The 226,796-nt window shown below is 59.3% G+C and carries 232 protein-coding genes, 4 tRNA genes, 1 other RNA gene and 3 pseudogenes (2 of these 240 cut by a window edge); 134 read left to right on the top strand and 106 right to left on the bottom strand.

Translation table 11 applies throughout. The features are described 5' to 3' along the window. From NAT21_RS11720 to NAT21_RS11710, 3 genes are all read right to left on the bottom strand, one after another. Nucleotides 1–324, bottom strand: the beginning of a protein-coding gene (locus NAT21_RS11720; RefSeq protein ID WP_250938635.1) for a CoA-transferase subunit beta. The gene continues 480 nt to the left of window position 1, outside the view; the window shows 324 of its 804 coding nt (coding positions 1–324); its start codon is at nt 322–324; its stop codon lies beyond the left edge, outside the window. Continuing rightward, complete coding sequence (locus NAT21_RS11715; protein ID WP_250938633.1) at nt 321–1,148, bottom strand: CoA transferase subunit A; 828 nt, start codon at nt 1,146–1,148, stop codon at nt 321–323. The genes NAT21_RS11720 and NAT21_RS11715 overlap by 4 nt, the downstream gene beginning before the upstream one ends. A gap of 167 nt (nt 1,149–1,315) precedes the next feature. Further along, nucleotides 1,316–2,653 (bottom strand): class-II fumarase/aspartase family protein, encoded by a 1,338-nt coding sequence (locus NAT21_RS11710; RefSeq protein ID WP_250938631.1) that lies wholly within the window; start codon nt 2,651–2,653, stop codon nt 1,316–1,318. A 129-nt stretch (nt 2,654–2,782) separates the two neighbouring features. On the opposite strand from NAT21_RS11710, the gene NAT21_RS11705 reads away from it, so the two are divergent. Then, nucleotides 2,783–3,574 (top strand): IclR family transcriptional regulator domain-containing protein, encoded by a 792-nt coding sequence (locus NAT21_RS11705; RefSeq protein WP_250938629.1) that lies wholly within the window; start codon nt 2,783–2,785, stop codon nt 3,572–3,574. A 7-nt stretch (nt 3,575–3,581) separates the two neighbouring features. On the opposite strand, the gene aroQ is transcribed toward NAT21_RS11705, so the two are convergent. Together aroQ and NAT21_RS11695 are read right to left on the bottom strand one after the other, a co-directional pair. Further along, complete coding sequence (gene aroQ, locus NAT21_RS11700; protein WP_250938627.1) at nt 3,582–4,013, bottom strand: type II 3-dehydroquinate dehydratase; 432 nt, start codon at nt 4,011–4,013, stop codon at nt 3,582–3,584. Between the two features lie 29 nt (nt 4,014–4,042). Continuing rightward, the gene (locus NAT21_RS11695; protein WP_250938624.1) at nt 4,043–4,909 is read right to left on the bottom strand and encodes a shikimate dehydrogenase family protein; all 867 of its coding nucleotides are present in this window, start codon (nt 4,907–4,909) and stop codon (nt 4,043–4,045) included. Between the two features lie 366 nt (nt 4,910–5,275). Between NAT21_RS11695 and NAT21_RS11690 the strand changes: the two genes are divergently transcribed. From NAT21_RS11690 to NAT21_RS11680, 3 genes are read left to right on the top strand one after another with little or no spacing between them, the layout of a single operon-like run. Then, nucleotides 5,276–6,280, top strand: a complete 1,005-nt coding sequence (locus NAT21_RS11690; protein ID WP_250938622.1) for a tripartite tricarboxylate transporter substrate binding protein — start codon at nt 5,276–5,278, stop codon at nt 6,278–6,280. A gap of 47 nt (nt 6,281–6,327) precedes the next feature. Beyond that, a complete protein-coding gene (locus NAT21_RS11685; protein ID WP_250938619.1) occupies nt 6,328–6,795 on the top strand; it encodes a tripartite tricarboxylate transporter TctB family protein in 468 nt (155 codons plus the stop codon). A 15-nt stretch (nt 6,796–6,810) separates the two neighbouring features. Then, nucleotides 6,811–8,301: a tripartite tricarboxylate transporter permease gene (locus NAT21_RS11680; RefSeq protein WP_250938617.1), complete on the top strand. Its 1,491-nt coding sequence runs from the start codon at nt 6,811–6,813 to the stop codon at nt 8,299–8,301. Between the two features lies 1 nt (nt 8,302). Here NAT21_RS11680 and NAT21_RS11675 read toward each other — a convergent pair whose 3' ends face one another. The 3 genes from NAT21_RS11675 to NAT21_RS11665 all read right to left on the bottom strand — a co-directional run bounded on the left by NAT21_RS11675 (nt 8,303) and on the right by NAT21_RS11665 (nt 10,910). After that, on the bottom strand, nt 8,303–8,827 hold the full coding sequence (locus NAT21_RS11675; protein WP_250938615.1) for a hypothetical protein: 525 nt from the start codon (nt 8,825–8,827) through the stop codon (nt 8,303–8,305). A gap of 28 nt (nt 8,828–8,855) precedes the next feature. Then, the gene (locus NAT21_RS11670) at nt 8,856–9,869 is read right to left on the bottom strand and encodes a 2-hydroxyacid dehydrogenase (RefSeq protein WP_250938613.1); all 1,014 of its coding nucleotides are present in this window, start codon (nt 9,867–9,869) and stop codon (nt 8,856–8,858) included. 444 nt (nt 9,870–10,313) lie between these two features. Further along, complete coding sequence (locus NAT21_RS11665) at nt 10,314–10,910, bottom strand: DUF2780 domain-containing protein (protein ID WP_250938611.1); 597 nt, start codon at nt 10,908–10,910, stop codon at nt 10,314–10,316. A gap of 215 nt (nt 10,911–11,125) precedes the next feature. Between NAT21_RS11665 and NAT21_RS11660 the strand changes: the two genes are divergently transcribed. Together NAT21_RS11660 and NAT21_RS11655 are read left to right on the top strand one after the other, a co-directional pair. Next, nucleotides 11,126–12,547: an MATE family efflux transporter gene (locus NAT21_RS11660; protein ID WP_250938609.1), complete on the top strand. Its 1,422-nt coding sequence runs from the start codon at nt 11,126–11,128 to the stop codon at nt 12,545–12,547. Nucleotides 12,548–12,590: 43 nt separating this feature from the next. Beyond that, nucleotides 12,591–13,178: a DUF4202 domain-containing protein gene (locus tag NAT21_RS11655; protein WP_250938607.1), complete on the top strand. Its 588-nt coding sequence runs from the start codon at nt 12,591–12,593 to the stop codon at nt 13,176–13,178. On the opposite strand, the gene NAT21_RS11650 is transcribed toward NAT21_RS11655, so the two are convergent. From NAT21_RS11650 to hemC, 5 genes are all read right to left on the bottom strand, one after another. After that, nucleotides 13,175–14,755 (bottom strand): FMN-binding glutamate synthase family protein, encoded by a 1,581-nt coding sequence (locus NAT21_RS11650; protein WP_250938605.1) that lies wholly within the window; start codon nt 14,753–14,755, stop codon nt 13,175–13,177. The genes NAT21_RS11655 and NAT21_RS11650 overlap by 4 nt on opposite strands. A 131-nt stretch (nt 14,756–14,886) precedes the next feature. Beyond that, the gene (locus NAT21_RS11645) at nt 14,887–16,113 is read right to left on the bottom strand and encodes a heme biosynthesis HemY N-terminal domain-containing protein (RefSeq protein ID WP_250938603.1); all 1,227 of its coding nucleotides are present in this window, start codon (nt 16,111–16,113) and stop codon (nt 14,887–14,889) included. Further along, nucleotides 16,110–17,408, bottom strand: a complete 1,299-nt coding sequence (locus NAT21_RS11640) for a uroporphyrinogen-III C-methyltransferase (protein WP_250938601.1) — start codon at nt 17,406–17,408, stop codon at nt 16,110–16,112. Before NAT21_RS11640 ends, NAT21_RS11645 begins: the two co-directional genes overlap by 4 nt. 22 nt (nt 17,409–17,430) lie before the next feature. Then, nucleotides 17,431–18,201 carry a uroporphyrinogen-III synthase gene (locus NAT21_RS11635; RefSeq protein WP_250938599.1) on the bottom strand — a complete coding sequence of 257 codons (771 nt, stop codon included), beginning with the start codon at nt 18,199–18,201 and terminating at the stop codon, nt 17,431–17,433. Beyond that, nucleotides 18,188–19,126, bottom strand: a complete 939-nt coding sequence (hemC, locus tag NAT21_RS11630; RefSeq protein ID WP_250938597.1) for a hydroxymethylbilane synthase — start codon at nt 19,124–19,126, stop codon at nt 18,188–18,190. Before hemC ends, NAT21_RS11635 begins: the two co-directional genes overlap by 14 nt. A 200-nt stretch (nt 19,127–19,326) precedes the next feature. On the opposite strand from hemC, the gene argH reads away from it, so the two are divergent. The 8 genes and pseudogenes from argH (at nt 19,327) to NAT21_RS11590 (ending at nt 25,716) form a co-directional block, all read left to right on the top strand. Beyond that, a complete protein-coding gene (argH, locus tag NAT21_RS11625; RefSeq protein WP_250938595.1) occupies nt 19,327–20,736 on the top strand; it encodes an argininosuccinate lyase in 1,410 nt (469 codons plus the stop codon). After that, nucleotides 20,733–20,834: pseudogene (gene lptM / locus NAT21_RS15605) on the top strand (LPS translocon maturation chaperone LptM); the annotation flags it as partial. The gene argH and the pseudogene lptM, both read left to right, overlap by 4 nt. A 131-nt stretch (nt 20,835–20,965) precedes the next feature. Continuing rightward, complete coding sequence (gene lysA / locus NAT21_RS11615; protein WP_250938591.1) at nt 20,966–22,225, top strand: diaminopimelate decarboxylase; 1,260 nt, start codon at nt 20,966–20,968, stop codon at nt 22,223–22,225. Next, nucleotides 22,225–23,055, top strand: a complete 831-nt coding sequence (dapF, locus tag NAT21_RS11610) for a diaminopimelate epimerase (RefSeq protein ID WP_250938589.1) — start codon at nt 22,225–22,227, stop codon at nt 23,053–23,055. Before lysA ends, dapF begins: the two co-directional genes overlap by 1 nt. A gap of 8 nt (nt 23,056–23,063) precedes the next feature. After that, on the top strand, nt 23,064–23,714 hold the full coding sequence (locus tag NAT21_RS11605) for a DUF484 family protein (protein ID WP_250938588.1): 651 nt from the start codon (nt 23,064–23,066) through the stop codon (nt 23,712–23,714). Beyond that, on the top strand, nt 23,711–24,622 hold the full coding sequence (locus NAT21_RS11600; protein ID WP_250938586.1) for a tyrosine recombinase XerC: 912 nt from the start codon (nt 23,711–23,713) through the stop codon (nt 24,620–24,622). Before NAT21_RS11605 ends, NAT21_RS11600 begins: the two co-directional genes overlap by 4 nt. 2 nt (nt 24,623–24,624) lie before the next feature. After that, a complete protein-coding gene (locus NAT21_RS11595; RefSeq protein WP_250938584.1) occupies nt 24,625–25,320 on the top strand; it encodes an HAD family hydrolase in 696 nt (231 codons plus the stop codon). Between the two features lie 54 nt (nt 25,321–25,374). Then, nucleotides 25,375–25,716, top strand: a complete 342-nt coding sequence (locus tag NAT21_RS11590) for a hypothetical protein (RefSeq protein WP_250938582.1) — start codon at nt 25,375–25,377, stop codon at nt 25,714–25,716. A 6-nt stretch (nt 25,717–25,722) separates the two neighbouring features. On the opposite strand, the gene yihA is transcribed toward NAT21_RS11590, so the two are convergent. Continuing rightward, the gene (yihA, locus tag NAT21_RS11585; protein ID WP_250938580.1) at nt 25,723–26,340 is read right to left on the bottom strand and encodes a ribosome biogenesis GTP-binding protein YihA/YsxC; all 618 of its coding nucleotides are present in this window, start codon (nt 26,338–26,340) and stop codon (nt 25,723–25,725) included. Nucleotides 26,341–26,542: 202 nt separating this feature from the next. On the opposite strand from yihA, the gene NAT21_RS11580 reads away from it, so the two are divergent. Together NAT21_RS11580 and NAT21_RS11575 are read left to right on the top strand one after the other, a co-directional pair. Next, nucleotides 26,543–27,175, top strand: coding sequence for a thiol:disulfide interchange protein DsbA/DsbL (locus NAT21_RS11580; protein ID WP_250938578.1), 633 nt, complete (start codon nt 26,543–26,545; stop codon nt 27,173–27,175). Further along, a complete protein-coding gene (locus NAT21_RS11575) occupies nt 27,172–27,999 on the top strand; it encodes an endonuclease/exonuclease/phosphatase family protein (RefSeq protein ID WP_250938576.1) in 828 nt (275 codons plus the stop codon). Before NAT21_RS11580 ends, NAT21_RS11575 begins: the two co-directional genes overlap by 4 nt. A 77-nt stretch (nt 28,000–28,076) precedes the next feature. Here NAT21_RS11575 and dnaJ read toward each other — a convergent pair whose 3' ends face one another. The 3 genes from dnaJ to grpE all read right to left on the bottom strand — a co-directional run bounded on the left by dnaJ (nt 28,077) and on the right by grpE (nt 31,981). Further along, a complete protein-coding gene (gene dnaJ, locus NAT21_RS11570) occupies nt 28,077–29,219 on the bottom strand; it encodes a molecular chaperone DnaJ (protein WP_250938574.1) in 1,143 nt (380 codons plus the stop codon). Nucleotides 29,220–29,309: 90 nt separating this feature from the next. Further along, the gene (gene dnaK, locus NAT21_RS11565) at nt 29,310–31,241 is read right to left on the bottom strand and encodes a molecular chaperone DnaK (RefSeq protein ID WP_250938572.1); all 1,932 of its coding nucleotides are present in this window, start codon (nt 31,239–31,241) and stop codon (nt 29,310–29,312) included. A gap of 101 nt (nt 31,242–31,342) precedes the next feature. Next, complete coding sequence (grpE, locus tag NAT21_RS11560) at nt 31,343–31,981, bottom strand: nucleotide exchange factor GrpE (protein WP_250938570.1); 639 nt, start codon at nt 31,979–31,981, stop codon at nt 31,343–31,345. 189 nt (nt 31,982–32,170) lie between these two features. On the opposite strand from grpE, the gene recN reads away from it, so the two are divergent. Then, a complete protein-coding gene (recN, locus tag NAT21_RS11555) occupies nt 32,171–33,847 on the top strand; it encodes a DNA repair protein RecN (protein ID WP_250938568.1) in 1,677 nt (558 codons plus the stop codon). An 82-nt stretch (nt 33,848–33,929) separates the two neighbouring features. Here the strand turns inward: recN and fur are convergent, their stop codons facing one another. After that, on the bottom strand, nt 33,930–34,385 hold the full coding sequence (fur, locus tag NAT21_RS11550) for a ferric iron uptake transcriptional regulator (RefSeq protein ID WP_250938566.1): 456 nt from the start codon (nt 34,383–34,385) through the stop codon (nt 33,930–33,932). Between the two features lie 42 nt (nt 34,386–34,427). Between fur and NAT21_RS11545 the strand changes: the two genes are divergently transcribed. Further along, nucleotides 34,428–34,901, top strand: coding sequence for an outer membrane protein assembly factor BamE (locus NAT21_RS11545; RefSeq protein ID WP_250938564.1), 474 nt, complete (start codon nt 34,428–34,430; stop codon nt 34,899–34,901). On the opposite strand, the gene NAT21_RS11540 is transcribed toward NAT21_RS11545, so the two are convergent. Beyond that, on the bottom strand, nt 34,902–35,213 hold the full coding sequence (locus NAT21_RS11540) for an RnfH family protein (protein ID WP_250938562.1): 312 nt from the start codon (nt 35,211–35,213) through the stop codon (nt 34,902–34,904). Then, entirely contained in the window at nt 35,203–35,637 is a 435-nt protein-coding gene (locus NAT21_RS11535; protein WP_250938560.1) for a type II toxin-antitoxin system RatA family toxin, read from the bottom strand. Before NAT21_RS11535 ends, NAT21_RS11540 begins: the two co-directional genes overlap by 11 nt. Before the next feature lie 129 nt (nt 35,638–35,766). Here NAT21_RS11535 and smpB point away from each other — a divergent pair, with 129 nt between their 5' ends. Both smpB and ssrA read left to right on the top strand, forming a co-directional pair. Further along, the gene (smpB, locus tag NAT21_RS11530; RefSeq protein WP_250938558.1) at nt 35,767–36,246 is read left to right on the top strand and encodes an SsrA-binding protein SmpB; all 480 of its coding nucleotides are present in this window, start codon (nt 35,767–35,769) and stop codon (nt 36,244–36,246) included. A gap of 44 nt (nt 36,247–36,290) precedes the next feature. After that, nucleotides 36,291–36,670, top strand: a transfer-messenger RNA (tmRNA) gene (gene ssrA / locus NAT21_RS11525). 329 nt (nt 36,671–36,999) lie between these two features. Here the strand turns inward: ssrA and NAT21_RS11520 are convergent. Beyond that, nucleotides 37,000–37,554, bottom strand: coding sequence for a cytochrome b (locus NAT21_RS11520; RefSeq protein WP_250938555.1), 555 nt, complete (start codon nt 37,552–37,554; stop codon nt 37,000–37,002). A gap of 153 nt (nt 37,555–37,707) precedes the next feature. Between NAT21_RS11520 and NAT21_RS11515 the strand changes: the two genes are divergently transcribed. From NAT21_RS11515 to NAT21_RS11505, 3 genes are all read left to right on the top strand, one after another. Continuing rightward, on the top strand, nt 37,708–38,163 hold the full coding sequence (locus NAT21_RS11515) for a very short patch repair endonuclease (RefSeq protein ID WP_250938553.1): 456 nt from the start codon (nt 37,708–37,710) through the stop codon (nt 38,161–38,163). 257 nt (nt 38,164–38,420) lie between these two features. After that, entirely contained in the window at nt 38,421–39,728 is a 1,308-nt protein-coding gene (locus NAT21_RS11510) for a flippase (RefSeq protein ID WP_250938551.1), read from the top strand. Continuing rightward, complete coding sequence (locus NAT21_RS11505; protein ID WP_250938549.1) at nt 39,694–40,662, top strand: ATP-grasp fold amidoligase family protein; 969 nt, start codon at nt 39,694–39,696, stop codon at nt 40,660–40,662. Before NAT21_RS11510 ends, NAT21_RS11505 begins: the two co-directional genes overlap by 35 nt. A gap of 81 nt (nt 40,663–40,743) precedes the next feature. On the opposite strand, the gene NAT21_RS15600 is transcribed toward NAT21_RS11505, so the two are convergent. Next, the gene (locus NAT21_RS15600) at nt 40,744–40,998 is read right to left on the bottom strand and encodes an Ogr/Delta-like zinc finger protein (protein WP_350355176.1); all 255 of its coding nucleotides are present in this window, start codon (nt 40,996–40,998) and stop codon (nt 40,744–40,746) included. 208 nt (nt 40,999–41,206) lie between these two features. On the opposite strand from NAT21_RS15600, the gene NAT21_RS11500 reads away from it, so the two are divergent. Further along, complete coding sequence (locus NAT21_RS11500) at nt 41,207–41,923, top strand: LexA family transcriptional regulator (protein WP_250938547.1); 717 nt, start codon at nt 41,207–41,209, stop codon at nt 41,921–41,923. Between the two features lie 1,047 nt (nt 41,924–42,970). On the opposite strand, the gene NAT21_RS11495 is transcribed toward NAT21_RS11500, so the two are convergent. From NAT21_RS11495 to NAT21_RS11485, 3 genes are all read right to left on the bottom strand, one after another. Further along, nucleotides 42,971–43,744, bottom strand: a complete 774-nt coding sequence (locus NAT21_RS11495) for a DNA adenine methylase (RefSeq protein WP_250938545.1) — start codon at nt 43,742–43,744, stop codon at nt 42,971–42,973. A gap of 97 nt (nt 43,745–43,841) precedes the next feature. Beyond that, nucleotides 43,842–44,885, bottom strand: coding sequence for a phage portal protein (locus NAT21_RS11490; protein WP_250938543.1), 1,044 nt, complete (start codon nt 44,883–44,885; stop codon nt 43,842–43,844). After that, entirely contained in the window at nt 44,882–46,687 is a 1,806-nt protein-coding gene (locus NAT21_RS11485) for a terminase large subunit domain-containing protein (RefSeq protein WP_250938541.1), read from the bottom strand. The genes NAT21_RS11490 and NAT21_RS11485 overlap by 4 nt, the downstream gene beginning before the upstream one ends. Nucleotides 46,688–46,854: 167 nt before the next feature. Here NAT21_RS11485 and NAT21_RS11480 point away from each other — a divergent pair, with 167 nt between their 5' ends. The 17 genes and pseudogenes from NAT21_RS11480 (at nt 46,855) to NAT21_RS11405 (ending at nt 56,501) form a co-directional block, all read left to right on the top strand. After that, nucleotides 46,855–47,685, top strand: coding sequence for a GPO family capsid scaffolding protein (locus NAT21_RS11480; protein ID WP_250938538.1), 831 nt, complete (start codon nt 46,855–46,857; stop codon nt 47,683–47,685). A gap of 11 nt (nt 47,686–47,696) precedes the next feature. Continuing rightward, nucleotides 47,697–48,719, top strand: coding sequence for a phage major capsid protein, P2 family (locus NAT21_RS11475; protein ID WP_250938534.1), 1,023 nt, complete (start codon nt 47,697–47,699; stop codon nt 48,717–48,719). After that, nucleotides 48,719–49,396, top strand: coding sequence for a phage terminase small subunit (gene gpM / locus NAT21_RS11470; RefSeq protein ID WP_250938532.1), 678 nt, complete (start codon nt 48,719–48,721; stop codon nt 49,394–49,396). The genes NAT21_RS11475 and gpM overlap by 1 nt, the downstream gene beginning before the upstream one ends. Before the next feature lie 116 nt (nt 49,397–49,512). Further along, entirely contained in the window at nt 49,513–49,983 is a 471-nt protein-coding gene (locus tag NAT21_RS11465; RefSeq protein WP_250938530.1) for a head completion/stabilization protein, read from the top strand. Continuing rightward, the gene (locus NAT21_RS11460; RefSeq protein WP_250938528.1) at nt 49,983–50,198 is read left to right on the top strand and encodes a tail protein X; all 216 of its coding nucleotides are present in this window, start codon (nt 49,983–49,985) and stop codon (nt 50,196–50,198) included. Before NAT21_RS11465 ends, NAT21_RS11460 begins: the two co-directional genes overlap by 1 nt. Nucleotides 50,199–50,200: 2 nt before the next feature. Next, on the top strand, nt 50,201–50,407 hold the full coding sequence (locus tag NAT21_RS11455; protein ID WP_250938526.1) for a phage holin family protein: 207 nt from the start codon (nt 50,201–50,203) through the stop codon (nt 50,405–50,407). Next, nucleotides 50,404–50,904, top strand: coding sequence for a lysozyme (locus tag NAT21_RS11450; RefSeq protein ID WP_250938523.1), 501 nt, complete (start codon nt 50,404–50,406; stop codon nt 50,902–50,904). Before NAT21_RS11455 ends, NAT21_RS11450 begins: the two co-directional genes overlap by 4 nt. After that, nucleotides 50,901–51,302: pseudogene (lysB, locus tag NAT21_RS11445) on the top strand (Rz-like lysis system protein LysB); the annotation flags it as partial. The gene NAT21_RS11450 and the pseudogene lysB, both read left to right, overlap by 4 nt. Next, nucleotides 51,196–51,432 carry an Rz1-like lysis system protein LysC gene (gene lysC, locus NAT21_RS15595; RefSeq protein WP_350355177.1) on the top strand — a complete coding sequence of 79 codons (237 nt, stop codon included), beginning with the start codon at nt 51,196–51,198 and terminating at the stop codon, nt 51,430–51,432. The pseudogene lysB and the gene lysC, both read left to right, overlap by 107 nt. After that, nucleotides 51,429–51,929 (top strand): phage tail protein, encoded by a 501-nt coding sequence (locus NAT21_RS11440; protein ID WP_250938520.1) that lies wholly within the window; start codon nt 51,429–51,431, stop codon nt 51,927–51,929. Before lysC ends, NAT21_RS11440 begins: the two co-directional genes overlap by 4 nt. Then, nucleotides 51,922–52,374 (top strand): phage virion morphogenesis protein, encoded by a 453-nt coding sequence (locus NAT21_RS11435; protein ID WP_250938518.1) that lies wholly within the window; start codon nt 51,922–51,924, stop codon nt 52,372–52,374. The genes NAT21_RS11440 and NAT21_RS11435 overlap by 8 nt, the downstream gene beginning before the upstream one ends. An 86-nt stretch (nt 52,375–52,460) precedes the next feature. Further along, nucleotides 52,461–53,030 (top strand): phage baseplate assembly protein V, encoded by a 570-nt coding sequence (locus NAT21_RS11430; RefSeq protein ID WP_250938516.1) that lies wholly within the window; start codon nt 52,461–52,463, stop codon nt 53,028–53,030. A gap of 5 nt (nt 53,031–53,035) precedes the next feature. Beyond that, the gene (locus NAT21_RS11425; RefSeq protein ID WP_250938514.1) at nt 53,036–53,377 is read left to right on the top strand and encodes a GPW/gp25 family protein; all 342 of its coding nucleotides are present in this window, start codon (nt 53,036–53,038) and stop codon (nt 53,375–53,377) included. Further along, a complete protein-coding gene (locus NAT21_RS11420) occupies nt 53,374–54,285 on the top strand; it encodes a baseplate J/gp47 family protein (protein WP_250938513.1) in 912 nt (303 codons plus the stop codon). The genes NAT21_RS11425 and NAT21_RS11420 overlap by 4 nt, the downstream gene beginning before the upstream one ends. Next, a complete protein-coding gene (locus NAT21_RS11415) occupies nt 54,278–54,910 on the top strand; it encodes a phage tail protein I (RefSeq protein WP_250938512.1) in 633 nt (210 codons plus the stop codon). Before NAT21_RS11420 ends, NAT21_RS11415 begins: the two co-directional genes overlap by 8 nt. Then, the gene (locus NAT21_RS11410) at nt 54,907–55,950 is read left to right on the top strand and encodes a phage tail protein (RefSeq protein WP_250938511.1); all 1,044 of its coding nucleotides are present in this window, start codon (nt 54,907–54,909) and stop codon (nt 55,948–55,950) included. Before NAT21_RS11415 ends, NAT21_RS11410 begins: the two co-directional genes overlap by 4 nt. Beyond that, complete coding sequence (locus NAT21_RS11405) at nt 55,950–56,501, top strand: hypothetical protein (protein ID WP_250938510.1); 552 nt, start codon at nt 55,950–55,952, stop codon at nt 56,499–56,501. The genes NAT21_RS11410 and NAT21_RS11405 overlap by 1 nt, the downstream gene beginning before the upstream one ends. A gap of 48 nt (nt 56,502–56,549) precedes the next feature. Here the strand turns inward: NAT21_RS11405 and NAT21_RS11400 are convergent, their stop codons facing one another. Further along, complete coding sequence (locus NAT21_RS11400) at nt 56,550–58,529, bottom strand: AAA family ATPase (RefSeq protein ID WP_250938509.1); 1,980 nt, start codon at nt 58,527–58,529, stop codon at nt 56,550–56,552. Nucleotides 58,530–58,691: 162 nt separating this feature from the next. Here NAT21_RS11400 and NAT21_RS11395 point away from each other — a divergent pair, with 162 nt between their 5' ends. The 6 genes from NAT21_RS11395 to NAT21_RS11370 all read left to right on the top strand — a co-directional run bounded on the left by NAT21_RS11395 (nt 58,692) and on the right by NAT21_RS11370 (nt 64,181). Beyond that, the gene (locus NAT21_RS11395) at nt 58,692–59,873 is read left to right on the top strand and encodes a phage tail sheath protein (RefSeq protein ID WP_250938508.1); all 1,182 of its coding nucleotides are present in this window, start codon (nt 58,692–58,694) and stop codon (nt 59,871–59,873) included. A gap of 14 nt (nt 59,874–59,887) precedes the next feature. Further along, nucleotides 59,888–60,400, top strand: a complete 513-nt coding sequence (locus NAT21_RS11390; protein ID WP_250938507.1) for a phage major tail tube protein — start codon at nt 59,888–59,890, stop codon at nt 60,398–60,400. Nucleotides 60,401–60,437: 37 nt separating this feature from the next. Further along, nucleotides 60,438–60,746: a phage tail assembly protein gene (locus NAT21_RS11385; protein ID WP_250938506.1), complete on the top strand. Its 309-nt coding sequence runs from the start codon at nt 60,438–60,440 to the stop codon at nt 60,744–60,746. Nucleotides 60,747–60,772: 26 nt separating this feature from the next. Next, a complete protein-coding gene (locus NAT21_RS11380) occupies nt 60,773–60,922 on the top strand; it encodes a GpE family phage tail protein (protein WP_250938505.1) in 150 nt (49 codons plus the stop codon). Further along, nucleotides 60,919–61,137 carry a hypothetical protein gene (locus NAT21_RS11375; RefSeq protein WP_250938504.1) on the top strand — a complete coding sequence of 73 codons (219 nt, stop codon included), beginning with the start codon at nt 60,919–60,921 and terminating at the stop codon, nt 61,135–61,137. Before NAT21_RS11380 ends, NAT21_RS11375 begins: the two co-directional genes overlap by 4 nt. Before the next feature lie 275 nt (nt 61,138–61,412). Next, a complete protein-coding gene (locus NAT21_RS11370; protein ID WP_250938503.1) occupies nt 61,413–64,181 on the top strand; it encodes a phage tail tape measure protein in 2,769 nt (922 codons plus the stop codon). Here the strand turns inward: NAT21_RS11370 and NAT21_RS11365 are convergent, their stop codons facing one another. Beyond that, entirely contained in the window at nt 64,182–64,610 is a 429-nt protein-coding gene (locus NAT21_RS11365) for a hypothetical protein (protein ID WP_250938502.1), read from the bottom strand. Here NAT21_RS11365 and NAT21_RS11360 point away from each other — a divergent pair. Both NAT21_RS11360 and NAT21_RS11355 read left to right on the top strand, forming a co-directional pair. Next, the gene (locus NAT21_RS11360; RefSeq protein ID WP_250938501.1) at nt 64,609–65,052 is read left to right on the top strand and encodes a phage tail protein; all 444 of its coding nucleotides are present in this window, start codon (nt 64,609–64,611) and stop codon (nt 65,050–65,052) included. The two genes, NAT21_RS11365 and NAT21_RS11360, sit on opposite strands and share 2 nt — an antisense overlap. Continuing rightward, nucleotides 65,049–66,047: a phage late control D family protein gene (locus tag NAT21_RS11355; RefSeq protein ID WP_250938500.1), complete on the top strand. Its 999-nt coding sequence runs from the start codon at nt 65,049–65,051 to the stop codon at nt 66,045–66,047. Before NAT21_RS11360 ends, NAT21_RS11355 begins: the two co-directional genes overlap by 4 nt. A gap of 8 nt (nt 66,048–66,055) precedes the next feature. Here NAT21_RS11355 and NAT21_RS11350 read toward each other — a convergent pair whose 3' ends face one another. Beyond that, nucleotides 66,056–66,598 (bottom strand): hypothetical protein, encoded by a 543-nt coding sequence (locus NAT21_RS11350; RefSeq protein WP_250938499.1) that lies wholly within the window; start codon nt 66,596–66,598, stop codon nt 66,056–66,058. A gap of 177 nt (nt 66,599–66,775) precedes the next feature. Between NAT21_RS11350 and NAT21_RS11345 the strand changes: the two genes are divergently transcribed. Together NAT21_RS11345 and NAT21_RS11340 are read left to right on the top strand one after the other, a co-directional pair. Then, nucleotides 66,776–66,958: a type II toxin-antitoxin system HicA family toxin gene (locus NAT21_RS11345; protein ID WP_250938497.1), complete on the top strand. Its 183-nt coding sequence runs from the start codon at nt 66,776–66,778 to the stop codon at nt 66,956–66,958. Nucleotides 66,959–66,994: 36 nt separating this feature from the next. Continuing rightward, nucleotides 66,995–67,408: a type II toxin-antitoxin system HicB family antitoxin gene (locus NAT21_RS11340; protein WP_250938494.1), complete on the top strand. Its 414-nt coding sequence runs from the start codon at nt 66,995–66,997 to the stop codon at nt 67,406–67,408. Between the two features lie 47 nt (nt 67,409–67,455). Here NAT21_RS11340 and NAT21_RS11335 read toward each other — a convergent pair whose 3' ends face one another. From NAT21_RS11335 to NAT21_RS11310, 6 genes are all read right to left on the bottom strand, one after another. Next, nucleotides 67,456–67,803 carry a LexA family protein gene (locus tag NAT21_RS11335; protein WP_250938492.1) on the bottom strand — a complete coding sequence of 116 codons (348 nt, stop codon included), beginning with the start codon at nt 67,801–67,803 and terminating at the stop codon, nt 67,456–67,458. A 122-nt stretch (nt 67,804–67,925) separates the two neighbouring features. Continuing rightward, on the bottom strand, nt 67,926–68,159 hold the full coding sequence (locus NAT21_RS11330; protein ID WP_250938490.1) for a hypothetical protein: 234 nt from the start codon (nt 68,157–68,159) through the stop codon (nt 67,926–67,928). A 67-nt stretch (nt 68,160–68,226) separates the two neighbouring features. Further along, the gene (locus NAT21_RS11325; protein ID WP_250938489.1) at nt 68,227–68,739 is read right to left on the bottom strand and encodes a hypothetical protein; all 513 of its coding nucleotides are present in this window, start codon (nt 68,737–68,739) and stop codon (nt 68,227–68,229) included. A gap of 148 nt (nt 68,740–68,887) precedes the next feature. Then, entirely contained in the window at nt 68,888–69,100 is a 213-nt protein-coding gene (locus tag NAT21_RS11320; protein WP_250938487.1) for a hypothetical protein, read from the bottom strand. Nucleotides 69,101–69,117: 17 nt separating this feature from the next. Beyond that, nucleotides 69,118–69,516 (bottom strand): hypothetical protein, encoded by a 399-nt coding sequence (locus NAT21_RS11315; protein ID WP_250938486.1) that lies wholly within the window; start codon nt 69,514–69,516, stop codon nt 69,118–69,120. Between the two features lie 76 nt (nt 69,517–69,592). Further along, the gene (locus tag NAT21_RS11310) at nt 69,593–70,279 is read right to left on the bottom strand and encodes a S24 family peptidase (RefSeq protein WP_284732789.1); all 687 of its coding nucleotides are present in this window, start codon (nt 70,277–70,279) and stop codon (nt 69,593–69,595) included. 123 nt (nt 70,280–70,402) lie between these two features. On the opposite strand from NAT21_RS11310, the gene NAT21_RS11305 reads away from it, so the two are divergent. The 15 genes from NAT21_RS11305 (at nt 70,403) to NAT21_RS11240 (ending at nt 76,980) form a co-directional block, all read left to right on the top strand. Then, on the top strand, nt 70,403–70,615 hold the full coding sequence (locus NAT21_RS11305) for a hypothetical protein (RefSeq protein ID WP_250938482.1): 213 nt from the start codon (nt 70,403–70,405) through the stop codon (nt 70,613–70,615). 20 nt (nt 70,616–70,635) lie between these two features. Then, nucleotides 70,636–70,863, top strand: a complete 228-nt coding sequence (locus NAT21_RS11300; protein ID WP_250938480.1) for a hypothetical protein — start codon at nt 70,636–70,638, stop codon at nt 70,861–70,863. 40 nt (nt 70,864–70,903) lie between these two features. Then, nucleotides 70,904–71,089, top strand: coding sequence for a hypothetical protein (locus NAT21_RS11295; protein ID WP_250938478.1), 186 nt, complete (start codon nt 70,904–70,906; stop codon nt 71,087–71,089). Next, the gene (locus tag NAT21_RS11290) at nt 71,086–71,451 is read left to right on the top strand and encodes an ogr/Delta-like zinc finger family protein (RefSeq protein ID WP_250938476.1); all 366 of its coding nucleotides are present in this window, start codon (nt 71,086–71,088) and stop codon (nt 71,449–71,451) included. Before NAT21_RS11295 ends, NAT21_RS11290 begins: the two co-directional genes overlap by 4 nt. Next, complete coding sequence (locus NAT21_RS11285; RefSeq protein WP_250938474.1) at nt 71,448–71,711, top strand: ogr/Delta-like zinc finger family protein; 264 nt, start codon at nt 71,448–71,450, stop codon at nt 71,709–71,711. The genes NAT21_RS11290 and NAT21_RS11285 overlap by 4 nt, the downstream gene beginning before the upstream one ends. Then, nucleotides 71,708–71,935 (top strand): hypothetical protein, encoded by a 228-nt coding sequence (locus tag NAT21_RS11280; RefSeq protein ID WP_250938472.1) that lies wholly within the window; start codon nt 71,708–71,710, stop codon nt 71,933–71,935. The genes NAT21_RS11285 and NAT21_RS11280 overlap by 4 nt, the downstream gene beginning before the upstream one ends. Beyond that, nucleotides 71,923–72,261, top strand: coding sequence for a hypothetical protein (locus NAT21_RS11275; RefSeq protein ID WP_250938470.1), 339 nt, complete (start codon nt 71,923–71,925; stop codon nt 72,259–72,261). Before NAT21_RS11280 ends, NAT21_RS11275 begins: the two co-directional genes overlap by 13 nt. A gap of 40 nt (nt 72,262–72,301) precedes the next feature. Then, nucleotides 72,302–72,769, top strand: a complete 468-nt coding sequence (locus NAT21_RS11270; RefSeq protein ID WP_250938468.1) for a hypothetical protein — start codon at nt 72,302–72,304, stop codon at nt 72,767–72,769. Then, nucleotides 72,766–74,718, top strand: a complete 1,953-nt coding sequence (locus NAT21_RS11265) for a replication endonuclease (protein WP_250938467.1) — start codon at nt 72,766–72,768, stop codon at nt 74,716–74,718. The genes NAT21_RS11270 and NAT21_RS11265 overlap by 4 nt, the downstream gene beginning before the upstream one ends. A gap of 14 nt (nt 74,719–74,732) precedes the next feature. Further along, a complete protein-coding gene (locus NAT21_RS11260) occupies nt 74,733–74,948 on the top strand; it encodes a TraR/DksA family transcriptional regulator (protein WP_250938466.1) in 216 nt (71 codons plus the stop codon). Further along, nucleotides 74,945–75,076 carry a hypothetical protein gene (locus tag NAT21_RS15525; protein ID WP_284732768.1) on the top strand — a complete coding sequence of 44 codons (132 nt, stop codon included), beginning with the start codon at nt 74,945–74,947 and terminating at the stop codon, nt 75,074–75,076. The genes NAT21_RS11260 and NAT21_RS15525 overlap by 4 nt, the downstream gene beginning before the upstream one ends. After that, a complete protein-coding gene (locus tag NAT21_RS11255) occupies nt 75,069–75,254 on the top strand; it encodes a hypothetical protein (RefSeq protein WP_250938465.1) in 186 nt (61 codons plus the stop codon). Before NAT21_RS15525 ends, NAT21_RS11255 begins: the two co-directional genes overlap by 8 nt. A gap of 67 nt (nt 75,255–75,321) precedes the next feature. Beyond that, nucleotides 75,322–75,609, top strand: a complete 288-nt coding sequence (locus NAT21_RS11250) for a hypothetical protein (protein WP_250938464.1) — start codon at nt 75,322–75,324, stop codon at nt 75,607–75,609. Beyond that, nucleotides 75,602–75,811: a hypothetical protein gene (locus NAT21_RS11245; protein ID WP_250938463.1), complete on the top strand. Its 210-nt coding sequence runs from the start codon at nt 75,602–75,604 to the stop codon at nt 75,809–75,811. The genes NAT21_RS11250 and NAT21_RS11245 overlap by 8 nt, the downstream gene beginning before the upstream one ends. Beyond that, nucleotides 75,811–76,980, top strand: coding sequence for a site-specific integrase (locus tag NAT21_RS11240; RefSeq protein ID WP_250938462.1), 1,170 nt, complete (start codon nt 75,811–75,813; stop codon nt 76,978–76,980). The genes NAT21_RS11245 and NAT21_RS11240 overlap by 1 nt, the downstream gene beginning before the upstream one ends. A gap of 92 nt (nt 76,981–77,072) precedes the next feature. On the opposite strand, the gene NAT21_RS11235 is transcribed toward NAT21_RS11240, so the two are convergent. The 6 genes from NAT21_RS11235 to NAT21_RS11210 all read right to left on the bottom strand — a co-directional run bounded on the left by NAT21_RS11235 (nt 77,073) and on the right by NAT21_RS11210 (nt 81,221). Further along, nucleotides 77,073–77,148: transfer RNA gene (locus NAT21_RS11235), tRNA-Thr, on the bottom strand. A 21-nt stretch (nt 77,149–77,169) separates the two neighbouring features. Continuing rightward, a tRNA-Gln gene (locus NAT21_RS11230) sits at nt 77,170–77,244 on the bottom strand. 5 nt (nt 77,245–77,249) lie between these two features. After that, nucleotides 77,250–77,325: transfer RNA gene (locus tag NAT21_RS11225), tRNA-Phe, on the bottom strand. Nucleotides 77,326–77,421: 96 nt separating this feature from the next. Continuing rightward, nucleotides 77,422–77,691 (bottom strand): oxidative damage protection protein, encoded by a 270-nt coding sequence (locus tag NAT21_RS11220; protein WP_250938461.1) that lies wholly within the window; start codon nt 77,689–77,691, stop codon nt 77,422–77,424. A 15-nt stretch (nt 77,692–77,706) separates the two neighbouring features. Continuing rightward, entirely contained in the window at nt 77,707–78,777 is a 1,071-nt protein-coding gene (mutY, locus tag NAT21_RS11215; RefSeq protein WP_250938460.1) for an A/G-specific adenine glycosylase, read from the bottom strand. A gap of 110 nt (nt 78,778–78,887) precedes the next feature. Next, complete coding sequence (locus NAT21_RS11210; protein WP_250938459.1) at nt 78,888–81,221, bottom strand: AsmA family protein; 2,334 nt, start codon at nt 81,219–81,221, stop codon at nt 78,888–78,890. A gap of 323 nt (nt 81,222–81,544) precedes the next feature. Here NAT21_RS11210 and hisB point away from each other — a divergent pair, with 323 nt between their 5' ends. The 4 genes from hisB to hisF all read left to right on the top strand — a co-directional run bounded on the left by hisB (nt 81,545) and on the right by hisF (nt 84,414). Next, a complete protein-coding gene (gene hisB, locus NAT21_RS11205) occupies nt 81,545–82,138 on the top strand; it encodes an imidazoleglycerol-phosphate dehydratase HisB (protein WP_284732788.1) in 594 nt (197 codons plus the stop codon). 35 nt (nt 82,139–82,173) lie between these two features. Continuing rightward, the gene (gene hisH, locus NAT21_RS11200; protein WP_250938455.1) at nt 82,174–82,815 is read left to right on the top strand and encodes an imidazole glycerol phosphate synthase subunit HisH; all 642 of its coding nucleotides are present in this window, start codon (nt 82,174–82,176) and stop codon (nt 82,813–82,815) included. Between the two features lie 70 nt (nt 82,816–82,885). Beyond that, nucleotides 82,886–83,644, top strand: a complete 759-nt coding sequence (hisA, locus tag NAT21_RS11195; protein ID WP_250938452.1) for a 1-(5-phosphoribosyl)-5-[(5-phosphoribosylamino)methylideneamino]imidazole-4-carboxamide isomerase — start codon at nt 82,886–82,888, stop codon at nt 83,642–83,644. Continuing rightward, on the top strand, nt 83,641–84,414 hold the full coding sequence (gene hisF, locus NAT21_RS11190) for an imidazole glycerol phosphate synthase subunit HisF (protein WP_250938450.1): 774 nt from the start codon (nt 83,641–83,643) through the stop codon (nt 84,412–84,414). The genes hisA and hisF overlap by 4 nt, the downstream gene beginning before the upstream one ends. Nucleotides 84,415–84,432: 18 nt before the next feature. Here the strand turns inward: hisF and NAT21_RS11185 are convergent, their stop codons facing one another. Continuing rightward, a complete protein-coding gene (locus tag NAT21_RS11185; protein WP_250938447.1) occupies nt 84,433–85,035 on the bottom strand; it encodes a YjaG family protein in 603 nt (200 codons plus the stop codon). Between the two features lie 89 nt (nt 85,036–85,124). Here NAT21_RS11185 and NAT21_RS11180 point away from each other — a divergent pair, with 89 nt between their 5' ends. Continuing rightward, complete coding sequence (locus tag NAT21_RS11180; RefSeq protein ID WP_250938445.1) at nt 85,125–85,487, top strand: gamma-glutamylcyclotransferase family protein; 363 nt, start codon at nt 85,125–85,127, stop codon at nt 85,485–85,487. Between the two features lie 26 nt (nt 85,488–85,513). Here the strand turns inward: NAT21_RS11180 and NAT21_RS11175 are convergent, their stop codons facing one another. Continuing rightward, nucleotides 85,514–85,807 carry an MGMT family protein gene (locus NAT21_RS11175; RefSeq protein ID WP_265896759.1) on the bottom strand — a complete coding sequence of 98 codons (294 nt, stop codon included), beginning with the start codon at nt 85,805–85,807 and terminating at the stop codon, nt 85,514–85,516. A 52-nt stretch (nt 85,808–85,859) separates the two neighbouring features. Here NAT21_RS11175 and NAT21_RS11170 point away from each other — a divergent pair, with 52 nt between their 5' ends. After that, the gene (locus tag NAT21_RS11170) at nt 85,860–86,540 is read left to right on the top strand and encodes a type 1 glutamine amidotransferase (protein WP_250938441.1); all 681 of its coding nucleotides are present in this window, start codon (nt 85,860–85,862) and stop codon (nt 86,538–86,540) included. A gap of 58 nt (nt 86,541–86,598) precedes the next feature. Here the strand turns inward: NAT21_RS11170 and selD are convergent, their stop codons facing one another. The 3 genes from selD to NAT21_RS11155 form a co-directional block, all read right to left on the bottom strand. Next, nucleotides 86,599–87,639 carry a selenide, water dikinase SelD gene (selD, locus tag NAT21_RS11165; RefSeq protein ID WP_250938439.1) on the bottom strand — a complete coding sequence of 347 codons (1,041 nt, stop codon included), beginning with the start codon at nt 87,637–87,639 and terminating at the stop codon, nt 86,599–86,601. A 136-nt stretch (nt 87,640–87,775) separates the two neighbouring features. After that, nucleotides 87,776–89,161: a DNA repair protein RadA gene (gene radA, locus NAT21_RS11160; RefSeq protein ID WP_250938437.1), complete on the bottom strand. Its 1,386-nt coding sequence runs from the start codon at nt 89,159–89,161 to the stop codon at nt 87,776–87,778. Between the two features lie 89 nt (nt 89,162–89,250). Continuing rightward, the gene (locus NAT21_RS11155; RefSeq protein ID WP_250938436.1) at nt 89,251–89,703 is read right to left on the bottom strand and encodes a copper resistance protein NlpE N-terminal domain-containing protein; all 453 of its coding nucleotides are present in this window, start codon (nt 89,701–89,703) and stop codon (nt 89,251–89,253) included. Nucleotides 89,704–89,999: 296 nt separating this feature from the next. On the opposite strand from NAT21_RS11155, the gene fdhA reads away from it, so the two are divergent. Next, nucleotides 90,000–91,193: a formaldehyde dehydrogenase, glutathione-independent gene (gene fdhA, locus NAT21_RS11150; protein WP_250938435.1), complete on the top strand. Its 1,194-nt coding sequence runs from the start codon at nt 90,000–90,002 to the stop codon at nt 91,191–91,193. Between the two features lie 167 nt (nt 91,194–91,360). Here the strand turns inward: fdhA and NAT21_RS11145 are convergent, their stop codons facing one another. Both NAT21_RS11145 and NAT21_RS11140 read right to left on the bottom strand, forming a co-directional pair. Then, nucleotides 91,361–92,464 (bottom strand): alkene reductase, encoded by a 1,104-nt coding sequence (locus NAT21_RS11145; protein ID WP_250938434.1) that lies wholly within the window; start codon nt 92,462–92,464, stop codon nt 91,361–91,363. A 125-nt stretch (nt 92,465–92,589) separates the two neighbouring features. Beyond that, on the bottom strand, nt 92,590–92,862 hold the full coding sequence (locus tag NAT21_RS11140) for a DksA/TraR family C4-type zinc finger protein (protein ID WP_250938433.1): 273 nt from the start codon (nt 92,860–92,862) through the stop codon (nt 92,590–92,592). A gap of 144 nt (nt 92,863–93,006) precedes the next feature. Between NAT21_RS11140 and djlA the strand changes: the two genes are divergently transcribed. Beyond that, nucleotides 93,007–93,771, top strand: coding sequence for a co-chaperone DjlA (djlA, locus tag NAT21_RS11135; RefSeq protein WP_250938432.1), 765 nt, complete (start codon nt 93,007–93,009; stop codon nt 93,769–93,771). Nucleotides 93,772–93,780: 9 nt separating this feature from the next. Here the strand turns inward: djlA and NAT21_RS11130 are convergent, their stop codons facing one another. Then, complete coding sequence (locus NAT21_RS11130; protein ID WP_250938431.1) at nt 93,781–95,373, bottom strand: sulfatase-like hydrolase/transferase; 1,593 nt, start codon at nt 95,371–95,373, stop codon at nt 93,781–93,783. A gap of 132 nt (nt 95,374–95,505) precedes the next feature. Here NAT21_RS11130 and hisC point away from each other — a divergent pair, with 132 nt between their 5' ends. After that, nucleotides 95,506–96,570, top strand: coding sequence for a histidinol-phosphate transaminase (hisC, locus tag NAT21_RS11125; protein WP_250938430.1), 1,065 nt, complete (start codon nt 95,506–95,508; stop codon nt 96,568–96,570). Beyond that, on the top strand, nt 96,567–96,983 hold the full coding sequence (gloA2, locus tag NAT21_RS11120) for an SMU1112c/YaeR family gloxylase I-like metalloprotein (RefSeq protein WP_250938429.1): 417 nt from the start codon (nt 96,567–96,569) through the stop codon (nt 96,981–96,983). The genes hisC and gloA2 overlap by 4 nt, the downstream gene beginning before the upstream one ends. Nucleotides 96,984–97,024: 41 nt before the next feature. Here the strand turns inward: gloA2 and NAT21_RS11115 are convergent, their stop codons facing one another. From NAT21_RS11115 to NAT21_RS11105, 3 genes are all read right to left on the bottom strand, one after another. Next, the gene (locus NAT21_RS11115; protein WP_250938427.1) at nt 97,025–98,407 is read right to left on the bottom strand and encodes a GntP family permease; all 1,383 of its coding nucleotides are present in this window, start codon (nt 98,405–98,407) and stop codon (nt 97,025–97,027) included. A 376-nt stretch (nt 98,408–98,783) separates the two neighbouring features. After that, on the bottom strand, nt 98,784–99,377 hold the full coding sequence (gene wrbA / locus NAT21_RS11110; protein ID WP_250938425.1) for an NAD(P)H:quinone oxidoreductase: 594 nt from the start codon (nt 99,375–99,377) through the stop codon (nt 98,784–98,786). A gap of 119 nt (nt 99,378–99,496) precedes the next feature. Further along, the gene (locus NAT21_RS11105) at nt 99,497–100,510 is read right to left on the bottom strand and encodes an aldose 1-epimerase (protein ID WP_250938423.1); all 1,014 of its coding nucleotides are present in this window, start codon (nt 100,508–100,510) and stop codon (nt 99,497–99,499) included. A 125-nt stretch (nt 100,511–100,635) separates the two neighbouring features. Between NAT21_RS11105 and NAT21_RS11100 the strand changes: the two genes are divergently transcribed. After that, entirely contained in the window at nt 100,636–101,586 is a 951-nt protein-coding gene (locus tag NAT21_RS11100) for a 2-hydroxyacid dehydrogenase (protein WP_250938422.1), read from the top strand. Between the two features lie 183 nt (nt 101,587–101,769). Here the strand turns inward: NAT21_RS11100 and NAT21_RS11095 are convergent, their stop codons facing one another. Continuing rightward, nucleotides 101,770–102,672, bottom strand: coding sequence for a Brp/Blh family beta-carotene 15,15'-dioxygenase (locus NAT21_RS11095; protein ID WP_250938420.1), 903 nt, complete (start codon nt 102,670–102,672; stop codon nt 101,770–101,772). Between the two features lie 51 nt (nt 102,673–102,723). Further along, a complete protein-coding gene (locus NAT21_RS11090) occupies nt 102,724–103,395 on the bottom strand; it encodes a bacteriorhodopsin (protein WP_250938418.1) in 672 nt (223 codons plus the stop codon). A gap of 291 nt (nt 103,396–103,686) precedes the next feature. Between NAT21_RS11090 and NAT21_RS11085 the strand changes: the two genes are divergently transcribed. Genes NAT21_RS11085 through NAT21_RS11070 form a run of 4 tightly spaced genes read left to right on the top strand, consistent with a single transcriptional unit; the run spans nt 103,687 to nt 108,402 of the window. Beyond that, nucleotides 103,687–105,219: an ABC transporter substrate-binding protein gene (locus tag NAT21_RS11085; RefSeq protein WP_250938415.1), complete on the top strand. Its 1,533-nt coding sequence runs from the start codon at nt 103,687–103,689 to the stop codon at nt 105,217–105,219. Nucleotides 105,220–105,221: 2 nt separating this feature from the next. After that, nucleotides 105,222–106,166, top strand: a complete 945-nt coding sequence (locus tag NAT21_RS11080; RefSeq protein ID WP_250938413.1) for an ABC transporter permease — start codon at nt 105,222–105,224, stop codon at nt 106,164–106,166. Further along, nucleotides 106,163–106,996, top strand: coding sequence for an ABC transporter permease (locus NAT21_RS11075; protein WP_250938411.1), 834 nt, complete (start codon nt 106,163–106,165; stop codon nt 106,994–106,996). The genes NAT21_RS11080 and NAT21_RS11075 overlap by 4 nt, the downstream gene beginning before the upstream one ends. Beyond that, nucleotides 106,993–108,402, top strand: a complete 1,410-nt coding sequence (locus tag NAT21_RS11070; protein ID WP_250938407.1) for an ABC transporter ATP-binding protein — start codon at nt 106,993–106,995, stop codon at nt 108,400–108,402. Before NAT21_RS11075 ends, NAT21_RS11070 begins: the two co-directional genes overlap by 4 nt. A 33-nt stretch (nt 108,403–108,435) precedes the next feature. Here the strand turns inward: NAT21_RS11070 and NAT21_RS11065 are convergent, their stop codons facing one another. The 4 genes from NAT21_RS11065 to NAT21_RS11050 all read right to left on the bottom strand — a co-directional run bounded on the left by NAT21_RS11065 (nt 108,436) and on the right by NAT21_RS11050 (nt 112,077). Then, nucleotides 108,436–109,347 carry a DMT family transporter gene (locus tag NAT21_RS11065; protein WP_250938405.1) on the bottom strand — a complete coding sequence of 304 codons (912 nt, stop codon included), beginning with the start codon at nt 109,345–109,347 and terminating at the stop codon, nt 108,436–108,438. 48 nt (nt 109,348–109,395) lie between these two features. After that, a complete protein-coding gene (gene gloA / locus NAT21_RS11060; protein WP_250938402.1) occupies nt 109,396–109,932 on the bottom strand; it encodes a lactoylglutathione lyase in 537 nt (178 codons plus the stop codon). Between the two features lie 57 nt (nt 109,933–109,989). Further along, complete coding sequence (gene dcm, locus NAT21_RS11055) at nt 109,990–111,384, bottom strand: DNA (cytosine-5-)-methyltransferase (protein WP_250938400.1); 1,395 nt, start codon at nt 111,382–111,384, stop codon at nt 109,990–109,992. Nucleotides 111,385–111,465: 81 nt separating this feature from the next. Beyond that, nucleotides 111,466–112,077 carry a TetR/AcrR family transcriptional regulator gene (locus NAT21_RS11050; RefSeq protein ID WP_250938398.1) on the bottom strand — a complete coding sequence of 204 codons (612 nt, stop codon included), beginning with the start codon at nt 112,075–112,077 and terminating at the stop codon, nt 111,466–111,468. An 81-nt stretch (nt 112,078–112,158) separates the two neighbouring features. On the opposite strand from NAT21_RS11050, the gene NAT21_RS11045 reads away from it, so the two are divergent. From NAT21_RS11045 to NAT21_RS11030, 4 genes are all read left to right on the top strand, one after another. Then, nucleotides 112,159–112,728 (top strand): hydrolase, encoded by a 570-nt coding sequence (locus NAT21_RS11045; RefSeq protein ID WP_250938397.1) that lies wholly within the window; start codon nt 112,159–112,161, stop codon nt 112,726–112,728. A gap of 3 nt (nt 112,729–112,731) precedes the next feature. Then, on the top strand, nt 112,732–113,817 hold the full coding sequence (locus NAT21_RS11040; RefSeq protein WP_250938395.1) for an AbrB family transcriptional regulator: 1,086 nt from the start codon (nt 112,732–112,734) through the stop codon (nt 113,815–113,817). A 98-nt stretch (nt 113,818–113,915) separates the two neighbouring features. Next, entirely contained in the window at nt 113,916–115,505 is a 1,590-nt protein-coding gene (locus NAT21_RS11035; RefSeq protein WP_250938393.1) for an L-lactate permease, read from the top strand. Between the two features lie 101 nt (nt 115,506–115,606). Further along, complete coding sequence (locus NAT21_RS11030) at nt 115,607–116,560, top strand: EamA/RhaT family transporter (protein WP_250938390.1); 954 nt, start codon at nt 115,607–115,609, stop codon at nt 116,558–116,560. 18 nt (nt 116,561–116,578) lie between these two features. On the opposite strand, the gene NAT21_RS11025 is transcribed toward NAT21_RS11030, so the two are convergent. The 4 genes from NAT21_RS11025 to NAT21_RS11010 form a co-directional block, all read right to left on the bottom strand. Continuing rightward, on the bottom strand, nt 116,579–117,433 hold the full coding sequence (locus NAT21_RS11025) for an ABC transporter permease (protein WP_250938388.1): 855 nt from the start codon (nt 117,431–117,433) through the stop codon (nt 116,579–116,581). Nucleotides 117,434–117,439: 6 nt separating this feature from the next. Further along, complete coding sequence (locus NAT21_RS11020) at nt 117,440–118,702, bottom strand: ABC transporter permease (protein ID WP_250938386.1); 1,263 nt, start codon at nt 118,700–118,702, stop codon at nt 117,440–117,442. 56 nt (nt 118,703–118,758) lie between these two features. Beyond that, nucleotides 118,759–119,841: an extracellular solute-binding protein gene (locus NAT21_RS11015; protein ID WP_250938384.1), complete on the bottom strand. Its 1,083-nt coding sequence runs from the start codon at nt 119,839–119,841 to the stop codon at nt 118,759–118,761. A gap of 96 nt (nt 119,842–119,937) precedes the next feature. After that, nucleotides 119,938–121,098 (bottom strand): ABC transporter ATP-binding protein, encoded by a 1,161-nt coding sequence (locus NAT21_RS11010; protein ID WP_250938382.1) that lies wholly within the window; start codon nt 121,096–121,098, stop codon nt 119,938–119,940. Nucleotides 121,099–121,313: 215 nt separating this feature from the next. On the opposite strand from NAT21_RS11010, the gene NAT21_RS11005 reads away from it, so the two are divergent. The 5 genes from NAT21_RS11005 to NAT21_RS10985 all read left to right on the top strand — a co-directional run bounded on the left by NAT21_RS11005 (nt 121,314) and on the right by NAT21_RS10985 (nt 125,792). Beyond that, nucleotides 121,314–121,811, top strand: a complete 498-nt coding sequence (locus tag NAT21_RS11005; protein ID WP_250938380.1) for a C40 family peptidase — start codon at nt 121,314–121,316, stop codon at nt 121,809–121,811. A 16-nt stretch (nt 121,812–121,827) separates the two neighbouring features. Then, nucleotides 121,828–122,715, top strand: coding sequence for an RsiV family protein (locus NAT21_RS11000; RefSeq protein ID WP_250938378.1), 888 nt, complete (start codon nt 121,828–121,830; stop codon nt 122,713–122,715). An 80-nt stretch (nt 122,716–122,795) separates the two neighbouring features. After that, nucleotides 122,796–124,406 (top strand): BCCT family transporter, encoded by a 1,611-nt coding sequence (locus tag NAT21_RS10995; protein ID WP_250938376.1) that lies wholly within the window; start codon nt 122,796–122,798, stop codon nt 124,404–124,406. 93 nt (nt 124,407–124,499) lie between these two features. Then, complete coding sequence (locus NAT21_RS10990; RefSeq protein ID WP_250938374.1) at nt 124,500–125,318, top strand: sugar phosphate isomerase/epimerase family protein; 819 nt, start codon at nt 124,500–124,502, stop codon at nt 125,316–125,318. Nucleotides 125,319–125,345: 27 nt separating this feature from the next. Then, on the top strand, nt 125,346–125,792 hold the full coding sequence (locus tag NAT21_RS10985) for a DUF4174 domain-containing protein (protein WP_250938372.1): 447 nt from the start codon (nt 125,346–125,348) through the stop codon (nt 125,790–125,792). A gap of 6 nt (nt 125,793–125,798) precedes the next feature. On the opposite strand, the gene NAT21_RS10980 is transcribed toward NAT21_RS10985, so the two are convergent. After that, a complete protein-coding gene (locus NAT21_RS10980; protein ID WP_250938370.1) occupies nt 125,799–127,022 on the bottom strand; it encodes a glycosyltransferase in 1,224 nt (407 codons plus the stop codon). Nucleotides 127,023–127,242: 220 nt separating this feature from the next. On the opposite strand from NAT21_RS10980, the gene hpxO reads away from it, so the two are divergent. From hpxO to NAT21_RS10965, 3 genes are all read left to right on the top strand, one after another. Continuing rightward, on the top strand, nt 127,243–128,415 hold the full coding sequence (gene hpxO, locus NAT21_RS10975; protein ID WP_250938368.1) for an FAD-dependent urate hydroxylase HpxO: 1,173 nt from the start codon (nt 127,243–127,245) through the stop codon (nt 128,413–128,415). 89 nt (nt 128,416–128,504) lie between these two features. Then, a complete protein-coding gene (locus NAT21_RS10970; protein WP_250938366.1) occupies nt 128,505–129,407 on the top strand; it encodes a ribokinase in 903 nt (300 codons plus the stop codon). A gap of 41 nt (nt 129,408–129,448) precedes the next feature. Further along, nucleotides 129,449–130,093 (top strand): DUF938 domain-containing protein, encoded by a 645-nt coding sequence (locus NAT21_RS10965; RefSeq protein ID WP_250938365.1) that lies wholly within the window; start codon nt 129,449–129,451, stop codon nt 130,091–130,093. 2 nt (nt 130,094–130,095) lie between these two features. Here the strand turns inward: NAT21_RS10965 and NAT21_RS10960 are convergent, their stop codons facing one another. Further along, entirely contained in the window at nt 130,096–131,187 is a 1,092-nt protein-coding gene (locus tag NAT21_RS10960) for an App1 family protein phosphatidate phosphatase (RefSeq protein ID WP_250938364.1), read from the bottom strand. A gap of 236 nt (nt 131,188–131,423) precedes the next feature. Between NAT21_RS10960 and NAT21_RS10955 the strand changes: the two genes are divergently transcribed. From NAT21_RS10955 to NAT21_RS10925, 7 genes are all read left to right on the top strand, one after another. Next, a complete protein-coding gene (locus NAT21_RS10955) occupies nt 131,424–132,131 on the top strand; it encodes a DUF3581 family protein (protein WP_250938363.1) in 708 nt (235 codons plus the stop codon). 251 nt (nt 132,132–132,382) lie between these two features. Further along, nucleotides 132,383–133,936 carry an ABC transporter substrate-binding protein gene (locus tag NAT21_RS10950; RefSeq protein ID WP_250938362.1) on the top strand — a complete coding sequence of 518 codons (1,554 nt, stop codon included), beginning with the start codon at nt 132,383–132,385 and terminating at the stop codon, nt 133,934–133,936. Nucleotides 133,937–133,995: 59 nt separating this feature from the next. Further along, nucleotides 133,996–135,045 carry an ABC transporter permease gene (locus tag NAT21_RS10945; protein WP_250938361.1) on the top strand — a complete coding sequence of 350 codons (1,050 nt, stop codon included), beginning with the start codon at nt 133,996–133,998 and terminating at the stop codon, nt 135,043–135,045. After that, nucleotides 135,042–136,001: an ABC transporter permease gene (locus NAT21_RS10940; protein ID WP_250938360.1), complete on the top strand. Its 960-nt coding sequence runs from the start codon at nt 135,042–135,044 to the stop codon at nt 135,999–136,001. Before NAT21_RS10945 ends, NAT21_RS10940 begins: the two co-directional genes overlap by 4 nt. A gap of 4 nt (nt 136,002–136,005) precedes the next feature. Continuing rightward, nucleotides 136,006–136,998, top strand: a complete 993-nt coding sequence (locus NAT21_RS10935) for an ABC transporter ATP-binding protein (protein ID WP_250938359.1) — start codon at nt 136,006–136,008, stop codon at nt 136,996–136,998. Then, a complete protein-coding gene (locus NAT21_RS10930; protein WP_250938358.1) occupies nt 136,985–138,049 on the top strand; it encodes an ABC transporter ATP-binding protein in 1,065 nt (354 codons plus the stop codon). The genes NAT21_RS10935 and NAT21_RS10930 overlap by 14 nt, the downstream gene beginning before the upstream one ends. A 219-nt stretch (nt 138,050–138,268) precedes the next feature. After that, nucleotides 138,269–139,180 carry a LysR family transcriptional regulator gene (locus tag NAT21_RS10925; protein ID WP_250938357.1) on the top strand — a complete coding sequence of 304 codons (912 nt, stop codon included), beginning with the start codon at nt 138,269–138,271 and terminating at the stop codon, nt 139,178–139,180. A gap of 1 nt (nt 139,181) precedes the next feature. On the opposite strand, the gene NAT21_RS10920 is transcribed toward NAT21_RS10925, so the two are convergent. The 4 genes from NAT21_RS10920 to NAT21_RS10905 all read right to left on the bottom strand — a co-directional run bounded on the left by NAT21_RS10920 (nt 139,182) and on the right by NAT21_RS10905 (nt 143,788). Beyond that, nucleotides 139,182–140,558 (bottom strand): DEAD/DEAH box helicase, encoded by a 1,377-nt coding sequence (locus tag NAT21_RS10920; RefSeq protein ID WP_250938355.1) that lies wholly within the window; start codon nt 140,556–140,558, stop codon nt 139,182–139,184. Between the two features lie 192 nt (nt 140,559–140,750). Continuing rightward, on the bottom strand, nt 140,751–141,842 hold the full coding sequence (locus NAT21_RS10915; RefSeq protein ID WP_250938353.1) for a M42 family metallopeptidase: 1,092 nt from the start codon (nt 141,840–141,842) through the stop codon (nt 140,751–140,753). Between the two features lie 76 nt (nt 141,843–141,918). Beyond that, entirely contained in the window at nt 141,919–142,929 is a 1,011-nt protein-coding gene (locus NAT21_RS10910) for a TIGR00341 family protein (protein ID WP_250938351.1), read from the bottom strand. Nucleotides 142,930–143,050: 121 nt separating this feature from the next. Further along, the gene (locus NAT21_RS10905) at nt 143,051–143,788 is read right to left on the bottom strand and encodes a DUF8692 domain-containing protein (RefSeq protein ID WP_250938349.1); all 738 of its coding nucleotides are present in this window, start codon (nt 143,786–143,788) and stop codon (nt 143,051–143,053) included. A gap of 148 nt (nt 143,789–143,936) precedes the next feature. Between NAT21_RS10905 and NAT21_RS10900 the strand changes: the two genes are divergently transcribed. Continuing rightward, nucleotides 143,937–144,329 (top strand): MAPEG family protein, encoded by a 393-nt coding sequence (locus tag NAT21_RS10900; protein ID WP_250938348.1) that lies wholly within the window; start codon nt 143,937–143,939, stop codon nt 144,327–144,329. A gap of 139 nt (nt 144,330–144,468) precedes the next feature. After that, complete coding sequence (locus tag NAT21_RS10895) at nt 144,469–146,058, top strand: ABC-F family ATPase (protein ID WP_250938766.1); 1,590 nt, start codon at nt 144,469–144,471, stop codon at nt 146,056–146,058. 187 nt (nt 146,059–146,245) lie between these two features. Here the strand turns inward: NAT21_RS10895 and cdd are convergent, their stop codons facing one another. Next, nucleotides 146,246–146,650, bottom strand: coding sequence for a cytidine deaminase (gene cdd / locus NAT21_RS10890; protein ID WP_250938347.1), 405 nt, complete (start codon nt 146,648–146,650; stop codon nt 146,246–146,248). A 177-nt stretch (nt 146,651–146,827) separates the two neighbouring features. Between cdd and NAT21_RS10885 the strand changes: the two genes are divergently transcribed. Further along, on the top strand, nt 146,828–147,343 hold the full coding sequence (locus NAT21_RS10885; RefSeq protein ID WP_250938346.1) for a putative periplasmic lipoprotein: 516 nt from the start codon (nt 146,828–146,830) through the stop codon (nt 147,341–147,343). Nucleotides 147,344–147,391: 48 nt separating this feature from the next. On the opposite strand, the gene NAT21_RS10880 is transcribed toward NAT21_RS10885, so the two are convergent. Together NAT21_RS10880 and NAT21_RS10875 are read right to left on the bottom strand one after the other, a co-directional pair. Further along, the gene (locus tag NAT21_RS10880; RefSeq protein WP_250938345.1) at nt 147,392–148,624 is read right to left on the bottom strand and encodes an MFS transporter; all 1,233 of its coding nucleotides are present in this window, start codon (nt 148,622–148,624) and stop codon (nt 147,392–147,394) included. Between the two features lie 177 nt (nt 148,625–148,801). After that, complete coding sequence (locus tag NAT21_RS10875) at nt 148,802–150,502, bottom strand: methyl-accepting chemotaxis protein (protein ID WP_250938344.1); 1,701 nt, start codon at nt 150,500–150,502, stop codon at nt 148,802–148,804. Nucleotides 150,503–150,806: 304 nt separating this feature from the next. Here NAT21_RS10875 and NAT21_RS10870 point away from each other — a divergent pair, with 304 nt between their 5' ends. The 3 genes from NAT21_RS10870 to NAT21_RS10860 all read left to right on the top strand — a co-directional run bounded on the left by NAT21_RS10870 (nt 150,807) and on the right by NAT21_RS10860 (nt 155,011). Next, nucleotides 150,807–152,366 (top strand): peptide MFS transporter, encoded by a 1,560-nt coding sequence (locus NAT21_RS10870; protein WP_250938343.1) that lies wholly within the window; start codon nt 150,807–150,809, stop codon nt 152,364–152,366. Between the two features lie 87 nt (nt 152,367–152,453). Then, the gene (locus tag NAT21_RS10865; RefSeq protein WP_250938342.1) at nt 152,454–154,262 is read left to right on the top strand and encodes an aminopeptidase P family protein; all 1,809 of its coding nucleotides are present in this window, start codon (nt 152,454–152,456) and stop codon (nt 154,260–154,262) included. A 245-nt stretch (nt 154,263–154,507) separates the two neighbouring features. Continuing rightward, nucleotides 154,508–155,011 (top strand): Hsp20 family protein, encoded by a 504-nt coding sequence (locus NAT21_RS10860; protein ID WP_250938341.1) that lies wholly within the window; start codon nt 154,508–154,510, stop codon nt 155,009–155,011. A gap of 66 nt (nt 155,012–155,077) precedes the next feature. Here the strand turns inward: NAT21_RS10860 and NAT21_RS10855 are convergent, their stop codons facing one another. Beyond that, nucleotides 155,078–156,382: an MFS transporter gene (locus NAT21_RS10855; protein WP_250938339.1), complete on the bottom strand. Its 1,305-nt coding sequence runs from the start codon at nt 156,380–156,382 to the stop codon at nt 155,078–155,080. A 305-nt stretch (nt 156,383–156,687) separates the two neighbouring features. On the opposite strand from NAT21_RS10855, the gene NAT21_RS10850 reads away from it, so the two are divergent. Then, nucleotides 156,688–157,653, top strand: a complete 966-nt coding sequence (locus tag NAT21_RS10850; protein WP_250938337.1) for a zinc-binding metallopeptidase family protein — start codon at nt 156,688–156,690, stop codon at nt 157,651–157,653. 12 nt (nt 157,654–157,665) lie between these two features. On the opposite strand, the gene NAT21_RS10845 is transcribed toward NAT21_RS10850, so the two are convergent. From NAT21_RS10845 to norR, 4 genes are all read right to left on the bottom strand, one after another. Then, on the bottom strand, nt 157,666–158,550 hold the full coding sequence (locus tag NAT21_RS10845) for an EamA family transporter (RefSeq protein ID WP_250938335.1): 885 nt from the start codon (nt 158,548–158,550) through the stop codon (nt 157,666–157,668). A gap of 212 nt (nt 158,551–158,762) precedes the next feature. Further along, nucleotides 158,763–159,728 (bottom strand): homocysteine S-methyltransferase, encoded by a 966-nt coding sequence (gene mmuM, locus NAT21_RS10840; RefSeq protein ID WP_250938334.1) that lies wholly within the window; start codon nt 159,726–159,728, stop codon nt 158,763–158,765. Beyond that, nucleotides 159,728–161,128, bottom strand: a complete 1,401-nt coding sequence (locus NAT21_RS10835; RefSeq protein WP_250938333.1) for an amino acid permease — start codon at nt 161,126–161,128, stop codon at nt 159,728–159,730. Before NAT21_RS10835 ends, mmuM begins: the two co-directional genes overlap by 1 nt. A 156-nt stretch (nt 161,129–161,284) precedes the next feature. Beyond that, nucleotides 161,285–162,805: a nitric oxide reductase transcriptional regulator NorR gene (norR, locus tag NAT21_RS10830; RefSeq protein ID WP_250938332.1), complete on the bottom strand. Its 1,521-nt coding sequence runs from the start codon at nt 162,803–162,805 to the stop codon at nt 161,285–161,287. 149 nt (nt 162,806–162,954) lie between these two features. Here norR and NAT21_RS10825 point away from each other — a divergent pair, with 149 nt between their 5' ends. Further along, nucleotides 162,955–164,130, top strand: coding sequence for a globin domain-containing protein (locus tag NAT21_RS10825; protein ID WP_250938331.1), 1,176 nt, complete (start codon nt 162,955–162,957; stop codon nt 164,128–164,130). 25 nt (nt 164,131–164,155) lie between these two features. Here the strand turns inward: NAT21_RS10825 and NAT21_RS10820 are convergent, their stop codons facing one another. After that, nucleotides 164,156–165,055 carry a DMT family transporter gene (locus NAT21_RS10820; RefSeq protein WP_250938330.1) on the bottom strand — a complete coding sequence of 300 codons (900 nt, stop codon included), beginning with the start codon at nt 165,053–165,055 and terminating at the stop codon, nt 164,156–164,158. Nucleotides 165,056–165,245: 190 nt separating this feature from the next. On the opposite strand from NAT21_RS10820, the gene NAT21_RS10815 reads away from it, so the two are divergent. Beyond that, complete coding sequence (locus NAT21_RS10815; protein ID WP_250938329.1) at nt 165,246–165,845, top strand: cell wall hydrolase; 600 nt, start codon at nt 165,246–165,248, stop codon at nt 165,843–165,845. Between the two features lie 103 nt (nt 165,846–165,948). Further along, on the top strand, nt 165,949–167,463 hold the full coding sequence (gene nhaC, locus NAT21_RS10810) for a Na+/H+ antiporter NhaC (protein WP_250938328.1): 1,515 nt from the start codon (nt 165,949–165,951) through the stop codon (nt 167,461–167,463). 95 nt (nt 167,464–167,558) lie between these two features. On the opposite strand, the gene NAT21_RS10805 is transcribed toward nhaC, so the two are convergent. The 3 genes from NAT21_RS10805 to NAT21_RS15520 all read right to left on the bottom strand — a co-directional run bounded on the left by NAT21_RS10805 (nt 167,559) and on the right by NAT21_RS15520 (nt 171,250). Continuing rightward, entirely contained in the window at nt 167,559–168,443 is an 885-nt protein-coding gene (locus tag NAT21_RS10805; protein ID WP_250938326.1) for a sulfite exporter TauE/SafE family protein, read from the bottom strand. 398 nt (nt 168,444–168,841) lie between these two features. Then, nucleotides 168,842–169,846, bottom strand: a complete 1,005-nt coding sequence (locus NAT21_RS10800) for a cation diffusion facilitator family transporter (protein ID WP_250938324.1) — start codon at nt 169,844–169,846, stop codon at nt 168,842–168,844. A 72-nt stretch (nt 169,847–169,918) separates the two neighbouring features. After that, nucleotides 169,919–171,250, bottom strand: coding sequence for a methyl-accepting chemotaxis protein (locus NAT21_RS15520; RefSeq protein ID WP_350355175.1), 1,332 nt, complete (start codon nt 171,248–171,250; stop codon nt 169,919–169,921). A 275-nt stretch (nt 171,251–171,525) separates the two neighbouring features. Here NAT21_RS15520 and NAT21_RS10785 point away from each other — a divergent pair, with 275 nt between their 5' ends. Beyond that, a complete protein-coding gene (locus NAT21_RS10785) occupies nt 171,526–172,062 on the top strand; it encodes an HPP family protein (protein ID WP_250938322.1) in 537 nt (178 codons plus the stop codon). A gap of 40 nt (nt 172,063–172,102) precedes the next feature. Here the strand turns inward: NAT21_RS10785 and NAT21_RS10780 are convergent, their stop codons facing one another. The 3 genes from NAT21_RS10780 to NAT21_RS10770 form a co-directional block, all read right to left on the bottom strand. Further along, on the bottom strand, nt 172,103–173,278 hold the full coding sequence (locus NAT21_RS10780; protein WP_250938320.1) for a cobalamin-independent methionine synthase II family protein: 1,176 nt from the start codon (nt 173,276–173,278) through the stop codon (nt 172,103–172,105). Nucleotides 173,279–173,400: 122 nt separating this feature from the next. After that, a complete protein-coding gene (locus NAT21_RS10775) occupies nt 173,401–173,937 on the bottom strand; it encodes an MAPEG family protein (protein WP_250938318.1) in 537 nt (178 codons plus the stop codon). 90 nt (nt 173,938–174,027) lie between these two features. Next, entirely contained in the window at nt 174,028–175,635 is a 1,608-nt protein-coding gene (locus tag NAT21_RS10770; RefSeq protein ID WP_250938315.1) for an ArnT family glycosyltransferase, read from the bottom strand. A gap of 229 nt (nt 175,636–175,864) precedes the next feature. Between NAT21_RS10770 and NAT21_RS10765 the strand changes: the two genes are divergently transcribed. Continuing rightward, a complete protein-coding gene (locus tag NAT21_RS10765) occupies nt 175,865–177,568 on the top strand; it encodes a class I SAM-dependent methyltransferase (protein ID WP_250938313.1) in 1,704 nt (567 codons plus the stop codon). Between the two features lie 54 nt (nt 177,569–177,622). Here NAT21_RS10765 and NAT21_RS10760 read toward each other — a convergent pair. Continuing rightward, a tRNA-Arg gene (locus tag NAT21_RS10760) sits at nt 177,623–177,699 on the bottom strand. A gap of 184 nt (nt 177,700–177,883) precedes the next feature. On the opposite strand from NAT21_RS10760, the gene NAT21_RS10755 reads away from it, so the two are divergent. Together NAT21_RS10755 and NAT21_RS10750 are read left to right on the top strand one after the other, a co-directional pair. Beyond that, nucleotides 177,884–178,210: a c-type cytochrome gene (locus NAT21_RS10755; protein ID WP_250938311.1), complete on the top strand. Its 327-nt coding sequence runs from the start codon at nt 177,884–177,886 to the stop codon at nt 178,208–178,210. A 69-nt stretch (nt 178,211–178,279) separates the two neighbouring features. Further along, complete coding sequence (locus NAT21_RS10750) at nt 178,280–178,861, top strand: gamma-glutamylcyclotransferase (protein WP_250938309.1); 582 nt, start codon at nt 178,280–178,282, stop codon at nt 178,859–178,861. Here the strand turns inward: NAT21_RS10750 and NAT21_RS10745 are convergent. The 3 genes from NAT21_RS10745 to NAT21_RS10735 form a co-directional block, all read right to left on the bottom strand. Further along, nucleotides 178,858–180,681 (bottom strand): glycoside hydrolase family 15 protein, encoded by a 1,824-nt coding sequence (locus NAT21_RS10745; protein WP_250938307.1) that lies wholly within the window; start codon nt 180,679–180,681, stop codon nt 178,858–178,860. The genes NAT21_RS10750 and NAT21_RS10745 overlap by 4 nt on opposite strands. A gap of 73 nt (nt 180,682–180,754) precedes the next feature. Continuing rightward, nucleotides 180,755–181,363 carry a LysE family translocator gene (locus NAT21_RS10740; protein ID WP_350355174.1) on the bottom strand — a complete coding sequence of 203 codons (609 nt, stop codon included), beginning with the start codon at nt 181,361–181,363 and terminating at the stop codon, nt 180,755–180,757. Next, complete coding sequence (locus tag NAT21_RS10735; protein ID WP_250938305.1) at nt 181,360–182,085, bottom strand: alanyl-tRNA editing protein; 726 nt, start codon at nt 182,083–182,085, stop codon at nt 181,360–181,362. Before NAT21_RS10735 ends, NAT21_RS10740 begins: the two co-directional genes overlap by 4 nt. Nucleotides 182,086–182,197: 112 nt before the next feature. On the opposite strand from NAT21_RS10735, the pseudogene NAT21_RS15635 reads away from it, so the two are divergent. Together NAT21_RS15635 and NAT21_RS10730 are read left to right on the top strand one after the other, a co-directional pair. After that, nucleotides 182,198–182,416 (top strand): annotated as a pseudogene (locus NAT21_RS15635) (GntR family transcriptional regulator); the annotation flags it as partial. 141 nt (nt 182,417–182,557) lie between these two features. Beyond that, nucleotides 182,558–183,598, top strand: a complete 1,041-nt coding sequence (locus tag NAT21_RS10730; RefSeq protein ID WP_434084399.1) for an aminotransferase-like domain-containing protein — start codon at nt 182,558–182,560, stop codon at nt 183,596–183,598. A gap of 6 nt (nt 183,599–183,604) precedes the next feature. Here the strand turns inward: NAT21_RS10730 and NAT21_RS10725 are convergent, their stop codons facing one another. Further along, entirely contained in the window at nt 183,605–184,651 is a 1,047-nt protein-coding gene (locus tag NAT21_RS10725; RefSeq protein WP_250938303.1) for a LacI family DNA-binding transcriptional regulator, read from the bottom strand. Nucleotides 184,652–184,831: 180 nt separating this feature from the next. Between NAT21_RS10725 and NAT21_RS10720 the strand changes: the two genes are divergently transcribed. From NAT21_RS10720 to NAT21_RS10705, 4 genes are read left to right on the top strand one after another with little or no spacing between them, the layout of a single operon-like run. Continuing rightward, nucleotides 184,832–185,827 carry a tripartite tricarboxylate transporter substrate binding protein gene (locus tag NAT21_RS10720; RefSeq protein WP_250938302.1) on the top strand — a complete coding sequence of 332 codons (996 nt, stop codon included), beginning with the start codon at nt 184,832–184,834 and terminating at the stop codon, nt 185,825–185,827. A gap of 5 nt (nt 185,828–185,832) precedes the next feature. Next, a complete protein-coding gene (locus tag NAT21_RS10715; RefSeq protein WP_250938301.1) occupies nt 185,833–186,297 on the top strand; it encodes a tripartite tricarboxylate transporter TctB family protein in 465 nt (154 codons plus the stop codon). 5 nt (nt 186,298–186,302) lie between these two features. Beyond that, nucleotides 186,303–187,811 carry a tripartite tricarboxylate transporter permease gene (locus NAT21_RS10710; RefSeq protein WP_250938300.1) on the top strand — a complete coding sequence of 503 codons (1,509 nt, stop codon included), beginning with the start codon at nt 186,303–186,305 and terminating at the stop codon, nt 187,809–187,811. A 1-nt stretch (nt 187,812) separates the two neighbouring features. After that, a complete protein-coding gene (locus NAT21_RS10705; RefSeq protein ID WP_250938299.1) occupies nt 187,813–188,601 on the top strand; it encodes an HpcH/HpaI aldolase family protein in 789 nt (262 codons plus the stop codon). Nucleotides 188,602–188,640: 39 nt separating this feature from the next. Here the strand turns inward: NAT21_RS10705 and NAT21_RS10700 are convergent, their stop codons facing one another. From NAT21_RS10700 to rep, 7 genes are all read right to left on the bottom strand, one after another. Then, on the bottom strand, nt 188,641–188,979 hold the full coding sequence (locus NAT21_RS10700) for a zinc ribbon domain-containing protein YjdM (protein ID WP_250938298.1): 339 nt from the start codon (nt 188,977–188,979) through the stop codon (nt 188,641–188,643). Nucleotides 188,980–189,159: 180 nt separating this feature from the next. After that, entirely contained in the window at nt 189,160–190,323 is a 1,164-nt protein-coding gene (locus NAT21_RS10695) for an S-(hydroxymethyl)glutathione dehydrogenase/class III alcohol dehydrogenase (RefSeq protein ID WP_250938297.1), read from the bottom strand. Between the two features lie 264 nt (nt 190,324–190,587). Beyond that, the gene (locus NAT21_RS10690) at nt 190,588–192,030 is read right to left on the bottom strand and encodes an amidase (protein ID WP_250938295.1); all 1,443 of its coding nucleotides are present in this window, start codon (nt 192,028–192,030) and stop codon (nt 190,588–190,590) included. A gap of 62 nt (nt 192,031–192,092) precedes the next feature. Continuing rightward, nucleotides 192,093–193,301, bottom strand: coding sequence for an MFS transporter (locus NAT21_RS10685; RefSeq protein WP_250938293.1), 1,209 nt, complete (start codon nt 193,299–193,301; stop codon nt 192,093–192,095). A 9-nt stretch (nt 193,302–193,310) separates the two neighbouring features. Then, complete coding sequence (locus NAT21_RS10680) at nt 193,311–194,231, bottom strand: SphA family protein (protein ID WP_250938291.1); 921 nt, start codon at nt 194,229–194,231, stop codon at nt 193,311–193,313. A gap of 278 nt (nt 194,232–194,509) precedes the next feature. After that, the gene (locus NAT21_RS10675; protein ID WP_250938288.1) at nt 194,510–195,478 is read right to left on the bottom strand and encodes a helix-turn-helix domain-containing protein; all 969 of its coding nucleotides are present in this window, start codon (nt 195,476–195,478) and stop codon (nt 194,510–194,512) included. A gap of 177 nt (nt 195,479–195,655) precedes the next feature. Further along, nucleotides 195,656–197,695 (bottom strand): DNA helicase Rep, encoded by a 2,040-nt coding sequence (gene rep / locus NAT21_RS10670; RefSeq protein ID WP_250938286.1) that lies wholly within the window; start codon nt 197,693–197,695, stop codon nt 195,656–195,658. 98 nt (nt 197,696–197,793) lie between these two features. Between rep and NAT21_RS10665 the strand changes: the two genes are divergently transcribed. After that, complete coding sequence (locus tag NAT21_RS10665) at nt 197,794–198,252, top strand: GNAT family N-acetyltransferase (protein WP_250938284.1); 459 nt, start codon at nt 197,794–197,796, stop codon at nt 198,250–198,252. A 277-nt stretch (nt 198,253–198,529) separates the two neighbouring features. Then, nucleotides 198,530–200,191: an electron transfer flavoprotein-ubiquinone oxidoreductase gene (locus NAT21_RS10660; protein ID WP_250938282.1), complete on the top strand. Its 1,662-nt coding sequence runs from the start codon at nt 198,530–198,532 to the stop codon at nt 200,189–200,191. A 75-nt stretch (nt 200,192–200,266) separates the two neighbouring features. On the opposite strand, the gene trmL is transcribed toward NAT21_RS10660, so the two are convergent. From trmL to pyrE, 3 genes are all read right to left on the bottom strand, one after another. Further along, a complete protein-coding gene (trmL, locus tag NAT21_RS10655) occupies nt 200,267–200,749 on the bottom strand; it encodes a tRNA (uridine(34)/cytosine(34)/5-carboxymethylaminomethyluridine(34)-2'-O)-methyltransferase TrmL (protein ID WP_250938280.1) in 483 nt (160 codons plus the stop codon). After that, nucleotides 200,749–201,300: a YfaZ family outer membrane protein gene (locus NAT21_RS10650; RefSeq protein WP_250938278.1), complete on the bottom strand. Its 552-nt coding sequence runs from the start codon at nt 201,298–201,300 to the stop codon at nt 200,749–200,751. The genes trmL and NAT21_RS10650 overlap by 1 nt, the downstream gene beginning before the upstream one ends. Nucleotides 201,301–201,361: 61 nt before the next feature. Next, on the bottom strand, nt 201,362–202,015 hold the full coding sequence (gene pyrE / locus NAT21_RS10645; RefSeq protein WP_250938277.1) for an orotate phosphoribosyltransferase: 654 nt from the start codon (nt 202,013–202,015) through the stop codon (nt 201,362–201,364). Between the two features lie 81 nt (nt 202,016–202,096). On the opposite strand from pyrE, the gene NAT21_RS10640 reads away from it, so the two are divergent. Then, nucleotides 202,097–202,858 carry an exodeoxyribonuclease III gene (locus NAT21_RS10640; protein ID WP_250938276.1) on the top strand — a complete coding sequence of 254 codons (762 nt, stop codon included), beginning with the start codon at nt 202,097–202,099 and terminating at the stop codon, nt 202,856–202,858. Nucleotides 202,859–203,060: 202 nt separating this feature from the next. Here NAT21_RS10640 and NAT21_RS10635 read toward each other — a convergent pair whose 3' ends face one another. Next, the gene (locus NAT21_RS10635) at nt 203,061–203,459 is read right to left on the bottom strand and encodes a RidA family protein (RefSeq protein ID WP_250938275.1); all 399 of its coding nucleotides are present in this window, start codon (nt 203,457–203,459) and stop codon (nt 203,061–203,063) included. On the opposite strand from NAT21_RS10635, the gene NAT21_RS10630 reads away from it, so the two are divergent. Beyond that, nucleotides 203,458–204,057 (top strand): TetR/AcrR family transcriptional regulator, encoded by a 600-nt coding sequence (locus NAT21_RS10630; RefSeq protein WP_250938274.1) that lies wholly within the window; start codon nt 203,458–203,460, stop codon nt 204,055–204,057. The two genes, NAT21_RS10635 and NAT21_RS10630, sit on opposite strands and share 2 nt — an antisense overlap. A gap of 37 nt (nt 204,058–204,094) precedes the next feature. On the opposite strand, the gene rph is transcribed toward NAT21_RS10630, so the two are convergent. After that, complete coding sequence (gene rph, locus NAT21_RS10625) at nt 204,095–204,817, bottom strand: ribonuclease PH (protein WP_250938273.1); 723 nt, start codon at nt 204,815–204,817, stop codon at nt 204,095–204,097. A gap of 142 nt (nt 204,818–204,959) precedes the next feature. Between rph and NAT21_RS10620 the strand changes: the two genes are divergently transcribed. The 9 genes from NAT21_RS10620 to NAT21_RS10580 all read left to right on the top strand — a co-directional run bounded on the left by NAT21_RS10620 (nt 204,960) and on the right by NAT21_RS10580 (nt 217,677). Beyond that, a complete protein-coding gene (locus NAT21_RS10620; protein WP_250938272.1) occupies nt 204,960–205,823 on the top strand; it encodes a YicC/YloC family endoribonuclease in 864 nt (287 codons plus the stop codon). Nucleotides 205,824–206,155: 332 nt separating this feature from the next. Continuing rightward, nucleotides 206,156–207,874 (top strand): class I SAM-dependent DNA methyltransferase, encoded by a 1,719-nt coding sequence (locus NAT21_RS10615; RefSeq protein ID WP_250938271.1) that lies wholly within the window; start codon nt 206,156–206,158, stop codon nt 207,872–207,874. Beyond that, entirely contained in the window at nt 207,864–209,423 is a 1,560-nt protein-coding gene (locus NAT21_RS10610) for a restriction endonuclease subunit S (RefSeq protein WP_250938270.1), read from the top strand. The genes NAT21_RS10615 and NAT21_RS10610 overlap by 11 nt, the downstream gene beginning before the upstream one ends. Next, nucleotides 209,420–210,385, top strand: coding sequence for an Abi family protein (locus NAT21_RS10605; protein WP_250938267.1), 966 nt, complete (start codon nt 209,420–209,422; stop codon nt 210,383–210,385). The genes NAT21_RS10610 and NAT21_RS10605 overlap by 4 nt, the downstream gene beginning before the upstream one ends. Before the next feature lie 143 nt (nt 210,386–210,528). Then, complete coding sequence (locus NAT21_RS10600) at nt 210,529–213,681, top strand: type I restriction endonuclease subunit R (protein WP_250938265.1); 3,153 nt, start codon at nt 210,529–210,531, stop codon at nt 213,679–213,681. Next, nucleotides 213,681–214,358, top strand: a complete 678-nt coding sequence (locus NAT21_RS10595) for a uracil-DNA glycosylase family protein (RefSeq protein ID WP_250938263.1) — start codon at nt 213,681–213,683, stop codon at nt 214,356–214,358. The genes NAT21_RS10600 and NAT21_RS10595 overlap by 1 nt, the downstream gene beginning before the upstream one ends. Before the next feature lie 288 nt (nt 214,359–214,646). Next, a complete protein-coding gene (locus NAT21_RS10590; RefSeq protein WP_250938261.1) occupies nt 214,647–215,783 on the top strand; it encodes an ornithine cyclodeaminase family protein in 1,137 nt (378 codons plus the stop codon). A gap of 82 nt (nt 215,784–215,865) precedes the next feature. Continuing rightward, a complete protein-coding gene (locus NAT21_RS10585) occupies nt 215,866–216,291 on the top strand; it encodes a Rid family hydrolase (RefSeq protein WP_250938258.1) in 426 nt (141 codons plus the stop codon). A 90-nt stretch (nt 216,292–216,381) separates the two neighbouring features. After that, nucleotides 216,382–217,677 (top strand): NAD(P)/FAD-dependent oxidoreductase, encoded by a 1,296-nt coding sequence (locus NAT21_RS10580; protein WP_250938256.1) that lies wholly within the window; start codon nt 216,382–216,384, stop codon nt 217,675–217,677. Nucleotides 217,678–217,701: 24 nt separating this feature from the next. On the opposite strand, the gene NAT21_RS10575 is transcribed toward NAT21_RS10580, so the two are convergent. Next, nucleotides 217,702–218,631, bottom strand: coding sequence for a helix-turn-helix domain-containing protein (locus tag NAT21_RS10575; RefSeq protein WP_250938254.1), 930 nt, complete (start codon nt 218,629–218,631; stop codon nt 217,702–217,704). A gap of 157 nt (nt 218,632–218,788) precedes the next feature. On the opposite strand from NAT21_RS10575, the gene feaR reads away from it, so the two are divergent. Continuing rightward, a complete protein-coding gene (feaR, locus tag NAT21_RS10570) occupies nt 218,789–219,727 on the top strand; it encodes a transcriptional regulator FeaR (RefSeq protein WP_265896844.1) in 939 nt (312 codons plus the stop codon). Between the two features lie 217 nt (nt 219,728–219,944). On the opposite strand, the gene NAT21_RS10565 is transcribed toward feaR, so the two are convergent. From NAT21_RS10565 to NAT21_RS10540, 6 genes are all read right to left on the bottom strand, one after another. After that, nucleotides 219,945–221,429: an aldehyde dehydrogenase family protein gene (locus NAT21_RS10565; protein WP_250938250.1), complete on the bottom strand. Its 1,485-nt coding sequence runs from the start codon at nt 221,427–221,429 to the stop codon at nt 219,945–219,947. Nucleotides 221,430–221,578: 149 nt separating this feature from the next. Next, a complete protein-coding gene (locus tag NAT21_RS10560; protein WP_250938248.1) occupies nt 221,579–222,922 on the bottom strand; it encodes an alginate export family protein in 1,344 nt (447 codons plus the stop codon). Between the two features lie 333 nt (nt 222,923–223,255). Continuing rightward, nucleotides 223,256–224,578 (bottom strand): TRAP transporter large permease, encoded by a 1,323-nt coding sequence (locus NAT21_RS10555; RefSeq protein WP_250938246.1) that lies wholly within the window; start codon nt 224,576–224,578, stop codon nt 223,256–223,258. Continuing rightward, nucleotides 224,575–225,069, bottom strand: a complete 495-nt coding sequence (locus NAT21_RS10550) for a TRAP transporter small permease (RefSeq protein WP_250938244.1) — start codon at nt 225,067–225,069, stop codon at nt 224,575–224,577. The genes NAT21_RS10555 and NAT21_RS10550 overlap by 4 nt, the downstream gene beginning before the upstream one ends. Before the next feature lie 47 nt (nt 225,070–225,116). Beyond that, nucleotides 225,117–226,172, bottom strand: coding sequence for a TRAP transporter substrate-binding protein (locus tag NAT21_RS10545; RefSeq protein WP_250938242.1), 1,056 nt, complete (start codon nt 226,170–226,172; stop codon nt 225,117–225,119). A 253-nt stretch (nt 226,173–226,425) separates the two neighbouring features. Then, a protein-coding gene (locus tag NAT21_RS10540; RefSeq protein ID WP_250938240.1) for an FAD-binding monooxygenase crosses the window boundary here: on the bottom strand, nt 226,426–226,796 show its end. It continues 1,510 nt past the right edge of the window; 371 of the gene's 1,881 nt are visible here — the last part of the coding sequence; its start codon lies off the right edge, out of view — the gene reads right to left on this strand; the stop codon is at nt 226,426–226,428.

Here is a 226,796-nt window from a genome sequence, read left to right as displayed (position 1 = left end):
AATCTGGGCCGTCCCCAGAAAGCCCACATCCACATGGCCGCCCTGCAGCCAGTACCGAAACATTTCCGGCACCGAGACGGTCGTCAGTGCGGTTTCGCACAGCTCACCATCCCCAATCGACAGAGGCAGCACGTCCGGCCGGGTTTGCAGGGTACCGGATTCATAGATCAGCACGGCCTCCGGCGCATGGGTCAGTCGGGCCAGATTCGCGGCTTCGCTCGGCAGACCAATGCCCACGAAACAGGTTGTGCCGTTGCCCAGCGCACGGGCTGCCGTCACGGTCATCATTTCCGACGGTGTGATATCAGCAAGCGGTTGGCTCATCGTGTGCTCTCCTCGGGGCGGGCGTTCATGACGTGATCATTCATCCAGGCAGCAAAGCTCTCCCTGTTCCGGGCGATGGCATCCCAGGTCTTGTAAAAGCCATTGTCACGTGGGTAGTAGCCATGAGCATACGAGGGGCTGGCACCACGCTCGGCAACCACCACGGCGCTTATGGCCCAGCCGGGTATGATGCAGGCATTGGGATGTGTATCGAGCGATTCCACGATCTCCTCGACCGTGACGATACTGTGGGTTGCCGCCAGCACGGCCTCCTTTTGAACGCCGATGATGCCTTCGATCAGCACGTTGCCATGGCGGTCTGCCTTCTGGGCGTGGATGACGGCCACATCCGGACGGATGGACGGAATGGCTGCCAGCTCCTCTCCGGTAAACGGACAGGTGATGGACTTGATCTGGTCATTGACCTTCGGCAGGTCACTGCCTACATAACCGCGCAGCACCGCCAGCGGCAAGCCGGCCGCTCCGGCTTCATACGCGCAGGCCATGGCAGCGTGGCTGTGCTCGCGAATATCGAGCGGCACGGGATGATGATGCTCCACCGCATCACGCAGACGATGAAGCGAGCCAACACCAGGATTGCCCCCCCAGGAAAAAATCAGTCGTTTGACACATCCCATGCCAATCATCTGGTCATAGATCAAATCCGGCGTCATGCGGATCAGCGTCAGCTCACGCTTCTGCTGACGGATGATTTCATGTCCGGCAGCGAAGGGAATCAGGTGGGTAAAACCCTCCATGGCTACCGTGGCACCGTTCTCAACGAAACGGGCCACGGCATCATGAAGGCTCAGGAACTCGGCCATGGGATCACCTATCAACTATGGGGAGGGCTACATTGTTCGCAAAACGAACATTAATTTTCCATACGAACAAACTATCCCCTTCGCGCCATGACGTCAAAGCCTGAAAAAAAGGGGCCTTGCAGGGCCCCGGTCATGCACATCAACTCATTTATCGGTTTTTCAACGGGTTAATGGGAAGATAGCCATGCATCCATCCGATCCACCTGAGCCAGACTGCTACCAAGGTAGGAGGCAGGTGCCACTACACGCGCCACATCGTCATGGGATATGTGTTGATTGACCCGTGCATCCTTCATCAGTACCGATGCCAGATCCTGGCCGGTGCTCTGCGCTTCAAGAGCCGCTTCCCGAGCCAGCGCCCGGGCATCGGCGGCGGACATCACTTCCGATAGCAGCCGCGTGGCTGGCTCGGCCATGATGGCACCTCCAGTCAATTGAAGGTTGGCCTGCATCCGCTCCTGGTGTACTTCCAGCCCCTGAAGCAACGCACACGTACTTTCCAGCGCACCTTCCAGCAGCGCCGCCATGGCCAGCAGCGGCTGCCATTCGGCATGCCACTCTCCCAGCCCGCGCTCAAGCGGGGAGGCGCCGGAGGTACTGATCAATGAGGCATCGGCGTGTATATGACGCGCCGCTGCACGAATGCGCGCACAGGCGACGGGGTTGCGCTTGTGCGGCATCGAGGAAGACCCGCCGACGCCGTCTCCTGCCGGCTCGCTGAGCTCCCCGATTTCGGTCTGACACAGCAACGCCACGTCCGTGGCGATCTTTTCAACGGCGACCGCCACGGCGTCCATCGCTCCGGCCAGCAACAGTATGGGCTGGCGCTGGGTATGCCAGGGCAGTACCGGCGCGGACAACCCGAGTCGATGCGCCATGTCGTCCATGATGGAAAGCCCGACCTCATCCAGCCCCGAATGCACACCGACGGCGCCCCCGAACTGCACCAGAAGATGGCTTGCCCGAGCCTCTTCAAGTCGCTCCCTGGCCAGCGCGAGGCCATACAGCCACTGAGCCACCTTGGCCCCAAAACTGATGGGCAGCGCCTGCTGCATCAGGGTACGCCCTACCATCGGGGTTTCCTGATGCGCCATCATGACGTCACGCCCGGCAGACAGCGCGTCGCTCAACAGGGCCCCGGAGCGGGTCAACCGCGGCCTGAGCACCAGCATGAGCGCCGTATCCACCAGGTCCTGGCTGGTCGCCCCACGATGGAAGAACGGCACCAGTGCAGGAGGCAGCGCCGCCTTGCATTGGCTGACGAAGGGAATGGCCATATTGCCGCCATCCACACACCCCTGAAACAAATCGTCGACATCAAGCGCCAGCGTTGAAAGCGCCTCACGCATCGCCTCGGCGGTATCAGGCGGAATGATACCTCGCGCCTGCTCGGCCTCTGCCAGCGCAAGCTCTACCGACAGCATGGCGTCGATCAGGGCCTCGGCTCCGCTTTCGCGAAGGGCTACCGTACTCATGAAGGGGTGATGCAACAGCCGTTCAAACATCCGATATTCTCCTTGCAGCAGGCAGGTCGTGGCCTGTTTCCTATCGAACCAGTGTTCGCTCAACGAACTATAGACAATCCCCCCCCTGCCGCTGCAAGCTTTCCGCATCGCAGGAAAGGAGAGCCTGACATGACAATGCCCTATCAAGACGACAGTATCGGCACGGATGACCGGGATTTCGTGACGGCTCTGGCCAGTGGGCTGGATGTCATTCTGGCATTTGACCAGGACCACCCACGCATGACCCTGAGCGAAGTAGCCGCTCGCACCGGCATGAACCGGGCACGGGCACGGCGCTTTCTACTGACGCTGCACGCCCTGGGGTATGTTCACAAGCAGCAGCGCCATTTCGAGCTGGCACCGAAAACCCTCCAGCTGGGCTACTCGTTTCTGTCCGCCAATGGCTACCAGAGCGTCATACAGCAGCACCTGGAACATATTACTCAAGTGACCGGTGAGTCTTCATCGATGGGAGTACTGGATGGGCTGGACGTGACCTATGTCGCACGCTCGGCAGCACGTCATCGGCTGATGGCCATTACCCTGTCGGTAGGCACAAGACTGCCGGCCATGGCCACGTCCCTGGGCCGCATGCTGCTGGCGCAGCTGTCAGATGACGCTCTGGATACCCTGCTGGCCCGGGCCGAACTGACGGCTTATACCGAACGCACCTTGACCGACCCGGCACGGCTGCGCGAGCAGATACTGGCGGCACGCCAGCAGGGATACTGCCTGGTCGATCAGGAACTGGACTCCGGCCTGCGATCACTGGCCATACCGGCCTTCAATACTCATGGCCAGCTGATCGGCGCCATCAACCTGAGCACCAATGCCGCTCGGGTAGATCGAGACACCCTGATGAACAGCTTTCTGCCACTGATGCAGGAGCGGGCCGCCATGATTGCACGCCAGGTCAGCTGAGAGCGGACTAGACCGTACCCAGCAGGCTCGCCAGCGCCAGGCGATACCCCTGACTGCCGAGCCCCACAAGAATGCCATCCGCTCGGGAAGAGACCCAGGAATGATGCCGGAAGGCTTCCCGCTGATGGATGTTGGAGAGATGGACTTCGATAACGCGGCCATCGAAGGCCTTCAACGCATCCAGAATGGCTACGGAAGTATGGGAATAGGCCGCCGGGTTGATGATGATGGCGTCGACGTCATCGAGCCGCGCCTGCTGAATCGCATCAACCAGCACCCCTTCATGATTGCTTTGCAGATACGTCAGCGCGGCACCGGATGCCGTCGCCTGCCGGGTCAGGGCCTGATTGATATCATCGAGGGTCTCATGCCCGTAGATGTCAGGCTCGCGAATCCCCAGGAGGTTCAGATTGGGGCCGTGCAGGACCAGTATGTTCATGTGATCATCCAGTGTAATGGCAGTTATGTTCAAGCGACGGGCGACATGAGCACGCGCTGGTAGTGCAGGAGCAGCGGCGCAGCCTGACAGTCCACCTCGCCACGCCGCGACTCATCGTCGCAAAATACCCGGAAGGCATCGACACCCTGAAACACAAAAAGGTGTACACCACTCATCACATCAGCGCCCACATCATCTGATCGTTGAATAAAGGTGGTTCTTGCCGGTACATAGACGGCATCAAATACCCAGTGAGATGGCCTGATACCTTCGACGGGAAAGGGGCAACCAGGGCTTTTTTCATGCCCGAGGGGAGTACAGTTCACGAGCCCATCACATGCGTCCATGTAGTGTGTCAGCCTGTCGACCGACCCGGCGACCGCCGGAAAGCCCGACTGATTAAGGGCCGCTGCCAATCCACGGGCCTTGTCCGGGTCAATATCAACCAGGGTAATGGCACTCGCCCCAAGTCGACCAAGTGCAAAGGCAACGGCCCGACCGACACCGCCTGTGCCAATCACCACGACCCGACCGGGTGCCCGCGCTCCGAAGGCGGCACGAAATCCGCTTATAAATCCTGAAAAATCCGTGTTTTCCGCATGCACCTGGCCGCGCTCAAATACCAGCGTATTGGATGAGCCCACCAGGGCTGCCCCGTCACTGCACGAGGTGGCCAGATGCAGCGCCTGCTCCTTGAAGGGATAGGTGACGTTGGTCCCTCGGTACCCCGCTGCCATCAACGTCCTGACCTGATTCTCGAGCGTGGTAAACCCCTGGATCTCCTGCGCATCGAACAAGTCATAGGTGACCGGGATTCCCGTCAGCCTCCCTAACCGATGATGTAGATCAGGCGCGCTCGAGCGCAAAATGGCCTTGCCGATCAACCCCAGCCGCATAACACATTCCCCGGTATAACAATGATAAGTGACGTCATTCGTCATGACGGCGTGATACGGACGGCATCGCCGAGCGGGCGCGACCGTCACCCCCGGCGAGACGATGACCATGACATATGCGCATTCACTTCATGAGAACATACTGATCGGTCTTTCCGGGTACCACCATCATGGCCCAACAATGGTACCGTAATGCCCCGGGTACAAGAGCCACTCGACATTTGAAATACTGGTTGAAGGCAGTATGCAACGGATAGACAGGCGTGAGGCCTGCTCTCCTGCAGCTCGCATGGGAAACCTGCCATGCGGACAATGCCCTTTTTCCACCTCATCCATAACAACCGATAACCGTCTGGAGCAGATTCCATGCTTAAAGCACTACTGGCGACACTGACCCTTTCAGCAGGCGCAACGCTGCTGGCAGGACCGATACAGGCAGCCGATTACCCGCAGCGCAATATCGAAGGCATCATTCAATGGGGAGCGGGTGGCGCGACGGATAACGTGGCACGCAGCCTGACCCCCCATGTTGAAGAAGCGCTGAACGGCAAGATCATCCTGAATAACCGGCCAGGCGGTACAGGCGTTATTGGAATGAATACTGTCATGCACAAACCTGCCAACGGATATACCGTCCTGTACGGCGCGGAAAACCCCCAGCTTTATCCGGTCATGGGGCTGGCAGACTTCGATTACAGCGACATGACACCGATCAATGTCATTGGCCAGGGAATGGTGGTTATTGCCGTGCCCGCAGACAGCCCCTACAACACGATGGATGACCTTCTGAAAGCTGCCCACGACAAGCCCGGCGAGCTGCGCATGGGTGGAACCGGTGCCGGCGGCCTGCCAAGCACCGTACTGGCCATGATCAATTCCGTTGATACGCTTGACGTTCGCAACGTGACCTTCGGTGGCGATGGCCCGGGTATTACGGCCATGCTGGGCGATCATATCGATTTCATGCCGTTAAGCCTTGCGGCCGCTCAGGAACAGATCAAGGCCGGTCGCCTCAAGGGGCTGGCAGTATTGAGCAAGGAACGACTGGACGTGCTGCCCGAGGTGCCCACCATCACCGAATCCCTGCCAGACATTGGCAGCTATCTGCCCTGGGGGCCGTTCTGGGCCGTCGCTGTACGCAAGGATACCCCTGACGATATCAAGGCCACACTCAGCAAGGCCTATCAGACTGGCGTGGCCAACAAGGACTTCCAGTCCTTCATCAAACGGAACGGGGCGGAGACCCTCAACCTGACCGGGCAGGAAGCGGTCGACTTCCTCAACCACTGGCAGTCCGTGACGGCATGGGCGATGCAGTCCGCAGGCACCGCCAGGGTATCACCGGAAAAACTGAGCATTCCTAAACCCTGATATCTGTCACGCCCCGGTGCCTTGCCGGGGCTTTTCGGGAAATCACCATGTCTACATCTCCCTTGAAGGCAGGCGAGCGCGCCTTCAATATTCTGCTGCTGCTGTTGAGCATCAGTATCCTTGTCGTGGCCTATCGGATTTCAGGATTCGAGTCCGTTCGCTCCCCGGGGGCCTTCCCCATGTTTCTTGGGTGCCTGCTGGTGCTGTCCATGGTGGTGATCATCATCGGACAGCGTCATCACCCCCGTCCGAAAACGACCGGGCACCTCGGTGAAACACGGCAGTTTTTCAGGACGCACTTACCGCCACGGTTCATGGTCTTCACCCTGATGACCATCGGCTACCTGTTGCTGCTGACCCCGCTGGGATTCGTTCCTGCGACACTTTTATTCATGTTCTGCGCCATCGTCTATTTATTTCGCGGCCGCTGGGTGCTGTCGGCGCTGGTCACCGTCGGCGCCACCGCCATTATCTACGCACTGTTCACGTTGCTGTTTCAGGTCTATCTCCCCTGATCGAGGTTAATTTCCATGGGTGACACACTCTCCTATTTTCTGATGGCATGGAGCGATCCATGGCTGCTGGGCCTGGTGGCGACGGGCACATTTGCAGGCATCTATATCGGCGCCATCCCCGGCCTGTCCGTCACCATGGCCGTTTCCATTCTGATCTCGTTTACCTTTGCCTGGGACATCAACAATGCACTGGCGCTGATGGTGGGCGTTTTCTGTGGTGGTGTGTATGGCGGCTCGCGTACCGCCATTTTGCTCAACATCCCCGGGGCCCCCTCGGCAGTCGCCACGGCGTTTGATGGCTATCCGCTGGCCCAGCGGGGTGAAGCAGGTCAGGCGATAGGGTTAAGTACGGTCATGTCCGTTATCGGTGGGATGATCGGCATTGCCATTCTGGCCGCCTCGGCGCCGGTGCTGTCCGACATGGCATTGCAGTTTGCCCCCAGGGACTACTTCCTGATTGCCGCGCTGGGCCTGTTGCTGGTAGGAAGCCTGGCCGCCGAATCACTGGCACGTGGTATCTTCGCGGCAGCCCTGGGCGGCATTATCGGCATGATCGGCATGGATCCGGTCACGGCGCAAGGCCGGTTTACCTTCGGCAGCGTGGACCTTCTGGGGGGAGTGCATTATGTCATTGTGATGATTGGCCTGTTCGGGGTGGCCGAAGCCCTTTTCCAGTTGCATCAGCTCGACACCACCCCCGTGCGGCAGAAGGTTGACAAGATCATTCCCTCCCTGCACCTGGTGCTGCGCTTTCTGCCACTATCACTTCGCACTTCGATCATTGGCGTCATCATCGGGGCCCTGCCAGGCACAGGGGGTGATATTGCAGCGCTGTTTGCCTACGACCATGCCAAACGTACGACCAAAACCCCGAAGGTCCCCTTTGGTGAAGGTGCCTATGAAGGACTGGTTGCGCCTGAAAGTGCCAATAATGCCGCCGTAGGCGGTGCCTTTGTGCCCATGCTGACACTAGGGATGCCCGGAGACGCCGTAACGGCCGTCATCATTGGCGCGATGGTCGTTCACGGCCTGAACCCGGGCCCGATGCTGATGATCGAAACACCGCATATTTTCTGGTTCATCGTGGGGGCTCTGGTACTGGCCAACATCTGTCTGCTGGTGTTCGGGCTAATGGGCATCAAGCTGTTTGCCCGCGTCGTTGAGCTGCCCAGGGCCATTCTGATCCCGCTGATTCTGGTGCTGTGTGTGGTGGGAAGTTACTCGATCAATGGCAGCATGACCGAAGTGTTCTGGATGCTGGGCTTTGGACTTCTGGGGTATTTCATGAAGATCTTCGGTTTTCAGATGGGGCCTGTCATTCTTGGCGTCATCCTGGGGCCGTTGATGGACAAGACCTACCGCCAGGCCATGGCCTCCGTGGGTGACAGCAGCAGTGCCTTTCTGATGGATCTGGTCACCCACCCCCTGTCCCTGATATTGACCGCGGTAGTGGTGTTGCTGCTGTTGAGCCATACCCCGGTCAAAAGGCTCTGGACACGCCGCTGATTCAGGACGATACGGCCTGATTATCCTCGCAGGCCGTATCAAAATCGAACCACCCTCCCAGATTGCGATGTGGCGTATGCACAACCACTTTCAAGCGCCAACGCATGGGAGACGTACTGCACTGGTCAAGCGGCAACAGGCCGGTAAACCGATGCGCTCCGACCTGCTCCATCCTTGTGCTTTCAACCGTACGCGCCTGATCCCTGCGCTCGAGCATGACATCAACTCGGCTGGCATCCAGCTGCTCGACCTGAGCACTGATATGTGCTCGATGCTGGTCGGTCCGTGTCGTGGCAAGGGCCAGTGAAATGTCGCCGTGATGCCCAAGGGATGCCACGCAGCGGCGCTCGGACACCTGGCAGAAGGGGTTGGCCGGGTACCAGGTAATCTGATGAGAGCTGCCTACCCCAAGGTAATAATTGGCCAGGTACCCCATCGACACCAGGATCATGACCAGGGTCACCAGAATCAACGCATTGAGCGTGGGCGAGCGTCGGTTGTCTTCCCTGCGTCCTGAATCCGGCATGCCGACAGGTTCCTGTATGTGAAGTAGGTTAGCGGTGTGATGCAGCAACCAGTGCATTGGGGTTATCCGTGCCGGCCTGATAGGCGCAGAGGTTGCCCAGTGTTACCTCGGCAATCTCGCTCAGGGCCTCACGCGTGAAAAAGCCCTGGTGGCCGGTTACCAGCACGTTGGGGAAGGTCACCAGCCGCTGAAGCACGTCATCATCGATGATATCGTCGGAATGGTCCTTGAAGAAGATACCGCTTTCCTGCTCATAGACATCGATGGCCAGCGCGCCAAGATGCCGCATCTTGAGCGCAGACACCACCGCCGGTGTATCGATCAGCCCGCCGCGGGACGTGTTGATCAACATGGCGCCCGGCTTCATCGCAGCCAGTGCATCGGCATCAATCAGGTGCTCGGTCGCCGGCAGCAACGGGCAGTGAAGGCTGACGATGTCAGAGTCGGCCAGCAGAGTGGGCAGATCCACCAGCTCGCCCAGCCTGTTGAAGTCTTCCTGTGGACAAGGGTCATACCCCAGCACTCGGCAGCCAAAGCCCTTCATGATGCGCGCCAGCGCCAGACCGATCTTGCCGGTCCCGACGATGCCCACGGTCTTGCCGTGAAGGGTCATGCCCAGCAGCCCATCCAGCTGAAAGTTTCCTTCGCGTACCCTGTTGTAGGCCCGGTGAATTCTTCGATTGAGGGTCTGAATCAACGCCACGGCATGCTCGGCCACGGCCTCGGGGGAATAGGCCGGCACCCGTGCAACGTACATGCCCAGCCGTTCGGCCGCCTTCAGATCCACGTTATTGAATCCGGCGCAGCGCAGAACAATCGCCCTCACTCCCTGCTCGTAAAGCCCTTCAAGAACCGGAGCATCAAGCACATCGTTGACAAAGACACATACCGCCTGGCTGCCTGCTGCCAGTGCCAGCGTCTTCATGCCCAGCGCGGAAGCCTGGTAGGTAAAATGAAGGTCACTGTCGGCAAATTGCGTATGGCAGGTCTGCTCGAAGAATCGCTGATCATAGGGCTGAGCACTGAACACGGTAATATGCATGGCAAACCTACCTTGTTGAATAACAATGTCGTCGTTCACTGTCGCCGGCGCCCTCTGTCGTCGGCATCTGACTTTAGTATAAGACGATGAATGCAGTACGACGACAAGCGACCCAGTGTCGCATCCAATTAAAGCTAATCAATAAAAAACTCAAATGAAAAACAATATCAAATGACTTGAAAACACATTTGCACCGGATTATCCTTGTGTGCGGGTTGATTACCCGGCTCACACGGATTCAGGTCCGATGGGCACCTCCTCATCAAGCTAGTCACGGTCATTATCAGCGCCATTCCATGAATGGCGTTTTTTTATGTCCGGCCCCTGACCGTATCCTGCACGAACGATGCTGTCTGCAGGGTAGTGGCCCTACCGGGCAGGCAGAAAAACGCTCCATGCCGCAAGGCATGGAGCGTCATCAACTGCATCACGCGAACATGGTGCTTATCGGGAAACGTTGCCCCAGATGCTCGACAGCGAGTTTGTCAGTGAAGATGACACGCCAGACTGACTGAACCAGGCCAGCATGGCCGGGCCGAACTGATCGACCATGGACGCATCCATTCCAAGATTGGAGAACACGGCGCTCAGGGCATCCCGGTCACTGGCATTCGCGCTTGATGATGCATCCGCGGACAGGGGGGCCATCAGCTCCGACATGTCACCGGCACGGGCGCTGGCGAGCAGACCGGTCACCGCCGGCGCCTGATTGATAAGCTGGTTGAACTGGTCCGACGTCAACCTGTTGCGAGCCTGAGTCAACAGGGATGCCGCACCGCCGGCTGCCTGCACCGGAGACACATCCAGTTTCTGACTCAGAAAGGAGGTCATGGACGCCGCCTCTGCCAGATTGCCCTCCGTCGTGCCGGTCATGATCGATGCCAGACGCGCCGGAGACACCTCCGCTTCGGTGGTCAACTCGTGGCTGCCCCTGGACAGATCCATTCCTTCTTCGGCCGCCTTGTTCATGTCAAAGGCCATTGCCTGCGCTGCACTACCCAGTCCAAGGCAAATTACCAGTGTTCCTGCAATGCGTTTCATGAAGCTTCTCCTTTGGATCAAGTGTCGAAGGCACTCGAGTAGTAATGTTCATTCCCTCGAACCATTCTCATGAAGCATAGAAAACAACCTGGTATTTCGCCGCCTGTATCGCACGATCATCTCACCGGCGTATCTGACCTGATATCATGGGGGTCTGTGGCGCGTCATGTTCCATGCCCTGCGCTGCCCCGTCTGACACTCGACCGAGGTGCGTCTTGCCCACCCGTTCTGCCTCACGACTGACTGAAGGCTCCGTTGCCGGCTCGCTGCTCAAGCTGGCCATACCGATCGTACTGGCCAATATCCTCCAGTCAGCCTATCAGCTCATTGATGCCTTCTGGATCGGCCGGCTGGGAGGGGATGCCGTGGCTTCCGTCTCCATCAGTACACCATTGATCTTCCTGCTGTTCGCCATTGGCTCAGGGCTCAGCGTGGCCGGCTCCACACTGGTGGCGCAGTACAGCGGCGCCGGCCGCCAGCGTGACGTCAACCGGGTGGCCGGTCAGACACTGATCATGGTGGTCGTGGTTTCGCTGGCCCTGTCGCTGCTGGGTCATCTTCTGGCCCCCACCCTGCTGGACATGCTGGGGGTAGCCCCGCAGGTGCGCGAGGGGGCGCTGTCCTTTTTACGATACGCACTGTCCGGCGTGGTATTCACCTTCGGCTTTTCCATGTTTCAGGCCTTGATGCGCGGAATCGGCGATGTACGCATGCCACTTTATATCGTGGCCACGACAGTGGCGCTCAACAGCGTCCTGGATCCACTGTTCATTTTCGGTGCCGGGCCCATCCCGGCCATGGGCATTGCCGGAGCCGCACTGGTCACCCTGCTGACCCAGTGCCTTGCCTTCACGACCGGCGTGATACTGATGTGGCGCGGCTATCAGGGCATTCACCTGCAGTGGCATCACCTGAAACCAGACACGCTGCTGATTCGGCAGGCCCTGAGACTGGGCATTCCCTCGTCGATCGAGCTGTCGGCACGCGCGCTGGCCATGAACGTGATGGTTGTGCTGGTGACCGGGTTCGGCGCCACCGTGACCGCGGCATATGGCGTAGGCATGAATGTACTGGGCTTTATCGTGATTCCGGCGCTGGGCTTGTCCATGTCCACGGCAGCCGTCGTGGGACAGAACATTGGTGCAGGCCAGCTTGAGCGGGCACGTCATGTCGCCAGACTCAGTGGGATCATTGCGTTCGCAGGCCTCTCGGCAGTAGGACTGGCCGTATTTCTGGGTGCGCCAGCACTGGTCGGATTTTTTGTTCCCTCGGACCCGCAGGTCATCGAACACGGCGCACGGTTTTTGCGTACGGTATCGCTGACCTTTGGCTTCATGGGGTTACAGATGGCATTGACCGGCGCCTTCCGGGCCGCGGGAAAGACCACGGCGGCCATGATATTGACCCTGATTTCCCAGTGGCTGCTGCAGTTCCCGCTGGCACTGGTATTATCCCGAGATGCGCTGCTGGGCAGCGACGGGCTGTGGTGGACATTTCCGGTCACCAACGTAGTGATTGCCCTGATCACGCTGGTCTGGTTTTCACGCGGTACCTGGCTGGATGCTACGCTGACAGGCTCTGCCGAAGAGACGCCCGCCACCCTGACACCCCCGCGACCCGCCAACGTTCGATCATGATTCCGTGTGTATTATCTGTTTTCAGCCTGGAGATTCCTGTTCCATGAACCAGCACCAGTATGGCCGCATCATGGCTGCCATTGATGACGCCCACGCCTGCGATCCACGCCAGGACAAGGCCTCAGACACCCCTTATGAGCTGGCCTATGCACGCCGTATGAGTGAGTGGCTTGAACGCGTTGCACCTGACGCCGATGCCGAGCTTCGAATTGCTGCCCGCGCCCAGCATTTTCGCCGCTGGGAAAGTCCGCGCGAAGACTATCCGATGACCCGTCCCGGCTACCATGCCTGGCGTACGGACCTTCAAAAACGCCAGGCCAGTCTGGTCGCCGAACTACTGTCGGAAGAAGGTGTAACGGCAGATGAGATCGGGCGAATCAGTGCATTGATCCTGAAGCAGAACATCAAGACCAACCCCGAGATGCAGGCGCTGGAAGATACCATCGCACTGGCCTTTCTGGACCATTACGTCGAGGCCTTTGCCGAGGAACACGATGACGACAAGCTTGGACGCATTCTGGCCAGAACCTGGGCCAAGATGTCAGCGCATGGCCATCAGCTGGCCGGCACCCTGACCTTCTCCCCCAGGCTTTCACGCATCATGGCCGAGGCCTTGCCCGCCGCCGACTAGAACCGGTCAGCCGAGGCCGCCGACCAGCAGGCCGACCACGCTTCGGGGCGCTCGCTGTCATCAAGCAGCTGCCCCGGGGCCGGACAGGGGCCTATGATATCGCTCCAGGGTCTGGCCGGCGCAAACTGGGTGCGGTGCTGAACCATCGCCGGCGTCAGCTCCTTCGGCGACGATAACCCCATCGCGCCGACCATATTGAAAAACGACGCCACGGTGGCTTCGTGATACCGGGTCACGCGTTTGGACTTGTCTTCTACATCCAGCGCCCGAGAGCGGCGAGGATCCTGAGTCGCTACGCCGGTCGGACACTGATTGGTATGACAGCGACGCGACTGAATGCACCCGACCGCAAACATGAAGGGACGTGCGGCATGGCAGATATCAGCCCCGAGGGCGTGCTTGACCACCATGTCATAGCCCAGTGCCACCTTGCCGCTGGCAATCACCCGAATCTGATCCCGCAGCCCACAGCCTGTCAGCGCCTGATGTACAAAGGGCAGTGCTTCATTGATATAAAGACCAAGGCTGTCGGAAAACTCTGTCGGTGCGGCCCCGGTTCCTCCCTCGGCCCCGTCCACGGTAATGAAATCGGGGAGGATACCGGTATCGAGCATGGCCTTGCAGATACTCAGAAACTCGCTTCGCTGCCCGATGCACAGCTTGAACCCCGTCGGCTTGCCGCCGCTCAGCTCACGCAGCCTTGCAACAAATTCAAGCAGCCCCCCGGGCGTTGAAAACTCCGGGTGCGATGCGGGGGACTCACAGTCCTGTCCTGCCTCGATCCGCCGCGTTTCAGCAATCTCGTCGTTGACCTTGGCGCCGGGCAATAATCCGCCATGAGACGGCTTGGCCCCCTGGGACAGCTTGACCTCGATCATCCTGACCTGATCACTACAGGCCTTCTCCTTGAACAGATCCGGGTCAAACCGGCCCTCCTTCGTGCGACAGCCAAAATAACCGGTACCCAGCTGCCAGATCAGATCGCCTCCATGGCGTTCATGGTAGGGGCTGATGGCCCCCTCTCCAGTGTCATGAGCAAAGCCGCCGGCCCTGGCACCCTTGTTCATTGCCAGAATGGCATTGCCCGACAGTGCTCCGAAACTCATGCCGGAGATATTGAATATGGAAGAATTGTAGGGTTTGGTGCATTGCGCCCCACCGACCACGACTCGACCAAAGGCGCTGTCCACATTTTTCGGTGCCAGGGAGTGCATCGAGTAGTCATACCCGGCGGCATCGATATCCCTGAGCGTACCAAAGGGCATCGCGTCTGATCCGCCGGCAGCGCGGTGGTTGATCAGTTCGCGCTGCTCTCGATTGAAGGGCCGGCCACTGGAATCGGATTCAAAGAAATACTGGCGCAACTCGGGCCGCACAAACTCCATCAAATACCTTAAATGGCCGATGACCGGATAATTGCTCAACACACTGTGGTGGCAGCGAAGATCATATATGCCGAGTGCAGCCACCCCCAGCCAGACCACCCACAGCACATTCCAGGCCGGATGAAAAAGGCCCGTTATCGCAAGACCGATAAAGGACACGGCCAGCGCAATGAAAAAATGACGTTGATACATGGCATTCCCCTGGAGCACGTTGGATTCTTGACTGACACTTAAGGTAGCCTCACGCGCATCGCCTTGCATGGATCACGTGATAAAAAAAGCCCCGCACAAGGGCGGGGCCATACCAGAGGAGTCGACAGTCATCAGTGACCGGCGGCTGATGAGGGCTGCGGCAGGGCCGGCAGCTTCTCATGCAGCATACTGACGCTCTGCTGGTAGTACTTCTGACTTTTCGCCGGCTCACCCATGCTGGAATAAAGGCGGGCAAGTTCAGCGCAGACAGTACTGCCTGGATGGACACGATAGCTTGACTCGAAGTACTCCTGCGCCTTGCCCCAGTAGGCATTGCGGAGGGACAAACGCCCCAGGGTAAGCATCAGGTCAGGGTCCTGTGGCCGCTCTTCGGCCCATTTCTCGGCGTGCTGGAGCTGACGGCTGGCGTCCACATCCAGCAGGCCGTAACGCAGGATCAGAGCGGAATGCCACTGCTCCTTCAGCGTCTGACGCAGCAGGCGCTCGGCCTGGTTTTCTTCGCCGGCCTTGTAAAGCGATTCGACATACATCAAGACCATGTCCGGATCATTGCGCAGTGTATCGGGCATTTCATCCCACAACTGGCGCACCTCATCCAGCCGACGGTAATCCCCCGAGGCATCACGAAGCGAGGACATGTAGGCATTACGCTCAAGAAGCACTCGCTCTTCATCGGTCATCAGATTGTGGCGCTCAAGGCGCGGCAGCAGACGACGCAGATTATCCCAGTCACCGACACCCACGTACGCCTGCTTGAGCATCTTGAGTACCTGGGGATGCTCCGGCAGCTGTTTTTCAAGACGGGTCAGTGTGGCAACGGCCTGTTCGTTCTGTTCTCGGTCCAGCATCAACTGTGCATGCACCAGGGAAACGGCAGTATCAGACCCTTCCGTACTGTGATGAGCCTTTTTCAGCAGTGTTTCGGACTGGTCGTACCGTCCCTGGTAATGAGCGGCAAGCGCTGCGGACAGGTAGTTCACCATCGGTGCAGAGGAGTCATCGGCAGCACGCGTCAGGGATTTTTCCGCCTTTTTCCAGCGTCCCTCGGCAAGATCAACCAGGCCCTTTACCGTGCGGTCCATGGCCTGACGATTACGTGTGCGATGATTCCAGCGCTTTATCCGGCCAACCGGGCGGCGCAGCTGCAGCAACAGGCGCAGTACCATGTAGAAGACCAGGAAGGCGACCAGCACAAGGATCAGCCCAAACCAGAAGGACGTCTGGACTGACGTATCACCGACACGTACAAGAAAATAACCTGGCGTCGACAGCATCAACTGACCCAGCAGCGCACCTACTGCCAGCCCGATGACGATGAAGAGAATCAGTTTTCTCATTCGACCGCTCCTTGCTGGTCATAGCGCCGCTGCATGATGTCACGCAGTGTATTGAGTGAGCCGCTGACATCGGGCAGGTCAGGGCGAATGGTTTCATTGGCCAGCTCATCAAGGCGAGACAGCGCCGTACGCACACGGTCATCATCGGTCTTGTAGTAGGCCTTCACCATGTCACGTGCCCGGCTGATGCCCTGCTGATACACCTGCGGCTGCCCCTTGAGCAGTGCCAGTTGCGCCTGCTCGAGCATCAGGCGGACGTTCTGACGCAGATAACCTTCCTGGGACGGCGTGATCAGTGCTTCAAGCGCTTCATCATGATGACGTACCGTCACCAGATCCTTGAGCTGATTCCCAAGCCGTGCCAGCTGGTCACGCCAGTCACCGCCGTAGAATGAACCGTCATCCACCTTCGCAGACAGGGCCTGAGTATCCTGAGCCAGCGGCAGCGTCTGGAACTGCTCTGCCTCGGCAGCCAGCGCCAGATAAAGACCCGTTTCATCCACGCTGGGCACCGCATCGAGTGCCGCCATGCCGGAACGAATCTGACGACGCACCGGGGTAAAGGCGGGGTTGTCTGCCTGCTGGAGGCGCTCATCAGCACTTTTCAGCAGGGCATAGGCGCCGCTGACATCACGCTCGAGCTGGAGGCGCTGATTGGCAAGACGAAGCAGATACTCGACTTCTGCATAGAGCCACTCGCGGGAGTCGGTTTGCTGTGATGCACTCAGTTCATCAAGCACCTTGTCCTGTGTGGCGCTCGCTTCCTTGAGGGAATTCTGAAGCTCATCAATTTTCTTCTGCTGTGCCGACAGGCGCCGCGTCAGCGTTTCATCCTGCTGCGGGATCTGCTGCTCAAGCGTTGCAACCGTCTGTTTCTGCTGCATCAGCTGCCAGCCACCCCAGCCCATGGCGGCAAGAACAATCAACAACAGGATAATCAGCACGACCATGAGGGCCTTGCTGCCCTTTCCGGAAGACGACGTACCGTGGCCACCACCATTGCTGCCACTGCCGCTGCCTTTTCCCGTACCGCGCGGAGGCGTGTTGGCTCCGCTGGCTCCGGGGCGGGATGAGGATTTGGACGACGTGCCTGTCCCGGCACTGGCGGAAGCGGCCGCACCGGATGCTGAGGCCGTGGTATCAGACCCGGAGGTGCCCGAGACCTTGTCGCTCCTGTCCTCGGGCGAAGCAGGGCCTGCCGTATCCGGCGCCCGGGCAGGCGGGGTCGACGCAGACGAGCCGTCGGGCCGAGAGGAAGCGGTGTTGTCGTCTTTGTCGTGTTCTTGCTTGCTCATGTATCACTAGCCTTTATCAAGGTTAGAAGGCGCTACAAGCGCGGGCCACGGCTGCGCTCAATGCATTCGGGGAGGCGTCTCCGGCCACCATGACGGTATCAAATCCGTGCGTGTAAGCCAGTGTAGCCAATCGCTCGCTGGAAACGACCAGCGGGCGTGAAAACGTTTGCCTGTCACACCATACCAGAAGATGCTCAAGCTGTTCCGCGCTGGTCAATACCAGTGCAGAAAAGCGCCCTTCCGACAGCAGGTGCTGGTGCGTCAGCTCGGGCTCATGAAGCTGACGCCGGTAAAGTGCCAGTGTATCGACACTCGCGCCGCGCTGCATCAGCGTTTCGTGCAGAAGTGGGCGCCCGCCCTGACCACCGGCCAGCAGAATACGGTGACCGCTGACATTATCAGCCGCCAGGGTAGGCAATGCCAACAATGCCTCACTGGCACTGCCACTGCCCATGGGCGGAAAGGACACGTCCACCGACAGCCCGTCGGCCAGGACATCGGCGGTGCTGGTACCGGTTGCCAGATACTCGATACCGACCGGCAGCTGAGGCCAGACTGCCTCGATCTGCTCGACCAGGCACTGCGCGGCGAAGGGGCTCGTGCAGATCACCTGGCGATAAAGATCCAGATCCAGCAGGCGGCGCCGGATGGCGCCCTCCTCGTCGTCCAGGGGGGACAATGACATGATATTGAGCTGCTCGATCGCATGCCCGTCAGCCCGAAGCGCAGCATCCAGCGCTTCGGCGCGCGCTCCCGGACGCGCAATGACCACCGGCAGATCAGCGCGTGCCATAAACATCTTCCAGAATCGCACCAGCCCCCTGGGCCAGCAGCGCATCAGCGACCTGAACGCCCAGCGCCTCAGGTGCCTCTGCCGGGCCACGGGCCTGGGCACGCAGCACCTGTGAGCCGTCCGGCGCGCCCACCAGCCCACGCAGCCACAGGGTCTGTCCTTCATCTTCCAGCAGGGCAAAGCCGCCGATTGGTACCTGACACCCGCCTTCGAGATGCGTATTCATCGCACGTTCGGCAAGCACACAGCTAGTCGTTGGTGCATCGACAAGCGGCGCAATCAGGGCACGAACCTGATCATCCGCCAGACGACATTCGATTCCCAGCGCACCCTGGCCACAGGCCGGCAGGAGCTGCTCTGGCACGAACTCGCTGGTAATGCGCCCTTCCAGCCCCACCCGCTGCAAGCCGGAAGTCGCCAGTACGATGGCATTGAACTCTCCGCTATCGAGTTTGGACAGTCGCGTCTGCACATTGCCCCGCAGACTTTCAATGACAAGGTCCGGGCGCAGTGACTTGATCTGCAGCCCGCGCCGAAGGCTGGACGTCCCCACGCAGGCCCCCAGCGGCAGGGCCTCAAGCTCCGACACTTCATTGGAAACAAACGCATCGGTGGGTGCACCGCGGTCCATGATGACCGCAAGGCCCAGCCCTTCCGGGAAATGCATCGGGACATCCTTCATGGAATGCACTGCGATATCGGCGCGGCCGTCCATCATGGCCTCTTCAAGCTCCTTGACGAACAAGGCCTTGCCACCGATTTTTGCCAGCGGCGTGTCCAGGATCTTGTCCCCCCGGGTTGAAAGTGCCACCAGCTCTACCAGAAGCCCGGGGTGCAGCGCCTCCAGCCGCGCCTTGACGTGTTCCGCCTGCCACAGGGCCAGCGGGCTTTTGCGGGTAGCAATACGCAGATGAGATAGCGGCATGTCAGACACAGGGACTCCAGAGTCGGTAATCAAGCAGGACGACTATCATAAAGCACCCTCCGCCTGCTAAAAACCACCACACGGTTCAACGTTGCCCGAAGGGCAGAGCCTGACCACGGAGTCTGATACACTCGAACGCATCCGGTGCGACTCGGCCGTCGCGCTCTGTCACTTGTCATTATCAGGAATATTCAGCCGCCATGACTCAACAGACCAATCAGTCCTGGGGCGGACGCTTCAGTGAACCCACTGACGCGTTTGTCGCTGCATTTACTGCCTCCATCGGGTTTGACCAGCGCCTGTACCATCACGATATTCGCGGCTCGATCGCTCACGCCACCATGCTGGCCCGGGTTGGCGTACTGACCGATGATGAGCGCGACGCCATCGTTGAAGGGCTGAACGATATCGAACGCGATATCGAGGCCGGCAACATCGAATGGTCCGTGGAACTTGAAGACATCCACATGAACATCGAAGCCCGGCTGACCGACAAGATTGGAATCACCGGCAAGAAACTGCATACCGGCCGCTCTCGCAACGACCAGATCGCCACGGATATTCGCCTTTACCTGCGCGATGAAATCGATGCCATCGGCAGCGAGCTAGGTCGCCTGCGTGAAGGCATGATCGAACTGGCGGACCGTCACGCTGACACCATCATGCCAGGCTTTACACACCTGCAGACCGCGCAGCCCGTCACCTTCGGTCATCATGTTCTGGCGTGGCAGGAAATGATCACTCGCGACCACGAGCGACTGATGGACTGCCGTCGCCGCGTCAATATCCTGCCTCTTGGCGCGGCTGCGCTGGCTGGCACCACCTACCCGATCGACCGTCACGTCACGGCTGAGCTGCTCGGTTTTGATCGTCCGGCCGAAAACTCTCTCGATGCGGTCAGTGATCGTGATTTCGCCATCGAATTTACAAGCTTTGCCAGCATCCTGCTGATGCACATGTCCCGCATCAGTGAAGAGCTGGTGCTGTGGTCCAGCGCTCAGTTTGACTTCATCGATCTGCCGGACCGGTTCTGCACCGGCTCCTCCATCATGCCGCAGAAGAAAAACCCGGACGTGCCTGAACTGGTACGCGGCAAGACCGGGCGTGTCTACGGCCACCTGATGAGCCTGCTGACCCTGATGAAATCCCAGCCACTGGCCTATAACAAGGACAATCAGGAAGACAAGGAACCCCTGTTCGACAGCGTCGATACGGTCAAGGGATGCCTGCGCGCCTTCGCTGACATGATCCCGGCCATCGAGCCGAAGAAGACCTCCATGTACGAGGCGGCCCGCAAGGGGTTCTCGACGGCCACCGATCTGGCTGATTATCTTGTCCGCGCCGGTGTCGCCTTTCGGGATGCTCATGAGATCGTGGGCACCTCGGTCGCCTACGGCATCAAACAGGGCAAGGACCTGTCCGACATGACACTGGAAGAACTCCGACAGTTCTCCAGCGATATTCATGAAGATGTCTTTGACGTGCTGACGCTGGAAGGCTCTGTAGCAGCCCGAAATCATATCGGCGGCACCGCGCCTCATCAGGTTCGCGCCAGCGCCCAGCGCGCCCGGGATGCGCTGAAGGCAGCCCATGCAGGAGGTGCACAATGACACGCCTCATTCCCCTGTTGCTGGCCACCCTGGTATTGGCCGGGTGTGGTCAAAAAGGTCCGCTTTACATGCCAAACGATGAGCAGGCCGCCGAGAAATACGACCCGCAGCATGCCTATGAGCAGCAGTCCGAGCCAGCGCAGGCCGATGACCAGCCGGCCGACAGCGGTAATGACACCCGCGGCAATGCCGATGGCGATACCACAGCAGCCCCTGCGGAGGCCCGACAATGAGCGCATTTGACTATCGGGGAGGTCGGCTTTTTGCGGAGTCCGTCGCCCTTGAGGATGTGGCCGACCAGGTCGGCACCCCCTGCTACGTGTATTCCCGCGCCGCACTGACCGCCCATTTCAAGGGCTATCAGGACCCTCTGGCAGGCCGGGCACACCTGATCTGCTACGCCGTCAAAAGCAATTCGAACCTGGCCGTGCTTGATGTACTGGCCCGCCTCGGTGCGGGATTCGATATCGTTTCCGCCGGGGAACTCGAGCGTGTTCTGGCCGCCGGCGGCGACCCTTCTCGTATCGTCTTCTCGGGCGTTGCCAAGCAGGCCGAGGAAATGGCCCGCGCGCTGGAGGTTGGCATCAAGTGCTTCAATGTCGAATCCACTGCCGAGCTTGAGCGACTCAACGAAGTAGCCGGCAACATGGGCAGGATTGCCCCGGTGTCGCTGCGGGTCAATCCGGACGTCGATGCCGGCACGCATCCCTACATTTCCACCGGCCTCAAGGACAACAAGTTCGGTATCGCGATCGATCATGCCCTTGAGACCTATCAGCGTGCCCAGGCACTGCCATACGTACAGCCAATCGGGCTCGATTGCCATATCGGCTCCCAACTGACCGATATCGCCCCCTTTATTGATGCGCTGGACCGGCTGAAGGTGCTGATGGCCACCCTGGCCGAGCACGGCATCATGCTCAAGCACCTTGATCTTGGTGGCGGTCTGGGCGTGAACTATCAGGGAGAAACACCACCGGCCACGGCGGATTACATCAATGCCCTGCTCGAGCATCTGGACGACGATACTCTGGAGCTGATTTTCGAACCCGGCCGCTCCATCGCGGCCAACGCTGGCGTCATGCTGACTCGGGTCGAATACCTCAAGCCCGGTGAAACCAGGCACTTTGCCATTGTTGATGCAGGCATGAATGACCTGATCCGCCCGTCGCTCTATCAGGCGTGGCAGGGCATAGTGCCGGTCGACACACGCACGCCTCGCGACAGCCAGACCTATGACGTGGTGGGCCCGGTGTGCGAATCCGGCGACTTCCTCGGCAAGGACCGCACGCTGGCCATTGCTGAAGGTGACCTGCTGGCCGTCCAGTCTGCCGGTGCCTATGGGTTTGCCATGGCATCCAATTACAATGCGCGTCCCCGGCCCGCCGAAGTAATGGTGGATGGCGATGCGATGTATCTGATCCGCGAGCGGGAAACCCTTGAGGAGCTGTGGGCCGGTGAAAGCCTTCTGCCGGAGGAGCAGGCCTGATGCTGTTGCGGTTCTGGAAAATGCATGGTCTGGGCAACGACTTCATGGTCGTTGACTTGGTGACCCAGCGCGCTCGCCTGCCCGCCCAGAAGATCAGCGAGTGGGCCAATCGACATACCGGCATCGGCTTTGATCAGTTGCTGCTGGTCGAGCCACCCACGCATCCGGACATGGATTTTCGCTACCGCATCTTCAACGCCGATGGCAGCGAAGTGGAAAACTGCGGTAACGGTGCGCGCTGTTTTGCCCGGTTTGTGGTCGATAACCAGCTGACCGCCAAGCGTGATATCCGCGTCGAAACCGCGGGCGGGCCAATGTTGCTGAGTCTGACTGATGATGCCCGGGTTCGGGTCGACATGGGTCCGCCTCGGCTGGCCCCGGCCGAGATTCCCTTTCATGCCGAGATGCAGTCACTGAGCTACGAGGTGGAAACCGAGCAGGGCACCGTATCGCTGAGCGCAATCTCGATGGGCAATCCTCATGCCGTAGTCATGGTCGACAGCGTGGATACTGCACCAGTGACCACACTGGGGCCGCTGCTTGAGCGCCACCACCGCTTTCCACGGCGTGTAAATGTCGGCTTTCTGGAAGTGCTTTCCACTCAACATGCCCGACTGAGGGTCTTTGAGCGGGGCGTCGGTGAAACCCGCGCCTGTGGCACGGGGGCCTGTGCGGCAGCGGTTGCCGGTATTCAACAGGGAGTGCTCGAGAGCCCGGTCAATATCGATCTGCCCGGCGGACAACTGACACTTGAATGGGCCGGTGAAGGCCATAGCGTCATCATGACCGGACCTGCCGAGCGCGTTTTTGAAGGACGCATCCCTCTTTAGGAGACCCCATGCCGGACATGCTCACGGCAGCGCAGGTAGCCGCCTGGCTGGAAACGCATCCTGATTTTTTCGAGACACGGGAAGCGCTGCTTGATCAGCTTGATCTTCCACATCCGGTCCACGGCCACGCCGTACCGATACGGGAATATCAACTGGCCAGACTACAGCAGCGCGAGCAACAAAGCAGTGCCGGCCTTTCAAGCTTTTGCGTCGGAACACGCCAGGATCAGGGCCGCCAGCAACGGCTCAGGATGCTGGTGCTGACCCTGCTGGAAGCTGAATCACCCGACGCGCTTGGTCAGCAACTGGCAATGCACCTGGCGGAGCTGTTCAATAGCGAAGCCACCGCCCTGTGGCGGCCACACTGCTCCAGCGCCCCCTGCTACCCTCCCAGCCACGCGGCTAACCTGGTGATCTCTCAGCGGTTCAGAAGCCTTCTGACAGATGGCCCGGTCCAGCGACTCACCCTCACGACTCAGCAGGCTCGTCTACTACTGCCTGGCGCACCCGAAGGGCCGGCCAGGGTGCTGTTGATGTCACTGCCACTGGGCGCAGAAGATGGCTGGCTGCTATGCCTTGATACCGACCGGCTTGACCGTTCAGGCTTCGGGTTTATTGGCGACATTACCGCACGACTGCTGACCCGGATGCTTTCATGACCGCAGACCTTCATTCCCTGTGTACTGACTGGCTTGAACAGCTGGCTCATCGGCATAGCCCGGCGACCGTGGCGGCCTACAGGCAGGACCTGCAGGCCCTCGTCAAGGGGCTTGAAGAGGAAGGCCTTGAACAGTGGTCCGCACTGACCACCACTCACCTGCGTCGTTTCCTTGGGCGTGAGCGTACACGTGGCCTGTCGCCTCGAAGCCTGGCGCGGCGTCTGGCAACCCTGCGCGGCTTTTGTGACAGTCTGGTTGATCAGCAGTTACTGGCCAGCAACCCTGCCCGCCTGCTGGATGCTCCGCGCGCAAAACGCCCGCTGCCAAGACCGGTGGATATCGATCTTCTGAGCCATTTTCTGGACACACCGGTGGATGAGAATGATCCTCTGGCCTGCCGCGACCAGGCCATGGTCGAGCTTTTCTATTCATCCGGCCTTCGTCTGGCAGAACTCACCGGGCTGGATGTGAATCATCTGGAAGCCACTCGATTGCGCGTTCGTGGCAAGGGCAACAAGCCGCGCCAACTGCCACTGGGGCAGCGAGCCCGCCAGGCACTGGACTGCTGGCTGGTTCATCGTGCCCTGCTGGCCGAGGATAAACAGACTGCGCTGTTTGTCGGCCGCCATGGCACCCGACTGAGCCCTCGCAGCGTGCAGCTGCGCCTGGCCCGACTGGCCGTCGAGCGGGGCCTGCCGGAACACCTGCACCCGCACCGGCTTCGCCACAGCTTCGCCAGCCATCTGCTGGAATCCAGCCAGGACCTGCGCGGTGTGCAGGAACTGCTGGGGCATGCCCATTTGTCGACGACCCAGATTTATACGCGGCTTGACTGGCAGCACCTGACTGACGTTTATGACAAGACGCACCCGCGGGCACGCAAACGCCCGACCAAAAAGGAAACGTGACCATGCTGAAAGCCATTACCTTCGATCTTGATGACACGCTGTGGGACAACGGCCCGGTCATGGCCCGCACCGAACAGGTTCACTACGACTGGCTCGATCAGCAGGCACATCATGCCGAGCGCTTTCCGCTCTCCGAGTATGTCGCTCGCCGCGAAGCCATGGCACAGCGCTATCCCCTGCGCCGGGGCGATTTCACCTTTCTGCGCCATGAGGCGCTGTTGTCGATACTTCAGGATCACGGGCTGCCCGATCATGACGCCCGCAGGCTGGTCGCGGAGACGATCGACTACATGCTGACATTACGCCATGAGGTGACACTGTATGATGAGTCGCTGCCCCTGCTCGAAACACTGGCAGAAAACTACCGACTTGGCGCCATAACCAATGGCAATGTAGATGTGCGCCGAGTCGTGGATGCCACGCTGTTTGACGTTGTGATCAATGCCGGAGAAATACACGCCCCCAAGCCGGATGCACGCGCCTTTCTTGCCGCGCTGGCCCGCATGAGGGCAACAGCAGGCGAGTCACTTCATGTCGGTGATTCATGGAAGGAAGATGCACTGCCGGCGTTGAGGCTTGGCATGAACGTGGCCTGGATCGACCGACGCGGCAGTGGGTCACCGATCGAGCATCCTCGGCTGCACCGGTTGGCGCATGTACGGGAACTGCCGTATGTGATCGAGGCTCTGACGCAGTAATTCACCGGATCGTGGTTATCGATGACTTGTTATCAGCAGGAACCTGGCTGACACTTGTACACTACATATCTACTTTCCTGCTGGTTCGAGGTACTGATGCGCCTGCTTCCGTTGACCGGTTTACTGTTGATCGTCAGCGCGCTTGGCATTGCTCTGGCACTAGTGCTGGTGCGTGCCGATCGCGCGTCGCAGCCGGACGCGCTGCATGTCAACTATCCGCGCCAGCCGGCTCCTCACCTGACCCTGCACCCTTCTTACAGGCAAGCCGAGACACCGTCGACTCCTGCACCACTGACGGCTCGACATGGCCAGGATGAGCCTGCCGCCCTGTTCAACCAGGAAGGCAACGCAGCGACGTATCGCTACCCTGCCACGGGTCGTACCTACGTGTTCTAGGTCAGCTCAGTCTTCGCTGGCCAGCCAGCGATCCAGCGTAGCGGAAAGCGTTTCAACACCGTCCTTCTTAAGGGCGGAAAACAGCTGTACGCTCACCAGATCCTCCCATTCCCTGAGGGCATGCCGCACCTTCTGCAGGCTGGCCGCCGCGGGGCCGCGCTTCAACTTGTCTGCCTTGGTCAACAGGATGTGAACGGGCATGTCTGCCTTGTCTGCCCAGGACAGCATCATCTGATCAAATTCGGTGAGCGGATGGCGTACGTCCATCAGCAGCACCAGCCCCTTGAGGGAACTGCGACGCTGAAGATAATCCGACAGATGGCGCTGCCACTCCAGCTTTACCTTCTCCGGCACCTTGGCGTATCCATAGCCAGGCAGGTCGACCAGCCGAAGCGTGACATCCTCATTCAGCGCAAAGAAGTTGATCAGCTGGGTACGCCCTGGTGTCCTGGACGTTCTCGCCAGTGCACGCTGCTGCGTCAAGGTATTGATGGCACTGGATTTACCGGCATTTGATCGCCCGGCAAACGCGACCTCCGCGCCAGTATCCTCCAGGCACAGGGCCAGGGTCGGGGCACTGTGCACAAAGCGGGCCTGACGATAATTGATGGACGTGGAGGGCATGAACAGGATCCTGCAGAAGATGGTCAACAAGGCTAAGCCAGACGTATGCCGGCCAGTATACCAGCAAGGACCGGATAACGGGGCAGGATCCATCTCGCACCGAAGAGACTTCCCGGGTAGGATAATTCGGGTCGGGAGGAACTTGTCATATCTCTTCCCGCTCTAAACAAGGTTTATTGTCCCTACTAACGGAGCTCCACGGATGATCAAAAAGCTGCTGACCCTGGTGTTCGGCCTGACGCTGGCCTCGATGGCCTTCGCCGCTCAGCCTGTCGCCGGAAAGGATTACAAGGTGCTCGACGAACCGGTTCCAACCGATCTCCCGGCCGGCAAGATCGACGTCACGGAAGTATTCTGGTTCGGATGCCCGCACTGTTATGCCCTGAACCCCGCGCTTGAAAAATGGGTTGCCCATCAAAAGGATGACGTCAACTTCGAGCTGCTTCCCGCCACCATGGGCCGTACATGGGTTCGTCATGCCACAGCCTATTATGCGGCCGAAGAGCTTGGCATCGAGAAAAAAATGCACGATGACTTCTTTGATGCTATCCATAAGGACGGCAGGCAGCTGACGGATGACGGTGAAATTGCCGACTTCTTTACCCATTACGGGGTCAGCAGGGAAGCCGCGCTGAAAGCGCTGAATTCCTTTGGCGTTAAAAGCGAGATTAACGAAGCGCACGCCAAAATGCGCGCATACAAGCTGATGGGCGTTCCGGCACTGGTCATTAACGGTAAATACGTCATCACTCCCAACAGTGCGGGCGGCCTGGACAACATGATGGTTGTCGCCTCATCACTGATCGACGACATCCGAAACGGCGAGACTCCATGATGGAAGGCAGTGCTTCAGACGACAGACAGCGTCTGCGTCTGTTGACGTTCAACCTGCAGGTAGGCATCCATACGCATGCCTACCGCCATTACCTGACGCGCAGCTGGCAGCACCTCCTGCCACATCCGACGCGTCAGAAGCGGCTCGATTTCATCAGCGACGTGCTGAAGGATTATGACGTGGTGGCACTGCAGGAAGTGGACGGCGGCAGCTTTCGCTCCGGCCATATCAACCAGACCGAGTATCTGGCCAAAAAGGCCGGCTTTGATTACTGCTGCCATCAGTTGAATCGCAATTTCGGTCATATGGCAAAGCACAGCAACGGTGTGTTGAGCCAGCGCCCCATGACACGGGTGGAAAACCACCGGCTACCCGGCCCCCCGGGTCGCGGTGCCATCCATGTGACCTTCGGTCATGGCGAACACGCACTGCATGTCTTCGCCGTGCACCTTGCACTGGGACAGCGCACCCGCGACCGTCAGCTGGATTACCTGAGCACCTTGATCGAGCCGGTAAGGCATGTCGTGCTGCTGGGGGACCTGAACTGCACGCTTGAGCAGCTCAAGCCCCATACGCGATTCTGTAGCGCCATGGATCTGTCACCGGGCAAGGCACTGTTGAGTTATCCAGCCTGGCAACCCAAACGGGCACTGGATCACATTCTTGTTTCGAAAAGCCTGGAAACTGCCAATGTGCAGGTTCTGGATCAGCTGTTTTCGGACCACCTGCCGCTGGCTATCGACATCATCCTACCGGATGCCTGCTCTCGAGCATTGGCCCACATGCCGGAACAGGAAGACCCCAGCATCGTGCTTCCTACCTGACACTGCCTTGATTCTGATTCACTGACTCATAAAAAACCCCGCTTGCGCGGGGTTTTTTATGGGCTTCAAGACAGGGCTCATGAACGCATGTCATCAAAGAATTTCTTCACACCATCAAAGAAGCCACTCTTGCGTGGAGAATGACGGCTACCGGTATCCTCCAGGCTGGCCTGGAACCCGCGCAGCAGCTCCTTCTGGTCTTCATTCAGATTGACAGGGGTTTCAAGCACTACCTTGCAGATCAGGTCACCCGGAGAGCCACCGCGTACCGGCTTGACTCCCTTGCCGCGCAGCCGGAACAGCTTGCCGGTCTGGGTTTCAGCCGGAATCTTGAGTTTCACACGCCCTTCAAGCGTGGGCACTTCAAGCTCACCGCCAAGCGTTGCATCCACGAAGCTGATCGGCACGTCGCAGAACAGGTCACGACCATCACGTTCGAAGATATCGTGCGCCTTGATCGACACCTGAACATACAGATCACCTGCCGGGCCGCCATTGACGCCCCCTTCCCCTTCGCCATTCAGGCGAATGCGATCGCCGGTATCAACACCTGGCGGAATCCGGACAGACAGGGTGCGTGTTTCCTTGACGCGCCCTTCTCCATGACACTTGCGGCAGGGAGTCTCGACGATCTCACCTCGACCGTGACATGTCGGACACGCCTGCTGAACGGCAAAGAAGCCCTGCTGCATTCGTACCTGACCGATGCCATTACAGGTGGAGCAGGATTTCTTGCTGGTCCCCGGCTCGGCGCCATCGCCGTGGCAATGGCCACACTCGGACAGGCGTGGAACGCGAATATCCACATTGGTACCGGCTACCGCTTCCTCGAGTTCGATCTCGAGGTTGTAACGCAGGTCACTGCCACGCTGCGGAGCGTTCGGATTACGGCGGCCACCGCCGGCTCCTCCGAAGATATCGCCGAAGACATCACCAAAGATGTCGCCAAAACCTCCGGCGCCACCACCCCCGAAGCCGCCACCACCGGCCTGACCATCCACACCGGCATGCCCGAACTGGTCATAGGCCGCACGCTTTTCACTGTCAGTCAGTACTTCATAGGCGTCGGAAACTTCGCGAAATTTCTCGGCCGCGGTATTGTCGTCCGGATTTCGGTCTGGATGGTATTTCTGGGCAAGTCGGCGATAAGCCTTCTTGATTTCCTTCTGGTCGGCGCTGCGGTCGACGCCCAGCACCTCGTAATAATCACGTTTGGACATGAAGCATCGGCCCTCCGGAACCATGGTTCAAACACAACGACGCGGGAGTCGTGATGGCTCCCGCGCCGGTGTTACGAGAACGGACTCGCCTTACTGTTTTTTCTGATCGTCGTTGACTTCTTCATACTCGGCGTCAACTACGTCATCGTCCGCTTTCTGGCTTTTACCGGAAGTGCCCGCCTCGGCATTACCTTCAGCACCTTCCTGCTCGGCATACATTTTCTGTGCCAGGGTACCGGACGCTTCAGTCAACGCATCAAGCTTGGCCTGAATTGCTTCGGCATCGTCACCCTTCAGGGCTTCTTCAAGCTCGGTAATCGCGGTTTCAATCGCCTGACGCTCTTCGTCAGTTGCCTTGTCACCGGACTCTTCCAGCGTCTTGCGAGACGCGTGGATCATACCGTCCGCCTGGTTACGAAGCTGGACAAGCTCTTCGAACTTCTTGTCTTCTGCTTCGTGCTGCTCTGCATCCCGGACCATCTGATCGATTTCCTCGTCAGACAGACCACCGGAAGACTTGATGACGATCGACTGTTCCTTGCCGGTTGCCTTGTCCTTCGCCGTGATGTTCAGGATGCCGTTGGCATCAAGATCAAAGGCTACTTCGATCTGCGGAACGCCACGCTGTGCCGGCGGGATATCGGACAGATCGAACCGACCCAGTGACTTGTTCTGGGCAGCCTGTTTGCGCTCACCCTGCAGCGCATGAATCGTGACCGCGGTCTGATTGTCTTCAGCCGTAGAGAAGGTCTGAGTCTTCTTCGTCGGAATCGTGGTGTTCTTCTCGATCAGCGGTGTCATGACACCACCCATCGTTTCGATACCCAGCGTCAGCGGCGTCACGTCCAGCAGCAGCACGTCCTTGACGTCACCGCCCAGAACACCGCCCTGAATGGCCGCGCCCATGGCGACAGCTTCGTCCGGGTTGACGTCCTTGCGCGCTTCCTTGCCAAAGAACTCGGCGACCTTGCTCTGAACCATCGGCATGCGCGTCTGGCCACCGACCAGAATGACATCATCGATCTCGCTGTTGGAGAGACCGGCATCCTGCATGGCTGTTTTACACGGCGCGAGAGAGCGCTGAACCAGATCTTCGACAATGGATTCGAGCTTGGCACGCGTCACCTTGACCGCCAGGTGCTTCGGACCTGTATTGTCAGCAGTGATATACGGCAGATTGACTTCGGTCTGCTGCGCGGAAGACAGCTCGATCTTGGCCTTTTCAGCAGCTTCCTTCAGACGCTGCATCGCCAGGCTGTCGCCAGACAGGTCGATACCGGAATCGGATTTGAACTGAGCGACAAGATAGTCGATCAACTTCATGTCGAAGTCTTCGCCACCCAGGAAGGTATCACCGTTGGTAGCCAGAACTTCAAACTGCGTTTCACCGTCAACATCAGCGACTTCGATAATGGAAATATCGAAGGTACCGCCACCCAGGTCATAGACCGCAATAGTCTTGTCGCCACGGGCGTTATCCATACCGTAGGCCAGCGCTGCCGCTGTCGGCTCATTGATGATGCGCTTGACTTCAAGCCCGGCAATACGGCCGGCATCCTTGGTCGCCTGACGCTGAGAATCGTTGAAGTAGGCCGGCACGGTAATGACTGCTTCGGTAACTTCCTCGCCCAGGTAATCCTCGGCGGTCTTTTTCATTTTCTTCAGGACTTCCGCACTGATCTGCGGGGGGGCCATCTTCTTGTCGTTGACCTGAACCCAGGCATCGCCATTATCGGCTTCAACGATGGAATACGGCACCATCTTGATGTCCTTTTGAACAACATCATCCTTGAACTTGCGGCCGATCAGACGCTTGACCGCGTACAGGGTGTTGTTCGGGTTGGTCACGGCCTGGCGCTTGGCCGCCTGACCTACCAGTGTTTCGCCATCATCGGCATAGGCGATGATGGAGGGCGTGGTACGAGTACCTTCCGCGTTTTCGATAACCTTGGTCTTGTCGCCGTCGAGTACAGCAACACAGGAGTTGGTTGTACCAAGGTCAATACCAATTATGCGTCCCATGTATCCACCTCAAAGCTGATTCGTTTCTATCATGTGCGGTCATTGCCGCGCGTCTGTTTGCGTATATGGGGCCAGGATTTGCCCTTTCAAGGGCCTTTTTCCTATTCAGCGGCCTTGCTGACCACAACCATTGCCGGACGGACCAGGCGGCCGTTGAGCAGATACCCTTTCTGCATGACATCAATCACGGTATTCGGCTCTACATCAGGGTTCGGCACCATGGTCATGGCTTCATGGTATTGCGGGTCGAACGGTTCGCCGTGGGGGTCGAGCTGTTCAACACCGAACCGAGCCAGAGCATCCACCTGCATTTTCAACGTCATCGAGACACCTTCGCGATGTGTCTCGGAAGCATCTTCCTGCATGCTTTCAAGCGCCTTTTCAAGGCTGTCGACAACCGGCAGGAGCTCTTTCACGAACTTTTCGAGTGCAAACTTGCGAGCCTTCTCGACTTCCTGGTCGGAGCGGCGGCGAACATTCTGCGCTTCGGCAGCGGCACGCAGGGATTTTTCTTCAGACGCCTTCAACTGGTCCTCAAGCTCGGCAACGCGTGCGGCGAGAACATCAGCTTCCGGGTCTATATCCTGCCCCTCCAGTTCACCATCGATCGGCTCAAGGGCCTCTTCCTCGATCGTTTCACCTGTCAGCGGCGACTGCTCATCCTCCATGCGCTGCGGCTCGGCATCACGCTCGGCACGCTGCATCTCTTCATCAATGGATGTTCTGGACTTGTCGGTCATGCGTCCTCCTTCGTGCATGGCAATACGTAATACGGGCTGATAACGGCTTGGTGCATAGATGGGGCAGCCCGGTGATAATCTCAAGGCCCAGGAGCAATGAATGCGCGCTTTTCCCTCAAGTAGAGGATTGAATACGGCCTAGAACCACTGTATAAAAAGCCATAGTGTGATTTTCAACAGGATCTGCTCATGTTGTCGCAACTGTCCATACGTCACTACGCCATCGTTGAACACCTCGAGCTCGAGTTTCATCAGGGCATGACAGCCATCACTGGCGAAACCGGAGCCGGGAAGTCCATCCTGCTTGGCGCCCTGTCGCTGTGCCTGGGTGAACGCGCTGATGCCGGCAGCATTCGCCATGGCGCCGCCCAGGCCGATATCAGTGCACGTTTTGATATTCGTGAACTGCCTGCAGCCGCTGCCTGGCTTGCCGAACGCAATCTCGATACCGAAGACTGCCTGCTGCGCCGTGTGGTCACGGCTTCCGGCCGCTCGAAAGCATGGATCAACGGCAGTGCCAGCACGGCCGCGGACCTGAAGGCGCTAAGCGAGTTATTGATCGAAGTACACGGTCAGCATGCCCATCACTCGTTGCTGCGAGAAGAAACACACCTTCATCTGGTGGATGAATTGGCAGATCACCAGGCGGAAGTGACCGAGCTAAGGCAGATGTATCGTCAGTGGCAGGCCCTTCGCCGAGATATACGTCATCGTCGCGATAATGGTGCCGAACGCGATGCGCGCAGCCAGTTACTGCGCTATCAGGTGGACGAGCTTGACCAACTGGCCCTGGCAGATGGAGAGCTGGCACAGCTCGAATCCGAGCAGACAGAGCTTGCTCACGCCGACCAGTTGCTGCAGACCGCCCAGAGTGCCATCGACGACTGCGCGATGGAGGACAGGGGTGCCCTGTCGCGCCTGGCCAGTGCTGTTCAGCAACTAGGCAGCCTGCCCACGGAGCAACAGCAACGCTTCAAAAGCGCGCTGGCCATGATGGAAGATGCGCGTATTCAGCTGGAAGAAGCCGTCAGCGAACTTTCCTGGCATCATGCTCACATCGACCTTGACCCCTCACGCCTTCAACTGGTCGAAGAACGGCTGGGAAGCGTCCATGGCATTGCACGCAAGCACTATATTGCCCCCGAGGAACTGGTAGCACTGCATCAGCGACTGGCCGATGAGCTGGAGCAGCTGGAAGGGGGAGATGACACCATTGCAGCACTGGAAGAGCAGGCGGAAGCACTTCGCCATCAATGGCGTGAACTGGCTGGCAGTATCTCGGCACGTCGTATGGAAAGTGCCCGGATCATGGCCGAACGTGTACAGGAGCAGCTTCGCTTTCTAGGTATGGAAAAGGCGCGTTTTACCGTAGAGGTAGTGCCACGTGAAACACCTCAACCGGAAGGCCTTGACCAGATTCAGTTCATGATGAGTGCCAACCCCGGTCAGCCTTCACGCCCGTTGCACAAGGTCGCCTCAGGCGGTGAGCTGTCACGCATCAGTCTTGCCATCCAGGTTGTTACCGCACAATTGAGCCCCACTTCAACGCTGGTTTTCGACGAAGTTGATGTAGGAATCTCGGGCGCGACTGCCGAAATTGTCGGGCAGCTTCTCCAGCAGCTTGGCCATGGCGGCCAGGTATTGTGTGTAACCCACCTGCCACAGGTCGCCGCTCAGGCTCACCAGCATCTTCATATAGAAAAACAGACTGGCGATAGCGATACCCGCACGTCGATGCTGATCCTCGACCACAAGGGCCGCGTCAAGGAGCTGGCGCGCATGCTTGGCGGCATTCATCTGTCGCCTCAGACGCTGGCGCATGCTCGGGAAATGCTGAAAAGCGGTCAATCCAGGCAGCGTCATTAACCTCACAGCAGAGCATTGCTGTAGTGGAACATAAAAAATGCCGCTCGAGAGAGCGGCATTTTTACAACGGCTGCGACACGTTTCAGCGGCGCCCACCTCCGCTGCCATCCTGGCGCGTCGCGGTCGACCCCTTCGGGCGCACGTAAAGTACAAGCGCGTGGTCTACCAGTTCAAAGCCACGCTCCTCTGCCAGCTCACGCTGGCGACGCTCGATATCTGCATCAAAGAATTCGACAACCTCGCCGGTTTCAAGACACAGCATATGATCGTGGTGCTCTTCCTGCGACATTTCGAACACCGCATGGCCACCGTCAAAGTTATGACGAACCACAAGCCCTGCGGCTTCAAACTGGGTCAGAACGCGATACACGGTGGCGAGACCAACGTCTTCTCCCTGCTCCAGAAGCGTCTTGTAGACGTCCTCGGCGCTCATGTGCAGCTCTTCTTCGCGGGTTGCCTCCAGGATCTGGAGGATCTTGACCCGAGGCAAGGTGACCTTGAGGCCTGCCTTGCGTAATTCCTGGTTCCTATCGGCCATGGGTTAGCTCTTCGCAGTCGCTTGAGGTATCAGGTATGATCGATGAACGCAAACGATAAGGAAAGTCTGAGACAAATGCAAAAATCGATCCTATTAGTCACTTTTTGTTGCATGATCGGCGTGCTTTCTGGCTGCAGCTGGTTTGGCGTCTACAAAAGAGACATTCCCCAGGGCAATCTGATTACAGAGAGTATGGTACAACAACTTCACCCTGGCATGACAAAAGATCAGGTGACTTATGTGCTGGGGACGCCTCTGCTTGATGATCCGATGGGCGCCAATGCCTGGGATTACGTCTATCGAGTAAAGGAATCCGATGGCAATGTCATCAACAAGCGCGTCAGCCTGACGTTCGATGACAATGTGGTAAGCCATATCGATACTGCCGGTGATATCGATGCCAGCCCGGATGTAAACAATCAGCCCCCTGCCTCGGGGGCAGCACAATCGCCGGGTGTTACTCCGCTTGAACCCATCCCGGCCACCAGTAGCGAACCTTATCCCCGCGGCGAATGATCAGCGCCTTCGACCCTGACCGGCCCGATTTACTCGGGCCTCCTTGGGATCGATGATCAACGGGCGATATAACTCGACTCGGTCACCGGCAGCAACCTGCTGGTGATCCGGGTCACGTACCTTGATACCAAAGATTCCGACCGCAAGCGTGGCAAGTACTTCCGGACTTAACCCGCTTTGCGCCACATTATCAAGCCCGCACATGATGGCTACCTGGCGCACGGTGGTACCTTCAGGCACCACCATCTCGAACAACCATTGCCTCTCGGGCAATGCGTAGGCCACCTCGATAGTCAGCTGTTTAGCGCCCATAAACCTGTTCTGCCCGTTTAACGAAGGCATCAACCTGCTGCTTTGTGACCTGCTGAAAAAGCCGGCTGAATGCCATGCTCAACAGGCGATTGGAAAATTCAAATGACATGGAAAATTCTACCCGACAGGCATTTTCACCCATCTCCCGAAAATGCCATTGCCCGGAAAGCTGCTTGAATGGCCCATCCACCAGAGACAGATCAATCCGGGATGGGGCATGAAGCGTATTACGCGTCGTAAAACTCTGCTCAACGCCGCCCTTGGCCAGAGTAAGTCTACCCGTTCGGTAGTTCTCACCTTCGTCCACGACGTTGGCGGCTCGACAGCCCGGCAAAAATTCCGGGTAGCTTTCAATATCGTTGACCAGATCAAACATCCTGCGATCAGAGTGTTTAACCAGGGCCGATTGAGTGACCGTTGGCATGCAGCTCTCCACTGACGGCAACGCACTTTATGCGTATGATAGTGCGTCTGTTCTATAGTGACTTGAATATTATCACGCTTTCCCGCATATCGAGGAGAGCACGATCACTCCGAAGGTTTAAGAGGTCCCATGGGCAAGAAAAAGAGCAACGCGCCCGGCAGCAACGTTATTGCCCAGAACAAGAAGGCTCGTTTCGAATACCACATTCGAGAAACCTTTGAGGCAGGACTTGCCCTCTCGGGCTGGGAAGTAAAAAGCATGCGCGCCGGCAAGGCACAGCTGACCGATACCTATATTCTGGTCAAGCGTGGTGAAGCATGGCTGCTGGGCTCGCATATCACGCCGCTGAACACGGCCAGCACACACGAAATAGCGGATCCGTCCAGAACCAGAAAGCTACTGCTGCATCGCAAGGAGATTGACAGGATCTTCTCACGCACGCAGGACAAGGGGCATACCTGCGTTCCTCTCAAGCTTTACTGGAAGGAAAATCTGGTGAAGTGCGAACTGGCACTGGTGGAAGGCAAACAGCTTCATGACAAGCGCGCTACCGAAAAGGAGCGTGACTGGAACAGACAGAAGGCGCGCATCATGCGCGACAGCAAGTAACGATTGGCACTCGCCTGACTGTAATGCTAGGATGCTGATTCTTCGGGGGCGATATGGTCTCGACGCCGGTAGTAAACTCCGAGGTGCATGCCGAGATTGTAACGTATCTCGTAAATCCCACGTTGCAACTAAATAGTCGCAAACGACGAAAACTACGCTCAAGGTGCACTGGCAGCTTAAACCCTGCTAGTTGTTAGCCTGGCTCCAAGGGAATGTGCCCATTTATTCCGGAGGAGAGATGAGCGACAGCTAATGGGATCGTGTTTGGCCCTGTCCTCGTGTCAAACACTAAACTTTAGAGGAATCGTGGTGCCGTATCCTGCCCGTCGGAGGCGTCACTGCTAAATCAAAAGACGGAACTAAGCATGTAGAGCCGAAGGGTAAGCGCCGGCGGACGCGGGTTCAATTCCCGCCGCCTCCACCAAACACGAAAGCCGCTGTCGATGACAGCGGCTTTTTTGTTGCCTGAAATGAAGCCATGAACCAGGTAACTCCATGACAGTCGCTGATTGAAAGCTGCAACTTAGAGACGAAAACCTCAGGCTATCAAGAAGTGGATAAGCCCATGGCGCGACACATGCTGCCAGAGGCTATTCATTCGGCGACAGGTTAATGTGGCGATGTCGCTTTAGTATCTTGTGCCCGGCCCTCGCCGGGCTCTTTTTATGTTGGGCCCATCCCCCAGCACACGACAGCCCGTAAACGTCACTGGGCATGGGCTTATGAAAAATGACGCTGATCAGGGCCGCTTCCTTAAACGTCAGATTTCGGTTTTCCGACCATATGCGACAGCGTTGCATCCTTCAAAACATAATGATGATAAATCACCATGCTCATATGACCCGCGATTGCGGCCAGAAATGTCCATGCCATAACGCCATGCAAAAGATCTCCGGTCTTGTATGCCCACTGCAGTGGGTCATGAACTCCCCAAAGATGCCCTCCGAAAAAGACAAGCGGTTTGCCTGCGCCATACACAAGAAGCAGCCCCAGTACAGGCGTGACAAGCATGAAGCCATATAAGGCCATATGCCCATACGCAGCCCATTTGCCCGTTTTATCCAATGCACGAGGGCGATTACGAAAGCTCATTAATCCCCAGACAGCTCTCATGAGGGCCAGGGCCAAAATCAGTACTCCTACCGAGAAATGTGTACCTCGCCAGGCACTCACCCACGACAGGTTGCGACTGAACAGCTCAGAGATGACTATGCCGCCGATCTGCCAGAACAGAAGCGCTGCCATGGACCAGTGAAACATGCGGCTCACCAATCCATAGCGGTAACGATTATCGGTTAAAAGGCTCATTATTGTTTCCTCTTTTCACAAGAGGCCATCAATAGCATTCCAGAATTAAGGAGAGCTTATACACCTGCAGGATTCCTTCTAAAAAGGGTGCCGCATAAAGCCTCAAACCGACCCATACTGTGCCACTTGATGGCACGTGAAGAGGAGAAATTCATGGTCGATGTAGTCGATGGCGCCACCCGTTCAAGAATGATGGCAGGCATCAAGGGCAAGAACACCCAGCCGGAGTTGACCATCAGGCGCTTTCTTCATGGCAATGGGTTACGTTATCGCCTTCACCGCAAGGACCTGCCCGGAAAACCTGATCTGGTACTGACGCGACACAACCTGGTAGTTTTTGTACATGGATGCTTCTGGCATCGGCACCCGGAGTGCTTTTATGCAACCTCTCCTGCGACACGGAAAGCATTCTGGCAGGAAAAGCTACAGAAGAATGTCGAGCGAGATCAACGCCAGATAGCACTGCTGCGCGAGGATGGATGGCGAGTTCTGGTGATATGGGAGTGCGGCATCAGACATTGCAGAGAACAGCTGAGCGAGGTTCTGGAATGCGTTCACAATAATGAACCTGAACAACAGTGGCCCACCGTACCACCGCGACAAAGGTAAGCGCCTGATGGGAAACCGCTTTCCCAAAACACGACCTTTTACACTCGCCGACTGGCAACGCTGACGCTGATTTTTAAAAACACCTAATGTACTCTAACCATACTTTGAAGAACCTCGATGGCGCTCAGGCAGAAACAGGTATAAAGCCTGCTAACAAAGCACATATGGCACATCCCCGAGCGCGTACCAGTGTCATCATAAGACATGATGGAACAGCTTGATCCAATAGTCTTTCCTTACCTTTCACTTTGAAGCATATGCAAACCGTTCGCGCCAATACCCTCTGGATCCTGTTCGAGAAAATATTCTTTGTTCTGGCCGGAATCTTCGTCAATGTTTACGTAGCACGATACCTGGGCCCCGAATTGTTCGGTGTACTGGGCTTTTCGCTTGCCATGACGGGCTTGATATCGCCTTTTACGACACTTGGCGCCAACAACATTGTCTTCAATCGGCTGTCTCGCAACCCGGTAAGTGGTCTGCGCCTGCTGAAATCCTCTGCGCGCCTGCGCGCCATCATATTTGTCATGATGGCGTCCCTTTTCAGCCTTTTTGCGTTGTTTTACTTTGAAAATGCTGAAAAAAGAAACGTTTTCCTCATCATCCTGTGGGGCAGCTTTTTTACCACCAACGATGTATACCAGGTTTTTTTCAACGCGCGACTGGAATCCAGGATCAATACCCTGTGCCAGAACTCGGCGTTACTGGCCTCGGTCGTTTTAAAACTGGCATTTGTTGCCGCCAAGCTGTCCGTGACCGCCTTTGCTCTGGCAAGCATTGCTCAGTGGGCCACCTCCTACCTGATGAAACGCTATTTTTACGAGCGTAACAGCGATGTATTACAACAGCGCGATGTACGTGGTTCACGTCGCCATGCTCGATATCTGTTAAGAGTAGGCCTTCCCCTGGCCTTCTCCGGACTGGCCATCGTTCTATATACCAAGACCGACCAGATCATGCTGGGCATGCTCGTCAATCACGAAGCGGTCGGGTACTACACCGCCGCCATCACGCTGGCGCAAGGATGGATCTTCATCCCACAGGCCATCATTGCATCCTATATGGTCGGCATCAGCCAGAGCTCAGGCAATACACGCCAGTTTGATGCAAGAACAAAGGCCCTGTTCAGCAAGGTAATATGGATGTCACTTCCTGCCTCGCTGGCGCTGTCATTATCAAGCCCCTGGGCAGTGTCCCTGATTTATGGCGAAAGCTTTACCCCGGCCACTGACATTTTGTACATCAGTGCCTTCAGCACGCTCTTTTCGGCCATAGGCACCATCAGCTACCGAACGATTACCGTGCTGGGAGGCTATCAGTTTCTTTTTTACAAGATGATGTCAGTAGCTCTGCTCAACATCGTCCTGAATTATGTACTGATCCCGATTTATGGAGGCACCGGCGCAGCCATCTCGACACTGTGCGCCGAGATACTGTCGTCTGTTGCCTTCAACCTGTTTTTCCAAAAGGGCCGCATACTCAAACTACAACTCAAGGCCTGTGTCACCTTACCGATGATGGAGAAGACCGATGCCAAGGATAGCACCGGGCAAAACCCGCGATAGCTCGGATATCAGAGCCCGCGACAAGACACGCAGCCTTCGGCAGCTGGGGAAACGTTATAGCCCACGTCGCGCCCTCGATGCGTTGATGGCTGTACTGCGCAGCAACATCATGAACTCCCTATCGGACCGGCTGCATGTACCGCTTCGCTACAAACGCGCCTTCGGGGAATTTCCCAACCTGCGCAACCCGAAAACATTCAACGAGAAAATCTGCTACAGGAAACTGCATCCCGAGCCGGTTTTTTCAATTCTGAGCGACAAGGTGGAAGCAAGAAGCTATGTAAAACACTGCATTGGCGAACAGAACCTGACGCCATGCCTTGGTGTAGCTCGCCAGCTCACCCCGGAATTGTTCGACGAACTTCCCAACCAGTTTGTGATGAAGGCCAGCCATGGGTCAGGGTTCAATCTTCTGGTTGACGACAAGCGTCATGTTACATTCCCGGAACTCTACAACCTGAGCCAGAAATGGCTATCCAGCAATTTTTATACGGTTTGTCGTGAAAATCAGTACAAGCCCATCGAGCCTCGACTGATCTTTGAAAAGTTGTTACTGGATGAGTCCGGCAAGGTTCCGAAGGATTACAAGTTCCATTGCTTTCAAAAGCCAGGCGAAGAACCCGTCATTTACATAGAAATCAGCCATGACAGGTTTACCAATTATCGCGTGGATTTTTATGATTCTGACTGGAAGCTGGTGCGGGTACGTGAAGAACGTCTGGACTCAGGCATTGAGCTTGAAAAGCCGCATAATCTCGATGCCGCCATGGAGCTGGCCTTGAAGCTTGCCAGGGGATTTTCATACGTCAGGGTTGATTTCTACCTGATTGGGGATGATATCTATTTTGGTGAAATGACCTTCACACCGATGGCTGGCCTGATGAAGTTCGACTCTCGCGAACTGGATGAACAATGGGGTGCCCTTTTTGATTAATAGCCTGAGCAGGCAAACAACCCTTTGAACAAGAGAGATCTGCCATACAACAGATCTCCCCCGCACTTTGCCTTACAGGTTTCAGGACGAAAGCTGTTTCAGCATCCGCTCCTTTAACTTGGGCGCCATTGGTAGCCTGATATCCGGATTGGGATGCAGACTAAAGGTCAACGTTTGCGTCAGCTCCAGTGCCAGCTTGCCACGCCATCCACAATCAGGATTCTGACATTCCACTACCGCCTCTCGGTATATCGGCGTTAGCTGCTGGCTTTTACGAATTCTTGCAAAGGCACCGCAGTGAGGGCAGCTGAGACGCAAGTTGCTTTTACGATCCATAATTGACACCTCCAATTCCCCGATTCGAGCATCCAGTTACTGGTACTCGTTATTATCAATAACGCTAATGTTGCCGATCGTGCTTTTTAGAATTCGCCCGGCGGACAGCCTCCTACAGATAAGGTATGCTCCTTTAAGTTCAATGAAGCATACCCGAAGACTATTTACATATTGGGGAATAGTCAACTATTGCAGGAATACTATTGTCATGAATACGCACCAGCAAATAGCCCCTATGACTATCTCGGCCTTGATAATGGAACGGATGAAGACCCTTACAGGCCTGACTTCTGACTATGCACTGGCCAAACGCTTCGGAAAATCCACAAGTGCCATTCACAATTGGAGAAAGCGAGGTACGATACCCATTGATGAATGCATTCAACTTTCAGTTCAGTACAACGTTAGCCTCGATTGGCTAGTGCTGGGCAGGGAAACTACTGCCGACTCCCCACCCAACGAATCATCGACCTATAGCGAACCTGTCGATGCAGAAGTGCGTTACCAGCAGCAGGATTATGCCGGCGTACCACTTTATGATATCGAAGCCGCGGCCGGCTCAGGACGCCTGTTCGACGATGAGCATGTCATATCCCACCTGAGTTTTCGGCGAGACTGGATTACTCAGGAAGGACTGCACTTGAAGGATCTGGTAGTCATCCGGGTGCGCGGAGACTCCATGGAAGGAACGCTTAAAAACGGAGATACCGTGCTGGTAAACAAGGCACTGACCCGACCAGATGGCGTGTTTTTAATTCGAGTCGGAGATGAGCTACGCATCAAACGACTTCAGCGCCTGTCCGATGGCTCACTGCGCCTGTCATCGGACAACACCCATTACGCGCCAGAAATCATCCATCCTGATGCACTCGGAAACGTTCATATCATTGGCCACTGCCATTGGCACAGCGGACGCGTTGCCTGAAGCCCCGCATCTCGGGGCCTTGCAACAGCCGACGATAACACGCACAACCCGCCCGAATTATCATGGCCAATACCTTCCCGCCCCTGTCAGTGGATATGTAATGCTACTCGTATTACCACTATCCAAATTGACCGTACAAAGCATGGTTTTTGAGAACCGGACTACTAATGAAACTTGAAAAATCCAATCCTCATTATCCAAACCAGACCATCCATAAAAAATCATTTAAAAACAATATATTACGAACAACCCCCACCAAAAGACCATATGCTTTAAATAATTTTCGACCAGCCCTTGCCACTGCTGCCGACATTTTTCATAGCGAAGTCTGAAAAAACCATACCGCTCAATCAGTTTGCTGGAAGCAGCCTGTAAAGAATGCCAGCGAATAACACGATACCAGGCACCACGCACGAAGATCATTCACATTCGCCTGGGTAGCAAATTGCAGAGTGCGAGAGCCATAGACTGAAAATAGTGGCAGAGAGACTTCTCCACCCTGACCATGCAGATGATACAGACACAAAAAAACCGCCTTCAAGGGCGGTTGATTTCATTCCAGTTCACTACTTGGACTGGAAGATTAATGGTGCCGACACCAGGAGTCGAACCCGGGACCTACTGATTACAAGTAATATCTATTTATGATAAAAATCAAAAATTTATAGCTTAATAAAGTACGTCTACCCTGCCTGGACACATCAAATAAAACAATGCCTTAACAACGCCAAGTACGTCAACTTTTAGAGTTTAATAGCTTTTTTCGATCCCGAGATTCACCACTTTGCCCTGCCCCTTGTTGCACTATCAGAAACGCAAGGAACCGCAAGAAAATTTTCCCGGTTGAAACCCTCGCGCAGCCCAGCAACAGCCTGTCTCCTACCTACCTGCAAGGGTGCAATAAAACCGACCCATTTAGCGCGCAGGCGGGGCGGGGAGTCGACGGCGCGCGAACGGTACTGACCGACGACACCGGGTGTGGATAAACCAACCGACCAGGCACAAAAAAAGCCACCGCGAAGGTGGCTTGTGATGAGCGTGGATTATCTACCGGTTAGTGATGATCAACTCTCCGCGAGGCTCCGTGTGTTGTTGTCCAACCGAGTAGCGAAGCTGAGTTCGCCGGATGGTCAGACCATCGAACGCCTCGTGCATTTCGGGAATGTCATTGACGCTGACAACAAACTGCCCCCTGGCCTGGCGCGCCAGCTTACCCATCAGCGCATATTGCTCCAGCCCGAATTCAACGCCATAACCGGCCGTGCCCCAGTACGGCGGATCGAGATATAACAGCGTTTCATCGCGGTCATAGCGTCGAACGCATTCATCCCAGGGTAACTGCTCGATCAGCGTTCGACTGAGACGCAGGTGTGCGTCGCTCAAGTCTTCCTCGATTCGCAGCAGATTGAGCCGTGGCCTGGAAACCGCCGAGGTTCCGAATGCCGGATTATCGGATCGTGCGCCGAAGGCATTCTTCTGCAGATAGAAAAACCGTGCCGCTCGCTGGATATCGGTCAGCGTCTCCGGCGGCGTCCGCTTGAGATCCAGAAAGTCCTGCCGGCTGACCAACGCCCATTTGAAGTGGCGCAGCAATTCTTCAAGGTGGTGTTTAACCACCCGATACAGATTGACCAACTCGCCGTTGGCATCGTTGATCACTTCAACTGGCGAAGGCTCCTTCATGAAGAAAAGCGCCGCACCGCCGCAGAAGGGCTCGACGTAGGCTCGATGGGGGTCGAACAATGGCAGGATCTGTTTGGCCAGTCGGCGCTTGCCGCCCATCCAGGGAATGATCGGTTTTTGAGTGGCGTGTAAGCCCATGGTGAGACACCTGTCATGAGAGGCCATCCAGTGGGTGGCCGGTTAAAGTAATGGTGTCGCTAGAAGCTTCTTATGCCCGGTCCTCGCCGGGCTTTTTTTATGCCGGCGCATTGCCGCCCAGCTCATACGGCCTGAACCTCACCACCTCCTGTCCCACAATGTCGTTGATCTCAAGGAACACCGACTGCAACGGGTCCAGCTCATTGGCCACGAACACGCGCGCCGCCTTCTCGATGTCACCGAACCCGCCCGTGTTGTTCGGGATGATCCCCATCAGCTGCGGCGGTACCCGGTGCCCGGCCAGTGTGTCGTCGCGGGTAATGTTCTTGATGCCCGCAAACTCGTCTTTCGCCGCGACCTCCGAGATCGGGATGATCTGCACCCCATCCTTTTTGCCCCCAGGCGAATGCAGGAACAGGTTACGGAAGTTGCCGACGCCCTTCGAGTTCTTGAGCGCATCCCGCATCGCGTCGATGTCCTCCTGATTCTGCGCCGCATCAGAGACGTACATCACGAACCCGGCATGGCTACCGTTCAGGTAATAGCGCCGGCGGAACAACGTCGCGTTTTCATTCAGCATGATCGACTGCAGCGCGCCCATGTAATCCGGCACGCCATAGATCTCCTGATTGATGTCCGGCTCGATCAGATGAATCATCGAATCAGGCTCGAACTCGACCGGCTGCTGCCAATTGCTCACCCACCAGAAATGCCCATCCTCGGTACCACGCCGCACGTACTTGGCCCGCGCCGGGCGCAGCCCGATCAGCCGCCCCAGCCGACCATAGACCCGTTCGATATACGCATTGCCGAAAACCAGATAGTCCGTGACCAGCTCGCGGAACGCCTGCCGGCCCAGCAGCGGATGCGGCACGAACGACCGCGTCAGGATGTTGCGTTTCACCTGCAGCCCGGACCCATGATGCGCCGTCGCCCGGTACATTTTCGCCAGCGCGGCCAGATCCACCGGCGGCTCATACCACCGTGCGTTCGCCATCCAGCATCCGGTATAGAGGAAATCAGCCAGATCGGTGACGGGCACCGGCTCGCCGAACGTGAACGCCTCGGGCCTTGCCGGGGTCGGTGTGTCGGCCTGCGGCTCGAACTGCGCATACAGGCGCTGGCGTGGTTTTGCGGTCATCCGTAAATCTCCATGATTGAGCCACCGCGCTCGCCCTCGGCGAGGACGTCGATGGGCTCATTGCTGAGGGCGTGCATGGTGGCCCACGCCAGGTCGGCATGGCCGGTCTGGCCATTGCGGCCGGCGGCATAGGTGAACTGCCGACCGCTCGCGGTCAGCTCGCGGCGAATCGAGGTAAACGACTGCGCGATGATCGTGTCGCGCGCGTCGAACTCCAAACGCCCACGGTCGATGATGTGCTGCGCCTGACGAACCAGCGCACTCTTGCTGTCGGGGGTGTAGCGAATTCGGTCAACACGCGGGAACCATTTCGCAACCAGCTGCGCCACCGCATCGCCCATCCCGTTAATGTCGATACCGATGTACTGGACGTTATAGCGCCGGCTGACCTCGCGGATGTACTCGGCCTGCGCCTCATAATCGTGACCCTTGAGGCGGTGCTGTTCGAGAATCCGGTGTCGGTCGTTGCGATTTTTGGCCGGGGCCAGCACAACCAGACCCGCGCCATCGCTGCCCTCACCCTCACCCGCCGGGTCGTAACCAATCCACACCGGCTGATCCCCGAACGGGCGCTGCGCGAACGGCTTCCAGTCGCGCCAGATATCCCATGAATCCACCATGCAACGCTGCATGCTCATCATCGGGAACGCGCTCTGCGAGTCATCGACGAACTCGCACATCAGCAGGTTCGCAAACTCGTCATCGCTGTACTCCAGGCGCAACTGGTCGATGTCGAACAGATCGCAGCCACCGGCCATCGCATCCTTGATCGTGACGATCTGGCGCCACTGACCATCGGCGCATCGGGCACCGCTGGCCAGTGCCGCATGGCTCACATCGATCTCGACGCGATCCGATTTCTTCTGACGCTTGTTGAACCGCTCGCCGGTCCAGAACGGGTACGCCTCATGGGCGACGCTGCTGGGCGTGCTGAAATAGGTCTGCTTCCACTTCTTGTGCATCGCCATGCCGCTGGTGACTTTGCGGAACTGCTCGAAGCCACCGATCCAGAAGTATTCATCAAGGTAGGTGTCGCCGTGGTAGCCCTGGGCGGTTTTGGCGTTGGTGCCGAGGAAGTGAAGCTCTGCGCCGTTGGCCAGCACGATGGGGTCACCTTTCAGCTCGACCCCGGTCGTCTCTTTGACGAACTGCACGATGTAATTGCGGAAGATGTGCGCCTGGGCTTTTGAGGCCGACATGAAAATCTTGTTTTTGCCCGTCTCGATGGCGTCGGCGATGGCCTCGCGCGCAAAGAACCACGTCGCGCCGATCTGGCGTGACTTGAGCAGGTTGCGGATGCGCTCATGCTGGCCCGCCCGGTACCAGTGGCGCTGGTACTCGAACAGTGACGCCTCGAACGCCTCGACGATCTGAATCACGCCCTCATCGCCAACGTCATTACGCGCGGGCTTTTTCTTCTCGCCGGCATTGCGTCGCTCGATGTTCGGATTGAGGTCTGATTCCTTGCCGCTGCCCTCAAACTTGTGAACCCGGGCCAGCCGCTCGATCTGCCGACCCAGCAGGTCGATCTCCTTGAAGTCGCGCCCCTCCTTCTGCTCCTTCGAGATCAGCATCACCAGCCGCGCTTCGAGCGCGCCCTCGACGCGCTGCGTCGATGTCGCTTCATCCCATTTATCGCGGGCTTTCCAGCTGCTGATGGTATTGGGGGAAAGGTTCAAAAGCTCGGCAATGCGCCCGACGCGCCAGCCCATCCAGTACAGGTGGCGCGCGGAGAGTTTCGCGGCGTCAGGACTGTCCAGCGTCGCGTCGATTTCAGCGGGATTCAGAGGGTTAGCGGTCATGTCGTGTCCGGCACTGTAAATGCAGACAGCGTACCGACCAGCCGAGGGCCTATATCGGGGCGCGGCTTGTAACGCCCGTTTTTACAACGACCGCGCGTTGAGCCGGCAGCGATCTACGCGGAACCTGACGCCCATACAGTGCCCGCACAGTTCCCGAGGATTGCTCAATGCCCGAATTTCGTATCGCGACAGAAGGTGCCACCACCGACGGTCGCAAGATCAGCGCCGAATGGCTGACGCAGATGGCAGCCAACTATGACCCCGAAAAATACGGGTGCCGTCTCAATCTTGAGCACATTCGGGGGGTGCTGGCTGACAGCCCGTTCAAGAGTTATGGCGATGTGAACTCGCTGAAAACCGAAAAGAACAGCGAGGGCAAGCTGGTTCTGATTGCCGACATCGACCCCACCGATGAACTGGTGGCGATGAACAAGGCGCGCCAGAAGGTCTACACGTCGATGGAAGTCGATCTCGACTTCGCTGATACCGGCGAGGCGTATCTGGTCGGTCTGGCCGTCACCGATTCCCCGGCCAGTCTCGGCACCCAGATGCTGCAGTTCAGCTCAACGCTCAAGCCCGAAAACTCCCCGCTGACCTCCAAAAAGCAGCGCCCGGAAAACCTGTTCAGCGAGGCCGCCGAGGTCGATTTCACCCAGGGCGAAGCCGATGAAAACGACGGTTTCAAGAACAAGGGCCCGTCGCTTGCCGAACGCGTCAGAACCATGTTCAAGCGCCAGCGCGAGCAGACCGGCAACGACTTCACCGCCCTGCGCGATGACCTTGAGCAGACCATGGCCCTGTTCGTCGCTGAAAACGCCAACCTGCGCACCGAGCTGGAAAAGCGCCCCTGCGCAGCTCAGTTCAACGAGCTTAAAACGCAACACCATCAGCTCAAGGCCGCCCATGACGAGCTGTATGCCCAGCTCGACAAAACGCCCCGCCACCAGTCCCGCACGCCGGCCACCGGCAGCGACGGCTCTATTGAAACCGACTGCTAAAGGACGCCTACATGCGCAACGATACCCGCAAGAAGCTCAACCAATACGCCCAGCGTCTCGCCACGCTTAACAATGCCGAAAACGCCTTCGCCTCGTTTGATATCGACGCCACGGTGCAGCAGACGCTGGAAACCAAGATTCAGGAGTCCAGCGAGTTTCTGAACCGGATCAACATGGTCGGCGTGCGCGATCTGGTCGGTCAAAAACTCGGGCTCGGCATCAATGGTCCCATCGCCGCGCGTACTGATGTTGGCGAACGCGACCGTGTGCCCACCGATCCGACCTTCCTCGAGCTGCACGACTACCGCTGCGAATCGACCGAGTTCGACACCTACCTGACGTGGGCCAAGCTCGACGCCTGGGCAAAGTTCCCGGATTTTCAGGCCCGCGTGCGCGACGCCATCATCCGGCAGCAGGCGCTGGATCGCATCATGATCGGATTCAACGGCAAAACCGCCGCTAAACAGACAAATCGCACCCAAAACCCGCTCCTTCAGGACGTCAACATCGGCTGGCTGCAGCAGTACCGTCTGCACGCCGCCGCGCGCGTGTTCAGCGATGCCAGTGATGTCACCATCGGCAAGGGCCGCACCTATCAAAATCTCGATGCGCTGGTATTTGATGCCGTCAATTCACTGATCGAACCGTGGTACCGCGACAGCACGGATCTGGTGGCGCTGGTTGGTCGTGGTCTCATGACTGACAAATATCTGCCCATGGTCAACAGCTGGGAGCAGCCGACCGAGTCCCGCGCGCTGGATTTGATCATGGCCCAGAAGCGCATCGGCGGCGTCAACGCCATGCAGGTACCCTTTATGCCTGACGGCGCCATCTTCATCACCTCGCTGGATAACCTGTCGATCTACTGGCAGGAAGGTTCGCGCCGCCGCTATCTGAAAGACAAGCCCGAGCGCAAGCGCGTCGAGAACTTCGAATCCTCGAACGATGCGTATGTGGTCGAGGATTACGGCTTTGGCTGTCTGATCGAAAACGTATCGCACGCCGATGCGACCGATGAAACGGCCGGTGCGTGATGACCAGCCCACTGCGACAACACTACAAGCGCGTCTCCGCCGCCAATGCGGCGGCGGAAGCCGGCGATCAGGTCATGCACGGCGATGCCTACCACCTCATGCATGCCCAACTGTTCGAGGACTACCGGCGCCTGAAAAGTGTCCAGTCCGTCGAGCGCAAGGTCGAGATCAAGCGCGAGATCCTGCCCCACTATGCCGAGTATGTCGACGGCGTGCTTGAGGCCGGGCGCGGTGCCGAGGATGAAGTACTGATGCGCATCATGCTGTGGCGCATCGACGTCGGCGACATCACCGCCGCCCTGCCGATTGCCCGCTACGCCATGCGGCACCAGCTCGACCCGGGTGAGCAGTTCCAGCGCTCGACCGCTGCGATCCTCGCCGAAGAATCCGCCGACCAGGCGCTCGTCCTCGCGGATGACGATGACTCGATGCTGGAAGCCCTGATCGAGATCAACGCGCTGATCGACGGCAAGGATATGCATGACCAGATCCGCGCCAAGCTGCACAAGGCCATCGGCAATGGCTACCGCGCCAGCGGTGATCTGCTGAATGCTTTGACCCACTATCAGCGCGCCTTTGAACTCAATGACCGCGTCGGCGTGAAAAAGGACATTGACCGTATCGAGCGCACGCTTAAAAAAGAACAGCCGCCCCAAGACACTGCCCAGACGGGCTAACCGAGTCGACCCGCGACGTCCAGGGGGCACGGTGAGAACGCAGGGCCACGCGCCTATCGCCGCATCACCGTCCACCCCCTGTATTTATCCCGGGTAGAACGCACCGAGGTGACGCCATGAGCAGTTTCGCCCCCACTGGTAACGCCAGCGCCCGTACTGCCGAACCCATCCAGAACAATGGCTTTTGGCCGACCATCCAGCCGGCCAAGTTCCGCGACGCGCGCCGTATCGACGGCACCGTCACCCCGCCGCGCGTGCAGGATGCCCTGCTCACCGCCATGGCCACCGTCAACCGCGTGCTGCGTCACTGGCAAACCAGCCAGATCGACGCCGGTTATCAGCAGGTGCAGGACGTCCCGACACCCGACTGGCACCCGCCCGGTATTTATCTCGCCCTCTATCGTCGCGCCGTCTATGCCACTGCCCATGCCGCCATCGCCGAGGCGTATCGCGATTATGACGCCACGGCCAGTGCTCGCGACCGGGGCGATCTGCAGGAGTACGCCGGCGAGAGTTACCGCCGCGATGCAGCCTGGGCGATCAGCGAGATCCTCGACCGGCCCCACGTCACCGTGGAGCTGATCTGATGGCTCGCACGGTACGTAGTCTGCAGGGCGATACCCTCGACCGCCTCTGCTATCGCCACCTTGGAACCACCACAGACGTCAGCGACGTCTATGCCCTCAACCCCGGGCTGTGCGATGACGGCCCGATTCTGCCGGCCGGTACCGCCGTGCACCTGCCAACACGCGGCGCGGCAACGGCCACGCCTGTCATCACGACCATCAACCTGTGGGACTGAGTATGTCGAATGATCTTCATATCACCACGGAAGCCATGAAAGTGGCCCCGCCGGCACTGGTGAGCGCTCTGCACTGGGGCGGCATGACCCCCAGTGACTGGGTAGCCATCCTGACGGTGGTCTATATCGTATTGCAGCTCGGCCTGCTGATTCCGCGTTATGTCACCTCCTTCCGAAACTGGCGTCGCCGCCGGGGCGGTGACACATGAAAAAGCCCGGACGCATCGGCGCAGGTGCTCTGGGCGCAGCCCTGGGCGGCGCGCTGTCCCTGTCGATTCAGGTCGTAAGCTACTTCGAAGGCACCTCCCTTGAGACCTACCCCGACCCGGTCGGCATTCCCACGATCTGCACCGGTCATACCGGCCCGACGGTAGCCCTGCACCAGACACGTAGCCCGGAAGAATGCACCGAGTTGCTCAAGGGGGATCTGGGCCAGGCCTTTGATGCCATCAATGCGAGCCTGGCACCGGACATCAACCAGACGCTGCCCCCAACGCGTCGTGCCGCGCTGGCGTCGTTCATCTTCAACGTCGGTGAGGGGGCCTTTCAGCAATCCACCCTGCTCAAACGCCTCAATGCCGGACAAACCCGAGCGGCCTGCGATCAGCTGTCCCGCTGGGTCTATGCCAGTGGGCGCAAGATGTCTGGCCTGGTGAAGCGACGAGAGGCCGAACGGGCACTGTGTCTGATCGGGATCGACTCATGACCCGGCTAATCACCAGTGCACTGGTTTTCAGCCTCGCTCTCGGCGGCTGGGCGCTCTGGCAACGCGGCAATGCCGCCAATGAGCGGGCCGATCGGATCGCTCTCGAGCGCGATAGCGCCGAACAGGAAAACCACCGCCGGCAGGTGGTGATCGATGCCCTCTGGGATAACGCCCGCCGCCTTGAATCCCAGCGTGCCGCGCTCGCAGACCAGCAGACCGAGCTGGCCCGCACCGCCTCCAACCGTCTTGAACAGATCAGAGAGATCCAGCGCGATGATACCGACACGAAAGATTGGGCCGACGCTCGCCTGCCTGACACTGTTATCCGGCTGCGCCAGCGCCCCGCCGTCACCGGCGCCGCCGCTTATCGTCAATCAGTGCGCGACCCCAACACCCTGCACCCTGCCGGCCAGTCACCCGACCAGTAACGGCGAACTGCACCTGCAGCTCGAACGGACCGAGGCCGCCTGGGCAATGTGTGCCGCCGAAGTCGACGCCATCATTGCCTGTCAGGAGACCGTCCAGTGAAAAAGCTCACCGTGTTGCGTCAGTACCTGCTCGACGCCATCCCGCATCTTCAGCGCGATCCCGGCAACCTGCTGACGTTCGTCGAGGACGGCACCATCGAATTCGCCCCCGGCCCGAACCTGTCCCACGGCTACACGTTCACCGCGCAGATCGTGCTGACCGATTTCGCCGACGACATCGACACCGTGATGATCCCGCTGCTGGACTGGCTCGCCGTTTATCAGCCCGATTTAACGCCCGCCGAGGCGTTAAAATTTGAGGCCGAAATTTTGAATAACGAGGCCGTCGATCTCGCCCTGCGCATCCAGCTCACCGAGCGCGTCGTCGCCAAAAAGGACTGCGACACCGGCCATATCAACATCAGCCACCGCATGCCCCGCTTTGATGTCGACACCTGCGGCCCGCGCCGCTGGCAGCTGCTCTCGAAAAGCCACAAGGGCGACAGCGAATATCAGCACCTGAGCGACTACACCGAGCCGGAGGGCGCCAATGGCTGACAACATCGAGCGCCTCGAAGACTGGGCTGCGCCCCTGCTGGCCAAGCTGGACGCGAAAGAGCGCCGCCGGCTTGCGCGCGTGGTGGCCACCGACCTGCGTCGTTCCCAACGCGAGCGTATCAAGGCCCAGAAAAACCCCGACGGAACCCAATATGCCCAGCGCAAGGCGCAAAGCCAGAAAGGTGCGATCCGCCGGAAAGCGATGTTCAGCAAGCTGCGCACCGCCAAATATCTGCGCGTGCGCACCAGCGCCGACGGTGTCGAGGTCGGTTTTTTTGGCCGCGTGGCCAGCATCGCCAAGACCCACCAGTTCGGCCTGCGCGACCGCGTAGCGATCAACGGCCCGCGCGTGCAGTACGAGCAGCGCGAGCTGCTGGGCTTCACCGATCATGACCGCACCGTGCTGCGCGACTCCCTGCTCGACCACCTCAATCACGGGCTGTAACGGCCCGTTTTACAACGCCCGCCGCTCGCATCATTCCCCACACCTGCCGACGATAGCCGCATACCCGTTTACCGCCCGGAGCGTTGATGAATCCCGTCGAACTCGCCCGACTCCTGCAGAACATGATCCGACTCGGCACCATCGCCGAGATCGATCACGGCGACGCCATGGCCGAACCGCCACGCCCGGCGCGTGTCCGCGTCACTACCGGCGACCTGCTGACCGACTGGCTGATGTGGCTGGAAAGCCGCGCCGGTGCCACGCGCACATGGAACCCGCCGACCATCGGCGAGCAGGTCGTGCTGCTGGCCCCCGGCGGTGAGCTGGCCGGGGGCGTGGTGCTGGGCGCCATCAACAGCAACGCCTACCCGGCTTTGAGCGATGATCCGAACCTGACACGATGGGACATGCCTGACGGCGCCGTCATCGAATACGACCACGCGGCAAAACACCTGCGCGCGAGTCTGCCCGGCTCGGCGGCCATTACCGCCCCTGCTGGCGTTACCGTCACCGGCCCGGTCGTGATCAAGGGCACGCTGCACGTTTCTGATGCCATCACTACACCCGTCGATGTCACCGCATCCGGCATCAGCCTGGTCAATCACAAAACCACCGGCGTTCGGTCCGGCTCGGATACCTCGGGGCCACCACAATGAGCGGCATGAATCGCCACACCGGCGCGCCCCTGTCCGGTGACGAGCATATCTGCCAAAGCGTCGGTGACATTCTCACCACGCCCATCGGCTCGCGGGTCATGCGCCGCGAGTACGGCAGCCTGCTGCCGGACCTCATTGACCAGCCGCTGAACGGTGCCACTGCCCTGCGCGCCTACTCGGCCACCGTAGTGGCGCTGATGAAGTGGGAGCCGCGCCTGCGCGTCCAGCAGGTGCAACGCCTCATCGATGCAGATCGCCCCGGCCGTCTGCTATTGACCATCACCGGACGACGGGTAGATACCGGGGAAACCATCGACCTGACCGTCCCGCTGCGAGGTGACACGTGAGCAGCCCGATTGATCTCTCCCAGCTGCCCGCGCCCAATGTCGTCGAGGTCATCGATTTCGAGACCCTGCTTGATGAGCGCAAGGCGCGCTTGATCGCGCTTTACCCGGAGAATGAGCACGCCGACATCTCCGCCCGGCTTGCGCTGGAATCCGAGCCGATCACCAAGCTACTGCAGGAAAATGCCTACCGCGAAGTCGTACTGCGAAGCCGCATTAACGAAGCTGCCCGGGCCACCATGCTCGCGTTTGCCATTGAGGCCGACCTCGATCAGCAGGCGGCGAACGTCAACGTCGAGCGTCTGATGATTGATCCGGGCGATCCCGACGCCGTGCCGCCGGTACCGCCGACCCATGAAAGCGATACCCGGCTGCGCCTGCGTGCGCAGCGGGCGTTCGAAGGGCTGAGTGTGGCCGGCCCAACCGGGGCCTACGTGTTCCACGCGCTAAGCGCAGATGGCCGGGTGGCCGATGCCACTGCCGTCAGCCCCGGCCCCTGCGTGGCCGTCGTCACCGTGCTGTCCCAGCTCGGCACCGGCGAGGCTACTCAGGATCTACTTGATATCGTGCAAGCCGCCCTCTCTGCCGAGGACGTGCGCCCGGTGGGGGACCGGCTCATCGTCCAGTCAGCCACCATCGTCGACTACGCCATCGAGGCCACGCTCTATCTCTACCCCGGCCCCGAGCAGGAGCCCATCCTTGCCGCCTCACGCGCCAGGGCCGCCGCCTATGTCGCCGAGCAGCGCCGGCTCGGGCGCGATATCCGTCTGTCAGCCGTGTATGCCGCATTGCATGTCGAGGGCGTCCAGCGCGTCGAGCTTCAAAGCCCAACGGCTGACGTGGTGCTGGATGACAGCCAGGCATCGCACTGCACCGGCGTCACCCTGACGCTCGGGGGCAATGATGAGTAGGCTACTGCCGGCCAATAGCACAACGCTCGAACGCCTCGCCGCCGAGGCGCTCGCCGATCTTGAACGCGTGCCGGTACCGCTGCGAACCCTTATGAGCCCGGATGATTGCCCGCTGCCCCTGCTGCCCTATCTGGCGTGGGCATTCAGTGTGGATCGCTGGGACACCACATGGGGCGAGATGACCAAACGCGGCGTTGTCCGTGCCGCGTATTACGTCCACTCGCGTAAAGGCACCATCAGCGCCCTGCGGCGCGTCGTTGAGCCGCTCGGCTACCTACTCGAAGTCGAGGAATGGTGGCAGCGCGTGCCCGAGGGCGAACCCGGCACGTTCGCCCTGCGCATCGGCGTGCTGGATACCGGCATCACTGACCAGATGTACACCGAGCTGACCCGGCTGGTATTCGATGCCAAACCACTGACGCGTCACATCATCGGCCTCGACCTGCTCGGTGAGACGCGCGGCCCGCTCTATGTGGGTCTGGCCGCCTACGACGGCGACACCACTACGGTCTACCCCTACGCCCCCGAATTTATCGCCTCGACCGGCGCGCTCTATCACGTGGCCATGGTCGAGGCATTCGATACCACCACCATCTATCCCATGAACATGAGCGAGGCCCCATGAGCCAGTTCTTTACGCTACTGACCAAAACCGGGCAGGGCCTGCTGGCCAATGCCATCGCCTACGGCGAACCCTTGACCATTGCGACCATGGCCATTGGTGACGGCGGCGGCAAGCTGCCCACGCCCGACGCCACCGTCACGCGCCTGGTCAACGAGGTGCGGCGCGGCCCGATCAACCAGACCGCCGTCGATGACGACAACCCGAACTGGACCGTCGTCGAGCAGGTGCTGCCCGCCGACGTCGGCGGCTGGACGATCCGCGAGGTCGGCCTCTATGACACCGACGGCAACCTGATCGCCTACGGCAACTACCCCGAGACCTACAAGCCCCAGCTCTCGGAAGGCTCCAGCCGCACGCAAACCATCCGCTTTGTGATGGAAGTCACCGACACCAGCGCCGTGACGCTCAGGATCGACCCCAGTGTGGTCATGGCCTCGCGCCAGTACGTCGACGAAAGCCTCAAAGCCCACGCGGAAAGCCGCAACCACCCTGCCGCCGACACCAAAAACAGCGGCATGATGCGCTTTGCCACGCTGACCGAGTCGAAGAAAGGCGAGGAAACCAAGGCGGCCCAGACGCCTGCCGGCGGCATGGCGCAGCTGGATGATCACCGCAATGAGACAGCCGCACACCAGGCCGAGCAGATCGCGCTGATTGAGGAAATGATCAGTGCAACCGGACTCACGAACGTCAGCGATGTGCTGACACGGTTGCTCGATCTCACCGCCTTGAGCGTTACCAGAAACACCGTCAACACCCCGTACCGTCGAGACGGCGAAGCGAAAAAATGGCAGATCAGGATGGGGCGGGCTCAGATACCTGCCGCTGCCGGTAATAACGGCATCGCCATCGTGTTGCCGGAGGCGTTCGAAACGAGTTTTGATTTTGTCTATGCGATGGATCGGGGCAATGGCGCCAACAGCGTGTCGTGCGAAGTGATCGATCTCGGCAGGTTCAGGGCATATGGCAGATCGGGCAGCGGTGACAACCCGTTTGCCGTCACGGACATAACGTATCTGGCGTTTGGAGGAATGAGCTGATGGATTATCAATACTCAGCATCAACGGGCTGTTTTTATGACGGCGCGCATCCTTCGATACCGGATGACGCGGTTGGCATCACGCGGCAAAAACGCGATGAACTCATCGCCGCTCAGGCCGAAGGATGCCACATCACCGCAGACAAGAATGGGCGACCTGTCGCCATACGGCTCGAATTTACCGCCGGGCAGCAGCGCCAAAACGCGCTCGACTGGCTTGACGCCACCGCCGACCGCGTCCGCGCCTCTGACAGATCCGTCGGCCAGTATCTCGATGCCGAATATCAGCTGGTCGCCCAGGCACTGATCGAGTACCGCAACAACCCCGAGGGCGAGGTGCCCGACGCGATTCAGAGTTACGCCATTGCCGAAGGGCTCACCGTCGAAGACGCCGCCCAGCAGATCGCAGAAGCCGCCGCACGGGCACAGGAGCTGCTGCAGGACGTGCGCCGTATACGGCTTGCGGGTAAAGCTGCAGTGCGTGATGCTGACACCGATGACTTTTTCAATACTGCACAACAGTATGTGGAACAACTTGAAAGGCAGACATAAAAAATCAGAAAACATCGATAACAGGCCTAGACACTAAGCCTGTTACATTTACTTGTCAAAAAAACCCGCTATTTCATCGACCCATTCTATCTGAGCGTACTCTTTTCTATCCAAAAAAGATTTTTTGTACTCTTTTGAAAATAAACCCTTAATCTCATCACTTGCTAAAAATTCTTTTAAACGAGGCTTTTTTTCATAGCTTTCTACATCGTTACACTCAAACATTGCCATTTCTCCAGTAAAATCTGTATACGTAACGTCAGGATTGAACTGATAGCAACTTAGAATAGCTTCGAATTCGGCATCTGATTTTGACAAATTTGTTAAGGCTTCCCATGCAACCGAAGCTTCTAAAACGTCTTCTATCTCTGTATTAACAGAAAAATGACTAGCCACACTAATCGTAGTGACCTTATTGTTTTCCCTATTAAAACCCCAACGCTTAAAGCCAAGCTTAGAATTGAATTTCCCGGCATTATAGCCGTCAACGATAACTGTTGATTTGGCATCCGTGTCTATCAGACACAAAACCTTGCCCAATATTCTTTTAGATTCATCATTATCACTGAAGGGCACAGCCAGAAACTCAAAAAGCTTTCTAACATTTCCACAGCCATTAAATGGCAAAATATGTAACCTCTGAATACGGTCACTTAAATACAAACTCAAATAACTTGCATCCTCAGCCCCTTCGCAAATTATCCAGTTCTCTTCTTGGCTTTTGAGTATCGACAACATAGAGCTCATTAAATCGAAATAGCTTTTCATTTCAAAAGAGTTAGGAAAGCTTCTCCTACTATCGAAAAACGACTCCATGCTGTAATCTTTAACTGCCGGAATCAAACTTTTCTCTTCTATATAATGAAGTCGCCCTTTAGAAGGACGAAGTAAAAGCCCATACCAATGCGTAGTCAAAAATATTTGATTGCTATACTTTTCTGCAATACCTACCAGACGATTGAATTGTCTGAACCTTTGAGCTGCTTCCAGTGAGCTTTCAGGTTCATCGATAGCCAATACTACTTTCTTTGATTTCTTTGCGTTCGAGGATAACAGAGTTGTAGCAACGTCTATTAAAGCCAGCCTTTGTTGACCAGAACTTAAACTATCTATGTTTTTCCCATCTTTTGTTAGTGGGCGTATGCTAAAATATTCTGAAAGAACAACTTTAACTATATCATTTGGCTTTATCGTCTTCTTGTGTGCCTTAGGCTCAAACTTGTAACCATCAGACAGCTTATTATTAATATCATCCACATAGCTACCAAGCTTCCCATTAATAAGATCAGTAATACTTGATCTTTTGTTATCGTTATCTTTTACATGCTCACGCTTACAAAAGAGATCTCTTATCTCATCTACAATGCTTCTATCCATAAGGCTTTGCATTTCGTTAGCCTGCATAGATAAAACATCATCAATTCTAGACTCCACCGGTATATATATGTAACTATAATTGGACACTATCCTTTTGAAGAGATTAAATATATATTCCTTAGAAACCCCATGCCTCTTTGTGTTATTGAAAACCGTTTTATCGAATGTTGACGTTAATATCACACCCCCTTCGTAATTTTTGCCGATAGCAACAAGATAGTATTTATCAATATCTATCTTGCTTTTCAGGTCATCCCTCCACTCAACAAAAAGTTCAGTTGAATCAGACTGATTGACTTTTGACATATCGTAGTTCCAAAAAAAACTGGATATCGCTTCAATCTGATCATCTTGCTTTATACTGTCTTTTTCTATTAAAAAAACCGGACAAATATGAGCCCTGTCTTTCTTTTGACCTAAAGTAGTTTCCCAATCCTTAGGGTTTATATTGTTCATTATACAATCTAACGAACTTAAAACAGTTGATTTTCCGACACCATTATCTCCGATAAATATATTTATATTATCCCCAATATCCTTAGTGAAAGGTAAAAAATGAAGATTCCCATAACATTTGATATTTCGTAAAAACAAACCTGCAATCATCGACTCTCCCCCTCCAAAGACTGAGTTTTCAATAAAAATCGGCATTCTCTCTTTTTTCTTTAGGTAAATCAGAAGCGGCCGAAACTAACGTATATATTTGTCAAAGCTGCTTTTACAACGCCCGGCGCTCGCCCTGCTCCGCATCACCACACACCATGTCACCACATCACTGGATCACCCTGCCCGCTCACCTGATCAGGTACCGACATGGCACTCGACCAATACCACCACGGCGTGCGCGTCGCCGAAGTCAACGACGGCACCCGCGTTATCCGCACGGTCTCGACCGCCGTCATCGGCATTGTCTGCACTGGCGCCGATGCTGACGCCGAAGCGTTCCCGCTCAACCGCGCCACGCTCATCACCAACGTCTCGACCGCGATCGGCAAGGCTGGCACCACTGGCACCCTGCGCCGCACGCTAACGGCGATTCAGTCCCAGACCAAACCGATCATCGTGGCCGTCCGTGTCGAAGAAGGCGCCGACGCTGACGAAACCACGGCCAACGCCATCGGCACCGTCGACGAGAACGGTCGCCGCACCGGCGCGCAGGCGCTGCTCTCGGCCAGTGCCTCGCTGGGCGTGACGCCGCGCATCCTCGGTGCACCGGGGCTGGACAATCAATCAGCCACCACGGCACTGGTCAGCATCGCGCAGGATCTGCGCGCGTTCGTCTACAGCTACGCCCACGACTGCACCACCATCTCGGACGTCACCGCCTACCGCGACCAGTTCGGCGCCCGCGAGCTGATGATCATCTGGCCCGAGTTCGAGGCGTTCGACGTGGCCGCCGCCGAAACCGCGACCATCAGCGCCGTGGCCTCCGCCCTCGGCCTACGCGCGAAAATCGATCAGGAGGTCGGCTGGCACAAGACGCTGTCGAACGTCGCCGTCAACGGCGTGACCGGCATCAGCGCCGACGTGTTCTGGTCGCTGCAGAATCCGAACACCGACGCCGGCATTTTGAACGCCGCCGACGTCACCACCCTGATTCAGCGCGACGGGTTCCGCTTCTGGGGCTCACGAACCTGCGCCGGGCCGACCAGCCTCTTTGCGTTCGAGAACTACACCCGCACCGCGCAGATCCTCGCCGACTCCATCGCCGAAGCGCATATGTGGGCCGTCGACAAGCCCCTGCACCCCAGCCTCGCCCGCGACATCATCGAAGGCATCAATGCCAAGTTCTCCGAACTCAAGGCGCTGGGCCTGATCGTCGACGGCACTGCCTGGCTGAATGAAGACCTCAACGACGAGACCTCGCTAAAAGCCGGCAAGCTGCGCATCGATTACGACTACACCCCGGTGCCCCCGCTGGAAGACCTCGGCTTCCAGCAGCGCATCACCGACACCTATCTGGCCGATTTCGCCGACCGCGTGAACGCCGGTTGAACAGGAGATAAACCATGGCACTACCCAAAAAGCTCAAGGGCCTGAACCTGTTCGGCAATGGCAACAGCTATCAGGGGCAGGTTCAGTCCGTCACGTTGCCCACCCTCACCCGCAAGATCGAGGAATGGCGCGGCGGCGGCATGGACGGCACCGTCGGCATCGACATGGGACAGGACGGTCTCATGACGTGTCAGTGGACCGTCGGCGGCCTGATCGAGTCGATCTTTGATAATTACGGCAGCGCCCGCCTCGACGCCGACCTGCTGCGCATGACCGGCAGCTACGAGCGCGACGACGTCGATGAGGTGGTCGCGGTTGAGGTCGTCATGCGTGGCCGGCACACCGAGATCGACATGGGCGACGCCCAATCCGGTGAGAACACCGAGCACCAGATCACCACGACGCTCAGTTATTACAAGCTCGTCATCGACGGGCGCACCGTCATCGAAAACGACATCCCCAACGGCGTATTCAAGGTCAACGGCACCGACCGGCTGGCCCAGCGCCGCCGTGCCCTCGGCATCTGATCAAGCAACCATCAATCATCGATAAAAGAGATCCTTCATGACCAAGGCACAAGTCACCCAGGCCGTCAGCGACGCCATCGAACTGGACACCCCCGTCGTTCGCAGCGGCGAGACCATCAACAGCCTCACCCTGCGCAAGCCCACTGCCGGCGAACTGCGCGGCGTCAATCTCTCCGACGTGCTGCAGCTGCAGACCGACGCGCTGATCAAGCTGATCCCGCGCCTGTCGAATCCGTCTTTGACCGAGCACGAGGTGCGCAACATGGACCCGGCGGATCTAGTCCAGTGCGGCGGAGAGATCGCCGGTTTTTTGCTGACGAAGCGGGCGAAGGGCGAGGCCGCATAAACCTCCCTGCCTCCGTCGAGGATGCGATGGCCGATCTGGCCATCGTGTTCCACTGGACCCCCGCCGACTGCGCGGATTTTTCAATCCGTGAACTGATGGACTGGCGCGAGCGCGCCCGCAAACGATCAGCCCCCGAAGATGCTCATGGGGCACATGGAAAGGGTAAAAAACGATGATGCGACGTCGTTGGCTGACAAGTAAGGAAAGCGCCCAGCTCGACATCCTGCGCGCGTCTCCCCCGCAGGTATTTCTTTCCCCCGGCATGACACCGTCTGAATCCGCTGAATGGCTGGAGCGCATGGCCAACGCGCTACGCCAGAACTATCGGCTACAGGCCAAGCCAGTTCACCAGCAGGGTGGAAAGCACGCCCGTGCCAAGGGCAAAGAGTAATGGCCAGACGCCCTTGGTCAGTACTTTCTGCAAGCCCCTGCCGAGCCAACGGCAAAAGCGCCTCAATGGCGGGGCCTGTCGATAAACACCCGCTACCATCGGGCTTTTGTATTCACAGAAATACTCATCCCAATGCTGTTGCTTCAGGCGTTGCAGCCACCGCGCTAAAGCGCCCCACAGCTTTCTCATTGCCGCGTCTCATGTCGAAAAAAAGAACCGGCCAATATATCAGCGCCTTCGTGGCCCCCATCACTGAAAAAAGTGGAGTGTGACGCATGGCGCGCGATCTCAAGCTGCAGGTGCTGCTAAACGCCGTTGATAAAGCCACCGGCCCCCTGAAAAAAATCACCCAGGGCAGCGGCAAAACCGCCGAAGCCCTGAAAGCCTCGCGTGACCAGCTAAGATCACTGGAAAAGGCACAGAAGGATCTGCGCGGCTTTCGGGACATGAAGAAGCAGGCCAGTGAGACCAGTGACGCGCTCAAGGAGGAACGCGCCCGCATCAAAGAGCTTTCTACCCAGATTCGACAGGCCGAAGGCGATACGAGCAGCTTCAACAAGGAGCGGGACAAGGCCATCAAAAAGGCCCAGAAACTGGCAAACGAATATGACCAGCAGCGGCGTGAGGCTCATCAACTCAAGGCCACTATTCGCGACACCCACGGCATTACCGGCAAGCTGGCCGGTAGCGAAGAATCGCTGACCAAAAAGATCCGCAAAGCCAATTCGGAAATAGACCAGCAAAAACAGAAGCTCAAAAAGCTGGGCGATGCTCAGCGTAAGGCACAAGCAGCCAGTGACCAGTATCACCGCAGCCTCGGGCGTGCGAATACGATGCGCAGCGCCGGCTTTACCGGGATGGCCACCGGTGGCGCAGCGCTCTATGGCGGTGCGCGTCTGCTTAACCCCGGCATCGAATACGGTCAGGCCGCCTCAAAGGTGCAGGCTCTCACCCGGCTGGAAAAAGATGACCCGCGCTTCCAGGCGCTCAAGCAGCAGTCGCGTGACCTCGGCAGCTCGACCGCGTTCAGCGCCTCGGAAGTCGCGCAGGGTCAGGGCTTTCTGGCCATGGCCGGCTTTGATCCCGAGGCCATTCAGAAAGCCATCCCCGACATGCTCAATATGGCGCTGGCCAATGACATGGATCTGGCCCGCGCGTCTGACATTTCCTCCAACATCCTGTCCGGCTTTGGCCTCGACCCGGACCAGATGGGCCGCGTCGGTGACGTGCTGACAGCCACTACCACGCGCGCGAACGTCGATCTGGAAATGCTTGGCGAGTCGATGAAGTACGTCGCCCCGCAGGCGCGCGCCATGGGCGTCAGCATGGAAGAAGCCGCCGCCATGACGGGGCTGCTCGGTAACGTGGGCATACAGGGCAGTCAGGCCGGCACCACGCTGCGCGCCATGATGACCCGACTGGCCGCCCCGACCGGCGCCGCTGCCGGAGCGCTCAAGGAATTGGGCGTTGAAGCCAGCGACGCCGATGGCAACCTGCGCGCCGTACCCAAGATCCTCGCCGACGTGGCCAAGGCCACCGAGAGCATGGGCAACGCGGATCGCGCCGCCTATCTGAAATCGATTTTCGGTGAGGAGCCCGGCGCCGGCATGGCCGAGCTGATCGGTCAGCAGGGCGCCGCCGGCATCGAAAAGTTCGTTGAAATACTCAAGGGATCGATGGGCGAGGCGGCCAAAGTGGCCGAAACCCGCACCGATAACATCGGCGGGGATCTCAAGGGGCTGCAATCGGCTTGGGAAGAAGTCGGTATCAGCATCACCGACACCAATGAAGAGCCGCTGCGTGATCTGGTGCAGTGGGTGACCAGTATCACCCGCGCCGTCGGTGACTGGATCAAGGCCAATCCCGAACTCGCCAGCACCATCGCCAAGGTTGCCGCTGGCGTTGCCGCGCTGGTCGCTACTGGTGGTGCGCTCACCGTTATGCTGGCTTCACTGCTCGGCCCCATCGTCACGGTACGATATGGGCTTGCCATGCTGGGCATCAAGACCGGCGGGCTTGGGGGCAGGATCTACTCACTCACCAGCAAGATTCTTCCCGCACTGGGATCGGCACTGATGTGGTTGGGTCGCATCTTCCTGACCGTAGGTCGCATGTTCTTGATGAATCCCATCGGGCTGGCAGTCACAGCCATCGCTGGGGCCGCCTATCTGATCTATCGCTACTGGGAGCCGATCAGTGACTTTTTTATCGGGCTATTTCGTCAGATAGATGGCGCTTTCGAAGGCGGGATCGCAGGAGTAGTAAAGCGGCTGATCGATTGGAGCCCCATCGGTCTGGTTCATAAGGCCATTGTTTCCGGCTTATCGGCGATGGGCCTTGAAGTGCCGGCGATGTTCTCATCATTCGGCACCTACATTGTCGATGGTCTCGTCCTCGGTATTCGTAATGGTTGGAGTGAGCTGGGCTCCGCAATCCGAGAGATGGGCGGCAATATTGGCAGTTGGTTCAAGGAGGTGCTGGGCATTCACTCGCCGTCGCGTGTATTTGCAGGTTTCGGCGCCAATATCATTGAAGGCTTGATCGGCGGCCTACAGGAGAAGTGGGCGGCATTAAAAGGCACTGTTACTGGCATCGCCGGCAGTGTCACCGGCTGGTTCAAGGACAAGATGGGCATCCATTCACCGTCTCGCGTGTTCGCCGCCCTTGGTGGCCACACCGTCGACGGCCTGACGCTGGGGCTTGAGCGTCAGCGCGATGATCCCGCGAAAAGCGTCACCGATATCGCCAGCCGTGTACGTGCTGCCGGTGCCGGTCTCGCCCTTGGTGCCATGGCCCTGCCGGCAGCGGCCATGCCCTCGATCTCGGCCTCCGAGCCGATCCGGTTTGATAATCGACCGCCGTTGGCCTCACAGGCAGCAGCGCCCAGCTATCAGGACAACTCGACCAGCCACTACACCATTACGATCAATGCCCCACCCGGGGGCGACGAGCACGCGATCGCGAACGCCGTAAGTCGCGAGCTGGATCGTAGGTCGCGTGAGCAGCAGGCGCGGCGTCGGTCTTCGATGTGGGATCGAGATTGATTACACAGCTTTAAGGATGGCCCAAATAAGGTTTAGGGACATCCAAATCAAGGAGGACAACATCGAAGTCAAAGGCAAAAAAATCAATGTCTGGCCCCAAAAATCATCAGCTATACGTACATCGGCCGGCACAAGCTGCATAGCCGCTGACGACAAGGCCAGTGTGATTGAGAAAAGCGCCGCGCAGGCAACAGAGATATTACTGTCTTTTTTGAACGTCAAAAGAGCCAGCATTCCGACACCCAATGTAATGAATACATCCACTCTCAAGTTTTTAATGCTGCCCAAAAATTCAGCATTACTGGGATCGTAGTAATGGCCCACCCATTCCAATAGAACGGAGATGATCACAAACCCAAATATCCATTGGATGAGGAATCTACCGATCAGATCCGCTTTTACGGACCGAGTTTTCAAAGGAGTATCCATGCTCATGTGCCTTGGTATGTTCGTATTTGAGACAAGTACGGTACCTTATCAGCAACTCCAGCGCCGCACCGAGTGGCGCCATGCCAGCCAGTCCCGTGTCGGCGACCGGCCCGCCTATCAGTTCCTCGGGCCAGGTACGGACACCATCACCCTCTCGGGCACGCTGCTGCCAGCGTTCACCGGCGGGCGAGTGAGTCTTGACCAAATCCGCGATATGGCCGATCAGGGCCGGGCGTGGCCGCTGGTCGAGGGCACCGGGCGCCAGTACGGGCTGTGGGTGATCACCGGCGTCGATGAGACCAGCAGCACGCTCTACCGGGACGGTGCCGCCGCGAAAATCGAGTTCAGCCTCACGCTCGAGCACGTCGATGACGAGCGTACCGATATGATTGGGGACCTGACGATTTACGCCGGCGCGCGACTGGTCGGGGCATTCGTATGAGGGAGCAGCCTACCTACCGCCGGCCCGGCTACCGCATCACCATCGCCGGGCAGGACATCACGCCCCGCATCAACGGCCGGTTGATCAATCTGCGCATTACCAGCCAGCGCGGGCAGGAAGCCGACCAGCTCGATCTGACGCTCACCGATCATGATGGCCAGCTCGAACTGCCGCCCAGGGGTGCCAAGCTCACCGTGGCCATCGGCTGGCAGGATGAGGGGCTCATCGACCGGGGCGTGTTCATCGTCGATGAGATCGAGCACAGCGGTTCGCCGGACCAGCTCACCATTCGCGCCCGCGCCGCCAACATGCGCCACCTGTTACCCGGCAAGCGCAGTCAGAGCTGGCATGACGTCACCCTGGGCGACATCGTCGACACCATCGCCAAGCGACACGAACTATCGCCGGTGATTGGCGATACGCTACGTGGCATCCGCGTCGGCCACATCGATCAGACCGACGAATCAGACCTCAATTTCCTGACGCGTCTGGGCCAGCGTTATGACGCTATCGCCGCCGTCAAATCCGAACGGATGCTGTTTACTCTCGCTGGCGAGGCACTGACAGCCAGCGGGCTCAAACTGCCCGGCGTCACCCTCACCCGCCGCGACGGCGACCAGCACCGTTACAGCCAGACCGACCGCGACAGCTACACCGGAGTGCGCGCGCACTGGAACGACAAGGCAGGCAGCAAGCGCCAGACGGTCATCGCCGGTGAAGGGGATAAATTCAAGGATCTGCGCGCCACCTACGCCAGCGAGGCCGATGCGCTGGAGGCCGCAAAATCAGAATTGCGCCGCATTCAGCGTGGCACGGCAGAATTCGAGCTGACCATGGCCCACGGTCGCGCCGACATCACGCCCGAGACGCCCGTCATCCTGAGCGGCTGGAAGCCCCAGATCGACGGCACCGGCTGGCTGGTGACGGAGGTCGTGGACTCGCTCGATGACTCGGGGTATGGGACGCGCATCAAATGTGAGGTGATGCGCGTTTGAATGAAGGGTTAGTTGAACCCTAAAAGATTGAGAACAACCGCAACCAAAATAGGAGCGATAATCGGACCCCAAAGCCAGCCCTGAAAGCCAACCCAGTTTATTGATCCTTTTTCTGCCTCATAAACCGGTTTTTTATTTAAAGGGGTGACCTCTTCTCCTGCCCGCTGTCCTTTAAGCCTTTCCCTTCTGATTTCTGCATCAATGTCTCTCAGCTCTTTGCTGTCCTTGCTGGCCCCAGCCCATACCAGGGCGGCCACCAGGCCAACGATATAAGCAATCAACGCGTACAGATTCCTTCCTGAGAAGGGGTCATTCAAGTCGATAGGAGCCAAGAGAAAATTGACGTTATTAGTGACATGCAAAAGATTAAAAAGTTGAGCCGCGAAATTGCTAATAGCATTGTTTGCTGCTCCCACGATGCCGTATCCGATACCACCATGTGAGGCATCCCAAATGCCCCAGCTAAAATCGAGCAGGATGCAATAGAGCGCCAAGAGCCCAACCGGTGCGCTAAAAAATCTCCTGACCCAGATGCTTGTAGAAATACTCATGATTTCGCTTCCTTTTTTTGAAGCGGCGAAGACTACCATAAGGTTTATTAAATTTAGTAAATCATAGCCCTACAGACATCAAACTGACCTATAGAGTTACCAGAGTTATAAAATTATTGCGCCTTGGGGTTATCGGGGTTATAGTGCGTATGCACTTACAAAATACAGGGGCAGGAGGTGAAAAGCAGCGATCTGATAGACGAACTGACGCGGGATGGCTGGGAGCTGGTAAGGGTTAAAGGCAGCCATCACCATTTCAGACATCCGGCCAAACCCGGCACTGTCACAGTGCCCCATCCGAAAAAGGATTTGAGCAAGGGTCTGGTAACCGGAATCAGGAAAAGCGCCGGCCTCAAATGAGGCCGGAACCTGCTGCCCCACTACAGGAGAAACCCCATGTTGTTTCCGATTGCGATAGAACGTGGTGACGATGAGCACGCCTATGGCGTCGTAGTACCCGATCTGCCCGGCTGTATTTCGGCAGGCGATACTTTCGAGGAAGCGCTGGCCAACGTGCATGAAGCCATCGAGGGATGGCTTGAAGTGCAGATTGACTACAAGGAGCCGATCCCCCGGGCCACCACCATTGATGCGCATATGGATAACCCGGACTTTGCCGGCTGGGTCTGGGCGGTGGTAGACATCGACATGACGCCCTATCTGGGCAAGAGCCACAAGATCAACGTCACCTTGCCTGATCTCCTGATCAAGCACATTGATGAACGTGTTTCCCGCCAGGCCGAGTACAAGACCCGATCCGGGTTTCTACTTCAGGCCGCCATGCGCGAGCTTGGGCGTGAAAGCGCATAAAAAGGCCCGGCATCTGCCGGGCTTTTTCTTGCCTATCGTTCTATCGGTCAGGCCGCACAACGCCGCACCAAGCTCACCACTACGCCCAGAATCAGCTCTGGCTTGAGCCGCAAGCTGATGCCACCGCCGACCGGACGAAATCGAAACCGGGGGCCAACCCGGAACGTCTCAAATACCTCACGTGTCCCATCCACCATGACAACGGCCAGATCCCCATGGCTGGGGTGACGCGCCTCATCAACGACCAGCACATCACCCTCGATTAACGGACCGCCCACGCCGGCATCGGCGCCGGCCTGCATCAGATAGCAGCTCGGCGGATAACACCGCAGGTCGAGAAATTTAAGGGACGGATCGGGACGGGAATCGATGGGGCCGAGGTACTGCGCGAGCATGGGGTGGTCTACTCCGTGACTGTATATGAATACAGTAAAGATAACCCACGATGTCGGGCAAGTGTTACAACCAATTACAAAAAAGCCGCCCGGTATGGGCGGCTCATTCGGTGTGCGGTCTCTCACGTTGCTGGTTGCTCATGCGGTACCGGCTCGACCTTCTCGATGTGGCTTTCAGGTGTCGCAATGACAATCATCGTGGCCATCAGAAATAGCCCCGTGGCGCTGCCAGCGATGATGCCCACCACAAAGCCGGTGATTGGCCCCCTGCCACTGCCGCGCTGATGTCGCGCGGCGCGCACCGCCACGATGATCGCCAGCACGGTGCAGATGGTGTATCCAATGTCCAAAGTCATGGCGTCCTCGGCTCCTGCGGATCGTTAAAAAGCCGCTCGGTGCGAGCGACTCATAAAGGCGAGCGAATCACTGACAGGAATGAGTGCAGTAAGGCTGCAAGGCATGAATGAAAGCGCCAAGGCCCGGCTGCTGGTCCGAGTAATAGATACTGTTCCAGTCATCCGTCCAGCCGTAAAAATCCCATTTAGGGTGCTTCGCCTTGAGATCCTGCAGGGTAGAAACATCGATAAGACCTTGCACGGCTTCGAGCGCTTCCTCTCTGCTCATGTCCAGGGTGATCTGTCGGCTGGTCAGTAGTTTGGGGTCTTTGCGGTTCACCATGCTGACATACTGGCGTGGAATAGCGTCCACGATGACATGATCGGCGTCGGTATGAATGAAGGTGTTATAAGCCCCATAAAGTGCCGCGCGCCAGTTGGTGTCGTGGATGACTTCTTTAGGCTCACCCTTGAAGGTGCTGGGTAGCAGCTGGATATGCAGCGGCGAAGATTCGATGACGGAAAAGTCCCCCGCTCTCTGGCGGATAGTCGTTGAGGCTCTCGGCCATTGAGGTGACGTTGTCAAAATGCTTGAGGCCATCATCGGCCATGGTGGGGCTGGCAAATAACGTCACTGCCGAAGCGGCAAGGAAAAGGATCTTCTTCATGGGTATGCCTTTTAAACGGTTTACCCATCAAAAAACGGCCACGCGGACCGTCACTTTAGAAGAAACTGAAAAGAGAGCGGATCAACTTCCAGCAAACCGCAGGATGGCAAACACAAGGCCACCAGTTGCAATGATGGCGCTCACGCTCCACATGATCATCTGACGAAGCAGGGAATGCGTGTTTGCGTTGAGATCGGAGATGCTGGCCTTGAGGTCTGAAATATCAGCCTTGGTCGCATAGTTCGATTCCATTACGGCGACAGATTGCTCAATTTTTTGCATATGCTGATCCATAAAGGCGATTCCTGAGGTTAATAACTCTGGAGTATAGATTCGATCACCTCGGCATTATGAGGAGAAAGCCCGCTATTGAGCTGGGCAACAACCTTTCCAGACTTGGATTGATAGAGGTAGGGGCCGACCAAGGCTGGAAATTGCTCAAAATATGTCATCAATGCATCGCAGTATTTTTTGCTGTCACAAACAAAAACCTGCCCGCCCTTTGGCGCTACTTCTTCGATGGTAAACGAATAATGGTCACGATAGCTGTTAGGTAATGAGCTGGATGGGTCTCTTTCTTCAATAATGATCTGAGTGACACCTGCACCAGAATCCCGCAGGTCTTCAAGAAGGTCATCGCTCTCGACAGTTTGAGCGCAAGCGGTGGTAGAAATAAGGAGGGCAAGGGCAGTAGATGTTCTAAGGCGCATTAGCTTTCCGCTTAAGAGTTAAAAGAAAGCCGCATTAAGCGGCTCAATTAGAACTTACTTTCTGAAACACAATGTTTCAAGAGATACGCCCCAGTCGCATCACACATTCCCCAATAATTTCGACGTTCTGGTTGGACAGCGGATCGACCAATTCGGACTGATACCGCCCGTTATCGCTGATCAGCATCCAGCCGCCGCCGGCCACGCGCTGCACGCGCTTGATGCGCAGCCCATCATCCATACGCAGCAGGAACACGCCATCCGGGGTCCGGCTGCTGCGATCCACCAGCACGCGATCCCCATCGTGCAGCGTCTCCCCCATCGAATCCCCACGCACGCGAACGCCCACCAACTGCGATGGGTCCAGCCCGTCGCGCTGTAACTGCTCGGTATCGAACTGGATAGTGGTCTCGACCAGCTCGTCATCGAACAGTCGACCCGTGCCAGCGGCAGCCTCGATGTCGTAGATCGGGATGGCTGAATAGCTGGCATCGTATGCGCGGGCAGGTACGCGAACCTCGGCATGCCCTATCGCTCTTGAGGAGGCGACGGCTGTTCCAGTGGCTACGCCCTCACCAAAGAGCAACCACTCCAAACCTGCCTTTTTGGCAATTGCCAATTCGACACATTCGTCATACGGAATGCTTCCACGGCGTTTCCAGTTATGCACTGAGGTAGATGAAATACCGAAGTATTCAGCCACCTCCTTGTCTGAAGACACCCCAAGTGCCTCTTTTATGCGCTCCAAAACCCCCGGAGCCATTAGTTTTTTGTCAATCATGGAAACGCCTAATAGCTAAATATAATTGCCATTTGGTTGTTAAATGCCATTTTGGCAATTAGCATTATGCTGACTGTGTAAGTTAACTATTAGGGATCATACACCATGAGCAACACGCAAGCCTCTCAACGCCCCCGCCGAGCCCCCAGTGGCTGCCGTGGCAATCCTGTCTGGATGAACCTGACACCGACCGAACGCGCCGAACTCGAAGCTATCGCGGATACCGAGATGCGCACGCTGTCAGCGCAAGCCCGCATGTTTTATCTGCGTGGGCTAGAGGCCATCAAGGCCGAAAAAACCGCCCCCATCAGTCACTAATGCCAAAAGGAATCGCAGCCATGTACAGGGATACCCGTCGCCTCAAGACCGCCCGCATCGGCATCAACCTCGATGAGTTCGAAGACGATCTGATCGACGCACTGGTGGCCTATACCGGCACCGAAAAAGCCACGCTGGTGCGCGAGCTGGTCATGCGCGCGGCGCTGGATCTCCTTGGCGTCTCCAGCCAGCAGGAGTTCGACACCATCAGCATGATGGATTTTCAGCCGGCCGCAAAGCTCCATTGAGGCACGTCGGGACGCCCTTTCAGGACCTTGCGAGGTACCCATGACACGACACATTGACATGTTCCCGACCGAAGACGACCGCCGTGTGCTTGAAGCGGTACGCCAGCAACAGGGAATGGACACGCTGGACCAGGCCGCCGAGTTCGTGCTGCGGCGCCATTTGAGAAAAGGCGTCGGGCGTTTGGGCACGCCACGCGGGCCGCGCCCGGTAGGGAGGCGCGGATGAACTCCAATCCGTTGGGACTGAAATGCATGAAGTGCAAAGGCGATCTGCGTATTCGTCACTGCCAAGCAGAGAATCCCATGGCGCAAAAGATGTACCTCGAATGCCAGAACAGCCCCTGCGGTCAGCTCTATTCCGGGGTGGCCGTGATCTACCCGGAAGGCGACGAGCAGAACGGATCAAGGGCGAGAGATCGGTGGAAATGTCCCTGCTGTGACAGCTGGTGCCGTATCCGTACCTCAAAGAAGCCAGCCCCATCGCTGCGCATCGTTTATCTGGAGTGCAGGCAGGAAAGCTGCGGCTGGCGCGGCAAGGGTGAATGCCTCGACGGCGAACCACCGCGAATTACAGGAGGGCTGCAATGACCATGCGCTGGGTGTGCCCGCACTGCGATGGCCCGTGCCGGGTACGCACCTCGAAACAGATGCACGACGACTACCGCGTCTCATACCTGCAGTGCCAGAACCCGATCTGCGGCTGGTGTGGCAAGGGGGAAAGCATCATCACCGAAACGACCAGCCCCAGCGGTATACCGAATGCCAAGTACAAGGGCCAACTGGCTGACAACGTGCCTTATGCGTTGATTCCGAAGCCGCCCGAAGACCTGTTCAGGAGCAGAAAATGAAGATCGACCCGATTTACCAGATTGATCCCAGCGACAGCGTGCAGGACGCGGCGCAGCAGTTCCTGCGTAATCAGCCGCGCCACCGTACGCCGCTGCAAATGGTCACCGCCTGCGGCGATCACCTCTCGAATGTGGGTCGCCTTCGAGAAGATGAGGCCTTCATGCACGCGGCCTATGCCTTTGATCAACTCAATACCCAGGGAGGTGTGGCATGCACGCACTAGACCAGACCAACGCCGCCACGGCCTTTTTGCTCACCCTGCCCCGCCCGGTTCGCAAGGAAGAGGCCGTGGCCCGCTGCTGCGCACACCTGATGACCGAGCATGATATGGCGCGGGATCACGCAGGCATCCTCGCCCTGCAGGCCTTTGCTGAATTACAGGCCATGAACCAGACCACGTGGGTCGATCTGGATGCCAGCACCGCCCATCTGGTGGTCATCCGGCAGGCCACGGGCGCCACCCTGGCCCTGACGCTGACAGACCTGATGCGACTGGTTCGCCATGAGTCGCTTTCCCACCAGACGGTGACGGCTGCCACCACGCACTAACTCCCTATTCACTGCATTTCAAACGACACAGGAGGTCGTTATGGGATCACTCGCCTTGATTTCAGGCACAGAGGCCAAAAGCGCCTCCCCTCGGGCCGGATTTATGGCCCTGCGGGATGAGCTTCACCGCCGCACGGCGGATCTCGATCTGATCGAACTCTGGGCATCTCTTCAGCCTGGTGAGCATGCGGTGCTGTTGCGCAGCGCCGGGGAGCGGCTGGTGCCGAACCGGCCCTTGAATGAGATCCCGCTGGATCAGCGCACGCCGGAGGCCATTGCCGCCGGGCTGCTTCACACCCCGATGGAGCGGATGACCCCGGTCACGCGGCAGGCGATCCGCGCGGCCATTCATCGCATGAGCACTTACGCCAATCGCTTGAAGGACATGCTGGAAACGCCCCGCCCGCATCCGTCGCAGGCGCTTGCCGCAAGCGCTCGCACCGCACTGGCCGAGGGCGATACCGAGGCCGTTCGCCATTTTCTGCACCTGATCGAGCATGCCGAATGAACGCCATCGACCTTTCCCGCGCCTTCGGGGCGCCGGGCAGTCAGGGGCGGCCGAGCTGCGCCGAGTGGCGCCAGCGGGCTGTCTTTGATCGTTTCCCTCACTATGCCGACCGGCTTGCGCGGGGCTTTCTGGCCATCGCTCGCCGTGAGGGCAATGCCAGTGGCAACCGCTGGCTGCGCCATGTGCGGGCGGCGCTGTATGTCGGCCCATGGAACGTGACCCACGATGATGAGGCGCTGGTCGATTACGCCCAGGCGCAGGCCAATGCGGTCAAGCAGAGCCACGAAACCCTGACGGCACGACTGATCAAGCAGGGCGGCGTGGAAGCCGAGGCCATTGTTCAGTCACTCAGGGCGGCAATTGATCGGGCACGTCAGCACAGCATTGAACCGCCGGATGCCCGGCTGCCCCGCCATTCCCAGCTGGCACGGCTGTATTGCGCCAAGTGGTGGCGCCGCAAGTTGCGGGTTGTGTCCGGCCGTCGGCTGGAGCAGGTCGAGCGGGAGCTGGGCAGCGTGCATCATCGGGCAGGCATCTACTGCTCGAACGTCACCATCGAGCGTCGCCGTAAACAGGTGCGCCGTAATACCGCGATGCTTGAAGCGGTCGAGGCGATCAACCAGCACGGCCAGTACTACACCCTGGCGGAGTTGTCTGAACTGGGGCTGGCCAACCCGGATAACCGCCGCGCCGAGTTGATGCTGCGCATTCGCGAGACCGAAGCAGAAGCCCGGCGGCTGGGCCATGTGGGCGTGTTCTATACCCTGACCTGCCCGAGCCGCTTTCATCCGGTGCGGGCCAAAAGCTGCACCCGTAACCCCCGCTACAAGGGCGCCACGCCGCGAGACGGCCAGCGCTACCTGACCAACCTGTGGGCGAAGATGCGCGCCAAACTGGCCCGGGATGGCATTGGCGTTTACGGCATTCGCGTGGCCGAACCGCACCATGACGGCACGCCACACTGGCACCTGCTGCTGTGGATGAAACCGGAAGCGCTCGACGCCGTGAATGACGTGCTGCGTGCTTATGCACTGGCCGATTCACCGGACGAGCCGGGCGCACAGCGCAACCGCCTCGAAACCAAGCTGATCGATTACAGCCGGGGCACCGCGGCCGGGTATATCGCCAAGTACGTCTCCAAGAACATCAACGGCCAGCAGTTCGTCGATCTCGATCAGTACGGCAAGGACATGGCCTCCAGTGCGCCCCGGGTAGAAGCCTGGGCGGCGGTGTGGGGCATTCGTCAGTTTCAGTTCGTGGGGCTGCCGAGCGTGACGGTGTGGCGGGAAATGCGCCGCCTGACCGAGAAGCAGGCCGACATCATGGCGGAGTGGGAGGCGGCACTGAATCCGGGCCGCACGATCCTTTCCTTTGTTCAAAAGCTACGCACGGCCTGCAATGCCGGGGCATGGGATCAGTTCATCCGCTTGATGGGCGGCCCACTGACCCCGCGCAAGGATCAACCGGCACGCCCCTGGCGCGTCGAGCGCTGCGTGGAGGGCGATGACTTCACCGATTATGCCACCGGCGAATACAGCGCGTTCATGAAGGGCCAGTACGGCGACCGGGTAAAGGCCACCTTCGGGCTGGTCATCAAGGGCGCCGAGTATTTGACCCGGTTTTACCGCTGGGAGATGAAGACACGGCGCACCGCCGGGCCGTATGACTTCAGCCAGAAGGGCAGTTATGGCGGCGGCGAAGCCGACGCCCCTTGGACTTGTGTGAATAACTGTACGGGGCCTGATACCACGCCCCGCACACCTTCCCCCGAAGAAGCCGACCGCCAGAACCAGCGCTTTGAGGCCTGGCGAGCAGCACCGCAAACCCGCGCCGAGGATGAGGCACTGGCCTTTGAGGCCGACATCGTCCGCGACGCACTTAATCACCTGCATCGACCACCCGCACCCCGCAGTGCCTGGGACGACATGCCGGAATATTTCCCGATCTGACAAGGAGCAGCACCATGGCTGACGCCGCCGATTACGCCACCGACATTAACCAGCGCCACTTGGAGGGGCTGCTTGCCCGCCGCGCCCGGTTGACCGACTACCACGACATCGAGTGCGAGGACTGCGGCGATGAGATCCCGTTGGCCCGCCGCCGGGCGGCACCGTTTGCCAGCACCTGCATCGAGTGCCAGTCCATCCGTGAGCACAAGGCAAAGGGAGTACGCGCATGACCCTCGCGATCATTCTGGGCGGGCTCGCCCTCACCTCGCTTCTGTTCTGCTGCGCCGCCCTGCGCCTGGGCGTTGTATGCGATGAGCGGGATCTGGAAATCATGAACGGAGACCAGCCCCATGTCTGAACAACACACCACCACTACTGCCACGCTGCCGGCGGAGATCCGCATGACGCTGCTGGGACTGGCCACCGCCCGCCTGGTCAACCTGACCCGGCATGCTCCGGCCACCGAAATGGAGAAGGAAGAAGCAGACGACATCGCCCAGGCAACTGACTGGCTGCTGAAGGCAGGTAAACAATGAGCACCATCAAACAGTGGCTGGTCCGTGAGCTATGTGCGGCGCTGAATATCGACCCGGAGGTACTGCCATGAGCACTACATCAGTGCAGGGCGGCCGGTATGCCCGAGCCGCCGGTATGCTCTGCCGCGATGAGCGCTTCCATCGTTACCTGGACCAGCGAGCGCGGGCCAAATTCGGGGCAGATGTACCGGACGGCACACACAGCGAAGACGATGCCCGCGACTGGCTATGCCGTGCCTGCGGTGTGGGCAGTCGCCGAGAGCTGGATCACGATGCCAGGGCGGCGGGTATGTTGTGGAAAATACAAAACGCTTTCAGGCAATGGACAACACAGGGAGGGAGGCATCATGAATAGCAACATTCTTTCTTGCGATCAGCTCAAGGGCATTACCGGTTATCAACGTTCTGCCGATGTCGCTCGCTGTCTTCGCGATCAGGGCGTGCGCGTGTTCCACGGCCGCAATGGCCCATGGACAACGCTGGACTTGATCAACATGGCCGGCGGTTTTGAGAAAAATGCCAACCCGGATACGCTGACACCGGACCAGATACTGTAATGAGTAAACGATTGAAACCCGGCAAGCCTCGCCGTCATAACCCGCATATTCCTCAGCATATCGACCAGACCCGCTTACCGGCACGGGTCTACTTTGACCATCGTGGGCGCGGCAACTGGTATGTGCTTTATTGCGATGTAGCCGGAAAGCAGAAACGCCAGAACATTGCGAATATCCATACGACGCTTTCTGAACTGCACCGCATCATGGAAGAGCGAAAAGGAATTACTCGGGATACCTTACGCTTTGTACTAGGGCGCTTTCATGAGTCGGCGCAGTACAAGATGCTCGCTCTTAAAACGCGTTCGGATTATGACTATTGCCGCGATCTGGTGGTCGAAATGCCCACACGACTGGGAAAGCCGCTCGGGGATGTTCCACTCAGACATTTCAAACCCGCGCTAATACAACGCCTTATAGACAGAATCGCCGGAGAAGGGACACCGTCAAAAGCCAATCACATCCTGCGATATTTGCGACGTGTCTTTCGCTGGGGCATCAACCGGGGTTACTGCGATACGAATCCAGCTCAAGGTGTCGAGGCCGCGAAAGAGCGTCAACAGAGGCGGTTGCCGGATATAGACACCATGATGACGCTGGTCGATTTTGCTCGTGAGCGCGGCAAACGTGTTCGTGGTGAGAAAGGAGCCTGCGCCCCATACCTATGGATCGTTATGGAGCTGGCTTATCTCTGCAGGTTACGCGGGATCGAGATCATCACATTGACGGACGCCAATGCCACCACTCAAGGCATACTGACCAATCGGCGAAAAGGAAGCAGAGACAATATTGTTCGCTGGGACACAAGGTTGCGTGCGGCCTGGAACGCAGCCACTCAGCGCCGAGCCGACATATGGAGAGTAAAGAGCCGCACTGCGCCCAGCCACCCGGAAGAGCGCACTCTGATTGTTGCCGCCGATGGCGAGGAGCTGCGAAAAAGCAGCCTGGATACGGCCTGGCAGCGAATGATCAAGCTGGCCATTGAGGAAGGCGTCATACCGCGCGAGTTACGCTTCGGGCTTCATGACTTGAAAAGAAGAGGCATTACAGACACTACAGGCACACGTCATGACAAGCAGGATGCCAGCGGCCATCGAAGTGCCGCCATGCTCGATGTGTACGATCTGAGCGTACCGCTTGTGGACTCATCGGGCACAGAAAGACCCTGAATATTACGTAGACATATTACGCATAGGCACAAAAAAACCGCCTTCAAGGGCGGTTGATGTTTTCCAACTTGCTGTTTTAGCTGGAAAATTAATGGTGCCGACACCAGGAGTCGAACCCGGGACCTACTGATTACAAGTCAGTTGCTCTACCAACTGAGCTATGTCGGCACTGCATTAAAATGTGTTGACTGGCTGGGGTACCAGGACTCGAACCTGGGAATGCCGATACCAAAAACCGGTGCCTTACCACTTGGCTATACCCCAGCAAATGGTGGCCAGAGACGGAATCGAACCGCCGACACGGGGATTTTCAATCCCCTGCTCTACCGACTGAGCTATCTGGCCGTTGCCAACGGGAGCGAATTAAATAGAAAATCGCCTTTGCGGTCAAGCCTTTTCCGGAAAAACTTTTCAACTATTTTCAAATCTCCCCGCCAGCCCTTATTTTTCGGGGGGTACGTAGCCTTCGGCAATATCGGTCGGCTCGTTATCCAGAAAGCGCTCCATCTGCTCCATCAGGTAACGGCGCGCATCCGGGTCAAGCATACTGAGGTGCTTTTCGTTGATCAGACGTGTCTGAAGCTGCTGCCATTCTTCCCAGGCCTGCCTAGAAACCGTCTCGTACAGTGTCTGCCCCTTGGGACCCGGCAACGGCGGAGCCATCATGCCGTCCATTTCCTCGCCGTATTTACGACACATTACCTTGTGCATGAAAAAAACCGTCCCTTATCCTTGAGAATTTGCAAAGTCGCATTGCGCCAGCAGTGCCTTGACCGGCGCGGCCAACCCGAGGGTGGCAGGTGAGGCTGGATCATACCAGTCCTGTTCATCACCTCGCAGGACATCAGAGCCACCCTCCCAGCGTATCGGGCAAGGGGTAATCGTCAATCTGAAGTGGCTGAACACATGAACAAAGGGAGTCCAGAATGCGAGGCGGCCTGTATCGCCCGGCAAGGCCTCCTGCCACGCCGATAATGCCTCCAGCGAATCAAACTGGGGCAGACTCCACAAACCGCCCCACAACCCCCTTGCCGGCCGTTTTTCAAGAAGCACCCGGCCATTCCTGTCATGAAGCAATGCAAACCAGGCCTGCCGTTCAGGAATCTGACGTCTGGGCTTGCTGTGGGGATACATCTCTTCCTCGCCTTCGGCATGCGCCTGACAGGCATCCTCCAGCGGACAGAGCAGGCAGGCAGGCCTCTTCCGTGTACATAGCGTGGCGCCCAGGTCCATCATCGCCTGCGTGTAGTCTGCAGCGCGCTCGGAAGGCTGTAATTGCTCGGCCAGCCCCCAGAGCCTTCTCTCGACAGCCGTCTGCCCAGGCCAGCCTTCCACGGCCCTGTAGCGTGTCAGCACCCGTTTGACGTTACCATCAAGGATAGGAGCAGGCTGGTTGGTAGACAGGCTGATAATGGCGCCTGCAGTTGAACGGCCAATGCCAGGCAGCGTCATCATGGCTTCGACACTTTCCACCGGGAAGTGCCCGCCATGAGTGCCAACCACACACTGGGCAGCGCGATGAAGATTGCGTGCTCGGGCATAATAGCCGAGCCCTGTCCAGAGGTGCAGCACCTCATCCTCGGGCGCTTCGGCTAATGCCTGCACATCCGGAAAGCGCGCCATGAAACGGTGGTAGTAATCGATCACTGTCGCTACCTGGGTCTGCTGCAGCATGATCTCTGACACCCAGACGCGATAGGGAGTGCGCTGCTGCTGCCAGGGGAGGTGGGTCCGGCCATGTCGGTCGAACCAGTCCAGTACGCGGGCCTGAAAGTCATCAGCCGCCAATTCGGTCATCAGGCGGTATCCTCACATGAAAGTTAAGAGTGACAGTATGTCAGGCCATGGCACAGACATAAAAAAAGCGCCGACAGGGTCGGCGCTCAAGACTGGCTTTCAAGGATTGCTCATTTAAATAGACCATTGATGGCATTCTTTAGTTCCTGAGCAGCTCCTTCTCCGAGCTTGTCGTTGATCTTTTGCCGGGTTTTATCCCCCAGACCGCGCTCAACTTCTTTTTGAAGCTTGCGTTTCACTTCGCTACCGGCCAGTCCGGCAAGGGATGCCTGGAAACCATTACGATCAAAGCTGCACCAGGAACCGGGCTCATCGGAAAAGGCACCCTGGCAGTGCAGCGGAAAATCGACCTTTTGAAACTTGTCGCTGACCTTGCAGGCTGCCGGGTCCGCAGTATTGATAAAACCGGCGTTAATGGCGTAGTCAAACCGGGAAGTTGGCAGGTTGGCCTCACCGGCCCCACTAAAACGAATCCCCGGGATATCCAGCCGGAAGTCATCGTTGTGAGCAATGCCGTTTTTGATGACGAACGTGCCTGAAAGCGCGTCAAAAGGCGTATTATCAGCCCACTCGCGCGCCGACGTATTACTGCTGACTGCTGCTACCACCTGACACATGCGCTGTGACAGATTCTGCCCCAGCAGTGCCCCATCCGTGACCTTGAACTGCGTACGACCATCAAGATTGTTCAAAAGGCTGTCACGCTGATTGGTCTGTGAAGTAAACGTGCCATTCATCGCCAGAGTACCCTTGATCGGTGCCGTCTTTTGCAGGGCATCAGCAAGCAGTGGCTCCAGCTTCACGCCCTCAAGGGTATCGGTCATTCGCCACTGAATAGGGGCCTTGCGTACATCCAGCCCTCCCTTGATCAATGCCTTGCCACCATAAAGGTCCGCAGACAGATGCTTCAGGGCATGCTGCCCCTTACTGCCCTCTACCAGCAGCGATACATTGCCTAGTGAAAGCTGTTTGGCTGTCATCTGATTGATCGACAGGGAAAGCTTCAGGGCTGCCTGGCGCAGCCAGTCCACGGGAACCAGCGCAGACTCTTCCACGGCCGCATAGGCAGGTGACACCAGCAGATGTTTCAGTGACGCAGTTTTTTCCTCCTTCGCCGCAACCGGTGCAAGATAGCGGTCGAGATCAAAGGACTGACCCGCCAGCGTCAGAGCAATACGCCGACCATCAAGGCCCATCGCAGCCTGTCCATTGAAATTCTGATCATCCAGTGACACATCGAGCCCGGAAAGCATCAACGTGTTCATGTCACCCTTGATCGGCGAATCAAGGGCAATGCGCGTCAGGGCCTGATTATCGGCGCTGGCCAGCGTGGCACCTGCATGCTGCTCAAGCCATTTACGTAGATTGAACGGGGCAAGCGTCACCTGACCTTCATAGGCCGGCGCCTTGTCGAGCCCGGTAAGGGCAAGATGCCCTACCAGCCGAAAATCGTTATCACTGGTCAGCGACAGATCCGACACTGATGCCGTGCCCTTTTGCAGGTCGGCCCGTGCCGAAAAATCGAGGCCAACGGGTATGGCATGGTCGCCACTCCGGGGCAGATACGCCTCACCATCCAGGCTCACGCCATCGACCTGATAAATCTGCTGACCCGGATCCGCCGACAGCCGAGCAACAGCAAGATCCAGCGACTGCTCACGACCACCGCTCAGCTCGGGATAACGGGATGTGGTATTGGCCACCAGGTTCTCCAGGGTGTAACTGGAATTGGCCAGATCGGCACGGACACGGCTTTTCAGGGAAACATGTGTCACAAATGCCGGCGAGGTACTTTCAAGATCGAAGGCCATGCTGAGCGGGAAGAACTGGCCCGGCACCACATTGGCCCCCTTGAGATCCAGCTCACTCAGGGTGTAATTCGCTCCGCTGGCTGCATCGCTGTAATGAACGCGCCCGCCGTTGATGGCAAGGCTCGCGATATCAATGCCCAGCGGCTGATCAGCGGCCCTTGACGGAGAAACAGGCTTTTTCGGGCGTTCCTTGTCATTGGACAGGGTGCCACGTGTTTTTGCCATGTGATCAACAATCTGCTCCCAGTTACCCCGTCCGGTGCCGTCACGCTCAAGATCGAGCTGCAGCCCACTGACATTGATACCGTCAACCGACACATCGCCAACCAGCAGCGACGAGAAATCCACTTCAACATCGGCCTTTTCAACCGAAGCGAAGGGCGTACTGCCTGCCCCCGCGTTCGGCAGACGCGCCGACGCATCCTCGATGGAGACCCCCAGGTGTGGATAAAACGACCAGCTCAGAGGCCCATCCAGGGAGAGTTCAAGCCCGGTCTGGGCCTTGACCGCCTCCGCCAGACGCGGCTTCAGATCATTCGGGTCCAGAAAGGTCGTGACATAAACCACCCCGCAAACAAGCAATAATGCCAGCGCACCGACCGCGGCCAGCAGTATGCGAAACAAAGCTTTCATACGGTAACTCCCTTACCATCACCTGCTGTTGTGCAGACAGGCGTTCACCCAGGCCGATACCGACCCCGATTCATGTCGTCCCTTACCCTGGCGCTACCCATCTAACATCGTCCATGTCACAAGAGACTGAACCTTGCGCGAACCTCTCCGGGTTCTTTTTTACAACGCACCACAAAAAACCACACAGACATGGCCCCGAAGCAGCGATTACCAGTGTAGCGGATGCAGTGGCCCCTTCTCTATAATGGATCCTTATTGCATACCAGCATCCAGCCGAGGCTGGTTTACTCACTCCACCGGAGATGCCGATGTCCCGCCCTGATCTGGACGCCCGTACCGCTGAAATCACTCGCAACACGTCGGAAACCCGTATTCGTGTACGTATCAACCTCGACGGCGAAGGGCGACTTGATGCCTCGACCGGGGTGCCATTTTTTGAACACATGCTGGATCAGGTAGCACGCCACGGTCAGATTGATCTCGAAGTACACGCTGACGGCGACCTGCACATCGACGATCACCATACCGTTGAAGATACCGGGATTGCCCTGGGACAGGCCTTCGCCGAAGCACTGGGCGATAAAAAGGGAATCTATCGTTACGGCCACGCCTATGTACCGCTGGATGAAGCCCTGTCACGCGTTGTCATCGATTTTTCCGGTCGCCCCGGGCTGTTCATGGACGCCGAGTTTACCCGCGCAACCATCGGACGATTCGACACCCAACTGGTATCCGAGTTCTTTCAGGGATTTGCAAACCATGCGCGTGCCACGGTGCACATTGACAACCTGAAAGGCCATAATGCCCATCATCAGGTTGAAACCATCTTCAAGGCCTTTGGCCGGGCCCTGCGCATGGCAGCCGAACACGACCCCCGCATGACCGGGCGCATTGCCTCCACCAAGGGCAGTCTTTAACACCGCTTTTCAGCCGTGACGAATCGGGAGAACACATGACCATCGCCGTCATCGATTATGGAATGGGCAATCTGCACTCTGTCGCCAAGGCGCTGGAACATGTAGGTGAGGAGCGCGTCACCATTACGCGTGACCCTCGAGCCATCAAGGGCGCTACCCGGGTGGTACTGCCAGGCCAGGGCGCCATTCGCGACTGCATGAGCGAGCTGGAACGCGCTGAACTCAAGGGCCTGGTCAATACGCTGCTGGCCGATGGCGACAAACCGTTTCTGGGTATTTGCGTCGGTCAGCAGATGCTGATGACCCGAAGCGAGGAAAACGGCGGAGTACGCTGCCTGAATTACCTGCCCGGATCAGTAAAGCACTTTGCGACCGACATGACCGATGCAGATGGTCAGCGCCTCAAGGTTCCGCACATGGGCTGGAATCGTGTTGATCAGACACATATGCACCCACTGTGGGAAGGCATTCCGGCCGGCGAGCGATTCTATTTTGTCCACAGCTACTTTGTAGCTGCCGAGCAGCATGCCGATGTCTTCGGCACGACCACCTATGGGCACCATACCGCTCACATCGCGACCGGCCGGGACGCCGTTTTTGCCGTACAGTTTCATCCGGAAAAAAGCGCAGCAGCGGGTCTGAAGCTTCTGGCCAACTTTGTCGAATGGTCACCCTGAGGAGCCGACGCCGAGTCATGCCGTTTCGCCACCATCTGCTGCACTTGCCACAACGATAAAAGGGACACACATGCTGGTCATACCTGCCATTGATTTGAAAGACGGCCACTGCGTTCGCCTGAAACAGGGCCGCATGGACGACGCGACCGATTACGGCGCTGACCCCGTAGCCATGGCCAGGCGCTGGGTGGAGGCCGGTGCACGACGTCTGCATCTGGTGGATCTCAACGGGGCCTTTGAAGGCCGCCCCGTCAATGGCGATGCCGTGACGGCCATTGCCCGAGCCTATCCGGACCTGCCGATACAGATCGGCGGTGGTATTCGCTCGCGGGAAACCATTCAGTACTATCTGGACGCTGGCGTCAGTTACGTCATCATTGGCACCAAGGCAGTCAAGGATCCTGACTTCGTGACCGACATGTGCCGTGAGTTCCCCGGCCGTATCATTGTCGGCCTGGACGCGCGGGACGGCTTTGTTGCCACCGATGGATGGGCCGAAGTATCCACCATCAAGGCCACCGAACTGGCCAGACGCTTTGCCCATGACGGCGTTGAAAGCATTGTCTACACCGACATAGCTCGCGATGGCATGATGCAGGGGGTCAATATCGAAGCCACCGTCGCCCTGGCAAGAGAAGGCGGCGTGCCCGTGATCGCGTCCGGCGGAGTGACCAACATGGATGATATCCGAGGCCTGGCTGCCGTTGCCGATCAGGGCCTGCTGGGCGCGATCACCGGCCGCGCCATCTATGAAGGCTCACTTGATGTGCGTGAAGCCCAGGCCCTGTGCGACGCGTCTACAGATGACACCTCGAAGGAAACCTCATGACACTGGCCAAACGCATTATCCCCTGTCTTGATGTAGACCGCGGTCGAGTGGTCAAGGGCATCAACTTTGTCGGCATACGGGATGCCGGCGATCCGGTCGAGATCGCCCGGCGCTACAACGAGCAGAATGCTGACGAAATCACGTTTCTCGATATTACCGCCAGCCACGAAGGCCGCGGCACAACCCTTGAAATGGTCAGCCATATCGCCGGAGAAGTCTTTATCCCGCTGACGGTGGGTGGTGGCATACGCACCTGCGACGATATTCGTGCCCTGCTCAACGCCGGCGCAGACAAGATCTCGATCAATACCACAGCCGTTACCAACCCGGATTTTGTCTACGAGGCATCACAGCGGTTCGGCAGCCAATGCATCGTGGTCGCCATCGATGCCAAGCAGGTCAGTGCACCGGGAGAGCCGCTCAAGTGGGAAATCTTTACCCACGGCGGGCGTAACACCACGGGGCTGGATGCCGTGGAATGGGCTCGCAGGATGGTCGATTATGGCGCTGGCGAAATACTGCTGACCAGCATGGATCGAGATGGCACCCGTCAGGGGTTCAACCTTGAGATGACACGAGCCATCAGTGACGCCGTCACCGTACCGGTCATTGCTTCCGGCGGCGTCGGATCACTGGATGATCTGGTGGCCGGCGTCAAGGAAGGCGGCGCTGATGCCGTGCTGGCCGCCAGCATTTTCCACTTCGGTGAGCATACCGTGGAAGATGCAAAACGCCACATGGCAGCACAGGGCATCGAAGTCCGCCTGTAGTGCGTTTCTACCCCGGCATCAGGCCGGGGTATCATCATCGAGCGAGAGGCCGATGTTGCTGACCCCCTGATTACGGGCCAGCCGGCGCAGACGCTTGAGTCCCTCACGGTCAAACCGGATCTCCTCGACGGCTTCGATCAAGGCCTCGGCGAATCCGGTTTCATCCACCATCAGCGGATGCTCATCCAGCGAATCATCCTCGGACTCCCCTTCGCTGTACTCGATGAATCGCGCTACTCCGCCTGCGGACAGCCGCAGTGCCTCCAGCGCTGTCTGATGCGGCTCGGCCTTCTGCAACCCGTCGAAACAACTGGCCAGCGCCATGGTGACATCCAGGGCAAGCCGTGCACCAAAACTCTCATCCCTGTCAGTATCCGGTTCCAGCGCCACCAGTTTTTCCGCCTGGCGCTCAAAGTCGATCGTGGCACGGCTGGGGCCCAGCTGTTCCCAGATCAGGTCAATCATGACACGGATACGAGCAGCGTCTCCGGTACCGCTGACGTCGGCGTACAAGACATAATTGGGCAGCATCCGCTCGGTCATCCCTGCCGCCACGCCAAGGGCCTGATCGGCACTCAGGGCCAGAATACGCGTACGCGTTGCGGAATCCGGAAACCTCATGCGCCATTCTCCTGATGGTAGAAAAACGTCATCATACACTGAGTGTGCTAGCTTGAAAGGCTCGAACTCCAGGCTTGAGGACAGGGGTCATGCCGCGACTGTTTGTCTACGCTCATCTGCTGCGAACCGCCCCATTGCACCACCTGCTCGATGGTGCTCGGCTACTGGGGCACCACCGTACCACCACTTCCTTTACCCTTCTGGAAACAACCTGCGGGGTGGGCCTGTCGCCGGAAGGCACGACCCCCATTGATGGAGAAGTCTACTCTCTCACTTACTCGCACCTGAACGCACTGGATGAGGCGCTGATCAACACCCACCCCCTGCATCGCGCCGAACTCGTCACCCCGTATGGCGAAGCATGGTATTACGCGCTCGATCCAGTCCCCATGGATGCCGTGGCCCTGCCTCACGGCGACTGGCTTGCCTGGCGAGCAAGGCAGCGCCGATGAACGCAGCCGGCCAGTGCTGTTCAGAATCAGGGCCAGAAAAAGTGCGTTGGAATCCGGCCACGCTCATCAAACACCACCCCCTCGGCCCGAAGCCGTTCATGCTGAACGGCAGCACCACTGTGGTCAGCCAGCACGCCCCCGGCACGCACGATACGGAACCAGGGCAGTACGTGATCCGACGGCAGGCTTCGAAGCACCCAGGCAACGTAGCGGGGCGTCGCCCCGTCCGTCATGCCGGCGATGGTACCGTAGGTAGTCACCCGACCAGGCGGGATTTGAGCCATTATCGTAGTAACCTGTTCTTTTACCTCATCTTTCACATGACCTCCTGCTGGCTGTCTGCCAGTGGGTTATTCATCATGGGCCTATCATATGCATATCTACTTTTTACAGCACAGTGATTATGGCACGCCCGCCCGTCTGGCCGACTGGCTGACCGGCATGGGCCATAGCTACAACATTTGCGCCCTGCATCGCGGCGAAGTTCCCCCGCGCCCGGAAGATGTTGACGGGTTGATTGTTCTGGGCGGCCCCATGGGTCCGCATGATGATGAAAGCCATCCCTGGCTCAAGCGAGAGCGCAAGCTGATCGATCGCCTGCTTAAAAGCAGCAAACCACTGATGGGTGTTGGGCTGGGAGCGGAACTGATCGCTGATGCGATGGGAGCCGTGGTATCACGGGCCCCCCGAGCGGAAATCGGCTGGCATGATATTACGCGCAGCGACGAGGCCGAGCTGGCCCTGCCTCCAGCCTTTTGCCTGTTTCAATGGCATACACGAATTTTCGGACTGCCGGATGACTGCGCGCCCATAGGCCACAGCGCCGCCTGCCCTGTTCAGGGCTTCAGCTGGGACGATAATCGGGTCATTGCCCTGCAAGGCCATATCGAGGCCACTCAAGCCTGGGCACAGGCACACTATGCCGCCCTTACCTTGCCGGAAGGCTTGTCCAGTCAGGACGAGGCTACCGCACTGGAGCAGCCTCGCCTCTTTGATCACCTTGCCCCGCTTCTGGACAGGATCATGGTGGCCTGGACCGAATCGGTCGACTGACCATCCGGCCCCTGCCATGCCTACAGGTGCATGCATGGCAGAGCCCCTTCCGGTTCCGTTATCCCATCACCCGCAATACCGGCTCGTTGTCACGGGCCGCGGTGCATTCGCCAAATGGCGTCAGGGTCAATCCGAATTCACGTCCCGCACGTTCAACATCATCATCCCAGGCCGGGTCTACCGCGATGAGCAGGCCGCCTGACGTCTGCGGATCACACAGCCACTGCCAGTGGGCATCATCCATGGGGTGAAGGGCCGACCCCAGCGCCTTGAAATTGCGTGCCGTGGACTCCGGAACAAGCCCCTGCCGACGGTATCCTTCTGCCACCCTGAGCCGGCCGATACGACTGAACTCGATACGGGCATGCACACCACTGCCATGACACATTTCATACAGATGGCCGGCCAGCCCGAACCCGGACACATCCGTCATGGCATTCACACCCTTGATCCGGGAAAGTGCCGCACCAATGACGTTGGGGCGTAGCATGGTCTCGGTAGCAAAGCCATGATGCTCCGGATCCAGCTTGCCCTTGCGACCGGCCTCGTTCAAAAGCCCCACGCCGATCGGCTTGGTCAGATAGAGCTTGTCACCAGGACGCGCACCGATATTGCGCTTCATGTGCTCAAGCGGCACCATCCCGCTGACTGCCAGCCCGAACATGGGCTCGCTGGTATCAATCGAGTGCCCACCCGCCAGTGCCACGCCCAGCTCACGACATACTGCCTGTGCACCGGCAACCACATCGCCCGCAGCACGAGCCGGTAATACATCGACCGGCCAACCCAGAATACCGAGTGCCATGAACGGCTTGCCACCCATGGCGAACACGTCACTCATGGCGTTGGTGGCAGCTACCCGCCCGAAATCGAAGGGATCATCCACCATGGGCATGAAAAAATCCGTGGTGGATATCAGCCCCTGACCATTACCAAGGTCATAGACAGCGGCGTCTTCGTGGTCCTGATTGCCAACAACCAGTCGGTTATTGATGGCACCCGGCCCCGCGTTGGCCAGAATGGAGTCGAGTACATCCGAGGCAACCTTGCAGTCGCTGCCGGCATGACGGCTGTACTGGGTCAAACGAATGGAAGTCATGGCACATCCCTGTATAAGCAATGGTTCAGAGCCGGGCAGGCCCTTTTACAATATATTCTGACGTCATAAACGATGATCATGGGCCGTGGCCGGTGATCGTACTTCGAGTCTAGCGCAGGGCGGTCGATTAGTGACCCTAGAGTGCATCAAGGGCCTGCATCAGTTTCTCGACAGCCACCACCTCCATGCCCTCGGGGGACTTTCTGGGTATATTCGCCCGCGGCGCAATGGCTCGTGTGAAGCCATGCTTGGCAGCTTCAATCAACCGTTCCTGACCACTGGGTACCGGACGAATCTCTCCAGAGAGCCCAACCTCACCAAATACCACCAGCTCCCGTGGCAGCGGCGTGTTGCGAAGGCTCGAGACAATGGCCAGCAGTACGGCAAGGTCTGCGCTGGTTTCAAGCACCTTGACCCCGCCGACCACATTGACGAAGACATCCTGATCACCGGTAAACAACCCGCCATGCCTGTGCAGCACCGCCAGCAGCATGGCCAGACGCTGGCCATCCATCCCCACGGCCACACGTCGCGGGTTGCCCAGCGAAGATTCGTCCAGCAGGGCCTGTACCTCGACCAGCAGTGGTCGGGTACCTTCCCATACCACCATGACGACGCTACCGGGCGCCTGCTCCTCCTGACGTGACAGAAAGATCGCACTGGGATTGGTCACTTCCTTCAGGCCGTGCTCAAGCATCGCAAATACGCCCAGCTCGTTGACGGCGCCAAACCGGTTCTTCTGGCCTCGCAAGGTCCGAAAGCGCGAATCGGTGTCCCCCTCCAGCAACAGTGACGCATCAATCATGTGTTCCAGCACCTTTGGGCCGGCCAGAGTGCCGTCCTTGGTAACATGCCCCACCAGCAACAGGACGGTATTGCTCTGCTTGGCAAAACGGGTCAGGGCCGCAGCAGATTCCCGTACCTGAGCCACACCACCCGGCGCCGATGCAATATCCTCCAGGTGCATGGTCTGGATGGAATCGATGATCAGTACTGCCGGCTGCTCCTTCTGCGCTGTAGCCAGCACGGTTTCGACACTGGTTTCACCCAGCATCCTGAGCCCCTGGGTAGGCAGTCTGAGACGGTTGGCACGCATGGCCACCTGGGAAAGGGACTCCTCGCCGGTGACGTACAGCACCTTTTTCTGTTGCGCCAGTGCACAGGCCACCTGCAGCAACAGGGTTGACTTGCCGGCACCGGGGCTACCGCCCAGCAGTACCGCCGACCCCGGCACCAGTCCGCCGCCAAGAACCCGATCAAACTCGCCGAACGTCGAGCTGAACCGGGGCACTTCCGTCAGGTCCACCTCGCCCAGGTCCGTGACACTGGGGGTTACCAGTCCGGCATAACCCTGGCGCGCAGTACTTCCACCTGCACTGCCACCACTGCCCGGTCGGGCCGGCGAGGAAAGGCGCACCTCGGTCAGGGTATTCCACTCCCGGCAGTTCGAGCACTGCCCCTGCCATTTGGAGTAGTCTGCGCCGCACTCGGTGCAGACAAAGGCACTTTTGGCTTTGGCCATTGCTGCTCTCTTGTCGTGTCTACCTGTCCGGGTCAAACCCGGCACATAAAAAAGGCGCCCATGGGCGCCTCCTGTTCAACGAGCCCGGCTTATGGCTGTTTTTTAAGCTGCAACGCCTGGCCATTTTCAAACCGGCGAAGCTGCGGGTCGATCAGTTCAAGCGTCTGCGGGTCGATGCGCTGGAAGTAATAGACCTGACCTTCACCATTGGGTGTCAGTTCATACACTGTTGCCTTGTCGTCCGCCGGCGTACCGGTCATGACATCCCAGTTGCCTTCGTAATGTTCTGCAGGCGGGTTCTGGGGATGATTGACGTACTCGGCTTCAAGCGTAAAGGTGCGATCTGCCGGCTGCGCCTGATCGGTACCGGTCAGGTCAACGGTCAGGTCGATGCCATCGCAGTTGCGGCACGGCAGCGTACCCTTGTATTCGGCAGTCTGAGCGGCCGGTTTCTGGCTGTCAGGTGCCTGGGAGCCTGAAGTAGCACACCCGGCGAGCGCGGCAGTCATTGCGACACCGGCCAGCAACGTCCTGATTTGCATGAACTCTCTCCTGCTGATTGGATTAACGGGCCGCAAGGCGACCGGTCGGCCCTACAGCATAGCGGCAAGTAGCATAACCAGGCCACCCCCTGGCACGGATGCGTCACATTTCAATGCAGGCTGTAACGCAGAACAGGATTAAAACGGCATATTCGCCAAATCTTTAGTCTCACGAGGTCGCTTTTACTACATTAAATGCCGTTGAAGGACACGCCACTCCTCCATACCCCCCTATGCTGACTCAGCCTCGCCGTATCTCGGCCGGGACTTATCACACAGAACAAGGAGTGCACGCCATGTCTTCACATGCCAATCGCGGAGTGGTTTACCGCGGCGCGGGCAAGGTCAATGTTGAGTCCATTCCCTTTCCCGAACTGGCCCTTGGCAATCGGCAATGCCATCACGGCGTCATCTTGAAGGTATTGACAACAAACATCTGTGGCAGCGATCAGCACATGGTTCGCGGCCGTACTACCGCCCCTGAAGGGCTGGTACTTGGGCACGAGATTACCGGCGAGGTTATCGAATGCGGGCGTGACGTCGAATTTGTCAAAAAGGGCGACATCGTTTCCGTACCGTTCAACGTGGCCTGCGGCCGCTGCCGTACCTGCAAGCGTGGCGATACGCATATCTGTCTGAATGTTAATGGCGATCGTGCCGGCGGTGCCTACGGCTACGTCGACATGGGGGGCTGGGTGGGTGGTCAGGCCGAATACGTCATGGTGCCCTATGCCGACTTCCAGCTGCTGGTGTTCCCGGACAAGGAACAGGCCATGGAGAAGATCCTTGACCTGACCATGCTGTCGGATATTTTCCCGACAGGCTTCCACGGCTGCTACATGGCCGGCGTTCGTCCTGGTTCAACGGTTTATATCGCCGGCGCAGGCCCGGTCGGTCTGGCAGCGGCCATGTCCGCACAACTGCTGGGCGCCTCCTGCGTCATCGTGGGCGACATGAACGAAAAACGCCTTGATCAGGCACGCAGCTTCGGTTGTGAAGGCCTCGATCTCAAGCAGGACGCCAGCATGTCCGAGCTGATCGAAGGCATCCTCGGCGTACCGGAAGTCGACTGTGCTGTCGATGCCGTAGGCTTTGAAGCCAACTGTCATGGGCATAACCACAGCCATGAACAGCCGGCAACAGTGCTTAATGCCACCATGGAAATCACGCAGCCGGGTGGCCAGGTCGGTATCCCGGGCCTTTATGTCACCGAAGATCCGGGCGCTTCCACGGAAGAAGCCAGACACGGCAACATCTCGATGAAGTTTGGTCTCGGCTGGGCCAAGGCCATGTCGTTCCACACGGGCCAGACGCCAGCCATGCGCTATCAGCGTCAGCTGATGCAGGCCATCCTGCGTGACCGTGCTCCCATCGGCAAGGCGGTCAACGTACAGACCATCTCGCTGGATGATGCACCCAAGGGCTATGCTGCCTTTGACGGCGGCGCGGCACAGAAGTTTGTCATCGACCCGCACGGCCAGCTTGCCTGAACCTGAGCTGCAGTACCGATGCATAATGAAAGGCGACACAGTGTGTCGCCTTTTTTCATTGTGGCGGAAAACGCAGGGCAACCGCACACTTGAGCAATATTTCCAGCAGGTAACGCCCGGAGCAAGGCACCCGGGACAGGCCCGGGTGCTCTTTTCATGCGAGGCGCTTACTCGATCAGGAATGGATAATCGGTATAGCCCTTCTCGGCACCGCCGTAGAAGGTCTCCGGATCCGGCTCGGTCAGCGACGCCTCGCGACGGAAGCGCTCCGGCAGATCCGGATTGGCGATGAACGGCCGACCAAAGACAGCAGCATCGGCGATGCCGCGCGTAATCGTATCGTCTGCCCGCTCGGCCGTGTAGTGACCGCAGAAGAACAATGCACCACGACTGAAACGATCCCGCATGGCCTGACGGAATTCATCGGTCAGATGGATATCATCACCCGCCCAGTCAGGCTCGTTGATGTGCAGATAGGCAATGCCACGACGATTGACCTCTTCCGCCATGTAAAACGCCATTTCTTCAGGCTGCTCGTCGGTCAGGCCGAATATCTCGATGAACGGCGACAGACGAATGCCAACGCGTCCCGGTCCGAAGACCTCACTGACCGCGTCCACAACCTCGAGAGGCAGACGCGCCCGGTTTTCGATGGAACCGCCGTACTGGTCAGTACGCTGATTCGAACCGGTGGCCATGAACTGCTGCAGCAGGTAAGCATTGGCAGCATGTACTTCGACCATATCAAACCCGGCCCGTTTGGCCCGTACGGCCGCCTGGCGGTACTCATCGATCAACGCGGGAATTTCATCCGTCTCGATCGCCCTGGGGGTACTGGCGGGCTCTCGGCCGGAAGAACCATCCTCGAATTCGATGAAGGCCTGAGCCCCCTCGCCACGCAGGGCACTGGGCGCCAGAGGTGCCTGATTATTCGGCTGCACACTGGTATGTGAAACGCGCCCCACGTGCCACAGCTGCATGGCAATCTGGCCACCCTTGGCATGTACTGCTTCCACCACGCCTTTCCAGCCTGCTTCCTGAGCATCGGTCCAGATGCCCGGGGTGTACACGTACCCGACAGCAGTCGGCGAAATGTTGGTCGCTTCACTGATGATCAACCCCGCGCCAGCGCGCTGACCATAATAGGTTTCCTGCAGCGGGCCCGGAATGGTATCCGGCGTACGTGCACGCGTCAGGGGCGCCATCAGCACCCGGTTGGACAGGGTCAGGTCACCCACCTGAACCGGAGTAAACAGTATATCGTGAGCCACGAGGCCTCCTTGCGTTCGAAAAGTCACTATCCCCAGCATGGTAGTAGTTAGCAGACTTATCAAATGCAGCCCTGCTCATATAACGTCATCGGCTGTCTGCACGTCACCATCCCTGCCGGATAGCCCTAGCGCAGCTGGCTATCCTTGCTGCCACGCCGATTGAATCCTGCCCGGTTCCGAGGGCGTTTATCAGCCGCTGTCTGGCAGTCGATACACAGCCGCACGCCGGGCACTGCTTCGCGGCGCGCCTGCGCGATGGGCTCCTCGCACTCCTCGCAATACTCCAGGCTCGGCCCACGCTGCTGCTCAAGGCGCTGCCTTGCCTCCTGCACGCCATCTTCGACCGTGCTGTCGATCTGGTCCTGTACGGCACCATCCCTTGCCCATCCTCCGGCCATGATCACACCCTCCTTCTTCCACCTGCATGATGGCTGTAATGACCATTCAGTCTAGACGACCCTGCCCGTAAGGTTGTCTCCCAGGGTATAGTTGAACAAAACAAGCCTGACTCATTTTTCGTCTCATCGACTATTGGAATTGCCATGCTCTTACTGGTTATCATTTTTGGCCTTATCGGCTACGCCTTCGGCGGCTTCTGGGGCCTGTTGATTGGCGGCCTGATCGGCGGTGCCATCGGACGCTACGTGCGACAGCGCCTGATCAAGGCCCGCCAGCAGATACAGGGCCGTTACCTTGATTCCACCTTTGCGGTCATGGGATGTCTTTGCCAGGCCGATGGCGAGGTCACCGATGGTGAACTGAGCGCCGTCGAAAAGCTCTTTGACCAGTTTCGCCTTCAGGGCGAGCAGCGCGCCCAGGCCAAAGCGTCCTTCGAGCGGGGCCGCGCCGATACCTTTGATCTCGACGCGGACCTGGCAGATATCAAGCGACTGACACAAAGCCAGCCGGTACTGCGGCAGGTCTTTCTGCAGGTGCAGCTGTCGGCCATTGCGGCTGACGGTGTCCTGCATCCCAACGAGCAGGAAATGATTCTGCGGGTCGCACGGGGAGTAGGCTGCAGCGATGCGGAAGTCCAGCAGATCGAAGCCATGCTGCATGGCGCCAGGGAGCAGTCCCCCGAAGCATCGGCGGAAGCGCTCAGGGATGCTTACCGTGTGCTGGGTGTGGAAGAGGATGCCAGTGACGCCGAGGTCAAGAAGGCCTATCGCCGGTTGATGAGCCAGAACCACCCGGACAAGCTGGCCGGCAAGGGGCTGCCGGACAGCATGCGTGAAGTCGCCCAGGCCCGTACCAGCGAAATCGGCAATGCCTACGAGCGCATCCGGACGGCCCGCGGCAACGATTGAGGCCGCGCCTTACCGCTCGCGCCCCGTCACCAGCATGTGCCGGAACTGATCCATGCCCACCGGCCGCTGCCCTGCGGCCGGAATCATGCCTGACGTCCAGCCCCATTCGGTCGCCTCATCCAGCAGCGCATTGCCTCGCGGGGCCAGGATATGCATGGGCACCTGCCGGGTCGCCCTGTCGCCGGTAATGATCGACGCCGGCTGATGGTCTCCCAGAACGATCACGACAGGATCGGTCTGCTGATACGCCGTCACAAAACTGCCAATGACCTGAAGGGTGTAATCGATTGATTCAAGATACTGAGCGCGTACCCGCTCCGGGTCCTGCCAGACCACGGCGGGCGGGTCGCCTGCGACTGCCTCATCATTGAACACCCGCCCCCGATCCAGCTGATCCCAGTTTCTGAGCGTGGGAATCGGCGTCCAGGGCGCATGGCTTGAAATCAACGCGGCTTCGAGCATGACCGGCACATCATCCCGGGCGGCCAGCTCACGCTGATAGACCGAGGCCAGCGTGAACTGATCCGGCATGGTGACCCAATTGAACGGCCGCCCCTCATAGCCCAGGCTTCTGGCGTCGTAAACCGTGTCATAGCCATAAAAATCCGCCTCTGGCCACGCTCTGGTATTGGCAGGCATGGCCGCTACAGTGCGCCAGCCGGCCCGGCCGAACAGCTGCGTCAATGTCAGACGTGAGGTGCCTGTCAGCCAGTTGTAACGCCGTTGGCTATTGATCCATAGCCCCGATAACAACGTGGAATGGGCCAGCCAGCTCTGCCCGCCTACCGTTGGCGACTCGAGCCAGCCACTGCGCGCCTCGTAGTTCACCCGCCCCAGTGAGTGCTCGATGACTTCAAGCCGCCCGCGCACCCTCGCCTGATAGCGCGGGTCATCAAGGGCGCTGCGCCCATAGGACTCCACGAACAGCAGCAGCACGTCTCGCCCCCGCAGACCGGTAAAAAGCCGTGCCCCCGGCTGGTCGTCCGGATCAGCCTGCGCCACGCGTGCCTTCAGCTCGGCCAGCCCTTCGAGGTTGCTCCGGGACTCCCTGACGTGTGCCACGATGCTCGCCGTGGTTGTCGCCGCCCACCCGTTACCACCCAGGCCACCGATGACCAGCACCAGCGCACTACATCCAAGGCTGGCCGCCAGGGCGCGACGCGGCCATCCGGCGCCCCCTCGTGCGGCTGCCTCGAACCCTCGACCCAGCACCACCAGAACAAGGATCAGCAGAACCAGCAGCAGCAGCAGACCTGCTCGGGCCCACCCCACTCCGACCGTATTGGATAATACGTTCCACCCCGGGCCGAGCAGGCGCCAGTCCGATACCGGATCAAAGGTGCGCCAGTAGGCACCAAGGGCCGCCATGTCTGCCAGCTTCATTACCAGCATCAGTGTAAAAAGAAGGGCCAGCCCCCAGGCCAGCATGCGCCGCCCGCGCGCCGGAACCAGAACAAGCAGCGCCAGTGCCACGCCAGGCTCGAACGGAGGTCGCCACCAGGCCCGGGGGCTGGTCAGTGCCTCGAATTGCCCGGGCAGCAGCACGATCAATACGGCCACCAGCAAGCCGGCCAGGGCAGAAATACTACGCAGCGATGGCATGACAATACTTCCATCCGACAGGGGAGATACCGAGCATAACCGTTACAACAGCACATGACTTGCACCGTCTGACGCACAGCGTCACTATGAAGCTCCCTGTCCTGTACGCATTCTTTCAACAAGCGAGTCATCATGAGCCAGTTCTGGAGCCCTGCCGTGCGGGCGCTGACACCTTATGTGCCCGGCGAACAGCCCCGCGAAAAGCTGATCAAGCTCAACACCAACGAAAATCCCTACCCGCCGGCCCCGGGCGTTGCCGAAGTGCTTCGCGAGTACGCCATCGACCGCCTGCGCCTGTACCCGGACCCTGGCGCTCATGCGCTGCGTGAAGCCATCGCACGCCACCATGACGTCGCCGTGGAACAGGTGTTTGTCGGCAATGGCTCCGATGAAGTGCTGGCACTGGCCTTCAAGGCCTTTTTCGAACGCGACGAAGCACTGGCCGTGCCGACGATCTCATACAGTTTCTACCCGGTATACTGCGACTTTTACGGTATCACCATGAACCGGCTGCCGCTGACCGAGGCCCTTGAGGTGGACCTTGATGCCTTCCCGACCGACTCGGGCGGCGTTGTCTTCGCGAACCCCAATGCCCCGACCGGCCACGCCCACTCCCGCGAGGCCATTGCCGGCCTGCTGGAACGCTATACCGAACGGGTGGTACTGGTGGATGAAGCCTATGTCGATTTCGGCGGAGAGTCAGTGGTTCCCCTGTTGGCCCGTTTTCCCAACCTGCTGGTTACCGGCACCTTTTCCAAGTCCCGTAGCCTCGCGGGTCTGCGGATCGGCTACGCCATCGGTTCACCCGAGCTGATCGACGGACTGAACCGGGTCAAGGACTCGTTCAATTCCTACCCCCTCGACAGCATCGCCATTGCCGCCGGGGTGGCTGCCATGCAGGATGACGAGCATTTCCGTGCCTGCTGCAACGCCGTGATCGCGACCCGGGAGCGCACCCGTGCCGCCCTTGAACAGGCTGATATTCAAGTACTGCCCTCCTGCACCAATTTCCTGTTCGTGCGACCACGCAGTATCGACGCAGAAGCGCTCTTTACCGGCCTGCGTGAGCGCGGCATCCTGGTCCGTTTTTTCGATAAACCCTCACTGAATCAGTTCCTGCGGATCTCGATTGGTACCGACGATGAAATGGATCAATTGATCGATGCGATTTACGTCATGACAGGAGTCAATGCATGAGCCTGGGCTTGAAAGGCATTCACCATGTTGCGCTGATCACCGCCGACTACCCTGCGGCCAGGGCGTTTTACCTGGAGATCATGGGCGGTGAGGTAATCGAGGAGACCTATCGCGAGGCGCGAGACAGCTACAAGCTTGATGTGCGCCTGCCGGGTAACGTGCAACTGGAGCTGTTTTCATTTCCATCACCGCCGGCCCGGGTCGATCAGCCGGAAGCCTGTGGGCTGCGCCACCTGGCCTTTGCTGTCGCCGATATCGAAGGTGCCATCGCGCATCTGACGCACCATGGCGTCGCCACGGAGCCGGTACGTATCGATGAGCTGACGCACCAGCGCTTTACCTTCTTCAAGGACCCGGACGGCACGCCGCTGGAACTGTATGAAGTGACCGCCGACACACCGCCCATTCTGTAGTGGCATACCCTGAAAGCGCCCCTAGGGGCGCTTTTTAACCATTACAGGCTGGCCATGGCCACGATCACACTCAGCGCCAGCACCGGCCCGGCGACAGCCACCACGAAAATGTCCAGATAGGACTTGCCATGCGTCATGCCGCAGATGGCCAGCAACGTGACAACGGCCCCGTTATGCGGCAGGGCATCCAGCCCACCGGTGGCCACCGCGGTTACCCGATGGAGCACCTCGGGGGCAATCCCGGCAGCCTGGCCCAGCTCCATGTAACGTGCGCCCAGTGTTTCCAGCGCAATACTCATGCCGCCGGAGGCCGAGCCGGTAATCCCCGCCAGCAGATTGATTGACACTGACAGGGAAATCAGCGGATTGCCCGGTGCCATGGAGAGGATCATTTCCCTGAGTACGGCAAAGGCCGGCAGGGCAGCCATGACCGCACCAAACCCGACCAGGGACGCCGTATTGAAAATCGGCAGCATCGCATCCTGTGCCCCGGGGCCCAGCGACGCGCCCAGTGAGCGAAGATGGCGCAGATTCAGTACAATCACCGTCAGGCAGGCCAGAAACAGGGAGGCAATGATCGACCATACCCCGATCACATCCTCGGGGCGGGCCGCCCCCCAGGCGGGCGTTGCCAGCCAGGCATAATCGCGTCCGGGCAATATCAGCTTTGACAGCACCAGGTTCGCCGCCAGCACCACAATGATCGGTGCCAGCGCCTTCCATAACGGCGGCCGCAGGCCCTCCTCCTCGCTTTCCTGTACCGTCTCCTCCGCCGCCAGGCTGTCTGCAAACCCTTCCTGGTGACGATGCGCGACTGCAGCCCGCCGCTTGAGCCAGACATATCCCACGGCCATCATGATCAGCGATGCCACCAGCCCAAGCCAGGGCGCAGCAAAGGCCGTCGTTCCGAAATAAGGCATCGGAATGGCATTTTGAATCGCCGGCGTGCCCGGCAAGGCCGTCATCGTAAAGGTAAAGGCCCCCAGCGCAATTGCCCCGGGGATCAGTCGCGCAGGAATATCCGCGGCCTTGAACAGCGCTCGCGCGATCGGGAATACCGCAAACGCCACCACAAACAGGGACACCCCGCCATAGGTCAGCACGGCGCAGCACACCACGATAGCCAGAATCGCATGTCGCTCACCCAGCCGATTGACAGTCCAGTAGCCGATACTTCTGGCGGCGCCGGAAAACTCCATCAGCTTGCCGAACAATGCCCCCAGCAAAAACAGCGGAAAATACGCCACCACAAAGCGTCCCATCGACACCATGAAGATCTGGGTATAGCTGCCCAGCATCGGCAACCCGCTGATACCTGCGGCAATCACCGCCAGCAGCGGGGCCAGAATCAGGAGCGACACGCCGCGCCAGGCCAGATAGATCAATAATCCCAGAGTAATAACAATCAGAAGAATACCCGCCATGATGACTCCTTTTGGCCTGTCCACTGACACCCCGAGACAACAGTATCCCGTGGGCATGGGACGTTAATTTAGACCAAATTAATACAAGCGCATCATGATGGCTTTGGCAAAAACGATACGGCTCGTTCATCTCGAACAGGGTGGTCCAGCACCTCGCTGATGACAGGGCCTGTTAACCAGACAGACAACAGCCCGTTGCCACCGCATGTTGACCGAGCAGATTATCGTGCCCTCGCGGGGCGGTGCCGGTATCAACGGCAGACAGGCCAACCATGGCATATCGCGATGACGTGGAATGACGTGCGCCACTTTCCAGGGCCCGGAAACTGAAAAAGCGCCCCGAGGGGCGCTTATTGCAACATCACCATCATTCAAGTCAGGCCAGTCTGGCCGCCGTTTCCGCGACCAGCTTGCCCTGATAGCGGGCAATCGCCAGCTCTCGATCATCCGGCTGACGAGAGCCGTCACCGCCGGCCAGGGTAGTCGCACCGTAGGGCGTACCACCACTGACCTGTGAAATATCAAACAGCTCGTCGGTGCCGTAACCGATCGGCACCAGCACCATCCCGTGGTGGGCAAGGGTCGGCCAGAAGGTAGTAATGGTCTGCTCTTCACCACCGCCCGTGCCGGTCGAGGCGAACACACTGCCAACCTTGCCGAACAGCGCCTTGCTCGCCCACAGCCCGCCGGTCTGGTCCAGAAAGGTACGCATCTGACCGGCCATGTTGCCAAAGCGGGTCGGAGTACCGAAGATGATGGCGTCATGATCGGCCAGTTCCTGCGGCGTAGCCTCCGGGTGAGCGTAGTCAGTCAGACCGCCCGCATTTTTGACGGCTTCCTCGCTCATCGTTTCCGGCACACGCTTGATGGTCACCTCGGCGCCGGCGCTGCGCGCCCCCTCGGCCACGGCCTCGGCCATGGTTTGAATGTGTCCATACATTGAATAATAAAGCACCAGTACCTTGGCCATTACGTCCTCCTGATTACACGCAAAAATCCTGATTCCTGTTGAGCGTAGAACGGTTACTGCGTGTACAAAAACGAAATAATTCCACGCTACGCATCGATTTTTTGAATGCGATACCGAGCTCAGGCCATGGCAATGTCCGGTGCGCCCGTGGCGGTTTCTCCCAATGGGCGTTCAAGGGACACCGTGGCACCGAACTCACGACGCTGGCCCGGCTCAAGTGCCAGGGCAGTGCGCCACTCTTCCCGGTTGAACGCATCCGGCATGAACTCGTTCGGCTCGATGGCCAGTGACTTGCGCGGCCGGTACGTCAGCGGATCGCCGGTAAACAGATGCACCACGCCATGCTCCTGACGAACCACCACGGCATAATCCACGCCAGGAGCGCTCAGTTCGGACACGACACCATCCCCCACCACCGCTGGCGACACGGTATAGCACTGATCCACCACCTGCCCCTCCAGCTGCAGCGGCATCGGAGGCGCCGGATCAAAGGCCTGCTCTCCAGGCAGTGGAATCAACTCATCGTTGGTGACCACGGTCTGACTGGCCGGCAACCTGACACTGCAGGCATCAAGCTTGCCTCCCGGCGGCAGAAAGTACGGGTGCCAGCCCAGCCCGACGGGAGCGACCTCCTGGCCGACATTGGTTGCTGCCAGTGACCAGTCGAGCCGGTTCTCGGCGAGGGTCAGGGTGAGTTCAAGCAACAGGGGAAACGGATACCCGGGCAGGCAGCTTTCGGTCAGCGACAGCGCCCAGCACAGCTCCGCGTGCACGTCATCAGCCTCCTGATGTTCAAGGGTCCAGGGAAGCTGCCAGGCGATGCCATGCAGAGCGTGCTTGCCCTCGTCATGAGGCAGGCGATGAGTGGTGCCGTTCCATCCGTAATGGGCACCGGCGATCCGGTTGGAAAAGGGAGCCAGTACCGCACTTCGCGCGCCATCACCGCTGTCGAACTCCTCGTCACTGGCATAGCCGTCGATGACGGATTCCAGCCGCCCTTCCGGGGTGCGCAACACGAGTTCGGTCAGCGTCGCCCCCCGGGCCGACTGTACCAGCCGACATGCCCCGTCCTGATCGCGAACCTCAACGGCCGGTGCGCCGTGGCGTGTTTTCTGCGTAATCACAAATCCCATGATGCTCTCCCTTGCCGGACGGCAGGTCTACGCTGCGTCCTGTGACTGTGCCAGACTGTTCTTATAGTAGAAGCCTGGCGCCACTTGCCCACCCTTGATCACGCGGTACCGATAACGAGGACATCATGCCCATCCATATGCTGGTTGTTACCCCGCTGTCCCGGCATCATCGCCAACAGCTCGCCGATGCCGATATCATCCTGCACCTCGCCCGCACGAACGAGGACCGGGAGACGCTGATCGCCACGCAGAGCGAGCATATTACAGCCGTGCTGACGATTGGCACGATCGGCTTCACCGCCGAGGAAATGGACCGTTTACCCCATTTGACACTGATCTGCGCGCAGGGGGTGGGGTTTGAAAACATTGATGTTGAGGCGGCGCGCGCCCGCCATATTGCCGTCACCCATGGCCCGGGGACCAATGCAGGCACCGTGGCGGATCACACATTCGGGCTGATGCTGGCCAGTCTGCGCCGGATAGTGCAAAGCGACAGGGCCGTCCGCGAAGGGCGCTGGGACGAGGTCAGGCGAAGCCTGCCGGCCCTGCATGACAAGACCCTGGGGATTCTGGGCATGGGCAACGTCGGCCAGGCCATTGCCCACCGGGCCTGGCACGGGTTTGACATGCCGGTGCGCTATTACAGCCGGCACGCCCGCACCGACCTGCCCTACACCCACGACAGCGACCCCCTGGCACTGGCACAGGGGGTCGATATCCTGGTGGCCGCCCTGCCCGGCGGATCAGCCACGCGGCACATGGTCAACCGCGAGATGATGGACGCCCTCGGCCCCAAAGGGCTACTGATCAACATCGGGCGCGGCAGCGTGGTTGATACAGCGGCGCTGATCGATGCCCTGCATCACAACACGCTCGGGCAGGCGGCACTGGATGTGCTGGAAGATGAACCGGAAGTACCCGCAGAGCTTTCAGCACTGACAGAGCAAGTGATCCTCACCCCGCATACCGCCGGCCTCTCGCCCAGTGCCATCGACGCCACCATCGCGCTGGTCATTGAAAATGTCAGCGCCATCCGCCGCGGTGACGCGCCGGTTACGCCCGTGCCTCTTGTATGAATCGGAGTCACTACCCACTCTTTCCACGGAATGGATGACGACTGTGCAACGGTAAATATTGATCAGTTCAGAAGGTCAGGCAGTGCAGCGGCCTGGCACTTGGCCTCGACGCCGGGGCCAGGTGCAGATTGGTCAGCATCACGGTTTTCCAGCGCTTTCTGACGCCTGTGTGCGGCGTGACGCTCAGTGCGGCTCCGGCACACCGATACGATGGTCCAGCCACTCAACGATGATATGAGGCACGGTCAGGCAGGCAAGGCCGATGAACGTCATCTTCAACAGTGGAGAGGCCACACTGTAGTGCGCCATGATGGCGTAGCCGATACTGGCGGCAATCCAGGTCACGATCACGACCGGGCCAGCCATCCACAAGGCCTGACGGGCAGAGCGAATCCCCAGCTCCCGACGAATTTCGCGCAAGTGAATCGGGCTGTGGCACGCACAGAAGTAGCAGGCAAAGTACAGTAACGGGTTGAACAGCCAGCCCGCCCCCAGCAGTAACACCAGGCTTGCCAGTACAGCGCGCTGCTTCAGCAGTCGGGGCAGGGCCATAAGCATGAGTGCCAGTGCACCCCAGAAGACCCACGGCGCTACCTGCAGAAAGGGCGCGGGGTCGTCGATGGCCAGTGCCTGAATGATGCCCGACACCGCCTCGGGTCGTGCATGAAACGGGGTGGCAATGACCAGCGCCCCCCAGGCCAACCGGGGCGCCATGGGCAATGCGCCACGCCAGTCCGTCCCGAAATGACAGGCCGAAATCAGCAGGAAAAGCCACAGCCCGAGGGCGGGCGCTGCAATCCAGCCGGCCATCAGCGTCATGGACAGGCTGATATACAACAGCAGAAACAGCAGTAATGCCGGCAGGGGACGGCGGCAGTACTGCTTCAGCAGGCCGCCACGCAGGATTCGCTGGCCCAGCAGGTGATCAAAGGCCCCGTGAGGCAAGCCGAGCACCGCGACACCGACAACCAGCACCGTCATACCCATACCGGACGAGGCGCCGGTCAGGTGAGTGGCAAGCAGGAGAGCAGCCCCCAGCGCAAACCGGTAAAAGGTACGCCTGGCATCCATGTCACTGGCGTTCATGACCTGTCTCCATAACAGGAGGGGCGGCCATCAGCCGCCCCGGACCAGCCACTACGCCTGCTTGCGTGCAGCGCCCAGTGCCACGAACCCGAACCCGACCTTCGCGGTCACGTCCAGCACCAGATAGAGCCAGCTCTCGACAGCCGTGGAGATAACGTTGAACCCGGATGACCCGATCAGCCACACGATCGGATAGCAGATCCAGAGTACGGTCAGCATGGTCGCCAGCGTCTTGAAGGCACCAGGATTGGGGCCATTGACCGCTTCTGCAGCCAGGGGCTTCCAGATCAGTCCCAGCACGACGAAAAACGCCACCATGCTGATGACCCACCAGTAATAGTTGTACGGCGCGGTGGACAGGTTGCCGACCAGCCCCGTGATGATCATGTACACATCAGCGGCAATCAGTGCACACACCAGGGTTCTGAGGCGCGACAGGGCATCGGTCGCCATCATGGCCAGACTGACCAGCAGGATCGGCGTCGTGATGACCCAGTCGGTATAGCGCGCAAAAAAGACGTCCCGTCCATTGTAGGCAATGTCGCCCTGGCCGAGTGCCATCGCGAAATAGCTGGCAAACGCCACAAACACAATGGTCATTGCTGCCACGCCATGGTGTTTCTGTTTTGGCGATAGCCCCCGACTCATCTGCCAGAATGCCAGGCCACCGGCCAGCATCGCGATCCAGCCGATGATGAAGGAAAATTGTACTGATGAGGACATGTCTGCACTCCTTTGCCTATGCTCTCAAGTCATTGGTTGAACCTGGCAACCCGCTGCCAGCGCGCCTCTTCCTTTCATGGAACTTAACGCAAGGGCAAGCCTAGTACAGTCATTTCATGTTCTGCCAGAAATCGCTAAAAAAGATTTTTCTTCTCCCTGTCATGCCCTGGAGCGCGTGAAGCGTCGGCACATTCCCCTTTACTTAATTTCCACTTAACAGCCTGAACCCCATATCTCCAGCCAATGAAAGTTATGTTATAAAATAACAAAATCAACATTGAAGGATGCCTCATGCACCGCCCGCCTCCCCTGTCTCTGCTGTGCCGACTGCTACTGGTCCCCCTCCTGCTTGCCGCCCTTCCAGCCAGTGCCGACGATGACCGGCTGGACGTGGTCGCGCCCTGGGAAATCAACAGCCTTGACCCGGTTCAGTCCGGCCTCATTCTGGGGCGAATGCAGGTGGCTGAAACCCTGATCGACAGTGATGATACCGGTGCGCTCGTGCCAGGCCTTGCGACCCGGTGGCAAAGCCCGGATGCCACTCACTGGCACCTGACCCTGCGGCAGGGAGTGCATTTTCATGACGGCACACCCATGACTCCGAAAAGCGTCGCAGCCTCGCTCGAACGAACCCTGGACCGCCCGGGTGTTCTGGCTCAGGCCGATATCCTGGAGGTCACTCCGACCGACCAGGGCGTGGATCTGGTACTGGCACAGCCCTTTGCCGCACTGCCGGCCCTGTTAAGCCATTATTCCACCCAGATCCTGGCGCCGGCTGCCTATGATAATGACGGCCAGGTGACCCGCATCATCGCCACCGGGCCCTATCAGGTCACTCAACTGGCACTGCCCCAACGACTGGACAGTACCCGCTTCGAAGCGTACTGGGGCAAGGCACCCGCCATTGCCACCACCCGCTACCTGGCCGCACCTCGCAGCGAAACACGCACGCTGATGGCGCAAAGTGGTGATGCCGATCTGGTGTTCACCCTCGATCCGGTCAGCCTGGCACGGCTTCGCATGACACCCGGCCTTGCCCTTTTTGCCGAGCCGATTCCCCGGACGGTGGCTCTGAAACTCAATGCGACTCATCCGGGGCTTGATACACCGGCCTTGCGCCACGCCATCAGTCTGGGCATTGACCGTGACGGCATTGCGCAAGGGATTCTGCGCCGCAGTGACGCCGCAGCACATCAGTTGCTTCCCCCCAGCATGGCACGCTGGCACCTGTCAGACCGCGCTCCGGAAGCCCGCAACCTCGACAGGGCCCGTCAGCTACTGGCCTCTGAGGGCTGGACCCCCGGTCCGGACGGTATCCTTTCCCGAAACGGCACGCGTCTGGCCCTTACCCTGACCACCTTTGCCGACCGCCCTGAACTGCCCGTCATTGCCACGGCCCTGCAGGCGCAGCTCCGGGAGCTGGGCATGGATGTTCAGGTCAATGTCGGCAATGCCAGCGAAATTCCCGCCAGCCATCAGGACGGCTCGCTGAATATGGCACTTCTGGGACGCAATTACGGCCTGGTGCCGGACCCACTGCCGACCCTGATGCAGGATTTCGGTCCGACAGGCGGTGACTGGGGGGCAATGAACTGGTCCAGCCCGGCCCTTCAGGACATCTTCACAGAGCTGACACGCCACACTGACCCGGCCCGCCGTGATGCCCTGGCACAACAGGCTGCTACCCTGCTGGCGGACGAGCGTCCGGTCATTCCGGTGGTGTCCTACATGCAGACCCTGGCAGCCAGTTCCCGGCTTGAAGGGGTGTCTCTCGACCCGTTCGAGCGCAGCTACCGGCTCGCTGACATGCGCTGGGGAGACTGATCATGCCGCCATTGGCCATGTCATTGCTCCAGCGTGTATGCCAGGCCGGTCTGGTGGCCTGGGTAGTGGGCACCCTGACCTTTGTTCTGACACGTACCCTGCCCGGGGACATGGCATACCGGATTGCCGCCGGCCGGTATGGTCATGAGCAGGTGACTGCCGCCGCCGCAGAGGCTGTTCGAGCCGAGCTGGCACTTGAAGGATCCGCCGTACAGGCTTATCTGCAGTGGTTCGGTGATCTGGCCCGCGGGGATCTTGGCCGCTCGCTGGTCAGTGGCCAGCCGGTTGCCGGTGAACTGCAGCACCTGCTGGGACATTCAGCGCAGCTTGCCGGAGTCGCCATCGTAATGGCACTGCTGATTGGCGTGCCCTTCGGGCTGGCCAGCGGCCTGTCACGCCACCGGCTGCTCGACCGTCTGGGGCTGGCTCTGGCGGTGGCGATGCGTTCACTGCCGCCCTTTGTGATCGGCCTGGGGCTGATCATGCTGTTTTCCATCACACTTGGCTGGCTGCCCGCGGCCGGATCCGGTCACCTGACGCATCTGTGGCTGCCGGCCATGGCTCTGGCCCTCGGGCTGGCAGCGGTATCAAGCCGGGTAACCCACCACGCCATGGCCCGCGTCGCCGCCTCCCCCTTTTACGCCTTTGCCCGACAAAAGGGCCTAAGTGCCCGACAGGCGCTGTACCGGCACGGGCTACGCAATGTCAGCGTGCCGGTCGTGGCCTATCTGGGCGTACAGTTGATTTACCTGATGGAGGGCGTGGTCGTCATCGAATCGCTGTTTGCTTGGCCCGGTATCGGCCATGCACTGGTACACGCCGTGGTTGCCCGCGACGTGCCGATGATTCAGGGCACGGCGCTGGTACTGGGGCTGGGCTTCGTCCTGCTCAACGCGCTGGTCGACCTGGCCTGCCGCGGCCTTGATCCCCTGAGACAGACATCATGACGACCACCGCCACACATCATCGTATTCCGCTGCTTCGGCTGCGCGTTCCCCTGCCACGCGCACGCATGGCAGGCGCATTGCTGCTGGCGCTACTGATCGCCTTTGGATGGCTGGTGCCGCTATGGCATGACGTCTCGCCGCATCACCAGGATCTGATGCACACACTGACGCCCCCCGGGGCGGAGCACCTGCTGGGAACCGACCCGCTGGGACGCAGCATGCTGGGACGGCTGACCGAGGCGGTGCGACTGTCGCTGGGGCTGGCCCTGTTGAGTGTCGCCAGTGCTGCCGTACCAGGCGTTGTATTCGGCGTTATCGCCGGATGGCGTCCGGGGCTTGTCGACCGCTCCCTGGGGCTGGTCGCTGACGTGGTACTGGCCCTGCCCGGCCTGCTGCTTGTGCTGCTGCTGGCCGCCATTGCCCCCGGCACGTTCTGGTCACTGTACGTCGGCATTGCACTGGTACTGTGGGTGGAATACTTCCGTGTGGTACGCACGGCCACCCGCACCCTGATCAGCGCCCCTCAGGTACAGTGCGCCAGAATGCTGGGCTTTGGTCCCGGCTATATCTTCAGGCGTCACCTCTGGCCGGAACTGGCACCCGAGGTGACCACGCTGGCGGCCTTCGGAGCCTCCACCGCCGTCCTCGCCGTCTCCTCGCTCGGGTTTGTCAGCATCGGCCTGCGCCCCCCGACCGCGGAGCTCGGCCTCATGATGACCGAACTGTTCCCGTTCTATCAGGAAGCGCCCTGGCTGCTGGCCCAGCCGGTCATCATGCTCTTTCTGATGGTGCTGAGCTTTCAATTACTGGCTGGAAGAGAACCGCAATGACCCCATTAATGGAGGTTCGAAACCTGTGCGTGGAGACCACGCAGCCCCCGATACACACCCTGCTCCACCCGGTCTCGTTTACGCTGCATGCCGGACGTCCACTGACCCTGCTGGGCGAAACCGGCTCGGGTAAGAGCCTGCTGGCCCAGGCCGTCATGGGAACCCTTCCGCCCGGTCTGCGCGCCAGGGGCGATGTCATGGTCGAGGGCCGCAACTTTCTGGCCCTCCCCGCGCGAGCACGAGCAAAGTGGTGGGGGCGCCATTTCGCGCTGCTGCCCCAGGAACCCTGGCACGCACTGGATCCCACCATGCGAATCGGAGCACAGATCGAAGAAGGCCACCGCCTGGTCGCCGGGCGGTCAAGGTCGGCGGCACAGCATGCGACGGATCAGTCCCTGATGCGGCTGGGGCTGGCAGACTGTCGCCGGCATCTGCCCCAGGCCCTGTCCGGTGGCATGGCACAGCGTGCGGCATTTGCTGCGGCCCGCACCACCGAAGCGCCCATCGTGATTGCCGATGAGCCCACCAAGGGATTGGACAGTACCCGCCGGGACGAGGTGGTCACGCTGCTCAGGGAAGCCCTGAACGAGCGCAGCAGCCTGCTCGCCATTACCCACGACATCGATGTTGCCCGTCAGCTGGGGGGGGACATCATGGTCGTACGCGACGGTATATGCCTTGAACAGGGCGAGGCCCGTACGGTGCTTGATGCCCCCAGAAGCGAATATGCCAAACGGCTGATTGCTGCTGACCCCAGACACTGGCCGGCACCTGCATCACCTGCCCCTGCATCCGCTCAACCGGTCATCGAAGGCCGGACGCTGCGCATGAAACGAGGGAACAGGGTGCTTTTTTCCAACCTGTCCCTCACCCTGTCCCCGGGTGAAATTGTCGGGCTGACCGGGCCAAGTGGCTGTGGAAAAAGCACGCTGGGGGATATTCTGCTGGGCATCATCACACCGGATGAGGGCCACGTGCACCGGGCACGGGGCCACGCTCCCCTGCGCTTTCAAAAGCTCTACCAGGACCCGCCCGCGGCCTTTGCCCCCCACTGGACGCTGCACACCCTGCTGGAGGACCTGTGCGCCAGGCATCGCCTCGACCGGGGGCGCATTCCTCTGCTGATGACCCGTCTGGGGCTGCACGCCCGGCTGCTGCAGCGTCAGCCGGGCCAGCTTTCCGGTGGCGAGCTTCAGCGGTTTTCGATCCTGCGTGCGTTATTGCTGGAGCCGGTATTTCTGTTCGCCGATGAGCCCACCTCACGGCTGGACCCGATCACTCAGCAGGACACCCTGGCCCTGCTGACCGATGTAGCGCGAGAACACGACTGCGCCGTTTTACTGGTCAGTCATGATCCCGCGTTGATTACGGCAAGCTGTGACCGCCAGGTGGTGCTGAGTGGCTGATGCACCCTGCACTTCAGAGTACGGCCCCGATACTCAGGCCCGGCGCGCCAGTGTCCGTCGGGGTGGACGCACCAGCGCCACTCCGACGGCCGCAACAGCCATGCCCACCCAGGCCAGGGATGGCATGGGCTCATCGATCATCCACCAGGCCATCAGCGCGGCCACCGGGGGCACAAGGTAAAACAGCGACGACACCCGCGCGGCTTCCCCACGCCGCACCATCATCAGCAACAGCGACACGGCAACCAATGAACTGCCCAGTACCAGATAGGCCAGCGCCCCGAGCGACACGGCATTGGCCTCAAACTCGAGATGGCCAAAGGCCAGAGCCAGCGGCAATGCGGTAATCAGGCCTACCCCGTACTGGATGGTATTGGACACCACCGGGTGCTGAGCCACGCCAAACCGCTTTTCATAAAGGGTTGCACCGCTCATGCCGGCCAGCGCGCCAACCGCACACAGGATGGCCCACAGGCTGCTTGATGACAGATCATTTTTGGACCAGATAACGATCACGGCTCCTGCCAGCCCCAGTACCAGACCACACCAGGAGCGTGCGCCCTGGTGCTCACCCACCAGCCACGGCGAGGCAACCGCCACCACCACCGGCTGCAGACATACCACCAGTGCGACGGTACCGGCAGAAGCTCCCAGCCCGAACGCGGTATAGCACAGCCCGAAATAGACCGTCTGGATCAGCACCCCGACCACCGCCTGATGCCCCCATTGGGCCCGCGTTGTCGGCCAGGCCGGTGACATGAACAGCAACAGCGGCAGCAGTACCGCCAGCACCAGCGCATAACGCAACACCAGAAGCAGCATCGGGTCGACATAGGCAATGGCCAGCTTCGACACCGGAAAGGCCAGTGACCACAACACCAGAAACAGGCCGGGAGCCAGCAACAGCAATAGCCCGGAGGCTTCGCCACCACGGGGTGAAGACATTCGATACTCCTTTCAGGGGCGATCCAGGATCATGTTCCGTCAGTGCGGTCACGCCTGTCCGAGGTGGCTCAGCCGCGCCGGTTCGACCACTTCGATCCAGTACCCGTCAGGGTCCTTGACGAAGGCAACGTCCTTCATTCTGCCGTCATTCGGACGCTTGACGAAGTCCACCGAATTGGCATCAAACCAGGCCACGGCACGATCCAGGTCAGGCACCGACATGCAAAGATGGCCAAATCCCTGCGGGGCATCGTTGCCGTTGTGGTAGTGAAGCTCCGGGTCGTTTTCGCTGCCCCAGTTGTGAGTCAGTTCCAGCAGACCGGTCTGCGAGAACGTCCAGGTTGTGCGTGCCGCAGCGTCATCGGGAACCTGGCTGTCTTCTGCCAGATGGCCCAGAAAGTACAGCGTGAACTGCAGTTCGGGAAAATCGAGCTGGCGCAGCAGACGCATGCCAAACACCGTGGAATAAAAGGCCAGCGACGTTTCAGGGTGCTTGACCCGCAGCATGGAATGATTGAGGCGGAACCCTTCAGTGGCAGAAGGGGCCTGCGCGGCAACGCCAGGCGCCATTTCGGTAAAGGACATCGTTACTCTCCTGGTAAGGGCCACGCCGGACGGGCCGGCGCAGCGGATCACATCGGGTTAAAAGGACAGCTCAAACTGCTGAACCCGCTCGGCACGTTCAACCGCCTGCATGATGCGTGGATGCATCAGCGTGGCCACGGCTTCAAACACCGGCACCACCACGGAATTGCCAAACTGCCGATATGCCTGGGTATCAGAAACCGGAATGACAAAATCACCTTCACCGGGCCGGTCAAAGCCCATCAGCCGGGCACATTCCCGGGGTGTCAGTCGGCGCGGCCGGTGTGCCTGATTGTGCACGCTGTAAAAATCATCCTGTGGATCAAAGCCCCGGTCGACCAGAATCTCCGAGCCATCCTTGTGGTAGCGCGCCGACAGGGTGCGTGCGGTATCGGTCGGGCCGGTCAGCCCAAAGCCGAATCCATTGCCCTTCTCGCGATGCTTGCGCGCGTACTCGAACAGGTATTCCCACAGTTTGGGGCTCAGGATATAGCGCTCATCCACGGGGTTATCCAGCATGTCGCCGAACGTGGGCCGCTGCGCCGGGTACAGGTGTTCAAGCGCGCGCAGGGTAAAGCCCTCATGCACGTCCAGATCACGGCGAAAGCCTACCAGCACGATGCGCTCACGGTGCTGCGGCACAAAGTGGCGGGCATCAACCACCTTCGGATCCCGCCCTCCGGGAGCCTCGACATCAGCCACCTCATACCCCAGTTCATCCAGCGCGTCGCAGATCACGCGAAAGGTCTTGCCCCGGTCATGACTCTTGAGGTTCTTGACGTTCTCCAGCAAAAAGGCCGCCGGGCGCTTGGCCGCCAGAATCCGGGCCACATCGAAAAAGAGGGTTCCCTGGGCATCACATTCGAACCCGTGCTTGCGCCCCATCGAGTTTTTCTTCGAGACACCGGCCAGCGAAAACGGCTGACAGGGAAACCCTGCCAGCAGAACGTCATGGTCCGGCACCTGGGCATCGATATGGCGATAGGCAGAGGCTTCATCCACATCAGGACGATGGCTCAGGGTCAGGTCGCGGATGTCTTCATTGAAGATGTGACGCGCCGGATCGCAGTAATAGTTGGCGCGGTAGGTACGTCCCGAGTACTTGTTCCACTCGGAGGTCATGACGCACTCGCCACCCAGTGCATCAAAGCCGCGGCGCAGGCCACCGATACCGGCAAACAGGTCAATGAAGCGAAAGGCCGGAGGCGCCTGCCGGACAGGGGGTGGGGGCAGCAGTGAACACATGGCCCGGTGGGCGGCCAGCGTCAGCCGTGGTGCGCCTTTCCCCTTGACCCAGCGATTGATGGTCTCGCGGCACCAGTTACCGGGTTCGGCGTCACTGAGCACCCGAGCCAATTGACCCTGGCCATGAATGGCCAGCACGCGTTCGAGCAGCTCGCGCTCGTCAAGGTCATCGTAAGGGGAAGCTGATGCGGCGTACCGGGAGGTCATGGCATATCTCGCTGGGTAAATTCTGTGACCAAAGACCACATGATATCCCCACCAGGAACACCATGCGACCGGAACCTGGCCTCAGTGACACTGTGCGCCGAGCCAGCCTTCTACCATGGCATGCCAGCTGGCCCGCGCCCTGACCGGATCGGCCTCCTCGCCCATATGGACCATGGCCTTCATGGCATTGACTACGACCACGGCGGTCACCTCGATCTCGTCATCGCTCAATTCGGGCGCGCGGGCCCGCAGGGCACGAGCCGTACCGGTTCTGAGGCTGCGCCTGAGCGTCTTCCGGCAGTCCGGTGGAACGGTATGCGCCTCCAGCAGCGTCATTGCACAGCGCCGTTCGACTTCAAGTGACATCAACACATTGAGCAAAAGGCTGGTGAACTCGCCAAGCGTTACCTCGGTGGCACTGTCACAAATGGCGTCCAGCCGGGCCGATAGATGAGCGTCATAGCGGGCCAGCAGGGCCTGCGCCAGAGCAGTCTTGGTCGGGAAAAACTGATAAAGCGAGCCGATCGGGGCGCTGGCCGTGGCGGCGATTTCGGTCATGGTCGCAGCATCAAATCCCTTGTCGGCAAAGGTAGTAACCGCCGCATTCAACAGATCCTCGACACGTCGTCGCCCACGGGAGCGTTTGGGTGCCCGGGCGGTCGCGCTGGTTGCATTTGACTTTTGTGAGGGCATCTTCATAAAATGTTTTTGTGAGGTTATCCTCATGTATATCACGCCCACCTGATACCGTCGACCACCAGCAAGGACCGGCACATGATGACCCTTGATCCCGCAACGACTGCGCTTATTCTGATTGACCTGCAGCATGGCATCGTCAATCTGCCACTGGCTCCCCGCAGTGGTGCCGAGGTGGTCGAGGCCTCACGACCGGTCGCAGATCGCTTTCGTGAGGCTGGTGCCTGCATAACCTGGGTACGCGTAGGCTGGAACGAGACGTTTTCCAATGCCCCGAGCAATAATGTCGATACACCGGCCGAGCGCCCCCAGGGCGGCTTGCCTGACGACTGGTCCACACTGATGGAGGGCCTTGAACAGCCCGGCGACCTCACGATCCTCAAGCATCAATGGGGAGCCTTTCACGGCACGGCCCTGGATACCGAGCTTCGTCGGCGCGGCATCAAAACGCTGGTGTTCGGGGGCATTGCCACCAACATGGGCGTTGAATCAAGTGTCCGTGCCGCCTGGGAGCACGGTTACGACGTTGTGGTACTGGATGATCTGACCACCACCTTCTCGGAGGACATGCAGGCGTTTGCCATTCAGACGATCCTGCCCAGGCTGGCGCGCATTACGTCCACCGATCAGCTTTGCCTTGAGCACTAGGCCGTGAGCGCCCTCCTTCACCTGCGTCTGGCTTCCCTGCCGGTCCCCCTTCAGTGGGTCCTGCTCGTGGTGCTGTCCGGCATCATTGCCTGGGGGCTTGAACTGGTGAAGCTGCCGGCGGCCCTGCTGCTGGGACCGATGGTCATGGGCATCGTCTTCAGCCTGCGTGGCAGCACGCTGGGGATCGGACGGCCGTTCTTCTTCGCCGCCCAGACCATCATCGGCTGCATGATTGGTTCCAGCATGAACATTGATGTGCTGGATACCTTTGCAACTCAGTGGTGGCTGTTTCTGCTGGTGACCCTGCTGGTCATCGGCACTACCAGCCTTCTGGGCTGGTTCATGGCCAAATGGCAGGTACTGCCTGGTACCACGGCGATATGGGGAACCTCCGCGGGGGGAGCGTCGGTCATGATGCTGCTGGCCGAGTCTCAGGGCGCCGACATGCGTCTTGTCGCCTTCATGCAGTACCTGCGGGTTTTGTTTGTCGCCGTAACGGCCTCGATCATTGCGCGATTTCTGCTGCCGGCACAGGCACCCGATGCGGAAGCCTCGATTGACTGGTTTCCAGCACTGGACGCCGTGGATTTCACCCAGACGCTGCTGATTGCCGCGATAGCCGGTTACATCGGGCTCAAGCTGAAACTGCCGGCCGGCCAGCTGCTGCTGCCGATGATTGTCACATCGGCCCTGTCGATGGGCGGCACGGTGACGCTGCAGTTGCCGGAATGGCTGCTGGCCATCAGCTATGCGCTGGTGGGCTGGCGCATCGGGCTGGGCTTTACCTCGACCATCTTTCGCCATGCCCTGCGGGCGCTGCCACAGATCATGGCCTCCATTGTGGTGCTGGTCGGGCTGTGCGGGCTGATTGCGGTACTGCTGGTCGTGCTGCTCGATATCGATCCATTGACCGCCTACATGGCGACAAGCCCGGGCGGGCTGGACTCCATTGCCATCATTGCCGCCTCCAGTAACGTGGATATCGGCTTTATCATGACCTTTCAAACCGTGCGTTTTGCGATGGTACTGATGATCGGTCCGATACTGGCCAGGGCACTGGCCAAACGGCTAGCGGCCCGTACCGGCTGATCACCGCCGGGTGCGACACCAGGGCGCGGCCTGCACACACGTACGAAAACACCGGGTTTGTATACTGAAGGCATCCCTCGCCGACAGGATCCGCGCCCATGATGCACCTCATTGCTGCCTATCTCCCACTGGTGGTGCTTATAGGCCTGATGGGCAAAAAAAACAGCATGGCGTCCAGCCGCGCTCTGCCCCTGTGTGCCGTCATGGCCTGGTGGCTGTCACTGACCGTATTTGACCAGAACCTGCGTGAGCTGAACGCGACCGTCGCAAGCGGGATGCTGCTTGCCCTGACACCGCTGTCTATCATTGCCGGTGCCATCTTCCTGTTTCGGACCATGGACGTCACCGGTGCGCTGGACACCATTCGCACCTGGCTCAACCAGATCAGCCATAATCCGATAGCGCAGCTGATGATCGTGGGATGGGCCTTTGCCTTTCTGGTGGAGGGTGCCAGCGGCTTTGGCACGCCAGCAGCCATCGCGGCCCCGGTGCTCTACAGCCTGGGCTTTCCCGCACTGAGAGTAGCCGTCTTCTGCCTGATCATGAATACGATTCCGGTCACCTTCGGCGCGGTGGGCACGCCGATCTGGTTCGGCTTTTCCGTTCTTGAGCTCACCCCGCAGGCCCTGCATGCCATTGCCTGGAAAGCGGCACTGGTCAACACGCTGGCTGCTCCGTTCATTGTGATTGCCGGACTGGCGCTGGTGCTGGAAGAGCGCCGCGCCATTCTGTCCAACCTGGTGTTTATCCTGCTGTCCACCTTCGCCTGCACTCTGCCTTACCTGCTGTTAAGCACCATAAGCGTTGAATTCCCCGCACTGGCGGGCGGGGCCATCGGGCTGTTCATCACGCTGATGCTGGCACGGCGCGGCATTGGGCTGGCTCGGGAACACAATCGGCCATCCCCTACTGGCGCCATCGCACCACGAACACTCATCAAGGCGACCTTTCCCCTGTGGGGCACGGTACTGGTACTGATCCTGACCCGTATCCATCAGCTGGGGCTGAAGCAACTGCTACAGCGTGATCATCCGGCGCTGCATGTCAGCCTGGGGCCGCTGGGAGATCTGCACCTCAGTGCGGCGCTGGTAGTCAGCCTCGATGATATCTTCCTGACCGATGTGGCCTGGCAGCACAGTCTTCTGTACGTACCATCGCTGGTGCCGTTCATACTGATTGCCCTGTTGACCCTGATCTGGTTCCGATCCAGCGCCACACGGCAGGTCGCACGCCAGACGTTCGACAGCCTCCGCGCCCCGTTTCCGGCCCTGCTGGGGGCTCTGGTATTCGTCAATGTGATGATGCTCGGTGGAGAAGCCTCACCGGTAGCGCGCATAGGTCACCATCTGGCGGGGCTCAGCGGACAGAACTGGCCATTGCTGGCCCCCATACTGGGAGCACTGGGCTCCTTCTTTTCCGGGTCGGCAACCATTTCCAACCTGACGTTTGCCGCCATCCAATCGTCCATTGCCACACAGTCCGGTCTGGACCCCACCTCGATCCTGGCCCTTCAAGGGGTCGGGGCGGCCATGGGCAACATGGTCTGCATCAATAACATCGTGGCCGTCACATCCATTCTGGCGCTGAAACACCAGGATGGCGTGATATTAAGGAAAACCGCTCTGGTACTGATACTTTACGCCACAATTGCCGGACTGGCCGGGGCGTTACTGCTGCCGCACGTGTAGGCCAGGCAGCATTTCTGCCGGTACATCCCGCCCTTTTTAGCTTGACGTCAAGATAAATAACTAATTAACTTGACGTGAAGATAAATAACCAGGACAAGACCATGCCCAGTACACGCCTTCGCGATTCAGGAACCACTGCTTCTGCATCATCCCCCCGGAAACGGCTCCCTGCACTGGGCTATCTGCTTGCCGGGGGCATGCTGCTGGGACTGTCAACGAACATGGCCAAACTTGCCGGTGAGATGGCGGTATCGCCGCTGGCCTTTCTATTCTGGTCGCTGGGAGGTGCAACACTGCTGCTGATCGCGCTGGCTGCCCTCCGCGGCTGCCTGCCGCCGATCAACGCCCACACGGTTGAGTACTATGTAGTATCGGCCCTGCTGTTCTTCTCTGCCATTGCGCACCTTGGCGCGGGATTCGTGGCCCTGATGATCACCCTGCCACCACTACTGACCTACGCCGGTGCCCTGCTGTTGAAGATGGAGCGCTTCCAGGTGCTGCGCGCCGCCGGCGTGCTTTCTGCGCTGGCCGGGGCGATGACACTTGCCATGCACAAGGTGGCCGGGCCGGAGGCTGAGATGCACTGGATTCTACTGGCACTGCTGGGTCCGGTACTGCTTGCCATGGGCAATCTATACCGCACGCTGCGTTGGCCGGTGGGCGTGTCCGGAGAGGCGTTGGCGCCCGGCATGCTGATCGCTGCCGTCGTTCTGCTGCTGGGCGTGGGCTGGCTGCCCGGCTTCTCGCTTGGCGTACCCATTGCCCGGCCCGAGGTGATGCTGCTGATCCTGCTTCAATCCATTATCTTTGCGGGCCAGTTCCTGCTGCTTTTTCTACTCCAGAAAGCCGGCGGCCCGGTTCTTTTGAGTCTGCTCGGCTCGGCAGGTGCCCTGTTCAGCGTACCGGTAGCTGTCCTTCTTCAGGGGGAGCGCGCACCAGAGGGACTGCTGCTCGGAGCCCTGCTGATCGGGGGCGGTATCGCCCTGCTCAATTCATGCAGGGTCACCTCCCGCCCCCGGACGCCCCCTCGGGCCAATCACACCCGCGGCAGCTAAGGCCCGTCTTCACTCGCCTTATTCGGCAGGCGTCATGCCCCGCAGGCGCTCGTTACGCCGCCTGATCAGCTCAAGCGTTGCCAGCAACAGCACTGATACGGCCACCAGTAGCGTTGCCACGGCCAGAATGGTCGGGCTGATCTGCTCCCGAATGCCGGACCACATCTGAATCGGAATGGTCCGTTGCTCCGGTCCGGCAATGAACAACACGACCACGACCTCATCAAAGGAGGTGATAAAGGCAAAGAGCGCCCCTGAAATCACCCCGGGGGCGACCAGCGGCAATACCACCTTGAAGAAGGCGCGCGTCGGGCTGGCACCGAGGCTGTTGGCGGCACGGGTCAGGGTATTATCGAATCCTGACAGGGTAGCCGTTACCGTGATGACGACAAACGGAATCCCCAGCACCGTATGAGCAAGAATGACGCCGGCAAACGTCTGACTCAGCTGCATTTTCGAGAAGAAAAAGAACATTGCCGCGGCCGAAATGATCAAAGGCACGATCATCGGCGAGATCAGCACCGCCATGAAGACGCCCTTGAATGGCATGTGCCGACTTGAGAGCCCGAGGGCAGCAAAGGTGCCCAGCACCGTGGCCAGCACCGTTGAACAGACGCCGATGATCAGGCTGTTTTTGATCGCGGACAGCCAGGCCTCGGAGGTGAAGAACTCGTGATACCAGCGCAGGGAAAAGGCATCGGGCTGCAGGTTCAGCATGCCGGGCGTAAAGGTAAAGTACGGCTCGGCATTGAACGACAAGGGAATGATGACCAACAGCGGACCGACCAGAAACAGAAAGATCAGCGCACAGATACCACGGAAGCACCAGGCCCACAGGCGCTCACCGCGTGTCGCACAGGATGGAATCGCCATGGCGCGTTACCCCAGTTTGACCTTGTCCACACCGATCAACCGGTTGTAGACGAGATAGCAGATGATAACCACGAACAGCAGAATCGAGGCAATGGCAGCGGCCAGCCCCCAGTTGAGCGAGGTCTGCATGTGATAGGCAATCAGGTTCGTAATGAAGCGGCCGCTTTCGCCGCCGACCAGTGCCGGCGTGATGTAGTATCCGATCGACAGGATGAACACCAGAATCGAACCGGCCCCGATCCCGGCCACCGTCTGCGGGAAATAGACGCGTCTGAAGGCGGTTACCGGCCCGGCCCCGAGCGACCTGGCTGCACGCATGTAACCGACAGGAATCGTCTTCATGACCGAGTAAAGCGGCAGGATCATGAAGGGCAGCAGGATATGAGTCATTGCCACGATCGTACCGGTCTTGTTGTAGATCATCTGAAGCCGTTCATCGTTACCGATGACATGAAGGCTGACCAGGATATCGTTGAGTACTCCCTGCTGCTGCAAAATGGCAATCCAGGTGGTGGTACGCACCAGCAGTGACGTCCAGAACGGCAGCAGCACCAGAATCATCAACAGGTTGCCCTTGCCCGCCGGCAGGGTAGCCAGCAGGTAGGCCACCGGATAGGCCAGCACCAGGCACAGCGCCGTGATCAGCATGCTCATCCACAGGGTACGAACGAACAGCTTCACATGCAGCTGCAGATAGCCGGGCTTCTCGACAATATCGCCGTTGGGGGCGTACTGCATGTCGATCGCCGACAGGTAATACGATAGCGTCCAGGGGCGGGCCTCGCGCTGTATCATCCGCCACAGGTCATGCTCGCCCCAATCCCTGTCCAGCGAAATCATTGCCGCCTTCCAGGGAGGGCCCTCGAGACGCCCCAGCTTTCTGGCCGATCCCATCAGGGTGGAGCGCATGCCGGAGTACTGATAATTGAGCCTGGAAGCTACTCGCCCGATCGAGCGATCGGCATAACCGGTTTCAAGGTCCTTGTACAGCGCGGCATATACCGGCTCACCCGGCAGCTCCTGCCCGTCCCAGTCGGCGATGGCGCGTGAGGTAAGCGGCAATCCCTGACTGACCTCGGGGTTATCGATACTGCGCCACAGCATGCTGCCGATCGGCAGGATAAAGGCCACTATCAAAAAGGCAACCAGCGGCAGCACCAGCATCAGGGCACGAAGTCGGTGGCGACGCACGGCATGTTCAAGGCTCGCCTTGAGGGGGCGACCATCCGCGGTCGTCAGCCCCTCCGGCGTATCGGAAGGTAGTGTCATGAGAGTCTCCTCGATCCGGCGGTCAGCCCCGTCATGCGACGGGGCCGTGGGCAGGGTTAGCTGGACAGCCAGGCATTGAAGCGCTGGCTCAGCTCATCGAGGTGGTCGGCCCAGAAGGCATCATCCTTGCGAATGGCCGTCTTGAAGTTGGGCCCATAGGTAGGCATGTGCGGCTTCATGTCGATATCGGTGCCATCCATCGTGGACACCAGTGCCGAGGATGACTTGCGCGCCGGGCCATAGGAGATGTATTTGGCCTGATTGGCCAACTGAGGCGTGGCGGTGGCAAACGCCAGGTAATCCTTGACCCTGTCGAGCTTGCCAGCGGGCACAACCCAGCCATCAAGCTCGAAGACCTGAGCATCCCAGATGATATCGAACGGCTGATTCTCATTGACGGAAGCGTTGAAAATACGGCCGTTATAGGCCGATGCGAATGACACTTCCTTGTCTGCCAGCAACTGCGGCGGCTGGGCACCTTCCTCCCACCAGATTACGTGATCCTTGATGGTATCGAGCTTTTTGAACGCTCGCGCCACCCCTTCCTCGGTAGAAAGCACTTCATAGACATCGTCCGGTGCCACGCCATCGGCTACCAGAGCCCATTCCATGTTGTTGATCGGCTTTTTCTGCAGGGCCCGTTTGCCGGGATAGTTTTCAAGATCAAAGAGCGCCTTGATGGAATCCGGCTCCTTGTCCTTCGGGAACATGCTGGTATTGAAGGCCAGAATATTGGAATAGACGATCTGCGGTACAAAGCACTCGCCAAGCGAGTTTTCCAGAAAATCCTTGCTGGGTGGGGTGCCATCCGGCGCCGGCTCCAGCACCTTGTCGGCATCAATGATGTCGATCAGCCCTTCATCGCAGGCAATGATGGCATCGGAAGGCAGCATATCGACGACATCCCAGGTCACGTTGCCGGCCTGAGTCTGCGCTCGAAGCCCCGCCAGCGCATTGGCGGACTTGTCGATGTTGACGATTTTATCACCGGTCTTTTTCATCCAGGGATCATGGTAAGCCTTTTGCTGGCTGTCACTGTAGGCTCCCCCCCAGGACACGATGTTCAATGTCTGCGCCTGCGCCAGGCCGGACAGGGTCAGACCTGCCAGTACGGCGGTTGCAATCGTTGTCTTTTTCATGCCTTTACCTCAACGCTGTTATTTATTGTCTTTGTGTCAAGCGGTGGCCGCGCTGCCGCACGGTGGTCATGATGGTGATACGTTACATACCTCGCGTCAGTGAGTGGGTGTCTGGCCGTCCAGCGCCCGGCAATTCTGTCGTGACCAGCCAATGGACAGCGTCTGGCCCGGACGCAGGGTGCCTACGTCTTCATTGTTGGGTGTCTTGATGGAAAACTGCTGCCCACCGAAGGCACTGACGTGTGCGCGCAGATGATCCCCCAGATAGATCACTTCATCGACAGTGGCCTCGAACACGTTATCCAGACTTCCGGCACCAGCGCCCAGGGCAATCCGCTCGGGCCGAATGGACAGCGTGGTTCGCTCTCCGGGCTGGGTTACTGCCACGGCCATGGCCTCGATTTCCTCGCCGGAATCGATGCGCACCCGGCAGACATCGCCATCAATGGACAGTACCTCACCGGCCAGGCGATTGTTTTCACCGATAAAGCCCGCCACAAAGGCATTTTCCGGTCGCTCGTACAGGTCACGCGGGCTGGCCAGCTGCTGCACGACGCCGTCACTGAACACGGCAATCCGATCCGACATGGTCAGGGCTTCGCTCTGATCATGAGTGACATAGATCATGGTGACGCCCAGCCGATCATGAATCCGCTTGATCTCGAACTGCATTTCCTCACGCAGGTTCTTGTCCAGTGCGCCCAGCGGTTCATCCATCAATACAAGCTCGGGTTCGAACACCAGCGCTCGCGCCAGCGCTACCCGTTGCTGCTGTCCTCCGGAAAGCTGGCCGGGGCGCCGGTCGCCAAACTCTCCCAGACGCACCATGTCGAGGGCCTTTTGAACCTTCTCCTTCGTTTCCGCCTTGCCTGTTCGGCGCACATCCAGCGGGAAGGCCAGATTTTCAGCGACGGTCATGTGAGGAAACAGGGCATAGTTTTGAAAGACCATACCGATGCCACGCTTGTGCGGTGGCAGGTCAGTGATGGGCTGATCCTTGAGCAGGATGCGACCATGGGTAGGGGTTTCAAATCCGGCCATCATCATCAGGCAGGTGGTCTTGCCGGAGCCGGAGGGGCCCAGCAGGGTAACGAATTCGCCTTTTTGAATATCGAGGTTGAAATCCTTTACGACCAGCGTTTCGCCGTCGTAGCTTTTCTGGACATTGATGAATCGGACAAAGGAGGATGATCGGGAGTGGTCAGAGGCCGTCGGCTCCTGATCGGGAGAGGCATGAGGTTCAACGGTTGCCTGCATGATCGGCAAGCCCTCGTGTCGAGGCCAGCGCCACGGCTGACCGTGAGTGAGCGATGAATGGCGCACCATGCATCATGTTGTTATTTATTGTGTCTGCTTCACGTCACTTTTATTCTTTTCACGTACGGTCGATAAAATCAAGTAATGGTTCATGGCGCATTGACCGAATGCGCGAATGAGCATGACGCTCGCCCCCTGCACGGAGCCCGACGCTGATGGCGTTTTCATACACTACTGCAGCCGACCGATCAGGCCAGGCCGTGCGCTGGCTGGCCCTTTTCATGCTGGTGCTGCTGGCCGGCTGTGCCGGTCGCCCAACGCTTGAAACCCGGGATACTGCCAGCCTCAGCATGCAGCAGGCACTGATCGTATCCACGGCCAGAAATGCGCTCGGGGCGCCTTATCAGTGGGGAGGCACCACTCTCAGGGGACTGGACTGCAGCGGCCTTGCACTGCTGAGTTACCGTACTGCCGGTATCGCCCTGCCTCGCACGTCCAATCAACAGTTTCAGGCCCTTCCCCGCCGTGACAGGGCCCAGCCAGGCGATCTGCTGTTCTTCGGCCCCAGGGGCCGGGCAACTCACGTAGGCATCTATATCGGTAACCAGCGAATGGTGCATGCACCAGGCACCGGACGCACGGTACGGGTATCGGATATCACCAAACGCTACTGGCGCCATCACTTTCTGGGCGCCGCCGGCCCCCGGTCCTGAACCACGGAGACTCACCATGATGTATCGCACTGCGGCCCTGCTTGCCGGGCTTGTACTGCTGACAGGCTGCCAGCCCAACCTGTCTGAGGTGACGCGCAGCAACATGCGCGCCTTTCAGACAGCAGAACAGTGGCCGGGAAAATCCAGCATGCCCGGCCAGCTTGCCAACCTGAAAACCAGGCAGATTGCGAATAACATCAAGGATCCCGACTGCCGCAGGAACGAGTGCCCCTCGGTGGATGTGTCCTACTACACATTCCCTGATTATCCCGCCCTGAGCGAGCAGCTGCCGCGGGCCATGGCAGCAGCGGCCGGCCACTCGGGTCGACGTACTGCCATCAACACCCTGCCCGAATGGATGAACGACTTCTTTCGCCGGGCCAAGGGGCATCCGGACTGGAGCGCCCAGCTCACTGCCAACCTGCTGGACAGCTACGGACACCTCATCGTCATGGCGCTCAACAGCTATGAATACCAGGGAGGCGCGCGCGGCAAGGCCATCACACGCTATGCCAACTTTGATATACAGCTTCACCGCATGGCCACGCTGGAGGACATGCTGCTGCCCCGGAAAAAAGCCGCCCTTGATGCACTTGTAGAGCATGCCTACGACCAATGGGCCCGTGATCAGGGGCTCGATCAGGACAAACACGCCGACGCGATTTCCACCGATAATGTGGCACTGCTCCGTGACACGTTGATGATCACCTACCAGGCGGGTGAAGTGGCTCCATACGCCATGGGTCAGATCAATCTATCCCTGTCCTATGACGACCTCGAGGGCATACTGAAACCCGGATACCTGCCGAAAAATGTGAAGGATGACAGCAAAAAGGTGCATTTTGACGATCCGGAAGCACAACAGATTCAGGAGCGGGCACAGAAGATGTCCGGCGGGAAGTAGCGAATCGGCGAGCCAAAAGGTGGCGACCTGACGCCACAATCGTGTTACAGTGGTCGGTTAATGTCCTGAAAAAGACTCCCATGCCCCACACTCCCGCTCGGGACACCGGCAAGCCTTCGGGCCTGTTCCATGGTGTCGACCGAACCATGGCCATTACCTCGATCCTGATGGTCATCGCCTTCTTGCTGTTTACCGTGCTCTTCCCCGAGACTGCCAATCACAGTTTCAGTGTTGCCATGAGCTTCATCAAACAACAGATGAACTGGTATTACATTCTGGTGATTGCCGGGATGCTGTTCTTTACCCTGACGATTGCCTTCAGCCCGATGGGCCGACTGCGGCTTGGCCGGGATGATGAGCGCCCCGAATTCGGCAACTTCACCTGGTTTGCCATGTTGTTCAGCGCAGCCGTCGGGACGGGGCTCCTGTTCTGGAGCATCGCCGAACCGCTGAGCCATTTCCAGAGCAACCCCTTTGCCACCATGGAAGGCGTTGAAGCCGGATCGCGACAGGCCGCTGAAGTCGCCCTGCGCATTACGATATTCCACTGGGGTCTACACGGCTGGGCGGTCTATATCACCGTGGGCATGATTCTGGGATATTTTGCCTATCGCCGCGGCCTGCCACTGACGATTCGCTCCACGCTGTACCCGCTGATCGGCGATCGCATCTACGGCCCGATCGGTCATGTGGTCGATCTTCTGGCCATTTTCAGTACTCTGTTCGGTACGGCCACAACGCTCGGGCTGGGCGTTTCCCAGATGAATGCCGGATTGAACTCGCTGTTCGGCATGCCGATCTCGACCACCAGCAAACTGATGCTGATCGGCGCCATCACCCTGCTGGCCACCCTGTCGGTCTGCACCGGACTGAAACGCGGCATCAAGATGATCAGTGAATGGAACATTCATCTGAGCATGATACTGGTGCTGTTTTTCCTTATCGCCGGCCCGACGACCTACCTGCTTGGCCTGTTTTCCACCAGCATCGGCAGCTACCTGTCCCATGCCATCGAGATGAGCTTCTGGGTCGACCCTGATCCCACGGATCAGTGGCAGGGCTGGTGGACGCTCTTTTACTGGGGCTGGTGGCTGTCATGGGGCCCGTACGTCGGCATGTTTGTTGCTCGAATCTCGCGTGGTCGCACCGTGCGCTCCCTGATCCTCGGCGGCATGGGGCTGGCAACGCTTGGCTCACTGGCATGGATCGTGGTCTTCGGCGGTACCGCCCTGCAGGCTCAGCTGACGGGCCAGGTCGATCTGGTCAGTATCGTCAACCAGGACAAGACCCAGGCCCTGTTCGAAACCATCGGCTCCATCGGTGCCCCCTGGGTAACTACCCTGATGACCGGAATCGCCACGGTCATGATCATCACCTGGTTTGTCACCTCGGCAGACTCCGGCACGCTGGTTATCTGTACCATCCTCTCGATGGGCGACGAGCAGCCCCGTACGCTGTATCGCGTAATCTGGGGCATCGGGCTGGGCGCGGTGTCGGCAGTCCTGTTGCTGGCCGGGGGTCTGGAGGCCCTGCAGACAGCCGCCATCATGGCCGCCTTCCCGTTCTCGCTGGTCTTTCTGGTGATGTGCTTTTGCGTGGTCAAGGCCATGCGTGAGGAGACGGATGCCATGGAACTGCATTATACCGGCCAACGGCATACTGACGTGCAGGAGCGCGTTCACAGCCGCTGAATTCGGCGCGCCCGGCCAGAGTCGGGCGCATATTCGCCGGATTTGAACTATCCTGGTTTATTAATCAAGTATTCAACCGGGAGGTAGCTGATCATGCACACCATCGCGACCGTGAGTCTGGGCGGCGATCTGATGGACAAGCTGGACGTTATTGCCCAGGCGGGGTTTGAGGGTGTCGAGATTTTTGAATCGGACATTCACCATAGCCGTGCCAGTACCTTCGAGATCGGTCGCCATATCAAGGCACTGGGCCTCAGGGTCACTGCACTGCAGCCCATGAAGGACGTCGAAGCGACCGGCCATCTCAAGCGCCAGCTTGAGCGCCTGGAAATTCGCTTTGCCATCATGAGTACGCTGGGTACCTCTCTTTTGCTGACCTGCAGCAACACCACTCCACATGCCATCGATGATCCACAGCAGGCCTGTACCGACCTACTGGCCATGGCCGAATTTGCGCAGCAACACGGCTGTCGGATCGGCTTCGAGGCCCTGGCATGGGGTACCCATATCAACAGCTGGCAGCAGGCCTGGTCGCTCGTGCAGCAGGTTGACCATCCCGCGCTGGGGCTGGTGCTCGACAGCTTTCACATTCTTGCCCACGGCGACCCGCTGACACCGCTGGCTGATGTGCCGGGTGACAGGATCTTTGCCGTGCAGTTTGCCGATGCCCCCTGGTTCGAGGAAGAGTCCTACCTGCACTGGAGTCGCCACCACCGATGCCTGCCCTTTGCAGGCGAGCTGAACATGGATGGATTCATTTCGGCACTCCATGACACCGGCTACAAGGGCCCGCTGTCACTGGAACTGTTCCACGATCCGGCCAGCCCGGAAAATGGCCAGGTCCGTGCTGCAGACTGCAAGCGTACACTGAACCGTATTGATGCCAGGCTGGATCCACTGCCTGTCGTGTAACCTCTCGCTGACCGTCTGGAGGATGCCATGAAGCTGTTCGGTTGTTTTCTTCTGTTGCTGACCACTGCCCTGCTGGGCGCCACATCATCGTATGCACGTGAGGCGGCCAATCCGCTGAATGCAGACCAGTGGCAGGCCAGACCGCTGATACTGATCACGCCCTCGGCGGGTAATTCACAATACCTGCGCATGCGTCGGGAGCTGAAGAATCAGCAGGAGGACTTCGACCGGCGGGACATGGTGCTCTACACCATCGAAAGCGGCATTGGTTATCATGACGGCGCGCCAATGACCGACGCTGAGACCAGCGCGCTGCTCAACGATCTCGGCACCACGCCGGACAGTCGCGTCATCGTTATCCTGATTGGCAAGGATGGCGGCAAGAAGGTGGAACAGCGCGGTTATGTCAATCCAGAACAGCTTTTTTCAACCATCGACAACATGCCGATGCGTCAGCGGGAATCCTCTCGATAACCGCTGCTATTTCTCGTCAAGCCATTGTTCGATCAGGTCGCAGGCACGCCGTGTGCCTCCCGCCTGACGAATGGCTTCCCCCATGGCAACGGCCCGCTCGGTAAAGGCCGGTTCATGCATCAGACGTTCAAGTGCCTGCGCCAGCGCGCCGGGACGTGCATGACGAGATAACCGAAGCCCGGTTCCACTTTGATGCACTCTGGCCCCTACCCCGGGCTGGTCGAAGGCGATCGGCAACACCAACTGCGGGCGCCCTGCCGCCAGCGCATCCATGACCGTATTCATGCCGCCATGGGACACCACCACGGAGGCCCGCTCGATCGCCTCCTTCTGATTGACCCGACCATGAACCTCCGCTCCCAGACGCTGCAGCGATGCCACCTCGCGAGCACTCAATCGATCACAGTGAGTTATTTCCAGTGATACACCAGCCCGGGCACAGGCAAGGGCGAGCCGATGAAACATGCGATATCGCCCCCCCTGCAACGTTCCCAGTGATGCATAAATGTGCGGCTGGGCCGGCCGTTCGGCAGCGTTGCGTGTCAGCGTACGGAATGGCCCGGTGCAGGCGAGGTGGACGGGCGGTTCGTGCCGCGTGAAATCGAGCGCAGCAGGCAACTGACACACACTGCCCAGAGGCGAAAGTGCCTGTTCAAAGCTGCCAATCGGCAGCCGCCAGGCATGACCGTAACGTGCCAGTACCCGCGTACAGGGGCGCATCAACACATCGCTGACCCGATGACCGCCCTGATTGCGCTTGATGCCTTTTTCGGAGCCATCGCCCGGCCAGCCCAGAAAGGGCGGCGGCAGCGCCGGATCTCGCTCCAGAGGCAGTGCGCAGGCAACGGAAACATAGGGTATCCCCAGCCGTCGTGCGACCAGACCACCCGCCGGCTCCATCTGATCGACCAGCAGCGCCTGAATTCCGGCACCACGAATCAATGCCGGCAGACGCTGGCACAGCGCCTCGGTCATGGCCGCCATATCCTTAACCACGCGATAAAGCTGCGCTCCCCCCGAGGCAGCACGCGCCAGCATGCGCTCGACATCCCGAGGCAGCGGCGAGGCCTGATCCGTCTGCACAAGCTCAAGCGGGGGCGAAACATGGCCACGACACTGGCCCGGCAACAAAAAGGCCACGCGGTGGCCTCGCGTTACCAGCGCCTCCCCCAGCGCCGAGAGCGCCGTAACATGACTGGGGTAAGGCGGACAGATGATTCCAATATACAACTCAACACTCCCTCTACACCGCCAGGACAACCCCTCGTGGCACATTTCATGATGGCATCCAGGCCATGTGATGAGGTTAGTACACCCGCACAGGAGCGCTTGCCGCCCTGCCCGTATCTGACCGATCGGACAGAAAAGCACTGGCAATCCGCTGGACGGTTGGGTAGAACTAAAGGCGTACGCCATTCCAATAACGTCAACAAACGGCGAGAGCAACAACATGACTCCACGTTCCATTACCATCATCGGCGCCGGCATGGGCGGCTTGACCACAGCACTGGCGCTACGGCAGGCCGGACATACAGTTCATGTGTTTGACCGCGTCAGCGCCCTGCGTCCGGCCGGCGCCGCACTGTCCGTATGGTCAAACGGGGTCAAGGTGCTGGCGGCCCTGGGGCTTGAAACACGGCTGAAGGCAGCCAGTGGCACCACGACCCACATGGCTTATGCTGATCAGCATGGCCGGCCACTGACCCATTTCGACATTACACCGCTGTATTCGCGGGTCGGTCAGCCCGCCTGCCCGATTGCCCGAACAGCCCTGCAGGCCCTGTTGCTTGAGGCTGTTGGAGAAGACAGGGTGAGTCTGGGAGAGAACTGCACGCACTACACCACCACCGAAACCGGTATCACGGCGCACTTCGATAGTGGGCTGACGGTGGAATCTGACCTGCTGGTCGTGGCAGACGGCACGCACTCCATCCTGCGTAACCAGGCCATGGGAGAGACCATTGAGCGCCGCTACTGCGGTTACGTAAACTGGAACGGTCGTGTACCGGTCACTCCCGAGCTCGGCGATCCCGAGTGCTGGATTCAATACGTTGGCCACGGACAGCGGGTCTCGATGATGCCCATGGGGGAAGTCGATGGCGTGCCGCACTTCTACTTCTTCCTCGATGTCCCCCTTCCGGCCGGAACCCCCAACGACCCCGGCCAGTATCGGGCCGAGCTGGCCCGACACTTTGATGGCTGGGCCGAGCCGGTACAGACACTGATTGCCCGCATCGATCCGGCGCACATGGCACGAGTGGAAATTCATGACATTGACCCGCTACCGCGCCTTACCGCCCCCCGGGTCGCCCTGCTGGGTGATGCCGCTCATGGCATGTCGCCTGACCTGGGACAGGGCGGCTGCCAGGCCATGGAAGATGCCTGGGTGCTGGCCCGGGCTCTGGATGACGCTGACACACTGGACGAGGCACTAGCCACCTATGATCATCGGCGGGTAGACCGAGTAGGCGATATTATTCTTCGTGCCCGAAAGCGAGCCGCCACAACTCATGGAAAAATACCGGCACTGACGCACTCCTGGTACCAGGAACTGACAGAAGAAACCGGCGAACACATCATGGCGGGCATGGAAAAAACCATTCTCGGCGGGCCGCTCGTCTAAGCCACATACGGCACTTTCAAGGTGTACACTACCCCTCCTGCACGCCTTCGGGCGTGCTATCCGTTTGCCCTTCAGATACTGGAGTAACCATGGCGCAGCGTCCGACACTTTATAATTATGGCTCCATCAATATTGATCATGTGTACCGCGTCCCTCACCTTGTAAAACCCGGCGAAACGCTGGCCAGTCATGGCTATCAGCAGGTACTGGGGGGCAAGGGAGCCAATCAGTCTCTCGCGGCAGCACGAGCAGGCGGCCGGGTCGCACACTGGGGTCAGCTCAATGAAAAGGACCGCTGGGCGCTTGAACTCATGGACAGCGCCGGGGTCAATATCACGGGCGTGGACCTTGTTGAAGTCCCCAGTGGCCATGCCGTTATTCAGGTTGATGACCAGGCCGAAAATGCCATTGTGCTGTTCGGCGGCGCCAACCAGAGCATGGATGACGCCTTCGTGACACACCGTCTGTCCGATGCCGTGGCCGGTCAGGACTGGCTGCTGCTTCAAAACGAATGCAGCCTGACGGCCGATATCATTCAAAAGGCATGTGCACAAGGCCTGTCAGTGGCATTCAATCCGGCTCCGATGACGCCCGAGGTAGGCAGCATGGCGCTGGAGGAACTGGCCCTGCTGTTTGTCAATCGAGGAGAGGGCGCGGCACTGGCGGGCCTGGATGAGCACGAAGATGCCGAACGCATTCTTGATGCACTGATGGCCAGGTACCCCTCCACGGAAATCGTTCTGACCCTCGGGGGTGAAGGGGCCTATTACCAGAAAGGGACGCAGCGTCTTTTTGAACCGGCCTGCCGTGTGACGGCCGTGGATACGACCGCTGCAGGAGATACCTTTATCGGTTATTTCATGGCGACCCGACTGGCGGGCCAGTCCGATGCGGCGTGCCTGACCCGAGCCACGCGCGCGGCCGCCCTGAGCGTTCAGAAAGAGGGCGCCCATACCAGCATCCCGAGCGCTCAAGACGTCGATACGCCCTGAATCGGACCGATACAGAAGAACCAGGATGGAGACTCATTTTCATGGACTGGACAGACATGGCCTTTCCAACGCCGGAGCCGCGCTTTTCCCACGCCGCTACCCGCCGCAATCGCGGGCCGATTCTTGATGTACTGAAAACCGTGCTGGGCCCGGAAGACCACGTACTGGAGATTGCCAGCGGCAGTGGTGAACATGCCGTGCACTTTGCAGCAGCCCTGCCCGGTGTGGACTGGCAGCCCAGTGACCCGACACCCCAGTCACTGCGTTCGATACAGGCCTGGACCGAACATGAAGGTCTGGGGAACGTTCGCACGCCGATCCAGCTGGACGTCACCCGCGGCCCCTGGGGAGAGGAAACACGTGGCAAGCATGCCATCGTCTGTATCAACATGATTCACATTGCCCCCTGGGAAGCCTCCATTGCCCTGTTCGATCAGGCCACGCGGAGCCTGCTTCCCGGAGGGCACCTGATACTCTATGGCCCGTTCAAGCGGCACGGCCATCATACCTGCGTCAGCAACGAAGGCTTTGATGGACGGCTGCGCCGGGACGATCGTCGCTGGGGCGTGCGCGATCTGGACAATGAAGTCGTGCCACTGGCTACCAGCAACGGCTTCGAGCTGCTGCAGGTGATCGACATGCCCGCCAATAACCTGAGCGTTATCTGGCGGCGCGTCTCGGCGTAATATCAGGTCGCATCGCAGACCGCTTCCATGCCCGCGCGGGAAATATATCCCTTTTCAAACGCATGCCGGGCCATGTCAGCGCTGTGAGACGTCAGCACAAGCTCACAGCCTGCAGCTCCCACTTCCTCCTTGAGCCTTGCAATGGCCTCGTCCCGCTCGGCATTCTTGTGCACGCTTCTGATATAGATGGCACAGATCCGATTCGGATAGCGCCGAACAATATCAGCATAGATTTCCGGGTCCTTCTGGCCACTGTCGCCCACCAGCAGAAACGGCAGGTCATCATAGAGTGCCAGCATGTTTTCGATCAGATGGCTTTTATGATCTTCCGCCTTCTTGGGCAGCGGGTGCTGCAACGTCAGCCCCCATTCACGCAGGAACAATACAGGGCCGGCCGGAATATTGTTGAGGTTGAAAAAGGCTTCCAGTATTTCATAGATGCTCCATGGCCCCCGCGATACATACAGCATCGGCCGCCCCATATTGCCATCCAGCCCCCCATGAAGGGCCTGATAAAGCGGCGCCACGCCCGGAAAGGCCGTACGCTCGTCGGCCTTTTCCATGAACAGGCGATACATCATCTTTACCTTGTTGGCGACGCCTGTGTACATCACGGTATCGTCGATATCGCTGATGACCGCCATGTCGATCGAGGCCGGCGGCACATAGATATCTGCAACGGCCGGCAGGGCACTGCTTTCTCCCATGATCTTGAGCTCGGCCTTGTGCCAGACCGTATCCGAACTCAGCGGTGTGGCAAGCTTCACATGGGCATGAAAGTAACCGTCCTTGTCAGTGGTGACCACGGTTTCACATTGTCCAAGCCGGATCGCCACATCCCGGTTTCCCAGCCCCCAGCGCACCATGCGGCGGACAATGTCGGCCATGTCGCGCAGCACCCCGACCCTTGCCGACATGCCAAGACTCGGTTGGTGAAACACGCGCCCCATCATGAAGACTTCGTTGGCCGAGCCGTAACCTCGGTAGGGGTAAATGACCGTCCCACCATGGCCGTGGTCACCCTTCACCGGTTTGGCAAGAATTCGCAACAATTTTCTGAACATATGGTGCGCAGCGCGTGAACGTCGAGACATGTTTCTCTCCTTGAGTGCGCCAACAGCACATGAAATGTCAATCTACCGCCTAGGATAGGCAAGGCAGGCCGGTTCTGCTGTAACGGTCTGAAAGAAACAGGAGCCTGCGATATTCAAGCCTGTTCATCGCACCGGTGAAGCCCCACGGGCGGCATGACTCATGGTAGGCTTGTCAAAACAGGGCAACGCACGCTTGCCTACACTGTGTTATGTCACACACAAGGCTTCCGACACGCATGGTTCTTGACGACTTTTACACCGAAGATAATGACGGCCGTCTCATTATCACCGCCGACCAGGCCAGCCGCTTTGCCAAGGAAATGGCAGGCGATTTCAACCCGATCCATACACCGGGCGCACGGCGTTTCTGTGTTCCGGGTGATCTGCTGTTTTCACTGGTGCTGAATCGCTTTGGTCTGGCGCCCTGCATGACCTTCCGCTTCTGCGGCATGGTAGGCGACAGCGTGCCTCTTTCGTTTGAGGAAGACGGCGATACCATCACCGTATCGGATGCCCGAGGCAAGGTGTATCTCAGCGTTGAGCGCAAGGGCACCCCCACCTTCGATGCCACCGCCATTGCTGCCTTCACTACACGCTATATCGCCTTTTCAGGCCAGAATTTCCCACACTATCTGCAGCCCCTGATGCAGGAACATGGCGTCATGTTCAACCCGCAACGGCCGCTGGTGATTTATGACAGCATGGGATTCTGCCTTGATCGGCTCGATGCAGAAGCCCCGGAACTTCATTTCGACAAGGCCTGGCTGGACGTCAACGGCAAGCGTGGCGATGCACACATGCATTTCGAAATGATGGTGGGTGGCAAGTGCATTGGCACAGGCGAGAAAAAACTGGTCGTCAGCGGCCTTCAGCCCTACTGTGATGACACCATGCAAAGCATTATCTGCGAGTTCAACAAGCTCAAGGCTTCGGCCACCTCATAATACAGGTCAGGCGCCCGGCCCGACCGGAGCGCCTCCTTCCCCCCTTCCCTGTCCTGCCGTTCTTCGTCGCCATTCATCTGACGCATACCGGCATGTCGGTAATTCGATTGTCATCCTGATGGCTCTGCCCGTAGGTTATAAGCGGGGTCGGGCCGACAATAAAAACGCACGCTCGAACCCACGACCACTCGACCAATAACGTACAACTACACGGTGCTGCCCTGACGCAGGGAAACACCCTCGGAGTCGTGATGAAAAAATCGATTGCTGCCCTCGTGGCCGGCGCATTGCTGTCCGGTGCATCTCTGGCCCATGCCACTACCCTGCGCGTCGCCTACGATGCCGACCCGGTTACCATGGATATTCATGAACAGCTTTCCGGCGGCATACTGCAGTTCTCCCATATGGTGTTCGACCCGTTACTGCGGTGGAACAAGCAGCTGGGCTTTGACCCGCGACTGGCCTCTTCCTGGGAGCGCATCGATGACCTGACCATGCGCTTTCACCTGCGCGAAGGCGTCACGTTTCATTCCGGCAACAAGATGACCGCAAAGGATGTGGTCTGGACCTTCAATCGCCTGAAAAAAAGCGGTGATTTCAAGGCTATCTTCGAGCCCTTCAGCGAGATGAAGCAGGTCGATGACTATACGGTCGATCTGATTTCAAAGGCGCCGTATCCGCTGACCCTCAATGCTGCGACCTACATCTTCCCGATGGACAGCAAGTTCTATTCCGGTACCGACAAGAACGGTCACCCGAAGGACGAAATCAAGAAAAGTGCCAACACGTTCGCCTCACGCAACGAATCAGGGACCGGCCCCTTCAAGGTCACCTCACGTCAGCAGGGCGTCAAGGTCGAGTTTGACCGCTTCGCCGACTACTGGGACACCGAGTCTCCCGGTAACGTCGATCACCTTGTGCTGACCCCGATCAAGGAAGATGCCACTCGCGTCTCCGCACTGCTCTCTGGCGGCGTCGGCTTCATCGCCCCGGTTCCACCAACGGATCTGGCCCGCATCAAGTCCAACCCGGATACCCACCTGGTTACCATGAGCGGTACGCGTATCATCCTGTTTCACATGAATGAGAAGCGGGTCGAGGCCTTCAAGGACAAGCGAGTCCGTCAGGCCATCGCCTATGCCATCAATCAGGAAGGGATTGCCGCCAAGATCATGAAGGGCTTTGCTACCCCCGCCGCTCAGCTCTCGCCTGAAGGATATGCCGGTCATGATGCTGATCTGGCACCGCGCTACGACGTTGCCAAGGCCCGTGAACTGATGAAGGAAGCCGGCTATGAAGATGGTTTCACCATCACCATGATGGCGCCCAACAACCGGTATGTGAACGATGACAAGATCGCTCAGGCCGTTGCAGCCATGCTGTCTCGCATTAATATTCGAGTGGATCTTAAAACCCTGCCCAAGGCGCAATACTGGCCGGCCTATGATGAGCGTGAAGCCGACATGATGATGGTGGGCTGGCACTCCGACACCGAGGATTCTGCCAACCTGTTTGAATTCCTCACAATGTGTCCTGATGCCGATACCGGCATGGGCCAGTATAACGCCGGTAATTACTGCAACCCTGCAGCCGATGCGCTGGTGAAAAAGGCCAATCTGGAAACCGACCCGAAAACGCGAGCCACCGAACTGCAACAGGTCGAAAGGATGCTGTATGACGATGCGGCCTTCATTCCCCTGCACTGGCAGGATCTGGCCTGGGCTTCGCGCAACAATGTCGAAATCGAGCCCATCCTCAACGTCATGAACTTCCCCTACCTGGGCGACCTGGTCGTCAAGGACTAGCCCTTCGGCCGGCCATCGCGGTGGCCGGCCTTGCCTTTGATTTTTTCAGGTGACATTCCATGATTGCCTTTCTGATTCAGCGCCTGTGGCATGCGTTTCTGGTCATGTTCGTGATCAGCCTGATCAGCTTCTCGATCAAGGGCAGCCTCGGCGACCCGGTCCGGGAACTGGTAGGCCAGAGCGTCTCCGTCGAGCAGCGCAACCTCCTGCGTGAGGAAATGGGACTGAATGACCCCTTGCCGGTGCAATACGGGCGCTTTGCCTGGGACGCCCTGCACGGCGATCTGGGCCAGTCCTACTTCTACAGCAAACCCACCCTCGATGTGATCGTCGAGCACATGCCGGCAACCCTTGAACTGGTGCTGTGTGCCTCCTTGATCATCCTGCTGTTTTCGGTACCTGTAGGCGTATATGCCGCCATCCGGCCGGCCTCATGGCTGGCCAAGACCTGCATGGGCATCAGCGTGGTGGGCATCTCGGTGCCGGTCTTTCTGACGGCCATTGTCTTGATTCAGCTTTTTTCCATCGGAGTACATATCACCCCCTTCCCGACAGATACCGACTGGGGGACCTGGCTCAATGAGCTGATATCCACCGATGGCGGCCTGCCCTCCTTTGGACGCGGCAACGAGCTGGTGCACCTGTTCGGCACCTGGGACACCGGATTTTTCAGCGTGGATGGCCTGCTGCACCTACTGCTGCCGGCGGCGTCTTTGGCCTCGATCATGCTGCCCCTGTTCATTCGTCTGATTCGCTCGGAAATGCTCGAAGTGCTGCAAAGCGACTATGTCCGCTTCGCCCGCGCCAAGGGGATTTCCCCCGGACGCATCTACTTTCTGCATGCCCTTAAAAACACCATGCTGCCGGTTATCACGGTCGGCGGTGTGCAGATCGGCACCATGGTGGCCTACACCATCCTGACCGAAACCGTCTTCCAGTGGCCCGGCATGGGGCTGATGTTCCTTGAAGCCATTACCCGCAGCGATATTCCGCTGATTGTCGCCTACCTGATGGTGGTGGGCCTGATCTTTGTGGTGACCAACACCCTGGTCGATCTGGTCTACGGCCTGGTCAATCCCACCGTTAAACTGACAGGACAACACGCATGAGCGAGGAGACATCTACCGCGGATCTGCGGGCGCAGATGCCCGGCGCCTGGGCCCGTTTCCGCAAGAGCTATCTGCTGTACAGCTTCAAGCGCGATCCGGTGGCCCAACTGTGTCTACTGATCTTCATCATCATCACCATTGCCGCCTTTGGCGCGCCCTGGTGGGCGCCGACGGATCCCTATGATCTGACCGGCATTGACATCATGAACTCCGAGCTGCCGCCGATGTGGCTCGATGGGGGCGACGCGGCCTTCCCGCTCGGCACGGACGCCCAGGGCCGGGATCTGCTGTCGACCATCCTCTATGGTACGCGCGTTTCACTGCTGATCGGCTTTGGCGCCGTGGCGATGCAGTGCGTGCTTGGCATCCTGTTCGGACTGCTGGCCGGTTACTTCGGGGGCATCATTGATGCCACGCTGATGCGGCTGGCCGATATTCAGCTGTCATTTTCGACATTGATGGTGGCCATTCTGGTCGGCGCCATTGTCAAGGCGTCCTTCGGTAACCTGATGTTTGGCCAGGTGGCGCTGATCCTGCTGATACTGATTATCGGCATCGCTGAATGGCCCCAGATTGCCCGCACGGTACGTGCCTCGGTCCTGGCCGAGCGAAGCAAGGAATACGTGGACGCTGCACGGGTCATGGGCTTTCGCGCCCCGCGCATCATGTTCCGCCACCTGCTGCCCAATACGCTCTCGCCGATTTTTGTCATCGCGACGGTGCAGATTGCCAATGCCATCATTTCCGAAGCCGCCCTCTCGTTTCTGGGACTTGGCATGCCGGAAACCCAGCCCTCGCTTGGCTCGCTGATCAAATCCGGCTTTGACTACATCCAGAGTGGTGCCTGGTGGATCACCCTGATCCCTGGTGCCGTGCTGGTGGTACTGGTACTGGTGATCAATCTTCTGGGTGACTGGCTGCGCGACGTCATGAACCCCCGACTGCACAAGGGCTGATACCATGGCACTGCTTGATGTACGACAACTGGATGTACGCTTCTCAAGCCGAGGCAAGGCTGTTCAGGCGCTGAGAGGTATCGATTTTTCACTGGAGCGCGGTGAGCGACTCGGCATTGTCGGTGAGTCCGGCGCCGGCAAGTCAGTGGCCGCCTTCTCGATTCTTAATCTGATTGCCCATCCGGGCTTTATCGCCGGCGGTGAGATTACCTTCGACGGCCATCACCTCAACAGGATGAGTGAACGACAGCTCAGGAAGATCCGTGGTGACCGTATTGCCATGATCTTTCAGGACCCGATGATGACCCTCAATCCGGTACTGACGCTTGGCGCTCAGATGATCGAGTGTCTGAAGGCGCATCGGCGCATCAGTACGCGGGAAGCGAGACAGATCGCGCTGGACAAGCTCAATCTTGTTCAGATTCCTTCGCCGGAACGCCGGCTGGACCAGTATCCCCATGAACTGTCCGGGGGCATGCGCCAGCGCATCATCATCGCCATCGCACTGCTGCTTGATCCTGACCTGATCATTGCCGATGAACCCACTACCGCACTGGATGTCACGATTCAGGCGGAAATCATGGCCCTGCTCACCGAGCTGTGTGACACCCAAAACGTGGCCCTGATGCTGATCACTCATGATCTGGGCGTAGTGTCTCAGGTCACTCGACGAACGCTGGTCATGTATGCCGGGCGCATCATAGAACAGGGGCCGACGCGGGAAATCATCAATGATCCGCAGCATCCCTATACCCAGGGACTGCTTGATGCCCTGCCTCAGATGGCTACCCCAGGCGAGCGCCTGAACCAGATCCCTGGCGCCATGCCCTCACTCAACAATATTCCTCCGGGCTGCGCCTTCAACCCGCGTTGCACCTTTGCCACCGAGCGCTGCACCCGGGAGGTACCCCACTTTGTCAGTACCGGCGGCACCCAGGTCGCCTGTCACATGGTCGAGGCCATGCTGGCCAAGGAGAAAGCCCATGATACCGTCTGAGATAACTCAGCCGACCGACCAGGCCACCACGAGCCCCCGGCACGACCCATCCACCCTGCTGAGCATCCGCGGGCTGCGCAAACGGTTCAATCTGTCCGGCAACTGGCTCGAGCAGCTGCATTTCTCGAAGGGCCGCCTCACTCGTCGACAGGAATACGTGCACGCCATCAACGGCGTTGATCTGGATGTAGCCCGGGGCGAGGCCCTGTGCGTGGTCGGCGAATCCGGCTGCGGCAAGTCAACCGTGGCCCGTACCGTCATGGGGCTGATTTCTCCCAGCGAGGGCGAGATCCATTTTGATGGCACTCGCATCGATCAGCTGTCAGCCCATGCGCTGCTTCCCTGGCGACGGCGCATGCAGATGATCTTCCAGAACCCCTACGCGTCACTGAACCCCCGCATGACCATCAACCGGATTCTGGAAGAGCCGATCACGTTTCATAACCCATCCCTGAACCGTGGTGACGTGCAGGACAAGGTTCAGGAGGTCATGAGCTCGGTAGGCATCGATCCTGAATGGGGAGGCCGCTTCGCCCATGAATTCTCCGGCGGTCAGCGTCAGCGTATTTCCATTGCCCGCGCGCTTGCCGTCGACCCGGAATTCATCGTGGCGGATGAGCCGATCTCGGCTCTGGATGTCTCCATTCAGGCCCAGGTACTGAACCTGATGCGCGATGCCCAGCAGGCACGGGGGCTGACCTATCTGTTCATTACCCATGACCTGGCCGTGGTAGAGCATTTCGCCACGCGCGTGGCCGTCATGTATCTGGGCACGCTATGCGAGCTGGCACCGCGTGACACACTGTTTTCCACCCCCCGCCATCCTTATACCCAGGCCTTGCTGTCGGCCATTCCCCGGCTCTCGGACGGACACCCCACGCCGATTCGGCTGACGGGTGAAGTGCCCACCCCCGTCAACCTGCCATCGGGATGTGTGTTCCATGGACGCTGCCCGTACGCCACTGCGCGCTGCCGCGAAGACATTCCGGCATTGAAGACCTATGGCGATGCCCGGGTGGCCTGTCATGCCTTGGAGGAGGGACGTCTGTAATTACACTGCCACACCCGGCCCGGCAGATGCGATCAACGACGACGCCTCCTGACCGGGCCGGAAAAACCAGAAAAACTGACCATTCGGTCATATCATGAAGCCACACCATTACTGGCCGATAACGTCCGAGGCTGCACAACCTGCATCCCGGGCGCGGCTGTACGGCACCCGCCGGGTGTCAACGGCCTTGTCCGACAACAACGATAAAGATACGACCCAATGGAAATACGCTGGCTCGACGATTTCATGGCGCTGGCCCGCACTCGCCACTTTTCCCGTGCGGCGGAACGACAACACGTAAGCCAGCCTACTTTCAGCCGACGCATTCGCCTGCTGGAAGAGGCCATGGGCACGACCCTGATCGACCGCCAGACCCTGCCCCTGTCACTGACACCGGCCGGGCAGCACTTTCTGGCCTTTTGCGAAACCGTCAGTGGTGAGCTGGCGCTCACCCGTGAGCGCATTTCGATCCTGACCGATGCTGCCCTCTCACGCCTGAGCCTGGCCGCCGCCCAAAGTCTGTTTACCCACTTTTTCCAGGACTGGGCCGGTTCCACAGGTCTTGAGCCTCTGTTATCGCCGGATCTTCACAGCACCAACTGGATCGGCAGTGAATATCTGGACGCACTGGAGCAGGGCCAGTGTGATGTCGCACTGGTCTACTGGAGCGCTGACCTGTCCTGGGCGGATCGATTCGACAGTGACCGACTACGCTGGCATTCAGTCGGCCGGGAGCGGCTGATCCCTGTCAGTCTGGCGGCGATCACTGACGAGGCAACGCCTCGCTTTGCCCTGCCCGGGACGCCGGAGCAACCCGTACCGGTCATGGCCTACCATCCGCGCAGCTTCATGGCACAGCCCATTGCCGCTCACATGGCTCGCCTGTCACCTACACCACATCTGCTGCCCCTTAATGACAATCTGCAATCGGGCAATGTCAAGACACTGATTCAACAGGGATACGGCATGGGCTGGCTGCCGGCCAGGATGGCCAATGACAAAGGCCTCGTCCGCAGTGCGGACGAGGCCTTTGATGTCGAACTGGATATCAGACTGGTAGCGCTGGCTCGGCCACGCCACTCGGCACTTGAAGCACTGTGGCAGCAGCTTGATCCGTCTCCGGAGGCCTGACTCAGCTCTGACTGGACGAGGAGTTGTTGCCGCCACTGCGACGCGGACGCCGGTTGCGGCTCGGCTGACCACCGGAAGGAGCACCACCGGCGCGATTGCCACTGGCATTACCACCCCCGTTACGCCCGCCGCCGGAAGGCTTGCCACGACCATTACCGCCACCAGCCTTGCGCACCGGCTTCGGACCACGCGGCGGTGACAGCAGCGGATACTGTGCCTTCGCACTGGCTTCATCGAAGTCCGACATGTCGGTTTTGGGTAGATTGGACTTGATCAGGCGCTCGATGCGACGCAGCTGATCCTTTTCTTCACTGTCAACCAGCGAAATGGCCTGCCCCGCCGCACCTGCACGACCGGTACGCCCGATACGGTGCACGTAGTCAGCAGGCGTTGCCGGCAACTCAAAGTTCACGACCTGCGGCAGCTCGCTGATGTCGATACCACGGGCAGCCACATCCGTCGCAACCAGGGCCGTGACGCGCTTGTCCTTGAAGCCTGACAGCGCCTGGGTACGGGCATTCTGGCTCTTGTTGCCATGAATGGCAGCCGCCTCGATGCCTGCCTGCTGCAGACTGTAGGTGACCTTGTTGGCCATGTGCTTGGTGGCGGTGAATACCAGCACCTGCTCCCACTGACGGGCCTTGATCAGGTGAATCAGCGCCGCCGCCTTGGCCGGACGATCCACAAAGAAGGCCGATTGCTCCACGCTCTGAGCAGCGCTGTTGCGCGGCGTGATATCGATCTCGACCGGCTGACGCAGAAAGCCCGAAGCCAGTGAGCGAATCTCGCTCGAGAAGGTTGCGGAAAACAACAGGGTCTGACGATCCGTGGGGATCAGCTTCATCAGCTTGCGAATATCATGGATAAAGCCCATATCAAGCATGCGGTCGGCTTCATCCAGCACCAGCGTTTCGACGTTATCAAGCCGAACCGCCTTCTGGTTGATCAAGTCAAGCAGACGACCCGGGCAGGCCACCAGAATATCCACGCCCTTTGCCAGCGCATCGATCTGGGGACGGGCACTGACCCCACCGAATACGACGGCGCTGGTCAGCCGGACCGGCAGTGACGCGGCAAACATTTCCACCACTTCACCGATCTGAGCGGCCAGTTCACGTGTGGGTGTAAGAATCAGCGCCTGAACGCGATTGGGCTGGCGCCGTGCGCCATTTTGAAACAGGCCCTGCAGAATCGGCAGGGCAAAGCCTGCAGTCTTGCCGGTACCAGTCTGGGCGGCAGCCAGCACATCGCGGCCTTCGAGACAGACAGGAATAGCCTTTTCCTGAATCGGTGACGGGGTGGTATAGCCTGCACGATCAACGGCGGCAAGCAGCTCAGGGCATAGGCCCAGCTCGGAAAATGACATTGAATCAACCATCTAACGCTCGCCTTCGGGGCAGGCCAGCAAGGGAAAGGGGGACAACAGGAGAAGAGAACTGCAGAAGATGGCCCCGAGCCATCACCAGCACTCAAAACGCAGGTGAAGACGTCCATCATACCGCGTTTTCGGGTTCAGGGATAACGCCCGGCTTTGCCGGGCATTACACGGGCCAGGAAAGGCCCGGAGGCTCTACTCGAAATAACTGAAGGTTTCGCCAGGCGCAATCGTCAGCAGCGTTTCGTAAATCAGCCTGATCACATTCTCGACATCATCACGGTGCACCATCTCGACCGTGGTGTGCATATAACGCAGCGGCAGGGCAATCAATGCCGATGCCACACCCTGGTTGCTGTAGGCGAAGGCATCGGTATCGGTGCCTGTCGCCCGCGAGGAAGCAGAACGCTGGAACGGAATGCCGTGGGTTTCAGCCGCGCTGATGATCCTGTCACGCAGGCGCTGCTGCACCGCGGGCGCATAGGTAACCACCGGGCCATCCCCCATTTTCAGGGTGCCCTGGGTCTTCTGCTCGATCATGGGAGTGGTGGTATCGTGGGTGACATCGGTCACGATGGCCACATCAGGCTTGATGCGCTCGGCGATCATCTGTGCGCCACGAAGCCCCACCTCTTCCTGCACCGAGTTGACGATATACAGGCCAAAATCAAGCGTCTTGCCATTTTCCTTCAGCAACCGTGCGACCTGGGCAATCATGACCCCGCCAATACGGTTGTCCAGGGCACGGCACACGAACTTGTTTCCGTTGAGGATAAAGAACTCGTCCGGATACGTAATGATGCACCCGACGTGCACGCCCAGTGCCTCAACCTCGTCTCGCGTCGTGCACCCCACATCAACAAAGATATTGTCGATCTTGGGCGCCTGTTCCTTGCTGCCATTGCTTCGGGTGTGAATCGCCGGCCAGCCGAATACCCCCTCGACCACCCCGTCACGGGTATGGATATTGACCCGTTTGGACGGTGCAATCTGATGATCACTACCGCCGTTTCTGACTACGTAGATCAGGCCATTGTCGGTAATGTGATTAACGTACCAGGAAATCTCGTCGGCATGGCCTTCGATCACGACCTTGTATTTGGCCTCGGGATTGATCACGCCCACCGCAGTGCCGTAGGTATCGGTAAAGAACTCATCCACATATGGTGTGAGATAATCCATCCACAGCTTTTGACCGGACCATTCCTGGCCAGTGGGCGATGCGTTGTTCAAATAGCGTTCCGTAAAGGCAAGCGCCTCATCATCAAGCGGTCTTGAATCTGCCATAACCGGTAGTGTCCCTGTCAGTGAATCGTCATTTGATTCTGGCGTGTTGTACGCCGATGTGCAAAATACGAAGGCGTTACAGCAGGCTGAAGTTCACGTTACTGCCAGACAGCCACAGAAAGAGCCCGGCCACGACCGCCAGTCCCGCAGACACGCCCAGCGCCAGCTTGACAGACGTGCCGCGTGACTCCGTATCCCAGCGCTTGGGACGGATACCCTTCAATAGAAACACGACCTGTGCCGCCAGATTGATGGCGATGATGTTTACTACCACCGACACCAGAGCCCGCCCGCCGGAAAGGTAGTTGCCATCACCAATGAACAGACCGAAGGCCGCCAGCGGCGGCAGCAGCGCAGCAGCCACCATGACGCCGACCAAAGCCGACATCTTGCCACCAGCGACCATCAGCGCTGCGGCCGCGCCGGAAGCCAGGGGCAACATCAGAGTCTGCAGGCTCATGACGCCGGAGAAGTTCATCATCTGGTTGTCCGGAGTTGCTCGATACAAAAACCCGAGCAGGATGCCGACGGCGATCGAGACTCCCAGCCCGGCCAGCAGTGACCGTGCTGCAATCCACAGCAGTTCAAGGTTGCCCAGTGTCGAGCCGAAGGCGAAGGCAAGAATGGGGCCCAACAGCGGTGCAATCACCATGGCCCCGATGACGACGGCCACCTGCCCCTGATTCAGGCCGATCGCCGCCACACAGGTGGCCAGGGCGGTCATCAACAGATAATCACGCGTCAGTGTGGCGCCGCTACGTATATCGCCATAAATCTCTTCCCGCGCACTGGCGGTATTCTTTTGCTCCAGGCGCTCCTGCTCATCCTCATCATCGACTTCCGGCAGGTTGGCCTCGGTAGCCAGCGAGAACAACCGCCAGTCATCCTTGCCCTTCAGTGCTTCGCCCAGCGCGTCCATGACCTCCTGAGATTCAGCCTGATGCAGGGCGACATAAAACGTGACCCGCTCACCCCCTCCGGCCGGCGAGTTTTTCCACCATTCCTCGAGTTCCAGCTTTTCGAAACATGATGTGATGGTGTCCGAATCATCCTCGGAGGCAATCAGTTGAATCAATCGATTGGACATACTGGCTCCCTGCCAAATAAGAGGATAAGCGTTTCATCGGCCCTTCCGAGCCTTTCATGCACTGACCAAACATGAAAAAGGCAGCGCTGTGCGCTGCCTTCAAATCATCGGACCACTGCCATCAGAAGGACAGGGCGTGACGCGTATCCTGATGGGTGTGCTGCGCTGCCGCTCGCGCGCTGGCCATAAACCACCGCTCCGTCTTCATGGTCGAAAAGAGTACCGAGAAGACACAGGCCAGTGCGACCGAGAAAATTTCGCCACCATCCTCGATCCAGCCAATATCCATCGCCTCGGCGCCACCCATGGCGATATGGAGCATGTCCACGACCACGCCACAGAACACCAGCAACCCGAAGCAGCAGCCAAACACGACCAGCATACCAAAGTCGCCGGCGCGGCGGCCCATCCAGGCCCACAAAAAGACCAGAGCCATCGGAATGGCTGCCAGACCCCAGCCAATCAGCTCGCCAATATCCTGAGCCCGCATGCCGCCACGCGCCTGTACCAGCCCGTGGCTATCCAGAAACGCACCAACATGCTCATGGTACATCATGGTGTCATCAAACCAGACAAACGCATATAAAAAGGCCAGCGCCAGAAAGGCGCGCGTGTTGTGGCGAGCGTAGCCCACCAGAAACATGAACACACTGAGTATCATCAGCCCCTGGGCAAAGCGGTTCGGCAGGGACTCTTCATTGTAAAGCGACATGAGCTGGGGCGGCAGGCCCATGGACTCCCAGATGATCGCCACGATGATCACCAGAAGCGTAGCACCAAGTACCACTTTCGCTGCCGTCGAAAAGAGAGGATTTTCAGCGTATTCATCGCGTATGAGCTTCGTAAGTCCTGAGCGCACTTTAGTATCGTCCTGTAATATAAGTGAAGCATTCCTGTAATAATTGTGACAATAAATGCAGTTATGTACTGTGCCGTTTGTGCAATAAGCCCATGCCGTAATGCGGTGGCTTCTTCTATGCTTGGCGAGCACTCAAGGAGAAAATGTCATGAGCATGGAGCTTTATCTGCTGGGCTGGACACTGGTACTGGCCGTTGTACAAATCCTGTTGCCGGCCATGTGGCGCAACCGGGAAACAGGGGTGGAATACAATACCGGCCCGCGCGACCATGACGGCCCCCCGATGGGCAAGGTCACCGGCCGCCTGTTTCGCGCCCAGCGCAATCTGTTTGAAACCCTGCCGCTATTCATCGCCGCCGTGCTGATTCTTCACATCAGCGGTCAGGAAGGCACCCTGAGCCTGTGGGGATGCTGGCTCTACCTGCTGGCCCGTATGGTCTATGTGCCTCTTTATGCCCTTGGCATACCCTGGGTGCGCTCGATGGTGTACATGGTATCGATGCTGGGACTGGCCCTGTTGCTGATCGCTGTGCTGACCTAGACGATTAAAGCCCCCCGAAACATGCACGGCAGCGATGACGCCCGGGGGGCAAGCACGTACAATGGCCGCATCGGCCCTGCATGCTGCATCACGCCTCGAGGGTCGGCTCACTCACCTGTTCCCGCGAGAACCCCCCGCTGTGCTTTCTACTGCCAATATCACCATGCAGTTCGGCCCCCGGCCGCTGTTCGAAAATGTTTCCGTCAAGTTTGGTAATGGTCACCGCTACGGCCTGATCGGCGCCAATGGCTGCGGCAAGTCCACCTTCATGAAGATTCTGGGGGGTGACCTGGAGCCCACCGGCGGTCAGGTGATGAAGGATGCCAACATGCGCCTGGGCAAGCTGCGCCAGGACCAGTTCGCGTTCGAGAACGAGCGTGTGATCGATACCGTCATCATGGGCCACGAAGCCCTGTGGAAGGTCGGTGCCGAGCGCGAGCGCATTTACTCGCAAAGCGAGATGAGCGAAGAAGACGGCATGAAGGTAGCCGACCTTGAAGTCCAGTTTGCCGAGCTGGATGGCTATACCGCCGAAGCGCGTGCCGGCGAACTGCTGCTCGGACTGGGCATACCGCTGGAACAGCATTTCGAGCCCATGAGCGTCGTGGCACCGGGCTGGAAGCTTCGAGTACTGCTGGCTCAGGCCCTGTTCAGTGATCCGGATGTACTGCTGCTGGATGAACCAACCAACCACCTGGACATCAACACCATCCGCTGGCTGGAAGACATTCTGCGGGCTCGCAACTCGACCATGATCATCATCTCGCATGATCGCCACTTCCTGAACAGCGTCTGCACCCACATGGCCGACCTGGACTACGGTGAATTGCGCCTGTTCCCCGGCACCTACGATGAATACATGATTGCCGCTACCCAGGCCCGGGAACGGCTGCACGCTGACAACGCCAAGAAAAAGGCCGAGATTGCCGAACTGCAGCAGTTTGTCAGCCGCTTCTCTGCCAATGCCTCCAAGGCCAAGCAGGCCACGTCACGCCAGCGCAAGATCGACAAGATCCAGCTCGACGAAGTCAAGCCCTCTTCTCGTGTCAGCCCGTTCATTCGCTTCGAGCAGACCAAAAAGATTCACCGTCAGGCCCTGACCGTCGACAAACTGACCAAGGCCTGGGGCGACAACACCCTGTTCAGCCGGTTCAGCCTCCAGGTAGAAGCCGGTGAGCGCATCGCCATCATCGGACCGAACGGCATCGGCAAGACAACCCTGCTCAACTGCCTGGTAGAGACGATGGCACCGGATGCAGGCACCGTGAAATGGACCGATGCTGCCGAAGTAGGCTATTTCGCCCAGGACCATGCCGCTGATTTTGACGGCGGCGAAACCCTGTTTGACTGGATGAGCCAGTGGACCACCGAGGGCGAACAGATGGTACGGGGCGCCCTGGGCCGCATGCTGTTCTCCAATGATGACATCGGCAAGACCGTCAAGGTAATTTCCGGTGGCGAGCAGGGCAGGATGCTGTTCGGCAAGCTGGCGCTTCAAAAGCCCAACGTGCTGGTCATGGATGAGCCCACCAACCACCTCGACATGGAATCCATCGAAGCACTCAACCTTGCGCTGGACAACTACCCCGGTACGTTGATCTTTGTCAGCCATGACCGGGAGTTTGTCGGCTCCCTGGCTACCCGCATTCTCGACATGACTGCCGATGGCATTGTCGATTTCAGCGGCACCTACGACGACTACCTGAGAAGCCAGGGCATTCATGGCTGACAGGTAATACCGGCCGGCCCGCGCTCATCACGTGTCCGGTCGATACATCGCGGCCCTCGGGGAGCATTGACCTGCCTTCCCGAGGGCCGCGGCGTTTCAGAGCCCCGCCCTTCCGATGGACCAATGCAGGTCATCGCCATGGCCCTGAGCGTGATCAGGGTATAGCTGGCGTAGCAGGCCTGATTGATCAGACCGTCAGGTTTTCCGGCCCGAAGGAATCCGGCAGCAGCATCTCCATGGAATAGCGCTTCAGCACCTCACCTTCGCCATTGACGACCACGATTTCGGTATCCGGCGTGGCAAATTCGCGAATTCGCTGCCGACAGTCACCGCAGGGTGTACACAGTGCGCTGCCCGGACCCATCACGACGACACGACGCAGGGCAGTTGCTCCCGTCTGTGACACCATGGTGGCAATGGCGCTGGCCTCGGCACACAGTCCCTTGTAATTGGCAATTTCAACATTGCAGCCAGCGAACTGACGCCCCTGATCATCCTCGACCAGTGCAGCCACCGGATGATGAGAATACGGGGTATAGGCGTTGCCACGTGCCTGTAAAAGTCGGTCTATCTCAGCAGTATCCAGTGCCATGTCATGTCTCCTGTTGACCATGCACAGTGACCCGACCACACGACCGGATCACTTAATAAAAAAATAACTAAAGAAGAGTAATCAAATGTCGTTACCTGTCAGGCACTTGCACTGAAGAAGAACGATCGGTGCATTATCGAAGGCCTTTCAAGGGCCCATACTACAAGAGATTGCCCCATGAAATTGAAGACCCTTGCCGCCCTGATGGGCACCTGTGCCGCACTCAGCCTGACCGGCTGCGCCTCTATCGTCGGCGACAGCGAACAGAGTGTGACCATTAACAGCACGCCATCCAACGCAGGCATCATCATTACTGACGAAACGGCCAAACAGGTCTTTTCCGGCACCACGCCTGCGACGGTAACGCTCAGGAAATCCGATGGCAGCTATTTTGGTGGCAAGACATACCACGTTGAAATCAAGAAGCCGGGCTATTCTCCCCGGACAGTGGAGCTGACCACGTCAGCAAATGGCTGGTATATCGGAGGCAATCTGCTGTTCAGCGGCCTCATTGGCTGGCTGATTGTCGACCCGTTCAACGGCGGCATGTATACGCTGTCTCCGGATGACATCAATGCCGACCTCGGCGACAAGGTGGCTCTGCAGGATAGTGGGCAATCGCTGAACCTGGTCATGATCGAAGATATCCCCACGACCATGAAAGGCAGTCTGGTGAAGGTCGGTCAGATCTGAGTCCTTCCGTGTCGGGCCATACCAGGCCCGGCACGGTGACATGCCCGGCTATCCCACACCCGATACACGCTTGAGCCTCAACGCGACCACCAGAGCACAGGTCAGCAGCAGGCCGATGAACAGCACCACACCGGGCCACTGATGCCAGCGCCAGAAGACCCCGCCCAGCGTACCGGCCGAACTAGACCCCAGATAATAACTGAACAGATAAAGCGATGAGGCCTGCCCCCTTGCCTGGGTAGCACGCTGCCCCACCCAGCCGCTGGCCACCGAATGAGCGGCAAAGAAGCCAAAGGTAAAGATCAGCATCCCCACCAGGATGGCCCACACCGGGCTCATCAATGTAATCGCCAGCCCGCCTGCCATGACACCGATAAACACCCAGAATACCTGCGGCCGCCCTCGCCGGTCAGCGACTGCACCCGCCCAGGCAGAGCTGTAAATACCTGACAGGTAGACAATGGACATCAGGCCGACCACGGCCTGACTGAAATGGTAAGGCGGCTCCAGCAGCCGATAGGCAATATAATTGAACAGCGTTACAAAGCTGCCCATCAGCAGAAAGCCTTCCAGAAACAACCAGGGCAACCCGGCATCGCGAAAGTGCAGCCGAAAGCCCTCCAGCAAGTTGCTGAAACTCAGCCGCCGCGGCGTAAAGTGACGCGATGGTGGCAGCAGCCGGATAAACAGGGCCGCCGTTATCAGTGAAATCACCCCCATGATGCCCAGCACCCAGCGCCAGTGCAGCCAGTCCACCAGCACCCCACTGATCAACCGCCCTCCCATGCCGCCAATGGCGCTGCCACCGATGTAAAGCCCCATCGAGACACCCACGAAACGGGGCGCAATTTCTTCGCCCAGATAGGTCATGGCAACAGCACACAACCCGGACAATGACAGCCCGGCCAGGGCCCGCATGACCAGTACGCCCCCCCAGCCTGGCATCAACGCGGCAGCCAGCGTACAGATAGACGCCGACAGCAGTGCAAAGACCATGATCCCCTTGCGCCCGATGGCGTCAGACAGCGCACCGGTAAACAAAAGCCCCACCGCCAGCGAGGCCGTCGCTACCGACAGCACCAGGCTGCTGCGCGCGGCATCGATACCGAAGGCATGGGAAAAGATCGGCATCATCGGCTGCACGCAGTAAAGCAGGGCGAATGTCGAAAAGGCGCCCAGAAACAGCGCCAGCATCGTGGCACGGTAACCACGCCGGCCACGTTCGATGAAGGTCTCGTCAGACAACGCCGATGCGTCAGGGGAAGATACAGGATCAGACACGGCGCCTCCAAAGTGCGTCATCATCAAGTGTAAGGTCACTACACCGGCAGTACTGCGACGAACCGGCCCCTGCACTCTAATACATGTTGCAGGACGTCGCCTGATGCCGACCGGCAGCCCGGCACAAAAAAAGGCGGCCCATGGGGCCGCCCTTGTCACATCATGCCGTACTGAAGACTAGAAGGTTTCCCAGTCATCCTCCGCTGTTACTGCTGCCGGCTCCGGCCGCCGGGCCGTGCCCTTTGGCAGATCGACAGGCCGGGGGCTGGAGGAGGAAGTGCCGTGCGAGGCGCTTGATGCCGTAACCGGGGACGGACGCGCAACCCCGGCACGTGTCATGTCATTGTCCAGGGCAAACGTGGCCACCAGTGCCTCAAGGCGCTGCGCCTCTTCCTGCATGGAGCGGCTGGCAGCCGCCGACTGCTCGACCAGCGCCGCGTTCTGCTGGGTGTTCTGATCCATATCGGTGATGGCCTGATTGGTCTGGTCGATGCCGGAGGTCTGCTCACGGGAAGCTTCGGATATTTCGGCAATCAGACTCGACACCATGGACACCGAGGACACGATTTCCTCCAGCACATTGCCGGATTCCCGCACCAGAGCGGTTCCCTCATCAATACGAGCGCCGCTTTGATCCACCAAGGCCTTGATGTCACTGGTCGCGGTTGCTGCACGCTGGGCCAGCGCCCGCACTTCCGAGGCCACCACGGCAAAGCCACGACCATGCTCACCGGCACGGGCCGCTTCCACCGCCGCATTCAGTGCCAGCAGGTTGGTTTGAAAGGCGATGCTCTCGATCATCGTTACGATTTCGGTAATTTCCTGGCTGGAGGCATTGATGGCGTCCATGGCCTCAATGGTCTGCCCCATCACCCTGCCACCGCGTTCAGCATTATCACGGGCTGCTGTCGCCTGCTGATCGGCAGAGCGGGCACTCTCGGCGGTCTGTTTTACCGTCGCGGTAATCTGCTCCATCGAGGCCGCCGTTTCTTCAAGACTTGCGGCCTGAGACTGAGTGCGATCAGACAGATCATTATTACCCTCGGCAATCTCGGCACTGCCGGAAGTAACCCGCTCGGCGCCCTGCCTTACCTGAAATACCAGCCTGCCAAGCTGGGCACGCATGGTCTGAAGCTGCCCCAGCACACTGTCCGGTGCATAGGTCACACCGCCCCGATCCACCAGATCGCCCTGGGCAATGCGCTGGGCCAGCGCCACTGCATCGCCAGGCTCACCGCCCAGCACCCGCTTGATCGCGCGCATGTTCCAGAAAATGATGGCAATCACGAACAGGGAAATAGCGCCCCCCTTCAGCAGCGCCGTCATGAAGGCTGACTTGACATCATTCAGGTATACCCCTGTCCCGATGTGCCAGTCCCATGGCTCGAAATACGCGGTATAGGCCAGCTTGGGTTCGGCATCGATATTGCCGGGCCGCGGCCAGACATAATCCGTAAAGCCACCTCCGTCACGACGGTCTACGGCCACCATGTCATTGTACAGTGGGGTGCCGTCCTGATCAGTGGCTCCATTCAGATTCCGGCCTTCCTTGCCCCTGTCCACCGGGTGCATCAGCATGGTCGGTGCGGAATCGAATACGAACATGTACCCCGTGCCATTGTCCCAGCGCAGGGTGGCGAGCTGATCCCTGGCGTTCAGTCTGGCCTGCTCCTCGGAGATATCTCCACGCTGAGCCCGGTCAAACTGAAATTGGGCCAGTGCTATTGCGGTGTTCACTTTCCCCATCAGGAAACTTCGCTTTTCCTCCATTTTCTGATGGCGGGAACTCAGCGCGTCAAGAAGACTCAAGCCAAGCATGCCGATCACCACCGCGGTCATAATGACAATGATGCGTGAACGCATTGTTGTTACAGCCATTGCTGCTTCTCCTGATGTAATTTTCGTAGCGTCAGGGATAACGGCGGCTGCATGGTTGTTCTTCACGTCCAAGTGCTTCAATTCAGCGGTTTTTTTGGCCCATGTGACAATACATCGCACTTTCTCACCCAGTGAAGGACCTTCTTTTCTTCCTGTCATGCGAGACAGGAAACGGCACGAACATCGCTCCGGCGCAGGTGCGCCATTTCCCTTTTCACCGCATTTATGCTTTGACATCAATGGGGTGGGTGGTGAATCTTGTAGCCGCGAAAACTGACAATAATGGCAACAAGGCGTGATTCTCATGCATTCCACACCCTCTGGCCAACGGACCGATTCCCATCAGGATCGTGGTTTCCTTGGCCATCCGCGGGCACTTGGCCCGCTGTTTTTTACCGAACTGTGGGAACGCTTTTCCTACTACGGTATTCGGCCACTGCTGGTGCTGTTCATGGCCGCGACGTTACAGGAGGGCGGCCTGGGCTTTTCAAGCACCACGGCCTCGGCCATCGTCGGCATCTTTGCCGGCACCATGTACCTGGCCACCCTGCCCGGTGGCTGGCTGGCCGATAACTGGCTGGGACAGCAACGCGCCGTCTGGTATGGCTCGCTGATCATTGCGCTGGGCCATTTGTGCATCGCAGTCTCCGCCATGCTGGGGGCGCCGGCGTTCTTTCTGGGCCTGGGCTTTATCGTCATCGGTTCGGGCCTGTTCAAGACCTGTATTTCGGTCATGGTCGGCAGTCTTTATGGCGAAGGAGATGCGCGGCGTGATGGCGGCTTTGCCATTTTCTATATGGGCATCAACATCGGCGGATTGCTCGCCCCACTACTGACCGGCGTATTGATGCGGGAACTGGGGTGGCACTGGGGCTTTGGCATCGGTGGGCTCGGCATGCTGGTTGCGCTGGCCATCTTCCGCCTGGGTGCCGTACCGGCCATGAAGCGCGGCGATCAGCTACGAGATCGCGACGCCTCCTGGGATGGCCCGGCCGTCCAGCGCCAGGGGGTTGGCCGCTGGGTCGCAGGTATAGGGGCAGCAGTGGCCGTGACTGTCGGCCTGGCGATGGCTGGGTATATCCCGATCGACCCGGTGGCGATCGCTACCTCGATGACCACCATCATCATTCTGTGTGCGCTTGGCTACTTCATCTTTCTGGCCTTTTTCAACGGGCTGTCCGGTGAGGAACGCCTGCGCGTGGGTGTCTGCTTTCTGCTGGTCGCTGCGGCGGCCTGTTTCTGGGCCTCGTTTGAACAGCAGCCCACGTCCTATAACCTGTTCGGCCGTGATTTCACGGATCGCATGATCGGCGATTTTCAGGTTCCGACGGTCTGGATTCAATCACTCAACCCTCTGTTCATCATTGTACTGGGGCCGATATTCGGCTGGCTCTGGCCAGCGCTGGGCCGGCGTGGCCGCGAGCCCGGTAGCCCGGTCAAGTTCGTCATGGGGCTGCTCTTTGCCGCCGCCGGCTTCGGATTGATGGTACTGGCCGCACAGCGCATCGTGGACGGTACGGAAGCGGTCTCACTGTGGTGGATTACCGGCAGTATCTTTCTGCTGACCGTAGGAGAAATGTGTCTAAGCCCGGTGGGCCTGTCATCCATGAGCGCGCTGGCCCCCTACAAGATGCGTGGTCAGGTCATGGGGCTCTGGTTTACGGCCACGGCGCTGGGTAACCTGGTCGCCGGACTGATCGGCGGCCACGTCAATCCCGAGGAAATCACCCAGTTGCCGGAACTGTTCGGTCGTTGCGCCCTGGCGCTGATCATTGTGGCGGCCGTTCTGATGCTGCTGACCCGGCCCATCAAACGGCTCTTGCGAAACAATAGCGTCATCAACCCAGGGGCCAACGCGTCCTGACACAGGCACAACAAAGACAGGCGTGTTCCAGGTACCCTACACTGGCCTGAGAACACGCCCTCGCACTGCACCGTTGGAGCATCCTTCATGACCACCCTTTCCTCTCCCGCCGACCGCCTTCAGGCCCTGCGTCAGGCCATGTCCGACCACGGCCTTGATGGCTGGTGGCAGCCATCCTCTGATCCACACCTGTCCGAGTACCTTCCGGGCTACTGGCAGGGACGCGAATGGTTATCCGGCTTTACCGGATCGGTCGGGCTACTGACTGTCACGCAGGACAGCGCCGGCCTGTGGGTCGACAGCCGCTACTGGGTTCAGGCCGCACAACAGCTGGAAGGCAGCGGTATCGAGCTCAAGAAATGGACACCCAGTGAGGCCACCGCCCCCATGCAGTGGCTGGCCGAACACCTGCCGACCGGCAGCACGGTCGGAGCTGATGGTGACGTACTGGCACTGAAGACCGCCCGACGCCTGAAGGAGGTGCTCGGCAACCACCAGCTCTCACTGGACACGTCACGGGATCTGCTGAGCGCCATCTGGACGCACCGTCCGGCGCTGCCGGATGCGCCGGTGACCGCCTATGCGGGTGGCTGGAGCAATGAACCGGCCAGCGCACGTCTGGCCGACCTGCGCCATGCCATGAAAGATGTCGGCGCCGAGGTTCATTTTCTGTCTTCTCTGGACGACATTGCCTGGCTGACCCAGTTACGCGGCAGCGATGTTGACTACAACCCGGTATTTCTGGCCCACATGATCGTGACGGCCGATCAGGCCACGCTGTTCATTAACTCGGCCAGGCTCGACGGTGCACTCACGACCGCGCTTGAGCAGGAAGGCATTGCCATTGCCCCCTATGAAACGGCTGCCACCGCGGTTGCCGCGCTTGACCCGCACCTGCCCATACTGCTGGACCCGGCCAGGGTCACCCTGCTGCTCGCCGGGGAGCTGTCCGATGACACGCCCCTGATCGAGCAGATCCAGCCCACGACGCGCGCCAAGGCCTGCAAGAGTGAAAACGACCTTGCCCACATTCGCGATACCATGGAAGAAGACGGCGTGGCCCTGTGCGAATTTTTCGGCTGGCTGGATGAAGCGCTGGCTGCCGGCACCGAAGTCACCGAGCTGACCATTGATGAAGTGCTGACCGGCGAGCGCGCCAAACGGCCCTACTTCGTATCGCCCAGCTTCCCGACCATTGCCGGCTTCAATGCCAATGGTGCACTGCCGCACTACCGCGCCACACAGGAGCAGCACAGCAGCATCACCGGGGGGGACGGCCTGCTGTTGATCGATTCCGGTGGTCAGTACCTGGGCGGCACCACCGACATTACTCGCATGGTGCCTGTCGGACATGTTTCTACCGAGCAGCGTGATGACGTAACCCGTGTCCTGAAGGGCACGATTGCCCTGTCACGGATCCATTTCCCGCGCCACATTCCGGCCCCGCAACTCGATGCCATCGCTCGTGCTCCCCTCTGGCAGGAAGGGCTGGACTACGGCCACGGCACCGGCCATGGGGTGGGCTACTTCCTCAACGTGCATGAGGGCCCTCAGGTAATTTCCTGGCAGGCCGGCAGTGACAGCACCACGGCAATGGAGCCGGGCATGATCACCTCGATCGAACCCGGGCTGTACCGCGAAGGGCAGTGGGGCATCCGCATCGAGAACCTGGTCGCCAATCGATCGTCCAACCCTTCGGACTTCGGCGAGTTTCTGTATTTTGAAACACTGACCCTGTGCCCGATCGATACCCGATTGATCAACCCCCTGCTGCTGAACGACGATGAACGCACCTGGTTGAACACCTATCACCGTGAAGTCTACGAGCGACTGAGTGCACGTCGTCTGTCAGACCGGGCACTGACCTGGCTACAGCAACGCACCCTGCCAGTCTAGCCGCTGTAACGGGGCGGCAGGCCCCCTGTGCCGCCCCTTGCAAACACGTCTTCGTGCCCAGATAAAGCGATCAACGGGCACGCCTGCTCCGCCTCCAAAAAAAAATGTCAGTGCCTCTCTTGAAAACGGATCAGCTGCCACTATTTAACATAATATCGAGAGCGACACCGCCTCGTGACACCTGTGCCGACCGCGGGCAGGTGGGAAAAATGCAGTTTACTTCGCTGATTACCAGGAGGTTTACCATGAACAGTTTTTCACTGTCTCCGCTTTTCCGTCGCAGCATCGGCTTTGATCGCCTGAACGACCTGTTCGACTACGCCGTACAGAACGATGCGCCCAGCTATCCCCCCTATAACATCGAAAAGCGGGGCGAAAATGACTACCACATCGTTATCGCAGCCGCAGGCTTCGCCGAGAAGGAGCTTGATGTCAGCGTCGAAAAAGGCGTATTGACCATCAGCAGCAGCCGGGCGGAGACCGAACAGGGCGATAGCGAACCGCCGGTGTATCTGCATCGTGGGATTGCCCAGCGCGCGTTCAAGCTCTCCTTCCGGCTCGATGAAAACATCGAAGTCCGCGGCGCGCGGCTGGAAAACGGCCTGCTGCATGTTGATCTTCTGCGTGTCGTGCCGGAACAGCAGCGCCCACGACAGATTCCGATCAACGGCCAGGCACCGGAATCCCTGTCACACCAGACTCGTGAAGCCGCCTCGGCCCCTCGTACCGAAGAAAGCACACCAGCCTGATGACCTGACACGTCCCACGACAACGCCCCCCTGCCAGGCAGGGGGGCGTTTTGCATGCAGGGCTGTCTACAGCGCAATCCTTCGCGTTTCAGTCAACGTCAGAATGGCCACCAGACTCATCAGAGCCATGACACTGACGTAGCCCCCGACCCAGGCAAGACCTCCCCAGCTGACCAGCAGTTCAGCAATCCAGGGCGCCATCGAGGCCCCCAGAATCCCCGCCAGATTGTAGGCAGCCGATGCCCCGGTATAGCGCACCGCCGTCGGGAACAACTCTGGCAACAATGCGCCCATGGGTGCAAAGATCAGCCCCATAGCGCCCAGCGACAGGCACAAAAAGGCCGTCACGCCAACCAGCGAGCCACTGCCCAGCCAGGGGCCGAGACTCATGCCGGAACCGATGGTGACCAGCATGCCGATAATCAGCACCGGTTTGCGTCCGACGCGGTCACACCACCACGCTGATACCGGCGTCATCACGGCCATGACCACCACCGCCAGGCACAACAGCGCCAGGAAGGTTTCCTTCGGATAACCCAGCGCCCGGGTGCCATGACTCAAGGCAAACACGGCACTGGTGTAAAACAGCGCGTAACAGGACACCATGGCCAGCGTCCCCTGCACCAGGGGGCGCTTGTGATGCGCCAGCACCTCGACCACGGGTGCGCGGCGCGGCGCGGCTTCCTGCTGGCTGGCCTTGAACACCGGTGACTCTTCAAGACTCATGCGAACGTATAGCCCGACAAATACCAGCACCGCACTGACCAGAAAAGGAATTCGCCACCCCCAGTCAAGAAAGGCCTCCTCGCCCAGCGCATACAAAAGCCCCATGAACAGGGCATTGGCCAGCAAAAATCCCAGCGATGGACCAAGCTGCGGAAACATGCCGAACCAGGCCCGCCGTCCTTCCGGGGCATTCTCGGTTGCCAGAAGAGCTGCCCCACCCCACTCGCCTCCCAGCCCGAGTCCCTGACAGAACCTCAGCACACACAGGGCCAGCGGCGCCCACACCCCCCAGGTATCGTACGTGGGGACAAGCCCGATCAGCGCCGTGGCACCTCCCATCAACAGAAGGCTGGCCACCAGCGTCGTTTTACGTCCCATTCGATCACCGAAATGACCAAACAGTACCGACCCGAGCGGTCGAGCCAGAAAGGCCAGACCAAAGCTCATGAAGGCACCCATCGACTGGGCCACCTCGGACGAGGCCGGGAAGAACGCTGGCCCGATGACCAGGGCCGCCGCAATGCCATAAATATAAAAGTCGTAGAATTCGATGGTTGTCCCGATCAGGCTGGCAGCAATCACCTTGCCCGGGGAGTTGACCGGTGCCACACGCTCCTGCGCCGGCCCGGAAGTAACAGAGGTCATGAACAACAGTCTCCAGCATCGGCCACTGGGCCTAACCATGAATAACCGCCCGGCCCGATGGCCAGAGCAATGAAAGGAAGGTAACTGCCGCGGAGGCCTTGTGAGCACGCTGCCGCCACATACCAGGGGGGTAAGGTTAAAAAGCATACGCTGATAAAGAGAGACAGCTCAAGGCACACTCCTGAACGACGCATCGTTGCCGATCACGGGCCGATATTTCGTCACCCTGCACCGGGATATAAACAGGCGCGGATTCCAATAGCTGCCTATACTCCAGGCCTCTTTCCCGCTGGAGGGATCCTTCGATGCGCGTGTTCACCAACCCGGTCGGTGCCGGCTCACTCTGGTTTGACAATCTGGCCACCGCTGACGGCGTACAGGTCGGTTACGATCCCCAGGCACGGGCCTTTTTGCCCATGCCCCCCTTCTGCGCCAACCGCGAGCTGATCGGCTGCAACTGGATAGCGTCCGAACCCGGCGCCCTGTGCCGCTCCTGTGCCATGAGTGCCATGATCCCGGATCTATCCATCCCGGACGCCGTCGCCAACTGGGCACTGACCGAAGCCGCCAAACGCTGGGCACTGGATAATCTGGGACGCTGGTACTGGTTCCGCCCGGAGGACCCCGGCGTACGGCCGGTATTTCACATGCTGGCCGAGGGAGAAACGCCGGTCATGATGGGTCATGCCGCTGGCGTGGTTACCATCAGCGTGGCGGAAGCCGACGTAGTGCTGCGGACCTCACGGCGTGAAGCGCTGGATGAGCCCTATCGCACCATGATCGGGCATATGCGCCATGAGATTTCCCACATGCTCTGGTGGCGACTGAGCATCCGTGATGACTTCATAAAGGCGTTTCGCAAGATGTTCGGCGATGAACGGGAAGATTATGCCGCAGCGCTCAAGCGTCATTACAATCAGGGGCCGCCCAGCGACTGGCAGGAACACTACCTGACCGCCTACGCCTCCGCGCACCCGCATGAAGACTGGGCTGAAACCACCGCGCACCTGCTGCATCTGACCGATATTACCGACAGTTTCGTGGCGGCCGGACTTTCGTCGCCGGAGCTGCCAGCCCCCGGATGGGACCCCTATGCCGAGCCGGATACTGCACGACTGATCCATATTGCCGCGACCCTCAGCGTCGGCGTCAATCACGTCAACCGGGCCATGGGGCTCTCCGATCTGTACCCGTTTGTCCTGTCGGAAAGTGCCCATCGCAAACTGGCCTTTGTACATGAATGGCTGCGCCGGGGTGCCACCAGCATGTAGTACTCATGCCCGTCAGTCAGGCGCCGGGGCGGCTTCCCAGGCCTGATCGGCAGGCCTGTGAGTGAGCGTGGTACCAATGGAGGCCACCATGATGGATACGATGGCCAGCCATTGCACCAGCGTCAGCAGTTCACCCAGAAACAAAAGCCCCGACAGCGCGGCCACGGCAGGCTCCAGGCTCATGAGTGTGCCAAAGGTGGTGGTCGGCAGGTGCTTGAGAGCAATCATCTCGAGCGAATACGGCAATGCCGTGGACATGATGGCCACCAGTGCCGCCAACGGCAGCACCTCGAGGCTGAACATCCCCGGACCGCTCTGATAGATGCCCAGCGGTGCAATCACCAGTGCCGCGATTGTCACCCCGATCGCGGTACCTTCAGGGCCAAGGTCGGTACCGATACGCTGTCCGAACCAGATATACAGCGCCCAGCAGACCCCCGCGCCCAGGGCAAAGGCGACGCCTACAAGGTCCAGATCGTGATCCACCCCGCTATGGGGCATGATCATGACAATGCCCACCAGAGCCAGCCCGACCCACAGTGCATCCAGCCAGCGACGCGAGGACAGAATCGCCACGGCCAGCGGACCCGTGAATTCCAGCGCCACGGCAATACCCAGCGGAATGCGCTCTATGGCCTGGTAGAGCATGTAATTCATGCACCCCAGCGCCACACCGTAAATCATCATCGCCTTCCAGACCCGGGCAGAAATGGGTCGCCGCCAGGGCCTCAGTACCAGCAGGAGCATGGCCGCCGCCATCAGCAGGCGGATCGCGGTCGTCCCCGGCGCACCAATCAGCGGAAACAGCTGCTTGGCAAGGGCAGCTCCACCCTGAATGGATGTAATCGAAATGAACAGAAGACCGATGGGCCAGAGGGGAAGACGTTGTACCGACATGACAGGAGCATCCATGATTGACAGCCTGACAGGAGCGCATTGCGCTCCCGGATTCCGAGCAGGCTCATACACTGCACGCAATGCAGGGCCATGAGCAATACGACGTCCAGATGTCTGTCGCCCCATGGCTTATCAACGGTCGGTGCCAGAACGTAAACCGCAAATCATCCACACCCGGTCGCCTCTGACACCGGGTGTGGACAAGTCAGGACTCAGGCAGTGGAAGCGTCGCGCAGCGCGGCAATCGCACGCACATCGTCCGGCCCGGTTCGGCAGCACCCGCCAATCAATGAGGCACCGGCCTGACGCCAGAGGGGAACCAGCGTGGTAAATGCCGACTCATGATGACCGCACTCCCCTGCCTCGGCGGCCCGCCAGGTCTTGGTGATCGGGTCATACACTTCCCCGGAATTGGGATACACCAGCAGCGGCGTACAAGTGTGGGCGCGCAGATCGGTCAGCAGGGACTCGATGTGCTCAAGGGCCGTACAGTTGACCCCCATGGCCACGACCTGAGGTTGTTGATCCAGCCATGTGGCACATTCAGCGATCGGCGTACCTTCACTGATGTGATGCCCATCCCGGGCCGAGAACGTAACCCAGGCCTGCGCCTCGGGAAATTCCGCCAGCACCCGTACCAGCGCCTTCGCCTCGACAAGCGAAGGCAGGGTTTCACAGGCCAGCAGGTCAGCTCCCGCCTCTACCAGTGCCTTGATGCGGGGCCGATGAAATGCCATCAGCGCCTCCTCATCAATGGCGTAGCCGCCTCGATATTCCGAGCCATCAGCCAGATAGGCGCCATAAGGTCCCACCGAGGCCGCCACAAGCGGCCGGGGCCGCGTCGGCCCTGCATAATCAGCCCAGAAGGCATCGCGCGCCTCACATGCCAGCGACACCGAACGCGCAATCAGGGCGCCGGCCTGGGCTTCACTCATGCCCCGCGCCATGAACCCTTCAAAGGTGGCCTGGTAGCTTGCGGTGATGGTGATGTCGGCACCGGCCTCGAAATAATCACGATGCACTCGAGTGATCAGTTCGGGCTGCTCGGCCAGCACGCGGGCCGACCACAGACTGTCATTCAGATCGCAGCCATGACGTTCAAGCTCGGTGGCCAGCGCCCCGTCCACGACCGCAAACGGCACGGTCTCCAGCAGGGCGTGAATCGGATTGGTCGGCATCAGTCAGACTCCTCGGCAGACAGGTTGCCCGGCACGGCCGGACGCGTAAGGTAATAGGCGAGATAACACAACGCCACGAACGGCAGGCCGCAATACAGGGCAATCCGCTGGGAAGGGTCAAAGGCAATCCCGATCAGCGACAGGGTACAAAATCCGAAGGCCAGCAGCGGGACCAGCGGATACAGCGGTGTGCGATAACCCAGGGTAGCGGGGTCTCCGCCACCGGCCACGAACTGACGCCGGAACATGAACTGGCTGGCCACGATCACCATCCATACCGCCACCACGGCAAAGCCTGAAATCGACACCAGCGCAATGTAGACGCTGTCCGGGGCAAACCGGCTCGACAGCAGCGAGAACAGCCCGCCAATCATGCTGAAGATGATCGCATTCAGCGGCACACCACCCCGGGTGACCCGCTTGAACAGCGCCGGCAGCGTCTTTTGCTCCGCCAGGGACCACAGCATGCGGGAAGCCGCATACAGCCCCGAGTTGGCCGCCGACAACAGCGCCGTAATGATGACAAAATTCATGATATCGGCAGCGTAGGGAATACCGGTGCGGGAAAATACCGCCACGAACGGGCTTTCCAGCACACTGGCGGTCTGCCACGGCAACAGGGCTGCAATCACGATAATGGTCCCGACAAAGAAGATGATCAGCCGCCACAGGGTCGCCTTGATCGCCTTTGGGACATTCTTTTCGGGTTCCACGGTTTCACCGGCAGCAATGCCGATCAACTCGGTGCCCGAGAAGGCAAAACTGACCGCCAGCATGGTCATCAGAATCGGCATTACCCCGGTCGGAAAGAGGCCGTCGGCAAACAGGTTGTCAAACAACGGCGCCGACCCGCCACGGGTGGCCGGCGTAAAGCCAAGCAGGGCCGCCGCCCCGATCACGATAAAGGCCAGCACCGTGATCACCTTGATCAGTGACAGCCAGAATTCGGTCTCGGCAAAGATGCGGGAAGAAAAGGCGTTGAGCACAAAGATCAGGGCGGCAAACAGGGCGCTCCAGACCCACACCGGTACATCGGTAAACCAGTGCTGCATCAGAAGGCCCGCGGCCGTGAACTCCGACCCCAGCGCCACCGTCCAGGTCAGCCAGTACAACCACGCCACGGTATAGCCGGTGCCCGGCCCGATGGTACGCGTCGCATAGGTATTGAACGATCCGGTTTCCGGCATCTGTACCGCCAGTTCGCCCAGACACATCATGACCAGATACACCACCAGCCCGCCAATGAGATAGGCAATGATGGCCCCCAGCGGGCCGGCCTGGTTGACGGTATAGCCGGAACTCAGGAACAGACCGGTACCGATAACACCGCCCAGGGACAGCATTACCAGATGGCGACTCTGCATCGTTCGCTTGAAATCGTTGGAATCCGTGTGAGACATGCGTTGTCCTGATGAATAAAAAACACGAGCCCGATGCCCGGGCGCCAGAGTGTAAATTATTCTCAAATAACCTTCAGCGATGACTGCCACACTTTTTATATCAATTGCTCAACGACTTATATCAATTGTTCAGCGACAGCCTCCCTTCCCGCCGATCTACTTCAGCCCCAGCCGTGATGCCAGCCGATGCAGATTGCCCCGATCCACACCCAGTAGCCGCGCCGTTTCGGCCCAGTTGCCCTCGGCAACCTCCAGCGTGGTTTGAATATGTTGACGCTGGAAGGCGTCCACAGCCTCACGAAGCGGCACGATATCATCAGCAGATACTGCACCGGCGACCCGAGACATGTCCGTGACCGATGGAACCGAATGGCGAACAAGCTCCAGATGATCCGCGGCAAGCGTCAGAATCTCACCGGCCTGGGGGCGCGCCTTGAGCGTGGCTCGACTGATGACATGCTCAAGCTCACGCACGTTGCCGGGCCAGTCATGCGCGAGCAGCGCCGCTTCGGCCGAGGCCGACAGGCGCAGGTTGTGCAGCCCGAAGCGGGCCCGGTTTTCTTCCAGAAAGGTACCGGCCAGCAGCAGAATATCCTGCCCGCGTAACCTCAGGGGCGGGATATGCAGCGGGTAGACACACAGCCGGTGATACAGATCCGCCCGAAACCGGCCCTCGGCCACCTCGTCTTCCAGATCCCGGTTGGTGGCCGCCACGACCCGCACATTGACCGACCGCATCTGCTCGCTGCCCAGGGGCTGAAATTCTCCTTCCTGCAATACGCGAAGCAGCTTGGGCTGCAGCGCCAGTGGCAGTTCACCGACCTCATCCAGAAACAGGGTGCCGCCATCGGCCAGCGCAAAGTGCCCACGTCGCGCGCTGAGTGCCCCGGAGAACGCACCTTTAACGTGCCCGAACAGCTCGCTTTCGATCAGGTTCGGGGACAGGGCCGCACAGTTGAGCTTGATCAGCGGCCCGTCGCGTCGGGCAGAGCGCCAGTGCACCTGCGTGGCTACGCGCTCCTTGCCAGTGCCGGTTTCACCGTGAATCAGCACACTCAGTTCGCTCTGCGCCACCAGAGTCAACTCATCATCCAGCCGCCGCATCACGGCACTGCGGCCGGTGACCCGCTGAACGAGCGGAGTACGGCCGGTATGAGACAGCACATCCTGAAGCCGGGCACGTGTCTGACGGGCCTTCATGGCCATGTCGAGGCTCGTACCCAGCAATCCGGCAATGGCCTTCAGTTCGTCGTGGTCGACCGAATCCAGTTGCCCCGGCATCAGCGCGTCCAGTGTCAGCATGCCCACCACCCGGGGCCCGGCCCGAAGTGCCACCCCCATGCAGTCATGCACGTGAAGTGCGTCCGGCGCCCCGCTGATCAGGCCGTCGAAAGGGTCAGGCAGGGGCTCGTCGGTGGCAAAATGCCGCACGCCGTCAGTAGCTGCGATGTCGGCAAGGCGTGGATGTGATGCCGGATGAAACCGCCGGCCCAGCACGTCTTCCTGCAGCCCGTGAATCGCGACAGGGACCAGCTCCTCGCCCTCACAGACCATCAAAGTGGCCGCGTCTCCCGGGTACTGGGTAAGCAGCACATCCAGCAGGGACTGCCAGGAAGGGGACTGATTGAGGGTGAGCCTGGCCAGCAGGTTCTGAATCTCACTATAAATCGTTGTCATTTGAACTACCCGTTGTCATAACGACAGCACGTCATGGGGTCAAAAGAACAACAAGCAGCAAAAAAATCCATTAAAAACAAAAACTTGGTTATTGGCACGCTGCTTGCTCCCTGAAAGGTGACACTACTCATCCTCCAGAGGACCGCCCCATGCTGACCGTTCAACAACGCCACATCATCGCCGCTACGGCCCCGGTCGTTGCACAGCATATCACTACCATCACCACGCGATTCTATCCGGCCATGTTTGATCGCTACCCGGAGATAAAGCCGCGATTCAATCCGCGCCATCAGCAGACCGGCGCCCAGCCGCGGGCCCTGGGTCAGTCCATTGTCGCCTACGCGCTCAATTACGATGATCCCATCGCCCGTGACGCCGTACTGGCACCCATCACACACAAGCACGTCGCCCTGCACGTCCAGCCGGATCATTATCGGATCGTCGGGGAGTGCCTGCTGGAAGCCGCCGCCGAGGTACTGGGCGCAGCCTTTACACCGGACGTTCGCGATGCCTGGCAGGCACTTTACTGGTCCATGGCGGACGATCTGATCGACGGCGAGGAACGGCTCTATCACGATCAGGAGCGCAGGCCCGGGGGCTGGCGAGGATTTCGGGAATTTGACGTGGTGGATCGGCAGGCTGCCGCCGAAGGTATCCTGAGCGTCACACTGGCCCCCGCCGACGGGCGGCCTCTGGCGGATTTTCTACCCGGTCAGTACATCGGTCTTCGCCTGAAGCACGACGTCCACCTGCATTATCGCCAGTACAGCCTGACCGGGCAGCCCGGCAGTGCAACCTACCGGATTACCGTCAAGGAAGAGGCCCATGGGCAGATCAGCCAGGCCATCCATCACGGCCTCACGGTCGGACAATCCGTGCATCTCACCGCACCGATCGGCCTGCTGACGCTGGACCGGCGCACTACACCTGTGGTGCTGCTCAGTGCCGGCATCGGTCAGACACCGATGCTGTCCCTGGCCAGGCAGGCACTGGCCCAGGGGCGACAGGTCACCTACCTGCACAGCACCCGCTCCCCGGACACCCTGGTTTTCAGGGAAGAGCTGGAATCGCTGCGCGTCGAGTATGGTGATCGATTGCTGATCATTCATCGCTTCAGCCATGAGGCCCCGGCAGGCGAACCCTCCGGACGCATTGACCGAGCCCTGCTGGAAGATGTGATAACGGTAGACAAGACCCCTGACTGCTACTTTACCGGGCCGGCCGGGTTCATGAGCGACATGAATGCCCTGCTGGAAGAGCTGGGCATTCCCGAAGCCCACCGGCATTACGAATGCTTCGGCCCCCTGCAGCTGCCAACCTCGTGACCGGATCTCGGGCCACTGAGGAGACTCAATGCCCCGAAGGCGGCTGTTCTGTCCTGCCCCGCGCCGGGTAGACCTCCAGCAGGGCAGCCGCCACGACCAGCGCGCCACCGGCCATTTCGATGGTACCCAGTGGCTCGCCGGCCCAGAGTGCCGCCGACATCACCCCGACGATCACCTCACTCATCAGTAAAATGGCCAGTCGCGCCGGCTCCAGCCGGGCGTTGGCCCACAGCAGCACGGACAGCATCATGGCCCACCAGAGCACACCGGTCACGCCAACCCATCCACCGGCCTGCGCCCAGTCGATCTCGGCGAGCCGGCTGATCGGTGCCCCGATCACCAGAGCCAGAATCAGCGACATCAATGCCGCACCGGCCGAGAAGACAAAGGTGGATTCCAGCGCACCGGGCATCGGGCGAAGGCGCATGCCGATCGAACACACCGCCCACATCAGCCCCGAGGCCAGCCCGAGCCAGTCCCCCAGGTTCCGCGGTATCGGCAGGGTGCCACCACCGCCCAGCACCAGCAGCAGACCGGCCAGCCCGAGCACGATCACCACATAGCGACTCCAGGGCGTCGGCCAGCCCAGCAACCGACCGATCAGGGTGCTCCAGACCGGAGTGAGGTAGAACATCAGAATAACAATGGCCACCCGACCGTAGGACAGTCCGATCGAGTACAGCGCAAATCCGGCACCTCCCAGCGCAATGATGGCAAGGGTCGACCATGGACAGTCCGCCAGAATGCGGCGACGGCGACAGGCTGCCGGCAGCAGCGTCAGTGTCGAGACCGTGACAATGGCCAGCGTGCCCCAGGCCCCTTCCAGCACGGTGCCCTCCAGTGCCCGTACCGGCCACCAGTAAAGCCCCCACAGGGCCCCGATGATGACCACGGCCAGACTGGCCTGTCGTTCCTGTTGCTGCATCGATGCTCCCGTCACTCGTGTTGTGCTGCCCTGTAGATGACACTATCGAGTCTAGCGAGCCGGCACCCGTATTACGACCATCGCCCCTGAGGCCAGGCGGCAAGCGCATGCCGGGTATTGCCGTCGGGGAGTTCCCGGCACGCGCGGGGATGCGTAATATGAAAATCCCATTCACGCCGGAGATGTTCGGATGACCCGCAGGATATCGCTGATCCTTGGTGTGCTGACAATGACCCTGGCGCCGTCATTGATGGCCGCCTCATCGTCTCAACTGGCTGCACTTGCCGTCAAAAAGGCAGAAATTCTGGAACAGGGCGCCTCTTCAAGCAGCCCGGCCCATGCCCCGCATGTGGTATTGACCAAAGAAGGCGTGAAGGCGGCCGACCCGCTCGGCCAGGCACCGCTGGATGACCCGATCAGCTGCCTGTCCCGCTCGATCTACTGGGAAGCCAAGGGAGCCGGCCGAAAGGAAATGGAAGCCGTCGCCAGCGTAATGATGAATCGCCTGGGCAGCAGCGGCTTTCCCGATACCATCTGCGAGGTAGTGCAACAGGGCTCGGAAACCGGGCATTGCCAGTTCTCGTGGTGGTGTGATGGCCGGCCGGATCAGGTACGCGAACCGGATGAATACGACATTGCCCGCGAGATTGCCCGGCGAGCCCTGAACGGAACCCTGCCCGACCCCACCCATGGCGCGCTGTTCTTCCATCAGAAAAACGTGTTTCCGTACTGGGCTGACAGCTTCACGAAGACCGCCGAAACACGGGCCTTTGAATTTTATCGTCCGTAAAGGCAAGGTAATGCGCCACATGTCCAACCACTTTTTCACATGATCATCACGCATGACACTGTCCATCTGCTTATCCTGACGCCTACCAGAAGGTCTACCCAGCATGAATAATGATAACAAGACCATTGCCCTTCCCTCCCTGTCCATGGCGTTACTCCCCATCGCGCTGGCCATCGGTCTGCTGGCCATCCAGCTGTTCTACTACGGCGATTTCACCCCCCATATACCACTGGCCCTGGGCGCGGCCATCGCCGCCATCTTCGGGTGGGCTCGCGGCTATCGCTGGGCTGATATGGAAGCCGGGGGCTTCAAGCTGCTGCACGTTGCCATGCCCGCCGTGGCCACGCTGATCGTGGTCGGCATGCTGATCGGGGTACTGATCGCCAGTGGCACGGTCCCGACCCTGATCTACTACGGACTGGAAATCATCAGCCCGCAGTGGTTTCTGGCGGCCAGCATGCTGATGTGCGCCGTTGTTTCCCTGGTGGTCGGGTCCTCGTGGACCACCATCGGTACCGTGGGACTGGCCCTGATGGGGATCGGCACGGCACTGGGCGTGCCCGTGTACTGGACGGCCGGTGCCGTCGTATCCGGCGCGTTTTTCGGCGACAAGATGTCACCGCTGTCTGATACCACCAACCTGTCCCCCGCCGTTACCGAAACCAATATTTTCGACCACATCAAGAACATGCTGCCGACCACCGTGCCGGCCATGCTGATCGCCCTGGTCATTTACGCCTGGGTGGGCGGGGTCGACCAGGAAGCCGCCGCGTCGCTGTCCCGCATCAGCAGCATGCGCGAAGGGCTGGATGACAGCTTTTCACTGGGGTTCTGGCAGCTGATTCCGCTGATGATCATACTGGGGCTGGCCTTCATGAAGGTCGCACCGATCCCGGCCTTGTTCACCGCTACCTTTGTCGGCGGCATCATCGCCATCCTGACTCAGGGCGATTCCTTTCATGACGTACTGACCTATGCCCACAGTGGCTACACCATCGATACCGGTCTGGGCATGCTGGATACCCTTCTTAACCGAGGAGGTGTCACCTCGATGACCTGGGTCGTGACCCTGATCATCTTCGCGCTGATCTTTGGCGGCATCCTTGAAAAGACCCGCTGCCTTGAGAAGATCGTTCTGACCATTACCGACAAGGCCAGAAGCTTCCGTGCCCTGCAGACCAGCGCGGTACTGACCCCCATGTTTGTCAATGCCGTGGCCGGTGATGTCTACCTGTCCATCGCCCTGCCCGGACGCATGTACGTGGCAGCCTATGAGCGGATGGGCTACTCGCGACTCAACCTGACCCGCGCCATCGAGGAAGGCGGTACGCTGATATCACCGCTGATCCCCTGGAACGTGGGCGGCGCCTTTGTCATCACTACCCTGGGCCTTGATATCAGCAATGGCGACATGAGCGCCCTGATGTACATTCCGCTGGCCTTTGCCTGCTGGCTGTCTCCGGTACTGAGCATCATGTATGCCCAGTTCGGGCTTTTCTCGCACAGGCGCGACGAGGAAAAACGGCCCAACAGCGACTTCCCCGCCAATATCGATGCACTCGAAGACGGCGATAAAGGCCCTGACGGCCGTGAAGAGCTGATGCACGACACGCCCTGATGCCTGTCCTGCCGGCACGCCAAACGCGGACGCCTCTGGCGTCCGCGTTTTCATGAATGCATCCTCCCTCCCGGCCCTGTCGCCAACGATGATGACTACAGCGCCTCTGAAAGCATCACTCGGCGCAAGCGATAAACCCGCCGCCCGGCCACACCCAGCGCCAATGCCCATCCCACCAGCAGAACCCCGTACACCAGCGTGGCCACCTCGGAGGAGACTGACTGCGACATCATCAATGTCCGGCTGTTGGTCAGGATAATGGCGCCTCCGACCACCACACCCAGCAGCTGTACCGGCATCAATCGCACCAGCCAGGCGGCCAGCGGCGCCGCCAGCAGGCCGCTCACCGCAAAAATGCCGACCCACTGCCAGTTGATGTCATCAAGCCCGAGCGCAATGACAAAGCCCAGCGTGCCAGCCACGGTCACGAAGAATTCACTGGCATCCACCGAGCCCACCACCTTGCGCGGATCACTTCCCCGGTGCGCCAGCAGCACAGGCGTGGAAATCGGCCCCCAGCCACCGCCGCCTACGCTATCAAAGAACCCGGCCACCACTGCCAGTGGGGCCATTTTCCACGCCGACACCCGGAGACTGCCCGGCGCGCGGCGCGCCGGACGCAGCAGATACTGCGCCATCACATAGACGCCCAGCAGCAGCAGCCCCACGGCAATGAAGGGCGCCACCAGCCTGCCGGGGATATTGCTCAAAAAGCAGGCGCCTACAAAGGCACCCACGGCACCGGGCACGATCAGGGTCTGCACCAGTGAGCGGTCCACATTACCCAGCTTGACATGTGATACCCCCGAGGCGGCGGTCGTGGCGATTTCCGCCAGGTGTATGGATGCCGATGCCACAGCCGGGGTAATGCCCATCGCCAGCAGCATGGAAGAAGATGTCAGGCCATACCCCATCCCGATGGCACCATCTACCAGCTGAGCCACGAACCCGGCCACCCCAAAGAGAATCAAACGCTGCATGTGTCTGCTCCTGTACGCGGGCGTCGCGGCACCCCACGCACACTAATAACCATATGGAATTAAAAACATGATCCATATATCCCATTTTTCAGGCAAAAATAAAAATGATGATTATCGATATCGTTATATACAAACCACACAGTCGGCCGTGGACAGGTGCCCTCTGATGCCATGGTCATATCGCCATAACGGTTGCTCATTCATACGGCGTGATCCATTCCTGCTGTTCATGAAATGGTCGCATTCGTGACGATACTCACCGATCAGGGCAACCAGGGTGTCGAGTCAGAACGTTATAAGGAAGGGAAAGCGAAGGGTGGAACGAAGATGCCTGATGGCGGCATCCAACGGCCGCCGATGGCCATCCGGAGCCATCGCGGGAACCGTCGTCAGATCCATCAGGAGGAGAAGGAAGACGCCTCGGGCACGCCACAGCTGTCGTGCTGGCCGCAGGCACCGGCATGGCCGGCGATCTCGGGCTGAAGCGTAATATGGGAAATGCCGAACCGGGTCTCAAGCAGCGATGTAACATCATCCAGCAGCGGCTGCCACTGCGCCATGTCGGTGATGACACAGTGGGCCGACAACGCGACCTCACTGGAGGAAACCGACCAGATATGCAGATCATGTATGGCCACAACGCCGGGTGCGTCCGCCAGCGCTGCCTGCACCTGAAGCGCATTGATGCCCTTCGGGACGCCTTCCATCAGTACCCGGGTGACTTCCATCAGCAGCTTCGTGGCCGACACCAGAATCAGGCCACTGACCAGCAGAGACAGCAGCGGATCAATCGGCATCCAGCCGGTCAGCCAGATCACCACGCCGGCCACGATGGCGGCCACTGACCCCAGCAGATCGCCCAGCACATGCAATAGTGCACCACGCACGTTCATGGTCTGCTCGCCACGCATCAGGATATAACCCACCACCAGATTGACGATCAGTCCCAGTACCGCGATGCCCATGACCGTCAGACCACCCACGTCCTGCGGTGACATGAACCGCCCGATGGCACTGATCACTACCGCAATGACCACCGCATACATGAACACCACATTGAACAGCGCCCCCATGACCTCGGCACGCTGCAACCCCCAGGAATGGCGTCTTGATGCCGGCCGGGTCGCCAGCCAGGACGCCAGCGCCCCGACACCAAGCGAGGCTGAATCAGTCAGCATGTGGCCGGCATCCGACAGCAGCGCCAGGGAGTTGGACCATACCCCGCCAATGACCTCCACCACCGCAAAGGCGGTGGTAAACAGCAGTGAAAATATCAGTACCTTGCCACTGCCATGATGGTGGCCACCCAGACCATGGTGGTGGTGATGGTCGTGGTCGTGGTCGTGGTCGTGGTCGTGGTCGTGGTCGTGGTCGTGGTCGTGGTCGTGGTCGTGGTCGGCCATATCATCTCCCCAGAATCCGGATCGCCAGAAGCGCTGGGGCAAGTCTGGCATATTCAGCCACGGTCTGCGGGGTTATGTGGTGACGGCGCCACCAGCCTGTCCGATGGTCGTGGCCTGCTGCGCTGCCATATCCTCATCCATGGAGGACATATGAAGGATAACGTCCACCACCTCGTCGGCATTGGCACTGATGCGCCCGATGGCCGTACTCGCATCACCTGCCAGCCGCACCCCGTTTTCAACCCGGTTTAGACACACATGCATGCTGCTGTGCGCGCCTTTCGTCAGGTTCTGCAATCGGCTGATGGTGTCGGCAATATCTTCCGTGGCCTGTGAGGTACGCTGCGCGAGTTGCCGCACTTCCTGCGCCACCACGGCAAAGCTGTTGCCCTGCGCACCGGCGCGGGCCGCCTCGATGGCCGCATTCAGCGACAGCAGGTTGGTCTGGGTGGCAATGGACTGAATCGTTTCCACAATGGCCGTGATGTCCGCCACCTGGGCCTGCAGCTCATCAAGCTGGCCGGAGGCACTGGACACCTGAGCGGCAATATGGCGAATTTCCTGCTGCGCGCCATCGATGACCCGAGTGCCATCATTGACCGACGCCTGGGTATCCGAGGAAATACGGCTGGCCATGCGAATGCTTTCCCCTTCGCGCTGCACCCGCTCGGTGATATTGGTGGCAAACTTGATGACCTTGTACAACTGACCATCCACATCAAATACCGGGTTATAGGTGGCCTCAAGCCACAGGGGCTTGCCGCGCTTGTCAAACCGCTGGAACTGGCCTGACATGAACTGCCCCCGGTTCAGATCGCTCCAGAAGGTTTTATACGCAGCGCTGCTGGCATAGGCCCGATCGCAGAACATCCGATGGTGCGCGCCCTTCAGCTCGTCCAGCCGGTAGCCGACGGTCTCCAGAAAGTTCTTGTTGGCATTCAGAATGTGGCCGTCCGGGCTGAACTCGATGACTGCCATCGAGCGATCGATCGCCGTCAGCAGGCTGTTCATCTCCTGCTCCTCATGCACCTCGTCGGTAATATCCCGCGCAATCTTCACGACCCGGTAAATACGCCCGCGTCGGTCGGGGATGGGGTTATAGGTGGCTTCCAGCCAGATCGGCTCGCCTTGGCCGTTGACACGGCGGCAACGCCCGCTGAAGCATTCACCATGGCGCAACCGGGCCCAGAACGCGGCGTATTCGTCACTGTGTGCGTAGTCGGGCTCGCACAGCGTGCTGTGGTGCTGTCCCACCAGCGCATCCCGCGTGTATCGGGTCGTTTTCAGAAACGGCTCGTTGGCCCTCAGGATCATGCCTTCGGCATCAAACTCGATGACCGCCATGGAACGATGAATCGCTGTAACAAGCCGTTTGTTGTAACGGGGAAATTTGAGCTGAATCACGAAGAGCGCTCCCTTGGTTGCCGCGCTATCGCGACTCCGCCTGTAGGGGTGGTTGATAAAGGCAGCATCGGCCAGCGCTGCACGCGCTTTATGCCCCCTTGCCGCCTCACCCACGCCATCTTGCGGCCGGAAACGGTTTTTATTATTAAAAATAATCCTTTATCAGAGTAAATTAATTTCCTTTCACTTCCGGCCCCGCCATAGCCAATGGTTATTTCAGAACCCTGCTGCTTTTTGGCAAGATGTGCCTCTTTTTGGTGCAAAAAGGCGCAACCATGCTCAAACCCTATCTCGGCAAGATGAAAGGGGCACCTGCCAACCGACCTCCTCCATCCCTGCGTGACGCGTTATGGTCGTGGCTTGGGGCCTTTCTTGGCATTGCCGGCGTAGGCTGGATCAGCGCGCAATCCATCGAGGCCCATGCGCTGCTGATGGTCGGGTCATTCGGCGCCACCTCCGTGCTGCTGTACGCCGCCCCGGAAAGCCCGCTGGCCCAGCCGCGCAACGTCCTGCTGGGCAATGTGCTTTCGGCGCTGTGCGGGGTAGTCACCTGGCAACTGCTTGGCGATGGCTGGATCTCCGCGGCCGTGGCCGTCTCGACGGCCATCCTGATCATGCAGCTGACCCATTCACTGCATCCGCCGGGCGGCGCGACTGCCCTGATTGCCGTCATTGGCTCGAATGAGCTGCATCATCTGGGGTGGGTATACGCCCTGTTTCCGGTCGGCACCGGGTGCCTTCTGATGCTGCTGATTGCCATCGTGATCAACAACCTGGCGCGTCATCGTCGCTACCCGGTGCACTGGTTCTAGCCGTCAGTGCCCCGCTTCCCGGGCCGTGGCCTGTCCCGGCCTACCCACGGCCCCAGAAACGCTCGGCAATATCCAGCGTTAACCGCAGCTTTTCCCACTGCGCCTGTTCGGCCAGATTGTTGCCTTCCTCGGTGGAGGCAAAACCGCATTGCGGGCTCAGGCAAAGCTGATCCTTCGCGACAAACCGGCAGGCCTCCTCAAGGCGCGCACGTACCGCCTCGGGTTTTTCCAGCGTGCCCACCTTGGTGGTAATCAGCCCCAGCACTGCCTGCTGATGGCCTTCCGGGATGAAGCGCAGCGGGTCGAAACTCCCGGCCCGGTCGCTGTCATACTCCAGAAACCAGGCATCAACCCCCACCTTGCCAAACAGTGTCTCGGCTACCGGCTCGTAGCCCCCCTCGCTGATCCAGGTCGAACGGAAGTTGCCGCGGCACACATGCAGGCTGACATGCAGATCATCAGGCTTGTCGGCCAGGGCGTGATTGATCACCTCCGCGTAGATCGCCTGCAGGTTATCGGTATCAAGGCCACGGGCCTGGGCGGCCTCAAGCTCCCGGTTCGAACACAGATACGCCCACACCGTGTCATCCAGCTGCAGATAGCGGCAGCCCGCCTGATAAAACGCCTGCACCACGTCCCGATAGGCATCGGCCAGATCGGAGAAAAACCCCTCCAGTGACGGATAGACACCGCTGTCGATTTTTCCGGCATTGCGAAAATGCAGCACACTCGGGCTGGGGATCGTCATCTTGGGTGTAACGGTGGCCACACTGTTCAGATACCGAAAGTGCTCGATCATCGGGTGCGCGGGGTTGAAACCGACCTTGCCATCGATACGTACCTGTTTGGCCGAGGTCTGCACGCCCTGAAACTGAATACCCTGCTCGCCCTGATACCCGGTGACACCATTCAGGTGCTCCAGAAAATCGAAGTGCCACCAGGCACGGCGAAACTCGCCATCCGTAACCACCCTGAGACCCAGTGCTTCCTGCTGTGCGACCACCTGGCGGATTTCCCGGTCTTCCACGGCCCTGAGTGCCGCGGCATCGATAGCGCCCTGCTGAAATGCAGTACGGGCCTGCTTGAGCGCGGCCGGGCGAAGAAAACTGCCGACAATATCGGCACGAAACGGCGGCTGGTACGACATGACACCTTCCCCTTGAAAAAACGATGCCCGCCAGAGCCAGAGCTCGGGCAGGCGTTGTAAATGCGACATCACATTTCCCCATGATGCCGACCTCAGCCGTCGGCTGCCATGGGCGTATTTTCAAGAAGAACCTGAATAAAATTCATGACTTGAGACACAAGCCATGTGTCGGCGTCATATAGAGGCCCCTCTCATCCCAGGGCAGCTATCTGCGCCACTGCCGAGGCCACCAGCATCAGCGCTGACGTATAAAAGCAGAGCGTGAACCCGAGCGCGCGCGCCGGGGCGCCACGCGTGTACCCGGCAAAGAACAACAGCCGCCCCACCACAAATGCCAGCGCCGCCAGAGGAACCACCGACAGCCACGATGACGGCATGACCACCGCCCACAGGACATAAGCCACAAGCGCCAGCACAGCCTGCTCCAGGGTATTTTGCAAAAGCGCCTGCAACAGCCGGGCACGCGCCGACCCCGCACTCAGTCCACTACCCTCGATATCCTCGGCATGAAAGAACCGGTGCGATGCCAGCCGGCCGACCGCCACCATCAAACACAGCGCCGGGGCAGCACTGGCGCCAACCGCCACCGCCAGCCGCGCCGACATCGCCTCGTGGCCCACCAAAGAGAACGGATCTGCCCATGCCCCGATCACCAGCAGCATGACCGCGACCGACATGCCCTGAGCCATGCCACGCAAGACGCCGCGTTGTGTGGTATCAAGCGCCATGTCCCCACCTCCCTCAGCAACAGGTTTGCGAATGCCTCCATTGAAAAATAACAACACAGGGCACGGCAGGCGAGCGGGTGTCAGCACGTATCATGGGCACACCGTGCTGGCACGGACACCCGACACTGGCAGGATAAGCAGCGTGCCACTTCGGTAGGCATAGCGGTGCATGCGGGCCGAGGCGGTCGCATCACGAAATGCCTCATCCCGGGCACGCCCCACGACCCATCCCTCGGGAGAGGTAGACCGGAACCGGCACAGGGCTTCATCACTGGACAGCTCGATCAACGGCGCCTTCAACCGGCCGGCAAACTGAAACGTGGCCTGATAATCGCCACCAACAAAGGCCACCGGGATACCGTCTCGCTGAAGCGTACCGATCAACTGCCCCGGGCCCGTCACACTATTGCGATGCCACAGCGGTGACAGCACCACCTGTAATACCACGACCAGCGCAAGGGTACTGACAATTGCCAGGGTGCGGGCGGTATCGAACAATGAACGCACCGGCAGCCACCACAGCAGCACCCCGATGCCGAGAAGAAGCACAGCCCCGAACGGCAGAATGAGTGTGGTATCCACGGCTCCGACGCCGAACAGCAATGCCCCCAGCGCCACCGCACCCAGCGCCGCAATCGCCAGGGCAACGGGCCTTTTGGACCCCGCCGCCCGCTCGGGCTGCTGCGCCAGACGATCCATGATCATCAGCGCCACCCCGGGCAGCAGCGGCATGAGGTAATGCACCTGCTTGCCGCTGATCAGCGAGAACACCACCAGCGGAGGCAATACCCAGCACCAGGACAGGCGCTGACGACGCTGCCGCGGGAGGCCAGGCCGCGCGGACGGCCACAGCGTCCACGGAAACATCAACAGCACAAGCCAGGGCAGGTACCACCACATCGGCCGGGCATGCGCCATCGAGTTGTGCAGACGATCAACGGTCTGCCCCCAGAGCAGCATGCGAGCGAACTCACCCCCACCCAGCCAGGCAGCCACCAGTGCCCACCCCAGCAGCATGACCACTCCCAGACCGAGCGCCCCGAGCACCCGCCGCCACTCGGCACGGGTAAACGGCACCGCCCGCCACCAGGGGCTGCTCAACAGCACCGGTGCCAGCGTGACCAGCGCCACCGGCCCCTTGGCCAGCAGCGCAAGCCCCACCCACAGGCCACACACCATGATGCGGCGGGTATCGAATGCCCCTCGAATAAGTGTCGCGATGGCGCCCAGCAGGCACGCACTCAGCAGCACATCAAACATCAGCGCACCACTGTAGAGCTGCCACAGCAGCATGGTCATCAGCACCAGCGGCGCCAGTCGGGCATGTTCCGGCGCGTAATCAAGCCCCCTGGCGATACGGTAGATCTGAACCAGCCCCACCAGCGAGGCCAGCGGCGAAATCAGCCTGGGCCACCAGTCATTGACCCCGAACACCGCCCAGCCCGCATGTATCAACCAGAACAGCAACGGCGGCTTGTCCGCGTAGGGCGCGCCATTCATGAGCGGCACCCAGAAGTGATGCCCCTGCCACATCTCCCAGGCGACCGAAACATAGCGTGTCTCATCGATGGGCAGCAGCGGGCGCATCAGCGCACTGGCGGCCAGCACCAGCCACAGCAGCGAAAGAATCAGCAGGTCGTAGTGCGTACGACGTCGGTGTGAAAGCCGCGTGGGCGGCAAGTGAGGGGGTAGAGCCATGAGGATCTCGGTCAGGAGTGATATCGGACCCCATCATGGCCTCAGCGGGCTTAAAGCAGTATTACGTTGGACGCCGTAATCGACGATTGAGAGCACCAGGCATATTTCAGGGAAAATGAAATGGCACGCGGAGCGATATATAAAAAAAGACTTAAGCAAGGTGTCACGTCGATACAATCGACGCCGTTAAACTACCTTCCACCTCTTCAACCATAAGTCGCCTTTATCCATGAAAGACATCTACTCGGACAATGCAGGCTATTACTTTGAGCAATATCAGAAACTTGATTTCAATGATGTTCATGGAAGCTGGCTTAAGCACCTGCCAGAACCGAACGGGCTGGCGCTGGATATCGGCGCAGGCAGCGGTCGCGATGCGGCGGCCCTGGCAAAAAGAGGGTGGGACGTACTGGCGGTAGAACCGGCAGCAGGCCTCAGGGAAAAAGGAGAGGCCTTCACTGCTGGCTTATCAGTGCAGTGGATGGATGACTCCCTTCCCGCACTCAACAAGGTCCGCAAGCTCGGCTTCAAGGTAAGTCTGATTCTGGTGTCAGCGGTGTGGATGTATCTGCCAGAACAGGAGCAGGAGCGTGCCTTTCGCATCCTGACCGAATTGCTGTCACCTGGTGGTCTGCTGGTGATTACCCTGCGGCATGGTCCCAGCTCGGACGAACGCATCTTCTACCCGGTCGACCCTCAACAGATTAAATGCTGGGCGTGTCATCGGTCGCTGACTCACCTGCTTACTGTACAAAACGACGATCTACTACAGCGGCCCTTGGTAAGCTGGGAGACGCTGGCATTTACACTCCCGGATGATGGCACCGGGGCGCTATCGCTCCTGCGTCATGTCATCGTCAATGACAACAAGTCTTCAACCTACAAACTGGGGTTACTGCGTGCGCTGGCATCCATTGCAGAGTACATGCCCGGCATCGTGATGGGCCGCACGGATGAATGGGTAGATATACCGCTCGGCGCGGTAGGCCTTTACTGGATCAAACTCTATAAGCCACTGATTCTCGAACACGATCTGCGGCAGGCACCCGGAAATCGCGGCTACGGATTTAACAAGGACGCATTCAAGGCGCTTTCCGATGTATCAGGTCTTGATATGCGGATAGGCCAGCCACTTGATAATGCGCTGGCGAAAGAGCTGATGAATGCCATTCGTGATGCTGTGAGCACCATCAAGGGTATGCCGGTGAAACACATTTTCTGGCCCGGATCGGGAGGAGAAAGGCCGGTCTTCCATGTTCGCAGAAAAACCGTAACCTTGATGCCGCCCCCCAAACGGCTGGATAAGGAGACCCTCGCCAGGTTCGGTTATTTTCGTGTACCGATGGCACTCTGGAACTGCTTTAGCCAACATAACTGCTGGATAGATCCCGCCATAGTGAACGAATGGGTTCAGCTAATGCGCGGTTATGTTCCTACCCATGATATCGGCCACCTTTATCAAACCCTGTTCCAGCAGGAAGCCAAACGCGATACCAGCCTATTGCGCAAGTGCGTTACTGAAAAACAGCGGGATAATCACCCTGTCGAATGCGTCTGGACAGGCCGACGCCTTACCAGAAAAAGCACATATTGTATTGATCACTGCCTGCCCTGGGCACGCTGGAGCAATAACGATCTTTGGAACCTGCTACCCACAACGCAACAAGCCAACGCTGACAAGTCGGACAAGCTGCCTTCTCAAGCGCTTATGGAGCAGGCTAGGGAACGCATTATCACGTGGTGGGAAATAGCATTCATGGGCAGCTCACTGGAAAAGCAATTTTACACCGAAGCACGCACCTCGTTACCCATGCTTAAAGGCGACGACACACTGGAAAACGTCTTTGAAGCCCTGATGCTTCAGCGTCTTCGGCTCAAGGCAAACCAGCAGTTGACCGAATGGCAAGGTATGAAAGAGAAAAAGCGGTTATGACTAATGAATGCTTGTCGAAGAAACAGGGGGGAGATAAGCGAGGAATATAAAAAGTGGCGCGCCCAGAAGGATTCGAACCTTCGACCCCTGCCTTCGGAGGGCAGTACTCTATCCAGCTGAGCTATGGGCGCGCGATGCTGCCATTGCGGCAGACGGTGGGCATTGTACGCACCCACACCGGGCTTGTCCATCGGGCGATGCTATCGCGACGTTCAGCCCTGCCAGGTGCCTTCCCATGGTGAGGTGGGCTACAGTATCGCCCATGCAGGGCGATGAGCATTGCCGCTTCAGTCGATCATGACAAAGGATATCTGGATGACGTTTTTCCGCAGGTGGTTACCCGCAGTGCTGTTGGTGTGTGCATCCCCCGTGCTGGCCGGTGAGGCTCAGCCGGATGGCGAGGCCATTTATCAGGATAACTGCGCGATGTGCCACAGCCATGGCCGCATGAGCGTGAGCAATACCGGCACCTGGCAGTCGCTGATCGACGATCAGGGTGTGGATAAATTATATGCCAATGCCATCCACGGCATTGGCCGGATGCCGGCAAAGGGCGGCCACCCGGACCTTGCCGAGGACGACGTGAAGGCCGCAGTGGATTACATGCTGCAGGAAAGCGGCGCCACCCTGCCTTCGAAGTGATGTGCGCGGCAGGCTGTTGCCTGCCGGTACACTATGCCAGGCTTGAGGTTTCTTCTTCAGGTAGCACGCATGTCTCTCGATACCACCGCCCTCAACCAGGCCATGACCCACTTTGATGAACACGATACCGTGTGGCTGTTCGGGTATGGCTCGCTGATCTACAAGGCCGGCTTTGATTACCTTGAGCGCCGGCCTGCCTTTATCCACGATTATGCCCGCCGCTTTTGGCAGGGGTCTCATGATCACCGGGGCACGCCGGAGGCCCCCGGCCGCGTTGCCACGCTCATCGAAGCACCGGGTCATGTGTGTCACGGCATGGGGTATCTGGTATCACCGGCCGTATTTCAGGCGCTTGATGTACGGGAGAAAAACGGTTACCTGCGCGAGGTCATTCCCCTCCATTTTGACGATGGCAGCACCGCCGAAGGGCTGGTGTATCGCGCCACGGAAGATAACGCTGCCTGGCTTGGCGAGGCACCGGAGGCAGACATTGCGGCCCATATTGCCGATGCCCAGGGGCCCAGCGGCCCGAACCGGGATTATCTGCTGCATCTGGCCGAGTCCCTGCGCACGCTGGGCGATGATGACGCGCATGTCTTTGCCATCGAGCGCCACCTTCGCCTTCTGCTGGCGGGGGAAGCCAGCCGCTAGTCGGCTTCCTCGCTTTTGCCGCCGGACAGCACATTGGCCGCACAGATGAACGCCAGATGACTCAACCCCTGGGGGAAGTTGCCCAGCGCTGCGCCGGTATCCGGGTCAATCATTTCATGCATCAGCCCCAGGTTACCGTCACAGGTTTCCACGGCGGCCTGCATCAGGCGAGTGGCCTGGTCACATTGCCCGGTAGCCCCCAGCGCTTCAACCAGCCAGAACGAACAGGCCAGAAATGCGCCTTCTTCCTGCTCGGCCCCGGAGTAGCGATACATCAGCGGGCCCCGTCCCAGTTCTTCCTGAAGGGCCTTGAAGGTGGCCTGCATTCGCTCGGGGCTGACCTGCGTACAGAAGCGATGCGTCAGGCACATCGCGGCGTCCAGCTTATCGGTGCCGGGATAGAAGGTGTAGGCCTGCCGAGTCTCTGACCAGCAGTGGGTATTGATCCAGTCGGCGATGCGGTCACGCTCACGCTGCCAGCGTCCTTGCCAGGTCTGTTCGATATGGCCGGCTTCGGCCAGCCGCACGGCGTGATCAAGTGCCAGCCAGCAGGCCATCTTGGAGTGGGTATAGTGGTGCTGCTCCGGCAGCTCCCAGATGCCACAGTCCACCTGCCGCCAGCGATCGGCACACTGGTTGGCCAGATCACCCAGCAATCGGGCGGTTTCCAGATCAATGACGTGGCCGGCATCAATGAACAGGGAGGCCGTCGCCAGCATGTCACCGTACATGCTGGTCTGAAGCTGGTCCTTGGCATTATTGCCGATGCGTACCGGCTGCGATCCCCGGTAGCCATGCAGGGGCGGGAAGGTTTCCGCCGGCACCAGTTCACCCTGCAGGGTGTAGCAGGCACGCATGTTCGGCCCGTGACGACGAATGGTGGCCGTCAGCCAGGAAAAGGCCGCCTTGGATTCTTCCAGCGCCCCGGCATGCACGAAGGCCTTGATCACCAGGCAGGCATCACGCACCCAGGCGTAGCGGTAGTCATAGTTCTTCTCGCCGCCGATGCCTTCAGGCAGCGATGTGGTAGCAGCGGCGGCAATCGCCCCACTGGGGGAATAAAGCAAAAACTTGAGTGCCAGCGCCGAACGCAGCACCCGCGGCTTGAACTCGCCGTCGTAGTTCAGCTTCTCGGCCCAGTCACGCCAGGCAAAATCACTGACGTCGATGCGCTCATCGATCCTGTCGATCGGCGGAACGGCCAGCGGCTCGCCTTCGGCGGCCAGCAGGGCCACCATGGAACGCGAGCCCTTTCGGGTCGTCAGCTGCGCGCTCAGTTCACGGTCGTCGACCAGCAGAACCTTCACATCATCACTATGGCGCATCATGACCATCAGCGGCCCGATGTTATAGACCTTGCCGATGGGGGTATCCTGAAGCCAGGGGCTGACGGTGCCTGCACGGGTGCCGGGCACGAAGTCGATGCGAAAGGTTACTTCACCTTCAAGACCTTCCACCCGCCGGGCCAGCTCGCACCAGGGCAGACGCCCCGCCGTGTTGCTGTTGATGGATTCCGTGATCCGGGCACGGCCCTGGTCGGTAATGAAGCAGGTTTCCAGCACGTTGCTGTTGTCTCGGTAGCGCCGCTCGACCCGGTAGCTGTCGGCCTCGGGCACCAGGGTGAAATGACCGCCATGCCGGGCATCAAGCAGGCGATCAAACAGCGGCGGGCTATCCATATTGGGCGCACACCACCAGTCGATGGCGCCATCCATACCCACCAGGGCAACAGAACGCCCCTCACCAATGGCGGCATAATCTTCAAGGTCGGCGTAGCCTTCATGGCGGCGAGGGGTAAGACAGGTACGGGTCAGCGTCATTCGGTCGTGATCCAATCGTGGGGCAGATTGGCTGAAGCATAGTCGCCACACTGCCCCCTCGCCCCGTCCTGCATCAATAGATGATGAACAGCACGCAGCCGGCGGTCATCAGCCCCATGACGCCATTGAAAATACGCCATTGCATCGGTGTGGTCAGGTAGCGCGAGATCGCCATGCCGAACCCAGCCCAGAACGAGATGCAGGGAAAGGCCACCAGCTCACCCAGCAGGGCCACGCCGAGGGCATTGGCCCACAGCGGCCCCGTCTGGGGCATGAAGGTGGCGATCATCGCCATGCCCATGACCCATGCCTTCGGATTAACGTACTGAAATACAAAGGCCTCCCAGAACCGCTGGGGTCGCGCCCTGTCCTCATCGTCAAGCGCAGGCGGCGGTGATGTGCCAATCTGAACCGCCAGATAAAGCAGATAGGCCGCACCCACCCATTTAAGCCCCGTCTGCAGCCACGCAAACTGCTGAAAAAGTGCTCCTGCGCCAAAGGCCAGCGCCGTAAACAGGGTCATGCAGCCGGCAAGAATGCCCAGAATATGGGGCAGCGTGCGCCGGTAGCCAAAGCGGGCCCCGGAGGCCGTCAGCATCACATTGTTGGGCCCCGGCGTGCCGGACATGGAGACGGAAAACATGACAAACGACAGCAGCCAGGACAGTGATAACCCGCTCACGATACACCTCCCGTCGCTTCCTGCCAGACCAGAGTAATGCGGCGATTGTGCGCCCCCCGATTCTTGATGCTTTTGACCTCGAGCGGGGCGATTTCGCCGGTACTCGCCACGTGAGTGCCCCCACAGGGCTGGCGATCAATCTCGCCGATGCGTACCAGCCGCACCGTGCCGCTGTCTGATGGCGGCATCGCGCCCACCGTCTTGACCAGTTGCGGGTTAGCCTCCAGTTCGGCTCGATCAATCCACTCGGTACTCACCGGCAGATCGTCCGCCCGCCAGGCGTTGATCTGCGCCGTAATGGCCGCCTTGTCGAGGGCCTCGCCTGCCACGTCAAAATCAAGCCGGCCCTTGTCCGGCGTCATCTGCCCACCGGTCACCGGGTACGGCACTGCCACCGACAGCAGGTGCAACGCCGTATGCATCTGCATCAACCGATATCGACGCTCCCAGTCAATGTCCAGTGTCACCTCTTCCCCCACCCTCGGGCAGGGGCCATCAATCCGGTGCCAGATCAGGCCGTGCTCGCCCTTCACCGTATCCGTGACGTTGAGCATCCGACCGCTATCTGTCTGCATCGTGCCGGTATCTCCCGGCTGCCCACCACCGCAGGGATAGAATACGGTGCTGTCCACGGCCACGGCGCCCTCGGAAACCGCGCATACGCGCGCTGTGGCCGTGCGTTGAAAGGGGGCATGATCAAACTGACGGACAGTGGCGGACATGACGGCGTTCCTCAATAATTGTAAGGGTACAATTTAGTGAAAATCCCTTTATAACAGGGACAATAATGAGCATACTGGGCATTACTTCAGCGTCAACGGATTTATTGTCACCATGACAATCTGGACCCCGGAACTGTCTTCTCAGGGCCCCCGCTACAAGGCTCTGGCCGATGCCATCGCCGAGGCCATCAGCGAAGGTACCCTGAGCGCCAATACCAGACTGCCCCCGCAACGGCGCCTAGCGGATGCACTCGGCGTCACCGTGGGCACCATCACACGGGCCTACAGCGAGGCAGAGCAGCGTGGGCTGGTGACGGCCCGGGTCGGTAGTGGCACCTATGTTCGCGACAGCACGTCCGCTTTCGGCTTTTCCCATATCGCGCCGCAGGTTCAGCAGGAAGATGACAGCATCGATCTGAGCCTATCCCTGCCGCCGCCGACCCCGGAGCGGGCCGCCGGGCTGCAGCGGGCCATGAAACAGCTGTCCGGCAGCATGCCTGCCATGGCCGATGCCCTCAGCTATCAGCCCGAAGCCGGCATGGCCTCCAGCCGGCAGACCCTGGCGCACTGGATGGGAACACTCGGGCTGCCGGTGCAGCCGGAGGAATTGCTGATCAATCAGGGGGGAATGCATGGCATCTTCATCACACTGCTGGCCCTGCTTGCCCCCGGGGAGCGTATCGCCAGTGAAGAACTGAGCTACCCCGGATTGATCAGTGCCGTACAGCAGCTGCACCTCAAAACGGTCACCGTCGGCCAGGACAGTGATGGCATCGATGTCACGGGATTAATGCGGCGATATGAGCAACAGCCGTTCAAGGCGCTCTATGTCATGCCCGAGCACCACAACCCCACGACCGTGGCGATGAGCCAGGCCCGACGCGAGGCACTGGTGGCATTTGCTCGGGAAAAGGATATCTGGCTGATCGAGGATGGCGTGCTGTTTGTGCCTGAAGCCGCCCGGCGCGGCACCCCGCTGTACCGGCTCGCCCCGGAGCGCACGATTTATCTGTTCTCACTGGCAAAATTGCTGGGCGGCGGGCTCCGCACGGGGGTGATGCGCGCTCCCGAGGCACTTCATACCCGACTCAATGCCGCCATACGCGCGCAGAGCTGGATGCCGCCCCCACTGATGGCCAGCCTGGCCTGCGCCTGGATTGAACACGGCGATGCCGACCGCCTGCTGGCCTGGCAGCACGAAGAACTGCGTATCCGTCAGGCCATGGGGCGCGATGCCCTCAGGGGGCATGATGTCCATGGCCATGAGCACGGGTTTTATCTGTGGATCGTGCTGCCGGCAGGGCAGCGGGCCAGCCGGTTGATTGATGAGCTGGCACGCCAGCATGTGTACCTGACGCCGGGCGAGGCCTTCTGTGTCGGCTCAACGGCAGCTCCCCAGGCGGTACGACTGTGCCTGAGCGCTGCGGCCAGCCGGGAACAGCTCGCGCGAGCGCTGGCCATTTTGAAACATGCCCTGGACAACCCCGCCCCGGCGCTGTGGGAAACGGTGTAGCAGGCGCTACAGCGCGTCCCCCGGCAGGGATGGCGTGTCCGGCACAGGCCCGGTCGAGGCGCGTACCACCAGCAGGGGGTCTACCGTCTGGCATCGGGGGGGCGTCTGGTCTCCTGCCATGCGTGCCAGCAACAACGCGCTGGCCTGCTGGCCGATCACATCGGTGCGCACGCGCACGCTGGTCAGCGGGGGCGTAGCGTATGCGGCTACATCCATGTCATCAAAACCAGTCACCGAGATATCCACACCCGGCACAAGGCCACGTCGATAGCAGGCGGCCTGAACACCAAGTGCCACAAGGTCTGAAAAGCAGACAATGGCTGTCGGTGGGTTCGGTGCATCAAGTAGAGGGCCAGCCGCAGCATCCCCGAAGGCCATCGAGGTTGGTCCGTGGTGGATACTCACCGGTGTCAGGCCGGCGATGGCCAGCCCTTCGACAAAAGACCGCTCCCGATCACGGGCTGTCGAGGTTCCCTGCCCGCCCCCCAGCCACGCAATACGCCGGTGCCCGAGTGCCTGCAAGTGTTCCAGCAACAGGCGCACGCCCAGGCCGTCGTCATTGATGACCCGGTCAACCGGTGCGTCATCCACATCACGGGATATCAACACCAGCGGGCAATGACGCAGATAACTGCGCTGAAGCCGAACAAGCTCCTCAGCCGTCGTTCCCATTACCGGCACCATGATCATGCCGGCGGCACCATGTTCGGCCATCTGCTTGACCACCTCGGCCTGAAGCGCCAGGGACTCATGGGCATGGCCAAACAGCATCATCCGCCCGGCCTCCCGAAAATGCGCCTCCATGTGCTGCAGAAACTCCGTGACAAAGGGGTTACTCAGCTCATTGAGACAGACCGCTACCGTGGCACTGTCTCCCCGTCGCAGGTTGGCGGCATGCCGGTTATAGACATAGTCGAGCGCATCGGCGGCCTCCTGCACCCTGTCCCGCGTGGCCCTTGAAATGCGCGGATCATCACGCAGGGCAAGCGACACCGTCGAGACAGTGACGCCGATGTGTTCGGCAATGGTTTTAAGTGTCGGTCGAGATTTCATGGGCCCCTCTCGGCATGGTCATGGCGGGCACCCCGGCTACCCGAAAAGGTCTGAACCAGCATCATCCAAAGACCTTTGTCTCATTGGTTCAAACGATTGAACTGTGTAAAAAAGGCAGGTATCCGCACAAGGTAACGCATTTTAACGCTTTTTCCTCTCATCCACTGGAGGGCATCGACCATGCTTCGCACGACATCTGCCACCCTGCTGTTATCGGCTCTGACCCTGTTTGGCACCTCCCTCCAGGCCCAGGCGGCCAATACCGACACAACCTGTGACTGGACGCCTCAGCGCGCTGTTACCTTCATCGTCCCCTGGGGTACCGGAGGCGGTACCGACGCCAATGCCCGTCGGATGGCCAGCCTGCTTGAAGAGGAAATGGGCGTGCCCTTCAACGTGGTCAATCGGACCGGCGGCAACGGCGTTGTTGGCCATACCGTGCTGGCACGCAGCCGCCCCGACGGCTACACCATTGGCGCGGCCACGGTCGAGATCGACACCATGCACTGGGTCGGCCTGACCCCGCTGACCTACAAGGACATCACCCCGATCGCCCTGATTCATCGCAGCTCGGCCGCAGTGCTGGTCAACAGGGAATCGCCCTATGACACGCTGGATGCCCTGCTGGATGAAGCCCGGGCCAATCCCGGCAGCCTGACCGCCTCGGGCACTTCCCAGGGGGGCATCTGGCATCTGGCGCTGGCCGGCATGCTGAAGGCCGAAGGTCTGGCCCCGGACGCCATTCGCTGGATACCAAGCCAGGGGTCGGCTTCGGCTCTGAAGGAACTGATGGCGGGGGGCGTGGATGTTGCCACGCCATCCATGTCGGAAGCCCGCACGCTGGTACAACAGGATGAGATTACGCCGCTGGCCTACATGAGCGACACGCCAGCCCCCGGGCTTGAACAGGTTCCCCTGACGGCCGAGGTGCTCGACAGTGGCTGGACCCTGAGCTCCTTTGTCACCGTCAGTGGCCCGAAAGGGTTGCCGGACAACATTGCCTGCGCCTACGAACAGGCAGTAGACAAGGCAGTTCACAGCCAGGCGTGGGCGGATTTCAAGCAAAGTCAGGGCACCCCGGTCGTGTTTGAAAACCGCCAGCAGACTGCCAAAACGCTTGCCGAAGAAGATCAGAAACTGGGCGACACCATCAAAGCGATCGGACTGGCCAAATGAGCACGATGAGCGCCCGCAATGACCTGATGTCCGGGCTGATGCTGGCAGGGCTGGGTGCTCTGGTGTTTGCCCGGGCCACCACGTTCCCTGCCCTGGCAGGCATGGCGTACGGACCCGGGCTGTTTCCTTCGATTGCCGCCATCGGACTGATGATCTGCGGAGCGTTGCTGACCATCACCGGCGTGCGAAAGCGATCGGTACGAGTGACACGCAAGCCGTCAGACCGCCGGGCATCAGGGCGCATTGCCCTGTTGCTGCTGACGGTACTGGGGTATGGGCTGTTGCTCGAACCACTGGGCTTTCATCCTGCTTCCATTCTGGCAGTTACTTCCGCCGCCTGTATTTTCGGCCTGCCCCTGCTTCGAGCCCTGCTGCTGGCAGTTTTGCTTACCGTACTGGTTCACGCCGTATTCTATTCGCTGATGCACGTTCCACTGCCCTGGGGTGTGCTGACACCCATCGCCTGGTGACTGCCATGATGACGGATCTTGTGTGGGTCTTTACCAATCCGTGGATTCTGCTGGTAGTGGCCGCCTGCACGTTCTATGGCACCTTCATCGGTGCCATGCCGGGGCTTACCGCCACCATGGCGGTGGCGCTGCTGGTGCCGTTTACCTACTTCATGGACCCCATGGTCGCCATCAGCGCCATCGTGGCTACCACCACGACCGCGATCTTTGCCGGCGATATTCCCGGGGCCTTGATGCGCATGCCCGGCACGCCGGCCTCGGCGGCATATGTCGATGACGCTCACCAGCGAGCCAGGCAGGGCAAGGCACGCTCGACCCTGATTGTGTCTCTGCTGGGGGCCGCCTTCGGGGGATTGGCGGGGGTAACCATACTGGCGATCATGGCACCGCAGCTCGCCCGCTTTGCCATCCGGTTCTCAAGCTTTGAAACCTTCTGGCTGGCAGTGCTCGGGCTCACATGTGCCCTGTTGACGAGCAATGGCAGTGTCGTGAAGTGCTTCGCCAGCCTGTTTATCGGCCTGCTCATCGCCTCGATCGGCATTGATGTGGCGGTCGGCTATCCCCGCTTTACCTTCGGCAACTACGAATTGTTTGACGGAGTGAGTTTCATCCCGGCCATCATCGGGCTTTTCGCCCTCAGTGAACTGCTGCGAAGCGTAGGCGCGCCAAAGGGAGAGCTGACGATGCCGTCCATCAGGGAACCCATGGGCGCCGCGCTGGCCAGTGCGGCACGCACGCTCTGGCGCTTTCGGCTCAACATGGTGCGCTCCAGCACGCTGGGGACGCTGATCGGCGCCCTGCCCGGCGCCGGCGCTGATATCGCGGCCTGGGTCTGTTACGCGATTTCCAGGCGCTGCTCCAGTACCCCGGAGGCCTATGGCCATGGAGAAATAGAAGGCATTGTCGATGGGGGCAGCGCCAACAACGCCGCCATCGGCGGAGCCTGGACACCAGCACTGGTGTTCGGCATCCCGGGCGACAGCGTGACCGCCATTGCCATTGGCGTATTGCTGCTCAACGGCATGACCCCGGGGCCGCACATCTTCACTGACTCGCCGCTGATCGTGCATACGCTGTATGGCGCCTTTGCCCTCAGCAACCTGATGATGATTCCGGTCGGGCTGATCGCCATCGCCCTGTCAAGCCTGGTACTGCGGATTCCACGCCGGGTATTGATGCCGGTGGTACTGCTGTTTTCGCTGGTCGGCGCATGGGCCATTACCGGGTCCACCATGGCCATCTGGATCGTGCTGGCACTGGGCATTGTGGGCTATCTGATGGAAGACAATGGCTTTCCGCTTGCCCCGGCCATCCTGGGCATCGTACTGGGCGGCATTGTTGAACAGAACTTCATGACCTCAATGATGAAGGCTCAGGGCAACCTGCTGGCCTTTTTTGACCGCCCCTGGGCGGCCACCCTGGGCGGACTGACGCTGCTGCTCTGGGTATTACTCCTGGTACGCGCGATATATCCGCGTCCTCCCTCAACACCTAACGCAACTCGGGACCACTAGCATGCCTCATATCAATCGTACTCGAACGGCCCTGATGGCCGGCCGGACCGTCAGCGCACTATGGCTTGAAAGTGCCTGCCCGGAACTGGCCGAAGTCGCGGTGCATGCCGGTTGGAAAACCATCCTGATCGACAACGAACACGGTGTCTCCAGCCTTGAACATACCGCGCATCTGGTGCGGGCAGTGGAAGCCGCAGGGGGTGATGTCGTTTTAAGAATCCCCGCCAATGACCCGACCTACCTGAAAAGAATACTGGACATGGGGGTTCGTTCGATCATGGCACCCATGATCAGCTCGGTCGCGGAGGCGGAAGCCCTGGTGCGTGCCTGTCGTTATCCGCCTCAGGGCGAACGCGGCTACGCCGCTCCCATTGTCAGGGCCTCGCGCTTCGGTGCCGATGCAGATTACGCCCGGCATGCCAACGAACAGCTGCTGCTGATCGCCCAGATCGAGCATGTCGATGCCCTCTCCGATGTAGAGGCCATTGCCGGGGTGGAAGGGCTGGATATGCTGTTTATCGGTCCGAATGACCTGGCGGCGTCCATGGGGTATCTGGAACAGCTGGAGCATCCGGAGGTCCGGGCACAGATCGAATCCCTGGAGCAGCGGATCACCGCCGCCGGCACCCTGCTGGGGACGATTACCGCGCCTGCCCGCGGGGTGGCCGAGCTGGCTGAGGCAGGCTATCAATTCGTGGCCGGGCCCAACGACATTGCCCTGATGGCCCAGGGGCTGAGGGAACAGGCGGCCCAGTGGCGCACGCTGACCCGTGATTTCGACCTCAGCTGACGCCCCGATGGGGCGGAAATATCCGCCCCGTCCCGGGTATCACGCCTTCTTGACGAACTCGGACTTCAGCTTCATCGGACCGATGCCATCAATCTTGCAGTCGATGTCGTGATCACCGCCAACCAGCCGAATATTCTTGACCCGAGTACCCACCTTCACGACCTGGCTGGTGCCCTTGATCTTGAGATCCTTGATGACCGTAATGGTATCGCCGTCGGCCAGGGGGGATCCGTGGGCATCCTTGATGACCAGAGTATCCTCGTCGTCGGTGGCCGCCTCATTCGGATTCCACTCATGAGCACATTCGGGACAGATCAGAAGCGCGCCATCCTGATAGACGTACTCACCGTTGCATGCAGGGCAGTTGGGCAGGGACATGAATGTTGTTCTCCAGTCGGGACGTCGGCACGAAAGAAACACAGGGCCCGAAAACCGGGTTGCGCGGCCGCGAAAGCCGCGCAGTGTACCGCACTCCCACCGAAGACGTAACGCTGCCCCGTGACGGATATACATTCAGATGAGGTATTTCTGATGGTCCGTATCAGCCCGGGAGAGCCGTTATTCCTCTGAAACCACGGTCCCGGCCAGGTCACCAACCATGGTTTCCTGCGGCTGGTAATGGATCACGGAGCGGATTGCCTCGCCTCTATGTAAAAGATCAAACGCCGTGTTGAGCTGGTCATGCTTCATGTTGTGAGTAATGTACGGATCAACATCGAATCGACCGGACAACCATTCATCGACCATGCCAGGCAGTTCAGAGCGACCAAGCACCCCGCCGAATGCAGACCCCTTCCAGACACGCCCGGTGACCAGCTGGAAGGGGCGAGTGGAGATTTCCTCCCCGGCCCCGGCCACGCCGATGATGATGCTTTCACCCCAGCCCTTGTGACAGCATTCAAGCGCAGCCCGCATGAGACGCACATTACCGACGGCTTCAAACGAGAAGTCCACCCCGCCGTTGGTCATGTCGATGATGACCTCATGCAGCGGCTCGGGGTAGTCATCCGGGTTGATGCATTCGGTAGCCCCCAGCGATTCGGCCAGTGCGAACCTGGCCGGATTGATGTCCACGCCAATGATGCGACCGGCCCCCTGCAACCGGGCCCCCTGAATGACCGCCATGCCCACGGCACCCAGCCCGAATACAGCGACCGTATCTCCCGGTTGAACCCTGGCCGTGTTACGTACGGCCCCCATACCGGTAGGCACGGCACAGCCCATCACGCTCGCCTTGGCCAGTGGTGCATCGCGGCTGATTCTGGCCACCGCGATCTCGGGCAGCACCGTGTACTCGCTGAACGTGCTGGTCCCCATGTAATGGCGCAGCATCCGGCCCTTGAAGGAAAAGCGGCTGGTGCCGTCAGGCATCAACCCCAGACCCTGGGTCTTGCGAATGGTCTGGCACAGGTTGGTCTTGCCAGACTTGATATAGGGACAGTCAGGGTCTTCCGGCGTATACAGCGGAATGATGTGATCTCCTGCCTGCACCGAGGTCACCCCCTTGCCGACTTCCTCGACAATGCCCACGCCCTCATGCCCCAGCACGCAGGGAAACAGGCCTTCAGGGTCCTTGCCCGACAGGGTGAACATATCGGTGTGGCACAGGCTGGTTGTCACGATTCGAACCAGCACCTCGCCCGCTTTCGGGCCTTCAAGATCAACCTCCTCGAACTCGAGTGGCTGGTTGGGCGCCCAGGCAATCGCGGCACGTGTTTTCATGGGACCTCTCACTGGCACAGGTTGGATGTAGTAAATCACTCCTTTAATAAAATGTTATAACATAACAATATTAGCTGCAAGGAATACGACATCTCCAGCCTGTAATCATCTCGATGCCGACTCGACGCGGGCACGGATAGCTCCTGTTCAGGGTCATACAGTTCAATGAACGGCATGGCCCGGACCCCGGCCTGACAAGCAACGCGCTCATCAGGCCGGGGTCTGCAATCACGGACCATCAGCGATGCTTTCCGCAACGCACGCTTACTGGCAGGCGTTGATCGGGGGAATACGCCCGGCCCAGGGCCGCGCCTCTTCCAGCTGCGCCGCCAGGGAAAACAGCCGTGTTTCCTCCCCGAATCGTCCGCCAAAGTGGCTGCCAAGCGGCAGGCCATCAGGCGTCCAGAACAGCGGGACCGACATGGCCGGCTGGCCCGTAGCGTTGGCCAGCGCCGTAAACGGGCTATAGCTGTGAAAGGCGTGGATGATGTCATCCAGACTCAGACGCTCATCAAAGGCATCCAGCGTCCCGATTTTCGGGGGCTGACGGCTCAGCGTGGGCGACAGGATAACGTCAATATCGGTCATCGCCGTGGCCATGGCGCGCCCAAGGGCATGAATGTAACTCACCGCCGAGATATAACGGGGCGCACTGATACTGCCCCGCTCACGCAGGATGACGCGGGTACGTGGCTCCAGTTCGTCCATGGCCACGGCCCTGCCACGCTGCTCACCCACCATATCAAGGTATTGCCGCGTGTTCGGGCCAATGATATCGAAGCAGCGATCATAGAACTCATCCCAGTTGAGCGGCAGCGTGACCCGCTCGGCACGGTGGCCCAGGGCTTCACACAGGGCAATGGTCTGCTCTTCCACGTCCTTCGCTTCAGGGGACAGCTCACGGCCCTCGATTACACCGATACGCAGTGCTTCCGGCCTGCGCCCGGCCGAGGCCAGATACGTGGTATCCGGGCGAGGCGCTGCATACGGTGCCCCCGTATCCATGCCGGCGGAGGCATCCAGCAGGGCCGCACTGTCACGGACCGAACGGGTAATCACATGTGCGGTACTCATGCCGGCCCAGCCTTCACCGGTCATCGGGCCGGAGGGCATGACCCCCCGACTGGGCTTGAAGCCGAACACGCCACAGCAGGACGCCGGCACACGCAGAGACCCGCCGCCATCATTGCCATGCGCAAAGGGCACTACCCGGGCCGCCACCAGGGCGGCCGCGCCGCCACTTGAGCCCCCGGCACTGTGGTCGGTATTCCAGGGGTTGCGCGTCGCACCAAGGCGCGTTGATTCGGTCGTGTACGAAGTGCCGAATTCCGGGGCCGTAGTGGTGCCAACCAGCACCACACCGGCACGCCTGAGCCGGCTGACGACTTCATCATCGAAGGGCACCCGCATATCGCCTGCACTGATCGATCCATTGGTCATCAGGGCACCCTTGACCGGCGAGAAGAGATCCTTGATCAACGTGGGAACGCCCGCAAAGGGCATCTTCGCGGTAAAGGGGTGTTCAAGCGACGCTCGGGCATCGTCATACAGATGATCCACTACCGCATTGATCGCAGGATCAACGGCTTCGATGCGCGTAATGACGGCATCAAGCAGATCGCGGGGAGCCACGTCACCTCGTGCTACCTGTTCACCGATCGCCAGCCCATCGCTGGTATCAAGCAGGTGATGAATATCGTCGCTCATAGTGCTACTCCTGAAAATGAAAGACGGGAGCCGGATCACGGTTCCCTGTTACACAGCACCCCTCAGGGCTGCATGGCGTGCCGAGGCCGCAGTACCAGGGCACTCAACAGCCACCCGAAGGCATACAGCATACTGAGGCCGGCCAGTACCGAAATCGCCATGTTCGTACCGGATGAAAGGGCCGCCGCAATCCCGGATATCACCAGCGGACTGACAAACTGGCCGATGTACAGAAATCCGGTATAAAAGCCCATGCCACGACCACGGGTACGCTGTGTAAGCGCCTCCATGACCGGCGCCATCGAGTTGGGCACCAGCATGCCGGAGCCGATGCCGTGAATGACCATGGCGGTCAGCATCAGGTTGTAGGTCGGCGCACGCACCACCCCCAGCAACCCGACGGCCATCAATGCCATCAACAGGGCGTTGCACCCCGACACACCCAGGGTTCGCCGGGTCAGAGGCCACAGCAGCGCGCCGACCAGCGATGACAGAAGCCCCAGCCCGCTCGCCAGGCCAATCAGGGTGCTTGAGGTGATGCCGATCCCGACCAGCAGCCCCGGTGCATTAACGGGCATGGCCATGGTCACGATCATGCCAAAGCAGACCAGGAAGAAGCCGACCAGCAGGGGCCGCGGCGACACGGCCCCCTGTACGGCGGCGGGCGCACCGCCTTCAGCCGGACGGGCCCGAGAGGGTTCCCACAGTATTCTGGCAATGAACGGCAGCAGCAGAAGCGGCAGCAGGTATAGATAAAACGGCGTACGCCAATGGTGCTCACCCAGCATGCCGCCAAGCATGAAGAAAAGCGCGCCGACGACCGCAATGGCGATCACCTGACGATTGACGTACCGAAGCCGCCGCTCACCACTCCAGTAATCGGCTATCAATGCCGTGCAGCAGGTCATGATGATGGCCTCGGCACACCCGAAAAGAAGCCGTACACCCACGATGGCCATCAATTGATCCAGCAGGGCCGGCAAGGCACCGAGCAGGCCGTACAACAGTGCCCCGAACGTCAGTAATCGAACCCGGCCATAACGGTCAGCCAGCCAGCCGGCAATGGGAGCAAACAGGGCAATTGCCAGTGCAGGTCCGGTAAGGGCCATCGCTACCCACAGGGGGGCATCCGGCATGGTCGGTGCGAACTCGGCCATCATCTTGGGCAGGACAGGCGCCACCATCACGGATCCCACGATGGTCAGGCTGCTGGCCAGTACCAGCACCCAGCCTTCTCGCTTGCCTGCGACACGATGCGTCATATCAGTCATGTCAGCCTCCTAGAAGCTCTGGCCAATGCGAAGGGCAATGTTGTAGCCCTCGGTTCGGTTACGCGCGCCAAATTCCTTGTAAGCGTGAAACCAGACCGACGGCAGGCCGGGCTCGAAGAAGCTGATCGCGGGCCCCAGGGCCCAGACGCGGGCCCGGTTACCGTCATTGCTGGTCAGTGAACTGCCATCGTCATCGGTAATCTGGTGGTAGTAATAGCCGCCCATCCCCACGGTATAGGGGCCGACATGCTGGCCTGCTGCAAACTCGTTTCGGTACTCGACGCCGCTTCGGTAGTCGGTGTCGTGGTTGCGGGTATTGATATCGAACTGGGACAGGCTGGAAAGCTCAAGACCGCTGGAAGTGATGTAACTGATGCCGAAAATGGGCGAGAAGGCCCAGTGATTAAGCCCCGGGCTGATCAGACGGTTTTCGTCGTAATCCCCGGTCGGGGCCTGCACCTGGAACTGGGCCATCACCCCCATGCCCGGGGTCGGCGTCCAGGCCAGTATCAGTGGCAGGAACTGAAAATCCGCCTGGCGGGTGACGGTGGCATCATCCTGAAACACCGTCCTGCCGTTGGCGTTGACATCAAGCGAGGCATCCATCCTGAAAAAGGGAGCCACCCCACCAAAGCCGTACCGGCCACCAAACAGGGTGTCATCGGTCATGTGGATATAAGAAACACCGACCGACAGCACATCCAGCGAGAAATCGTTGGGGGAACGAGAGCCATCGTTCAACCGCAGATCATCGGTGCTGTAGTAGGCGACTCGAAAGCCGAAGGTATCTGTGTCAGAGGGCGGCATAAATCCGGAACCGAAGTCATAGGCCCCCATCGCGGTAGTGGGAGAGCCGTTTTCGGTGGCGTAGGCAGGCAGTATGGCGGTCAGGCCCAGGGCGGCGGATAGAACGATCAGGGTTCGTTTCATGAGGCACCTTCAACGTTATGATTGTTATGTCTTCACTGTATAAACGTGGCGCCTCCTGGCGTTATCCGGATTTGGCAGGATATGTCTGTACCTTTAGTCGCTGATCCCCTGGCCTACCTCGTCGACCGGGTAGTCGGGGGGGGGGACAGGACGCCCTGAGCCATGCGCAGGGGGCAGCGCATCCCGGAGCGATGACGAGCAGGACATATGTTCTGGACGTAAGTGTCAGGCCGACGGCAAAAGGGCTCGCCACCGGTCATGAAAGGAGAGAAAAATGCCTACCCTGCCTTGCGCTGTGCCCTGACCAGGGTTTCGGAAGGACGCTCACCGAAGAACTGTCGATATTCGGTGGCAAACCGCCCCATATGAAAAAATCCCCAGCGCGCCGCTTCATCCTGCACACGAGTAAGATGATCGGCCGTAGACAACACGCGCTGAACGGCATTGAGGCGAAAAAGCTTGATGTAGCTGACGGGGCTCATGCCCAGACAGGTCTGAAAGCAGTACTGCAACTTGCGGCGGCTGACCCCGATGTCGGTGCACAGCGTCAGGATGGATACCGGCTGATCCGGTTGGGCTGCAATGAGATCACGCGCCCGATCAACGACACGCTGACGATAGGAAGGCGTCAGGTGGTGCACCTCCTCACAGGAGAGCTTGTCCACCAGTGCCATGATCAACGCATCGTGAAGCTCACGTCGCCAGAGCGGATTATGCTGCAACAGGGTCTGCGCGTTGGCCTCACCAAACTGGCGTGCCAGCCGCCAGAGGCCATCCCGCGCCGTCAGGGGACGATGAAACGGCTCAATCACCACCGGCGCACACGACTGGGCATCCATCAGGGCGGCCAGATAGTCGAACGCCAGACCAATGACCAGCACCGTAACGCCTCCGGGCGCGCACAGCTCCGGCAGCCGGTGGCCATGGGAAACCAGCATGCCGGCCTGTTCGAACACATGCCCCATACAGCGCAGCGGCGCACGATGCGGTGACAGCGGCATACTCACGCACAGGGTATGCCGATCCAGCGTGCCGCTTTTCAACACATCCGTCGACAGCATATCCCTGAACAGCTTCAAACGGCCCAGCTTGATCTCGGTCACCGTGCCATGAAAGGGCTCGCTGGATAATTGCTGATAATGAAAAGGGGCGCCGGAAATCACACGCTGGTGTTCCGTAATGTCATGCGTAATCTGATGCTGCCATTCAAAGGCAGGGGGAAGGTGCATCGAAACAGAACTGCCCATGGCATCACCTGATGAGGTTTGTTCCATTGCAGGACCGCTGATGCAGTAAAAAGGCATGTAACTGGCGCGGCCCGAGACATTTACCCTACCCTTGTCTCGGGCATATAGCTATACAATATAGCGAAGTGCCAGACCATTATTTAGTCGCATCCCCACCCACCGGGGTCGTGGTGCCCTCTACCCCAGCAGCGACCGCAACCCGGCAATGGCACTGGTGCCCCGTTCGCGCTTCTTCTCCGGGTCTTCCTTGTCCGGCCGGCCCTCCCAGTCCAGATCCTCCTGGGGCAGCTCGTCCAGAAAGCGGCTGGGCGTACAGTTGAGCATTTCGCCGTAGGCCTTGCGCTGGCGTGCCAGCGTCAGGGTCAGGGTTTGCCGGGCACGGGTAATGCCAACATATGCCAGGCGGCGTTCTTCCTCGATATCACCGGCATCAATGGCATTACGATGCGGCAGCAGATCCTCTTCCAGCCCCATGACATACACATGCGGAAACTCCAGCCCCTTGGAGGCATGCATGGTCAGCAGCTGCACCTTGTCGGTATCATCTTCCTGGGCCTGCTGGTCGAGGATATCGCGCAGTACCAGCCGCGAGATGGCTGCTTCCACGTCGTCGGTTTCATCGGCCTCTTCATCTTCACGAGCCATCGACTTCTCGAGCTGGTCGAGCAGGGTCCAGACGTTGGCCATGCGCTTTTCAGCCACGACCGGCGAGCTGGCATTCTGAAACAGCCAGGCTTCGTAATCCATTTCCAGAAACATCTGACGAATGCCCGGCATGGCCTCGTTCTGATCCATGCGCTTGCGGACCCGGTCGATGAAATGGGCAAATCGTCCCAGTCGATCGATCGCCCGCTCCGCCAGCACCTCCTGCAGGCCCATTTCATGACAGGCATCAAACAGACTGACACCACGGCCGCTGGCGTAGTTGGCGAGCTTCTCGAGCGTGGTGGGCCCGATTTCGCGGCGTGGTACATTCACGATGCGTAAAAAGGCATTGTCATCTGCCGGATTGATCAACAGCCGCAGGTACGCCATGGCGTCCTTGATCTCGTTACGCGAGAAAAACGAGGTGCCGCCGGAGAGCTTGTAGGGTATCTGATAGTGCTGCAGCTTGAGTTCCAGAATACGTGCCTGAAAGTTGCCGCGGTACAACACGGCGAAATCGCGCCACTGGGCGGATTCCTTGATGCGTCGAGTCAGGATTTCGCTGGCCACCCGCTCGGCTTCCGCCTCTTCATTGCGATTGACGATCACCCGAATCGAATCGCCTCGCCCCTTGTCTGACCACAGCGCCTTTTCATACACGTGCGGGTTATTGGCAATCAGGGTATTGGCCGCGTTCAGGATGATGGAGGTCGAGCGGTAATTCTGCTCCAGCTTGATCACGTTAAGGCGGGGAAAGTCTTCCCCCAGCTGTACCAGGTTTTCCGGCCGGGCACCGCGCCAGGCATAGATCGACTGGTCATCGTCGCCCACGACCGTGAAGGTTTCACGCTCGGCCATCAGCATGCGTACCAGCTGGTACTGACTGGAGTTGGTGTCCTGGTATTCATCCACCAGCATGTAGTGAATACGGCGGCGCCACTTGGCCAGCACCTCGGGATGACGCTCGAACAACGTCGCCGGCAGCATGATCAGGTCATCAAAATCGACCGCGTTGTAGGCCTTGAGGTGGCGTACGTAATGCTCATAGACCCGAGCGGCGTAAGCGTCATCCTCGGTCTCGGCATGAGACAGCGCCTGACCGGGCAGCACCAGATCGTTCTTCCACTGGGAGATGATGCCCTGCACCTTGTTGATCTGGTCGGCATCCACCTGGGCATCCTTGTTCATCAGATCCCTCAGCAGGGCCTTGGCATCTTCCGGATCAAACAGCGAAAACCCGGGCCGCAGGCCCAGGGTTTTAAGCTCGGCGCGAATGATGTTGAGCCCCAGGGTGTGGAAGGTCGAGACCGTCAGCCCGTGGCCGGACTTGCCCGGCAGCATCGACTGCACCCGCTCCTTCATCTCGCGGGCGGCCTTGTTGGTGAAGGTAACGGCGGCAATCCGGCGCGCGCTCATGCCGCACTCCAGCACCAGGTAGGCAATCTTGGTCGTGATCACGCTGGTCTTGCCGGAACCGGCCCCGGCCAGTACCAGGCACGGGCCATCAATGAAGCGAACAGCCTCCTGCTGGCGCGGATTCAAACCGGCGATACGCTCGCGAATACTGGACATGGACACACCACTGGGTTGAAGGCACGGGGGGTGCCATTATGATATATCGAGGCGAGTGTAGCGAACCCGCAATAACGGCCCGCCCCGAGATGGAGAGCATGATGCAGTTGATCGAAGATGACCTGACACACCCCGATACCCGGGCCCTGATTCGCTACCACCTGAGTGAAATGGAAGGCACCAGCCCGCCGGAAAGCCGGCATGCACTGGACCTGAGCGGCCTCACTGGCAGCAATGTCACGGTATACAGCCTGTGGCAGGATCAACGGCTGTGTGGTCTTGGTGCCCTGAAGGCCCTCGATGAACACACCGGTGAAATAAAGTCGATGCGCACCGCGCCGGCCTTTCTTCGCCAGGGCGTTGCACGGCAATTGCTCACTCACCTGATCGCGCAGGCTACTCGACGCGGTTATACGCAGGTCAGCCTTGAAACCGGGGCGCATCCCTACTTCGAACCGGCGCATCGTCTGTACGCGGCCTTCGGATTTGTCGAGTGCCCGCCCTTTGCCCACTACACTGCAGATTCGAACTCGCGTTTCATGACCTGCTACCTGTAACCACACTGGAAACAGCGCGACGGGCAAATCGGCGGCGGACATGTCCTGCCGAAGAGAACAGATGCAGACCTGGACGCCACTTTGGGTCAGCCGAACACGACTCATCGGGTAGAATCCCGATGATCGCCCGGCCTGGGCCACAGACCGTCAGGGTCCCCGGATAATCGATGTAATCAACGAGCCTGCCATCTTGATGCAGCGCCTCGCCATACGCCGGCCGGATGAGTCGGCGACAAGACAACAGTGCCATGGACCGTGACAGCAGCAAGGAGACACCGTGGAAGAGATCGAACGTGACGTCATGGAGTTTGACGTTCTCATCGTGGGCGCAGGCCCCAGCGGGCTGTCATCGGCCTGCCGCCTGATGCAACAGGCACAGGCCGATGAGCGGGAGCTCACCGTCTGCGTGATTGAAAAGGGCTCGGAAGTCGGCGCGCATATCCTGTCGGGCGCCATCATGAATCCGCGCACCCTCGCGGAACTGTTTCCCGACTGGAAACAGCAGGGCGCGCCGCTCAAGACAGCCGTCACCCAGGACGAAGCCTGGTGGCTGAAGGACAGCACCGGCGGACAGCAGCTGCCTCATGCCCTGGTGCCGCCCAGCATGCATAACATGATGGCGGACAATCCGTATTACATCGTCAGCGCCGGTAATCTGTGCCGATGGCTGGCCGAACAGGCCGAGGCTCTGGGTGTGGATGTTCTGCCGGGGTTTGCTGCCAAAGACCTGATCATTGAAGACAATGTCGTCAAGGGCATCGTGACCGGCGACATGGGCGTTGACGCTGATGGCACCCCAGGCGACAACTACATGCCGGGCATGGAGCTGCGGGCACGTTATACCCTGTTTGCCGAAGGCGCACGCGGCCATCTTGGCAAGCGGCTGATCTCTCACTACCGGCTTGATGAAGGCCGTGACCCGCAGCACTACGCCATCGGATTCAAGGAACTGTGGGACATTCCCGCCGACCAGTACCAGCCCGGCAAGGCGGTACACGGCAGCGGATGGCCACTGGACAAGACGACCCAGGGCGGCTTTTACCTGTACCACGGTGATGACCAGCAGGTCATGGTCGGGCTGATCGTCGACCTCAACTACAGCAACCCGCATCTGTCACCGTTCGATGAATTTCAGCGCATGAAACATCACCCGCTGTTTGCCGAGACGCTGAAGGGGGGCACGCGCGTTGCCTATGGTGCCCGCGCCATTACCAAGGGCGGCCATAACTGCCTCCCTAAAATGACCTTCCCCGGCGGAATGCTGCTGGGCTGCAACGCCGGCACACTCGACTTTGCCAGCATCAAGGGCATCCACCTCGCCATGAAGTCCGGCACGGTGGCCGCGGATACCCTTATCGATGCCTTCACTCAGGGTGATGAAGGTGGCCATGATCTGGAAGGCTTTGCCAGCCGCTGGTCGGAGAGCTGGGCCGGGCAGGAACTCAGGAAAAATGCCAGCTTCGGGCCGGCCATCCACAAGCATGGCACGTTCATGGGCGGCGCCCGCAATTGGCTCGATCAAAAGCTCGGAGGCAGGCTGCCGCGCCTGCATGACGAAAAGCGCGACGACCAGCAACTGAAGGAAGCCGCTGACAGCCCGCGGTTTGACTATCCCAGACCAGACGGCGTCCTGTCGTTTGACAAGACCTCATCGGTGTATCTGTCCAACACCAATCACGAAGAAAACCAGCCGTGTCATCTTCGCCTGATTGATGCCTCGGTGCCGATCGAGCAGAACCTGCCGCACTTTGATGAGCCGGCACAGCGCTACTGCCCTGCCGGCGTGTATGAAGTCGTCGAAAAGGACGGCAAGCCGTACTTTCAGATCAACTTCCAGAACTGCGTGCACTGCAAGACCTGTGACATCAAGGACCCGGCACAGAATATCGACTGGACCGTACCGGAAGGCGGGGGCGGCCCCAACTACCCGAACATGTAGCAGCCAGCACTCACCAGAGCCCATCCCGGAGATAGCGCGGCCTGCCGCGTTATCTCCTGCAGCCGGCGTGCGCCGTTACGGCGCCCACGCGAGATCCACTGCTCCATCAAACCCCAGCTGACGCCAGGCATCGAAGACCAGTACGGCGCAGGCATTGGACAGGTTGAGGCTGCGACTGTCGGGCAGCATCGGAATCCTCAACCGCTGCGCTTCCGGCAGGGCGTCGATCATGGCCTGGGGCAGTCCACGGGTTTCCGGGCCGAACATCAGGGCATCACCAGGCTGAAACCCGGCCTCGGTGTAGCTCGTGCGCCCTCGGGTAGTGACCGCAAAGACCCGCTCAGGCGCAACAGCCTCCATGAAGGCCTCCAGATCCTCGTGAACGCTGACTCGCGCCCACTCATGGTAATCAAGCCCCGCACGGCGCAGCCGCTTGTCATCCAGCACAAAACCCAGGGGCTTGATCAGATGGAGCCTGAACCCGGTATTGGCACACAGCCGGATGATGTTGCCGGTGTTCGGCGGTATCTCCGGCTGGTACAGCACGATATCCAGCATCAGAACCCGACGCTGACGCCGAAGACCGGGCCACTGTCGATGGTGCTCTCACTGTGATTGTCAAAATCCGCCCGCACATAGCGATAGCCTACATAGCCGTAGGTGTTGGCCACCAGGTTGGCACGCAGCTGAGCGCCGTATTCGTACCCTTTCTGGTAATCACCATGGGTCAGACCGTCCGGCGTATAAAATCCGTAACCCCCCACGGAGACCAGCGGAATGGGCGTATCGACATAGGCAGACCCGCCCAGGCCCACACCGCCACCATCACCATCATGCGCGTCCCAGTACTGGTAACGTGCCCCGACGCTTAAATCGACAATGGGGGTATAGGGTGAAAACATCAGTGAGCCGGAGTACGCCTTGTTGGTATGGCCAGCATCATCGGTTTCAAAATAACCGACACCCGCAGTCAGGCCCGGAAACAGGCCCTGACTGGCACTGACCTGGGTGCCGTTGGAGCTGCCGTTGGCGTTGACGCTCAGGGCAAAGGCATTCGAGGCAGCAACTGCTAGCCCGAGGCCTGCGAGGCATGAGACAATTTTTTTCATGAGGGTCATCCTGAGTAAGAGGCGCAGTAATACGCCGGTAGTTCGAACAGTCAGGCTCGCGTTATGCGGTGACGCCGTAGCGGTCACGGTAGTCCCGAATGGCCTCGGCATGGCCCTGCAGGGCCTGCCCTGCATGCTGCTCAAGGTATTCAAGAATCAGGTCCAGTGTCACGATCGGCACCACCGGCATGCCGAATTCACGTTCAACTTCCTGAATGGCGCTTTCACCGCCCTGACCGCGTTCCTGCCGATCCAGCGCGACGACCACGCCACTTGCCCGGGCACCAGCACCCTGAATGAGGGTCATGACTTCACGGATTGCCGTACCGGCCGTAATGACATCATCCACGATCAGCACCCGGCCAGCGAGCTCGGCACCGACAATCGTGCCACCTTCGCCGTGATCCTTGGCTTCCTTGCGATTGAACGCAAAGGGCAGATTACGGTCATGATGGGTGGCCAGTGACAGGCTGGTGACTGCCGCAAGCGGAATACCCTTGTAGGCCGGCCCGAAGACCACATCAATATCAAGCGTTGCACGCGCAATGGCGCTCGCGTAGCAGCGGCCCAGCATATCGAGGGCCTGACCGGTATGAAAACGACCGGCATTGAAGAAATAAGGACTGATCCGACCGGATTTCAGGGTAAACTCGCCAAAGGCCAGTGCGTTTTCGGATATCGCGAATTCAATGAATTCCCGCTGATAATCAAGCATGCCCACCCCTTTCATACCGGTCGTTTACCAAAATGTTAAAAGCTCGGGTATCATACACGCGCGTAAAACAAGGGACCACGTATGAAAATCGCCAGCATCAACGTTAATGGTATCCGGGGCGCCGTCGAGAGGGGATTTCTCGACTGGCTTGCCAACCAGGATGCCGATGTCGTCTGTGTTCAGAACCTCAAGGCCAAAAGCTTCGAGTTCGAAGAAGAACTGCTGTACCCGCAGGGCTATGAGGGCTACTTCCTCGACGCAGAACAGGATGGCTTTTCAGGCGTCGGGCTTTACTGCAAGAAGATTCCCAAGGCCATCATGTACGGCGTCGGGTTCGAGCAGTGCGACAGTGAAGGCCGCTTTCTGCAGGCCGATTACGACAAGTTCAGCGTGGTGTCCTTCCTGATGCCGGAAGAACCCCATGCCAAGCAGCGCTTCATTACCCAGTACAGCGAATACCTCAACAAGGTGCGTCGCAAGCGCCGCGAGTACATCTTCTGCGGCAGCTGGAACATCGCCCACAAGACCATCGATCTGGCCCACTGGGCGGACTACCAGGGAACGCCGGGCTTTCGCCCTGAAGAGCGCGCCTTCATGGATCAGGTCTTCGGCCCGATGGGCTTTATCGACACCTTCCGCGAGATCAAGCGCGACGGCGGCCACTACACCTACTGGCCGAAGCTCCATGATGAGCTGCCCCGCCAGCGTCAGGACGGCTGGCGCCTCGACTACCAGGTCGTGGGCCCCAACCTGCAGCGCAACGTGAAGGATGCCTGGATTGATACCAGCGCCACCTTCTCGGAGCATGCCCCGCTGATCATCGAGTACGATCTGGAGCTCTGATTCCTGCCATCGATGACGGCCCGACCGTGATCGACCGCTTTTGGTTATTCACTCGGTCCCTTCGCGCAACGGCGCCGACAGCGATAAGCCGTCGGCGCCGTGTCGTTGTGCGGCTGACGGGTCGGATCAATCGGATCAGCTGACCATGCCCATCACTGGCACCCTACCCTGGAATTAAACTGCTGACCGCAACACACCCGGTTCAACATGACCCGGGAATACGTGCCACTACCTTGATTTCAAAATCAAAGCCCGCAAGCCAGGTCACGCCGACGGCCGTCCAGTTGGGATAGGGTGCGGCAGGAAAATGCGTGTCCTTGATTGCCATGACAGTCTCGATCTGATTTTCCGGATCGGTATGAAAGGTCGTTACGTCGACAAGGTCTTCCAGTCCGCAGTCCGCCGCGGCCAGAACTGCCTTGAGGTTCTCGAAAGCCAGCGACACCTGACGTTCAGGATCTGGCTCGGGAGAGCCATCTTCGCGACTGCCCACCTGACCGGATACGAAAAGAAGATCGCCCGAGCGAATCGCGGCCGAATAACCATGACGTTGATACAGCGCGTGTCGCTGGGCGGGGAAAACAGGTGCAGGGTTTAACATGACCAGACGCAGTCGCGCAGAGATGCTGAAGGAAACACGCGCCAACCTGATCAAGGCAGCACGATCTGCCTTTGCCGAGAAAGGCTATGCCGGTGCCTCGATGGATGACCTTACTGCCCGAGCCGGCCTCACTCGTGGCGCGCTTTATCATCATTTCGGGGACAAGCGTGGCCTGCTTGCCGCGGTTGTTGAAGAGATTGACAGCGATATGGCAATGCAGGCCCATGAAATCGGCCAGCGTCAAACGAACAGCTGGGAAGCACTGATGAAAGAGGGAGAAGCTTATATCGAGCTCGCGCTTGATCCGGAGATACAACGCATCGTTTTGCTTGACGGCCCCTCGGTACTGGGCGATCCAGCGCAATGGCCCAGCCAGAATCGCTGTCTGCAGGCCACGATGACAACGCTTGGCAGACTCATGGATGAAAGCTTCATCAAGCCGGTCGACGTTGAGGCCACCGCTCGACTGTTAAATGGCGCGGCGATGAACGCAGCCCTTTGGGTCGCCGGTAGCGACACTCCGGAAAAGGTGCCTGGAAAGGCGATCCACGCTTTTCGTCAGCTGGCATCGGGGCTCAGAACAAGCCCCGATCGATAGAACATCACTGCCTTGAACGCATTGCGACAGCGCTGACTTATTGCGGTATGCCCAGCGCTTCGCGCTGATGGGTAAACAACTCCCGTCCACCCTTCTCGGCCAGATCCAGCATCGCGTTAAGCTCCAGCCGTGAAAATGCCGCCTGCTCGGCGGTGCCCTGCACCTCGATCAGCCCGCCATCTTCGGCCATCACCACGTTCAGATCGGTATCGGCACGAGAATCCTCGTCATAATCCAGATCCAGCACCGGCGTCCCCTTGTAGATCCCCACCGATACCGAGCTGATCAGCTGCTTGAAAGGATCACTCTTGATCTGACGCTTGCGCTGCATGTGACGGATCGCCTCCATCAGCGCCACACAGCCGCCGGTAATCGACGCCGTGCGGGTGCCGCCATCAGCCTGCAATACATCACAATCGACCGTAATGGTGAACTCGCCCAGCTTCTTGAGATCCACCGCCGCACGCAGGCTACGGCCGATCAAACGCTGAATTTCAAGCGTGCGGCCGCCCTGCTTGCCACGAGCCGCTTCCCGACCACTGCGGGAATGGGTCGCACGGGGCAGCATGCCGTATTCTGCCGTTACCCAGCCCTGATTCTTGCCGCGCAGCCAGCGGGGTACGCCTGTCTCGACCGTGGCATTACACAGCACACGGGTATGACCGAACTCTACCAGCACCGAGCCTTCGGCATACCGGGTAAACTCACGGGTGAGCCTGATCTCGCGCAGGGCATCGGGGGTACGTCCACTCGGGCGCATGTACATCTCTCCTTGAAGCGTGCCGGGCAGATATTCCACCCGCAAAGGGCACCCATTCTACACGTCCCGGGCCAGGAATCCGTTACACTGGTTGCAATTCGGGCCACGTTTCGGCCCCGCACCCGATACCACGGAGCCCTTCATGGCCTATAGCATGACCGCCTTTACCCGCCAGCGCCGCGACACCGACTGGGGCACGCTGACTCTTGAGCTTCGCTCGGTCAACCAGCGCTACCTCGAGCCGCATTTTCGTCTACCGGAAGCCCTGCGCGATCTGGAACCCCACTACCGGGAAAAACTCCGCAAGGCCCTCTCTCGTGGCAAGGTGGAATGCCACCTGCGCTTTGAACGCCTGGAAGGCACATCCAGCCTGAGCCTGAATCACACCCGACTTGAAACCCTCGCCGAAACGCTGGAAGCCCTGCAACGCAGACTGCCCCAAAGCCCGATGCCGGATACGCTGGCCCTGCTGGACTACCCCGGCGTGACCGTCAGTGAAGGGCTGGATGAAGACGCACTGAAAAGAGAGGCACTTGCCCTGTTCGACGAGGCACTGACCGATCTGAACGCCGGCCGCGCCCGGGAGGGCGATCGACTCGCCGAACTGATCCGTGATCGCCTGACCGGCATTCGTGAACAGGTGCTTGAAGTACGCACCCACCTGCCCGCCGTACTGGAACGCCAGCGCCAACTGATCCTCGACCGGCTAGAGCATGCCAAAGCCGAACTCGACCCCAACCGGCTTGAAGCCGAAATGGCCCTGATTGCTCAGAAATCCGACGTGGCCGAAGAGCTCGACCGACTGGATACCCACGTCGCCGAAGTAGAGCGGCAACTGACACAAAAGGGCCCTGTTGGCCGTCGGCTGGACTTTCTGATGCAGGAACTCAACCGCGAAGCCAACACCCTCTCCTCCAAGGCGGCCGTCACAGAAACCACCCGCTGTGCGGTGGAACTGAAGGTATTGATCGAGCAGATGCGGGAGCAGATTCAGAATATGGAGTGAGTACGCCATTGAGCACTTGAATTAACAAGCGAAGATAGCTCAAAACTCATGGCAAATGGACTACGGATGCCAGGTCGGCGCCTCAACCTCAGTGAGTGTCATCGGGGTTTTTCGCTATATGCAGGCAGCCAGGATTCACGAAAAGCACTTTCACCTGACTCGCTTCATAACTCCAACAAGATATGCTTCATACGTTGATTTGCCCACTAATCAGCCCCCCGTCTGACAAGAACAACCATCGCATTGTGTAAACCGACCGGTTACATTAGCAGGCACATATAGTTATTTTGCGCGGCATCGATCGCGCCTGAATCGACACACAAGAGACCCGCATGGCCACCACCGAACAGCAATTTTTGAAAGCGCTTGAAGACAAGCTCTGGAGCGCTGCCGACAAGCTTCGCAACAACCTCGATGCCGCCAACTACAAGCACGTGGTGCTGGGGCTGATTTTCTTGAAGTACGTCTCCGACGCGTTCGAGGAGCGCCAACGCGAGCTGCTGGCGCTGTTCAAGGATGACGCCGACGACAACATCTACTTCCTGCCGCGCGACGATTACGACAGCGACGCCGAGTACCAGCAGGCGCTCGAAGATGAACTGGAGATCCTCGACTACTACCGCGAGGCCAACGTGTTCTGGGTGCCCAAAGAGGCGCGTTGGAGCACGCTGAAAGAGAGCGCCGCACTATCCACTGGCACGGTGCTCTGGCAAAACAGCAAGGGTGAAGACGTGCGCCTGCGCTCGGTGAGCTGGCTGATCGACAACGCGCTGGAAGCCATCGAGAAGAGCAACGACAAGCTCAAGGGCGTGCTGGAAGGCATCAGCCGCTTCCAGGTCGATAACGACAAGCTGATCGGGTTGATCAATTCCTTTTCGGATACTTCCTTTACCCAACCAATGCTCGATGGCGAACCGCTGAATCTGCGCAGCAAGGATATTCTCGGCCACGTCTACGAATACTTCCTCGGCCAGTTTGCCTTGGCCGAAGGCAAGCAGGGCGGGCAGTACTACACGCCCAAGAGCATCGTTTCGCTGATCGTCGAGATGCTGGAGCCCTACAAGGGCCGCGTGTACGATCCGGCGATGGGCTCTGGGGGGTTCTTTGTCTCTTCCGACAAGTTCATCGAAGAGCACGCCCGCGAGCACCACTACGACCCCACCGAGCAGAAAAAGCACGTGTCCATCTACGGGCAGGAGTCCAACCCGACCACCTGGCGACTGGCCGCCATGAACATGGCCATTCGCGGCATCGACTTCAACTTCGGCAAGAAAAACGCCGACAGCTTTCTGAATGACCAGCACCCCGACCTGCGCGCCGACTTCGTGATGGCCAACCCGCCGTTCAACGTCAAGGACTGGTGGCACGAGTCGCTGGCCGAGGACGTGCGCTGGCAATACGGCACCCCGCCCAAGGGCAACGCCAACTTCGCCTGGCTGCAGCATATGCTGCATCACCTCGCCCCCGTGGGCAGCATGGCGCTGCTGCTCGCCAACGGCTCGATGAGTTCCAACAGCGGCGGTGAAGGCGAGATTCGCCGCCGCCTGGTCGAAAAGGATCTGGTCGAGTGCATCGTCGCCCTGCCGGGGCAGCTCTTCACCAACACCCAGATTCCTGCCTGTATCTGGTTCCTGACCCGTGATAAAACCGGCGGTCTTTCGCCCAACGGCGTCGAAAAACGTCGACGTAAAGGCGAAGTGCTGTTTATCGACGCTCGCCAGCAAGGCTACATGCGCGACCGCGTACTACGCGATTTTACAAGCGAAGACATCGCCAGAATCACCGACACCTTCCATACGTGGCAACGCACCGACGCCTTTGAAGACGTGCCCGGCTTCTGCGCCTCAAAAGACCTCGCCGCGATTGAACAGCACGACTTCGTACTGACGCCGGGGCGCTATGTGGGCGCCGCAGCGCAGGAAGAGGACGACGAGCCGTTTACTGAGAAGATGGCGCGGTTGACAGCACAGCTGAAAGAGCAGTTCGAGGAAAGCGACAGATTGGAAGGAGAGATCAAGCGGAACCTCAGGGGAATTGGGTATGACATCTGAAAAGCATCAAACTAAAACAGGAGGGCGTGATGCCACTAACGGTGTTATTCCCGGTCGAATCGCATTATCTGTGGGTAAACCAGAATCACAAACACCACAAGGTTGGATATGGGCGAAGTTGACGGACGTAGCGCGCCTAGAAACTGGCCACACACCTAGCAGAAAATACCCCGAATACTGGGATGGTGATATTCCATGGATAGGTATCAAGGATGCAACTAGCAATCACGGAAAAGTGATCCAAGATACATACCAACATGCTACCCAGCTTGGCATTGATAATTCTTCCGCCCGGTTATTGCCTAAAAATACCGTTTGTCTGTCACGCACAGCCTCAATTGGCTATGTAGTAATCATGGGGCAACCCATGGCTACCAGTCAGGATTTCGTAAACTGGGTTTGTTCGGATAAGCTCGATTACCGTTATCTAGCATCGATTTTGTTTGCTGAAAGATCGAGCTATACACTGTTTTCTCGTGGCACAACGCATCAAACAATTTATTTTCCAGAGGTCAAAGCATTCCATGTGTTGTTGCCGCCGATAAAAGAGCAGAGACATGCTGCAGATGTCATCTGGGCTTTAAATGATAAAATTGAAATAAATTATCGAATCAATCAAACCCTCGAACAGATGGCTCAAGCCCTGTTCAAAAGCTGGTTTGTCGATTTCGAGCCGGTCAAGGCCAAGATCGCCGCACGCGAACGTTGGCAGGCGCTCCAACCAGACAATGAATCCGCCTCGCCCGTCTGTTACGCCGCCGATCTGGACGAGCGGCCCGCGATAGACGATCTGGAAACGACCATGAACCGTGCCGCGATGCAGGCGATATCCGGCAAGACGGCGGCGCAGCTCGACGCGCTGCGCGGGGAAGATCCCGAGCGCTACCACGAGCTGTATGAGACCGCCGCGCTGTTTCCCTCGGCAATGCAGGACAGTGAGCTGGGGGAGATTCCGGAAGGGTGGGAATTATCAACGGTCGGCAAAGAGTTTGATGTGACTATGGGCCAATCTCCACCCGGAGATACCTATAATGAAACCGGCGAAGGTCTACCCTTTTTTCAAGGGCGTAGAGATTTCGGAGAGAGGTTTCCGAGTAATCGAGTGTATTGTACGCAACCTAAACGAATGGCAAGGTGGGACGATACACTTCTGAGTGTGCGCGCCCCAGTAGGTGATACCAACATCGCTTTAACTGATTGCTGTATTGGACGTGGTTTGGCAGCGATCAAACATAAATCCGGTTGCTCATCTTTTACTTATTATTCTGTCATTCAGCTTGGCCATGCGCTTTCGTCGTATGATTCTGAAGGAACAGTTTTTGGTTCTATCAATCAAAAAAACCTTAAGAGTATCTCGCAGCTTGCACCACCTCATGGGGTGCTGTCTTCCTTTCAGAAAACTGCCAAAGCCCTTGATGAGCTAATCAGAGTAAATAGTAACGAGGTGGCTTCGCTTGCTGCGATGCGCGACACCCTCCTCCCCAAGCTTCTCTCCGGCGAGCTGACGCCTTCGGAAGCCGAAGAGGCACACCCGGAGGCCACGGCGTGACTCCAGCGCCCAAACCGTGGAAATCGTTTGAGGCGCAGCTCGCGATTCTTGAAGAGCGCGGTCTTCAGATCGATGACCGCGCGGCGGCGCTGAGCTATTTGGCACGCATCGGCTATTACCGGCTCAGCGGGTATTGGTATCCGTTTCGGCAGTTGGAAATCTCACAGGATGACGACGGCCGGCTGGTAAAGCGTCGCCTTAACGACTTCGTGGCCGACAGCCATTTCCGTGAGGTGGTAGATCTCTACGTGTTCGACAAGAAGCTGCGCCTGCTGGCACTCGATGCCTTGGAGCGCATCGAAATGGCGCTGCGGGTGGATATCGCGCATTTGCTGGGCGCGCAGGACATTCATGCCCACGAAAACCCGAAGTGCCTGCATGGCCATTTCAGCAAGCAGGTACTGAAAAAGGGATATGGCAAGGGCAGAACCCGGCATCAACTGTGGCTGGAAAAATATCATCAGCATTTGCACCGTGCCCGCCGCGAGCCTTTCGTCGCGCACTATCTCGGCAAGTATGGCCGGTTACCGATCTGGGTGGCGGTCGAGGTGTGGGATTTCGGCATGATGTCGAAGCTCTATGCCGGCATGAAACAACCGGATCAGGATCGCATCGCCGCCAAGTATGGCGCGAAGGACGGCCATACGCTGGCCGAATGGCTACGAAGCCTGAACTTCATCCGCAACGTTTCGGCGCATCACAGTCGTCTATGGAACATCAACGTGCTGGAGCGTTCCGCCCCGCTTGCCGATAACGCCTATTGGCAGGCGCTGAATAATGCGCGGCCCTTTTTCTATTTCTGCCTGATGCAGAAACTGATGCGGATCATTTGCCCGAATTCGCAATGGCATCAGCGCTTTCGTGCGCTCATGGAAGATTTTCCACAGACGGCGTCCGGTGCGGTCAGTCTTCGAGACAGTGGTCTGATCGACGATTGGCAGTCGTGGGGGCTCTGGAAATGAGCAGGACAGGAAGGCAAAAACGAGAACCGGCGCGTACACAGTGAACTGTGAAGAGGCGCCGGGCGTATTACGGCGAAGTATAGCGATGACACAAAACGTGTCAACGAGTATTGACGATTTCAGCAGGTGGCAAGGGAGTGGGGATGACTGAAGATCAACTGGAGCAGCTGTGTCTGGAGTGGTTTGGCGACACCGGCTGGGAAACTGCCCACGGGCCGGATATTGCCCACGACGGCGCCTCGCCGGAGCGCGAGGATTACAAGCAGGTTCTGCTGCCAAATGATCTCGAAAAGGCCATTGCTCGGCTCAATCCTCAGCTGCCGGAGGACGCCGTTCGGCAGGCCGTGGCACAGGTCAGTAAACCGCAAAGCCCTGATCTCGTACTCAGTAACCGCGCCTTCCACCAGTGGCTGCTCAACGGCGTGCCGGTGCAATACAAGCGCGATGACGAGGTCATTTATGACCACGCCTTTCTGATTGATTTCGAGAGCGTGAAGGCCAACCGTTTCCGCGCCATCAACCAGTTCACCATACAGGGCAGCAAACAGCCCCGCCGCCCGGATATCGTTTGTTTTATCAACGGCCTGCCGCTGGCGGTGATCGAGCTGAAAAGCCCGAGCAGTGAAAGCGCCGATATCACCGGCGCCTTCAACCAGCTACAGACCTACAAGACGGAAATCCCCGACCTGTTCATCACCAACGAAGCGCTCGTCATCAGCGACGGCTACACCGCGCGGGTGGGCTCGCTGACGGCGGATCAGGAGCGCTTCATGCCGTGGCGCACCATCAAGGACGAAGACGACAAACCCCTGCTGGAGTGGCAGCTCGAAACCCTGGTGCGGGGCTTTTTCCACCGGGCGCTGTTGCTCGATTATCTGCGCTACTTCGTGCTGTTCGAGACCGACGCCGAGCGGGTGATCAAGAAGATCGCCGGGTATCATCAGTTTCACGCCGTTCGTGAGGCGGTGAAAGCGACCGTCATTGCCTCCGAAGAACTTACAGCCGGGGTTGATGAGAAACGCGCGACTTACGGCGACGAGGTCACACCTGGCAGCAAGAAGGCCGGGGTGGTGTGGCACACCCAGGGCTCCGGCAAGAGCATCTCGATGGTCTGCTACGCGGGCAAGCTGTTGCAACAACCGGCGATGCACAATCCCACGCTGATCGTGGTGACCGATCGCAACGACCTCGATGGCCAGCTGTTCGGCACGTTCAGCAGCGCGCGCGATCTGCTCAAGCAGGACCCGATCCAGGCCGAAGACCGTGAAAGCCTGCGTCAGAAGCTCGCCGAGCGTGAATCCGGCGGCATTATTTTCACCACGGTGCAGAAGTTTGCCCTGCTGGACGACGAGCGGGGTCACCCGGTTCTCAACGGTCGCCACAACATCGTGGTGATCTCGGACGAGGCCCACCGCAGCCAGTACGGTCTGAAAGCCACGCTCAAGCAGGATGGCTCCTATAAATACGGCTTTGCCAAGCACATGCGCGATGCGCTACCCAACGCCTCGTTCATCGGCTTTACCGGCACGCCGATTGCCAGTGAAGACAAGGACACCCGCGCCGTCTTCGGCGATTACGTCTCGATCTACGATATTCAGGACGCCGTCGACGATGGCGCCACCGTGCCGATCTTCTACGAATCACGCCTGGCGCGGCTCGATATCAACCGCGAGGAGATCCACCAGCTCTCCGAGCAGGTCGACGAGGTCATCGAGGACGAAGAGGATACCGGCACGCGGGAGCGCACCAAGGGCGAGTGGAGCCGCCTCGAAAAACTGATGGGCACTGAGCCGCGACTACAACGCATCGCGGCGGATCTCGTCGAGCACTTCGAGACGCGCAACGAGACCATCGAGGGCAAGGCGATGATCGTCGCCATGAGCCGCAGCATCTGCGCGCAGCTCTACAACGAAATCGTCAAGCTCCGCCCGGATTGGCACGACGACGACCCGGAAAAGGGCGCGATCAAGGTCATCATGACCGGCTCGGCCGCCGACAGCCCGCTGCTGACGCCACACATCTACAACAAGAAGACCAAGAAACGACTCGAGAAGCGCTTCAAGAATCCGTCTGATCCGCTCAAGCTGGTGATCGTGCGCGATATGTGGCTGACCGGCTTCGACGCGCCGTGCTGCCATACCATGTACGTCGACAAGCCCATGAAAGGGCACAACCTGATGCAGGCGATTGCCCGCGTGAACCGGGTATTCAAGGATAAGCCCGGCGGGCTGGTGGTCGACTACATCGGCATTGCCAACGAGCTGAAAAATGCCCTCAAGACCTACACTGACTCGCGCGGCAGGGGGCAGCCAACCTACAGCGCCGAGGAAGCCTTCGCGGTGTTGGAAGAGAAGCTCGATATCATTCACGGCATGTTTGCCAAGGGCGCCAACCGTGAAGGCTTCGACTATAGCGGCTTCGAAGAAGCACCGCACAAACTGCTACCGCCGGCAGCCAACTACATCCTCAGTCTGGACGATGGCAAAAAGCGCTTTCTCGATAGCGTACTGAAGCTTACCAAAGCGTATTCGTTGTGCAGCACGCTGGATGAAGCCAAGGCGCTGCACAAGGAGATCGCGTTTCTATCAGCGATCAAGGCGGCATTGGTCAAGCACACCAGTACAAATCGTTCGCTGAGTGAGGAACAGAAAAATTCCGCGCTCAAGCAGATCCTCGATAACGCCGTAGTGGCCGAGGACGTGACGGACGTGTTCGCGCTCTGCGGGCTCGACAAGCCCAATATCGGTCTGCTCTCCGATGAGTTTCTCGAAGACGTGCGCCAGATGCCGTATCGCAACCTGGCTGTCGAGCTTCTGGAAAAACTGCTCAAGGACGACATCAAGGCCAAAACGCGCACTAACGCCGTGCAGGAGAAAAAGTACTCGGATCGCTTGCAGGAGACGCTGCGCAAGTACAACAACCGCGGCATCGAAACGGCCCAGGTGATCGAAGAGCTGATCGCCATGGCCAAACAGTTCAAGGCCGATATGGAGCGCGACGAGGCGCTGGGCCTGAACCCCGACGAGATCGCGTTTTACGACGCCTTGATCACCAACGAAAGCGCGGTACGAGAGCTGGGCGATGATAAGTTGCGGGCACTGGCTGTCGAGGTCACCAACAAGCTTCGCGGCTCGACTACCGTCGATTGGCAGGTGCGCGAAAGCGTGCGCGCCAAGCTGCGCATTCTGGTACGCCGGACGCTCCAGCGTTACAAGTATCCGCCGGATAAATCGCCGGACGTCATCGAGTTGATTCTCAGGCAGGCCGAGCTTTTGTCGAATAGCTGGACCAAGTGATGAGCATGACTGAAAAGGTGACTCACTATAGCCAGAACTACGATGAAGCCTTTGAACAGCTGCCTCACTACCAGGCTTATCCACGCATGCGCCCTTTCGTGGGGCGCCTTTACGGTCATCACAGTCCGAAAATTCTGTTGATTGCTGAAAGCCATTATCTGCCACCGGAAAGCTCGCTCCATCTGGATGCGCAGCGCTGGTATGAAGGCACCGAGTCGAGTTTAAGCGACTCAGATAAGCCGGGCTGGATAAATACCCGTGGCATTCTCGATAAACCGAACGGTCAGTGGAAGGCAAAAGGCCACGAAATCTACCGGCGTCTGAACCGAGCGCTCGGGGAAGCGGGATATTCAGGAGGCGGTAATCTCTTCAGATACGTCGCGTTCATGAACGGGTTCCAACGCCCTGCGATAACCGGAGATAGCCTCAAGGTTCAAAAAAAGGATATAGACGTTGCCACTGAGACACTCAATGGCGTGATCGATATCATCAAGCCTGAGCTCGTGATCTTCGTTTCAAAAAAGGCAAGCCGGCACTTGGCCAAACGGATCAATATCAAATCAAGCAGCGTTCCCCATCCGGCATGCCCCTGGTGGTATCGAGCCTCAAAACGTGGCACCGGAAAAGCGCGCTTCCTTCACTGTATTTTAGACCCGCATCCCTATAGCCAGAATTAAGTTTTCGAGTCAGCCCCATCTCATAGCATTGAGTAATACGTTTTGCGATATTCGCCAAAGCCTGCTCTGGATCGAACTGGCTTGCTTTAGCCTCTGGACCATTTAACTCACTGTTCATAGAGAAGGAATACCGTCAATAGCATCAAGCCCTCTATTACATCCCTTCCACTTTTTTAGCCATTGGTCGCGGCACATCACCGAGTTGCCGATCTGTGCTAACGCCTTCGCGCCTCGATACGCACTATGAAACGTACCGCATTCGAACACGTATTCGTCGAGAGCAACGCAATGAATAACAATACCAAGATTGACTTCGTCTACCTCTCCGAGCAGGACATGATCCGCGCCGGCGTCACCGATATGGCGGCCTGTGTGGACACCATGGAAGAGATGTTTCGCCTGTTACACATCGGCGATTACCGCATGGCCGGGCCGAACAATGACTCCCACGGCGCGATGATCACGTTCCCGGAAGAATCCCCCTTCCCCACCATGCCGAAGCCGACCGCGGATCGTCGCATGATGGCGATGCCAGCCTACCTTGGCGGCAACTTCGGCACTTCCGGCGTGAAATGGTATGGCTCCAACATCGCCAACCGCGAGAAGGGCCTGCCCCGCTCGATTTTGATGTTCACGCTGACTGATCCGGATACCGCTGCGCCGCTGGCGTACATGTCGGCCAATCTGCTGTCGGCCTACCGTACCGGCGCAGTGCCGGGTGTTGGCGCCCGGCATCTGGCTCGCAGGGATTCGCGTGTCATCGGCCTTCTGGGTCCGGGAGTAATGGGCCGCACCAGCGTGGCGGCGTTCATCGAGACCTGCCCCGATATCGATACCATCAAGATCAAGGGGCGCAGCGAGAAAAGCGTCAACGAGTTCATTGCCTGGGCGAAGGAGCACTACCCACAGGTCAGTACCCAGGTCGTCGACAGTGTGGAAATGGTGGTGCGCGATTCCGACATCGTGACCTATTGCGCCTCCGGTGAAGTCGGTAACCCTGACGACTATCCGATGGTCAGGCGCGAGTGGGTCAAGCCAGGGGCATTTCTGGCGATGCCCGCCCCCTGCAACTTCGATGCCGGCATGGAAGCCCCCGATGTTCGCAAGGTGCTCGATGACACCGGCCTTTATGAAGCCTGGTACGAGGAAGTGCCCAAGCCCGCACATAACTGCATCCCGCTGATCGGTTTGAAGTTCATGGACATGATTCACGCCGGAATGCTCGAGGCTGGTGCACTGGAAGATCTGGGCGCGATTGTCTCCGGCGATAGCCCCGGCCGCAAAAACGACGATGAGATCATCATGATGTCGGTCGGCGGCATGCCGGTCGAGGATGTTGCCTGGGCAACGGTCATCTATCGCAGGGCCGTGGAACAGGGTATCGGCGTCAAGCTGAACCTGTGGGACGAACCCGCTCTGAAATAAGCCAGCAAGCCGCCTGTTTGCGGGTATCGGTACTACCGCCGGTATCCGCCCCTTTCATCGACTTCAACGCGAGCACTCCATCATGACCCTGATCACCAAAGTCAAAACCGGCTCCCCCTTCGAAAACCATGCCAGCTACTCCCGTGTGGTGGCCGTCGATAACTGGATCCTTGTGTCCAACACTGCCGGGCGTAACCCGGACACCAAGGAAATTCCCGATGACGTCGGAGAACAATTGAAGCAGGTGTTCGCCAACATCGAACGCGGCCTTGCTGCCGTGGACAGCAGCCTTGCCGATGTCGTTTCCGTGAAAATCTTCATCCAGAACCCGGCCGATACCGAAACCGTCATGGGCCTGTTCGGCGAGACCATGCGTGGCATCGACCCCGTCATCACCGTGACCTGCCCCCCCCTGGGCGCCGAAGTCTACAAGGTCGAGCTGGAAGTAACCGCCTATCGCGGCGCCAGCCGTGCCGACATCAATCTGATCGACACCTCGGCACGGTAGGACGACACTCGGCCCCTTGATTTGAATCAACGCAGTGTAACCGGACAGGCCATTACACCGCGTTGAATCACCGACCACCAGGACACGCTCATGGCACCGACAATCGCACCCGTCGAGACTTCTACCGACTTTCCTGCCTCGACCACCGTGGTCATCATCGGTGGCGGCATCATCGGCCTGACCGCCGCCCTGACCCTCGCCGAGCGAGGCATTCCGGTCGTCGTGCTGGAAAAGGGCCGGCTGGCCGGAGAGCAATCCTCCCGTAATCTGGGCTGGGTTCGAAAGACCAACCGCCATCACGAGGATGTACCGCTGGCGCTCGCCTCTGACAGGCTGTGGTCCACCATGGCCGAACGCACCGGCCACGATGTCGGCTACCGTCAAGCAGGCATCATGTTTCTATCGCGCACGGCCGATCAGCTTGCCGTGCACGAAGCCTGGCTCAAGTCAGTGACCGATCTGTCTCTTGATTCAAAAATACTGAGTCCACGCGAAATCGACGCCCAGGTGCCAGGGGGGCGCGGGGACTGGGCCGGTGCCATCTTCACGCCGTCCGACGGGCGCGCCGAACCGACGCTGGCCTCCAGCGCCATTGCCCGCGCGGCCATCGCCCACGGTGCGGTAATCATCGAGCATTGCGCGGTGCGCAACATTACCCGCTCCGGTGGCCGCGTCAGTGGGGTGGTGACCGAGCAAGGCGAGATCCGCTGTGATCAGGTGCTATTGGCTGGTGGCATGGGCTCACGGCGCTTTCTGGGCAACCTTGGCATTTCACTTCCGACGCTCCCGCTCGTCGTATCGGTATTCCGTACCGGCGCCATGGAAGGTCCTACCGATGTCGCCGTCGGTGGCCCGGATTTCTCGTTCAGAAAGCACAAGGATGGCGGTTTTATCGTCACTCAGCGCGGTGCACTGGATGCCCCGCTGACGCTGGATCATCTGCTGGTCGGTTCCAAATACCTGAATGCCCTGCGTACGCAGCGCGGGTTGCTTCGGGTCTCGCTGGGCAAGCATTTCTGGCGGGACCTCACACAGAAAAGGCGCTGGCAGAATGGGCAATCGCCGTTCGAGCGTACGTGCGCCCGCACCACGGACCCAGCGATCAACCAGGGGCTCAACGATGAAGCGTATCGCAACCTGTCGGCAGCCTGGCCAGTGTTCTCGAACATGACCGTGGAAGAATCCTGGGCGGGAATGATCGATATCACGCCGGATTCAAACCCGGTCATCGATGCCGTGCCGGGCGTGCCGGGGCTGACACTGGCCACCGGCTTCTCCGGCCATGGGTTCGGCACCTCTCCAGCGGCAGGCCAGCTCGCAGCCGACCTTGTCATGGATCATGAGCCGATCATCGATCCACGGCCCTATCGGTTCGGCCGATTTTAGGGGGCAGACGCGTGGGGGCGGCGGCTACGCCGCGCCCTGCCGGTTGGCCGCCAGTGCGCGGTCACGAGTGGCAGAGGGCAGCTCCTGAAACAGCCGCCGGTATTCCCGGCAGAAGTAGCTTTGATGGAAGAACCCCTGGCCGGCAGCCGCATCCGCCAGTCGCTGGGTGGGATCCTGAAGCAGGCTGCGCCGCACGGCATTGAGCCTAAGGGCGCGCAGATAGGTCACCGGCGACTGCCCCACCTCGGCCTGAAAGCTGTACTGAAGCGTACGCCGTGAAATCTTCAGCTGATCACAGAGGGCCATCAGTGACGGCGGGTCATCCGGGCGACTGTGGATCAGCGACTGGCAGTAATCAACGATGTAGCGCCGGGTCCGATAGTTGCTGGCATCCAGCTCGACGGTGAGCACATCACTGCCGAGCAACAGCTCGATGCTCTCCTCGAGCTGGCGCGTCAGGGAACGCTGCAACGCCATGGGCACTGGTTCATCGCGGAACCGGTGTCTCAGATAGTCGGTCATCCACTGCCACTGGCTGCGCACCTGATTCAGACACGCATGCGATACCTCAAGTTGACGTAGACGATGCTCATCGCGTGCCAGCCATTCATGACGGCCTCGGTCAACCGAGATCACCAGCAGATCGTAGCTGGATTGCGATACACCCCAGAACTGATCGCAGCTTGGCAGTACGGTCAACGTATCGGCTTTGAAATGATCATCCCTGGACCAGAGAAGGGGGGTTACCAGATGCCATTGCGATTCAGGAAAATGCATGCGTTGCGACAGCCCCAGATTGGCGCTTTCGCGAAACAACCGCACTTTCTCGCTCGAGATATCAACGATCTCTCCCGAGAACAGCCCGGCTTCTATCTGGCTGGATTCATGCTGCCATCCTTCAAGACGCTGTGCGTGTTCGGCAGCATCAAGGTAATGATGGAACGTGATTGTCATCAATGACTCCTTCGGGCGCATGGCACGTAATTTGCTTTATTGCCGTAAGCGCTCCGGTCGGACCATGGAAATGCTTGACCAATGGATGGTGGTGTCAGACCGTTTTTTTTCTTAGCGTCGACCAAACCATTAAATTATTAATGAAAATGGTGACCCAATGCCAACCACGAATGCAATTTCAATGTCGTTAGATGCCTGGCTTGGCGCTGTAAGGCAAACCTGTGGCCATTTTGATTGCATCACGGGCGACCGTCGAAGCTTTCAGGGCAGCATAGCGAACCGCTCCAACGGCGGTATCGATATTGCCAATATCGTCACGAATGTCGAAAAGATTACCAGCAGCAGTGCCCAGCGGCGCAATGAAGATCGCCATTGTTTTCTGGTGGTGCAGAAACAGGGGCACGCCACACTGATACAGAACAGTACCCACATTACCCTGCGTCCGGGCGAAATGGCACTGATGGATTCCATCAGTGCCTGGGATATCGTTCCCCACGGGCTGATCGAGCATGACTCCCTGCATCTTTCGCGCAGCGATGTAGTCAGGCGCTTCGGTAACATGACCATTCCCTTCATGAAGGTCACGGGCGACTGTGCCAGCAGCCAGATCCTGCAACTGGTGGTCAACCGGATGGTTACCGAAGCACTGCCCTCGACCGATGAACGCGAGCGCGGTATCTCGGACTCCCTGGTCGCGCTGCTGCCGGCGATCCATCAGCACCAGGCCCTCACGCCATCGTTTCTGGACGAAGCCGATGGCACGCTGTTTACCTGCGTACAGCAATTCATCGACCAGCATCTGCATGAAGAGGACATCGGCCCGGAGCGGCTGGCAAGCGTCTTCCATATGTCGGTGCGTCAGCTCTATCGCCTGTTCGAACAGCACGAGGAAACGGTATGTCGTTATGTTCAACGCCGGCGGCTGGCACGCTGTGCCGAGGAACTGGCCAGCCCTACGTTGATGAAGCGCTCGATCACTCAGATCGCCTACAAATGGGGCTTTACCGATTCGGCGCACTTCAGCCGCTCTTTCAAGCGTGAGTTCGCAAGTTCGCCACGGGAATATCGTCGCTCGCGCCTGGAGTACGCGGCCTGACGCATATACGCGGCAATACCGCACACGACATCGATGGCTCACGCACGCAAACGCCCATGACAGTACAGGCCATCGGCGCGACATGATTAAAGGCAGTACCTGAGCGCAGGATTCGAAAAAGGCATCGGTAATTGTGCAAGCCCCGTGCCGATCAGGGATAAACGCCAGCGGGCAGAAGCGATGGTGCCGACCCGGCAGAGCCGGGTCGACGGTGCGCTCAGTAGGCGATACAGATCGACTTGAGTTCGGTATAGGCGTTGACCGCTTCCGGACCGAATTCCTTGCCGATGCCTGACATCTTGACCCCACCAAACGGCATGGCCGGATCGAGCGTCACGTGGGTGTTGACCCAGACGATTCCGGCCTCGATGCGTGGCGTCATTGTCATGGCCCTGGACAGACTCTCGGTCCAGAGGCTGGCTCCCAGACCGTACTCGCTGTCGTTGACCATGCGCAGGGCCTCTTCCTCATCATCGAAGGGGATTACGGTCAGTACCGGCCCGAAGACCTCTTCGCGAGCGATTTCCATGTCGTGGGTCGCACCGCTGATCACCGTGGGCGAGATATAAAAGCCTTCGGCCGGCACCTTGTTGCCGATATGCACGTTGGCGCCATGATCACGCGCACGGTCAATATAGCCCTGCACGCTTACCTGCTGACGTTTGGATACCAGCGGGTTGACCTGTGCCTCGGGGTCGATGCCCGGGCCTGCCTGCATGGTATCGACGGCCCTGGCCAACTGTTCGCAGAAACGGTCATGCAGACTTGAGTGAACATAGAAGCGCGATGCCGCCGCGCAGACCTGTCCCTGATTGAACAGCCCGCCCATCAATGCGCCATTGACCGCCTTTTCAAGGTCGGCATCTTCAAGCACCAGCATCGGGTTCTTGCCACCGAGTTCCAGCGAAAAGCGCGCCATGTGCTCGACCGCAGCGTGACCGATCTGCTTGCCGATTTCAGTACTGCCGGTGAAGGTTACCTTTCTGACGTCCGGATGCTCGGACAGCCGTGTTCCGACCGTTGCCCCCGAGCCCAGCACCACGTTGAATACGCCTTTGGGCACACCGGCCTCGGCCGCAAGCTCGGCCAGCCGCAGCACGCTGAGCGGTGTTTCGGTGGCCGGCTTCAATACGACCGTACAGCCCGCCGCCAGCGCCGGAACCACTTTCCACAGCGCGATCATCATCGGAAAGTTCCATGGAACAATCGCCGCCACGACACCGACAGGCTGGCGAAGCGTGTAGGTGGTGAACTTCGCCCCTTCGGGCATGCCGATGGACACTTCGCGTGTACTGCCTTCAATCTTGGTGGTCCAGCCGGCCATGTAGCGAATGAAATCGACCGAGAAGCCGACATCGACACCGCGTGAGATATTGATCGATTTACCCTGGTTGAGGGTCTCGATCCGGGCAAGCTCTTCGCCGTTCTGCTCGAGAAGATCAGCAAAACGCAACAGGATCCGTTCGCGTGCCGCCGGTGTCATGCTGCTCCAGCGACCGTCGTCAAAGCTTTGTTTGGTCAGCGCAACGGCGCGATCGGCAAGTGCCACATCGCCCTCGGCTACTTGCGTCAGCGGCTTGCCGGTGGAGGGATCGATGACGTCGCGCGGCGAGCCCTCGCTGACAAAGGCACCATCGATGAACGAGCCTGTCGCCCGCTTGAAAAAGTCCTGTACGGCCTGTGATGCTGTGTCCTGACTCATGAATGATCTCCTGAGCATGCGAGGTGTCGAAGGGTGCAGCCGCAGGACGGCGCTCGACACGTAAAAGGGGGACTGATCATCAGGCTAATGCGCCATGCATCTGACAGCTTGCCTGAGGCTGCCAGACACATGACTTTTTCTGCCGGAGTCTAGAAGTTGAACCCGACCAGCAGCTGGGTGTAGTAGTTCACGTCACTGTCGCCCAGCTGGGAACCACCATTCGAGGCCGATTTATCCGGATCAAAGCGGCCCACCAGCGGCGACACCCACCAGTGATCGTTGATCGCCCAGGTACCATAGAGGTCGATTTCGTTGCCATCGAAGTTGGGACCCTGATTGGCATCGAGGGTGTCGAACCGGTATGCAAGCATTCCAAGGCTGAGCCGTTCGGTCGGGGTGACCGACAGCGTGACCTGATGCACACGCGCATTGGTCGCGAACGGGCCGGCGTAGTTGGCCGCCACCTCGCCCTGGAACCAGGTACCGAGTGCCCGGCCATTGCCGTAGAACAACGGATCGTAGCCCTCCGAGAATCGGCTGAAGCGATAGCTCACATAGGGTGACCAGGCCATATCGCTGAAGGTCCAGCCCGTCTCCAGATACCACGCGTTTTCGTTATCACCATTGCCCTTTTCCTGGAAGGCGTACTGTCCGGACAGAAACAGGTTGTCGACACCGGCATTGCCGTGGCCATAGACGCTGTAGACCCGGGTATCATCGCGGTCAGGATAGAGGAAGGCGTAGTCGCTGTCGGTCGTGAGCACCTTGAGGTAGGTCGCCCCGAGGGTGGCCTCATCGGTCACATGCTCGAGCGTGCCCACCGCCATTTCAGGCTTGGCCTGGCCCGGGTTACCCGACTGGATCCACATCAGATCCCCCCGCCAGCCTGCATCGCCACCGAGTCTGACCACGGCGGTTCGCTCGAACGACTGCCGCGCGGCCAGATAGTATGCACCGCCCCGGTCCAGATCACCGTCAAGTATCCCGTCGCCGAAATTGAGCGAATCTCCGGAGATCAGAAACCCATCGCCGACCTGAATGCGCTGGCGCCCTACCGACACATCAAGGCCATCAGGACCAAGCGCCGGAATCAGGTTGCCGGATTTCCAGCCAACGGCCAGATCCTCGAGATGGGTCCGGCGCTCATCGCCAGTGGTAAATCCAGCGGCATCTCCCTGTCCCCAGGTGCCACTGGAGGTCCAGGCCACGTTGGCATAGAGCGACCCGGCCGTGGGCGACAACGCATGCGTGAGATCAATGCCGTACTTGATGAACCCTTCCTGCCAGTCGCGACCTCCCGCTTCGGCGGTCGAGGTCTGGGAATAGCCCTTCTGGCTGTGAAAGGCCCCGGCCACCCCGGAGACGTTCAGATTGATTTTGGTCCTGGCGGTGTCGTAAATCTCGAGTGCCGAGGCATTTCCGGACAAGGCAAGCGAAATGACCGTGCCTGCAGCGAGCGCAGGCAGCACGGGGCGGTAGCGTGAAATAGTCATGAAGCAGTATTCCCTTTGTTGTTGCAATGCATGGAAGTGGCAATGCTTTTTGTTGAGGGGAGTGTCGCTGCGATACTTATCGTTGTAGTGCTTCTGGTGCGAGTGGCCTCAAGCGTCAAAGGCACATCCCCGTTTGACAGGCTAGCGAGACTGGCTGCGCGACTCTTGTCTGCTCCTGACAAAAACCTGCCTCAAGTTGCCACAATGCACACTCCAGACGTGTCCGGGAAAGGTGGATCTTCGATGACCGCAACGACGCATCCAACGCTGAAAGCAACGGCGCATTTGCGGTTTTCTTCATTAACCCTCACGCATCAGGTACTCATTCAGCTGCTACCCAAGCCATGCCAGTGACAGTGCCGGCACGAATACCACCACCGCGATACGCACCATATCCGCTCCCAGAAACGGCACGATGCCTCGGCTGACCGTGCCGAGTGAGGTGTTGCGGCTGTATTTCTGCACAATGAACAGGTTCATTCCCATCGGTGGCGTAATCAGACCGATCTCCACCACCATCAAGGCCACGATCCCGAACCAGATCGCTTTTTCCGGCCCGGTCAGACCGAACAGATCGAGCTGCATGATGATCGGAAAGAAAATGGGAATGGTCAGCAGGATCATGGACAGGGAGTCCATGACACAGCCCAGCACCAGATAGATCAAAAGGATCAGCAGCAGCACCGTCAACGGTGCCAGGCCGCTGCCGCTGGCCCAGTCTGCCAGCTCGAAGGGTAACTGACTCAGGGCCAGGCCACTGTTGAGCAAATCAGCCCCGATCACGACCAGGTAAATCATCGCCGTGGCTTCCGCAGTGCCCAGCAGGCTCCTGTAAAGCCCGTCGCCCCGCATTCCTCCGCGCCATGCCGCATAGACACCGCAGGCTGCCGCACCGATGGAAGCCGCCTCGGTCAGGTTGGCCCAGCCACCATACAACCCGAAAATGACGACGCCGAAGATAAGCAGTACCGGAGCAATTTCGCGCAGGCTGGTCAGGCGCTCGGCCCAGGAATGCTTCGGGGCACGCTCGACATCGCGCATGGTTTTCATCGCCATGATACGAATCACGACAAAATACCCCAGCACAGCGACAAGGCCTGGCAGGATGGCGGCCATGAACAGTTTGGCAATCGACACCTGGGTCAGCACCGCATATACGATCAGGGGCACCGATGGCGGGATCAGTATGCCCAGCGTGCCCGCGGCAGCCACCGTGCCTGTAGCCAGCCGCTTTCCGTAGTGATGCCGCTCAAGCTCGGGCAGCGCTACCTGGCTCATGGTCGTGGCGGTGGCCAGAGAGGAGCCACAGATAGCCCCGAAACCGGCGCAGGCCCCGGCCGCCGACATGGCCAGCCCGCCACGCCAGTGGCCGATCCAGGTCGCACTGGCACGAAACAGCGCCCGGGACAGCCCGCCATGAATGGCAAACTGCCCCATGAGCACAAACAGGGGGATGACCGCGAGGTCGTAACTCGAAAACCGCGTATACACCAGATTATTGATGGTAAACAGCAGCGCCGAGGTATCACCTTCATTGACCAGGAGATAGCACACCATGCCGGCCACCAGCATGCCCACGCCGACGTGCAGGCGAAGGCCGAGCAATAGCAACAGGATACCCAGCGCCAGACCGCCTATATCGAGACCGCTCATCATGCTGTTTCCTCCAGCTCAGGCAGGGTTCGTGTCAGATAACGGGCCGCCTGAGACAGCGCGCATAGCCCCATCAGGGCAAGGCCTGGCAACATGGCCGCCTGAGGTATCCACAGGGGCACGCCCAGCAGGGTGCTTTGAGAGGCATAGGCATGGCTGTCGAGCATCATCAGTGCCGTACGCCACAGCAGCACCATACTGACGACGCCCAGCATCAGGTGCGAAAACACCATTAATCCGCGATTGATGCATGAAGGAAACAGGGACGCCAGGATATCGACACGAATGTGGTGATCATTGATCTCGCACAGTGGCAGAAAGCACGCCACCGCCACGGCCACCAGCATCTGCAGCACTTCGATATCGCCCGGCACCGGCATGGCCCACAGCTTCCTGCCCACCAGCGAGACCAGCGACAACCCGATGGCACACAGCAGCAGTCCACCACCCATCAGCGCCAGACCGATGGCGCTCCGTCGCAATAGTGCATGCATGACAGCCTTCCCTTGTTAACCGACATGAAACGAATGTGGCCCTGGGGTCACTTCAACTCCGGGGCCTGTTCAGCAACAATGCCCTGCAAGCCGGTAATCAGGGCGGGGCGATCGATTCCGCCTTCTGTCGAATTCGCCCACCGATCGACAATCGGCTGTGTCGCCTGGCGCATGGCGTCATGAGCCGCATCATCCAGGGTAACAAGTGTCTGGGTCGGATCGCTGGCCACGGTCTGCCGGGCCTCGGCGATGGCCTTGTCCCAGGCCACGCCAGCGCGCTGAGACAGGGCCGCGCCACTCAACGCGTCCAGCACCTGTTTCTGTTCGTCAGGCAGCCGGTCATATCGACGCTTGTTCATGAGAAGCGCCAGCACCGTGATCGTGGGCGAGGTCTGATCGGCTCGCGTGTCGCTATGAAACCGTGTCACTTCGTCCAGCTTGGCAGGCAATACCACTTCCCAACTGAGTGCAGCACCATCGATGACGCCTTTTGACAGGGTATCGGCGATCTGTGCCGGTGGCATGCTGACCGGTGCGCCCCCCAGCGCATCGATCACCTGTGATGCCATACGGGTAGATGCCCGCATTCGCAGCCCCTTCATGTCACCGGCACCACGAATGGGTGTATTACGGGTATGAAACGCGGTGCCACCATCGGTATGTACCGCCAGCACCTTGTACTCCTTGAAATCGTCCTGGGCGTAACGCTGAGTGAACTCCCAGATGATCCTGTTGGCGGTCACCCCGCCGGCCGGCAGCATGAACGGCAGCTCCAGCGTCTCGCTTCGCGGAAACCGTCCGGCGGAATACCCCAGCGCGGTCCAGGCAATATCCACCACGCCATTACGTGCCATGTCCGCCAGCTGAGCCGGTGTCCCTCCCAGCTGCATCGATGGGTAAATCTGACAGCGAAGCTCGTCTTCGGAACGCGTCTGCAACTCCGCACACCACGGCTCCAGTACGTTTTTCTGGATATTGGATACGGAAGGCAGAAAGTGCGCGATACGAAGGGTCGTGGCAGCCTGCGCCGACGAACTGAATACGGCCAGTAAAGCGCCCAGTGACAGGCAGGTACCCAGCAGGGTTCTTGTCAACATTCCCATGGCTTTTTCCTTTTTATGTAGACCACGTCACAAGCACACTAGCATTTCATTAACAAATTAATAATTAAGTCTTTAGAATAAGAATCCCCTGAATGAACGACCGAATGCCATGGCAACGGCCCCGCCACCAGCGCAGCCATGGCGGGGCACACACACAATAAACAATGAAGAAGAAAGCCCCTGGCTGCTTATGCCGGCTCCCGGTGGAACCTCGCCAGGAGCCGACCGATACGGTGTACCAGAGGACAGATGGCTAGCGCGTCAGGATGGGATTGAAAAAGGCCGCCAGCTCGTCAATGGCGGTCAGGGGAAGAACATTGGCCACGTACTGATCCGGGCGGACCACGACCAGCGCACCGGCGCGGTCGATGCCACGCACATCGAAGATATCCTCGTCGGGCGTCACGCCGTAGACGTTTTCAAGGTCCACCAGCTGGAACGGGCCGACCTCGGGCGTGAACACGCTCGGTACTTCGCCGATCGCGATATCCTCGTGCCGCTGCTGATAGATCACCTTGACGTCAAACCAGTCAACCCACGCGCCACCCGACAGCACCGCCTTGAGCGGTGAGTCGCTCGCATGGGTCAACCATTCGGCCAGCCGCCGGGTGGTCGAGTCGGCCT

Source organism: Larsenimonas rhizosphaerae (genome assembly GCF_023700005.1).
Classification (GTDB): Bacteria; Pseudomonadota; Gammaproteobacteria; order Pseudomonadales; family Halomonadaceae; genus Larsenimonas; species Larsenimonas rhizosphaerae.
Note: the sequence above shows the minus strand (reverse complement) of the source record. Positions and strands in the feature narration are given on the sequence as shown.

Coding starts and splice junctions, on each gene's coding strand:
- NAT21_RS11715 (WP_250938633.1), bottom strand. CDS start 1,148: ATGGCCGAGTTCCTGAGCCTTCATGATGCCGTGGCCCGTTTCGTTGAG.
- NAT21_RS11710 (WP_250938631.1), bottom strand. CDS start 2,653: ATGTTTGAACGGCTGTTGCATCACCCCTTCATGAGTACGGTAGCCCTT.
- NAT21_RS11705 (WP_250938629.1), top strand. CDS start 2,783: ATGACAATGCCCTATCAAGACGACAGTATCGGCACGGATGACCGGGAT.
- aroQ (WP_250938627.1), bottom strand. CDS start 4,013: ATGAACATACTGGTCCTGCACGGCCCCAATCTGAACCTCCTGGGGATT.
- NAT21_RS11695 (WP_250938624.1), bottom strand. CDS start 4,909: ATGCGGCTGGGGTTGATCGGCAAGGCCATTTTGCGCTCGAGCGCGCCT.
- NAT21_RS11690 (WP_250938622.1), top strand. CDS start 5,276: ATGCTTAAAGCACTACTGGCGACACTGACCCTTTCAGCAGGCGCAACG.
- NAT21_RS11685 (WP_250938619.1), top strand. CDS start 6,328: ATGTCTACATCTCCCTTGAAGGCAGGCGAGCGCGCCTTCAATATTCTG.
- NAT21_RS11680 (WP_250938617.1), top strand. CDS start 6,811: ATGGGTGACACACTCTCCTATTTTCTGATGGCATGGAGCGATCCATGG.
- NAT21_RS11675 (WP_250938615.1), bottom strand. CDS start 8,827: ATGCCGGATTCAGGACGCAGGGAAGACAACCGACGCTCGCCCACGCTC.
- NAT21_RS11670 (WP_250938613.1), bottom strand. CDS start 9,869: ATGCATATTACCGTGTTCAGTGCTCAGCCCTATGATCAGCGATTCTTC.
- NAT21_RS11665 (WP_250938611.1), bottom strand. CDS start 10,910: ATGAAACGCATTGCAGGAACACTGGTAATTTGCCTTGGACTGGGTAGT.
- NAT21_RS11655 (WP_250938607.1), top strand. CDS start 12,591: ATGAACCAGCACCAGTATGGCCGCATCATGGCTGCCATTGATGACGCC.
- NAT21_RS11650 (WP_250938605.1), bottom strand. CDS start 14,755: ATGTATCAACGTCATTTTTTCATTGCGCTGGCCGTGTCCTTTATCGGT.
- NAT21_RS11645 (WP_250938603.1), bottom strand. CDS start 16,113: ATGAGAAAACTGATTCTCTTCATCGTCATCGGGCTGGCAGTAGGTGCG.
- NAT21_RS11640 (WP_250938601.1), bottom strand. CDS start 17,408: ATGAGCAAGCAAGAACACGACAAAGACGACAACACCGCTTCCTCTCGG.
- NAT21_RS11635 (WP_250938599.1), bottom strand. CDS start 18,201: ATGGCACGCGCTGATCTGCCGGTGGTCATTGCGCGTCCGGGAGCGCGC.
- hemC (WP_250938597.1), bottom strand. CDS start 19,126: ATGCCGCTATCTCATCTGCGTATTGCTACCCGCAAAAGCCCGCTGGCC.
- argH (WP_250938595.1), top strand. CDS start 19,327: ATGACTCAACAGACCAATCAGTCCTGGGGCGGACGCTTCAGTGAACCC.
- lysA (WP_250938591.1), top strand. CDS start 20,966: ATGAGCGCATTTGACTATCGGGGAGGTCGGCTTTTTGCGGAGTCCGTC.
- dapF (WP_250938589.1), top strand. CDS start 22,225: ATGCTGTTGCGGTTCTGGAAAATGCATGGTCTGGGCAACGACTTCATG.
- NAT21_RS11605 (WP_250938588.1), top strand. CDS start 23,064: ATGCCGGACATGCTCACGGCAGCGCAGGTAGCCGCCTGGCTGGAAACG.
- NAT21_RS11600 (WP_250938586.1), top strand. CDS start 23,711: ATGACCGCAGACCTTCATTCCCTGTGTACTGACTGGCTTGAACAGCTG.
- NAT21_RS11595 (WP_250938584.1), top strand. CDS start 24,625: ATGCTGAAAGCCATTACCTTCGATCTTGATGACACGCTGTGGGACAAC.
- yihA (WP_250938580.1), bottom strand. CDS start 26,340: ATGCCCTCCACGTCCATCAATTATCGTCAGGCCCGCTTTGTGCACAGT.
- NAT21_RS11580 (WP_250938578.1), top strand. CDS start 26,543: ATGATCAAAAAGCTGCTGACCCTGGTGTTCGGCCTGACGCTGGCCTCG.
- NAT21_RS11575 (WP_250938576.1), top strand. CDS start 27,172: ATGATGGAAGGCAGTGCTTCAGACGACAGACAGCGTCTGCGTCTGTTG.
- dnaJ (WP_250938574.1), bottom strand. CDS start 29,219: ATGTCCAAACGTGATTATTACGAGGTGCTGGGCGTCGACCGCAGCGCC.
- dnaK (WP_250938572.1), bottom strand. CDS start 31,241: ATGGGACGCATAATTGGTATTGACCTTGGTACAACCAACTCCTGTGTT.
- grpE (WP_250938570.1), bottom strand. CDS start 31,981: ATGACCGACAAGTCCAGAACATCCATTGATGAAGAGATGCAGCGTGCC.
- recN (WP_250938568.1), top strand. CDS start 32,171: ATGTTGTCGCAACTGTCCATACGTCACTACGCCATCGTTGAACACCTC.
- fur (WP_250938566.1), bottom strand. CDS start 34,385: ATGGCCGATAGGAACCAGGAATTACGCAAGGCAGGCCTCAAGGTCACC.
- NAT21_RS11545 (WP_250938564.1), top strand. CDS start 34,428: ATGAACGCAAACGATAAGGAAAGTCTGAGACAAATGCAAAAATCGATC.
- NAT21_RS11540 (WP_250938562.1), bottom strand. CDS start 35,213: ATGGGCGCTAAACAGCTGACTATCGAGGTGGCCTACGCATTGCCCGAG.
- NAT21_RS11535 (WP_250938560.1), bottom strand. CDS start 35,637: ATGCCAACGGTCACTCAATCGGCCCTGGTTAAACACTCTGATCGCAGG.
- smpB (WP_250938558.1), top strand. CDS start 35,767: ATGGGCAAGAAAAAGAGCAACGCGCCCGGCAGCAACGTTATTGCCCAG.
- NAT21_RS11520 (WP_250938555.1), bottom strand. CDS start 37,554: ATGAGCCTTTTAACCGATAATCGTTACCGCTATGGATTGGTGAGCCGC.
- NAT21_RS11515 (WP_250938553.1), top strand. CDS start 37,708: ATGGTCGATGTAGTCGATGGCGCCACCCGTTCAAGAATGATGGCAGGC.
- NAT21_RS11510 (WP_250938551.1), top strand. CDS start 38,421: ATGCAAACCGTTCGCGCCAATACCCTCTGGATCCTGTTCGAGAAAATA.
- NAT21_RS11505 (WP_250938549.1), top strand. CDS start 39,694: ATGCCAAGGATAGCACCGGGCAAAACCCGCGATAGCTCGGATATCAGA.
- NAT21_RS15600 (WP_350355176.1), bottom strand. CDS start 40,998: ATGGATCGTAAAAGCAACTTGCGTCTCAGCTGCCCTCACTGCGGTGCC.
- NAT21_RS11500 (WP_250938547.1), top strand. CDS start 41,207: ATGAATACGCACCAGCAAATAGCCCCTATGACTATCTCGGCCTTGATA.
- NAT21_RS11495 (WP_250938545.1), bottom strand. CDS start 43,744: ATGGGCTTACACGCCACTCAAAAACCGATCATTCCCTGGATGGGCGGC.
- NAT21_RS11490 (WP_250938543.1), bottom strand. CDS start 44,885: ATGACCGCAAAACCACGCCAGCGCCTGTATGCGCAGTTCGAGCCGCAG.
- NAT21_RS11485 (WP_250938541.1), bottom strand. CDS start 46,687: ATGACCGCTAACCCTCTGAATCCCGCTGAAATCGACGCGACGCTGGAC.
- NAT21_RS11480 (WP_250938538.1), top strand. CDS start 46,855: ATGCCCGAATTTCGTATCGCGACAGAAGGTGCCACCACCGACGGTCGC.
- NAT21_RS11475 (WP_250938534.1), top strand. CDS start 47,697: ATGCGCAACGATACCCGCAAGAAGCTCAACCAATACGCCCAGCGTCTC.
- gpM (WP_250938532.1), top strand. CDS start 48,719: ATGACCAGCCCACTGCGACAACACTACAAGCGCGTCTCCGCCGCCAAT.
- NAT21_RS11465 (WP_250938530.1), top strand. CDS start 49,513: ATGAGCAGTTTCGCCCCCACTGGTAACGCCAGCGCCCGTACTGCCGAA.
- NAT21_RS11460 (WP_250938528.1), top strand. CDS start 49,983: ATGGCTCGCACGGTACGTAGTCTGCAGGGCGATACCCTCGACCGCCTC.
- NAT21_RS11455 (WP_250938526.1), top strand. CDS start 50,201: ATGTCGAATGATCTTCATATCACCACGGAAGCCATGAAAGTGGCCCCG.
- NAT21_RS11450 (WP_250938523.1), top strand. CDS start 50,404: ATGAAAAAGCCCGGACGCATCGGCGCAGGTGCTCTGGGCGCAGCCCTG.
- NAT21_RS11435 (WP_250938518.1), top strand. CDS start 51,922: ATGGCTGACAACATCGAGCGCCTCGAAGACTGGGCTGCGCCCCTGCTG.
- NAT21_RS11430 (WP_250938516.1), top strand. CDS start 52,461: ATGAATCCCGTCGAACTCGCCCGACTCCTGCAGAACATGATCCGACTC.
- NAT21_RS11425 (WP_250938514.1), top strand. CDS start 53,036: ATGAATCGCCACACCGGCGCGCCCCTGTCCGGTGACGAGCATATCTGC.
- NAT21_RS11415 (WP_250938512.1), top strand. CDS start 54,278: ATGAGTAGGCTACTGCCGGCCAATAGCACAACGCTCGAACGCCTCGCC.
- NAT21_RS11410 (WP_250938511.1), top strand. CDS start 54,907: ATGAGCCAGTTCTTTACGCTACTGACCAAAACCGGGCAGGGCCTGCTG.
- NAT21_RS11405 (WP_250938510.1), top strand. CDS start 55,950: ATGGATTATCAATACTCAGCATCAACGGGCTGTTTTTATGACGGCGCG.
- NAT21_RS11400 (WP_250938509.1), bottom strand. CDS start 58,529: ATGCCGATTTTTATTGAAAACTCAGTCTTTGGAGGGGGAGAGTCGATG.
- NAT21_RS11395 (WP_250938508.1), top strand. CDS start 58,692: ATGGCACTCGACCAATACCACCACGGCGTGCGCGTCGCCGAAGTCAAC.
- NAT21_RS11390 (WP_250938507.1), top strand. CDS start 59,888: ATGGCACTACCCAAAAAGCTCAAGGGCCTGAACCTGTTCGGCAATGGC.
- NAT21_RS11385 (WP_250938506.1), top strand. CDS start 60,438: ATGACCAAGGCACAAGTCACCCAGGCCGTCAGCGACGCCATCGAACTG.
- NAT21_RS11380 (WP_250938505.1), top strand. CDS start 60,773: ATGGCCGATCTGGCCATCGTGTTCCACTGGACCCCCGCCGACTGCGCG.
- NAT21_RS11375 (WP_250938504.1), top strand. CDS start 60,919: ATGATGCGACGTCGTTGGCTGACAAGTAAGGAAAGCGCCCAGCTCGAC.
- NAT21_RS11370 (WP_250938503.1), top strand. CDS start 61,413: ATGGCGCGCGATCTCAAGCTGCAGGTGCTGCTAAACGCCGTTGATAAA.
- NAT21_RS11360 (WP_250938501.1), top strand. CDS start 64,609: ATGCTCATGTGCCTTGGTATGTTCGTATTTGAGACAAGTACGGTACCT.
- NAT21_RS11365 (WP_250938502.1), bottom strand. CDS start 64,610: ATGGATACTCCTTTGAAAACTCGGTCCGTAAAAGCGGATCTGATCGGT.
- NAT21_RS11355 (WP_250938500.1), top strand. CDS start 65,049: ATGAGGGAGCAGCCTACCTACCGCCGGCCCGGCTACCGCATCACCATC.
- NAT21_RS11350 (WP_250938499.1), bottom strand. CDS start 66,598: ATGAGTATTTCTACAAGCATCTGGGTCAGGAGATTTTTTAGCGCACCG.
- NAT21_RS11340 (WP_250938494.1), top strand. CDS start 66,995: ATGTTGTTTCCGATTGCGATAGAACGTGGTGACGATGAGCACGCCTAT.
- NAT21_RS11335 (WP_250938492.1), bottom strand. CDS start 67,803: ATGCTCGCGCAGTACCTCGGCCCCATCGATTCCCGTCCCGATCCGTCC.
- NAT21_RS11330 (WP_250938490.1), bottom strand. CDS start 68,159: ATGACTTTGGACATTGGATACACCATCTGCACCGTGCTGGCGATCATC.
- NAT21_RS11325 (WP_250938489.1), bottom strand. CDS start 68,739: ATGGCCTCAAGCATTTTGACAACGTCACCTCAATGGCCGAGAGCCTCA.
- NAT21_RS11320 (WP_250938487.1), bottom strand. CDS start 69,100: ATGGATCAGCATATGCAAAAAATTGAGCAATCTGTCGCCGTAATGGAA.
- NAT21_RS11315 (WP_250938486.1), bottom strand. CDS start 69,516: ATGCGCCTTAGAACATCTACTGCCCTTGCCCTCCTTATTTCTACCACC.
- NAT21_RS11310 (WP_284732789.1), bottom strand. CDS start 70,279: ATGGCTCCGGGGGTTTTGGAGCGCATAAAAGAGGCACTTGGGGTGTCT.
- NAT21_RS11305 (WP_250938482.1), top strand. CDS start 70,403: ATGAGCAACACGCAAGCCTCTCAACGCCCCCGCCGAGCCCCCAGTGGC.
- NAT21_RS11300 (WP_250938480.1), top strand. CDS start 70,636: ATGTACAGGGATACCCGTCGCCTCAAGACCGCCCGCATCGGCATCAAC.
- NAT21_RS11295 (WP_250938478.1), top strand. CDS start 70,904: ATGACACGACACATTGACATGTTCCCGACCGAAGACGACCGCCGTGTG.
- NAT21_RS11290 (WP_250938476.1), top strand. CDS start 71,086: ATGAACTCCAATCCGTTGGGACTGAAATGCATGAAGTGCAAAGGCGAT.
- NAT21_RS11285 (WP_250938474.1), top strand. CDS start 71,448: ATGACCATGCGCTGGGTGTGCCCGCACTGCGATGGCCCGTGCCGGGTA.
- NAT21_RS11280 (WP_250938472.1), top strand. CDS start 71,708: ATGAAGATCGACCCGATTTACCAGATTGATCCCAGCGACAGCGTGCAG.
- NAT21_RS11275 (WP_250938470.1), top strand. CDS start 71,923: ATGCACGCACTAGACCAGACCAACGCCGCCACGGCCTTTTTGCTCACC.
- NAT21_RS11270 (WP_250938468.1), top strand. CDS start 72,302: ATGGGATCACTCGCCTTGATTTCAGGCACAGAGGCCAAAAGCGCCTCC.
- NAT21_RS11265 (WP_250938467.1), top strand. CDS start 72,766: ATGAACGCCATCGACCTTTCCCGCGCCTTCGGGGCGCCGGGCAGTCAG.
- NAT21_RS11260 (WP_250938466.1), top strand. CDS start 74,733: ATGGCTGACGCCGCCGATTACGCCACCGACATTAACCAGCGCCACTTG.
- NAT21_RS15525 (WP_284732768.1), top strand. CDS start 74,945: ATGACCCTCGCGATCATTCTGGGCGGGCTCGCCCTCACCTCGCTTCTG.
- NAT21_RS11255 (WP_250938465.1), top strand. CDS start 75,069: ATGTCTGAACAACACACCACCACTACTGCCACGCTGCCGGCGGAGATC.
- NAT21_RS11250 (WP_250938464.1), top strand. CDS start 75,322: ATGAGCACTACATCAGTGCAGGGCGGCCGGTATGCCCGAGCCGCCGGT.
- NAT21_RS11245 (WP_250938463.1), top strand. CDS start 75,602: ATGAATAGCAACATTCTTTCTTGCGATCAGCTCAAGGGCATTACCGGT.
- NAT21_RS11240 (WP_250938462.1), top strand. CDS start 75,811: ATGAGTAAACGATTGAAACCCGGCAAGCCTCGCCGTCATAACCCGCAT.
- NAT21_RS11220 (WP_250938461.1), bottom strand. CDS start 77,691: ATGCACAAGGTAATGTGTCGTAAATACGGCGAGGAAATGGACGGCATG.
- mutY (WP_250938460.1), bottom strand. CDS start 78,777: ATGACCGAATTGGCGGCTGATGACTTTCAGGCCCGCGTACTGGACTGG.
- NAT21_RS11210 (WP_250938459.1), bottom strand. CDS start 81,221: ATGAAAGCTTTGTTTCGCATACTGCTGGCCGCGGTCGGTGCGCTGGCA.
- hisH (WP_250938455.1), top strand. CDS start 82,174: ATGACCATCGCCGTCATCGATTATGGAATGGGCAATCTGCACTCTGTC.
- hisA (WP_250938452.1), top strand. CDS start 82,886: ATGCTGGTCATACCTGCCATTGATTTGAAAGACGGCCACTGCGTTCGC.
- hisF (WP_250938450.1), top strand. CDS start 83,641: ATGACACTGGCCAAACGCATTATCCCCTGTCTTGATGTAGACCGCGGT.
- NAT21_RS11185 (WP_250938447.1), bottom strand. CDS start 85,035: ATGAGGTTTCCGGATTCCGCAACGCGTACGCGTATTCTGGCCCTGAGT.
- NAT21_RS11180 (WP_250938445.1), top strand. CDS start 85,125: ATGCCGCGACTGTTTGTCTACGCTCATCTGCTGCGAACCGCCCCATTG.
- NAT21_RS11170 (WP_250938441.1), top strand. CDS start 85,860: ATGCATATCTACTTTTTACAGCACAGTGATTATGGCACGCCCGCCCGT.
- selD (WP_250938439.1), bottom strand. CDS start 87,639: ATGACTTCCATTCGTTTGACCCAGTACAGCCGTCATGCCGGCAGCGAC.
- radA (WP_250938437.1), bottom strand. CDS start 89,161: ATGGCCAAAGCCAAAAGTGCCTTTGTCTGCACCGAGTGCGGCGCAGAC.
- NAT21_RS11155 (WP_250938436.1), bottom strand. CDS start 89,703: ATGCAAATCAGGACGTTGCTGGCCGGTGTCGCAATGACTGCCGCGCTC.
- fdhA (WP_250938435.1), top strand. CDS start 90,000: ATGTCTTCACATGCCAATCGCGGAGTGGTTTACCGCGGCGCGGGCAAG.
- NAT21_RS11140 (WP_250938433.1), bottom strand. CDS start 92,862: ATGGCCGGAGGATGGGCAAGGGATGGTGCCGTACAGGACCAGATCGAC.
- djlA (WP_250938432.1), top strand. CDS start 93,007: ATGCTCTTACTGGTTATCATTTTTGGCCTTATCGGCTACGCCTTCGGC.
- NAT21_RS11130 (WP_250938431.1), bottom strand. CDS start 95,373: ATGCCATCGCTGCGTAGTATTTCTGCCCTGGCCGGCTTGCTGGTGGCC.
- hisC (WP_250938430.1), top strand. CDS start 95,506: ATGAGCCAGTTCTGGAGCCCTGCCGTGCGGGCGCTGACACCTTATGTG.
- gloA2 (WP_250938429.1), top strand. CDS start 96,567: ATGAGCCTGGGCTTGAAAGGCATTCACCATGTTGCGCTGATCACCGCC.
- NAT21_RS11115 (WP_250938427.1), bottom strand. CDS start 98,407: ATGGCGGGTATTCTTCTGATTGTTATTACTCTGGGATTATTGATCTAT.
- wrbA (WP_250938425.1), bottom strand. CDS start 99,377: ATGGCCAAGGTACTGGTGCTTTATTATTCAATGTATGGACACATTCAA.
- NAT21_RS11105 (WP_250938423.1), bottom strand. CDS start 100,510: ATGGGATTTGTGATTACGCAGAAAACACGCCACGGCGCACCGGCCGTT.
- NAT21_RS11100 (WP_250938422.1), top strand. CDS start 100,636: ATGCCCATCCATATGCTGGTTGTTACCCCGCTGTCCCGGCATCATCGC.
- NAT21_RS11095 (WP_250938420.1), bottom strand. CDS start 102,672: ATGAACGCCAGTGACATGGATGCCAGGCGTACCTTTTACCGGTTTGCG.
- NAT21_RS11090 (WP_250938418.1), bottom strand. CDS start 103,395: ATGTCCTCATCAGTACAATTTTCCTTCATCATCGGCTGGATCGCGATG.
- NAT21_RS11085 (WP_250938415.1), top strand. CDS start 103,687: ATGCACCGCCCGCCTCCCCTGTCTCTGCTGTGCCGACTGCTACTGGTC.
- NAT21_RS11080 (WP_250938413.1), top strand. CDS start 105,222: ATGCCGCCATTGGCCATGTCATTGCTCCAGCGTGTATGCCAGGCCGGT.
- NAT21_RS11075 (WP_250938411.1), top strand. CDS start 106,163: ATGACGACCACCGCCACACATCATCGTATTCCGCTGCTTCGGCTGCGC.
- NAT21_RS11070 (WP_250938407.1), top strand. CDS start 106,993: ATGACCCCATTAATGGAGGTTCGAAACCTGTGCGTGGAGACCACGCAG.
- NAT21_RS11065 (WP_250938405.1), bottom strand. CDS start 109,347: ATGTCTTCACCCCGTGGTGGCGAAGCCTCCGGGCTATTGCTGTTGCTG.
- gloA (WP_250938402.1), bottom strand. CDS start 109,932: ATGTCCTTTACCGAAATGGCGCCTGGCGTTGCCGCGCAGGCCCCTTCT.
- dcm (WP_250938400.1), bottom strand. CDS start 111,384: ATGACCTCCCGGTACGCCGCATCAGCTTCCCCTTACGATGACCTTGAC.
- NAT21_RS11050 (WP_250938398.1), bottom strand. CDS start 112,077: ATGCCCTCACAAAAGTCAAATGCAACCAGCGCGACCGCCCGGGCACCC.
- NAT21_RS11045 (WP_250938397.1), top strand. CDS start 112,159: ATGATGACCCTTGATCCCGCAACGACTGCGCTTATTCTGATTGACCTG.
- NAT21_RS11035 (WP_250938393.1), top strand. CDS start 113,916: ATGATGCACCTCATTGCTGCCTATCTCCCACTGGTGGTGCTTATAGGC.
- NAT21_RS11030 (WP_250938390.1), top strand. CDS start 115,607: ATGCCCAGTACACGCCTTCGCGATTCAGGAACCACTGCTTCTGCATCA.
- NAT21_RS11025 (WP_250938388.1), bottom strand. CDS start 117,433: ATGGCGATTCCATCCTGTGCGACACGCGGTGAGCGCCTGTGGGCCTGG.
- NAT21_RS11020 (WP_250938386.1), bottom strand. CDS start 118,702: ATGACACTACCTTCCGATACGCCGGAGGGGCTGACGACCGCGGATGGT.
- NAT21_RS11015 (WP_250938384.1), bottom strand. CDS start 119,841: ATGAAAAAGACAACGATTGCAACCGCCGTACTGGCAGGTCTGACCCTG.
- NAT21_RS11010 (WP_250938382.1), bottom strand. CDS start 121,098: ATGCAGGCAACCGTTGAACCTCATGCCTCTCCCGATCAGGAGCCGACG.
- NAT21_RS11005 (WP_250938380.1), top strand. CDS start 121,314: ATGGCGTTTTCATACACTACTGCAGCCGACCGATCAGGCCAGGCCGTG.
- NAT21_RS11000 (WP_250938378.1), top strand. CDS start 121,828: ATGATGTATCGCACTGCGGCCCTGCTTGCCGGGCTTGTACTGCTGACA.
- NAT21_RS10995 (WP_250938376.1), top strand. CDS start 122,796: ATGCCCCACACTCCCGCTCGGGACACCGGCAAGCCTTCGGGCCTGTTC.
- NAT21_RS10990 (WP_250938374.1), top strand. CDS start 124,500: ATGCACACCATCGCGACCGTGAGTCTGGGCGGCGATCTGATGGACAAG.
- NAT21_RS10985 (WP_250938372.1), top strand. CDS start 125,346: ATGAAGCTGTTCGGTTGTTTTCTTCTGTTGCTGACCACTGCCCTGCTG.
- hpxO (WP_250938368.1), top strand. CDS start 127,243: ATGACTCCACGTTCCATTACCATCATCGGCGCCGGCATGGGCGGCTTG.
- NAT21_RS10970 (WP_250938366.1), top strand. CDS start 128,505: ATGGCGCAGCGTCCGACACTTTATAATTATGGCTCCATCAATATTGAT.
- NAT21_RS10965 (WP_250938365.1), top strand. CDS start 129,449: ATGGACTGGACAGACATGGCCTTTCCAACGCCGGAGCCGCGCTTTTCC.
- NAT21_RS10960 (WP_250938364.1), bottom strand. CDS start 131,187: ATGTCTCGACGTTCACGCGCTGCGCACCATATGTTCAGAAAATTGTTG.
- NAT21_RS10955 (WP_250938363.1), top strand. CDS start 131,424: ATGGTTCTTGACGACTTTTACACCGAAGATAATGACGGCCGTCTCATT.
- NAT21_RS10950 (WP_250938362.1), top strand. CDS start 132,383: ATGAAAAAATCGATTGCTGCCCTCGTGGCCGGCGCATTGCTGTCCGGT.
- NAT21_RS10945 (WP_250938361.1), top strand. CDS start 133,996: ATGATTGCCTTTCTGATTCAGCGCCTGTGGCATGCGTTTCTGGTCATG.
- NAT21_RS10940 (WP_250938360.1), top strand. CDS start 135,042: ATGAGCGAGGAGACATCTACCGCGGATCTGCGGGCGCAGATGCCCGGC.
- NAT21_RS10935 (WP_250938359.1), top strand. CDS start 136,006: ATGGCACTGCTTGATGTACGACAACTGGATGTACGCTTCTCAAGCCGA.
- NAT21_RS10930 (WP_250938358.1), top strand. CDS start 136,985: ATGATACCGTCTGAGATAACTCAGCCGACCGACCAGGCCACCACGAGC.
- NAT21_RS10925 (WP_250938357.1), top strand. CDS start 138,269: ATGGAAATACGCTGGCTCGACGATTTCATGGCGCTGGCCCGCACTCGC.
- NAT21_RS10920 (WP_250938355.1), bottom strand. CDS start 140,558: ATGGTTGATTCAATGTCATTTTCCGAGCTGGGCCTATGCCCTGAGCTG.
- NAT21_RS10915 (WP_250938353.1), bottom strand. CDS start 141,842: ATGGCAGATTCAAGACCGCTTGATGATGAGGCGCTTGCCTTTACGGAA.
- NAT21_RS10910 (WP_250938351.1), bottom strand. CDS start 142,929: ATGTCCAATCGATTGATTCAACTGATTGCCTCCGAGGATGATTCGGAC.
- NAT21_RS10900 (WP_250938348.1), top strand. CDS start 143,937: ATGAGCATGGAGCTTTATCTGCTGGGCTGGACACTGGTACTGGCCGTT.
- cdd (WP_250938347.1), bottom strand. CDS start 146,650: ATGGCACTGGATACTGCTGAGATAGACCGACTTTTACAGGCACGTGGC.
- NAT21_RS10885 (WP_250938346.1), top strand. CDS start 146,828: ATGAAATTGAAGACCCTTGCCGCCCTGATGGGCACCTGTGCCGCACTC.
- NAT21_RS10875 (WP_250938344.1), bottom strand. CDS start 150,502: ATGGCTGTAACAACAATGCGTTCACGCATCATTGTCATTATGACCGCG.
- NAT21_RS10870 (WP_250938343.1), top strand. CDS start 150,807: ATGCATTCCACACCCTCTGGCCAACGGACCGATTCCCATCAGGATCGT.
- NAT21_RS10865 (WP_250938342.1), top strand. CDS start 152,454: ATGACCACCCTTTCCTCTCCCGCCGACCGCCTTCAGGCCCTGCGTCAG.
- NAT21_RS10860 (WP_250938341.1), top strand. CDS start 154,508: ATGAACAGTTTTTCACTGTCTCCGCTTTTCCGTCGCAGCATCGGCTTT.
- NAT21_RS10855 (WP_250938339.1), bottom strand. CDS start 156,382: ATGACCTCTGTTACTTCCGGGCCGGCGCAGGAGCGTGTGGCACCGGTC.
- NAT21_RS10850 (WP_250938337.1), top strand. CDS start 156,688: ATGCGCGTGTTCACCAACCCGGTCGGTGCCGGCTCACTCTGGTTTGAC.
- NAT21_RS10845 (WP_250938335.1), bottom strand. CDS start 158,550: ATGTCGGTACAACGTCTTCCCCTCTGGCCCATCGGTCTTCTGTTCATT.
- mmuM (WP_250938334.1), bottom strand. CDS start 159,728: ATGCCGACCAATCCGATTCACGCCCTGCTGGAGACCGTGCCGTTTGCG.
- NAT21_RS10835 (WP_250938333.1), bottom strand. CDS start 161,128: ATGTCTCACACGGATTCCAACGATTTCAAGCGAACGATGCAGAGTCGC.
- norR (WP_250938332.1), bottom strand. CDS start 162,805: ATGACAACGATTTATAGTGAGATTCAGAACCTGCTGGCCAGGCTCACC.
- NAT21_RS10825 (WP_250938331.1), top strand. CDS start 162,955: ATGCTGACCGTTCAACAACGCCACATCATCGCCGCTACGGCCCCGGTC.
- NAT21_RS10820 (WP_250938330.1), bottom strand. CDS start 165,055: ATGCAGCAACAGGAACGACAGGCCAGTCTGGCCGTGGTCATCATCGGG.
- NAT21_RS10815 (WP_250938329.1), top strand. CDS start 165,246: ATGACCCGCAGGATATCGCTGATCCTTGGTGTGCTGACAATGACCCTG.
- nhaC (WP_250938328.1), top strand. CDS start 165,949: ATGAATAATGATAACAAGACCATTGCCCTTCCCTCCCTGTCCATGGCG.
- NAT21_RS10805 (WP_250938326.1), bottom strand. CDS start 168,443: ATGCAGCGTTTGATTCTCTTTGGGGTGGCCGGGTTCGTGGCTCAGCTG.
- NAT21_RS10800 (WP_250938324.1), bottom strand. CDS start 169,846: ATGGCCGACCACGACCACGACCACGACCACGACCACGACCACGACCAC.
- NAT21_RS10785 (WP_250938322.1), top strand. CDS start 171,526: ATGCTCAAACCCTATCTCGGCAAGATGAAAGGGGCACCTGCCAACCGA.
- NAT21_RS10780 (WP_250938320.1), bottom strand. CDS start 173,278: ATGTCGCATTTACAACGCCTGCCCGAGCTCTGGCTCTGGCGGGCATCG.
- NAT21_RS10775 (WP_250938318.1), bottom strand. CDS start 173,937: ATGGCGCTTGATACCACACAACGCGGCGTCTTGCGTGGCATGGCTCAG.
- NAT21_RS10770 (WP_250938315.1), bottom strand. CDS start 175,635: ATGGCTCTACCCCCTCACTTGCCGCCCACGCGGCTTTCACACCGACGT.
- NAT21_RS10765 (WP_250938313.1), top strand. CDS start 175,865: ATGAAAGACATCTACTCGGACAATGCAGGCTATTACTTTGAGCAATAT.
- NAT21_RS10755 (WP_250938311.1), top strand. CDS start 177,884: ATGACGTTTTTCCGCAGGTGGTTACCCGCAGTGCTGTTGGTGTGTGCA.
- NAT21_RS10750 (WP_250938309.1), top strand. CDS start 178,280: ATGTCTCTCGATACCACCGCCCTCAACCAGGCCATGACCCACTTTGAT.
- NAT21_RS10745 (WP_250938307.1), bottom strand. CDS start 180,681: ATGACGCTGACCCGTACCTGTCTTACCCCTCGCCGCCATGAAGGCTAC.
- NAT21_RS10735 (WP_250938305.1), bottom strand. CDS start 182,085: ATGTCCGCCACTGTCCGTCAGTTTGATCATGCCCCCTTTCAACGCACG.
- NAT21_RS10730 (WP_434084399.1), top strand. CDS start 182,558: ATGAAACAGCTGTCCGGCAGCATGCCTGCCATGGCCGATGCCCTCAGC.
- NAT21_RS10725 (WP_250938303.1), bottom strand. CDS start 184,651: ATGAAATCTCGACCGACACTTAAAACCATTGCCGAACACATCGGCGTC.
- NAT21_RS10720 (WP_250938302.1), top strand. CDS start 184,832: ATGCTTCGCACGACATCTGCCACCCTGCTGTTATCGGCTCTGACCCTG.
- NAT21_RS10715 (WP_250938301.1), top strand. CDS start 185,833: ATGAGCGCCCGCAATGACCTGATGTCCGGGCTGATGCTGGCAGGGCTG.
- NAT21_RS10710 (WP_250938300.1), top strand. CDS start 186,303: ATGATGACGGATCTTGTGTGGGTCTTTACCAATCCGTGGATTCTGCTG.
- NAT21_RS10705 (WP_250938299.1), top strand. CDS start 187,813: ATGCCTCATATCAATCGTACTCGAACGGCCCTGATGGCCGGCCGGACC.
- NAT21_RS10700 (WP_250938298.1), bottom strand. CDS start 188,979: ATGTCCCTGCCCAACTGCCCTGCATGCAACGGTGAGTACGTCTATCAG.
- NAT21_RS10695 (WP_250938297.1), bottom strand. CDS start 190,323: ATGAAAACACGTGCCGCGATTGCCTGGGCGCCCAACCAGCCACTCGAG.
- NAT21_RS10690 (WP_250938295.1), bottom strand. CDS start 192,030: ATGAGCGACGATATTCATCACCTGCTTGATACCAGCGATGGGCTGGCG.
- NAT21_RS10685 (WP_250938293.1), bottom strand. CDS start 193,301: ATGACTGATATGACGCATCGTGTCGCAGGCAAGCGAGAAGGCTGGGTG.
- NAT21_RS10680 (WP_250938291.1), bottom strand. CDS start 194,231: ATGAAACGAACCCTGATCGTTCTATCCGCCGCCCTGGGCCTGACCGCC.
- NAT21_RS10675 (WP_250938288.1), bottom strand. CDS start 195,478: ATGGGCAGTTCTGTTTCGATGCACCTTCCCCCTGCCTTTGAATGGCAG.
- rep (WP_250938286.1), bottom strand. CDS start 197,695: ATGTCCAGTATTCGCGAGCGTATCGCCGGTTTGAATCCGCGCCAGCAG.
- NAT21_RS10665 (WP_250938284.1), top strand. CDS start 197,794: ATGATGCAGTTGATCGAAGATGACCTGACACACCCCGATACCCGGGCC.
- trmL (WP_250938280.1), bottom strand. CDS start 200,749: ATGCTGGATATCGTGCTGTACCAGCCGGAGATACCGCCGAACACCGGC.
- NAT21_RS10650 (WP_250938278.1), bottom strand. CDS start 201,300: ATGAAAAAAATTGTCTCATGCCTCGCAGGCCTCGGGCTAGCAGTTGCT.
- pyrE (WP_250938277.1), bottom strand. CDS start 202,015: ATGCTTGATTATCAGCGGGAATTCATTGAATTCGCGATATCCGAAAAC.
- NAT21_RS10640 (WP_250938276.1), top strand. CDS start 202,097: ATGAAAATCGCCAGCATCAACGTTAATGGTATCCGGGGCGCCGTCGAG.
- NAT21_RS10630 (WP_250938274.1), top strand. CDS start 203,458: ATGACCAGACGCAGTCGCGCAGAGATGCTGAAGGAAACACGCGCCAAC.
- NAT21_RS10635 (WP_250938275.1), bottom strand. CDS start 203,459: ATGTTAAACCCTGCACCTGTTTTCCCCGCCCAGCGACACGCGCTGTAT.
- rph (WP_250938273.1), bottom strand. CDS start 204,817: ATGCGCCCGAGTGGACGTACCCCCGATGCCCTGCGCGAGATCAGGCTC.
- NAT21_RS10620 (WP_250938272.1), top strand. CDS start 204,960: ATGGCCTATAGCATGACCGCCTTTACCCGCCAGCGCCGCGACACCGAC.
- NAT21_RS10615 (WP_250938271.1), top strand. CDS start 206,156: ATGGCCACCACCGAACAGCAATTTTTGAAAGCGCTTGAAGACAAGCTC.
- NAT21_RS10610 (WP_250938270.1), top strand. CDS start 207,864: ATGACATCTGAAAAGCATCAAACTAAAACAGGAGGGCGTGATGCCACT.
- NAT21_RS10600 (WP_250938265.1), top strand. CDS start 210,529: ATGACTGAAGATCAACTGGAGCAGCTGTGTCTGGAGTGGTTTGGCGAC.
- NAT21_RS10595 (WP_250938263.1), top strand. CDS start 213,681: ATGAGCATGACTGAAAAGGTGACTCACTATAGCCAGAACTACGATGAA.
- NAT21_RS10590 (WP_250938261.1), top strand. CDS start 214,647: ATGAATAACAATACCAAGATTGACTTCGTCTACCTCTCCGAGCAGGAC.
- NAT21_RS10585 (WP_250938258.1), top strand. CDS start 215,866: ATGACCCTGATCACCAAAGTCAAAACCGGCTCCCCCTTCGAAAACCAT.
- NAT21_RS10580 (WP_250938256.1), top strand. CDS start 216,382: ATGGCACCGACAATCGCACCCGTCGAGACTTCTACCGACTTTCCTGCC.
- NAT21_RS10575 (WP_250938254.1), bottom strand. CDS start 218,631: ATGACAATCACGTTCCATCATTACCTTGATGCTGCCGAACACGCACAG.
- feaR (WP_265896844.1), top strand. CDS start 218,789: ATGCCAACCACGAATGCAATTTCAATGTCGTTAGATGCCTGGCTTGGC.
- NAT21_RS10565 (WP_250938250.1), bottom strand. CDS start 221,429: ATGAGTCAGGACACAGCATCACAGGCCGTACAGGACTTTTTCAAGCGG.
- NAT21_RS10560 (WP_250938248.1), bottom strand. CDS start 222,922: ATGACTATTTCACGCTACCGCCCCGTGCTGCCTGCGCTCGCTGCAGGC.
- NAT21_RS10555 (WP_250938246.1), bottom strand. CDS start 224,578: ATGATGAGCGGTCTCGATATAGGCGGTCTGGCGCTGGGTATCCTGTTG.
- NAT21_RS10550 (WP_250938244.1), bottom strand. CDS start 225,069: ATGCATGCACTATTGCGACGGAGCGCCATCGGTCTGGCGCTGATGGGT.
- NAT21_RS10545 (WP_250938242.1), bottom strand. CDS start 226,172: ATGGGAATGTTGACAAGAACCCTGCTGGGTACCTGCCTGTCACTGGGC.